Below are 225560 nucleotides of genomic sequence, written 5' to 3'. Positions count from 1 at the left end.
GTTTCGCCATTGCTTGCCGGGCTCTAACCTTCGACGCCGGGCAAGGGGTCAATCAGCGCGTAGAATGACACTCCTGGGCCGCAAGACCCGAAAGCCTTTACCTTGAAAGTTGAAAGAGTAGAGGCGAACTCGGCGGTTAAGCCGCGGGGTCGCCTATCCCTGATGTTTAGCCCACAGCACCGCGAAGGTGCCCGCTTCCAACAGGTGACCAGACCAGGTTCTTACTGGGCGACAGCAGCCGAACTCGCCCTAAAGTCTTCTTAACATAGGTTAGGCCAGTTGCGTCCGGTCAGCGGAACGTCCTTAACGGCCGAGCAATCATTGCATTCTAGCTTTCGCGCAAAGTGAAAGAAAGTACGACTATGAACACGTGCGCGGGTTGCCGTCTCAGCGAGAGCTTGCCTTTCAAATTCAAAATGGCTTTTCAACCGATCGTCGATCTTTCGGCGGTTGAGGTCTGGGGATACGAAGCGCTCGTTAGGGGCGAAAATGGGGAGTCAGCCCATACCGTCCTCGCACAGGTGAACGACGAGACCCGGTACAGCTTCGACCAAGCGGCCCGTGTCACGGCAATTGAAGCCGCAGGGCCACTCTTCGCGGGCAGGGACATGCGGCTGTCCATCAACTTCATGCCGAACGCAGTATACGAGCCCAAAGCGTGCATCCAAAAGTCGCTTGCCGCCGCGAAGCGCGTGGAATTTCCACATCGTAATCTCATGTTCGAGTTCACCGAGAACGAGCGGATAGTGGATCCGGCCCACGTTGCAAGGATCGTGGAAGCATATCGCAAGTTCGGCTTCTGGACGGCACTCGATGATTTCGGGGCAGGATACGCCGGGCTCGGTCTCTTGGCCCGATTGCAGCCCGATCTGATCAAGATCGACATGGAACTGATCCGCGACATACATGCCAGCCAAGCCAAGCAAACAGTTGTCGCTGGCATCGTGAATATCGCGCGCGAGCTTGACGTCCGCGTTCTCGCCGAAGGCATCGAGAACGAAGCCGAACTCGGCGTGTTGAGAGCGGCTGGCATCAATCTGTTTCAGGGCTATTACTTCGCAAAGCCAGGATTCATGACGTTGCCGCAAGTTGCTTTCATTGCGGAGAAGCCGATTGAAGCAGCTTTGGCAGCACGATGACGAATCAGCTCATTAGCTGCCCCGCCATTCAATCTCGTCGGCTGTTCGTTCGATATTGAACTAGGCTCATCCGTCCAAGGCGGGTGGCTCGGCTCGATACTCTCCCTTCAGAGCAGCGTATCGGCAGAGTGAATACGGCATTATCGACCAGCCCGTTGCTCTCGAGTGCGACTCGCAGTCAGCCAGACGTTCTAAGAGGTGAACGAGGTGCCATGCTGTTTCGGTTGGTCTACCACAGTCGCAACTTGCTACGTCGGAAGGCCGTAGCCGCTGGCAGCGGGCTGATGAGCATTGCGAAGGCCGCAGAACAAAACAATCTTCAATTAGGGATATCCGGCGCCCTTCTATTCGACAAGGACACTTTTGCGCAAGTGCTCGAAGGAGACAGAACAAAGGTCACGCAACTTTTCATCAGGATATGCAGCGATAGCCGACATACCGACATTAGTATCGTCGAGGCAAAGTCGGTCACCGACCGCAGGTTCGCCGATTGGGCTATGGCGCTTATTGCGAATCCTGCTGCGTCGCCTGTCGGACCGAACTACATTTCCGGCGATGCGGTGGTCGAGATGATGTTCGAGCAGATTCAGAATTCGGATGCTTCGCTGAGGGTTGCTGTTCCTGTCTGGTGAGGACGCTGGGCAGCTGGCAACCTTACACGAAGAGTTCAAGTCGCTTTTGAGAATGCGGGTGTGGATGCGCGGTTGCCGCACTTTTTTACGGCCGGCTACTCGGATCGATCTGCTTTTATAGCTCGCCTCGACCGTTGACCGCTCGTGAGCATTACGTGAGTTTTCACAAGGCCCGTAGGCTAGGGCTTCAGATGGGCCGACACCATTGCCAGAAATTCTTGGCGCAGGATCGGATCATCCTTGAAGCAGCCGATCATTTTGCTATAGTCGATAGATCCACGCCGTGCTTTTGTACGCCGCGTCCGCTGATGCAGTGATGCTCGGCTTTCACGAACACAGCCACGCCTTTCGGCTCGAGTTCGGATTGGATCGCATTCGCGATCTCGGTCGTAAACCTCTCTTGTATCTGCAGGCGCCTCGAATACCCGTCCACCACCCGCGCGAGTTTGGAAATGCCTACGACGCGCTGCGCCGGTACGTATCCTACCCATGCGCGCCCGACAATCGGTGCCATATGATGTTCGCAATGGCTACGGAAAGGAATGTTTCTGAGCAGAACCATATCGTCGTAACCACCAGTCTCGGCGAATGTCGTTCGAAGATGCTCGGTCGGGTCTTCGAAATAGGTCCGATACGCTTCGACGACCCGCCGTGGCGTGTCTACGAGTCCTTCTCTTTCGGGATATTCCCCGATCCAGCGTAGAATCACCCTGAATGCCTCCTCGGCATCTTCCCTGGACATGACCTTTCCAGCCGTGGACGGCGAAACGTTTGAAAAATCTTGCAACTTTTGACCTCTTATCTACGGAAACGTCGCGTAAGTCGCTGTGGATCACAGTCTGGAAAATGCGTGAACTAAGGCGGTTCTAATGCCAGCGCGTCGGCGCGCCGTCTGATCGCCCGGATTTCATCCGGATCCTTCCTATCCAGGTTCGTATATTGATTTCGCATGCGGCCGTTTGAAGAAAACCGCTGGCGGTGCTTCGCAAGAAAACTCCAGTAGAGGGTGGTGAAGGGACAGGCGTCCTCTCCGATCGATTTCGTTGGATCGAAACGGCAACCTTTGCAGTGATTGCTCATCCGATTGATGTAGGCGCCGGACGCCGCGTACGGCTTGGTTGCAATGACGCCGCCGTCACCATATTGGCTCATACCGAGCGTGTTCGGTAGCGACACCCAGTCGATCGCGTCCCAGAACATCGACATGTGCCAACGGTGGACCTCGTAGGGAGCTACACCGATCAGCATTGCGAATAGCCCTAGTACCATAAGCCTCTCGATGTGGTGGGCGTATGCATGGTCGATGGTGTGCGTGATGGCATCGGCGAGGCACCGCATGTCGGTCTCAGCGGTCCAGTAAAAGCCTGGCATCCGAAGGTGCGCGTCCAGCGCGTTTTCTTCGGCATAATGCGGCATGCGCTGCCAGTAGATGCCCCGGACGTATTCTCTCCATCCGAGGATCTGACGAACGAAACCTTCCAAGGCATTCAGGGGGGCCTCTTCGCTCCTCAGTGCGGCTTTGATCACCTCAGTGGGCGAAAGGATATGGAGGTTGAGGGGACCCGACAGTCGGGAATGATAGAGGAAGGGTTCTCCGTTCTGCATGGCATCCTGGTAGGTGCCGAACAATGGCAACCGTCGGGATACGAAATCCTCCAGGTGTTCGAGCGCTTGGGCGCGAGACACGGGAAGATCGATATTTTCCAGCCTTCCCGGACTGCTGGCGAAACGTCGTGAAACAAGATCACGCACCTCCGCGCTGATCGGGTCCATTTTCGAGGCGCGTTTCGGAGGAATAGTTGGCGCGTCTTTCCCCAGCGGCTTCCTGTTTTGATCGTCGTAGTTCCATGCCGAGCCGACGGGCTTTCCGGCTTTGTCCATGAGAAGCCCGGTTTTTTTCCTCATGAAGCGGTAGAACGTTTCCAGAATGTGTCGTGGGTGGTCGCGCGTGAACGCCGCGAACTCGTCTCGTGAGCAGAAGAAATGCCGATCGCTCCTGATCTCGGGCGGTTGCGGGAGGCGTCTCAATTTTTCGGCAACCCGCCAGTCTCCGGGCTCGATCGCAATTGTTCGTTCCGGCTTGAGCAGTCTTTGCGCTCGGCCGATTTCGGTCTCGAAGCTACCTGAATTTTCGGGATGGTCGATGGCCACGTAGTGCACGCGCCGGCCTCGCGCGGTCATATCCTGCCGAAAGTGGCGCATCGAAGCAAAGAAGTAGGCGATGCGAAGCTTGTGTTGAGTGATGTAAGCCGCTTCCTCCAGCACCTCCATTTGGAGGATGACGTCGACTTCAGGGTCGAAGCCGTCGAACGCAGCTGAGTTTCCGTCCAGTTGGTCACCCAAGACGATGACCAGATTTCTTGTCTTCAGCTGCGTGGGCTCCGGCATACGGATATCCTGAACTTCGTTCCTTCACGACCTCCAGGGCGCTCCCTGAACGATGACGCTCGAGCTCGTCAGAGCCTGATGAATGGAGAAACAAGGCGACCGATCCATCCGTTGCCCTTCAAGCTGCCGGACATCGCCACGAAGCATAGACAGGGCTCCTCGGTGCCCACGATAGGCTGATGGTTCACGTCATCATCGCCGTAATCGAAGTCGCCCGGGCCGTAATGGCCGCTCTCATGCGCGAAGCTGCCCTTCAGGACGCAGGTCAATTCTGTTCCCGAATGCGTGTGACCTAACATCTTGGCACCAGGAGCAGACCACAGCAGAAATGCCCGCGATTGGTCGGAACTAGGCAAAATGAGTGGTTGCATGCTCACTCCAGGCGCCACCCGACGCTTCTTGCCGAAGCGGCAGTTGCGGAGGACATCCGGAAGATCCGAGGCGGCTGGCGGCATCGATTCCGTCGTGCCAGACATTGAGATGGGCTTAGCGTCGACTTTATCAAGAACAACCGAAAGCGCGTCGGCTCGCAGGGAGACAGGAGCTGCTTGTTCGATGGCCGAGCCTCCGAGCCGCTCCAGGGCTCCAACCAATCGACGACAGCTTCGGCATTGCGCGACGTGAACCGCCAGGGCGAGCCGATCAGCCTCTTCAAGCGGGCCAGACACAAAGCCAGCCAGAAGATGTTCCGGAGGATGATGTTTGATGGTCATTTCTGTTCGTCCAGTAGCTCTCTCAATCTTTTCATGGCGAGGCGAATGCGCGATTTGACCGTTCCCAATGGGATGCCCAACGAAGAGGCGATTTCGCCGTGCGGTCTCTCCTCAATAAACGAGAGCCGGACCACCGTGGATTGCTCCTCCGACAGGCGGGCCAACGCTTTTGCGATGCGCGTAACATCTTCACTCTGGGCCCGTATCGCTTCCGGGGAGGCTACGGTCTCGACCTCGTAGGCTGTTTCCGGCGATTGCAACGCCCGATCATGGCGTAGAGCCCGCCGGGCGATATCAATGCGCTGATTGCGCGCGATCGTGAAGATCCAAGCTGCTACACCGGCAGTGGTCGGATCGAACTCTCCCGCCTTGCGCCAGACAGCAACGAAGGTGGATTGCGCTATATCTTCAGCGGTTTCCGGGTCGCTTCCCGTCTTTATGAGAAAGCCCTTCACGCGCGGAGCGAAATGCTCGAATAGCCGTGCAAAAGCGTCACGATCTCCATGGCTTGCGACACGCGAAATCAAATCAATCCAGTCCACCGTTGCCTTCAGCCTTTCACCTTTGAGGCGATGCCTTATACCTGGGCTAGAGCATGCCCCGAAAGGTTCTTTTGGTTGAAGCCTTGCAGCCCGAGAGATCACGATGGATATGCTTCTTGGAGACGGGACACCAAAAGAAACGACCTGACCGTCAGTTTGGATCACCACGAACTAGCGGATTGGTTTGGAATGCGATCGTTAGTTCACCCAGCTGCCGCGATCGTCCTGGTTGAGCTCACACCAAAAACTGTCGAGCTGCGAGATACCCGCAATAAGCGCTACCTGCGCCCAACAACCCGCCCCACGCGATATCGACGATTGACAGAGTCGTCGTCCAGTTGCGAAGGACCGCCTGATTTGTGAGGTCATAGGTCGCATAGGTGAAAAAGCCAAAAAGCAAACCGAGCCACGCAGCCCTACCGCTGGAAGCAGCGGCGTGTGCTGGTAAAACGGCAAGCGCGATGAGCCCGAGCGGGTACAGAAGGTAGAAGACGAGAGCCGGCCAAAAGTTCGGCTCGCTCCGCGCTATGTCGCCTATCGTCGCGAGATAGAAGCGTTGGCCCATGAGCTTGAGCCAGACCGCATCGACCGCAACGAATGGAATAGCTACGGCCAGATAGAGCGCAACGTAGGACATGCGAACCCGCACAGTTTGATCGGTGTAAGAACGTCGGAAGCTTTCGTCCGGATCACTGGATCGCGCGGTGATCCAAAGCGACGTGCACGTCGTTCCCTACCGGTAAATCAACTCACCCGGAGGACGACAATGAACTTCAAGCGCATCGCGACTTCGCTCGCCGTGTCGGCCGTGATGGTCAACTTTATCCCGCTTGCCATCGCCAAGGAGAAGACCGTGATGGTCGGCGGCGCTGCCATGTATCCGACGAAGAACATCGTCGAGAACGCCGTCAAGTCAAAGGACCACACCACCTTGGTCGCTGCCGTCAAGGCAGCCGGCCTGGTCGATACGCTGCAGGGACCTGGACCATATACCGTTTTCGCGCCGACCAATGCTGCGTTCGGCAAGCTTCCAAAGGGAGCCCTCGCGACCCTGGTCAAGCCGGAAAATAAGCAGACGCTGACCAAGATCCTGACGTACCACGTCGTGCCGGGACGCCTGACTGCTGACCAATTGATGGACGGTCAAAAGTTGATCACCGTGGAAGGCGAGCCGCTGACAGTCAAAAAATCAGGCGGAAAGGTAATGATCGTAGACGCGAAAGGTGGTGCTGCGACCGTGACAATTGCCGATGTGCTACAGTCGAATGGCGTCATCCACGTCGTCAACCAGGTGCTGATGCCTTCGAGCTAATGCGCTGTGCTATTGCCGCGAGCGCCTTTCTGGGGCGTTACGCGGCCGTAGCAAATAGCAAGCCGGGCGAGGGCGTTTTGTAGCAGTGCGATTGGGAGAAACCTTATTTCTTTCGACTACCCGTCAATTCCGAGACGAGAGGATTAGGATAGCGGCGCTGCTGGCTGATGGCATAGAATTGCTCCGCTAGTTCGTTTAGCCGCGCCCGCTCGACGAGCAGGCCTGAACGAAGCTCGTCAATCACGACGATCGAGGGGACGAGAGCGAGATGGCCGCTTTCGCGGGCCATCAGGCGTAGCATAGCCATGTCGTCGACTTCCGCAGCGATTATCGGTCTGATGCCTCGGCGGCCGACCAGCGCATCGAAGGCCGAGCGAAGTGCGTTGCCCCGGCCCGGTAGGACTAGCGGAAAATGTGCGAGGTCCTGCGGAAACCTAAGCCGGGCGGGCTTCGGCGGCTTTCGGCCGACGATGCTGACTCGCTGCTCGTCAATGAGCGTATTCTCGAAGCTGCTGCGTGCATCGGGCGGTGCCGGGTGGTTGGCGAGAACGACATCGAGCTTGTGCGCATCGAGTGACTGGAGCAGATCGTCGAAAAGTCCGGTGTGGATGACGAGCTCGACATCAATGCGGCTTATCAGTGGCCGCAGAAATGCGATCTGGAAGTTGCGCGACAAAGTCGCTGCAGCCCCGACCCGCAGCAGCTGACGTCCGGGCCGCAGGCCCGACAACGTCTCGATCAATTCATGGCCTGACTTGAAGACGCTGCCGGCGTAGTCGAGCGCGATGCGACCCGCTTCGGTGAGTTGCAGAGAGCGTCCGACACGCTCGAATAGCTGTTGGCCCAGCTGCTCTTCGAGCGCCTTGAGCTGTACCGATAGCGACGACGGCGAAACATTGAGCCGCTGCGCCGCGCGGCTCAGGCTTCCCTCGGTGGCGATTATCCAGAAATAGCGCAGATGGTGGTAGTTCAAGTGAGGCATGTAATCGTTCTATTTGAAATAACGATTACGTTCAATAATTGAATTTTTCTCAAATAAGCAGATGCGCTACGTACTCGGTCACTGGACCAAACCCGCCGAGGTGCCATGATCAAGCTGCTTCCTTGCATTGCCGTGCTTGCTCCGATCACGCTGTGTGCAGCAAGCATTCTCCCATTCCGCGGCAACGCCCGTGATTTCGTCCGCGTCGCGATCTCGGCTGCCGCGGTTGCGCTCGTTTCCGCCATTGCCGCGGTCCTCGCGGTCGCAGTTTACGGGGCCGGCCGATCGCCGCTGCTCGGTGGTCACGGGCTCGGGCTTTCCGTCCATGTCGATGCGCTCGCCGCGATCCTCTGCGTGCTGGTCGGCTTCATCGGCTTCGTCGTCGTCAAGTACAGCCGCAACTATCTCGATGGCGATCCGGGCCAGCGCAGGTTCACGCGGTATCTGCTGCTGACGCTCGCCTCGGTTCTGACGCTCTTGATATCAGGCAATCTGCTGTTCCTGCTTGCGGCCTGGATCGCGACCAGCCTCTCGCTCGGCAGGCTGCTGCTCTTCTACCACACGCGGCCGCCCGCGATCCGCGCCCACCGCAAGAAGCTTGTCGCCAGTCGCCTCGGCGACGGCTGCCTCGCGGGAGCCATCGCGCTGCTCTATTTTCAGTTCGGTACGCTCGAGATCCCAGATCTTGCCGCCCGGGCGCGCAGCAGCGTGGATGTCGTGTCACCCGCAATCACCGCGGCGGCGCTCCTCATCGTGGTGACCGCCATGCTCAAATCCGCTCAGCTGCCGCTGCATGGCTGGCTGATCGAAGTGATGGAGACCCCGACCCCGGTGTCGGCACTGCTGCATGCCGGTATCATCAACGCCGGTGGCTTCCTCGTCCTGCGGCTCGGCGATGTGCTGCTGCTGGCGACGCCGGCCCTCAACGTTCTGGCCGTCGTCGGCGGTGTCACGGCGCTGTTCGGCTCGCTGGTGATGCTGACGCAGACGTCGGTCAAGGTCCAGTTGGCCTACTCAACCGTGGCCCAGATGGGTTTCATGCTGCTGCAATGCGGGCTCGGCGCCTTCTCCGCCGCGCTCCTGCACATCGTCGCCCATTCCCTCTACAAGGCACACGCCTTCCTGTCATCGGGCAGCATCATCGACCTGGCACGCGCGTCGTGGACGCCCAGCCCCGGTGGCCAGCCGCACCCGGCGAGGCTGATCCTCGCGCTCGCGGGCGTGATCGGATTGACGATGCTGATCGGCTGGGGGATCGGCATGACGTTACGCAGCAATCCGGCGCAGATCGCGCTGGGATCCGTGCTGCTGATGGGGCTCGTACACCTCATGGCCAATGCGATCGACGAGCGGCCCAACGCCTTCGTCGTTGCGCGCGGCATAGTCACGGCGGCGGGTGTCGCCGCGCTCTACTTTGTACTGCAAGCTGCGGCGGCGTGGCTGGCCGCCAGCAGCGTCCCGGTCGGACGTCCGGTCTGCGGCACTGCTCCGATGCTGATCGCCGCGCTGGTGGTGATCTCCTTTGCGGCGGTGACGGTGTTTCAGAACCAGATGATGCGCCGCGCCGACGCACCTTTCTGGATCGCAGCTTACGTGCATCTGCGCAACGGCTTCTATCTGAACACGTTGGCGAACCGGCTGGTGCTGACGTTGTGGCCGCGCACGTCGCACAAACTCACGTCCAACCCCTGACGCCGAGATCACCATGAACCAGGCCGCCCTTGCCCTGAAAATCGCTCCGATTGAAGCCGACGCGGACGTTACGCTCGAGGCCCGCATCGCAACCGCCTGCGCACGCGTTGCCCCCCTCTGGCCGCTCAAGCATTTCGTTGCGGTCAACCCGTTCCTCGGCTTCACGGGTCAGAGTTTCGCAGCCACCGCCGCAACTTTCGAGCGCGTGGTGCGGGCGCGCATCCTGATGCCGCGGGCTTTCTACCGGCAGGCGCTCGCGGAAGGCCGCATCGACGATGCGGCGATGGCGCAGGCGCTCGCGCTTCACCCCGACGCTGGCCTCGACATCGAGAGCCTCAAACAGGCGTTGCGCTCGGACGCGCCGGCCGGCGCGCCGCCGGCCGTCGTCGCCACTGTGGCCGAGGTGCTGGATCGCCTTGCAGAAGGCGATCGCTACGTCTCGTTGGTTGCCCTCATGATCGACGAGATCTCGGCCTTCTGCGCCAGCTATTTCGACGAGGGCCAGGCGAATTGGCCAAACCCGGCGCGCAGGCTCAAGCCCTACGCGGCCTGGCGGACGCTTGCGATCTACGACCGCAATCCCGAAGTCATGGGCATTGGGGGTTTTCGAAGATCCGTTGCGGCGCTGCCCACCGATCCCGTCGAAGCCATCGGGGTAATCGTCGACCGCCTCGGCATTCCCGATCGCGCGATCGAGGATTATCTGGTGCGCGCACTGTTCGACCTCGGTTGGTCGGCCTATGCGCGCTACGTAGGATGGAACGCGGAGCTCGAGGGCCGCCGGGACGACACTCTGCTCGAACTGCTTGCGATCCGGCTGGCTTGGGGTTTGGCGCTGTTCGAGGCGCGGACCGATGACGCCTTCAGGACAGCCTGGGCGCGAGCGATGGAGGAGGCGGCGAAGCTGCCCGTCGATCACCGCCTCGACGAAACTCCCGAGCTCGCCGTCGACGTCGTCCTGCAGGACGCCTATGAGATCGTGTTCCGCCGCAACTTGATCGCGCGGCTCCTCGCCAACGACCGCACCGCGGTAGCGTCTGGTCGGACGGACCGGCCTGCGGTCCAGGCGGCCTTCTGCATCGACGTGCGCTCGGAAATCTTCCGGCGCGCGCTGGAGACAGCTTGCCCGGAGGTGGAAACGATCGGCTTCGCCGGCTTCTTCGGCTTCCCCATCGAATATGTTCCGATAGGCCACCTTCGGGGTGGCGCGCAATGTCCCGTGCTGCTCAAACCCGCCTTCATCGTCTGCGAGGAAGTCAAGGACGCCGAGCCGTTCGAGGAAGCCGAAGTACTGGGCCAGCGACTGCTCCGGCGGCGACTGGCGAAGGCCTGGAAATCGTTCAAGGTCTCGGCGGTGTCGTCCTTCTCCTTTGTCGAGACGGCGGGCCTCGGCTTCGCGGCGAAGATCGCGACCGACAGCGCGGGTTTAACCCGACCGGTGCCATCGCCGGTCAGCGATGGTCTCGATTCCGACGTCGCTGCGCGGGTCGGCCCGCGGCTCGCGCCTGGCAAGCTCAAAGGACGTTCCACCGGCTTTACCGGCTCGCAGGCCATCGATATGGCCGAGGCGGTGCTGAAGGCGATGTCGCTGACCGGGCCGTTCGCGCGCCTCGTGCTGCTGACGGGGCACGGTAGCACCACGGTCAACAATCCACACGCCTCGGGCCTCGACTGCGGCGCCTGCGGGGGTCACACAGGCGAGGCCAATGCGCGTGTCGCCGCCGCGATCCTCAACGATTCGCAAGTCCGGGACGGCTTGCGGGAGCGCGGCATCGACATCCCCGCCGACTGCTGGTTCGTCGGTGCGCTTCACGACACCACCACGGACGACTTCAAGCTGTTCGATGAGGAGGACGTGCCGGCCGCGCTCGCAGGTGATCTGGCGCGGTTGAAATTGCAGCTGTCCGATGCTGCTCATCTGGCGAGGCTCGAGCGCCGCGCGTTGCTGGGCGTCGGAGATGCGGCGGATGCCGACGCCGCAATCAAGGCGCGTAGCAAGGACTGGTCCCAAGTTCGGCCAGAATGGGGCCTCGCGGGAAACGCCGCATTCATCGCTGCCCCGCGCAGAATCACGCGCGGTCTCGACCTGTCCGGCCGCGCCTTCCTGCACTCTTATATCCACGAGCAGGATCGAGATCATCAGGTGCTGGAGCTGATCATGACCGCCCCGATGGCGGTCGCAAGCTGGATTAATCTGCAGTACTACGGCTCGACCGTTAACAACGCGGCGTTCGGCAGCGGCAACAAGGTGCTTCACAACATCGTCGGCCAGCTCGGCGTGCTCGAAGGCAACGCCGGGGACCTGCGATTCGGATTGCCATGGCAGTCGGTGCATGACGGCACGCGCTTTGTCCATGAGCCGGTACGCTTGAACGTCTTCATCGCCGCTCCCGAAACTGCAATGGACGATGTCCTGCGTCGGCACACAGGCATCTGCGATCTCGTTAACAATGGCTGGATCATGCTGCACTCGCTCGGCGAGCATGGATCGCTCATCCGCCGCTGCGTGCGGCCGGGAATTTGGGTTGCTTCATCTTTTGAATAGGGATCGCGGCTGCATGCCGCCAACCAATATCAATCGCTTTCCCAACCTTGAGGTCTTGAGCGTGAAGGATCGTAAGGAAGTCTGCACGACACAATCGCGTCCTAAGCAGGAGCCCCAGTGCGCCGGTTGCGGTACCAAGACTCGTTTCATCACATCTATTCTCGACGTCAGTAGAGATCGTTTCGTGATGATCTTCCGATGCGATAACTGCCGCAAAGAGGTCTGGGAATGAACCGTCGTTTTCGATGAGGAGGTTGGACCGTTACTATCTCTGAGCGCGGCATCGCGCTCGCCCACCGGTTGGTGCGTGCCTGATCGCTCGCGTGCCCCTCGACGTCGAGGTGGTCCGGCTCTCAGGTGGATTGATCTCCTGGCCGCATTGTCGCGGCATTTGATTTTTTGCGATCGGCAGCCGATTTAGCGCGGCGTTCGATGAAATCCTTTCGCAACTGCCGCAAACGCTTTCGGTCCTCCAATTCTGTGAGAGCTTTCTGTGCTAGTCTGACAACCGTTGCGGGGCCAAAATGGACCTCCGCAGCTGTCAGCATAGACACTGGACCGCAGGGTTCAGAATTCGCGCGAGCGCGGAGCCTCGCGGAGGCCGGTGATCGCGAAAAAAGCGCGCGAAGAGCCAAGCAAGAGCGAAAAAGGGGACTTCGAAAAGCAATCACGACTTGAAGCTGACGATTTCTGCGCCTTCACTCGCGACAATTGCGTCGAGCGACATGGGCATCTATCTCGCAGTCGGCGTCATGCAATTATCGAAACAGTTGGACGAGATCTTCCTGTTTTCAGGCGACGGAGGGTACAGTTCGCTGGTCAGGGCCGTCCAACGGCGTGGCGTTCGCGTGACGGTTGTTTCGAGTCTTTCGAGTCCGCCAGCAATAATTGCAGATGAACTGAGACGGCAGGCTGATGACTTTATTGATCTGGCCGGACTGCAATCAAGAATTGAACGTCATTCCGGGCGGATGGGCGATGCGGGTGAGCCGAATTGAACGTATAGGCGCAGCTCGGTGCGGAGCGTCCTCGCTTCCAGAAAGGGGTGACACAGACGGGTTTTTCTAACTGCGACATAGGGCAGATCACTCGTGGCGACAGGTCAGATGGTGCTTCGAGAGCCCGCGAGGACGCTTTGCGGGTAGGTGCGGAAGTGCCAGCGACCCGGTCGTCGGCAATTCTAAGGCGAGAAAGTGAAGGCCTTCCGAGCTATTGAACCGGTTAGCTCAGCCGTCGGACTCTTCCGGTCGCGGAGCGGCCCCCACGTGCCATTGGTTCAGGTGACATTCCCGCTGGCCGGTTTCGCATCTGGAACTTATGTGCCTTTTAGCACTTAGCAGTTGCCGCATTGGTGCGGCGGAGGTGGGATTATGCACAGCGCGGTACTATTAATCCTAGTGGTAGAAAACGATTCTCTGATCCAAGACCTTGTCGACGCCGCGCTTGCCGAGGGCGGATTTGAAAATGAGATCGTTGCATCTGGTGAAAAGGCAGTAGCACTGCTTCAAGGCGCGCCCACGAAGTATCGAGCGCTCTTGACCGACATTAACTTGAAGGGCCAGCTGACGGGCTGGGACGTTGCCAAACGGGCCAGGGAGCTCAATCCGGAGATGCCGGTAATTTACATGACCGGAGCTGCGGCGGATGAGTGGCCCTCGCATGGCGTGCCCAATAGCATTCTTCTTAGCAAGCCATTTGCGCCTGCCCAAGTCGTGACGGCTGTCTCTCAATTGATCAACCAGACGCCGCCGCCGAAAGACTAGGCCGCCTCAGTTTATCGAACCTTTCATTCAACCAACGCTAATTTCCCCTTCTGTCCCTTCGCATGATTTAGCTGCGCTGCAGAATTGCTCTATCGCTGCATAGCGAATGCTGGCGAGCCGCCCGCCCGGCGGGTTCATGCGTTCAAGGCTCAGATGTCGTTGAATTCAGCAGCTCGCCGATAGGGTCTATCTCGATTTTCTTGTGCCGATTGGACCGACACGGAATTCCTTGCGACAGTTGTCGCGGTCTTCAAAGAATTGCCGGCCGGATGCATTGCCAGCCTTATCTTCTCAAATGCTCGCTGCTCTATTTGGCGGACCCGCTCGCGGGATACTCCATATTCTGCCGCGAGTTCCTCCAGTGTTGGAGGCGTTTCAGTCAACTGGCGCGCAGTGAAGATGTGTCGCTCGCGCGGAGCAAGCGTCTGGATAGCGGCTCGCAACGCTTGTCGGCGTTGGACCAATTCGTGTTCATCAGCCAGCTTGTCGTCTTGTGCAGGCGAAGGGTCTACAAGACGTTCTATCGCTTCGTCGGCGTCCAGATCGTCGTGAGTGCGGGAATTCAGGGATACGTCGCCGCGCAGGCGCCGGTCCATGTCTACTACCTCTCTTTCCGGCACCTCGAGGCGCGCAGCAATTGCTTGAACCTGCTCAGGACGCAGATCTCCGTCCTCGACAGCCGAGATCGCACGCTTAGCTTGCCGTAGTTTGAAGAAGAGTTTCTTTTGTGCGTTGTTTGTTGAAACCTTCACCATCGACCAGGATCGAAGTACGTATTCCTGAATCGTCGCCCGGATCCACCACAATGCGAACGTTGAAAGACGAACCCCTCGCTCCGGATCGAAGCGTCGCACGGCCTGCATCAATCCGATATTGCCTTCGGAAACGATGTCGGCGATGGGCAATCCGTAACCGCGGTATCGCATCGCAACCTTTGCAACGAGGCGCAGGTGGCTTGTGACGAGGCGATAGGCCGCTTCGCGATCGCCCAGCTGGCGCCAGCGTCTCGCGAATTGGGTCTCCTCTTCCTGGGTCAGGATCGGAAATTTCTTGATCTGAGCGAGATAGTGAGTCAGTCCGATTGCAATTGAAGGCAGTGGCCGAGAATACGTGTTGTACATGTGCCCCTCGCAGTGGCTCTCGTAAGGTAAGGCCGGTATGGAGCGGCGATCAGCGAAGTGTTGCTCTCGAAAGCACTCTTGCGATAATCGCCATGCTCAAAAGGCATCCGACTGATCTGACCAGTGCGGCAACATCAGCGGGATCGATCAGCATCGATTTGTCCTCCTGAGGTCGTCATGATGCCGACGCCCTGAAGGGAACTGGAGTCCTGTCCGCCGCTCCTTTCGATCCAGCTTGCATTCATGATCGATGTTCTCGGTCTCCGTTTGCGAGAAGAGATCACACAGCGCATCGACGATATCTTCGAGCCGGGCGCTTGTATCGTCGTGGCGCGGGTTCAGGTGGGAGCGATCTTCGCCGAGGCAGTGATCCGCGAGCCAGGAGGACAAGATGGCCCGCTTCTCGTACGCGGTGAGATCGGGATCATCGAGTACATCTAGGGGATGCTCAAAAGCACCGGCCGGATGCAGGAACTCCGTCAGCTCCAATGGCGTTGTGCGCCGATCTGCCCCGGGTTTCGTCGTCCGGAGTGACAGGCAATCCGGGTAAGCCTCTCGCAGCAGAGCTTTCACGGAAGCTCGTTCGTCAAGCAATCGTCGCTCGATATAGCCTCGTTCAAGATCTGTGAGAGACGTTTCGAGGAGCCTGCGATAACGGCGAATATTGTTTCGGTGCGCGCGAAGTCGTTCGATATGGTGGCCAGTCATGACTGCTTCTCTCCCGCGTCATGTAGAGTTGCCGCGCTTGGTCCGACGAAGTAACGTCGGCCGTCGCTTGTCGGGAGACGCGCATTATCGTCCGCGGTCGTCAGCCGCATTGGATCCTCCTGTTCGTTGACAAATAGAGGCGGCCGCGCGAACGCGCGCGGCGCCGATCAGATAGCTTGCTTACGCCGCTGCCTTGGTCTCTAGTTTCTGGACATTGTCCGCCGGCCCGGCGTTGATCGCGATCCGGCGCGGCTTCATGGCTTCCGGAATCTCCCGGACCAGGTCGACCTTGAGCAGCCCGTTCTCGAAGGATGCGCTCTTGACCTGGACGTAATCCGCCAGATTGAACTTTCGCTTGAAATTGCGGGTAGAGATGCCGCGATGGATGAAATTCCGCTCGGCATGATCCGGCTTGTTGCCTTCAATGGTGACTACGTTCTGTTCGGCCGTGATTGCGATATCGCTAGGCGCGAAGCCCGCAACCGCCAGCGAAATCTGATAGCGGTCTTCGGAAAGGCGTTCGATGTTGTACGGTGGGTAGTTGTCCTCGCCGGCGCGCTGCGCCGTCTCTGCGAGGTCAAAAAGGCGGTCGAAGCCGATGGTCGAACGCCAAAGGGGCGAAAAATCGTAAGTGCGCATAGCCAAATCCTCCAAAAGAGCAAGATGGTTACGAGCGGCACCGGACACGACCGGTGCCCGTCTCATTGATCCGGACCCATGAGGCGTCCGAACCCCACATTTTCTGTGGCGTCGGAAAATTAGCAAAACCGTTTTCGGTTTCAAGAGGGGGCCGAAAAAAATTGTGGCGCCGGCGCACGAAATGCGGATGATCGAAACCAGCGGCACGGCAAGAAGTTAGCGCAACGCGTGCACAGTTTACCAATCGTTGACGGCAAGCCCTTGGTTCATCCCAGAAGCTTTGGTCCGAATGCAAGGGCGCCGTTACGGGCAAAAAAATTCACTCGAGCGGTCTTGAACCGGGCCGATTCGACTCCCAGTTCGATGTCCGCCCGGGGGCCGTTTCCGGACCCGGATTTTGAACATCGCTGAACCTGATTGAGGAGGATGTGCATGCATTTCCGTCCATTGCACGATCGCGTGCTCGTGCGCCGCATTGATGCCGAAGAGAAAACGTCTGGCGGCATCATCATTCCCGACACTGCCAAGGAGAAGCCGCAGCAGGGCGAGATCATCGCCGTAGGCCCAGGAGGCCGCAACGAGCAGGGCCAACTCGTGCCGCTCGACGTCAGGGCCGGCGACCGCGTGCTGTTTGCGAAGTGGTCGGGCACCGAGGTCAAGATCGACGGTAAGGAGCTGCTGATCATGAAGGAGAGCGACCTTCTGGGCGTGGTCGAAAAGGCCGAAGCGCTCAAGACGGCAGCGTGAGCTGACAGTCATCGAAGAGAAGGGAGATTTTCAAAATGGCTGCCAAGGACGTAAAGTTTTCGACCGAAGCCCGCGAGCGAATGCTGCGGGGTGTGGACACGCTGGCGAACGCGGTGAAGGTCACGCTCGGTCCGAAGGGGCGTAACGTCGTGATCGAAAAATCGTTCGGCGCGCCCCGCATCACCAAGGACGGCGTCACCGTCGCCAAGGAGATCGAACTCGAGGACAAGTTCGAGAACATGGGCGCACAGATGGTGCGCGAAGTCGCCTCCAAGACCAACGATCTGGCGGGCGACGGCACCACCACCGCGACCGTGCTCGCGCAGGCGATCGTCAAGGAAGGCGCCAAGGCCGTTGCGGCTGGCATGAACCCGATGGACCTGAAACGCGGGATCGATCTCGCGGTGGACGCGATCGTCACTGACCTCAAGACCCACGCCAAGAAGGTCACCTCCAACGACGAGATCGCCCAGGTCGGCACCATCTCGGCTAATGGGGACGCCGAGATCGGCCGCTTCCTCGCCGAGGCCATGCAGAAGGTCGGAAACGAGGGGGTCATTACGGTCGAAGAAGCCAAGAGCTTGAACACCGAGCTCGAAGTGGTCGAAGGCATGCAATTTGACCGCGGCTACGTCTCGCCCTACTTCGTCACCAACGCGGAAAAGATGCGGGTCGAGCTCGAGGATCCCTACGTGCTCATCCACGAGAAGAAGCTTTCGGGCCTGCAAACCATGCTGCCGCTGCTTGAGCAGGTCGTGCAATCCGGCAAGCCGCTTCTGATCATCGCCGAGGAAGTCGAAGGCGAAGCGCTCGCCACCCTGGTCGTGAACCGCCTGCGCGGCGGGCTGAAGGTTGCCGCCGTCAAGGCACCCGGCTTTGGCGACCGGCGCAAGGCCATGCTGGAGGACATCGCGATCCTCACTGGCGGCACCGTGATCTCCGAAGACCTCGGCATCAAGCTCGAAAACGTCACGGTGAAGATGCTCGGGCGCGCCAAGAAGGTGGTGATCGACAAGGAGAATACCACGATCGTCGACGGCGTGGGTGCCAAGAAGGACATCGAGGCGCGCAGCCTGCAGATCAGGGCGCAGATCGAGGAGACGACCTCCGACTATGACCGCGAGAAGCTGCAGGAACGGCTGGCGAAGCTTGCCGGCGGCGTCGCGGTGATCCGCGTCGGCGGCGCCACCGAGGTCGAGGTCAAGGAGCGCAAGGATCGCGTCGACGACGCATTGCACGCGACGCGGGCGGCGGTCGAGGAAGGCATTCTGCCGGGCGGCGGCGTTGCGCTATTGCGCTCGCTAAGGGCCCTCGAGGGCATCAAGATCGCCAATTCCGACCAGAAGGCCGGCGTCGATATCGTACGCCGCGCGGTCCAGGTGCCTGCACGCCAGATCGTGCAAAATGCCGGTGAGGACGGGTCGGTGGTGGTAGGCAAGCTTCTGGAGCACCAGAGCTACAACTGGGGCTTCAATGCCGCGACCGGCGAATACCAGGACATGGTGAAGGCCGGCGTGATCGATCCCGCGAAGGTCGTGCGCACCGCCCTGCAGGATGCGGCCTCGGTCGCGTCGCTGCTCATCACCACGGAAGCGCTGGTGGCGGACAAGCCGAAGAAAACGGAAGCCGCGCCGGCTCCCGCCATGGACTTCTAACGCGTATCGGGCCCGGCCGACCGGCTGGGCCCACCTCTCACATACAGAAAGGACATCTGGATCTGTTTTCGACGATAGGAGCATGAGATGATCAAGGATCAATTCACATTCTCCGCTCGGGCGGAGGGCACCCACAAAACCCTAATCAATCTCCTCGCAGTAACACTCGGTGGTGTCGTTGCGCTGGCGCCGTTTGCGGCGCGAGGGTCGGAAGCGACATCCCCGCTGCGGGCAGCAAAAATCGGCTTCGAACAAATTGCCTTGCCGCCGATTCCGTACGTGGACACGATGCCCTGGCTGACCTGGCCGCAGGCGCCTTCCACGATGAAGGTGGATACGCTGCTTTCGCCGGTCCTGGATGCGCCCCGGCTGAGGTTCGACCTGTTGCCGACCCAGCGCGACGGGACGCCACCTGCAACCAGCTAGTCCGTGTGGAGCGGCCGGTCGATCCGGTCGCTCCAAACTTCCGTCTGAGCTGTGTAAGGACTTTCCATGCCGTATGAACCCGCTGTTGGCGGCGCGTTTGCCTTTCTGATCGAAAGCCAGAGACGCGTTATTTCGCATTGCGAAAGGCTCTTGCCTGCGAGCGACCTAACTTCTGAGGATCGCGCTCGCCTCATGCGCCTGCGCAATGATGCTGAAGCACAACTGGCCCGCCTGACTTACGCCGAGGCCGCGTAACCCGGATTGAAATTGCGGCATGATCGGAACTTGAAGATTTTTTTGAGCAACCCTCTTGAATTCATCTTCCATTTTTTTAAGTCATTTTTCGCCGCGAGAGCGGTGCGCCGGACGCCGGTTTAGGGTCCGGTACGGGCGCCGGACCGGTCCGTAAACACGGCCTGGCGTTCCTTCGTATCCATCTTGCTCTTTGGAGGACTTGGCTATGAGGACACTCGACTTCGCGCCGCTGTGGCGCTCCACGATTGGCTTCGATCACCTGGCAGACCTCGTCGATTCGACGCTGCGTCAGGCGACCGAAGACAACTATCCTCCCTACAACATTGAACGTTTCGGCGAAGACCACTACCGGGTCACGCTGGCAGTGGCCGGCTTCGGTGTTCAGGACATCGCCGTGACGGCGGAACAGAACGTGCTGACCGTTGAGGGCAAGAAGCCCGACGGTGGCGCGCGCGAATACCTTTACCAAGGTATCGCGGCCCGTCCGTTCCGGCGTGTGTTCAACCTCGCTGACTATGTCCAGGTCAAGCAGGCCTCGTTCCAGGACGGTCTGCTGATCGTTGATCTCGTGCGCGAGGTGCCGGAAGCGATGAAGCCGCGCCGTATCGAGATCGGAACGGCGGCTTCTTCCTCACCCCAGATCGCGCAGAAGAAGGCAGCTTAGGCGCGATTGCAGCATCGAGACGGGGCGTGCGGCGCGTGAAGCGTCCGCACACCCTGTCCCCACGAACAAGCGAGGTAGAACAATGGCTATTCGTGATCTCATTCCGTGGTCGAAACCGCAGGAGCTTGCGCCCGCCCGCGACAGCTTCGATCCCTTCCTGACACTGCACCGTGAAATGAACCGTCTGTTCGACGATGTGTTCCGCGGCTTTGGCAGCCCGGGCCTGTCGTCGTCGATGGAAGGTCGCTTTGGCTGGCCGAAGGTCGAGCTCAGCGAAACGGACAAGGCACTGACCGTGTCGGCCGAACTGCCGGGGATGACCGAAAAGGACGTTCAGGTGGAAATCACCAATGGCGTCCTGACGATCCGCGGCGAGAAGAAGGCCGAGCACCATGGAGAAGGCCGATACTTCAGCGAGCGGTATTACGGCGCCTTCGAGCGCCAGATTCCGCTCGACGATGTGCAGGAAGACAAGGTTGAGGCGACGTTCAAGAACGGTGTCCTGACTGTCTCGTTGCCCAAATCGGACAAGCCGCGCGAGGGCGTGAAGCGCATCGCGATCAATGCGGCATAATCAAAACCAGGAAGCGACGGCTCCGCCGCCGTTTCTTCCCACAGCAATCCCTCGGAAAGGAGAGATAAGGGAGACGCGACGATGACGAACGCAAACACAAATGCTCACAATCTTCATCCGATCTTTCACCCCGCCGCTCACTACGATTCTCCAAGGAGCGTCCTGAACGACAATGAGCTCTCCACGCCGGAGAAGCGCATCATCCTGTCGTCCTGGGCCTCCGACATGTATGCGGTGGAATCCTGTCCGTGGTTGCGCAAGATTCCCGGCATGAGCCATACGGTCCGGCTCGCGGATATTCTCGCAGCCTTGCGCAAGCTCGACGGCGACAATGACAATGATGACCCGCCGCGTGGTGGCGGCGTGCCGATGCGGCTGCGGCGGCCTTGGGCCGCCGCAGAACGGAGGGCCGCATGATGGTCACGCACGCTGTCCTCGGCCTTGTCTTGTTCGGTCATATGGCTGCGGCCTGTGTCGTTCCCTGCGTCGCTCTGCAACGTGCGATGTGGCTGCCGGCAAGCGCTTGAGCCGGCTCCCGCGAATATCATGGTGCACAAGATGAAAAATGGTCGCGTAATCCAATTGGCGCTGTTGGTGTTGACGCTGACGTTTGGGGCACCGTCTCTCGTGACGGCGCAAGTTCCCGATCTCAAGACCGGAGCGCCGATCCCGACATTGGCGCCGCTCGTTCGCCAAGTCACGCCTGCGGTCGTTAACATTTCGGTGCACGGTCGCGTGCGTGAAGACAATCCCCTCTACCGTGACCCGGTGTTCCGCGAATTCTTCGATGTTCCGAAGCAAATTGAGAAAGAGGTCAACGCAACCGGATCCGGAGTGATCGTCGATGCCCTGCGCGGCTTTGTACTCACCAATAATCACGTCGTCGAAGGCACGTCCACAATGCAAGTCACCACGAAGGAGGGCCGACAGTTTTCGGCCAAGGTGATTGGTCGCGATCCGCCGACCGATGTGGCCGTACTCCAAATCCAGAGCCCCGCGGGGCTCAAGGCGCTTGCTTTTGGCGACAGTGACGCGCTGGAGGTTGGTGATTTTGTGCTCGCGATTGGCAATCCCTTTGGTCTGGGCCAAACCGTAACCTCGGGTCTGGTCAGCGCACTCGGCCGCACTGGCCTTGGCAAGCAGGGTTACGAAGATTTCATTCAGACGGACGCGGCGATTAATCCCGGCAATTCTGGTGGCGCGCTGGTCAGCCTGCGCGGCGAGCTGGTCGGAATTAATTCGGCGATCATCTCGCCTGCTGGAGGAAACGTCGGGATTGGCTTTGCGATCCCCGCCAATATGGCGCGGAGAGTGATGGAGCAAATTATTGCCACCGGCCATGTCGAACGCGGCCATATCGGCGTTTCTCTGCAGGACCCGCGGCTGTCGGGTGCTCGGGCCGAAGGCGCTTTGATAGCTGAGGTTCTGCCAAATTCGCCGGCGGAAATGGCCGGTCTGCGCAAAGGGGACATTGTGACAATGGCCGACGACCGTCCCATTCGGTCGGCTGCGCAATTGCGCAACAAGGTAGGCCTGGCGCGAGTTGGACAGGAGTTGAAATTGACGCTTCATCGAAGGGAGGGCACAAGCATCGTCGTTGTCAAAGTGGCGCCCCGCATGGAACGGGGCGCGGCAGTTACCCCAGGCGACTTCGGATTGACGAGCCGGCGACTGTCGGCCGGCCTTACGGCGCCTAATTTCAGTGCTGCTCCGGCTTACGCAACCGATGGCCATCTCCTGGGCTTGAGCCGTGCTGCATAACCCGTGTCGCATCAATTTCCTACTTTCGAGATCATCCTGCAGCCGAAGGGCCGGCGATGGCGTTGGCGTGTATGTTCAACGAGTGGGACAATCGTCATGCAGGGTTCGCGAAGCACACGTGCTGCTGCGAGATATGATGCGCATAGTGCTTTATTTCTTCTGCTGCTCTCGACAACCAGCGCGGGCTGGCCCCGGGGGTAGAGCCGATCGGCAAACTTATGATCGCTTCGCTATTTCCACGAAACCTTCGTGAGCGATCATGAGAGCTTTTTCAGTCCCCTTTTCTGGCGTCCAGGTAGTCGCGGTCCGTCCTTTGTGAGGTCCGCAGCCGTGCCTCGGGACCGCGACCGGGTCTGACCGGGTGCCCGAGGCGGCGAACGCCATGCATCGAGGAGCATCTTGAGAAATTGGCTGGCATGAGGGGATAGCGTCGACCCATGCCTGCGCACGATGCCTATCGTCCGCGACACCTCCGGATCGGTTACCCTCACGGTGTGAATGATCGGATGGCCGGCGGCCGGGGTCGCCAGCCTCGGTAGAATGGCGATGCCCAGCCCCGCTTCGACCAAGCCAAGCGAACCGGAAAGGTGAGCAACTTCGTAGGACCAGTTGAGCTGCAGGCCGTGTCGCGCCAGCGCATTGTCGATCAACGCGCGATTACCACTATTGCGACCGACGGTAATAACACGGTGCGAAACGATCTCCGACCAGCTTACCTGTTTACGCGATGCCAACGGATGGTCGTGGCGGCAGGCCAGGACAAAAGGATCCTCGACCAGTTTCTCGAATTCGATTTCGGCATGCGACGCACCGATGAAATTGATCCCGAAGTCGACTTCTCCGCGCGCGACCGCCTCTAATCCCTCATTGGCACCGATGTCCAGAATCCGGATGCGAATGCGCGGATACGCTTCGGCAAATCGGCCGATCGCACGCGGCAAGAAATAAAACACCGCCGTCGGCACCGCAGCCACCGAAACCAAGCCTGAACTTCGCGCGCCGATGTCACGGATGGCGAGCACCGAGGTCTCGAAATCGTCGATGAGACGACGCACCTTCGGCAAGAAGTCGCGGCCGGTCATGGTGAGATTGACGTGACGCGTCGAGCGTTCGAGCAGCGGCGCACCGAGGCTTTCTTCTAGCTTCTGAATGCGTCGGCTGAGCGCCGGCTGCGACAGGTTCAGCGCCTTGGCGGTGCGGACAAAGCTTCCAGTCTCCGCGACGGTAATGAACGCCTTCAGGTCGAGCAATTCTGCGTTCATGGCTGGCCCCAATTATACCGAATGACGCATTAATACTTCAGATATTTGCATTTTACAGAAGAGTTTCAAGGGCCCATGCTCTGTTCGCACGAAGATGTCGCCGAATGGAACAGCTCCAATGAACGATCAGATTGCCATTCCCTGCGTGGTCATGCGCGGCGGAACCTCGCGCGGGCCGTTTTTCATGGCCAGCGATCTTCCGGCCGATCCCAGGGCGCGCGATGCGGTCCTGCTGTCGGTGATGGGGGGCGGGCACGATCTGGGCATCGATGGAATCGGCGGCGGCAATGCCGTCATCAACAAGGTCGCGATCATCGGACCGGCATCGGTGCCCGGCGCCGATGTCGATTATTTGTTTGCCCAGGTGCGGGTCCGCGAGGGGATCGTCGATACCTCACCCAATTGCGGAAACATGCTAGCAGCGGTAGGGCCCTTCGCTATCGAAACCGGCCTGGTCGCCGCTGTCGCAGATCGCACCCAGGTACGCATCCATAATGTCAACACCGGCAAGCTGATCGATGCGACGGTTTCCACCCCTGGCGGGAGGGTGACCTATGAAGGCGACGCGCGGATCGACGGTGTGCCGGGAACGGCCGCGCCCATCGAACTGTCGTTCCCCAACGCGGCCGGCGCACGCACCGGTCGCCTCCTGCCGACAGGACAGCCGGTCGACCGCATCGAAGGGATCGATGTGACCTGCATCGACGCAGCCATGCCCGTTATGCTGGTTCGCGCGGCGGACCTGGGATGGACCGGCCGCGAGGCACCTTCGGAGTTCGCCGACAGCGGCTTCCGCGCCCGGCTCGAAAACCTGCGCATCGAAGCTGGGCGCCGGATGGGCTTTCCAAACTCAGCGTCCATGGTGATTCCGAAGCCGGTCCTGATTGCACCCGCGACGGAAGCGACGTTGCACACGCGGTACTTCATGCCGCACGACTGCCATAGCGCGCTGGCGGTGACGGGCGCGGTCGCTATCGCGACGGCCTGTGTGACGTCAGGAACGATCGCGGCAGAGATTGTCGGACCGCTGGCGCCGCCGGTGCCGATCACGCTCGCCCATCCCTCCGGCCAGCTCGTGGTTCGGCTCGAGTCTGGCCCGGTTGCCCGGGTGCAGCGGACGGCCCGCCGGATTTTCCAAGGTCACGTCTTCGCCCGGCGAGCGCACGTGCCTCATTCAATCCTGGCGGCCTGAACTCGGTCCGCCTTAAGCCATCAAGAAAAATCAGAGCCATGGGAGAGATGAGAATGCACAAAGAAGCGCTAGTCGGCCACGCGAGCACCGAGGCTGGAAAACCCTTCTACCGGATTCTCTATGTTCAAGTGCTGATCGGCCTCGCGCTGGGTGTCCTCACTGGCCATTTCTGGCCCGAATTCGGAGCCGCGCTGAAGCCGTTTGGCGACGGCTTCGTCAAGCTCGTCAAGATGATGATCGCGCCGATCGTGTTCTGCACCATCGTGAGCGGCATCAACAGCATCAGCGATTCCCGCGAGGTCGGTCGTACGCTGGTGAAATCCATGGCGCTGTTCTACCTGCTGACCGCGCTCGCGCTGTTGGCGGGACTGGTTGCTGTATTGCTGATCCAGCCGGGCGTCGGCATGCATGTATCCGTCAATACGCTGGATCCGTCGGTGGCTGCGAAATTCACCAAGCAGGCAGCTGCGACCGGATTTGCTGACTTCGTGCTGCATATCATCCCGCAGTCGTTCTTTGGCGCGTTCGCCGATGGCGAAGTGCTGCCGGTCCTGCTGGTCTCCATCCTGATCGCCTTTGGGCTGAGCCGCGCCGGCGATGGCGGTGCCGTAGTGACGAAGGCGGTTGAATCGTTCTCGCAGGTTCTGTTTATTTCCTTCGGCTTCATCATGAAGCTCGCTCCACTCGGCGCCTTTGGCGCCATGGCGTTCACGGTCGGCCGCTATGGCATCCGTTCGATTGGCTCGCTCGGACTGCTGATCCTGACATTCTATATCGCGTGCTCCGTCTTCGTATTCGTCGTGCTCGGGACGCTTGCGCGACTGAACGGCTTCAGCCTGTGGAAGACGATCCGCTACTTCAAGGAAGAGCTGCTGATCGTGCTCGGCACGTCATCGTCGGAGCCGGCGCTTCCTGGCGCGCTGCGCAAGCTGGAGCAACTTGGATGCCGGAAAGGCGTGTCAGGACTCGTGCTTCCGATGGGTTACTCCTTCAATCTGGACGGCAGCGCTATTTATCTCACCCTGGCGTCCATCTTCATCGCCCAGGCCTGCGACATTCACCTATCTTGGGGGCAGATTGCGGCGATGCTCGGACTGATGCTGCTGACGTCCAAGGGAGCGGCCGGCGTCACCGGCAGCGGCTTCGTCGCGCTAGTTGCAACTCTCACCGTCATGCCGGACTTGCCCGTGACCGGTGTGGCTCTACTGGTCGGTATCGACCGTTTCATGTCGGAAGCGAGGGCACTGACCAGCATGATCAGCAACTGTGTCGCTGCCATCACCGTTTCGCTGTGGGAGAACGCCTGTGACCGCGAGGTGTTGGCCCGTGAACTGGGACAGATTAGCGCTCCCGAACCCGCAGCGGGATCGAAGATAGCCGCAGCAGCAGTGGTGCAGGAGGGCAAGGGTTGGATGCCGACAACGCAATCGGTTGCTTGAAGGTGTCCGTTTCGGCCAGTAGCGCCCACCCCTCCGAGATTTGGGACTCCCGCCGACGCTGGATTCGCAACGGCAGCGCGGGAGGCGACACGACCTCGCCGTTCGATCCAAGGCTCGCTAATAGCCGCTCCACTACGGCCGCAAATTGCGTGGCCTTCGTTGCTTCGGCTGACCGGAATGATGTAGACCCCGCACTTGCTGCTGTTGAAAAAGCTCCCCGCATACGTCACGCAGCCACTGGCTTGCCGGGTCGTGATGGAAGCGGGCATGCCAATATTGCTTCACCGTAAAGCCGGCGACCGCCAACGGGCAATCGAGCACGCGCAGTCCGTAATAGTGAGCCAACGTTTCGCCGATGTGCCTTGGCAGGGTGGCGATCAGGTCGGTCGTCCCGACGATTGCGGGTAGCCCCAAAAAGCCCGGCAGTTCGAGCGCAACGTCGAGGACCATCTGCTGCTCCTTCAGCGCGTCCGCGAGCAATTGATGTCCGGTGCCGGAGCGAATGTGAACGTGCGCCTCACGCCGGAAATCCTTTGCGGTGATGCAGTCGCGGATCCGGGCATGTTTTGCGTTTGCCAGGCAGACCCAATCCTGCGGAAACAGCGCCTGCTGGAAGTGTCCGGCGTCGAGATCCGAGATGTAGCCGAGCGCCAGATCGGCCTCGCCGGACTGCAACATTCGTGGGGTGTCGGCGCCGATCTGTGCCGCCTCGATGCGGATGCCCGGCGCAACATGACGAACATGGGCGAGAATGGCCGGAAGCAGCGTGATGTGGCTCGCGTCCGTCATGCAGATGACGAAGCGGCGTCTTGCAGTCGCCGGATCGAACTCCGGGCGAAGCTCCGCCAGACGTCGCAGCATCTCCAACGCCTGCCGGGCCGTGCCGATCAGAGCCTCGGCGCGCGGGGTCGGCAGCATTCCCTCCGCCGATCGGATGAATAGCGGATCGTCCAACTCCTTTCGCAGGCGCGCCAGCCAGATGGAAATGGTCGGCTGGCTTTGACCGAGCTTCTCGGCGGCCTTGGTGACGCTGCCCGTGGAGAACAACGCGTCAAACAGCCGGAGCAGGCGCGGCTCCAAAAGATTCGTCTCGGACGGGTTTCGTTGCTTCATTGCGAAATCGCAATAATGATTATAAGTATCATAGCATATTCAAATACTACTCAGCCTGCTAGCACGCTTCCAACGCCAAAATAGGCGAGGGAGACGCGTTCGGATGAGGATCTGCTTTGCCGGAGCGGGAGCCTTGGGCTCGACCATCGGCGGCACGCTGGCGCGCGGTGGGGCCGAGGTTTGGTTGATCGATCCGTTTCAGGCTCATGTCGACGCAATCAATGCCAGTGGTCTGCGGATGCTCGAAGGTGGCGCCGAGACCGTCGTGAAGGTCTCGGCCTGCACCTCCGCGGGCCAGGTCGGCAATGTGGCGGATCTCGTCATCGTCCTCGTCAAATCCTATCACACGCGAGATGCGATCCGGGCGGCTGCGCCGATCATCGGACCGCAGACGGTCGTGATGTCGCTGCAAAACGGCCTTGGCCACGAAGACATCCTTTCGGAGGAAGTCGGTCGTGACAGGGTCATGGCAGGCAAGACCTATGTTGGCGGCGTGCTGCTCGGCCCCGGTCATGTTCGCTCCGGAGTCGTCGGCAAGGAAACCATCATCGGCGAACTCGACGGACGCTTGACGGAACGCGCACAGCGAATTTCCGAGACGTTCAATCGTGCCGGCATTCTCACGCTGCTCAGCGACAACATCCTGGGCACGATGTGGGACAAGCTCTTCATCAACGTCGCCGGAGGTGGAATCACCGCCATTACCGGCCTGACCTATGGCGGTCTTTATTCGCTGCCGGTGCTGGAAGAGTGTGCGTTGGCCGCAATCTCGGAGGGCATCGCGGTCGCGCAGGCTGCCGGCGTGAATATCTCTATTGCCGATCCGCGCCGGGCCTGGACGATGGCATCTGCCGGATTGCCGCCCGAGTTCAAGACGTCGATGTTGCAGAGCTTGCAATCCGGCCATCTGACCGAGGTCGATTACATCCACGGTTCGGTCGTGCGTTGGGGCGCCAAGGTCAACGTGCCGACCCCGGTCAATGCGACCCTCGTCGCGCTGGTCAAGGGCATCGAATACGCCCGCGGCGACTATCCTGGGAAGGCGTGAGACGATGTCGTTGCCCCGCGCTTACGTCGAACATGTCGCGATCCGCGTTCCGGACATAGATCGTCACGTCGATTTCTTCCGCAAGGTGCTTGGTCTCACTATTCGCGACGAACAACCTGCCGATGGCGCGCGCCCGCGGCAGGTCTGGGTGCTCGGAAGCGTGCAACTCATCGAGGATCCGAATTTTGTCGGACCGGAGGGGCGTCTCGCCCATCTCGGCATCATGGTCGACGACTACAAGGGTGTGCTCGCCCGTGCTGCCGCGTGGGGCGCCAAAGCACTCCCCGCCGGGCCGAACTGGCTCGAGCTGCCGGGCGGCCTCAACGTCGAAATCTTGCAAGCCAGTGCAGGTGCCGTGGAAGCGGCGCTGGCGATCAATCCACGGGCTTAGGGAACACGCGACATGACTGATGAGCGCTACTGGGACGATGCCAGGGTTGGCGACGAATGCGTCACTCCCGCAGTGACGGTTACCGAAACGATGGTGAATGCCTACGCCGAGCTGACGGGCGATTTCACGCCCGTTCATGTCGACGAGGAATACGCCAAGACCACACCCTTCGGTACACGCGTCGCGCACGGGCTGTTCGGCCTGTCGCTGGCCGATGGCTTGAAGACCCGTGCCGACTACCGCTTCCTTCCGGGAATGTCGCTGGGCTGGACGTGGGATTTCAAGCTGCCGATCAAGCTCGGCGACACCGTGCATGTGAAGTTCCGCGTCGGCTCGATGCGCACCACCAAGCGCGATGGATGGGGCATCGTGGTGCTGCCCTCGGAGCTGATCAACCAGCGCGGTGAAGTGGTGCAGCTAGGTGAGCACCGGCTGATGATTCCGATGCGCCCGAAGACCAGCGTAGCAGGAGAGCAGGCATGACCGTGCAAGATTTGCCGTTCAAAGATCTGCCGCTCAAAGGCATCCGCGTTATCGACTACAGCCATTTCCTGGCGGGCCCGTTCATGGGCCGTTGCCTCGCCGCGATGGGCGCTGAGGTCATCAAGGCGGAGCGTCCGAGGCAAGGCGATGCGGGCCGCGCCCACGGCTATTTCAAGGACGGTCAGTCCGGCTACTTCCTGCAGCAGAACATGGGCAAGCAGGGATTGTGCATCGATCTGCGCGATACGCGTGGTCTCGACATGATGATGAAGCTGGTCGACACGGCCGACGTCTTCATCGAGAACTACCGCCCCGGCGCACTCGAGCGTCTCGGGCTTGGCTACAAGGCGCTGTCCGCGCGCAATCCCAAACTGATCTACTGTTCGGTTTCCGCCTATGGCCACACCGGTCCCTATGCCGACCGTCCGGGCTTCGGCCTGATCGCAGAGGCGATGTCGGGTGCTCTGGCGCAACTGGGCAATCCTGGCGAAGCGCCGCCGCTGCTGCGGATGCCGCTCGCGGACATGTACACCGGCATTCACGGCGTGGCTGCCATCAATGCCGCGCTGGTCGGCCGCGCGTCGTCCGGGCGCGGTCAACACATAGATCTGGCGCTGTACGATTGCATGGTCTCGATGCACGACTATGCCGTTCAGCGCTACTTCTTATCCGGCGGGACCGACCTGCCGCGGCAGACCGGCAGCGGGCAGCCGGATTCGACCGTCTACGGCGTCTTTCCCGCAAAGGACGGAAATCTCGTCATCGCTGCGCAAGTCGATGATGCGTGGAAAAGATTGGCAATGCTGATCGGTGGCCCCGCGTTGTCGTCCGATGAACGCTTCGCCACGCCCGCCGCGCGCAACGCTCACTATGCCGAAGCGATGGAGATCGTGCGCAACTGGACGCTGTCGCAACCCTCTCGTGACGCTTGTCTTACGGCGCTTGAGGCAGCAGGCGTGCCGTCCGCTCCCGTGCAGACCATCGAAGAGGTCGTGAAGGATCCGCAGATCAAGGCGCGCGGCATGCTGGTCGAGCAGGAGCATCCTGTGCTCGGCAAGGTGACGTTGCCGAACCTTCCGTTCCGGTTCTCCGATTGCGACACCACGGTGCGCACGCCGGCGCCGCTGCTCGGCCAGGATAATCGCCGTATTGCGGCTTCGCTGGGGCTGTCGGCCGAGCTCGTAGAAACGATGGTGCGCGACGGCGTCCTCTACAACGAAGCCGCAGCGCGGGAGTGAGCCATGAGCGACCGTTACGCGGTGATCGGCAATCCGATCGGCTTCAGCAAATCACCCCTCATCCACAGCACGTTCGCCAAGAAGACGGGACAGGACCTCGTCTATGAGGCGATCGAGGCACCACTCGGTGGCTTCAACGCACGGGTTGATCAATTCCGGATCGAGGGCGCCAAGGGGCTGAACATCACGGCCCCATTCAAGCTCGATGCTTTCGCCTACGCAAACGAGCTTTCAGAGAGCGCCGACCGCGCTGGCGCCGCAAACTGCCTGAAGTTCGAGGGCGATCGGATCATTGCCGAGAATTTCGACGGGATAGGGCTCGTGCGGGACATCACGGTCAATCTCGGCGTCAAGATGGCCGGCCGGCGCGTCCTGATGCTCGGCGTTGGAGGCGCGGCGCGCGGCGCGCTGCTGCCGTTCCTGCGTCAGGAGCCATCCGAGTTGGTCCTCGTCAATCGCACCTTATCGAGGGCCGTGGCATTGGCCGAAGAGTTTGCCGGTTGTGGTCCCCTGATCGTCAGCGGTTATGCCGAACTGGCCGATCTTGCCGAGGGCTATGACGTCGTGGTCAACGCGACATCGGCCAGCCTGCGAGGTGAGATGCCGCCGCTTCCGGGCAACGTCTTCCGCGGTTCGGAGCTGGCGTACGAACTTGCCTATGGCAAGGGACTCACTCCCTTTCTGCAAGCGGCCCGCGCCGAAGGCGTAGCCAAGCTGGCGGACGGCGTCGGCATGCTGGTCGAGCAGGCGGCGGAAGCTTTTGCGTGGTGGCGCGGCGTTCGACCTGGCACGGCTCAGGTCATCGCCGAGCTGACTGTCCCTTTGAGCTGACGGGCGATGCCGGGCATGCATCCGAAGTCCAGCTTTCTCGTCGGTCTGATCGGCAGCGGCATCGCTGCGTCCCGCACGCCGCCCATGCACGAGGCGGCGGCCGACGCCGCGGGCATCCGCTATCTCTACAAGAAGATCGACCTGACAGAGTTGAAACTTGGTGCCGAAGCACTGCCGGAGTTGCTGACGGCGGCAAGGCGGATGGGCTTCGACGGGTTGAACGTGACCCATCCCTGCAAGCAGGCGATCGTTCCGCTGCTGGACGAGCTTTCGCCTGACGCGGAGGCGCTTGGCGCCGTGAACACCGTGGTCATCAGGAACGGTCGAATGACCGGCCACAACACCGACTGGTTCGGCTTCGCCGAGAACTTTCGCCGCAACATGCAGGGTGCACCACTCGGTTGCGTCGTCCAATTTGGCGCGGGCGGCGCAGGCGCGGCGGTTGCTTTCGCGCTCATGAAGCTTGGTGTGCGGGAACTGACCATTATCGACGTCGACGTAGCCAAGGCGCAGAGCGTCGTCGACGGCTTGTCCTCCCGATTTGCAGAAGTGCGCTTGAAGGTCGGCCGGGATGTCGCGGCGGCCGTCGCTGCCGCTGACGGAATCGTCAACGCAACGCCGATCGGCATGGACAAATATCCGGGCACGCCGCTGCCGACGGCCTTGCTGCGTCCCGATCTGTGGGTCGCCGAGATCGTCTATTTCCCGCTCGAAACCGCGCTGCTGCGTGCGGCGCGCGGCCTCGGCTGCCGCACCGTCGATGGCGGAGGTATGGCGATTTTCCAGGGCACCGAAGCATTTCGCCTGTTCACGGGCATTTCACCTGATCCGGACGTCTTCTTCGCCACTTTTGCATCCCTGGGAGGGTGACCTCAGGCCGATGGGCGAGCGGCACGCACAACGCCCGAGAGGAAACGCAAGATGGGCTACACGCTCGATTTCTCGGTGGTTTGGCAGGCGATGCCCGCGCTGCTGTGGGGGTGCGTGGGTACGTTGGGTCTGGCGCTTGCCGGCATGACGCTCGCGATGGTGATCGGTGTCGCCGGCGTCGCGGCACGCGATGCGAAGGCGGCATGGTTACGTGCTCTCGTGATCGGCTTCGTCGAGATCGTGCGCAATACGCCTTTCCTGGTGCAGATCTTCTTTCTGTTCTTTGCCCTGCCGCTGATCGGGTTGAAGCTCAATCCGACGGCCACCGCCATTATCGCGCTCGGTGTCAATGGCGGCGCATATGCCATCGAGATCATCCGAGGCGGGGTGCAGTCCATCCATAAAGGACAGGTGGAAGCGGGCTACGCGCTCGGACTGCACAAAGGGCAGGTGTTCCGGTTCATCGTGCTGAAGCCTGCACTTCGAGCGATCTACCCCTCGCTCACGGGTCAGTTCATCATGCTGACGCTGACCTCCTCGATCTGCTCGGCGGTGTCGGCCTACGAATTGACGTCGGTTGCCCAGCGCATCGAAAGCGACACGTTCCGCAGTTTCGAGGTCTATTTCTCCGTCACTTTCCTCTATCTCGCGATCTCCTGGCTGCTGATGCTGGGCTTTGCGGTGATCTCTCACCGCTTCTTCTCTTATCCGACGCGCTGAGGGAGGCGATCATGACACCGCATTTTGGTCTTCCTGAGTTCGGATTCCTGCTGCGCGGGTTGCAATGGACCGCGCTGCTGACGCTGGTCGCGTTTGTCGGTGGCTGCACGGCTGGGGTGGCGGTTGCATTGCTGCGCACCTGTGGTCACAGGAGCGTGGAATGGATTACCCGCATCTACATCGGGATATTCCAAGGCACGCCGCTGCTGCTGCAGCTTTTCGTCGTGTATTACGGACTGGCGCTCACCGGATTGAAGCTCGACGCCTTCGCCGCAGTGGCGATCGGTTTCACCGTCAATGCCTCCGCCTTCCTTGGTGAGATCTGGCGCGGAGCGATACAGGCGGTGCCGCGCGGCCAGACCGAGGCGGCGATGGCGCTCGGACTGCACTATTCGTCCCGCATGCGCGACATCGTGCTGCCGCAGGCTATTCGCATCTCGCTGCCGGCGACCATCGGTTATCTCGTGCAGCTCATCAAGGGCACGTCGCTCGCCGCCATCGTCGGTTTCATCGAACTCGCCCGCGCCGGTCAAATCGTATCGAACCAGACCTTCCAGCCGTTGCTCGTCTTCGGCGTGGTCGGCGCGATGTATTTCATCCTCTGCTGGCCATTGTCGTGGTGGGGCAGCCGGATGGAGGCCAGGCTCGCCCTGGCCGGTCAAAGGTAGGAACGGCGCACCTATCCAATCACAAACAGCCATCACCAGGAGGAGATACTCATGTTGTTTTCACCCAACCGTCGCCAGCTCGGGGCCGCATTGCTGGCATTGGCGGCTATCGCCGTCGCAGGAAAATCGCAGGCCGGCACGTTGGAAGACGTGAAGAAGAAGGGCGTCGTCGTCATCGGTATCCAAGGCGACAATCCCCCGTGGGGCTATGTCGACAGCTCGGGAAAGCAGGATGGCATCGATGCCGATATGGGGCGCGCCTTCGCTGACTATCTCGGCGTGAAGGCCGAGTTCGTTCCGCTGGCGGTGGCCAATCGTATTCCGGCGCTGACCACAGGCCGCGTCGACATTCTGTTCGCGACCATGGCCATGCTGCCCGAGCGTGCAAAGGCGGTGCAGTATTCCAAGCCGTATGTCGCCAACGAGATCACGCTTGTCGCGGCCCAGGCGACGGCGATCAACAGCAATGCCGACATGGGCAAGTACGTCATCGGCGTTCCGAGGTCCTCCACACAGGATACCCAGGTCACAAATAGTGCTCCGGCGGGCACCGAGATCCGCAGGTTTGACGATGATGCGGCCACGATCCAGGCGCTGCTCTCCGGGCAGGTGCAGGCCGTCGGCGCCAACAGCTTCTATCCGCAGCGCCTGAACGCCGCAAAGCCGGAACTTGGGTTCGAGCCCAAGCTTCACTTCACCGCTCTGTACAACGGGGCTTGTACGCGTCTCGGAGACAAGGAGTGGAACGAGACGGCCAACAAATTCATCGATCAGATCAAATCCGACGGCAAGTTGGCCAGCTTCTACGCCAAATGGATGAAGGCGCCCGTGCCGATCTTCCCGGGCTCGGTCCCCGGCGTTCCCTTCACAGTTCAATAGCCATTGCAGGCGGCCGGCGCCCGATCCGCGCTGGCCGCCGGCCGATAGCGGAGCGGAATCCATGCAGGACAATATCCTGATCGAAATGAACGGCGTGCAGAAGTGGTACGGCGGATACCAGGCTCTCCGCGACGTCGATCTCATCGTGCGCAAAGGCGAGAAGATCGTGCTCTGCGGTCCGTCCGGGTCGGGCAAATCGACGCTGATCCGCTGTATCAACCGCCTCGAGGCGATCCAGCAGGGCAGCATCGTGGTAAACGGTCATCGGCTTGACGACAGCATCAAGGCTATCGATGTCGTACGTCAGGACGTCGGCATGGTCTTTCAGAGCTTCAATCTCTTTCCGCATATGACGGTCTTGCAGAACTGCATGCTCGCGCCCATTCGCGCACGCCGCATCAACAAGACCGAGGCGGAGGCGACCGCGCGAAAATACCTCGAACGGGTGCGTATCGGGGATCAGGCCGAGAAGTATCCGGCGCAACTTTCGGGCGGTCAGCAACAGCGTGTCGCGATTGCGCGTGCGCTCTGCATGCAGCCCAAGGTGATGCTGTTTGACGAGCCGACCTCGGCACTTGACCCTGAGATGGTCAAGGAGGTGCTCGATACGATGATCGGACTCGCCAACGACGGCATGACCATGATTTGCGTCACCCACGAGATGGGCTTCGCCCGCCAGGTGGCCGATCGCGTCATCTTCATGGCTGAAGGCCAGATCATCGAAGAAGGCGCTCCCGACGCCTTCTTCCGCAATCCGCAGCACGCCCGCACCAGGCAGTTCCTCGGCGAGATTCTTGCCCATCACTGAACGGAGTACTTTCGTGAATCGTCTTGTCTACGTCCTCAACGGTCCAAATCTCAATTTGCTCGGCAAGCGCCAGCCCCACATCTACGGTCACGAGACGCTTGCGGACGTGGAGCGGGATTGCCGGGCGCTGGCCGGGGAGCTGGCATTGGAGCTACGATTTCACCAGTCGAACAGGGAATACGAGCTGATTGATTGGATCCACGAGGCGCGCGAGACGGCTGCCGGGATCGTGATGAATCCGGCGGCCTTCACCCACACGTCGGTCGCCATCCTGGACGCTTTGAACACGTTCGAGGGGACGGTGATCGAGGTGCATATTTCCAACGTGCACAAGCGCGAGGAATTCCGCCACCATTCGTTTGTGTCCAAACGAGCTGATGGGGTCATCGCTGGCTTCGGCACCCAGGGTTATTTGCTCGGCTTGCATCGTGTCGCCAAGCTGCTTGACGAGAAGAAAGGATAGCATCGTATGAGTGCACCCGTCAGCCTGTCGGTGATGGGAGCGGGTCTCATCGGAAAGCGACACATCGAACAGATTCTCGCGCGGCCGGAGGCGGTACTATCGTCGATCGTCGATCCGATGCCGGCGGCCCGAGAGTTGGCGGTTTCGCTGAACGTGGATTGGTTTCCGTCCTGCAGGACTTGCTCTCCGGAGGTCGGCCGGACGGCGTGGTCGTCGCCACCCCCAATCGCGGCGGACATCCCGGCGCTCATTGAGAAGCCGCTGGCGGATGACGTCGACGCTGCGCAGGCCCTGGTCGAGGCCTCCGAGCGAGCGGGCGTGCCGCTGCTCACCGGTCATCATCGCCGCCACAACCCGATGATCCAGCGCGCCAAGGCGGAGATCGACAGCGGCCGGCTCGGTCAGATCGTGTCGGTGCATGGCATGTTCTGGCTGATCAAGCCTGATGATTATTTCGATGTGGCCTGGCGCCGCGAGAAAGGGGCGGGGCCTGTCTTCCTGAATCTCATCCACGATGTCGACCTGCTGCGGTACCTGTGTGGGGAAATCGTCGCGGTGCAAGCTGCCCAATCCAATCGGCTGCGTGGACATGCGGTCGAAGAGACCGCGGTGATCATCCTGCACTTCGCCTCCGGCGCGCTGGGAACGGTCAACGTCTCCGACACCATCCAGTCGCCCTAGAGCTGGGAATTCACTTCCGGTGAGAACCCGGCCTACAGTCATACGGAGGAGGCGTGTTACCAGATCGGCGGCACGAAGGCATCGCTGGCTATTCCGCAACTCGATCTATGGCATCACCCGAGCAAGGCCAGCTGGTGGGCGCCGATCGAGCGCGAGCGGCTGAGCTGCGAGAAGGAAGACCCGCTCGGCCTGCAGATCGCCAATTTCTGCGGGGTCATCTGCGGTACGGACAAGCCTGTGGTGAGCGGGCGCGAAGGGCTGAAAAGCGTTCGAGTGATCGACGCGATCAAGCGCGCGGCGGAAACCGCAGATCTCGTGTCGATTTGACCCTGGAAGGCATGGCGACCACGCCGAGGTATCGGCGTCTGGAAATGTCGGCCAATTCGCAAGCTCGCTTTTCATTTGGAAGCAACCGCCAAGCCGATGTTTCTGCGGCAGAATTCTGTGCTCCTTTCCAAACGCGGATTGAAATCCGTGAGCAATCAAACGGAGGTTGATTCCTCCACGCTGAGGTCTGATCCGTTGCGGCCGAAACGAGAATAGGGCGCGGGATTGGTTGTGCACCAAAGTCGAGCAGGCGCAAACTCCGGCGCACGTTTGGAAAACGTGCAACATGCCGTCTCCGCGGGTCGAATTAATGGCATCGTCCTGGACTTACGTCATTGCATCGAGACCATCTCGGGCGGCGATGGATCGCACACAAACGGCGCTTATCCAGACACCACCTCCCGAGTCAGGCTGCCCGTCGATAAGAAAACAGGACTTCCGAACTAGTGGGTCTCGCGATGTAGCGGACCAGGTACTCGATCCCCCGACGCTTCTGATCGCCGGTCCCGCCGACCATGGCGCGCGCGCAATTGGAGGTTTCGCTGTAAGCCATTGATCTTTGATGATGCGATTTCGGTCCAGTTGGAAAAATTCTTCAGAGAAATCAACGCTCGCGGCATGTCTCTTAATCAGCGGGTCCTAGGTTCGAGCCCTGGTGCGCCCACCATATAAATATCCTGGCCAGCAAGACCGTTTGAGCGTCTCATTTTTCAAACGGTCATTTTCGACGCACGGCCGGTAGCGGTTGATAGCAGTTGCATCGCGCGTCACCTCAGCACTTCGTTGTGTCATTAAGGGCTGACTGACCATCAGCGGATGGCGATCGACGAGTGGCGCTGCGGCTTGTCCAATGATGGATTGGAACGAGAGTTAAAGTTTTTCAATTGCTTAGAGGGTGGCGCGTGCACGCTGTGTGCACTAGAAGATCTAGAAAAATCTCACCATGGCCAATGTGGGCAGGCTTATGGCGCATGCGCATGATTTGAAATGCTGGGGCCGGAAGGGCGGCAAAAGCGATGGTCACCGACGAACTTCGCGGGCGGCCGCCGTCTCCAGGTATGATGGCCTGCGCGGCGCGTAATGCACCGCCATTGCTATGGCTGCCAGTGCGGCGGGAAGTGACCAGGCCCAATCTGCCATCAGCGAGACTGCTCCTGCAGCAAAGACGCATCCCAGGATAAAGCTGAGCAGGCGATGCAGTGAGTGATTGAGCGGCGTGGAATCGCGCGGCCGCAGACGGTTGCGTGGGGCGAGGAGGTCCATCGTGGACAAGACTGCATTGGTTAAATTGCCAGTCATCACCGCGGTCGATATCGCGCCTGGCCACGCCAGGCGAAGGAGTGTGTATTGGCAGGCCATGGCCGACATGGCCATCGTCGCGGCAGCGTTGGCGTTCAGTCCGGAGGGACCGGCTGACGGCTTGGTGATGACGATGAAGATCAACAGTGCGAGAAGCACCAGGAACTGAACCTGAAGCAACGGCCTGGCCAGACTCGAACCGTGTCGACCGGAAGCTTGGGCGATTAGCCAGACAGTCGCCAAAGCAATCATAAAGACGGGGATTGCCGACAACTGTGCCCAGCGAAAGGCGCCGCCATCAACGGCAACGACGGTGGCCAGCACGATGTTGCCGGTCACGTGGGCCGTGAAGATGTGACCCAAGGTGAAGAAGCCGGTGAAATCGGCCATTCCGGCAATGAGACTGAGCAGCGGTGGTAGCCGCGCCTCCAGGCGCGACAGTTCCGCTGCTTCGTCTGCCGAATCCAGACCCCTCTGAGGCAGAGGACTGTCTTGAGTAAGGAGAGACATCTCAAGCGGCTCCGGTTGCAAGCTTTGACAGATCTTCAGGAGCCCGCGCTTTGTCCGCCATCGACATGCAGGATTTCGCCGGTGACGAATCCGGCACCTTCAAGGAAGAGCACGGCCTCGACGATCTCGTGGACCTCGCCCATCCGCCCGATCGGGTGCTGCTTCGCGAGATGGTCATACATTTCAGGCCTGTGCATCGACGTCTTGGTCGCCCCTGGTGCGACCGCGTTGACGCGGATTCCCCTGCTGGCGAATTCGACGGCAAGCGACTTTGTCGCCGCATTCAAACCGCCCTTGGTCAAAGCCGCTAACGCTGATGGCGCCGCGCTGCTGACGTTCTCGTCGAGGCTGCTCGTGATCTGCACGATGTGCCCGGACTCGCGCCTCAGCATTTCCGCCGCTGTGCGTCGCGTAATATGGAAAAAGCCATTCAGGTTGATCGCCAGCATTTTCGCATAGTCGTCGTTGGTGTACTCGATGAACGGCTTTCCGATGAAGATGCCAGCATTGTTGACGAGCGTGTCGACGCGACCAAAGCGATCGATCGCTTGCGAAATGATTTGTTCGGCCGTTCGCGCGTCGCCGATGTCGCCGGCGACGGCGAGAATGTCCGGATCGGATGACGGTTCGATCGAACGGGCGTTCGCGATCACGCGGTAGTTTCTGCCGCGATACGCTCTGACCAAGGCTTCGCCGATGCCTCGTGACGCGCCGGTGATGATTGCAACCTTGCGTTCTTTGTCCATGCGGACCTCCATTCTTTCGCTCGTCGAGCGATTTCGCTGGTTGTTCTGCTATTGCGCGGTCCATCCGCCATCGACTGCGAGGGCGGTGCCCGTGATCTGGTCCGCCGCAGGCGAACACAGAAAGGCCACGGTGCCTCCAAGCTGCTCCGGAGAGACGAATTCGGAGGACGGTTGCTTTTCACCCAGCAGTGCCTTGGCGGCGTCTTGATGGCTGATCTTCTTTTGCGTCGCCATGTCGCTGATTTGCTTTTCGACCAGAGGTGTCCGCACCCAGCCGGGACAGACCGCGTTGCAGGTCACGCCGCTGCCGGCGGTCTCCAGGCCGACAACCTTGGTCAAGCCAATCAAGCCGTGCTTTGCCGCGACGTAGGCCGCCTTGTGTGTCGAGGCAACGAGGCCGTGGGTCGAGGCGATGTTGATGATCCTGCCCCAGCACTGCTTCTTCATCTGGGGGACCGCGGCGGCGATGCCGTGAAATGCGGCCGACAGATTGATGTCCAGGATCGCGTGCCACTTCGCGGGCGGAAATTCGTCCACCGGTGCCGTGAACTGGATGCCAGCATTGTTCACCAGAATGTCGAGGCGCCCGAACGTCTCGATCGTGGTCGCTATCAGTCGGCGTACCGCATCGCCCTTCGACATATCGGCGCCGTCGTACACGACACGCACGTCGTGTTCGCGCTCGATCCCGCTGCGGATGGCTTCGATCTCGCCGGGGTCGCCGAAGCCGTTCAACACGATGTCAGTGCGGAGCCTGGCCAGCTCCTGGGCGATTCCGAGCCCGATGCCGCTGGTCGAGCCAGTGACGATCGCTACTCTATTCTTCAACATGGGAGTTCCTTTCATGCTTCGTTGTGGTGTCGTTGCGGATGAAATCAATGTCCGCCGCCAGCTTCGATGCGCTCGGGCCTTGTCAGCATGAGCGCAGCGAGGAGCGCGACGATCTGCGAGACGCCGAGCAGATAGAAGGTGTCGCTGAAGGCGAGAATGAAGGCCTGCTTCTGGATGATCTTGCCGATCGCGACATAGGCATGGTGGATGGCATCGACGCGGTCGATCACGCCATGGCTCATGAAATATTGCGTGAGCTGATCGAGCCGGGTGCGGGTTGCCTGCTCGAACATCGTCACCTGCTGCGAGAGCACGTTGGAATGATACTGCTCGCGCTTGGTCAGGAGCGTCTGAAGCGCGGCGATTCCGATCGCGCCGCCGAGGTTACGCATCATGTTGAACAGGGCGGACGCGGACCCGGCATTCTCCGCCTCGATGCCGGCGGTTGCGACTGCCGAGAGCGGCGCAAAGACGAGGGCTTGACCAAGGGCGCGGATCACGTTCGGCCAGAAAAGCTGATCGGCCGCATAATCGTTGGTCATGTAGATGTTCAGGAAGTTGGAGCCGCCGAAGAGCACAAAGCCGACGCCAATCACGAGACGTGGATCGAGCCGCTGCATCAGGCGGGGCACCAGCGGGATCAGCACGAGCTGCGGCAGGCCGGTCCAGGCCAGCACCATGCCAATCTGCTCGGAGTTGTAGCCCTGGATGCGTGACAGGTAGACCGGCAGGACATAGACGGAGCCATACAGCGATACGCCCAGCAGAAAATTCGCCAGAACGCCGAAACAGAAATTGCGCCGGAACAGGATGCGCAGGTTCAGCAGTGGCTTCTTGACGGTCAGCTCGATCGCGAGGAACAGCGTCAAGGCGACGGCAGCGATCACGGTCAGCCGGACGATGAAGGGTGAGCCGAACCAGTCGTCCTTGTTGCCTTCTTCCAGCACGGTCTGAAGCGCGGCGAGCCCGATCATCATGGTGGCGATGCCGGCCCAGTCACCTTCGCGCAGCAGCGTCAGTTTCATGGGCTCCGCCTCCAGCGAGACGTAGAGCATGGTGATCATGATCGAGCCTGGCACGATGTTGACGTAGAAGACGTATTCCCAGCCGAGATTCTCGGTGAGATAGCCTCCGATGGTCGGACCAATGGCCGGTGCGAATGTCGCGGATATCGCAAACATCGCGAGCCCGATCGGTTGCCTGGCCTTCGGCAACAGCGTGATGATCAGCGTAAACGCCATGGGGATCAACACGCCACCGGTAAATCCCTGCACCGCGCGCAGCACGATCATCTGCGGCAGATTCTGCGCAAGCGCGCAGGCCGCGGAAAAAACCAGGAACAGGAAGGCATTGGTGAGCAGATAGAGGCGGACCGAGAACACCCGGGCGAGCCAGCCGCTCAGCGGGATCACGACGATTTCGGCGATCAGATACGAGGTCGAGATCCAGCCGCCGTCATCGATGCCCGCGCCGATCCCGCCCTGAATGTTGGCAAGGGACGCATTGACGATCTGGATGTTGAGCACCGCCATGAAGGCGCCCAGCGTGGCTCCGATGACGGCGAGCCAGGTCTTTGCCGAAACGGCGGGGGCCATGGCCGGTAACTGACGTTCGCCTCCGGTCCCGGCGCCAACAGCGGTTTGAAGCGTCGTCATGGCGATCTGCTCTCTTGTGAGAGGGAGGACGGCTTTGTCAGCTGCGGGGCTTGCCGCCGCGCGAGGCGAGCCGCTTCCCGGCGTCGCGCTCGGCGACAACAGCCGACTTGGTATCGACGGTCGGCTCGGCCGACATTCCGGGGCGCAGGAGGCCGTTCAGTCTCTGGTCGTCGAGCACGATCTTCACCGGCACGCGCTGCACGATCTTGGTGAAGTTGCCGGTCGCGTTGTCAGGCGGTAGCAGGGCGAACTCCAGGCCGCTCGCCGGCGACAGGCTGTCGACATGGCCCTTCAGCTTCGTCGTATGGAAGCTGTCGACGCGCAGTTCGACCGGCTGTCCATTGCGGACGCGAGTGAGTTGGGTCTCCTTGAAATTCGCGACCACATAGACCGCATTGAGCGGGACCACCGCCATCAGCTGCGTGCCTGCCTGGACATATTGGCCGACCCGCAATGTGCGCGCGCCGACGGTGCCGTCGACCGGCGCGGTTATCCGCGTATAGGAGACGTTCAGCGCCGCCTGCTGCTCCAGCGCATGCGCGCGATCGAGCTGTGCGAGGGCCTGGGCGCGCTGGGTCGCGAGCACCTCGATCCTCTTGTTGGCGGCGATCAATCCCGCCTTGCCTTGCTGCAATTGTGCGATCTGCGAGCGCAACGCCGCGTCGGTCTGCTGGGCCCGTTGAAGGGTGCCCGCACCCGACTTCATGAGATCGTCGTAGCGGGCGCGCTCTTGCTGGGCGAATTTCAAGGTGGCCTCGGTCGCGTCGACCTCGGCTGCCTGTTGCTGGATGAGCGGCTCCTGCAATTCGATCTGCGCGTTCAGATTTTTGACCGCGGCCTCGGATGCTGCGACATCCGCCTGGGCTTGCTTCAACGCGGTCCTGAAATCGCGGTCGTCGATCCGCGCCAGCACCTGGCCGGACTGTACCGGCTCGTTGTCGGCGACGAGAACCTCCACAATGTAGCCGGAGACTTTGGGTGCGACGATCGTGGAGTCCGCCTTCACGTAGGCGTCGTCGGTGGTCTCCAAATAGCGGCCAGCCGTGACATAGTAGTGGCCGTAGACTGTAGCCCCGGCTGCGGCCAGTGCGGCGGCGAACGCGAGTGCTCCGCGCCGGATCGCCTGACGCGAGGGCGAATGACGGGCTTTGGTCTTCGGTTCGGAGGCGTAAGAAAGGGTCGACATGGCTCTCTCCGGAAGCTGCGGGGGACGCGTGATCTCAGTCACGACGATGGACGTCGTGGGTGACGATGCCGAGCTCGAGAGACGGCGGATCCAGGCGACGCGGATCGGCCAGCGTGCGGCGGATGTCATCGAGCCCGCTCTGCCAATGCGCGCGCATCGCGCTCAGCCCGAACTCGTAATCCCGCGAATGGCCTTCATGGATCTTGGTCTGATAGATCAGGTGCACGATATTGTAGGCGCGCTCGCGCGCCATCTCGGCGATATCGCGGATCTCAGGATCCCGCCTGTCGGCGTCCGATAGCTTCTCGATCGTGCGCTGCAAGGCCCGACGCATCTTCTGCATACGCAGCACCTGATCGGTTACGGTGCGGGTGCGGCTCGAATACTGGATGTCCTTCTGCCGGCTCGAAACCTCCATCATGTCGTAGGGAACGCGGCCCCTGGCCGACCACAGATCAATCTGGAACGTCAGCGTGTCACGAGGCTCGCCGGACAGGACGCGGGAGAGGGGCGTGTTCGACACCACACCGCCGTCCCAATAGTGCTCGCCTTCGATTTCGACGGCGGGGAATCCCGGCGGCAGCGCACCGGACGCCATGAAATGCTTCGGTCCCAGCCGGCGTTCGGCGGTGTCGAAATAGACCAGATTGCCGGTGCGGACGTTGACCGCGCCGACGCTGACGCGCACCTCGCCCGAGTTCAGCCGGTCGAAGTCGACGAACCGCTCCAGCGTCTGGTGCAGAGGTGCCGTATCGTAAAAGCTCGTCGCGGCATTGCCCGAGAATGGCGACCACAGCGGCGAGGGGAAGCGCGGCTTGAAGAAGCCGGGCTGGCCCTGGACCAATGCTCTCGTTGCCGCCAGCGCGTTGCGGATCGAGGTGATGTCGAACGCAAAGGGCAGGGCATTGGCCAGTCCTTCGCCTGCGGGCCATTCGATCGAAAAGGCGCAGATGGTCTCCCAGAACGCGCGCAGCCGCTGCACGCGCTCGCCCTCCGGCGAGCCGGCGATGATGGCGGCGTTGAGAGCCCCGATCGAAATGCCGGCCAACCAGTTTGGCCGGATGCCGGCCTCGTGCAGGCCTTCATAGACTCCGGCCTGATAGGCGCCGAGTGCACCGCCACCCTGGAGGACGAGAGCAATCACGTCATAGGGCAGCGGCCTGGATTGTTTTGACACTGGAATGTTCAGTTCGCGCGTGACCTTAAGCATTTAGATTCTCCCGACGATGCGACTGATCTGGTCAGCCGGCGTTTGCCTCAATGAGGATTTCGGATCTGGATCTGGGGTGCCGTGCGGTCGCTTCGGGCGACAAATAGTCGTGGACCACGGTGCCGAGACCGAGCGTCAGGTCGGCGACGAGGTGTTTGGCCGACAACACTTGCAGGACCGGAAGTTCGGCGACGGGCGCCAGGGCATGCGAATACAGGTCCAGCGCCGCCGGCCCGGTCCAGGCGCCTTTCACGGTGATGTCTTCGAGGTGGTAACGGACCAATTCGCAAATGCGCGCCGAGCCATCGACATGCGGCAGGATCTTGAGCAGGAAATTGGGTGCGGCGAGCTTCCTGGCCTCGGTCTCGATGCCGAGCGCGCGGTGCTTGTAACCCATGGTGCCGGTCGCGATGCGCACCGAGCCGTAGTTCAAGGTGCCGACCAGCGTATCGATCTCGACCGCGAGCTTCGGCTGCGCCAGCTTCTTTGGAAATCCCCACAGCTCCCGCCCGCCGGCGATGGGGGGATGATCATTGAGGAACATCTGATGAGTAAAGCTGCCGACCTGCCCCTGATAGGACACCGGGATGACCTGGCCGCTTTCGGTGTAGTCGCCGAACCCTGTCGAGTCAGGCATGCGGATGAATTCGTAATTCACCACCGGATCGGTCAGTTCGAGCGGCGCCGGTACGATCCGGCGCAGCGCCTCGGGATCCGTCCGGTACTGGATGATGAAGTATTCGCGGTTGACGAAGCGGTAGGGGCCCGGTGGAAAAGCCGGGTTGGTCAGCGGCATGGCGAACGCCGTCGTGCGCACGGTCTCGTGTTTCATCGGGGGCGGCTCCAGTTTGGTCGATTGCGAGGGAGCCGCGCTTCTGCGTGGGAAGCGCGGCTCTTGAGGCTCTCAGACCTCGGTGACGTGCTCGGGATCGGCGGACGCGAGCGCGGCGGCGCGCTCGGCCCGGGGCGGGTAGATCCACACGGTGTTGATCTCGTGCTTGGTCTTCTTGGCGACGTCGCCGACCATCTCGACTTTCCGTTCCCAGCCGCGGGTGAAGACTGCGCCGGCTTCGCCAAGGTCGAGGCATGTGACGTAGGCTTTCTGGTGGTACGGCTTGGTCGGCACGCCAAGGAGCTCGGCGGCGGCATTGTTGCCGGCGAAGGCGCCCATTCGGGTGGCGTGCTGGCAGGACATCAGCGCAAAGTTGCCCGCGTCGTCGCATGCTGCCTTCGCGGCATCGCCGGTTGCAAAGACGCCGGGCACCGATGCCACACGCAGATCCTGATCGACGAGGAGACGGCCGGAATTGTCGCGTTCGGCCGGGATCTGCTGGGTCAAGGGAGCGGCGCGAATGCCTGCTGCCCAGACCACGGTCTCCGTTTCGATGCGCTCACCGTTCGAAAGCGTGACACCGGTTTCGTCGAGCGAACTGACGCCGGCGCCGACCCTGGTCTCCACGCCGAGCTTGCGGAGTGCATCCTCGATGACGGGACGAGGGCCCGCGCCCATGTCGGGCGCGATCGCGCCGTTGCGCTCGACGATGATCACCCGCGGCTTGGTCTCCTTGCCGAGGATGGCACGAAGTCGCGCGGGCATCTCGGTGGCGGCTTCGATGCCGGTGAAGCCGCCGCCGGCAACGACGATGGTGTCGCGACCGTTTCTGGCCGGCCTGTCGGCCAGGCTGTGCAGATGCCGGTCGAGGGCAACCGCATCATCGAGCGAGTCGACACTGAAGCCATGCTCGGCGAGGCCCGGAATATTCGGCCGGAACAGCCGGCTGCCGGTGGCGACGACCAGCCGGTCATAGGAGAGCGTCTTTCGTGTTCCCTCGGCGGTCGAGGCCTTCACCATGCGGGATTTGGTATCGATCGTTTCCGCGCTGCCCTGCACATAAACGACATCAATAGACTTGAGCACCTCAAGCAGAGGCGCGGTCAGCGTTTCCGGCTTCGCTTCGTAGAGCCGCGGGCGCACCACCAGTGTCGGCTCCGGTGCAATCAGCGCGATCTCGAGCTCGTCGGGCGAAACGCCCTGGATGTCGCGCAGGCGGGCAGCTGAAAGTGCGGCGTACATGCCGGCAAAGCCGGCGCCGATGATGACTAGTCGCATGTGACGTTCTCCTGTGGTTGATCTTCGGGCATAGGCACGCCGCCGCCGCCGCAGTGCTCGCGGTTTCGTGTGGTCGTCGACGGGAAGACGTGAAACGAAGTGGTCAGGCTTTACGGGGAGGGGCAGCTCGACATCGAGGCGGCCCAGCGCCGGCGAAAGAAGATCGGCTCGATGGCATTCGGGCCGCCCCAGCCGGCGTAGGGAAGGCTCGCGTCATCGTTGGCCATGATGGACAGCGCCGGGTCGGTCCTTTGCAGGGACTGCGGAGGGATTTCCACTTCCTCGCCGGTTGCCGACGTGAAGCGAACCGCCAGGGAGAGCCCATACATGATTGTCGTTGCGGCGAGCCTGCGCCGCGGAGGGAATGCGAGGAAGCTGACGAAGGTCTTCGAGGTCATCGTTTGTCTCCGTCTGTTGGGAGCGTTGGGGACCTTGACTGTCTAGCGGATCGAAGCTTGAGCTGCGCCAGCGCGATTGCGGTGCCTGTAGAGCAATTGCTGCTACCGCATGCGCCGTCGCCAATCGCTCGGGGTTTCTCCGGTTAGTTTCTTGAACGCCGCCGCGAACGCAGTTTGCGAAGCGTAGCCAAGCTGTGCGGCGATTGCCGCGATCGAGGCGTCGCTGTCGCGCAGCATGTTCATGGCTTGATCGAGCCGCTGCTGGCGCAACCAGGCATGAGGAGAAAGCCCGGTACTTTCCTTAAACGCACGACAGAAGTGGAAGCGCGAGAGTCCGGCGTCCGACGCGAGAACCGCGAGAGAGACGTCGGTATCGCAGTCCGAGCGCAGGCGTTCGATCGCACGTCGCAGGGCATGCGGCGACAGTCCACCGACGACCAGCTCGAAGGTGGATGATTGGCCGGTGTGCTCGGCCAGGATACGCGTGGCCAGAACATCCGTCAGTTGCTGCCTGAACAGATGATCCAACGCCGCGTTACCCTCCAGCACGTCCGCCGCACTCATCAGCAACCCGGAGACGACAGGGTCTGGATGTCCTGTCCGTTCAAGAAGATCGCCCGGAGCGGGCATGCTGGCTTCAGAGGCAATGCGTGCGAGTGCGGCTTGCGGAAGATAAAGTTGGATCACGTCGACAAAGCCGGGAATATCCCATCTCGAGCTTGAGCCTGCCGGAATGATCGTCACGACTCCGGACCGCGCCGTCCCGATTGCAAGCGATTTCCCGTTGCGCCTTTCGAGGCGCTGAACCCCGGTGGGGTAAGTCATGATGACGTGGTCGGTCATGGGCTCGACCACGTCATGTAGGGCGCCATGTTTCCAGTGTGCGATGGCGCCGTTGGACGGGTCCGACGCCATTTGCAGCGGTGCGGTTTTGAGGACTCTCGCCATCTCCACGTCGGCGCGGCGCCGCTCGACGCTCGGAGCGCCATCGTGGTCCGCACCAGGTGCGACGAGCAAAGCCTCCAAAGGATCCCGTGGGACTGGTCTGGTCATGGAGCTGTCCTCGCTTTCCGAGGCATTTCACAACAGCGGGAAGGTTGTCGCTAACGCACGCGTCGTCGCCAATCGCTCGGCGTCTCCCCGGTCAATCGCCTGAACGCCGCCGCGAATGCCGTTTGGGAAGCATAGCCAAGCTCCATCGCCACCGACACGACGGATGCGTCGGTGTCGCGCAGCATGTTCATGGCCAGTTCAAGCCGGTGTTGCCGCAACCAGGCAAGCGGCGAAAGTCCGGTGCTTTCCTTGAACGCGCGACAGAAGTGAAAGCGCGACAGCCCGGCGTCGGACGCCAGGGCGTCGAGAGAGACGTCCGTCTCGCTGTCCGAACGCAAACGTTCGATGGCACGCAGCAGGACTTTCGGCGAAAGCCCGCCGACGGCCGGCTGGAATGTCGTCGGCGAACTGGTGTGCGCGGCCAGCAGGCGTGTCGCCAGGAGGTCGGTCAATTGATGCCTGAACAGTGCATCCAGGGTCCGGTTGCCCTCCAGCACGCTGGCTGCGCTCAGCAGCAATCGGGATGTAATGGGGTCTGGATGCGCCGTTCGCTCCAGCAGATTGGTGGATGTGCCGGCCGCGGCTTCGTCGGCAACGCGAATCAGCGTTGCGTGAGGAAGATAGAGCTGGACGACGTCGACGGGCTTCGGAATGTCCCAGCGGGAGCTTGATCCCTCCGGAATGACGATCAGCACTCCGGGACGGAACGTGCCACTCGCAACCGATCTTCCGTTCCGCCGCTCCATGTGTTGGGTCACACCGTTGTAGGCCATGATGACGTGGTGGCTCATGGGTTCGACGACGTCGTGCAAGGGGTCATGCTTCCAGTGCGCGATCCCGGCGCCGGTGGTGTCCAAAGCCATTCGAAACGGCGTGGTCCCGAGAACGCGCGCCATCTCCACGTCTGCGTGACGTCGATCAGAGGCCGGCGCGTCAGGGCCGGACATCGCGGGTGCGACTGGCGGGGTCTGGAGGGAATCGATGTTCGGATGGCTCATGAGTTGTGCTCGTACTGGAGAGGTCCTACGCTCACCTCTCACCGGCGGCTCAGGGGCCGATGGGCAGAGCGGTCACCTCGGCCTTGTTGGCGATGGTGATGGAAAGCAGCGGACTGCGGTATCGTTCGGTGGGTCTGATTTCGCTGGTTTCGCGGCTAGCTTCACCTGTACTTTGGGATAGGCTCGGGCGGAGCTTGGGCGATTGCGTCCAGTGAGATGCGCCGAGCTATGACGTTGCATGCCCTGGCTCGGAGCTGCTAACCCCCGGCACGGGGACCGTGAAGTGGAAATGGGCGCCGCCCTTCTGACGGTTTGCGCCGGCGATGCGGCCGCCATGCGCAGTGATGATCGACTGGCAGATGGTGAGGCCGATGCCAAGGCCCGCATCCTTGGTGCTGAAGAAGCTGTCGAAGACACGCGACAGGTCAGCGCCGGGCACGCCGGGCCCGTTGTCGAACACGGAGAGGGCGACCGAGCCTTCGTCATCGATCGACGTCTTGACATCGATCCGGCGTATCGGCTGGCCCGACTGCACGATCGCCTGGATGCTATTGACGAGGAGATTGATGATCACCTGCTGCAACTGAATCCGGTCACCCAGGACCTTGGGGAGATCGGCGCCGAAGTTCGCGGACAGGATGATCGCCTTCGAGTCTATGTCGTGCCGGATGAACAAGAGCGCCTCTTCGAGCACCTCGTTCAAATCGATCAGGCGCTTCTCCGGCTCGTGCTTCGCGGCCATGCCGCGGATGCGATGAATGATATCGCTGGCGCGACGCGCGTTCGATACGATGCGCGATGTGAGCTGCGTGACCTTTTCGGTGTTTTGATCGGCGCGCGCGAGCCACCGCAGGCTGGTCTCGCCATTGGTCACGATGGCCGCAAGCGGCTGGTTGATCTCATGCGCGATTGAGGTCGCGAGCTCTCCGAGCGTCGCGATCCGCCCGGCGTGCGAGAGGTCGGCTTGCAGTTTCCGCAGCTGCTGTTCGGCGTTCAGGCGCTCGCTGATGTCCTGCATGGTGATGAAGGTGTTGTCGAGCTGCTCGGGAGGTACCGGATAGGTCACCGTGAACAGGACGTCGATGATCGCTCCATCGAAGGCACGAATCCGGGTCTCCTCGATCAGGTTCCGCCGGCCTTCGAAATGTGCGACCATGACCCGTTCGGCAAGTCCGGGGGCGGCGGCGAAAATGTACCTGACAGGCTTGATGAGATCCGCGGGGTTGTGGGCGCGGAACAGCGATACGGCGTCCCGGTTGACGTCGGTGACTCGAACGACGTCCTTGGCGTGTTCGACGAGGTCCGGGTTGCGCTCGAGGTGACCGGCGATATCGCGCACACCATTGGCCTTCAACTGGTCGAAGGCCTCGCCGGCACGACGGGAATCGACCTGCCAGAGCGCAGTCGGCAGATACTGAACGAGCTGACGGTATCTCTCCTCGCTGGCCCGCAATTCCCATGTCGTCCGGTCATCATTCGATACGCCATTGATGGTCACGAACACGGTACCGGGAGGCTTTGGTTCTGCGGAATGCCAGGCCTTGACGATGGGATTGCGCAAGCTTCCGCTCAGGATCATCCTGCCCGTCTCGAGGCGCGTGCGGTCACTTGCGACGCGCTCGAGCAGCGAGGCCAGAAGTGAGCGGCTCTCCGCCGGCCAGAAGTCGCCGATAGGCTTGCCGATCATCTGCTCGTAACCGGCATGGGCGCCGAACATGCGGACTGCGCGATCGTTGACGGCCGTGATGCGGGTTGCGGTCAGCAGCCTGTCGACCCAATCCGGGTGCTGGTTGAGGTCGACTCTGGCGCCGCCGCGCCGATGTTCGGCGATCGCATCGAGCAAAGGGTGCGCTGGCGTCGTATCGAGTTCCCAGGATGCGGCGAGGGAGGATTGCAGCTCGGCATCCATGCGCAGATACGCCGTTTCGGTGAGAGAGCCAGCGTTCCGGCCGAACTCGACGATATCGAGAAGCGCGCCGGTCGTGTCCCGGCGGACGATTTGCCTGACGGCCGCGACGACTGCCGCTCCGGTCAGACCACGGCGGTGAACCACGCCCTCCCATCGTCCTTCACGCAGCAGCGCGCTGAAATGGTCGGTGCCGCTGTGTGTAAGGGAGCCTATCGTCTGGACGCTCTGTCCCACCATCGCCATGGCAGGCCAGCCGTAGAGAGCCTCGGAAGCCGCGTTCCAGTAGCGGATGACGCCATGTGCGTCACTGACGATGATGCTTTCGGAGGCAAGATCGGCCAGTTCCATAGCGTGAGGGTAAACGTGATCAGCCGCCGTAGCCCGTTGGAATAGATTAGTCATCTGACGGCGTATCCCGTCGGTCGTCGCCGCGCGAGCCGCCTGCATGGTTCAGCGCGGACTGTAGATAGCGAAAGAGGACGTCGTCGTTGACCGGCTTTGTCAAACAGGCAAGAGCGCCGCCGCTGAGCGCGCGCGCGTGCGTGGCCGGACTTACGTCCGCGGTGATGACGATGACCGGCATTGTCGAGCCCAATTCCCGCAATCTTTCCTGGAGTTCGAGGCCACTCCGGCCTGGCATGCTCACGTCCGTAATCAGGCAGTCGAAACGATCCGGAACATATTCGGCCATGAAAGATTCCGCTCGATCGAATGTCTGGCACGCAAGTTCCAGCACCAGGAGGAGATCGGAAAGCGCCTCTCGCACGGCTTCGTCGTCATCTACGACTGCAACGATGGGCATCTCTGGCGAATGGAGCATTTTCGCTGGCATGGCCCGACGACCATCCGCCCATTGCCGGCTGGGTTGTACCTATCCTTTGGTGTAGGCCGATTGCTGCCCTTGATGGGTGGCAGGCAGCGATTGCCATATCCGGATCAATTGGCCGATGGATCCGGCCTGTAGTTTCCGCATCGCGTTGCCGCGGTGAAGCTTGACCGTGATCTCGGTGATACCAAGATCGAATGCGATCTGCTTGTTGAGGCGGCCCTTGACCACTTCGCGCAGCACCTCGCGCTCGCGCGGCGTCAATCTCGCGTAGCGGTCGGCGTGTTGCCTGACCTGATCGGCCGCGGCCCGTTGCACGACGTCCTTCTCGATCGCGGCGGTGACCGCATCGAGCAGCGCTTGATCCCTGACGGGCTTGGTCAGGAAGTCGATGGCTCCTGCTTTCATGGCCTGCACGGTCATTGCTATGTCGCCATGACCTGTCAGGAAAATGATCGGCCGCGTGTTGCCGTTCGCGACAAGACGCTGCTGGAGATCGAGGCCGCTGGTTCCGGGCATGCGAACGTCGAGGATCAGGCAGCCCGGTCGCTCCGGGAGATCGGCGTTCAACAACTCCTGAGTTGAACCGAAGCAGCACGCATCGAGTCCAACCGACAGGAGCAGTTCGCGAAGCGCAAGGCGGATCTCTTCGTCATCGTCCACGATCAGGACGAGCGGACGGTCTGTGGAATCAGTCTCCACGTTCATGGGATAGCGAAGTAAAGCATGAGCACCGGCGGTCGTTTCAAGCATGAGTAGCCTCTTGATCGCTTCCAGCTCCGCGTTTTCACGGGTCTTACTGGTGTACCGTCCGGCCGTCTTTCCCAAAACGAGCGTGTTTTGTCTAATTGTGCCCGACGCCGCACCGGCCCACGCGGATGTGACTGAACTGACATCGAACGGCTGCGCCTGCCGACCGGCTTGTTCCCCTAGACCTGCGGACTAGAAACATGAGCCCTGAGTACGGTAGTCCGCCCGGCCTCACGCGGCCCATCTTCATCGACGTTTCGTCAAGAGACGGAGAGAGCGATGTCGATGACCGACGGACGGCAACAAGCGGACACTGCAAAGTCGCATCGATCTCGGTTGAGGACGTCCTCATCGAGCCGCGCGCCGGACCGACCAGCCATCAACATTCCCAACGTCGGCGGCAGGCCGCCGCATGGTCCTTCCGGCCTATTGAGCGATGACACGCTGGTCTATGCCGTTTGCCTGTCGGCGGGGTCAGGGACGGTTCCCGCACGCCCCTCGCGCGATCGGAAAATGGACCGTCGCTTTGTGCAGGAAGATGTCAGCGACGAGATGCTGCTCAAGAATATTGCGGAAGGCGACAAGGCCGCCATGCACATCATCTTCGCCCGTTACCGCGAAAGGGTGTCCCGATTCATCAAGCGCCTGGCTCGCAATCCAGCGGTCGTCGACGATCTCGTCAATCAGGTCTTTCTTGACGTGTGGCGCTCGGCAAACAGGTTCGAGAACCGCGCGCGCGTGGCCACATGGCTGTTTTCGATCGCCCGATTCAAGGCCATCGGCTCGTGGCGAGAGCGAACACACGAGGATATCGATCAAGACGATGCGCTAGGAATTGTCGACCCGCTGGATACGCCTGACGTCGCTCTGGAGCACAAGGATGCGAGCGGAATCCTGCGCGCCTGCATCGACAAGCTCTCGCCGGCGCACCGGGAGATCATCGACATGTACTATTTTCGCGAAAAGCCGGTCGCCGAAGTCAGTGGATTGATCGGTATTCCGGAAGCCACCGTGAAGAGCAGGCTCTTTTACGCGCGCAAGCGGCTCGCCAGAATCCTCCTGGATGCGGGTTTCGATGCCGCTGCCGCCCGAACGAGTCTTGGAATTTCGTTCGTTCGCGCTACAGACGAACTGCCAGCGGCAAAGTGAGACGCTGGTCGTGCGCGCTGCCTGATTCTTTTCAACGTCGCCATTGCGGCAGAAATCTTGGCATACGCCGGGGCGACGGCAATCGGGTTTTCACAAACGCACGATGGAACCAAGACCGGGATTGTTCCCGTGCGGGGCATCAGGGCTCAATCACCTTGGAATTGCTCCGGAAATCCTTTGTTGGGAATCTGATCGGGGGCGCTCGCTGCAATTGCCCATACCAGCGCAGGTCTGGACGGTTGTCTGCCGATTTCCGATAGTGGGGTCGGTTTCGCGGGCGGATGATCTGCCCGGTCCAGCTCCAGGAATAGGCCGACTGATATGTTGCGTGCGGGCGCCTTTGCAGAGATGGTCAGGCGGCAGTTGCGCTTGCGGGATGCGCCGCCCTCGCTGGTCACGCGTTCATTGCGCGGCATCGACCTCGCGCTCACCGAAACCCAGGACGTGAATCCCCAACCGGGCCGTTCCGGCTCCATGGCTGATGAAGCCTATCTCGTCAGCCTGAAACTTCACGACTACCCGGACTGCGAGCTCTGGGACCACGGCAAGTGTGTCATGAAGGCGGACGTCAGAGCCGGTACGACCTATCTGTACGACCTCAGGAGCGATCCCGGCTATGTCATCGACAAGCCGTTCCATTCGCTTCAGTTCTATCTTCCGCGTTCGGCCCTTGACGGTCTTGCCAAGGAATCTCGCACGCCCCCCGTGGGGGACCTCGCGTGTCAGTTTGGTTTTGGCCATGACGACAAGGTCATGCGTCATATCGGGGCGTGTCTGCTGGAAGCGCTTCGTCGTCCGGACGAGGCCAATCAGCTTTTCATCGATCACATGATGCTCGCATTTGCTGCGCACGTCGCCCAGGCTTATGGGGGATTCCAAAACGCTGCCGGATCGGTTCGCGGTGGTCTCGCCCCATGGCAGGTGAAACGAGCCTGCGAAAGGCTCGATGCGAATCTCGGCGGGACTCTATCATTGCAACAGATCGCAGCGGAGTTCGATCTTTCGGTCAGCCATTTTTCGCGTGCGTTTCGCATTTCTACGGGCCTGCCACCGCACCAATGGCTGTTGCGACAGCGGGTCAAGGCGGCCCAGCAGTTGATGACCGTCCGCGCCTTGCCGCTGTCCGAGATCGCGATCTCGGTCGGGTTCGCCAACCAGAGCCACTTTACCAAGGTGTTCTCAGCGCAAGTCGGCGTCAGTCCGGCAACATGGCGTCGCGGATCGCTGGGCACCGGCGAAAGCGATATGTAATCGTGCGGTCTGCCTCGGAGGGCCGCTTCATAGTTGTGGTTATCGCCTTCGGCCGATGAGGAACACTCACTCCGTCCAATTCTACGCAAGGAGTGGCGCATATGAAGTCGACGGGTTTCTATGGCCAGACTGTCAAGCGGTTCTTGCACTTGGAGCACGAACCAGTCTCGTTAATCACGCGTTCGCTACGAAACGCTGAGATTGCAGTTACCGAGACCAGGGATGATGCTCCTGTGCCACGCTCGTCCGGCGAGATGGGCCTTCAGGATGCCTATGTTGTCAGTCTGAAACTCAACGATTACCCGAATTGCGAGATCTGGGAACGCGGCAATACTATCAAGACCGACATCCGGGCGGGCGCAACATACGTATATGACATGAAGAAGGATCCGCGCTTCTTTATCAACAAGCCGTTCCACTCTCTTCATTTCTATCTTCCGCGCTCGTCGCTCGATGGTATCGCTGAGCAGTCGGCCGCGCCACGCGTCGCTGAGCTCCCCTCTCAGCTCGGCGTCGGCCATGATGACCCGGTTATCCGTCATATCGGTGGAGCGCTCCTGCAAGCTCTGCGTCGGCCGGCCGAGACCAACCAGCTCTTCATCGACTACATGATGCTCGCATTTGCGACGCACGCCGCGCAGGCCTACGGCGGATTAAGGTGGGGCGTCAAAGTGTCGAGGGGCGGTCTGGCGCCATGGCAGTTGGAGCGGGCCTACGAAAAGCTCGACGCCGATCTCGGCGGAACACTTTCGTTGCAGCAGCTGGCCGCCGAGTTCGGTCTCTCGGCCAGTTACTTTTCGCGCGCGTTTCGTGCCTCCACCGGCCTGCCGCCGCACCAATGGCTGCTGCACCAGCGCGTGAAGGCGGCGATGCAGTTGATGACCCTGCGGGACCTGCCGCTGTCTGAAATTGCGATCGCTGTGGGATTCGCCAACCAAAGTCACTTCACTAAGGTGTTTTCGGCGCAAGTCGGCGTCAGTCCGGCAACATGGCGTCGCGGATCGCTGGGCACCGGCGAAAGCGAGAACCGATCAGAGGATGCCCCCATTCAGCGACGCTTTGCCAGCGAGATGGCATAGGCGGCGCTGCGCGCCGCGAAGATCTCATCGGGCGGATGGGCGATACCTTCGGCGAGATTTGCCGGATCGAGGATGGAGACGTCGCACGTTTCGTCCGGCTCGAGGCCGGTGATCACGATCGTTCCCAGCCGAACCTCTTCGCGATTGTCCTCGTCGGGCCATCGGATGGTCACATCAGTGGTGGGGTCGCCGGGACGATCGAGCAGCGCCATCACGCTGAAGCGGACGTCGCCGCTGGCGACGCGATGTTCGAGGTCGTCGTCCAGGACGTTGGCCGTAACGTCGCTCTTCGCCGGCGCGGCGTCTGCGCCGACGGGGGCAACCTTGAACTTGATGAACCGTGTTTCGCCGGCGGAGTTCGTGGCCGGAAATGAATGCACGCCCCAATAGGTCGTGCCGGCGAAATTCCGGGGCAGCGGATGCGCGGCGATGTAACTGGCCTGTTGCAGCGTTTCGGGATTGGCCGCGGAAAATGCCCTGATCCTCTCAATATCCGGTTTGCCGTCCGCTCCTGGAACGCGCACCTTGAGGAAAGCGAGCATCTGCTCGAGTGTCTTCGCGAAGTGCACCGGAGCGCTTTGCGTGAGAATGTCGGAGCGGTGATGAGTGTCTCCGAGCCTGAAGCTAAAGCCGCGCAACGCGAAGTTATCGGTATCTGCCACATTAAGATTGTTGCTGCCGATCGAGAAGCGCGCAAGCACGCGCGATGGCCGTGTGAAGCTTCGGGATCTCGTGATCTCCTCGGCTCGATCCGACGGAACGTAGGTTCCGCGGACACATCTGCCTTTGGCAAAGCTTGCGCGCCCCTGTGGCTGGTCGCCGGCGACCGCTTTCAGGGCATCGACGATCCCCGCGAGCGTGGCGGTCCGGGTTCGGGACGTTGGGGGCTTTGAGGGGGACACCACCGACGATCTACTGGACCTGCCACCTCGTGACTCCAGAGCGATTGCTGCGATTCCAGAGCTATTGCTGCCAACAGGGATCGCGGCCTCAATATTGGACGATGGTTGGGGCCGGGGCTTCGACCGCGATCAGATCGGAACCCGAATCGAATGTCGGTGCCGGCAGCGCGCCTCCAAGGTTGGAACCTGTGGCGGGGGGCAGCGGGTCATTCGTTGCCGACGCGGCGTGACCTAGGTGTCTCCGGCCGTAGCGATCATCAGACAGCTTAGCCGCATGTTTGAGCGATTATAGTTCTCGCGAAGAACGGACGTGGAGGCGATCGGAGTGAATATTCATCAATTCACACTCTTCAACTTGAAGGTCAAAAGCGCCGCTGAACCTAGCGCAACCGCGACGCCGATCGCGCACGCCGCCCATCCCATCAAATCAAAGACCTGTCCAAGCACCGCGGTACCGGTCAAACCTCCGAGGAAATAGCAGGCAAGATAGGTCCCGCTGGCAACACCGCGGTTTTCGGTCGTGGCCTGCCCAACGAAGCTGGTCGTTGCCGCCTGAGCGAAGAACGTCCCAACGCCGACCAGGACCATGCCGGTCAACACCTCGGCAAGATGCCGGCCCAGCATCAAGAGCACGCCAAGCGCCGCGAGGCCGAGCGCGCCCCAGATCGCCGGTCGTGGTCCGATGCGCGCGGCGACCTTGCCGGCGAAAAGGGTGGTGACGATTGAGGGCAGGAAGACGAAATAGACGAAGCCAAGGTCCATCATGCCGAGCGAGAGTGGCGGCCGGACCAGTACGAAATTCACGAACGTGAAAGTGCCGATGAAGGCGAACAGGATGCAAAAGCCGATGCCGAAAGCTGCGCGAAGCCGTGGATTGCGCCAGTGGATCAACAGGGCGGCCAGTGGCGAGGCAGCCGTGGACATCGCATGCATCGGCTGCACGCGATTGATGGTGAAATAGACCAGAACGGCGCCCGTCAGATTGAGCGCGGCAAAGAAATAGAAATTCCAGGACAGTCCAAAACTGTCAGCGACGGCGGCCGAGATCAGCCGCCCGATCAGATTGCTCGCGACATTGCCGGTGATGTAGGCGGCAAAGGCACCGCCGGCATCCATCGCGCTGCATTGTTCGCCGAGGTAAGCGAGCGTCAGCGCAAACGCCGACGCCATGCACAGGCCTTGCGCGACGCGGAGAGCCGTGAAAACAGCGAGATTCGGCGCCACCGCAAGCAGACTGGTCGGGATCGCGAGCAGCGTGAGACTGAGAAGAATGCCAAGCCGCCGGTCGATATGCGGGCTGAGGAAGCCGACGACGAGGCTAGAAATCGCCATGCCAAAGGTAGAGGCGTTGACCGCAAAGCCCATGGCGGCCGGTGTCACGCCGTAGTGCCGCGTCAGCGATGGCAGGATGGCCTGGGTCGCGAAGAGATCGACGACCGTCAGGAACGCCGTCAAGCCGATGACGAGCGAGCGGAAGGCGACACCGGGCGAGGGTCCATGCATCGCCATGTTGGCCGTTCTGATGTGCGCGGACAGATCCGTCATGACACGGTGTCTCCTGACGAGAAGGGAAATGTGACGCCCGGCATGCGGGGCAGCAGGGGGGATTCCGGGCGTCACATCCGGTAACGAGAGCAGGGGTCTGATGCACTCGCTACATGTTGTGGTCGTGCTGATCCTTGCGGACGTCGCCGACGTAGAGAATGACGGTCTCCTTGCCGAGGTTCTTCCACCAGTGCGACGTACCGAAGACCTCAGCCCTGATCTCGCCGGCCTTGTGCACGATCGGGTCGACGCAGTTGGATGCATATTCGACGATCTGGCCTTGCTGCACGAAGATCAGTGCCGGACGGTCGTCATGGCTGTGCCAGGGCACGATGCCACCGGGTTCGATCGTCAGCTTGCGGAAGCGCAGCTCGCGATCCTTGATGTTTGCGGGCTGCTTCTCGAGGTCGATCGAACCAAGCGTGACGTCGGTGACGCCGACAGGCTTGTAGTCTACCATCTGCCGGGCATTCGGCTTGATCTTGTCGGCCGGGCATTCGCCGGCGAAGGCCGGTTGCGCGGTGAGTGCGAAGGCGCCGGCGAGGGCGACGGCCGACCAGATTGCGTGCGAGAGCTTGGGGTTCGTGGTCATTTCATGTGTCTCCTCTGTTGGCCGCGACCTTCGGTCGCCGGCTATGGCATCAGCATCGTCGAAGTGGTGCGCTTGATGAAATGCTGTCTGTCTCTCGAGACGATAGCGTGCCGCTATGCGTGCCCGAGCATGTGCTTGATGTCGGCCGAAAACGTCGGATAGGCGTAGACGCTGTCTCGGAGCTGGCTGGCCGTGATGCCGAACTTGATCGCGAGCCCGAAAATGTTGATCAGCTCCTGGCCGCCATGGCCGACGAAATGCGCCCCGAGGATACAGTCCGAGAGGCGGTCCACGATCACCTTCGACCAGGCGACGGTCTCTGCATAGGACCGAGCCGAGAACCAGTCGCGGATGTCGTTGACGTGAACGTCGATGGTGGCGCCGGCCTGCCGTGCGGTGGTTTCGGTGACGCCCACGGCGGCGAGTGCCGGCACGGTGTAAACCGATGTCGCCATGCCCGCATAATCGGGCATGTGTTTTGCTCCGGCAACGATGTTGCGTCCGAGGATGTCGCCTTCATAGGTCGCGATTGGCGACAGTTGCGGCGAGATCGGGACCGCATCGCCGCAGACATAAACCCGAGGGTTTGATCTCGAGCGCAAATATTGATCGATCGCGATGCGGCTATTGTCATGCTCGACACCACCCGCGGCGAGATCGAGGCCGTCGATATTTGCCACGCGGCCGGCGGCATTGACGACGCGATCGGCCACAGCAGCGTGCTCGACGCCGTCATGGGTGTAGATCACGCGAAGCTGCCCGCCGACGGCCTCTATGCACCGGACGCCGACGCCGGTTTCGATCCTCATTCCGATGCGCTCGCTCTCAGCTCGCAATTGGGCGACCGCGTCGGCGTCCATGGTAGGCAGAAGCTGCGGAAGCGCCTCCAGAATGGTTACGGCCGCGCCGGCCCGCGCATAGACGTGACCGAATTCCAGTGCAATCACGCCGCCGCCCACGAAGATCACCGAGGTCGGCAGCACCCGGTCGCTCAGCATGTCGTCCGAGGTTATCATGTGCTCGGCACCGAGAATCGGCAGGGGCCGCGGCCTCGATCCCGTTGCGATCACGATATGGCGGCCCTCCAGCAGACGGTCGCCGACGCAAATGGTATTGGGCGAGACAAAGGTACCAAAGCCCTTGATCACCTCGACCTCGCGGCGTGCCATCGCGCGGGTGAGATTGGCCGGAATGTCCTTGATGATGTCCTTCTCGCGGTCGATCAGTGCGGCCCAGTCGAGGCGGGGCCTGCCGACCGCGATGTGGTGCACCGCGGCTCGCTCGATGTCGTGCAGCGCCTGACCTGCGGCGACCAGCACTTTTTTCGGCGTGCAGCCGCGGTTGGGGCAGGTGCCGCCGAGATCGGATGCTTCGATCATGGCGACGGACTGGCCGGCCCGCCGGACCGGGCCGGTCACGCCGATCCCGGCATTGCCGCCGCCCAGGATCACCACGTCAAATGTCTCGCGTGCCATGGAAGCAGCACCTATTTGCCGGTGATGGTAGACGTTATCGATCTAACGACCGTCGTCGCCATCTTGAACTGCGCTTCGCGATTTGTGATGTTGTGGCGCTTGGCGATCCAGTCGAAATCGGTCCAGACTGCCCAGACGTCGCCGTTGTCGTCCTGCGTCAGCAACAGGCGCACGGGCCAGTCGAGCCCGGCACTGGGATTAGCAGTGATGAACTGGATGCCGAGTGGCGGATTACCGAAGATGAGCAGCGTCGAGGGATGCAGCTTGATGCCAGCGTCAGCGGCAAGCTTCGATTGGTCGACCTCGAGGAAGAACTTGATGCCCTTGGCGGCGATGTCGGCCTTGATGCGGCTGATTGCCTCTGTCATCGGCACGGCACTTTTCACGCGAACGACGCCGTCATCGCTGTCGGCGCGGGCCGCCGGGGCGGCGCCCGACAGCAGGAGAAATATCAGTGCCAGCGGGGTGGCGAAATGGGAGAGACGCGAGGCGATTTGGCGATTCATGACCGGCTCCTGACGGCTGCAGCTTCGACTGCGCTCAGGATGGACGCCGCACTGAACGGGGTGAAATGCGATCTCGCTCTCGATGCGATAGCCCTGTGCTATCGGGCTTCGATAGGCGACAGCTATCGAACCGATTGGGGATCGGCATTTCCGCCTTCAGAAAATCGGGCGTTCGATGCCACGGTGCCCAGTCGGCGTTGACGGTGACCCTTGCAGGGGGGCCAGAACGCAAAATAATGTCCCTCGACCATGTGCCGGAGCGGAAGAATGACGTCCCTGACCCCATCCGATGCTGAGCAGTTGAAACTCGCCTTTCAGCGCTGCCGCGATATGGAGGGCACGCTTAACGAGCAGCTTCGCGCCTATGCGGATGCCGGCCGTGAGATATTTCCTGCTTACGGGGACGCGGTCGATCGCCTGGTCGAGCGGCTGAGCCAAAACGGGGGCGGCGAGAACGCGCCGCGTCCGGGCGAGGTGATGCCGCCCTTCATGCTGCCCGACGATAGGGGGCAACTCGTTGGGCTGCCATCATTGCTGGCATGCGGACCTGTGGCGGTGATGTTCTTTCGCGGGCACTGGTGTCCCTACTGCCGGTTGAACGTCCGCGCCGTGATCCAAGCGCAGGACCGGATCCGTGCAGTAGGCGCACAGATCGTCGCGATCATGCCGGAGACGCAGGAATATACCGGGAAGTTCATCGCTGATTCGGGCGCGCCGTTCCCGGTGCTCACCGATCTCGACAACGGCTATGCCCTGTCGCTCAACCTGGCGATCTGGCTTGGCACCGAGATCCAGCGGCTATTGTCATACCAGGACATGGCAAAATTCCACGGTAATGACGGCTGGATGCTGCCGATCCCGGCTGTGTTCGTTGTTGGTCGGGACGGCCTCGTCAAAGCCCGCTTCGTCGACCCCGATTTTCGCAAGCGCATGGAGATCGACGATTTGCTCGCGGCGCTGGAGAGCGCGGGCCGGGACAATTAGTTCTACCGTCGCCTAGTCCTCTCCGACAGGAGGAAAGATCACCCCGCGATCGTCCGCCAATCCGCGCCGCGCAGCATCCGCATCACCGTGTTCGCGACGGCTGTGCGCTGACGGCCAGCGACGCCGTAGAGGCTAACGGTGCGGCGCGCGTCGAGGCCGCTCACAGCGGCACGCTTCAGGTTCCCGGGCACCGGTGAGGAGTGCGGCACCATCGCGATGCCGATGTCGGCCTCGACGAGCTCGATGAGGTCGCGCTCGCTGGATATCTCATGGCCATGGTCGACATCGATGCCGTGCTCGCGCAAGCTCGACGAGATCCGGCCGGCATGCTCGCAATAGTTTCGGCTCAGCATTTGCTCTGCGCGCAGATCGTCGAATTCGATCGTGCTTTGGCTCGCAAGCCGGTGGTCTTTTCCGATCACGAGGTCGAAATTCTCGGTGAATAGCGGCCAGACGTCGAGCCGCTCCCAGGCCCCGTCGATCTCGGCGGCAATGCCGAGCTCGGCTTCACCTTTCTTGAGATAGTCAGCGACTTCGCGGCTTGAACCACGCAAGAAGCGGAATTCGAGCCGGTTGAACTGCCGCCTGATCTGATTGAGGTGGGGGATGAGCAGTGAAAGATCGATTGCATGGGTCAGCGCGACACGAAGCGCGCCGACCTCACCGCTCTTGAAAGAGGAGGCGAGTGAGCGTGCGCCGGCGGCGGCCTCATAGCACTGCTTCAACAGCGGATGCATCCGTTGGCCAAGCTCGGTCAGTTGTGCAGCCGGCCGCTCGCGGCGGAACAAGTCGCCGCCAAGCTCGGCCTCGAGCTGCTTGATGGCGCGCGTCAGCGAGGGTTGCGTCACGTTGCATTCCTCGGCGGCGCGCGTGAAGTTCAGGAGTTGCGCTACCGCGAGGAAATAGCGGACCTGGTGCATTTCCATGGATCGGCTCCCGGCAGGATCGTGAAGGAACCTACCCGATCGGGGCGGGGAATGACATCCCAGGCCCGATAGCGGGGGCGTATCATTACGGAAGCCAGCCGGCATTTCCGTTTGGGGAGGCGGTCGCTCACAGTCTGCGAAAGTCGGGGTCCGGTCGCCGGACCGCTTATCGCACGAGGATCGGCTATGAACATTCCCGTCAAACCGCAAACATCGCAAGCCATGCAGGCACTCGCCGGCAAGGTCGCCCTGGTCACGGGTTCGACCAGTGGCATCGGGCTCGGCATCGCGCGGGCACTCGCGGCGGCCGGCGCCGATGTCGTCCTGAACGGGCTCGGCGTCGCCGCAGAGATTGGCAAGGTTCGCGAGCAGATCGCGGCCGAGTTCAGTGTCAAGGCGAGCTTTTCACCGGCCGACATGACCAGGCCGAGTTCGATCGCCGAGATGATCGCGGCGACCGTTGCGCAATCCGGCCGGCTCGACATCCTCGTCAACAATGCCGGCATCCAGCACGTCGCGCCGTTGGATCAGTTTCCCGTCGACAAATGGGACCAGATCCTTGCGATCAACTTGACCTCAGCCTTCCACACCACGCGGCTTGCACTTCCCGTGATGCGCCAGAACGGGTTCGGCCGCATCATCAACATCGCTTCGGCCCACGGCCTTGTAGGCTCGCCCTTCAAGGCGGCCTATGTCACCGCCAAGCACGGTATCGTTGGCTTGACCAAGGTCACGGCACTGGAAACCGCGGAGGAGGCGATCACCTGTAACGCGATTTGCCCCGGCTATGTCTACACGCCGCTGGTGGAGGCCCAGATCGACGGCCAAGCCAAGGCGCACGGCATTTCCCGCGATCAGGTGATCCGTGACGTCTTGCTCGCCCAGCAGCCCAACAAGCGGTTTGCGACCATCGACGAGCTCGGCGCGCTCGCGGTGTTTCTGTCGACTGAGGCCGCCGCCTCCATCACCGGCATCGCGCTTCCGGTGGACGGCGGCTGGACCGCGCATTGACATGAGCCGGCGCAACAAACCGCGACGATTCGCGAACATCCAAACGGTGCAAGCTCACAGGGAGCGCGACATGAACCGCAATACACAGAGTATCGGGTCACAGGATCTGCCGGGCCAGATCGTGCTGGTGCTGCAGGGCGGCGGCGCGCTCGGCTCCTACCAGGCCGGCGTCTACCAGGCCCTGCATGAGGCCGCCATCGAGCCGGATTGGATCATCGGCACCTCGATCGGTGCAATCAATGCCAGCCTGATCGCTGGCAATCAGCCGCAGCATCGGCTTGAGCGCCTGAAAGTGTTTTGGAAGCGGATGGAGCAGAATCCGGCCTGGAGCTTCCGCACCGCATTCCCAGGCTTCAACGAAAAGCTCACCTATTGGTCGACCGTCACGAGCGGCATTCCCGGCTTCTTCCGGCCCAATCCACTGGCGCATGCCGGCGATTCCTATCCGCTCGGCGCCGATCACGCAGGCTTCTATTCCACTGCGCCGCTCGAGAAGACGCTGAACGAGCTTGTCGACTTCAGCTTGGTCAATCGCTGCACGCCGCGGCTCACGGTGGGCGCGGCCCATGTGCGCTCGAGTCGTATGCGCTATTTCGACAGCCGCGACGGCGAGCTGACGGTGAAGCATGTGATGGCGTCAGGTGCGCTGCCGCCGGCGTTTCCGGCCGTGCGCATCGACGGCGAGCTTTACTGGGACGGCGGGATCCTGTCCAACACGCCGACGGAAGCAGTGTTCGACGACAATCCGCGCAAGAACTCGCTCATCTTTGCCGTGCATCTCTGGAATCCCGTAGGTGGTGAGCCAACCACGATGGCCGAGGTCCTGAACCGCCACAAGGATGTCCAGTATTCCAGCCGCATTGCGAGCCAGATCACGCGCCAGCAGCAGGCGCATCGCTTGCGTCACGTCATCAACCAGTTGGCCGCAAGGCTCCCCGAGCACGAGCGCAGCAATCCGGCGGTCCGTGAGCTGACAAGCTATGGCTGTCCGACGCGAATGCACGTGGTGCGACTGCTCGCCCCGCAACTTGACCACGAGACGCACACCAAGGACATCGACTTCAGCCCGACGGGCATCATGCGGCGGTGGGAGGCTGGCTATGCTCACACCCGGGCAGCATTGGCAAGCAAGCCATGGGAGGGAGAGTTCGACCCTCTAGCGGGCGTGATCCTGCATGATCAGCAGGAGCTGATGCCGATGGCAGCCGAATGAGACATGCCATCGGACTGTTGTCGGTTTGTCTTGACCGTGACGAGCCCGCCGCGAGCGGTCCATCGAGAGGATGTCCGTGGCGATATGACCACGGACATCCTGTTATGTCTTGGGAGCCAATCCTGGACCAGATAATGCTTATAGCTGGTACGGAAGAAGCGCGCTGTTCCGCAGAACAGGCTCTCGCTGCGCTTGTTCCAGCCGACGCCCTTGTCGGTCCTGAGGGCGTCCGCGATCTTGGGTTCGTCGAGGCTGTCCTCGGCTGCCAGCGCCAAAATCTGCTCCGGCAGCATCGAGAATTTGCCTGAGGTGCAGTCGTACTCAACATAGCCTGAAGCGGCCTGTGCTGCGACCCATTCGCGGATGTAGCGCTCGGCGGTGCCGGTCGCCTTGGCCAGGGCGGCGGCATCCATCGGACTGTCTTTTGCAAGAGCCGTGTAGAGACCGAGCTTGCCGCCGAGCAGCAAGAGCGACGCGGCTCATCGCTACGCCGACATCGCCGATCATCTTGCCCATGAAAGAATTGAAGCGGTCTTCGTTGACTTCCATGATCTTCATGGCGTTCGAGTTGAGCTTGAGGGCTTCGCGCACGGACGGTCACAACTATCCGGGTGTTATCAGTCGGGATGCATCACAAACCTGCAAACAAATGATCGAGCGAGACGCGCCCAGGTCCATAGGCCATGATCGCCAGCGCCATCGCGGCCCAGGTGATGTGGACCGGCCAGCCGTCCGGGACGGTGAGCTCGACGATGACGGTCATGAACAGCAGCCCAAGCGCGGCAAAGCGCGTGCCGAGGCCGAGCACGAGCAGAACCGGGAACATGATCTCGCCGCAGCCGGACAGGAAAGCCATCGTCGCAGGGATCGGGTAGTGATAGGGGCCACCGGGCAGATGCAGCATGAACTCGTCGGTAAACAGCGTCACCGCAACGTCGCTTAGCTTGAGAAAGCCGGTCCATTTGAGGATCCCGGAACGCCAGAATGGGACCGCCAACGCCAGGCGCAGTGCGAGCTGCACCATGGATGGAGTCGCGATCGTCTGGACAAGACCATTGGCCCGGTCGATGAGCGCTCTGAAAGAGGGCAGGATGTTCGAAGGCACGATCCGTTGTTCCGAGATCATCTTGCGTCTCCAGACGTCAGCGAGGCGAAGGCGCCCGCCTCGAACAGGCCGGCTATGTTGGTGGCGAGATCGAATTCGGATGCGTCGTCCAGCGCCGCTGCGGCGGCTTCTGCCAGCATGCATCCCGACATCAGGCAGGCCAGGAATGCCGCGCCGCCGGGTGGTAACAGTTGCACCACGACATCGGCGTCCGGCCGCGTGATCAGGGCGTCTTCCGGTACAGATGCGTCGATGATGTTCGCAGCCTCCGTGCTGCGGTTAGCGGCGAAGATGGTTACCGCCGCGTAAGGCGACCGCACCACGCAGGCCGCCGGATGTAGCGTGAAGACAAGGCTTGCCAGACGATCGGGCGCGACTGTTGCAAGCGAAGATGGCAACAGCGGCGCGGTGTCGGCGGCGTGATAGGCGTCAAGCCATGCCCGCTCGATCCGCGCGACATCGGCGAGCCAGGGCAGCGATCGAGCGTGTTCATAGCCTTCGATGAAGGCCGGAAAATCGCGACCGTAGTCGAACAGCAGCGGGGACGTCGGCGGGGTTTCGCGGATATGGAAACGCGCCATGGCGCGAAAAAAATCCGTACCCGTCAGGCGCTGCACCGCCGGGTAGATCGACGCGAGCGCGTCGATCAGGCTGACCGTGACGTTGTTGCGATAGACGTTGTAGCACGTGGCGGTCGATTTGCCGCACGGCCCGGTCACGATGCTCGGTACCTCGCTGCCAGGATCGAGCAAGGCAGGCGCGAACGCGGCCGCGTAGGAGGCAGTCGGTTCAGGCTGCACGACGAACCCTCCCGATATGGCGATCCAGGATCGCCTGTGCGGCCGCGGCTTCGGCCTGCAGGACGGGCCAATCCGGAATATTGCTGTCCCATTCGATCAGCGTCGGAACGGGACCGCAGCGCGCGATTACGATCTCGAACAGCTTCCACACTGCGTCCGCGACCGGACCGTCATGGCTGTCGATCAGCAACAGCTTGCCTTCGTCATCGCCCTGCTCGGCGTGGCCAGCAAGGTGAATTTCACCGACACCTGCCAAGGGGAAGTCAGCAAGATATTGCAGTGCCGAGAAGCAGTGGTTGGCCGCGGAGACGAAGACGTTGTTGATGTCAAGCAACAGGCCGCAGCCGGTGCGCTCGGCGACGGTGCGGATGAAGTCGGTCTCGCACATCGTGGAGTTGCGGAACGCCACGTAGGTCGAGGGGTTTTCCAGCAGGATCGGCCGCCGGATTGCCTCCTGCACCTCGTCGATGTGGTCGCAGACGCGAGTAAGGGTTTCCTTGTTGTAGGGCAGTGGCAGAAGATCGTTGAAGAAGCTGGTGCCGTGTGTCGACCATGCCAGATGCTCGGAGACGAGCGCTGGTTGATAGCGCGCGACAAGGCCGCGAAAGCGTGCCAGGTGCGCACGGTCGAGCGGCGCGGGTCCGCCGATCGACATGCAGACGCCGTGCAGCGAGAGCGGATGATCTCGGCGCAATCGTTCCAGCATCCGATGGGGCGGTCCGCCCGCGCCCATGTAATTCTCGGCGTGGACCTCGAAGAAACCACGGTGCGGGCATTCCTCGAGAATTGCGGTCAGGTGCTCCGGCTTGAAACTCGTCCCGGCGACGCCGCCGACGGGAGGCGAAAAGCGGAGGGGGACGGCCGCGGACGTCCGGGGCCTGATCGTTGCGTCCATGTCGCTCCTCCGCGCTGGTTTTCCTTGATGCCGCCTTATCTCAGACCGGCTTGAGCGAGCCCTTCTTGCCGCCAGGCAGATCGATGCTGGTGCAGGTGCCGCCCTGGACGAACTTCCATGCGTTGCCCTGGAAATCGACCGTTGAGGTGCCCTGGCAGGTTGTGCCCGGTCCGGCGGCACAGTCGTTCTGGCCCTTCAGCGCGACGCCGAAGCACTTTTCCTTCTTGGCAGCGATGGCGGCATCGGCCTCGGCCTTGGTCAGCGGAGCGGCGGAAGCGAGGGTTGCGAGTGCGGTTGAGACGGCGCCGGCGAGTACAAGCGAACTGATGGTGGTCTTGGCAGACATGAGATATCTCCTCTGGAGTAGGGCGATGGGCCCAGTGTCTCGTTCGTCCTCGCCGCAGCCACCGTTACCGAAAGCCCGCTCACGAGTTGGTGAGACCGTTGGGTAAAGCGCACGACGTCGTACGCTTGGGCGGCGAATTAGCGGCAGGCGGGGAGACAATTCCAATGCCTGGTGTCTATGGAGACACTAGCCGGCGGGCATTGGCCGGCATTGCCGGCATCTGCAAGATGTAACGAACGGCTGCGGGCCTGCGAAGAAGGCTACCAGTTGCGCCTCGCCAACCCGTTGGATCAAAGCCATGAACGCCGACCCCGGACGCGTGATATCGAGCCAGGCGCTGCGGCGGCTCACGGTCAGCATCCGTCTCGCAGTGTCGGCGCTGGTCCTGACCGCGATCCTTTTGACCGCAGCCCTGTCCAGCCTCCTATGGTGGCGCACGGCGAAGGCAACCAGCCGGCAACTTGCCTCGACCATCAATGAGCAGATCGTCGCGGCCGTCCGCAAGGAAGTCGGCGCGATCGTCGACGAAGCGCGCGCGGCGCACACTGCGATCCGCACACTTTTCCTGCAGAACGTCCTCGATACCCGCGAGGCCGACAAGCGCGAATTCGTGTTCCTGTCTCAACTGCAGTCGCAGGCGACGATTTCCTGGGTCGCGTTCGGCTGGCCCGACGGCGCGTTCTTTGCAGCTCACAAACTCGGCGATGGCCGCCTGGAAATGATGGAGATCTCGCTCACCGATCATGCCGGCCAGCGCCGCGTCGACGAATACGATGTCGTGCCCGGCGATATCGAATTCGCCAACCGCCGTTTCGAGCCGACGGATTTCCGCGTTGCCGATCGCACCTGGTTCAAGACCGGACTGAAGGCCGAAGAGCCCGAATGGTTCAAGGTCACGGACCATCCGATCGGGCAGCGTCCATCGATCGCCTTTGCAGGGCCGATCGACGTCTATCAGGAGCGCCAGGGCGTCCTGGCGATCATGATCGAATACACGCGCCTTGCACGCTTCCTCGCCCAGCTCGAGGTCGGGCGCACCGGAACGGCCTTCATCTTCGACGGCAACGGCGAGCTCGTCGCCGCGCCCGACAAGGACGCAGACGAATTGCACCCCGCGCGCGGTGACCAGAAGCTGTTGCCGCTGGCGCAGAAGGCGCTGGCCCAGGCCGGCACTGCCAAGGACAGCTGGCGGAGCCGGATCACCTCAGACGGTGCCGCCTACGAGTTTGCACTCACGCCGCTGCCGTTTCCCGGCTGGCGGATCGCAACCATCATTCCAGAGGCCGAGTTTCTCGGCCCAGTCGAGGCAACGCTACGGCACTTGATCCTCGGCCTCGCCGTTGGCGCGGTGCTTGCGGCGCTCGCTTCCGCCTTGCTCGCCCGCACGGTGATTGCGGCACCGCTTTCCCGTGTCGTTGGTGAGATCCGGCACGTCGAGACCTTTGCACTGGAGCTGGTGCGCCGCCATCCCTCGCGACTGAAGGAAATCGCAAGCTTGTCGGGCGCCATCGCAGAGATGGCAGCCGGCCTCTCGGCATTCCGAAAGTTCATTCCGGCGGATCTCGTCCGGGCGCTGTTGCGCCAGGGCGTCGAGGCAAAACCCGGTGGTGCAATCCAGGAATTGAGCGTGATGTTCGTGGATGTGGCGGGCTTTACCGGCCTTTCGGAGCGGATGGGCGACCGTGTCGTACCGTTGCTGTCGCGCTATCTTGACCTTGCCTCGGAAGTCGTCGTCGCCAATGGCGGGACGATCGACAAATTCATCGGCGATGCCGTGATGGCCTTCTGGGGCGCACCACAGCCGCAAGCCGATCACGCGGAGCGCTGCTGCCGTGCCGCGCTGGTCATCCGCCGCGCCATCGCGGAGTCCGGCCTCACCGACGATCTCGGCGATCCCCTCCAAATCCGCATCGGCATCAATTCCGGCCGCATGCTGGTCGGCAATATCGGCTCCGAGTTGCGGCTGAACTACACGGTGATCGGCGACGCCGTGAACGTTGCAAGCCGCCTGGAAAGCGCCAACAAGAGCTATGGCACGCAAGTCCTGATCGGTGAGGCAACAGAGCGCCTTGCCCGTGGTGCCATTATCACGCGCGAGATCGACAGCATCGCAGTCTACGGCCGCGAGGAGGGGGTCGCGATCCATGAGTTGATCGGTTTGGCGGGCGAGGTCGACGCAGAACACCACGCCGCAACGTGGATCGCGCGCTATGAGCGCGGTCTTGCCAAATATCGCAGCCGCGACCTCGAGGGCGCGGTCGTTGATTTCGAGAAGGTGTTGTTGGATCGACCTGAGGATGTCGCGGCGAAGGCAATGCTAGCGCGGTGCGAAGAGCTTCTGAAAGGCCACCACGAATTTTGGCGTCCGGTCACGATCCTAAATTCAAAATAGGTCGGACGAGACATCGCAACTGCATTGATGGGCGGATAGTCTCGCTACTGCGGAGCACTTCTCCGCCAGCGACAGCTGGGTCTTGGCGCAAGTCCGCATTTTCGCTGAGGCCGTCTCCGTTAGACAGCTGCGGAGAGAATGAATGATCGAGGAACGGCCCAGTCGGCCCGGCAGTCCCGAACTGAAAAGATTGAGAGGCTGGCAATCATCCGGCGGATTGTGCTGGACTACCCTTGGCCTACCGCAAGCGTGGCCCGTGATGAGGTGCTGCCGCCATGGCGTAGCTGTAGTCGAACTAACGCATGCTTCCGAGCGTTCTTCGTCCTAAACCTGGGAGGCATTATGGTTTCGGCTTGGCTTCACGACCTAGCGTTAGCGTTCATTTCACTCGGAATTGTCTGTGCCGTCGTCATTGCAATTGACCTCATTCGCCATCCGCAGCACATGTGGATCATGAACGTAGTCTGGCCAGTCAACGCTCTGTTCGGTACCGTACCAACGTTGTGGTTCTATTTTCGCTTCGGACGACTAGCCGCACGCGACGTCGAGACATCGAGCGACAAATCGACCAAGAATTCGACGCCGTATTCGGCGATGGTCGCAAGGGCGCAATGCACTGCGGTGCCGAATAATGTACGGTAGGGGACATTATAGCCGAGAGTCTCGCTCTGGCGTTTCCGGTGATTGCCGTCTGGGCCGGATGGCACAGCTTGTTTTCGGAGAAGATGTTTGCGATCTGGATCGTGGACTATATCTTCGCTTTTGTACTGGGCGTCGCCTTTCAGTACTTCACGATTCAACCGACGCGGCAGTTGTCGCCTGGCGAGGGAATTCGACACGCACTGAAGGCAGATGCGCTCTCGCTCACCGCATGGCAAGTCGGCATGTACGGCTTCATGGCGATTGCGCAATTCGTTTTGTTCCGAAAGCTCCTGGGCAGAAGCTTGAGGGTTCAATGCCGGAGTTCTGGTTCATGATGCAGATTGCCATGATGGCCGGCTTACTGACGAGCTATCCGGTGAACTGGTGGTTGATCAAGGCCGGTGTTAAGGAGAGAATGTGACAACAGTCCTGATCTCGGGCGCAGGCATCGCTGGACCGACGCTTGCTTTTTGGCTTAAAGCTGCGGGGTTTGAGCCCACGCTCGTCGAGCGCGCGCCTGCCTTGCGTAGTGGCGGTTACGTTATCGACTTCTGGGGACTTGGCTACACGATCGCCGAACGGATGGGACTGCTCCCGGAGATCAACCGCGTTGGCTATCGCGCGCAGGAACTGCGCATCGTCGATGACAGCGGTTGTCGTTTGGCCGGCTTTGGCACTCGTGTGTTTTCCGAATTGACGAACGGGCGCTTCGTCACCCTCCAACGCAGCGATCTTTCGCGTCTCTTGTTCGACAGGATCGCCGGCCAAGTCGAAACCATTTTCGGCGACGAAATCGTTGCTGTCGAAGAGCAGGCAGAGTGCGTCAAGGTCGAGCTGAAACATGGCGGCCAACGTCGGTTCGATCTCCTCGTCGGTGCCGACGGGCTCCATTCAGTCGTCCGGAAGCTGTCTTTTGGACCCGAGGCGCGGTTCGTACGAAATCTAGGCTACGTCGTCGCGGCTTTTGAGGCTCGCGGTTATCGTCCCCGCGATGAGGATGTGTATTTGATCTATGGCCAGCCTGGCCGCATGGTCGGCCGCTTCACGCTGCGCGACGATCGCACGTTGTTCCTACTGGTGTTCACCGCAGGAGTTGCGACATTGCTGGATGTACCGGGCGCACAAAAGGCGGTTTTGCGTGAAGTCTATGGCGGCGACGGTTGGGAATGCGATCAAATGCTCAGGGAGCTGGGGCGAACCGGCGATCTCTACTTCGACAGCGTGAGCCAGATCAGAATGCCGAGCTGGTCGCAAGGTCGGGTGATCCTTGTCGGCGATGCCGCCTTCTGCGTCTCGCTCCTGGCCGGCCAAGGGTCGGCACTTGCGATGATATCAGCCTACGTACTGGCAGGCGAACTTGCCGCAGCTAGTGGACGACATCGGGATGCGTTTGCCAGATGTGAGGCGCGGCTGATGAGCTATATCCAGAAAAAGCAACAGGCGGCCGAGCGCTTTGCCGGCGCGCTCGCGCCGAAGACACGCTCGGGAATGCTTTTTCGCAATCTCGTGACCAGAACGTTTGCCATACCTGGCATCGCGAGGCTCGCAATAGGACGCGATATCGCGGACGAACTGGAGCTTCCCGACTACAGCTGGCCCTCCCTCGACCGATTGACGTCGGCCGCCTAATGATGCCCGAATTGAAGCACGCTGATTGGGACCACCAGCTTGATTGTGACGTCTTACGGCGGCACTCGGTCGGCGCCGTTCCAGCACAAGGCGTTCATTCCATGACATGTCCGTTCCTGTATCGATCTTGAAAACCAAATGCCCGCAGCCCTGACGTCCAGCGAAAGCAAAGCATTGATCGGTACGGTCCCCAAGCCGCTCGCCGAAGAGCGAAGGGTCAGCCTGCTCGTACTCTGCGGTCTAGCACTGGTGATCGGCGGCATGACCGGGCTTGGCGCCGTTGCCTTTCGCGTTTTGATCGCCTTCGTGCACAATCTATTTTACAGCGGGGCACTCAGCTTCGTTTACAACGCGAACGTCAGCGAGGGGCCGAGCCGTTTTGGCGACCTCTTGCTGTTCTCGCCGGTGATCGGCGGCCTCGTCGTCGTTTTCCTCGTCCGGCGCTTCGCGCCCGAAGCGAAGGGCCATGGCGTGCCTGAAGTCATGGACGCAATATTCTATAAGCACGGCAATATCCGCGGCACTGTCGCCTTGATCAAGGCTTTGGCTTCAGCCGTGTCGATCGGCACCGGCGCCGCTGTCGGACGGGAAGGGCCCATCATTCAGATCGGCTCGGCGCTCGGGTCGGCCTTTGCCCAATTCATCGGGCTCTCGACCCGGCAAAAGATCACGCTCCTCTCGGCAGGTGCCGGCGCCGGCATTGCCGCAACGTTCAACACGCCGCTCGGCGGGGTGCTGTTCGCTCTCGAAATTCTCCTGCCCGAAGTCTCGAACCGGACATTTCTCCCCGTGGTTGTAGCCACGGGCGCTGCGACCACGATCGGCCGAATATTGATCGGTCCGGACCCAGCTTTTGCGGTTCCGGACATTCAGTTCAACATGGTTGCGTCATTCAACGTGCAGGAAGCGATAGCCTTTACTTTGCTGGGCCTGCTCTGTGGCGCGGCAGCATGGGCATTTATTCGCCTGCTCGTCTTCATGGAGGACGGGTTTCCGAAGCTGTCCGGCAATGAATACGTCCAGAATATCATCGGCATGTCGATAATCGGCTTGATGATGGTGATTCTCACCCATACCTTCGGCCATTCTTACGTCGATGGTGTCGGCTATTCGGTGATCCAGGACATCCTCGACCACAAGATGACGACCGCGGGGCTGCTTGCGCTGCTGTTTGTCCTGAAGCTAACTGCCACAACGGTGAGCCTCGGCTGTGGGGCTTCGGGCGGGATATTCTCGCCCTCGCTCTATCTCGGCGCCACATTGGGCGCAGCTTTTGCCGCGGCGAGCAGCTCCATTCTCCCTCATTCCGGACTGACGCCATCCTCGGCGGCTATCGTCGGGATGGCTGCGATCGTCGGCGCGGGCACGGGTGGTGTCATGACGGCCATCGTCATGGTGTTCGAGATGACGCGGGACTATGCAATCATTGTTCCGGTAATCGTCGCGGTTGCGCTGGCCGCAGGCGTGAGACGCGCGCTCGTCAACGAGACGATTTACACAGTGAAGCTGCGCCATCGCGGTCACCGCATCCCGAAGGAGCGACATATTAACCTCTATCTGGTGAAGCAGGCTCAGGACATCATGGAACGCCGCTTCATCGTTGCCAAAGCAGGCACGACGCTGAAGGAGGCCATGGCTGCGGAGGACGTCGATGACGCCCGTGCCATTGTGGTTGAGCGCGATGGCCGGATCGTCGGACTCATTCCGCCACGTTCCGGCCTTTGGGTCGAATCGCATACCAATCCCGGGCTTCTGGTTGAGACATTTGCCGAAAGGCGGCTGGTGATATGCCGGGACCAGGACCTTTTGAGCCTGGTATTTGCAAGGTTGAAGCGCCACCGCGCGGGCGCGGCAATCGTGTTCCGTGGCGGCTCACGTCCCCGCGTGGCTGACATCGTCGGTATCGTCACAAAACGCGTTATCGCTGACGCGGTGATCAATAGCTACGAGGACTGATCGTCTGCGCGAGGAGCTGCCACTGGCTCATTCGCAGCGGCCCTCGACTTCCATGGAAATACAGAGACATGCATCAAGCTGTTTTGCGCTCGCCAGGCGTTACTGGTAGCGGCGAGATCCGGTCAATTCCAGTTGCGTTCGCTGATGTGATGCGCTGGCGCTGTCGAAGGCGCGCTGCATCCAGCAGCATCTGGGCTGCCCATCGATAGACGTTGCGCTCTCGCACGAGTTCGCGCATCAGGCGCATGCGGTCACGCTGTTCCGCAACCGACATGCGCAACGCTTGCAGGAACGCTTCCGCCATTCCGTGTGTGTCGTAAGGGTTGACAATCAGCGCTTCAGACAGCTCGCGCGAGGCACCGGCGAAGCTCGACAGCATCAGCACCCCCTGTTCGTCGTCGCGCGCGGCGACGAATTCCTTGGCAACGAGGTTCATGCCGTCGTGCAGGCTTGAGACTATGCACATATCGGAGGCCCTGAAGAGTTCGAAGACCTCAGTGGGTTCGTGATGACGAACCACGAGGCGGACCGGCTCGAAGCCATCTCGGCCGTGCCGCGCATTGACCTTTGAGACGAGTTGCTCGGCCTCCGCCTGTAGGGCGCTGTAGGGGCCTAGCTTGCTGCGCGTCGGTGCAGCAGCCTGAATCAAAACGAAACGTCCGACCCATTCAGGATGTCGGGTCAGCAGATCATCAACCGCGCGAATGCGATCGAGGATGCCCTTGGTGTAGTCGAAGCGCTCAATGCCGATGGCAATTCGCATGTCGGACGGCAGGTCAAACCGCCTCCGGACCGCGTCACGACATTCGCGTACCGGAGCTTGTTGAGCAAGCGCGGCCGGTGGCCACTCAATCGAGATCGGATAGGGCCTGATCAGCGTTTCCTGACCGCCGAACGTGATGGATGCATGCTCCCGGTCGATGCGGCTCTCCATGAACCGATCCGCCGCCTCGATAAAATTGTTGCAGTGGAATTGCGTGTGGAAACCGAGAATGCTGCTCCCCAGCAAGCCGTCGATGATTTCCCGGCGCCAGGGACAGATTCCGAAGGTTTCGGCGTTCGGCCAGGGGATGTGCCAAAACGTGATAATCGTCGCTTTGGGTAACCGGTCGCGGATCATCCGGGGCAGCAGCGCGAAGTGGTAATCCTGCACCAGCACGACGGGATCATCGCAACTCGCCTCCCGAACGACCACATCGGCAAAGCGCTCGTTCACTCTGCGGTATTGCGTCCAATCCTCCTCTCGAAAAATCGGCCGGACGAATGCGATATGGCAGAGAGGCCAAAGCCCCTCGTTCGCGAGGCCGTAGTAATATCCATTTTGCTCTTGTTCTGAGAGCCATACCCTACGGAGCAAATAAGCAGGATCGGCGGGAGGCACGCGCACTCTATCCGTGGCATCGACGGTGTCTCGGTCGGCTGAACCCGAGCCGTGCGCTATCCATGTGCCTCCACAGGCTCGCATCACCGGCTCGAGCGCGGCGACCAAGCCGCTCGCCGGGATCTGCAATGCGATGCCGTTGCCGGAATGGTTGTGGATGTAAGGCTCGCGATTGGAAACGACCATGACTTGAGCGCGCGGTAGCTCTTCGACGAGCACGCGGTGCAGCGTCCTGGGCGACCATTCGATGTGAATGCCATATGCAAAGCGCCGCTCCATGCGCAACTCGGAAAGCGCCGCGTGGACCTCGCGATTGAGAGGAAAGTTGCTGCGTTGCGGCGGCCCGGTAGCGTTACCCTGCTGTACCTCGACGAGTGCACCGCGGATCGAGCGGCTCCAGGCACGCATCAGTGTCAGTACGATTGCCGTCCCAAGCAGGCCCAGGCCTGCCGTTACCCCTACGAGCGCGAGCACGGTATAGAGGCGCGCCTCGCTTGCGCGCTCCTCGATGAATGCTAGATCGTGCAGCACCAGGAGATGGCCCGTCGAAACGCCTCCGGTGATTGGAAAGGAGCTTATATGGATTCGCCGTCCGGAATCCGTAACAGTCGCGAAGGCGCTGGACTTGTCCCGCTTGACGCTGTCACAGGTGACCGCTTTCGGAAAAGCCTTCGTTGCGTAGCGCAATTGCCCAGGTTCGGTGCAGAAGCCGAGCGCCAGAATGCGTTCGTCCTCGGTGATCCGCTCGAACACGGGAACGAGATCGATCTCGGGTCTGGCCGTCATCGCCGTCGCCACCTGATCCCGGATCGATCGAAAGACAAGGCGCGAACGAAGGTCGATGTCGCGCTGCGACCAGTCCTCGACCATGACCGATGCGAGGAGCGTGAGAGCGGCAATCACAAGACCAATGGCGGCAAGCGCAAGAATGACGTACCGTGCGACAGGACTTCCGAACAACCGGTCAGCACCAATGCGGTGCATCAGGCGGCCATAGCCTCGCATAATTCCGCCATGTTCGACGTTTGCTTGATGGGCCATCGTCAGGAAATCCGGTTCGACGGGATTTCAACATGGTGCATCATAGGGATCATGTCGGCGCCTCCCTAGTACTCAGGTTCGGATGTTCGTGTCTTCCCATTCGACTGGTCGGATACACCGACCTTCTGCAGGTAGGCGATAATATCGTGACGAGAGGGAGCATCGAGCACACGAACCGGCATGCGCGCTCCAGGCACCGCCTTCCTGGGATCGGCCAGCCATTGGTCGAGTTTGTCCACCGACCAGACAAGGCCAGCGTTCCGCAGCGCTGCTGAATAATTGTAGCGGGCAACCGAGCCGGCGGTGCGTCCGACCACCCCTCCAAGCATCGGTCCGATCTTGTTGCGATCCAAGGCGTGGCACGCTGTACACCGCTGGGTGAAGAGCTCGCGGCCGTGGATCGCGTCCGGTGCGGCATCGGCAAGAAAGCGCGCGAGATCCTTTGCTTGCGACGGACTTGCCGAGCGGCCAAACGTGTAGCTTAGTGTGATCGTATCAACGTGATCCATGTCCGAGTCTTTCGAAAAGGCCGGATCGACATAGAAAACGACGGGCATGTCGACCCTTTGATGTGGATCGAGACGCTCCTCGTTGAAGCAGAAGCACTGAATCTTGTTGAAGTAGATGCCGCTCGTTGGTGGCGTGACATTGAAGGTCGCATGTCCCACCGTCGCCTGATCGCTCAGGTTCTCGGCGCTGAAGAATACGAGCTTTTGTTCGCCGAGGTGAACGGTCACGGAGCGCTGTTCCGGCTCGAACCGCCACGGCAGGCCGGGCGATACGTTGCTATCGAAGGCAACCGTTACAGTTTTCTGTGACGTGCTTGCGGGATCGCCATAGGCTCTTTGCGTCGTTCCTCCGTAACCGGTTGCGCCGCAGAACGCTCGATACAATTCCGGCGAGTAGGCCACCAGGCCGCACATGATTGCCAAGGTGATGAAGCATGGTACGAGAACGTTCAGGTTCTTCCGACGGCGTGATTGCATTGTCGTCTCGCAGAAGTCGGGCGCCAGTCAACTACTGGCACTTCTCGACGATCTTGTGATTGTTACTGTTGGTGGTGAAGTAGAGATTCCGAGTTTCTCGGGAATTTAGCCAGAAGTGCGGCTCGGTGCGCGCGCGCTCGTTGTTGGAAGGATCGGAGCAGATGAAGACGTGATTGTCGCACCCGTTTCCCGATGCGACGCATGATCGGCCAGGAGCAGATGGCGGCGATACTCGTATTCGATCAAGCTGAAGCAGTCGCAGCTCAACTTCGACAGTCCGACGGCGTCTTCAACTGTTATGCAGCCTCGTCTGGTCGACAGGGTTCCTTCCTTCTGCAGGCCTTCAAGGCACTCCGTCACGCTGGCGCGCCGCACCCCTAGCAGTTCCGCCAACATCATGTGGGTGAGCGGCATGTTATCCGTGCCCAGCGAGCTGCGAGCGACGAGCAACCAGCGGACAAGCCTCTGTCTGAGATCGTGATAGGAATTGCAAGCTCCCGATTGCGAGGTCTGCACGAGGACGGCGGCCAGATATCGCTCCACGACTGAGCGCAAATACGGGAGATTCTCAAGGATCTTCGAGAAATCACTGGTTTTGACTCGTAACGCTTCCCCATCCACCTGAACGGTCCTGCGGTGCAGAGGCGCCGACTTGGCTGCAAGCAGAACTGGCGCGCCAACCAAGCCTTCCGACCCAATCAGCCAGACCTCGACAAATTTGTCCTGATCGACGCGAGCGGCCACCGAGACGAGTCCGCTTTCGACGAAATAGACGTACTCCATCGGCAGCCGGTAATGATGGAGGACCTGATGGCGACGGAGCTGAATGCGCTCGCAAACGCCGACAATGCCCGCGAGCTCATCAGCCGGGATCAGACGAAGCAGCTTGTTCCGAACCTCTTCCACCATTCGCTCTTTCGGTTGTCGTGCATAGCAACCATTGTGCTGGAGCGCCATCCGAGCGTATTGGCAGTTGCATAGACACACAAGTTTTGCCCCGACGCAGCATGTTGTCGCATGGGGATCTCAAATCTCGAAGTTCCTCTCGACCGACTAAAGTATGAAAAATGTGAGAGGGTCAGAGGCAATTGTTCGTTACGGTCGCTTTTCCGGAACGCGTAAGTACGCTAGCGTACAGTTCCTTCAGCGACGGGTCGGGGTCATTCGCTTTGCCGGCATTGTTGGATTCGTCGAGACGTGGGATGTAGAGCCGGCTGTTTCGGTGCTGCTATGAACTTTATGCTTGGCGTCACCGCTCTGCCGCACCTGCCGTCCGAGATCGTCGATGTCCGAAGAGCTGCTATCCGAGGAGGTCCGCGACTTGATTCTGCGGCATATCGATACAGTGGCTCAGCTGGAAGCCCTTCTGTTCTTGCGCGAGCGGCCGGCCGAGGAATGGGACGCGATCGCCGTTGCAAAACGCCTGTACGCACCACCCGCCGAAATGGGCGCTGCTCTCGCCGGACTTGCCAGCGCCGGATTCTTGAGGCGGCAGAATCAGCTTTATCGCTACGCTCCGACATCCAGCGACGGAGCGACGGTGGACGCGCTGGCGAAAGCCTATGCGCGTCAGCTGATTACCATTACCAATCTCATCCATTCGAAGCCGCGCGGTATCCGGGCGTTCTCGGACGCCTTTAAGTTTCGGAAGGACTAGGTCGCCCATGGCCGCGGCGATCTACAGTCTCTGTGCGATCACCAGCGCTTTGTGCGCGTGGTTACTCATTCGCGCTTATCGCGCGACCACCTCCCGCTTGTTGTTATGGAGTTCGATCTGCTTTGCCGGGCTTGTATTGAACAATGTGGCGCTCTGGATGGACAAGCTGGTGTTCCCTGCGACAGACCTCTCGATACTCAGGACGAGCATCGCGCTGTTGTCGACGCTGGTTCTTCTGTACGGCCTGATCTGGGAGGATTAGAGATGGAGCACGTCGCTGACATCTTGGCCGGCGCCGCAGCGACGGCATCGCTTGCGGTTGCCGGGTTCTTCGCAAAGTTCTGGCGCCGGACGCGGGATTCTCTCTTTCTGTTGTTTGCAGCAGCATTCACGATCGATGCGTTGGCACGTCTTGTGTTGAGTGCGGTTCAGGTCTCCGATACGGCCGAGCCCATCTATTATCTGCCGCGTCTCGTAATGTTTGGCCTGATCGCCGTTGCGATCGCTCGCAAGAATGCGCCAGGTAAAGGCGGATAGTTGAAGGCGCTGCCGAGCCCGATTATCGGCGTGGCCGCACGCGAGAATTCTAGCCACAAACCCTGTACGATCCCGTACCGATTGAGACTTCGGTCTGCTTTAGCGATTGCTCCATGCCAAACCATTAAGGAATATCGCTGATTGGGGGGCTCATGAACGAATCAAATCAATCCGTATTGCAATTTCCGCAAAGCCATTGCGTATTCTGCACGAATAAAACGCCGCATGTACATGAGCGGCTGGCAGTCAATGGAAAGCAGGTCGTGCGCTCGCTCTGTCTCATGTGCAAAAGAGAGCAGCCCAAAGAAAGATATGAAGCCTGATCCAGCTACGAAAGATCTCAGGGCAGGCGGAAAGAAGCGGCGGTATGAGCGCTATTGGAAATGTTCTGGACGAGCACGAACGTCGCGTAGCGGCAATTACGGCGATAGCTATCGAAGTCGGAGCCCTCGTTTTGAGTGAGAGCGCGGGCGAGCCAACGTCAACAGTCAATCCGAACGCTGAGAAGTTAGTTTATGCCAAGGCTTTCCGGGCCTGGGCAGATGGCGCAATTGAAGGAATTGCAGAAGATATATTCGAGACAGTGGGAGAGGTTCTGGATACCTAGAGTGGGACCAGCTAACGTGGGAAGGGCTGACTGACCATCAGCGGTTGGCGATCCAGGAGTGGCGTTGCGGCTTGTCCAATGATGGACTGGACCGACCGACGTGTCGCGGCGAGAAAGCGGCAGTCTACAACGCGCGGTGCTTGAAGCAGACCCCTCGCGCGAAGACCACGCGTCGACCTTGCTGCGCCAGGCGACATGGTCACGAATGCATTGGACCGGCTGATCGATAGGGTCTCGATCGCAAGCTAGGAGCTAAGAGGCAAAGCATCCTATTGATTGTATTGGAAAATAGCTGATGCCTAATCAGCGGGTCCTAGGTTCGAGCCCTGGTGCGCCGACCAAATAGCGGGTTGAAGCCAGTTCGTTTCTTCTCGCGCGCAGCCGGATCCGAGCCGAGGCGAGAAAACCTGCGAAGGCGAGTCGGCACGTTCCGATAATCAAATAAAAGCAACTGAAGTCAGTTCGCGAGCTGAAAAGGGAAACCGGCAAGCGCCGGCGCCTCGATCGCTACGACATCGTAGCGCGCGAACGGAAGGCGGCCGGGATTATTCCGCGCCAGCCAGTTGTTGGTGAGCCTGCGTACGATTGTGCCGCCGATCCACGACATCAGCACGTTATCGCGTGGCGGTCGCGATGCAGATTGCGCCAGTTCCCGACGGCGACGATCTTGCGCGCGGCGACAGCGCGAGCGTCGAGAGGAAGGTGCCGTCAGCGATCGTCGCAGGCGCGTGAGGAATTGTGCGGGAGAAAAAGATCGCGATCTGTTCTGAGAGCGGGGCGAAGCCAATGCTGGTGAGGGCTGTTGTCGCGCATGGCTCTCGCCCACCGCTTCGCCTGCTTCGGCGACGATGTCCGGCAAAATGGCAAGGGAGTTTGCGCTGCCACAAACATGAAAGAAGCGGGTGGAGCGATAGTACATTTGCAAAACGGGAAAGTCTCGGATGCCGCCCGGGCCAGACGATTTGGTGGATGAGGTGATGAGGAGCCATCCGGCGACGATACGAGCGTTCCTGGAGTTCAGAATGAGTTGCGTCGGCTGTCCGATCGCCTGTTTCCACACGGTCCTCGATGCGTGCGTTGAGCATGGCGTCGATTGCAACGAGTTCCTGCGGGCCTTGCGCAACGCGGCTCTTGGTCAGGCGGGTGGACGCCTCTGACGGGAAAAATCAGGGCGAAAGGTGGAGCCCGATTTGATCAAGGTCAAAAAGGCGCGACGGCGGATGATGAAGAATTGAGCAACGAGATCATAATCATTTCAGGGACGAAACCATGGCAGCGCCGACCCCGGTCGATCTCGACATCGTCGCCCAGATACCGGTCTTCAGCGGACTGAAGCCCGAGACGCTGGCGGTGCTTCTGGGCGAGGCCACCGTCCTCAACCTGCGGCAAGGGCGCGCATTGTTTCGGCAGGGTGAGCAGGCGCAGGCGTTCTTCGTCATCATGGAGGGCTGGATCAAGCTCTATCGCGTCACGCCCGCCGGCGATGAGGCCGTCCTCAACGTGCTGACTCGGGGCGAGAGCTTCGCCGAAGCGGTTACGTTCACGTCCGGCCGCTATCCCGCAACGGCCAGCGCTGTTACTCTGGCCAAGGTGATGATGATCCCTGCGGATCACGTCGTGAACTGCATTCGAGAGATGCCCGACGTCGCGATCGCGATGATCGCCTCGACCTCGCAGCATCTGCAACGGATGGTCCAGCAAATCGAGCAGCTGATGGCGCACAGCGCAACGCAGCGGGTCGCCGAGTTCCTGGTCTCGCTCGCGCCCCGTGCCAAGGGGCCGTGCCGGATCACGCTACCTTACGATAAGTCATTGATTGCCGGCAGGCTCGGCCTCAAGCCGGAATCGCTGTCGCGCGTGTTCGCCAAGTTGCGCGCCGCCGGCGTCGACGTGCACGCTTCCACCGTGGAGGTGCGCGACATGGCGCAACTCTGCAAGCTGGTGGCATGCGATCGGACCATGGCGCGTTGTCCCGTCAAGCCGAGGCCGATCTGCGCCCAGCCGCCGCGCCCGCTCGATCTTGACTCTAAATCGATGCTTGCCGGAGCAGGCTCCTGATCCTCGGTAGGATGCTCTCGCGCCAGGCCGCGGTGCCGAATTTCCGTTCGACGATCTCGTGGTCGGACACCACCAGCCACAGCGGTACGCCATCGCTGCGCTTTAGTTCGCCGCGATAGCTGCGCAGCTCGTCCGGCCAGTTTTCGTCGGCCAGCACGTCGGCGAGATGCGGTGACTTGACCTCGCGATAGCGGACGCGATGAAACTCCGCCGACGCTAGAAAGCTGGCGCCGTCTCCCATCTGCCAGGCGCGGCAGGGTGCGCAATCCTCGGCGCCGACATAAAGCAGCATGATGTCATGCGCGCGCGCCGGTCGGCCGAAATAGTCATCCCAGGCGACCACCATTGCGCCTGCGATGACCGCGATCAGCACGCTGGCGCCCACAAGCCGACGGCCGCGTTGCAGCAAATTGCGATCGTGCTCGGCGTCGGTCGGTGGCTCCATGACGCCATTATTTCTGTTGCGCGCTGCGCCATCCTTAACCGCGGTCAAGGATCGCTGCGGCGGAGCACGTAAATTTGACGCGACATCACCGATGGAGTCTGCCGATGCCGCCCATTCAAACCGATGCGCCGAAGCAGGGCCGCGCCGAGCGCGTCCCGGTGATGCAGCGCATTCTAGATAATCCGTTCCTGCTGCTGTTCCTGGGGATCACGCTGCCGACCGTGCTCTACGTGATCTGGGGGGTCATGGAAGTCGCTTCCATTCCGCTGGCCAAATAAAGCGGCAGCCGAGTGTCGCGGCGCGCGTCGCCCTATCGTCAACACAGGAAACATCGATCATGGCTGCCACACCTCCCGAGCAACGGATCTGGTGGAATGAACCCATCGAACGGGTCGAACTGATCTGGATCTTCATAGCCTTCCTGTGGGGGCTGTTCATGTTCGGCTTCATGATCGCCTGGCACTTCATCGGCCAGCAGAACCTGAGCAAGGAAGCCTATCGTATCGCGCCGACCGCCTACGAGCAGAAGGTCGAGAACTTCGCCAAGCTGTTTCAGGTGCGCGAGGAGCAGGGCATCCCTGTGGTCAAACCGAAACCGGGAGCCGACGTCTACCTGCTTGCCCGCCTGTGGCAGTGGTGGCCGATCCTCGAGCTGGAGAAGGGCCAGAGCTACCGCATCCATCTCTCCTCGATCGACTGGCAGCACGGCTTCTCGCTGCAACCGACCAACATCAACATCCAGGTTCATCCCGGCTACGAGCACGTCATCTCGCTGACGCCGACCGAAAGCGGCGCCTTCGGAATCGTGTGCAACGAGTTCTGCGGAATCGGTCACCACACCATGACCGGCAAGATTTACGTCACCGACAAGAAGCAGGCCGCGGCCGATCAGCGCCTGGCCGAGCAGAGGTAGCAACATGACCGCTGAAACCGTCATCGGAGCCGTCGGCCGCCAGGCCGAATTCCGCACCTGCCAGTACACCGGGCTGAAGGTCGACACGGCGGCGCAGACCCTGATCAAGGCCAACGCCGTCGCCGCGGTCGTCTTCCTGGCGATCGGCGGCCTGATGGGCCTCCTGGTCGCGCTGACTCGCTGGCCGGCCGTGCATCTGTTGCCGGCTGACTGGTTCTACCTGATCCTGACCGGGCACGGCGCCAACGTGCTGCTGTTCTGGATCATCTTCTTCGAGATCGCGGTGCTCTACTTCGCTTCCGCGGTCCTGCTCAATTGCCGTCTGGCGACGCCGAAGCTCGCCTGGCTGGGCTTCGTGCTGATGGTGGTCGGCGCGCTCATGACCAACGTGACGGTGCTGCAGGGCGATTCCAGCGTGATGTTCACCTCCTACCCGCCGATGCAGGCCAAGCCGAACTTCTATCTCGGTATCGTCCTGTTCGCGGTCGGCGCGCTGATCGGCTGCATCATCTTCTTTGCGACGCTGGTGATCGCGAAGGAGGAGGGGGCCTATGAGGGCTCGATTCCGCTGGTGACCTTCGGCGCGCTGACGGCTGCGATCATCGCGGTGTTCACCATCGCCACGGGCGCGATCATCCTGATCCCGACCTGGCTGTGGTCGCTTGGCCTGATCTCAGACATCGATCCGCTGATGTACAAGGTCGTGTGGTGGGCGATGGGCCATTCCTCGCAGCAGATCAACGTCTCGGCCCATGTCTCGCTGTGGTACCTGATCGGCGCTCTGCTGGTCGGCGCCAAGCCGCTGAGCGAGAAGGTCAGTCGTACCGCGTTCCTCATGTACATCCTATTCCTGCAGCTCGCCTCGGCGCACCACCTCCTCGCCGAGCCCGGCCTCGACGCGAGCTGGAAGATCGTCAACACCAGCTACATGATGTACCTGGCGGTGATGGGCTCGATGATCCACGGCCTGACCGTACCGGGATCGATCGAGGCGGCGCAGCGCCGCAACGGCTTCAACCGCGGCGTGTTCGAATGGCTGCGCAAGGCGCCGTGGGGCAATCCGGCGTTTTCAGGCATGTTCCTGTCGCTGATCTTCTTCGGCTTCATCGGCGGCATCTCCGGCGTCGTGCTCGGCACCGAGCAACTCAACGTGCTCATGCACAACACCATCTACGTGCCCGGCCATTTCCATGGCACGGTGGTGGCCGGCACCACGCTGGCCTTCATGGCGGCGACCTATCTCGTGCTGCCGCTGATCTTCCAACGCGAGATTGTCTGGCCGAAGCTTGCCAAGATCCAGCCCTATCTGTTCGGGATCGGTGCCGCCGGTATCTCGCTGTTCATGATGGGCGCCGGCACGCTGGGCGTGGCGCGGCGGCACTGGGACATCACCTTCAGCGACGCCAACCTGTCCTTCGCCTATTCAGCGGGGGCCTTCCTGATGATGGGGCTGAACGGCATCTTTGCGGTGATCGCGGCGATCGGCGGCATCATCTTCGTCCTGGTCGTCGTCGGCACCGTGCTGTTCGGCGAGAAGATCGAGAGCGGGCACAAGCTGACCTTTCCGCTGCATTCGGGCGGCGGCGCCGTCGCTTCGCATTACGGCAGCGAGGGCACGGTCAAGCTTCCGGGCACCATCATCCTGGTCGGGATCTTCTTCGTCTGCTTCGTCCTCTACTACTTCATCAACTGGAAATATCTTTCGGAGCTGTGGCTGTTCCGGTGATGGCCGTGGTCATGCGAGAGGGTAACAACATGCGTGCGACGGCGGCGACGGCGGTCTCGCTCCTCAAGCTCAGGATCGGCGTCGCCATCGCGGCCAGCGCGCTGGCCGGGGTCGCGGTCGCGAGCGGGCCGGCATTGTCCTGGTGGCAGGTTCTCGCCCTGTCGCTTTCGATCCTCGGCGCATCCGGTGCTGCGGGCGCCTTCAATCACTACTACGACCGCGACCTCGATCGCCTGATGGCGCGCACCCGCAACCGCCCGTTCGCCAGCGGCGCGTTCGGAGAGAGCATATGGTGGCCGGTGGCGTTCGTCGGCCTGCTTGCCGTGTCCCTCGGTCTTGCCTCGCTCACGGTCGGCCACATCGCTGCGGCCTACGTCTTCCTCGGCGCCTTTACTTACGGCATCGTCTACACCGTGTGGCTGAAGCGGCGCAGCACCTGGAACATCGTGGTCGGGGGGCTTGCCGGGAGCTTCGCCGTGCTGGCAGGAGCGGCCGCGGTCGATCCGTCGCCGCAGGTGGTGCCGACTGTGCTGGCGATCGTGCTGTTCCTGTGGACGCCGCCGCATTTCTGGAGTCTCGCGGCCGCCAAGGGGCAGGACTACGCCCGGGCGGGGATTCCGATGCTGCCGGTGGTGACGCCCGCGCGCGCCTGGACCATGGCGATCCTCGCCCATTCCGTGGCGTTGGCGCTGATCGCGTTGGTGCCGCTCTGGTTCGGCCAGGGGATTCTCTACGGCATCGGCGCAGCCGCTGGCGGCTCCTACTTCGTCTTGACCAGCATCCGGCTCTATCGCGACCCGTCGAAGGCCAACGCGATGGCCAATTTCTTCGCTTCGCTGCTGCAGCTTGGCCTGCTGGTCGCGGGCGCGTTGCTGGCCGGCGCGGCCGGGTATTGGTCATGACTCGCGGGTGTGCCGCGCTGGGGCTGGTCGCGATGCTGACCTGCTTGTCGGTCGCATCCGCTCGAGGCGCGCCCGCCTCGCCGGCACTCGATCCGGGCGCGGCGATCACCGCCGGCGAACGGGCGCTCGGACGCGTGATCGGTGACCATCGTCTCGTGGACACGACCGGTGCCCCGCTCTCCTTGCGCGACTATCGCGGCAAGCCGCTCGTCATCAGTCTGGTCTATTCGTCCTGCAGCTCGGTCTGTCCGCCGACAACCCAGCATCTGATCGACGCGGTCAACGAGGCGGGCCGCGTCTTCGGGCTGGGGCGCTTCGCCGTGCTGACCGTGGGCTTCGATGCGCGCAACGACACCGTCGTGCGCATGGCGCAATTCGCCTCGATGCAGGGCATCAAGCTCCCGAACTGGCGCACCGCCAGCGGCGATGCCGCGACCATCGAGGCGCTGCTGAACGATCTCGGCTTCAGCTACCGGGCCGTCGCCGGCGGCTTCGACCATCCGACCCAGACCACGATCGTGGACAGGGACGGCAAGGTCTACCGGCACGTCTACGGCGACGACTTTCCCTTCACGATGTTCATGGAGCCGATGAAGGACGTGGTCTACGGCACCATGACGCCGTTTTCGTTTGAGGGGCTGCTCGACCGCATCCGCTTCATCTGCACCGCCTACGATCCCGGGTCGCGCCGCTACCGCTTCGACTACGGGCTGGTGTTCGGTGGCGCCATCGCCGCGTTCTCCCTGCTCGCCATGGGCGGTCTGATCTTGAGGGAATGGATGCGTTCGGCGCAGGCATGAGCGGCGGGGTCGGATGAAACGGGTGATCTTGTGATTGGCGCGATCCGCAGCGCTCTCCGCACGGGCTTCGGCCTGATCGAACGTCCGTTCGATCGGCTGTTCTCGCCTGCGCTCAATCCTCTGGCGCAGCTCGGCGCGCTCGGCTTCTTCTTCTTCTGGATCGTCGCCGTCAGCGGCATCTACCTTTTCATCTTCTTCGACACCGGCATCGAGCGCGCCTATCAGTCCGTGGAATATCTCAGCCGGGACCACTGGTTCCATGCGGGGGTGATGCGCAGCTTCCACCGCTACGCCTCCGACCTCTTGGTGGTCATGGTCGCGGTCCACCTGCTGCGCGAATTCGCCTACGACCATTACCGCGGCGTCCGCTGGTTCTCCTGGTTCACCGGGCTGCCGATCATCTGGCTGCTCTATGCCTCGGGCATCACCGGGTACTGGCTGGTCTGGGACAAGCTCGCGCAATATGTCGCACTGGTCTCCTCCGAATTGCTGGACTGGCTTCCGGTGTTCGGCGAGCCGATCGCGCGCAACTTCATCGCCACGGGGACGCTGACCAGTCGCTTCTTCTCGCTGATGGTGTTCATGCACGTCGCGGTGCCGTTGTTCCTGCTGTTCATCATGTGGGTGCACATCCTGCGAATCTCGCGACCGAAGGTGAACCCGCCGCGTGCGCTCGCGCTGTTGTCGCTCGCCGCGCTGCTGGCGGTCTCGATCTGGAGACCCGCACTCTCGCAAGGCCACGCCGACCTCGCGAAAGTGCCGGCGGCGGTCGGCATCGACTGGCTATACCTGCCGCTCTATCCCTTGACCACGCTTTGGGGCAACGGCGCGGTATGGGCGTTCCTCGGCGCCTTCTCGTTGATGATCGCGCTGATGCCGTGGCTGCCGCCGCTGCGGCGCGCCAGGGCGGTCGAGGTTCATCTCGACCATTGCAACGGCTGCGCGCGCTGCGCGGAGGATTGTCCTTATGAGGCGATCCGCATGGTCAACAGGACCGACGAGCTGCCGTTTCCGACGCAGGCGCAGGTCAATCCCTCGCTCTGCGTATCCTGCGGCATCTGTGTCGGCTCCTGCCCGTCGTCGACGCCATTCCAGCGCACCGCGGATCTGCAAACCGGGATCGACTTGCCCGAATATCCATTGAAGAATCTGCGCGAGAAGGTCGTGGCGACCGCCACCGGCCTGTCCGGGGCAGGTCGTGTGCTGGTGCTGGCGTGCGAACACGGGGCCGCCGCCGGGCGGCTGGATGGAACCGTGGTACTGCCATGCGTGGCCATGGCTCCGCCGTCCCTGATCGACTTCATCCTCAGCCGAGATCTTGCCGACGGCGTGGTCGTGGCCGGCTGCGCCGAGAGCGCCTGTTACAACCGGCTCGGGGTCAAATGGACCGAGGAGCGTTTTGCCGCGCAACGCGATCCCTATTTGCGTGCCCGCGTGCCGCGCGACCGGATCGCGACGATCTGGGCTTCTGCGCTGGAGGTGCGCAGGGCGGAAGTGGAGATCGCGGCCTTTGTCGCAGAAATGGCCGGAAAGCCTCCGCTGCGCATGCGTTCTCCGCTGCCAGCCAGCGCCGCCGCGAAATCCGGTGAGACGCGCGAGCCGGCCGAGGCGAGGACCAAGTCATGAGCGGGGCGCTGCGCACGGCCGGTCGGTTCGTGGTCATCCTGGCGCTGTTCGCCGGCGTCGCCGTGTTGTCGAACTGGCCAGTCTACCACCAGATCTCCGACAATTCGGGCGCGGTGCTCCTGACCTTCGTGCACGGCGCCGACCGCAGGGGTGAGTGCCGCAGGCTCAGCCCCGAGGAGATCGCGAAGCTGCCGCCGAACATGCGGCGGGTGCAGGACTGTCCGCGCGTTCGCCGCGCGATCCATGTCGAACTCGACGTCGACGGCCGCAGCATCTTCCGGGCCGACCTCCCGCCCACGGGGATCGCGGGCGACGGACCGTCCAAGGTCTATCAGCGCTTCGTGCTGCCGGCCGGAAAGTACGACGTCGACGTGCGGATGCGCGATTCCGCGCGCGCCGAGGGCTTCGACCACGAGCATCGCGAGACTGTGACGGTGGCGCCGTCGCAGCTCCTCGTCATCGACTACCGGCCTGAAAGCGGCGATTTCATCTTTCGGTGAGGAGAGCGTCATGGGCCTGTTGCACTGGGAAGACCGCTACAGCGTCGGCGTTGCGGCCGTGGACCACGAGCACCGAGAGCTGATCGAGCTGATCAACCGCCTCCATGCCGAGGCGACCGCGCAGCGTTCCAAGGACGCGGTGATCGGCTTCTTCGGCGACCTGTTCAAGGCGATCTCGTCGCATTTCGCGCTGGAGGAGCGCTTCATGCGCGAGCACGGCTACGACCAGCTCGTCCAGCACAAGAACGACCATGAGCGCCTGCTGGACGAGATCCGCGACCTCATGGAGGACTACGAAGCCAGCTCCAGGTTCGACGACCGCCTGCTCGCGAACGCGCTGGATGCCTGGTTCTCCCGGCATTTCGAAACCCATGATGCCCGATTGCACAAGGCGCTTGGCGCGCATTAGGGACCACGCAACCAGGTTCAACCCCGGAGATGAAGACATGAAACGGATATTGACCGCCATCGCCGTCGTCGCTGCGTCAGTGAGCGCAGCGGCCGCGGAGGACGTCGCTGCCGGTGCCACCGCGTTCAAGAAATGCGTGAGTTGCCACGACGTCGGCCCGACCGCGAAGAACAAGGTTGGGCCCGTCCTCAACGGCCTCGACGGCCGCAAATCGGGATCGATCGCGGGCTACAGCTATTCCGATGCGAACAAGAACTCGGGCATCACCTGGGACGAGGCGAACTTCCTGGACTACATCAAGGACCCCAAGGCCAAGGTGCCCGGCACCAAGATGGTGTTCGCCGGCATCAAGACCGAGGCTGAGGCCAAGAATCTCTGGGCCTACCTCAAGCAATACGACGCCGAGGGCAAGGCCAAGTAGTCGTCGCGGACGCAAGCCGCGGCGGAATCGTCGTTCAACCGGCGATGCCGTCATGCGGTGCTTTGGACCAGCGCAGCCGGCGGCCATCCATGTCGACAGCCCAGATGGTGACATCCTCAAGTCTGGGCAGCAGCGTCCGAATCTCGTCTGCCGACGCAATGGAGAGCGCGGTCGACAGCGCGTCGGCGACGGCTGCGGATGCGTGGTGCACGGTGATCGTGCGCCAATGCGCCGCGCTGCGGCCGCTGCGCGGGTCGAACAGATGATGCGCGGCGCCGTCGGCTCCCAGCACGCAGCCCGAGCCTTCCGACGTCGCCAGCGCGCCCCGCGCGAGCCGGATGGGCGCGGCATCCCGGCGTGCGACCAGCCAGGGCGATCCGTCGCGCCGCGGCGTCAGGGCGCGCTGCTCGCCAAGGTCGACCAGGATGTTGGTGAGGCCCTTCGCAGCGAGCAGTTCTACCACGCGATCGGTGACATAGCCCTGGCCGAGGCCGTTGAGCGTGAGACGCTGGCCCTCGCCGAGACGCAACGCGTCCCGCGCGAGCCGGATCCTGCGCCAGTCCACCGTCTGCCGAGCCAGCGCAATCACGTCATCGGGCGGCAGACCGGTGTGGTTGCGATTTCCGAACCAATCGACATGCGCTTCCCAGAGCGCCTGAACGGTTGGATCGAACAGCCCATTCGTGAGGTCGGCGACGCCCAGTGCCAGCGCCAGCGCGCGGTGCAGGTCGCCGCTCGGCTCCTCCAGCCGGCCCTCGCGGTTGAGGCGTCGCAACTCCGAGGCGTCGCGGAACAGGCTTAGCGCATTCTCCAGGCGTTCGATCTCCGCCTCGACCAGATCGACCACCTCGCGGGCGGTCTCGGCCGCTATCCCGTTGAACAGGATGCGCGCATCGGCGCCCACCGCCGTCCCTCGCCATTCGTAGTCGGCGGTCGCGGGACGGGCATGGCCCGCGACCGCACCGGCGGCTGCGGCTGCGAAGATGGTGATGGCGCGGCGGCGTGTCGGATGAACAGGAAGCATCGTCCTCCCTCACGAATTCCAGGGCGGCGCGGGCTGCGACAGCGGCTGGCGCCGCTGCGCGCGTTTCTTCAGGTGCAGGCAGACGTCCTGGTCGAAATAATTGGCCTGGCATTTCAGGCAATAGATGCATTCATTGGGGTTGATCTGGCCGAGCGGATGGATCGCCTGCACGGTGCAGCGCCGCGCGCAGACATGGCATTCGCTGCCGCATTCCCGGTAGCGCTTGAGCCATTCGAACATGCGCATGCGCGCGGGAATCGCCAGCGCCGCGCCGAGCGGGCAGAGATAGCGGCAATAAAAGCGCTCGACGAACAGGCCGGCGAGCAGCAGCAGTCCTGCGTAGAGCCCGAACGGCCACTCCCGCAGGAACTTCATCGTGATCGCGGTCTTGAAAGGCTCGATCTCGGCAAGCTGGAACGCCGCCAGGATCGAGCGCAGCGAGATAGCCAGAATACCGAGGAACACGACATACTTGATCATCCACAGCCGCTCGTGCAGCCCGAACGGAATTTCGATCTGCTTGATGCCGAGGCGCCGCGCGACCTGGTTGGTCAGCTCCTGTAGCGTGCCGAACGGACAAAGCCAGCCGCAGAATACGCCGCGTCCCCAGAACAGGATGCTGAGCGCGACGAAGCTCCAGAGCATGAACACCAGGGGGTCGAGCAGGAACAATTCCCAGCGGAAGCCGGAGAGCAATGCGTGGATGAAGGTCAGGACGTTGACGACCGAAAGCTGGGCGTTGGCAATGAAGCCGAGGAAGACCAGCGTCAGCAGCATGTAGCCGGTGCGCAGCCGATAGTAGAAGACGCCGTGCGCCGTCACCGTATCCTGGAAGATCAGGATCGCCGCAAGCACCGTGAGCATGGCGCCGAGCAGACCGATCTCGTAGCGGCGTGCCCACCAGATGTCCTGCCACAGGGTTTGCGTCGACGCGGGCGCGGCTGCAGCCGTTGCGACCTTGCCCGCCGCTGCCGGCGGCGCGGCGGCGATGAGATAGCGCTCCGGAATCCGGTACGCCAGCGAGACCACCGCGGGCCCGTGCGGCACCGAACCGGCGCCGAGGTCGAGATCGAGACGGAACGGTCTTGTCGAATCGAAGCCGCCGGCTTGCGGAATCCGGAACACCGCGATCTCGCGCAATTCGGGCGCGCCGGCGGCATGCAGGGACTCGACCGCAGTATGATCGGACGGCTTCAGACGGAACGTGCGGTTGTCCTGGACGAGTTCGATGCGGGTGAATGTTCCGGTCTGGCGCCACTCGGTGCCCTTGAACGAATAGAGCCCGCTGGCGCCGATCAGGATGAGGTCGTCCTCCGGCCCGATCTTGCCGAGCTCGCTCTCGTAGATGCGCTGGCCGAGCAGGCTCTCGCCGATCGGCGGCGGCGTCGCCAGCGCAAGCCATAGGTCGATGAACGGCTTTTCGGGCTCGCTGTCCTGCGTGGCCAGCAGCTTGGCTGCTTCGCCGCGCGACACCAGCCGGTGCTGCACCGCGCCTTCGGCGAGCAGCGATGGCCACGGCGACCGCCGCAGCGTCTCACGATCGAGACGCACGGCGCGGTCGGGCGCCATGCTGCGACTACGCAGCACGCTACGTGCCGAGCGCACGATTGCGTCCCGGATGACGGTGCTGGTGATGGTGGCGCCGGCGACTGCGTGCGGGCCGCGGGCGAGCTCGTCGGAAGGCTTCAACGCGGCGCCGGCGCGCACGTCGAAGCCGCGGAAGCCGGCGACATAGGCCGCGAGCGCGTCGCGTGGAATGCCGATCACCAGGATCGGCTCCTCGTGAGCGACGATCTCCGCGCCGACGATGATCCCCTCCGGGGTGACGGCGGCGACGATGTCGAGTGGGCGGCCCGCGTAGCCGACCGATCCGGACACGTCGAGGCTTGAGAAAGCATAGCCGAGCACGCGTCCATCCTTGGCCCTCACGCTTGCGGCGGGTGGGGTGCCTTCGGCGCGCTCGACGGTGGCAGGCTCGGCGAAGAACGTCTCGGCACGGCCGAGATCGGCCGCCTGTGTGCTGCACATTGCGAGCAGAAGCATCGCCATTGCGCGCAGGCCTTGCAAGGCAACAGGACCGATGGTGACGATCGACGTTCGCATGGCTCGGGATCAGGCAGGGTTCGGCCATCACCGCATTGAGGTATGTCAATCCCGGTCTTAACCGCGGTCAAGGCGAAGCTGCTGCATTCTAAGGCATAAGGCTCCATCGGGATTTTCACGCTGGAGGAATGTGATGCGAGGCCGAGCTTCTCTGCTAGCGATGCTCACCGGCGGCGCCGCCGCTGCCGCTCTGATGTTGGGTGCAATGACGGAGGGCTTCGCTCAGCAGCCGGCACCGAGTCCGAAACCTGCTGACGTGCAGCAGCACAAGACCACGCCGGGCGGCCAGTATCAGCCGAGGCTCGACGTTCTCGGCGACAAGCCGGTGGAACAGCCGGGCACCAAACCGGGTGATCCCAATCTGACCAAGGCCGAGTTCGAGAAGGCCAGCCGCATCTATTTCGAGCGCTGCGCTGGTTGCCACGGCGTGCTGCGCAAGGGCGCGACCGGCAAGCCGCTGACGCCCGATCTCACCAAGAAGCTCGGTTTCGATTATCTGCGCGACTTCATCACCTACGGCTCGCCCGGCGGCATGCCCAACTGGGGCACTTCGGGAGACCTCCAGGCGACAGACATCGAGTTGATGGCGCGCTATCTGCTCAACGAGCCGGCGCAGCCGCCGGAGTTCGGCCTGAAAGAGATGAAGGAGAGCTGGAAGGTTCTCGTGCCGGTTGCCCAACGGCCGACCAAGAAGATGAACAAGCTCGATATCGACAACCTGTTCTCGGTGACGCTGCGCGATGCCGGCGAGATCGCGCTGATCGACGGCACCACCAAGAAGATCGAGTACGTCCTGAAGTCGGGCTACGCGGTGCACATCTCGCGCATGTCGGCGTCCGGTCGCTACCTCTACATCATCGGGCGCGATTCGAAGCTCAACCTGATCGACCTCTGGATGGACCCGCCACAGACGGTGGCCGAGCTGAAGATCGGCACCGAGGCGCGCTCGGTGGAGACCTCGAAGTTCAAGGGCTACGAGGACAAGTACGCGATCGCCGGCTCCTACTGGCCGCCGCAATACGTGCTGATGGACGGCGCCACGCTCGAGCCGATCAAGGTGGTCTCGACCCGCGGCATGACCGAAGATACGCAGGAGTATCACCCGGAGCCGCGCGTCGCCTCGATCGTCGCCTCGCACTACAACCCCGAATTCGTCGTAAACGTCAAGGAAACCGGGCAGATCCTGCTGGTCAACTACAAGGACCTGAAGAATCTGAAGGTGACCGCGATCGAAGCCGAGCGCTTTCTGCATGATGGCGGTTTCGACAAGACCGGCCGCTACTTTCTGGTCGCCGCGAACGCCCGCCACAAGATCGCGATCGTCGACACCAAGGAGGACAAGCTCGTCGGCGTAGTCGAGTCCCAGGGCCAGACCCCGCACCCGGGGCGCGGTGCGAACTTGGAGCATCCGAAGTTCGGACCGGTGTGGGCGACGAGCCACCTCGGAAGCGAGACGATCTCCTTCATCGGCACCGATCCCGAGAAGCACAAGGATCAGGCGTGGAAGGTCGTGCAGACAATCGAGGGGCAGGGCTCCGGCTCGTTGTTCATCAAGACGCATCCGAAGTCGGAAAACCTCTACGTCGACACGCCCTTGAATACGGACGCGGAGATTTCCTCTTCGGTCGCGGTGTTCAAGATCAAGGACCTGGCCAAGGAGAAGCCCGAGTACAAGGTGCTTCCGATCGGACAGTGGTCCGGCATCTCCGAAGGCGCGCGTCGCGTGGTGCAGGGCGAGTTCAACAAGGATGGCACCGAGATCTGGTTCTCCGTCTGGAACAACAAGGTCCAGGACTCCGCGATCGTCGTGGTCGACGACAAGACGCTGACGTTGAAGACGGTCATCCGCGACAAACGGCTGATCACGCCGACCGGCAAATTCAACGTCTACAACACCCGCAACGACGTCTACTGATGGGTCACGAGAGGACGCGGCGACCTTGGTCGCCGCATCCTCCCACTCTGTGAAAGCGACCAAAGCGGAGCGGCTCATGGCTGTCGGGAAGGTCTATCTGGTCGGCGCCGGTCCCGGCGATCCGGAGCTGCTCACGCTGAAGGCGGTGCGCGCCATCGGCGAGGCAGATGTCGTCGTCTACGACCGGCTGGTGCCGCCGGCGATCCTCGACACCATCGCCGACGGCGTTCTCCGGATCAGTGTCGGCAAGCAGCCTGCGCACCACCCGGTGCCGCAGGACGAGATCAACGGAATTCTCGTGCGGCTCGCGCGCGCCGGCCGCACGGTGGTGCGACTGAAGGGCGGCGATCCTTTCATCTTCGGACGCGGCTCGGAGGAGGCCGCGGAATTGGAGGCCGCCGGGATTCCCTATGAGGTGGTTCCGGGCATCACCGCCGCGCAAGGCTGCGCCGCGGCGGTGCGGGTCCCGCTGACCCATCGCGGGCTCGCCTCGGGAGTGCGCTTTGTAACTGGCCATCGCAAGGCCAACGAGCCGCTCGACCTGGATTGGCGGAGCCTCGCTGACCCCGAGACCACGCTCGTGGTCTATATGGGCCTCGCCAATCTCGAGGAGATCGTCGGGAAGTTGGTCGCTGAAGGCTTGCCGGCAAACACTCCGGCGCTTGCGATTTGTCAAGGAACGACTCCCCAGGAGCGGCGAGTATGCACGCATCTGGAGACCCTTCCGATGGCGTTGAAGGATGCTTCCTTCAACGGGCCGGTTCTCTTCATCATCGGAAGGGTCGCCGCGATCGCCATGAAGCGTAGCGAGCGGAGCGATGCAAGAACGACCGAGGCGATTTCAGTTGTGGCCTAGCCTCGCATTGGCCTCGGTCGCTGCGATCGCGCCTGCGGTCGCGGCGAGGGCGGGCGGTGACGCCGCGCGGCTGGCGAGCCTGGTACGGCAGGATTGCGGCTCGTGCCATGGATTGACGCTCAAGGGCGGTCTCGGCAAGCCGCTCACGCCCGAGCATCTGCAATCCTGGAGCCGTGACCAACTCGTCGGCATCATTCTCGACGGCGTGCCGGGCACGCCGATGCCGCCCTGGCGTCCGCTGCTCAGCGAGCCCGACGCGCGATGGATCGCGGAAAGGCTGCAGCAAGGAGATCTGCCGTGACCCTGAGGCTCATTCTGACCTTGTTGCTGATGATGCCCGCCTTCGCCCGCGCCGACGGGCTGCGCGGCACCGGCAATCTCGGGCTCGTCATCGAGCGCGCGACCGGATCGGCGCTGATCGTCGATACCGGGGAGCGCAAGGCGATCGGCCGCGTCGAGGGGCTCGGCGATCTCTCGCATGCCTCCGCAGTGTTCCCGCCAGACCAGCGTTACGCCTACGTGTTCGGCCGCGACGGCGGCCTGTCCAAGGTCGATCTGCTCACCGCCACGATCGCCCGGCGGATCGTGCAGGCGGGAAATTCGATCGGCGGCGCCATCTCCGACGACGGCGCGCTAATCGCGGTGTCGAACTATGAGCCGGGCGGCGTGCGGGTATTCGACGCCAGGACGCTCGATCCGATCGCCAGCATTCCCGCCGTCGGCGCCGACGGCAGGACGTCGAAGACGATCGGGCTGGTCGATCTGCCGGGGCGGCGTTTCGCTTGGGCACTTTATGACGCCGGCGAGATCTGGATTGCGGATCTGACCAACGTCGAGGCACCCGCGGTCACGCGGCTGACCGATGTCGGCAAGCTGCCCTATGACGGCAACGTCACGCCCGACGGACGGCACTATCTCGCCGGCCTGTTCGGAGAGGACGGCGTTGTTCACGTCGATACCTGGCAGCAGCCGCTCAAGGCCGAGCGCATCCTCGACGGCTACGGCCGCGGCGAACAGCAATTGCCGGTCTACAAGATGCCGCACCTGGAGGGCTGGGCCGCGGTCGGCGACAAGCTGCTGCTGCCGGCGGTCGGGCATCACGAACTGATCGCCGTCGATCTGCGCAAGTTCACCGAAGTGGGCAGGGTGGCGACGCATGGCCAGCCGGTGTTCGCGGTGGCGCGGCCTGACGGCCGCCATGTCTGGGTCAACTTCGCCCATCCGCTCAACGACACCATCGAGGTCGTCGACACTGAGAGCCTCGAGGTGATCCATCGCCTGACGCCCGGGCCGGCCGTGCTGCACATGGAGTTCACGCCACGTGGTAACGAGGTCTGGGTCTCCGTGCGCGATGCCGACCGCATCGACGTCTATGACGCCGCCTCCTTTGCCAAGAAGGCGGAGATTCCGGCGCAGAAGCCGTCCGGCATCTTCTTCACCGCACGCGCGACGAGGATCGGACAATGACGCCGACGCCCACCGAGCTCAGCTTGATCGATCGCTGGCAGCATGATTTCCCGCTGGTCGAGAAGCCCTTCACGGTGGTCGGCCGCTCGGCGGCCCTGGACGCGCAGGAGACCATCGACGTATTCCGCCGCATGCAGCGCGGCGATCTGATCTCGCGCATCGGCGCGGTGGTTCGCCCGAACACGGTGGGTGCCAGCACGCTTGCCGCCATGCAGGTGCCGACGGATCGGCTGGAGGAGGTAGCGGCCATCGTCAGCCGGGAGGCGCTGGTCACCCACAATTACGAGCGAGAGCACGACCTGAATCTGTGGTTCGTCGTCGCCGGTATCGACCCCTACGCGGTCGCTGCCACGATTCAGAGCATCGAGGAGCGGTGCGGTGTTGCCGCGATCGCACTGCCGATGCTCCAAGCCTATCATCTCGGCCTCGGCTTTCCACTCGGCGGGCCGCGGCGGCAAAAGAACGGGGCCGCAAGCTCGGCCGGGGAGTATCATCCCGATCCACGCGATCGCAGCATCCTTGCCGCAATCGAGAACGGGCTGCCGCTCGTCGAGCAACCCTATCATGCAGTCGCGGATCGGCTTGCGCTCGATCAGGCCGTGGTGATCTCTCGCCTCGAGCATCTCGTGGCTGCGGGTGTCGTGACGCGGTTCGGCTGCGTCGTCCGGCACGACAAGCTCGGCTTCAGGGCCAACGCAATGGCCGTGTGGGATATTCCCGACGAGGCCATCGACGGCGTCGCCGCGACGTTCGCACGACATCCCGCCGTGACGCTGTGCTACCTTCGTCCGCGCTGGCTTCCGCTCTGGCCCTACAATCTCTTCTGCATGGTGCATGCGAAGTCGCGGCCCGATGCCTATGCCGCCATCGACGAGCTCAATCTGCTGGCCGACACCGGCCTGAAGCGGCAGGCCGTTCTGTTCTCGAAACGCTGTTTCAAGCAGCGCGGGGCGGTGTTCTCCCGGGGCGAGGGAGCAAACTGATGCGTTCTCTGGATCCGACCGAACGCGCTGTCGTCAACGGCCTGCAAGGCGGCTTTCCGCTGACCGAGCGGCCATTTCGCGATGCCGGCGCCGAGTTGGGCCTCAGCGAAGGCGAACTGATCGATTGTCTCGGCGGCCTCGTCGCCGGCGGGCAGCTCAGCCGCTTCGGTCCGCTCTGGAACGCGGAGCTCATGGGCGGAGCCGTCTGCCTCGCCGCGATGGCCGTGCCGCTCGAGCGCTTTGACAAAGTCGCCGATCTCGTCAACGCTCATCCGGAGATCGCGCACAATTACGAACGCGATCACGAGCTCAACATGTGGTTCGTTGTGTCGGCCGCCGATCCGGACCGGATCGACCAGGTCATCGCGGAGATCGAATGCGAGACCGGCCTTGTCGTCCGCGCCATGCCGAAGACGCGCGAATTCTTCGTCGGCTTTCGTGTCGAGGTCTGAACATGCTGGATGCCACCGATCGCAGGCTTGTTGCCGCCACCCAGTCCGGCCTGCCGCTCGCGCCGGAGCCTTACCGCGTGCTTGCCGGGCGGCTCGGACTCGCACACGCCGAGGTGATCGCGCGGCTGCGGCGCTTGGCCGACGACGGCGCCATCCGCCGTATCGGCGCGATTCCGAACCATTACGCGCTCGGTTACACCGCGAACGGCATGTCGGTGTGGGACATCGAAGACGCCTCCATCGCCGAGATCGGCGCGAAGGTTGGCGCGCTCGATTTCGTAACCCACTGCTACGAGCGGCCGCGTCACCTTCCGCTTTGGCCGTACAATCTCTTTGCGATGGTCCATGGCAGGACCCGAGACGAGGTGCGGGTCAAGGTCGTGGAGATCGCGGCACTCGTCGGCCCCGCCGCGCGCGCCCATGAGGTGCTGTTCTCCACCCGGATACTGAAGAAGACCGGACTTCGTCTTGCGGCCTGAACCGAGGAGCGGTCATGTTTCGCCTGAGCCAATATCTGCATGAGCTGGACGAGCCGGCCCCGACGGGTCCCGTCCGCCAGCCGCCCGGGCCGGTGGTGATCTGGAACCTGATCCGGCGCTGCAACCTCACCTGCAAGCATTGCTACTCGATCTCCGGTGACGTCGACTTCCCGGGCGAGCTCTCGACCGCAGACGTCTTCCACGTCATGGACGACCTCAAGGCATTTCGCGTGCCGGTGCTGATCCTGTCCGGCGGCGAGCCCTTGATGCGGCAGGACATCTTCGAGATTTCCACGCGCGCCAAGGCGATGCGGTTCTATGTCGGCCTGTCCTCGAACGGCACGCTGGTCGATGCCGCCATGGCCGACCGCGTCCGCGACATCGGCTACGACTACGTCGGCATTTCCCTGGACGGCATCGGCGCCACCCACGACCGCTTCCGCCGCAAGGAGGGCGCCTATCAGGAAGCCCTGACTGGCCTGCGGCTCCTGCGCGACCGCGGCATCAAGGTCGGCGTCCGCTTCACCATGACCGAGGACAACGCGGTCGAGTTGCCGCGCCTGCTCGATCTCGTCGAGCAGGAGGGCTTTCCAAAGTTCTATCTGTCCCACCTCGTCTACGCCGGGCGGGGCAACAAGAACCGGGGCGACGACGCAATGTGGCAGACCACGCGCGATGCCATGGACATGGTGATCGCGCGTGCCTGGCGCTGGGCGCAGGCTGGAAGCGAGATAGAGATCGTGACCGGCAACAACGACGCAGACGCGGTCCATCTGCTGCATTGGGCCGAGCGGAACGCGCCGCAGGCGGTCGGTAGTCTGCGTGCGAAGCTGGTGCGCTGGGGCGGCAATTCCTCCGGCGTCAACGTCGCCAACATCGACAATCTCGGAAACGTTCACCCCGACACGATGTGGTGGCACCACACCCTCGGCAACGTGAAGGCGCGCCCATTCTCCGAGATATGGAACGACCTGTCGGATCCGATCATGGCAGGCCTGAAACAGAAGCCGCGCCGCGTCTCGGGCCGTTGCGGCGCCTGCATCCATCTCGACATCTGCAATGGCAACACGCGGGTGCGCGCGCAGCGTATCACCGGCGATGCCTGGGCGGAGGACCCCGGTTGTTATCTCGGCGATTCCGAGATCGGGCTCGAGGCGCCGATCGAACGGGTGAGGACCAGCATCTATCGTGGAAGGCATCATGAAGCGCAGCTGTCTGTCTGATTGGATCGCCGTCGCGCTGACGGCATGCGCGCTGGCTGGCCCTGCCTCGGCCGAACCGGATGCAGCAAAACTGTTTGCGGAGAATTGCGCCGAATGCCATGGCGCGGACCGCCTCGGTCGGCTCGGACCGGCGCTGCTGCCAGAAAATCTCGGCCGGCTGACCGGTGCGCGCGCCGCCGCCGTCATCGCCGACGGCCGCGCAGCTACCCAGATGCCCGGATTCGCCGGCAAGCTGGGCAGCGACGATATCGCCGCGCTCGCTACCTACATCGCTTCACCGCTTCCCTCGGTGCCCGCCTGGGGGCCGGTGGAGATCGAGGCGAGCCGCGTCGTGTATGCCTTCGCGCCCGAGCTCGATCGCCCGCGCTTCGAGGCCGATCCGATGAATCTGTTCGTCGTCGTCGAGGCTGGCGACCATCATGCGACCATCCTCGACGGCGACCGCTTCGAGCCGCTGACGCGCTTCCAGACCCGCTTCGCGCTGCACGGCGGACCAAAATTCACGCCGGACGGACGCTACGTCTTCTTCATGTCGCGCGACGGCTGGGTCTCGAAGTACGACCTCTGGACGCTGACCATGCTCTCGGAGGTGCGCGCCGGCATCAACGCGCGCAACATCGCGATCTCGCGGGACGGCAAGCACATCGCAGTCGCGAACTATCTGCCCCACACGCTGGTGATGCTCTCGACCGACGATCTCAAGGTCGAGAAGGTGTTCGAGGCGGAGGACCGCAAGGGCAATTCCTCACGTGTCTCCGCCGTCTACCAGGCGCCAACCCGGAACAGCTTCATCGCCGCGCTCAAGGACGTTCCCGAAATCTGGGAGATCGCAACCGACCCGAATGCACCGCCGGTCTATTCTGGCTTCGTGCACAGTCACGAGAAAGGCATGATCGAGGCGCTGGCTTCCTCGCAGGGGCTATTCGCCCTGCGGCGGATCGAGGTGCCGGAGCCGCTCGACGACTTCTTTTTCGATCCGCCGTACCGCAACCTGATCGGCTCGGCGCGCGAGGGCAGGGCGATCGTCGTCAACCTCACCGTCGGGCGTGATATCAAGCAGCTCGACCTGCCAAGCCTGCCGCATCTCGGCTCGGGCATTTCCTGGACCTTCAACGGTCGCCCGGTGATGGCGACGCCGCTTCTGAAGGAAGGCAAGATCAGCGTGCTCGACCTGCAGGACTGGTCGCTCATCAAGGTGATCGACACGCCGGGCCCCGGGTTCTTCATGCGCAGCCACGAGAATACGCCCTATGCATGGGCCGACAGCATGATGAGCGCGAAGAAGGATACGCTCTCGATCATCGACAAGCGCACGCTGGAAGTGGTTCGCAGCGTGACGCCGGAGCCGGGCAAGACCGCTGCGCATGTCGAGTTCGATAGGGACGGCCGCCACGCCCTGGTCTCGATCTGGGACGACCGGGGCGCGCTGGTGGTCTACGATGCGGCGACTTTCGTCGAGGTGAAGCGCATCCCGATGTCCCGTCCATCCGGCAAATATAATGTGTGGAACAAGATCACCTTCTCCGATGGCACCAGCCACTAGCGCGGTTTGCACCGAGCCGCGGACCGCCATTCTGTTGGCGGCTCATGGTGAGCGAAGGGAGGATGCCAGCAACGAAGCCGTCTTCCGGCTGGTTCGCGCGTTGTCGGATCGCGCGCTCGCCGCCGAGGTCGAGGCAGGATTCATCAATGGCGTGCCGACCATCGCCGCAGCGCTCGACGCGCTAACGGCCGCCCGGATTATCGTCTACCCCTTGTTCGCTTCGAGCGGGTATTTCACGCGTGATCGACTCGTGGCGCTGATCGACGAGGCCAACAGGGAGGGCCGGCACATCCGCATCCTGCCCCCGCTGGGTCTCGATCCGGGCTTGCCGGATCTCGTCGTGGCCTTTGCGAGGAATGCCGCCCGCGAACGAGGGTTTGCCGCCAGAGCGAGCAACGTCATCCTGCTGGCGCACGGCTCGCGACGAAACTCGGCCTCCCGCAACGACACCGAACGGATTGCGGAGGTGGTTCGGCGCCGTGCTGTCTTCACGCAGGTCGAGCCTGCGTTTCTCGAGGAACGACCCTTCCTCGCCGATACGGCGTCGACGCTTTCCGGGCCCACCGTCGTCGTCGGACTGTTTTCCGGCGAGGGCCTGCACGGGGCGCGCGATGCTCCCCGCCTGATCGTCGAACTCGGCCGCGACGATGTCGCCTATGCAGGCGTGGTCGGCAGCGCGCCGGGCATCGAGGATGTGGTCGCCCGGTCTGCGGGGGAAGCAATCCTGCAGGACATTCGTTCCAGCACGGAAGTGCTGTCAATGTCGCGCCTTGGCGCCGTGCGCGGCGGCGTGACCTCGCGTCAAACCGCGTGAAAGGTCCAACCATCGGTTGACCTGCGAAATCGAGACGTCGGCTGTAACCAATTGATCTATATGGACTTGTTGGGGCCGTCCTTTGCATTCAAGTGCCTGCGGTCGTTCGTAAGACATCAGGCTCTTGATCAGCGGGTCCCATGCTCGAGCCCTGGTGGGTCCACCATATAAATCAATCACTTAGAGGATAGGGGTGGTGTCGTTCCGACAACCCTTGCCCACGGGCGTTCGTCGCGTGGACCGCATCGCGGTGCCCCGCATTGCTCTGACCGTTCCAAGCACGCGTTCGGCTTCCGATGTCGGGACAACTCTGCTGTCGTGTGGACATCGCGGTGAACATTCAGTCCCGCCTCGGCCAGAACGATTCCTGTTGTTCAGCGAGTCCGACGCCTCTAGCATCGCGTCAGAACGGACGTCGGGACGAAATTGTGCCGCGAGGACATCATGCGCTGCATTCGTGCATTGCTGCTGGCCGCGGGTGTGCTGGGACCGCTGCTGTTCGCATCGGCGGAGCCGAGCCATGCGCAGGGGATTCCGCAAGACATTCCGAGGAAGGATCTGTTGATCCTCGAGAACCCGGAAGGCACGGTCAAGAACGCCGGCTGGTTCAACATCTGGGTGATCAATGCCAGCTCGCAGTCCAATGGGCTGCAGCAGGCTGCGCTTGATACGCTCTGGTACATCGATCCCGAGAGCGGCCTCGACGGCGTCTGGGACAACTCGCTGGCCGCCGACAAGCCGCAATACAACGCCGACTTCACCGAAATGACGGTCAGGCTCCGGAGCGGCATCTTCTGGAGCGACGGGGTCGAATTCACCGCCGATGACGTCGTCGCGACCGTGACGACCCAGATCAAGCATCGGGCCATGCGCTTCAGTGCGGTGCTGGCGAGCAACGTGGCCTCGGTCGAGGCACCGGACGCTCATACGGTCGTGTTCAAGCTCAAGAAACCCAATTCACGCTTCCACGCCAATTTCACGGTGCGCTGGGGCGCGATCTGGATCTTGCCCAAGCATGTGTTCGACAAGGTCGACGATCCCGTCAAATTCGACTTCAACAAGCCGGTCTCGCTCGGCGCCTATGTGCTGCACAGTTACGATCCCGACGGCAAATGGTACATCTGGCAGCTTCGCGATGACTGGCAGCGCACCACGCTGGCGCGCTTCGGCAAGCCGGGGCCCAAATATCTCGCCTATGTCGATCCCGGACCGCCCGAGAAACGTGTGATCGCGCAGCTCAACCACGAGCTCGACGTGATCCACGACATCGCGCCGGAAGGCATGTTTGCGCTGGCCAAGCAGAGCAAGACGACGCGAGCCTGGTTCAAGGGCTTCCCCTATGGCCATCCCGATCCGACGCTTCCCGCTGTCATCTTCAATACCCAGAATGAGAATTTCAAGAATCCGGACGTGCGGTGGGCGTTGGCGTTGCTGATCGACATCAAGGCCGTTGCGATGGCGGCCTATCGCGGCGCTGCCACCATCTCCGCGATCGGCGTGCCGCCGACGGGAACCCATCCGGCCACCTATCACGCGCCGATGGAAGACTGGCTCAAGACCTTCGAGATCGATACCGGCAAGCGCAAGATCAAACCGTACGACCCGACGATCGGCCAGCAGATTGCCGACATGCTGCGGCCTTCCATGGGCGAGCAGATCCCGTCGGATCCGGCTGACATCGCCAAGGCATTCGGCAGGGGTTGGTGGAAGACCGATCCGCAAGCGGCGCAGGAGCTTCTGGAGAAGGCCGGCTTCAGCAAGCGGGGTGGTGCCTGGATCACGCCTGATGGAAAGCCCTTCAGCATCCGTGTCATGGTCGAGGGCGATTTGCGTCCGGTGATGACGCGGGCCGGAACGATGATCGTGCAACTGTGGAAGCAGGCGGGCATCGATGCCAAGATCGACGTCGCGCAAGGAACGCTGCCGACGCGGCGGGCGGCCGGCGATTTCGACACCTTCATCGGCTGGAGCGTCGAGACCTGGGGCGGGCACCAGGACCTGTCCTACTTCCTCGACAGCTGGCATTCGGAATTCGTCGCCGAGCCGGGCAAGCCGCAGCCGCTGCGCAACTGGCAGCGCTGGTCCAGTCCTACGCTCGACAAGATCATCGAGGAAATCCGCACCGTCGGCTTCGATGATCCCAGGTCGATCGAGCTCGGCAAGGAGTACGTCAAGCTCGCGGTCAAGGAGATGCCGACCATTCCGCTGATGGCCTACAACGTCTTCACCGCCATGGATCAGACCTACTGGACGGGTTTTCCGACCGCGGAGAATCCCTACACCAATCCCGTGCCGAACTGGGGCAATTCGCGCTACATGTTCGTCCGGCTGAAGCCGGCAAATTAGCAAGCGATGATCCCTGAGCGCCCGTATCTGTCAGAGCGACATGGTCGAGCATCTCGGGTGCTCCCGTGAGCGGGTACGCCGGCTATGTCGGCCGCCGGATCGGGCAGTTCCTGCTCGTGGTCTTCATCGGCATCAACATCGCCTATGTCGTCACGCATGCATCGCCGATCGATCCGGTCGAGCAATCGATCTCGGCGGTGACCTCCTTTGGCAACACTGCGCCCGATGCGATCGAACAGATGCGCAATTCCTTGCGCGAGCTCTATGGTCTCGGCGGCACGCCCGTTGAACAATATCTGACGTTCTGGAAGCGGATCCTGAGCGCCGATTTCGGTCCCTCGATGTCGGCGTTTCCGACACCCGTCGGCACCCTGATTGCGCGTGCGCTGCCCTGGACGGCGGGCCTCCTCGCGGTCTCGACCCTCATCGCCTGGGTGCTCGGAAATCTGCTGGGTGGACTTGCCGGCTATTACCGACAGAGCCGCGGATTAAGGTTGATGGGCGTGATCGCCATGGGCCTTCATCCTATCCCTTATTACATCCTGGCCATGCTGCTGCTGATCGTGTTCGGCTTCCTCTGGCCGGTGCTGCCGATCACTGGCGGGGCGGCGATGAATCTGCCGCAGTCCCTGACGCCCGAATTCGTCGGGAGCGTGCTGCAGCACGCGATCCTGCCGGCGCTCTCGCTGATCCTGATCGGCGTGGGGAGCTGGTTTCTCGGCATGCGTTCGCTGGTCTCCAACGTCCTCGCCGAGGACTACGTCGTCTATGCCGAGCTTGCCGGCGTGAAGTCCTGGCGCATCCTGACGTCCTACGTGATGCGCAACGCGCTGGTGCCGCAGGTGACGGGCCTTGCGATGTCGCTCGGTGGAATCTTCAACGGTGCCGTGATCACCGAGAAGGTGTTCGGCTATCCGGGTCTCGGCTCGCTCCTTGTCGATGCCGTCTATGCTGGCGACTACGGTCTGGTCCTCGGCGTCACCACCATCTCGATCCTCGGCGTATCGTTTGGCGTGCTCGCGATCGATCTTCTGTACCCGCTGCTTGATCCCAGGGTGAAGGTCAGCTGATGGCCGTCTTTCTCAACGACCTCTTGCGCGACAGGGCAGAATTCCGGATTGGGGCGGTGCTGGTCGCTATCGTTCTGCTGCTGTCCGTGCTGGCGAGCTTCTCGCCCTATCCGCCCGAGAGTGTCTATGTGGTGCCGCCCGACCTGCCGCCGTCCCTGACCTACTGGTTCGGCACGACGTCACGTGGCCAGGACGTGTTCTGGCAAGTGAGCTTTGCCATTCGGAATACATTGCTGTTCGGGGGCACGGTGGCCCTTGTCAGCCGCCTGGTCGCGCTCACCGTCGGGCTCATCAGCGGCTACAAGGGAGGCTGGATCGACCGCGTCCTGATGTCGCTGAACGACACGTTCATCGTCATTCCGTTGCTGCCGGTCCTGGTGCTGTTCTATTTCGTGATGCGCGACAGGATCTCCTGGCTGATGCTGGCGCTGATCATGGCTTGTTTCGGATGGGCCTACGACGCGCGGCTGATCCGTTCGGTGGTGATGAGCTTGAGGCAGCGCGAGTTCACCCAGACCAGCCTGTTCTCGGGAATGAGCACGCGGCAGATCCTCACCGAGGAGCATCTGCCCTACGTCGTGCCGATCCTGTTCTCCACCACCATGAACAACATGGTGTGGTCGATCGGGCTCGAAGTGACGCTTGCGGTGCTCGGCTTTACCGACATCAACACGCCGACGATCGGCGGCATGATCTATTGGGCCAACCAGCATACGGCGATGGTCGCGGGCATCTGGTGGTGGATCGCCTTTCCAACCATCGCTGTGGTCATGACGTTCATCGGCCTCTTCCTGCTCGCGATCTCGGTGAACGCGCACATCGATCCGAGAAGCCGCCTCTGGAACGTCGGAGGGGCCTCGTGATGCAGGCCAACGCCGGGCGGCCGGACGGAGATCAGGAGGCTCAGCCGCTCCTCAGCGTTCGCGACCTCCAAGCCTATTATCGGACCAGCCATTCCGGCGTCAGGCGCGGCATCAGGGCGGTCGATGGTGTCAGCTTCAAGGTGCGCCGCGGCGAGATCTACGGACTCGCCGGAGAATCCAGCTCCGGCAAGACCACGCTGATCAAGAGCATCGCGGGCGCGATCAGGCCTCCACTCGAGATCGTGGGCGGCAGCATCGAGTTTGCGTTCCTGCCCGGCTATGGCGGATTGCACCGCGCGCCGCGGGAAGACGTCGAGCGGATCCGCTGGCAGCACCTGTCCTACATCATGCAGGGCTCGATGAGCGTGCTGAACCCGGTGCGTCGTATCAAATCCTCGTTTGTCGATTTCGCATATCCGCATATCGGTGGTAACCGAACGCAGTTCGAGCAGCAGGTGGTCGATCATCTGGCGTGGGTGAAACTCGATCCCTCGGTGCTCGCCGCCTTTCCACACGAGCTCTCGGGCGGGATGCGGCAACGCGTCGCGCTTGCGCTTGCCACGATCTGCCGACCCGGATTTGTCATCGCCGACGAGCCGACCACCGCGCTCGACGTGGTGGTGCAGAAGGAGGTGCTCGGCATGATCCGCGGCATCCAGCGCGAGACCGGCTCGTCGGTTCTGTTCGTCACGCACGACATGGGCGTGCACGCGCACATCACCGACCGGCTTGCGATCATGTATGCCGGGCGTCTCGTGGAGGAGGCCGCGACCGCAGAGATCTTCCGCAATCCGCAGCATCCCTACACCAAGCACCTCATCTCGAGCCTTCCGCGCATCGGCGACGACGCGCCGCGCCAGGGACTTGGCGGCACCCCGCCAAATCTGGCCGATCCCCCGTCGGGTTGTCGCTTCCATCCGCGGTGTCCGCTCGCAAGCGAGATTTGCAGCCGGGAAGTTCCGGTCATGCTTGAAGCCGCCGCTGGACATCGCGTTGCATGCTTTGCCGTCATCAAGGACAACAAGGCATGAACGATCTGCTACTCGACGTCATCGAGGCCAGCAAAACCTTCGTTCGCGGAGGGCTGCTGTCGAGAGAGACAATCGTTGCGGTGAACAAGGTGAGCTTCCAGCTTGCTGTCGGGCGGCCGGAGATCCTGGCCATCATCGGTGAGTCCGGCAGCGGCAAGACGACCCTTGCGCGGATGATCCTGAACATGGAGGCACCGACCAGCGGTAGACTGTTGCTCGACGGGATCGACCTTGCGGCCATCAGCGGCAGTGCCAGCCGGCTGGCATTCATGCACAAGGTCCAACCGATCTTTCAGAACCCCTTCGAGTCTTTCAACCCGCTGAAGCGGGTTGAGCGGTATCTGCTTATGACGCGACGTCGATTCTCCGGCGTGGCGAGGGAGAGCGCGACTGCAGCGGCCGTCGATGCGGCGTTGCACAAAGTCGGGCTGTCGCTCAACGAGGTGGGTGGCCGGTACCCGCACGAGCTGTCCGGCGGACAGCTTCAGCGGATCGCGATTGCGCGTGCGCTGTTGGCCGAACCGAAATTGATCGTGGCGGACGAGCCGGTGTCCATGATCGACGCATCCTTGCGGACGTCCATCGTCAATCTGTTCAGGACGTTGCGGGACGACCTCGGGATATCGATCATCTATGTCACGCATGATCTGGCTACCGCCTACTACATCAGCGACCGCATCATGATCATGCAGAAGGGCAGTGTCGTCGAAAGCGGTGATGCGCGAATGGTGCTGAAGGCGCCGCAGCATCCCTATACGCGCCTATTGCGCGAAGCCGTGCTATTACCTGAGATACCCAACGCCAAGACGAATCGAACTCCCAGCATGAACGGTCTCATCAGCCCCGGTCCCCCCGAGAGGAGAGCATGAGGAAAGCCAGAGTTCTGATCGACCGCGACTTCGCCATTGGTCACACCGACCCTCGCTTGTTCGGTGCGTTCGTCGAACATCTCGGGCGATGCGTCTATGGCGGCATCTACGAGCCCGACCATCCGACCGCGGACGAGAAGGGCTTTCGCAAGGACGTGCTCGCGCTGGTGAAGGAACTCGGTCCGACGCTGATCCGGTATCCCGGCGGAAATTTCGTTTCGGGCTACAATTGGGAGGACGGCGTCGGCCCGCAGGATACGAGGCCCGCGCGGCTTGACCTTGCCTGGTTCAGCACCGAACCGAACAGTTTTGGCACCAATGAATTCATGGACTGGTGCCGGGCTGCCGATGTCGCGCCGATGATGGCGGTCAATCTCGGCACCCGCGGCGGCGATGCCGCACGCAACCTGGTCGAATACTGCAACCATCCCGGCGGTACCGCCTGGTCGGAGCTGCGCCGCGCCCATGGCTGGGACAAGCCGCACGGCGTCAAGCTGTGGTGCCTCGGCAACGAGGTCGACGGGCCCTGGCAGATGGAGCACAAGAGTGCCGCCGATTACGGTGCGCTCGCGCGCGAAGCTGCCAAGATGATGCGCTGGGTGGATCCGACCATCGAGCTTGCGGCATGCGGGTCATCCGGGCGCAACATGCCAACCTTCGGACAGTGGGAGGACACGGTCCTCGAGCACACCTTCGATCACGTCGAGTACATTTCGCTCCACACTTATCTCAACAACTACAAGCAGGACACGGCATCGTTTCTCGCCAGTCCCGACCTGATGGACAGCTTCATCGACGAAGTCGTCGCGATCGCCGACGCGGTAGCGGCCAAGCGGCGTTCCGGCAAGCGATTGATGCTGAGCTTCGATGAATGGAACGTCTGGTACCGGACGCGCCGAAATCGTGCCGACCGGGTCAAGGAGGGCTGGCCGGTAGCGCCGCCGATCCTCGAGGAAATCTACACGATGGAGGATGCGCTCGCCTTCGGCGGCGCCTGCATTTCCCTGCTCAATCACGCCGATCGGGTGAGGGTCGCCTGCCTCGCACAGCTCGTCAACGTCATCGCGCCGATCATGACCGAGACGGGCGGAGGCGCGTGGCGTCAGGCTACCTTTTTCCCGTTCGCGCATATGAGCCGCTTCGGCCGCGGTAAGGTTCTCCGCATCCAAGCAGAGTCCGAGACCTACGATTCCTCGTACTACGATCCCCGTGGCACCCAGGAGCAGAATTTTCCGGTGAGGAACGTGCCGTATCTGAAGATCGCGGCCGTGGCAGCGGAGGATGGCGGCCTGTCGCTGTTCCTGCTCAATCGCGATCTGAGGCAGGAGATGGAGGTGAGCGTCGAGGCCAGAAGTTTTGGTCGGCTGGCGGTGAGCGAGCGGCTTGAACTCCGGCACGATGATCTCAAGGCGACGAATACCAAGCACGCGCCCGACAAAATCAAGCCGACGCCGCTGCAGGATGTGACCTTGAGCGGTGGACGATTGCAGGCGACGCTCACGCCGGCGTCCTGGAATGTGATCCATCTGTCGGCAAGCTGAGATGGCAGTGATGCGCGGACGCGATGATATTCAATGCGTGACGCGGGGACGTGCTCGTGAGTCGAGGACTTGGCGAATGGCATGTGCGAGGTCCGCCGGCCGGTACGGTTTGCTCAGCAGGGTGATGCCAGGATCCAGCCGGCCGTCATGCATCATGGCGGCTTCCGGATAACCCGACATATAGAGCACGGGCAGCTCGGGGCGCCGCTGGAGTACGGCATCGGCGAGTTCACGGCCGTTCATCCCGCCGGGCATGACGACATCGGTGAAAAGCAGGTCGACGGTGGCGCCCCGGTCGATGATGTCAAGGGCGTCCGGGCCGTTGGCGACGGCTAGCGTGCGATAGCCGAAGCTCTTGAGTTGCGCCTCCACGTAGTTGCGCACCAGCTCGTCGTCCTCGACCAGGAGGATGGTTTCACTGCCGCGTCGCAGCTCGCCTTTCGCCGTCACGCTCGTGGATGCGGCGGCCTGGGTCGAGCGCGGCAAGTAAAGGCTGAAGGTCGTTCCCAGCCCTTCTTCGCTATCAATCCTGATGTGACCGCCGGATTGCTTGATGAAACCATACACCATGCTCAACCCTAGTCCCGTTCCTTTGCCAAGCTCCTTGGTCGTAAAGAATGGCTCGAATATCTTGTCCCGGATCGCCTGCGGAATCCCTGAGCCAGTGTCACTCACCGTGACCAGAACAAAGTCGCCGAGCGAGTTGTCCGGGCCGGGATTGTCCGGTCCAAAGCTCACATTTGTGGTGCCGAATGCGATCTTGCCTCCGCCCGCCATGGCGTCGCGGGCATTGACGGCAAGATTGATCAGGGCGGTCGAAAGCTGGCCCGGATCTATCAGCGCGTGCCAGCAATCGTCTTGCAGCGTGGAGCCGACCTCGATGTGCTCGCCAAGCGTCGGTCGCAACAGCTTGGCAGTATCGGCGATGAGATTGTTGACGTCGACGTTACGGGGTTGCAGGGGCTGCTTGCGCGCGAATGCAAGGAGCTGCATCGTCAGATCGGCCCCGCGCGTGGCGGCGTCGTCGATCATGTGGGCGATGGTGACGAGGTCGGGCTGATCCGCAAGACCGTCGATCAGGATCTGGATCGTCCCGGTGATGACAGTCAGAATGTTGTTGAAGTCATGAGCGACGCCACCGGTGAGCTGGCCGACCGCGTCCATTTTCTGCGCCTGGCGCAGCTGCTGCTCGAGGCGCAGACGCTGGCTGATGTCGCGTCCGATCACGATGACAAGATCCTGCCCGCCCGTCGAGACGTGAGCGGCGGACATTTCGACATCGAGGCCCTTGCCGTCGGGGCCATCCAGGCGAAGCTGTAACAGGTCCGTCGAGTCCGGCGCCAGCAAGCTGGCCACCGCGTTTGCGTCGGCAGAAACCAGGATGGATCGGAACGGGAGGCCGATGATTTGCTCCCGAGCCCGTCCCAGCATCACCCCTGCCGTGCGGTTGGCCTCGATCACGAGGCCCCGTTGGTCAAGGACCAGGATCGCATCATGCGCCTGTTCCATGAGCAGGCGGTACTTTTCTTCCGCCTGCTTTCGCGCGGTGAGGTCGAGCACGAACGAGATGCATTGATCGGACGATCCGGCCAGCAAGGCCGAGCCGATGAGAACAGGAACGCGGCTGCCGTCTTTCCTGATGAACTCCTTCTCTCGCGAGGCGGTCTGCCCTGATCGTCTGAGTTGTTCGATCCGCTGCGTGTCTTCGTCGCGGTATTCGGCCGGCGTCATGTCCTTCCAGCGGATTGCGTTCGTGACCAGTTCCTGCCTGGAATATCCGGTCATGCTCAGGAAGGCATCGTTGGCGTAGCTGATATCGCCGCTGCCGTCCCAGAACAGGATGCCGATAATGTTGGAATCGACGAGCCGGCGGATGCGGGCCTCGCGTTCCTGGAGATCGCGATAGAGCAGCGTGTTCTCCAGCGAGATCGCGGCCTGTGCCGCCAGCAAGTCCAGCACAGCCACGCGATCCGGCGTGAAGGCATGTGTCGTCAGCGTGTTCTCGAGATAGAGCAATCCGATCAGCTTGGCTTGCTTCAGGAGCGGCAGGCAGAGAATGGATCTTGGGTGTCGGCGACGCGCATAGTCGTCACCGTAGAGCGCATCTGGCCGCGTCGCGTCATCGACGATGAGAGGTTTTTGCGCGCGAATGACGTAGCGCAACAGGGCTTCCGGACAGTCAGGTGTCGAGAGCGAGGTCTGGCGCATGGCGAGCGTGAACTCGTCGCCCCTGGATTGGCCTTCCGCTTCGATACGGAAATCGTCATGCCGCGACAGGATCAGCAGGCCGCGATCGGCGCCGGCGTTCTGCAGCGCGATTTTCATCAGCGTCTCGATCAGCTTTGGCAGCTCGATTTCACTCGAGACGGCCTGGGACGCCTTCACCACGGTGGTGACGTCCATCTGCTGGATGGTCGCCCGGCTCGCCGAACTGGTGTCCTCGGCGACGTGGAGCCGGGGATAAAGGCGTTCGAGTTGCCTGACCTTGGGCTCGGCCCCCCAGCGAAGAAATCCGTAATGGGCATCGCGCAGATAAGCATGGGCGATCTTGTCGAACCCGCGCGTGGTGTAGAAGCGCCCCGCGATCTCGTTTGCGATTGCCTCGATCTGGGGGAAGCCGTTTGCATGCGCCGAGACGATGGCCCGGTCGTAGAAGCGCATCGCATCGAGCTCGCGATCTTCGATGCGCGCGATTTCCGCTGCGACGAGGGCAGCGCGGTCGGCGAAGTCTTCCGGGCTGATCTCGGCCAATTGCTGAAGCTGGCGGTGGTGATGGATCAGTCGCTCGATATGGGGGGTACGTCCGCCTGGCGTGTTGGCCTCGCAGCACGCGGCCTCGGCCAAGGCGGCATAGAAGTGAAACTCGACGCGATCGAACAGGGCTTTCGACGTCCACAGCAGCTTGTCGGCCTTTGCGGCGACGGCGACGGCGGCGGGGTCGTTGGCAAGAACGCGGGCTTGGAGCTTGCGCGTCCAGTACCAGAATCCGGCCTGCTCCAGGTACGGCTCCGTCTCGAGACGACGCTCGAACTGCGCCTCGGTGAAGCCGGCTTCATCGAAGCTGCCGAATTTCGTCGTGAGTCCGCGCAGCGACCGGATGAGCTGCAACTGCCCGCTGATGCGATCGGCGGCAAGATCAACATGCGCCCGATGCGCGAAATCGAGTCCCGCCTCGGCTTCCCGCTGCACCTCGGCGAGCGGATCGCCGCAGGCGAGAAGGTGCGTGAGGAGATGATGGCGGGTGAAGCTCGCATAGTTCACGTCGCCGACCTGTTGCGCCGCGTCGAAGGCCCGCTTCAACCAGGGGCGGCCGGTCCTGACATGTCGGGTCCAGCTTCCGAAGCCGAGATAGACGCGGGCCTTGAACCGGTCCAGTCCGCGCGTTTCGACGAGGTCGAGGCCGAGCTGAGCGAAGCGGTAGCCTGCAGCATAGTCGCCGAAGTCGGGGCCGAGCACCGTGCCGAGCACGATGTAGGCGAGGCACGATGCGTCCGAGTTGCCGTATTGCAGGCTGAGATTGGCCATGCGTCCGATGATGAGACGACGCAAGCTCTCATCGATATACCAGGCAGGCGAGACCAGGACCGTGAGAACGTCCATGGTTCCGCGCGCGATTTGATCTGCCATCTGCGGCAGGTCGAGCAGTGCCTCGATCGGCCGGTCGCCGATCGCTTGCCACATCCGCTCGTATTCGCGTTGGACTTCATCCGGCGTCGGATGCGCCGACCAGTCGATATCGACGCGTCGCAGATAGTCGAGGGCAATCTCGACGTCGCGATCGCTCGGCTCCATCCGCAAACGGGTCACCGCTGCGAGGTCGGGCAGCGTGGCCGCACGCTTTGCCAGTTCGGCGAGGCGCATGTTCGCCGTTGCATGGTCGCCGGCCAGGAACTCGCATTCGGCGCGTTGTAGCGCCAGCGTGAAGCTGAGCGCGTATTGCTGCTCCCAGCGATCCAGAGGCAGCATGGCTTCGCCGGTCGCGAAATGGGTAAGCGCCATGGCGAAGGCCGTCGCGGCCTTGGCGCGGCGGCCGGCCAGCAGATTGAGCTCCGCCAGCCTGACGCGCTCCTCGGGCGCGGTGATCAGGGCCGTGCCACGGTTGAGCTGGCTGACGATCTCGAAGACGTCGTCCTCGACGGCATCGGGTGCGGTCCGCGCCGCGAACAAGCGGCCAATGCGAAGATGCGCCGCCGCCCGCTCTCGTTCCGGAATCAGCGCATAGGCCGCTTCCTGAAACCGGTCGTGGACGAAGCGATAGGTGTCGCCTTGCGGCTCGACGAATTCCTGGCGAACCGCAGGCCACAGATCTGCATTGACCCGCTCCTCGGAGATGCCGAGCACGACCGAAAGCACTGCGACGTCGGCGACATGCCCGAGACAGGCCATCTGCTGAAGAGCCGTGCGCGTCGCAAGGGGGAGCCGGGTGAGCTTCCCCAGCATGAGGTCGATGACGTTGTCGGTGTATCGCTTGGCGTGAATGCGGTCGAGATCCCAGGACCAGCTGACGTCGTCATGGTCGAACGTGAGCAGGCCTTCGTCCACCAGCGAGAACATGAACTGGATGGCGAAGAACGGATTGCCCGCGGTTTTCTCGTGAATGAGCTGGATCAGCAGGGCTGCGTGACCGGGCTCGCAACGAAGCGTGTCCGCCAGCAACTGGCCGAGATGCCTGCGGCCGAGTGGCTGGAGCGTGATCTCCACCACCCGTCGTCCCCGCGCCTTGATGGCCTCGCGCATGCGCATGACGGGATGCGCGGAATCCACCTCGTTGTCCCGGTAAGCGCCGATCAGCATCAGGTGCTTCAGCTCTGACCGGGTGAAAATGTCCTCGAGCAGCTCGAAGGTCGCCATGTCGAGCCATTGCAGATCGTCGAGGAACAGCACCAGCGGATGCTCGGCCCGCGCAAACACACCGATGAACTGCTCGAACACGCGGTGGAAGCGGCTTTGCGCATGCTGGAGCGGCAACTCCGGAACAGGCGGCTGTTCGCCGATGACGGCCTTAAGCTCCGGGACCACGTCCACGACGAGCTGTCCGTTCGGGCCGAGCGCGCCGAGCAGGGCCTGGCGCCACGCGGTCAGCTCTTCCTCGCGTTTGCCCAGCAGAGGACGGACGAGACCCTGGAATGCCTTGGCGAGCGTGGCGTAGGGGATGTCGCGCTTGTGCTGGTCGAATTTGCCCGACGCGAACAAGCCGTGCGATGGCACCAGCACCTTGTGCAGCTCGTTGACAACGGAGGACTTGCCGATGCCGGAATATCCCGCGACCAACGCGAGTTCCGGCGCGCCGCTTTTGACGATCCGTTCGAACGAGGCGAACAACATTTCGCGCTCGGCCGCTCTTCCGTACAATTTCTCGGGAACGAGCAGCCGGTCGGGCGTGTCGTGCTGGCCGAGCGGGAAGTCGTCGATGCGGTGACGAAGCTCCCACTCCGCAAGACAGCGCTGCAGATCCCTCTCTGCGCCGCCTGCCGTCTGGTAGCGCTCCTCGGCCATCTTGGAGAGCAGCTTCATGATCAGCCTGGACACCGTGGCGGGCACGCTGCCGGATCGCCTGGCCGGGGCTTGCGGCTCTCTTGCGACGTGACAATGCACCCATTCCATCGGATCGGATGCGGCGAACGGCAGGGAGCCGGTGACCATCTGGTACAGCGTGACGCCGAGCGAGTAGAGATCGCTTCGCGAGTCGATCGAGCGGTTCATGCGCCCCGTTTGCTCCGGCGACATGTAAGCGAATGTGCCGGCGATCTGTTCGTGCGCGGCTGCGGACAGGCGTTCGCGCGGGCGGCGGGTCGCGAAGCCGAATCCCGTGAGATGCACGCTGTCCCTGCCGCGGCTCACCAGGATGTTGGCCGGCTTGATATCCTTGTGCACGAGGCCGTGCTGATGGACCTTGCCCAGCGCCGCGGCGATCTGGATCGCGAGGCGCAGGAAACTACCCGTCTCCATGGGTGCGTCGGTCAGCCAGGTCAGCGGTTCGCCGCCGCGATCCTCGAGGACGAGAATGGTGCGGCCGTGATCCTGCACCAGTTCGAGCGGCTTCGCCGCCCAGGCGCTGTCCAGATCGTCCTTCAGCGCAAATTCATGTGCCAGGCGATCAAGGCTTTGCGGGCTTGGATGCTCGGCGGCCGGAACGACGGCCAGCACGACCTGCCGCTCGCCGTCGATGCGTTCGCGGGAGGTGCGGCACAGGAGAATCCCGTCTTCGTCGCAGAGGACCTGCGGACCGTGGGCCCAGCCGGTGCCCATGAACGATGAGAGATTCATGTCGTTAGACCATGCCGCCGCCGAGTTCGGGTCCGAGCCGAAACAGGCTCGCCCCGCGCTCCGCCTCACCCTCCATAAAGCTGCCCCGATGCGGCAAAGCGCGCCGTTACGGTTTCTTTGTTTCCGCGTGCGGGACGCATGAAGGGCAGGACGCACGTGCGACGCTCGGCGCGATGGGGCCGCCCCCTCACGCCTTCGTTCCTGCGCCCGGTCGATCACGTAGGCCGGGCACCGTGAAATCGTATCATTTGCCTCAATCGCGTCAACGTACCGTCTCGATGACTTCAGGCGAAGCGCATTCGAGTGGATCGGTGGACGGGATATCGCAGCATGCAACAGGAGTCTGCGTTCTGGCCATGCAACAACTTTGGGGAGCGCGGGGGGCTACCCCGGACTGAAGTGAGAACTCAGATTTTCTAACCGGTTAGGGGGCATCAATCCCCGTGGCTGCCTAACCATCCGCTCACCAGGAGATCGGAATCCTCCGCTCGAATCCGCCGATGTCCGAGGCCGGGCTGAGCGGCTGGCGGCTGAGCGGCCGGTTGTTGTTCTGGCTGGCGAACGAGCTGCCCGGCGGGAAGGCGTAATCGCTGAACTTGCGGTCGCCGGGCAGTACCTCGGTCCCACCATCCAGCCACGAGCGCTTGCTGACATAGATGCGCGTGCGGGGATCCGACCGATAGGTCCGGTTGGGGCCGTGCGGACCGTACTCGTAGACGCTCTGTTTTGACGGCTGCGTCCGGTCGCGCTTGCCTGATGTGTCGGCATTGCAGATCGTGGTGGAGGTGAGAATGGCGACCAGCGCAACGCTGGTGGTGACGGGCAGTTTCATGTGCGGGCATCCCATGCGGATCGGCTGATATCTGCGGCTCTCGCATCGCCCCTGGAAAGTGTAAACAAGGCTTGTTTTGCCTGATGTTGCTGGCTCCTCCCCCAAACGTCGCGCGCACGGCGCTCTATGCGCTGGCGGCTCAATCAAACTCAATCCGTAGAAACAGTACAGCAACCTGAAAGCCACACCGTGGCCACAGCTTTCCCGTTTCAGAGCAGATCAGGTGCTCTTGAGGTGTGGAATGTCGTTTTTGCGGGCCTGGCTTGTCGCGGCGGTCGTGGGCGGTGTGTCGATCGCAACTTCACTGACCGCGGTGCTGCTGCCGCAGCCGGCAGCGGCGGCGCAAGCCACTGACGCGATCGTGGTCGAGGGCAATCGCCGCGTCGAGGCCGAGACAGTTCGCTCCTACTTCAGGGCCGACGCCAACGGCCGGTTCGACCAGGTCGCCCTCGACGACGGCCTCAAGGCCCTCGTCGAAACCGGCCTGTTCCAGGACGTGAAGGTCAACAGGGTAGGCGGCCATGTCGTCGTGTCCGTGGTGGAAAACGCCGTGATCGGCCGTGTTGCGTTCGAGGGCAACAAGAAGATCAAGGACGAGCAACTCACCGCCGAAGTCCAGTCCAAGCCGCGCGGCACCTTCTCGCGGGCGATGGTGCAGTCCGACACGCTGCGGATCGCCGAGATTTACCGCCGTTCGGGCCGCTACGACGTGCGCGTCACCCCAGAAATCATCGAGCAGCCGAGCAACCGCGTCGATCTCGTCTTCACGATCAACGAAGGCGCCAAGACCGGCGTGAAGTCGATCGAGTTCATCGGCAACAGCGCCTTCTCCGCGGCGCGCCTTCGCGACGTGATCAAGACCCATGAGAGCAATCTGCTGAGCTTCCTCAGCAGCGGCGATGTCTACGACCCCGACCGCGTCGAGGCCGACCGCGACCTGATCCGCCGGTTCTACCTGAAGAACGGATTCGCCGACGCGCAGGTGGTGGCGGCGTTGACCGAATACGATCCCGACAAGAAGGGATTTCTCGTCAGCTTCAAGATCGAGGAAGGCCAGAAATACCGCGTCGGCACGGTCGAGTTCCGTTCCAGCATCGCCAATTTCGATGCGAACGTGCTGCGCAGCTTCTCGCGCGTCAATGTCGGCTCGCTCTACAATGTCGAGATGGTCGAGAAATCGACCGAGGAAATGCAGATCGAGGCCTCGCGCCGCGGCTATGCCTTCGCCGTGGTGCGGCCGAGCGGTGACCGCAATTTCGAGGCGCACACCGTCTCGGTCGTGTTCAACGTCGACGAGGGGCCGCGCACCTATATCGAGCGCATCAATCTGCGCGGCAACACCCGCACGCGCGACTACGTGATCCGCCGCGAATTCGACCTCTCCGAGGGCGATGCCTACAACCGTGCGCTGGTCGACCGTGCCGAGCGGCGGTTGAAGAACCTCGATTATTTCAAGAGCGTCAAGATCACCACGGAGCCGGGCTCCTCCAGCGACCGTGTGATCCTGATCGTCGACATGGAGGAGAAGTCGACCGGTGATTTCTCGATATCGGGCGGCTACTCTACCACCGACGGCGCACTCGCCGAAGTCTCGGTCTCCGAGCGCAACCTGTTCGGCAAGGGGCTCTATGCCAAGGCCTCGGTGACCTACGGCCAGTACGCCCGCGGTGTGTCGCTGTCTTTCGTCGAGCCATATTTGCTCGACCAACGGATCGCACTCGGATTGGACACCTACTATCGCCAGCAATTGGCGAACAGCTATACGAGTTATGGCGTGACGACGTTAGGCTTCTCGCCGCGCCTGGGCTTCGCGCTACGCGAGGATTTGTCGCTTCAGCTCCGTTACTCGCTCTATCAGCAGAGCATCACGCTCGCCAGCGCTTACAACAATTGCAACAACAACGCAGCCAATACGTCGCTGGCGTTCAATCCGACGCCGGCCTATATCCAGAGCGTGCTGGGCGGGGTTGATCCCACCAATTCAACGAGTTCGGGTTACTACGGCTATGGTTGTTATGCTGACGGTGAATCCAGCCTGCCGGTCCGAAAGGAATTGGCGAATGGTCCGACCTTGACGTCAGCGCTGGGCTACACGCTGACCTACAACACGCTCGACAACACCAAGAACCCGACCGATGGCCTGCTCGTCGACTTCAAGCAGGATTTTGCCGGGGTGGGCGGCGACGTCACCTATCTGAAGACCGCACTCGACACCAAATACTACACGCCGCTGGTCTCCGAGATTGTCAGCGTGATCCATCTGCAGGGCGGCGTTCTCAACAAGATCGGCAACAACGATCTGCGCATGCTGGATCACTTCCAGATGGGCCCGAACCTCGTGCGCGGCTTCGCCTCCAACGGCATCGGTCCGCGGGACATCACCTATCTGAGCTACGGCGCCACCGGCGATGCGCTCGGCGGCACGAAATACTGGGGGGCGTCGATGGAATTGCAGATGCCGTTCTGGTTCCTGCCCAAGGAAGTCGGTCTGAAGGGGGCGGTCTACGCCGATGCCGGCTCGCTCTGGGGCTATCAGGGGCCAACCTCGTGGGCGGCGACAGGCGAGGTCAGCACCAAGACTTGTCCGACCTGCGGGCTGCAATATGACGACAGCAGCGTGGTGCGATCGTCAGTCGGCGTCGGACTGATCTGGGCCTCGCCGTTCGGCCCGCTGCGCTTCGACTACGCCGTGCCGCTGACGAAGGGCAAGTATGACGTCGTGCAGGAGTTCAGGTTCGGCGGCGGGACGTCGTTCTAGCCGGCAAGTATCCGCCGGCAGGCGTCGACGAAGACGTGCGCGCCGGTGACGATGTCGGCATCGGCGGTGTTCTCGGTCCAGTGATGGCTGATGCCGCCAATCGAGGGCACGAACAGCATGCCCGCGGGCATGATGGTCGCGAGCATCTGCGCGTCGTGGCCGGCGCCGCTCGGCATGCGCAGCGATCGTCCACCGGCAAGCGTCTTGCTTGCGGCCTCGATCGCGTCCTGAAAGCCGGCGTTCATCATGGCGGGGGCGCCGGTACGGATTTTTTCCACGTTGACGGAGCAGGGGCCCCTTGCGGCGGCATCTGCCGCCATCGTTCGCAGCAGTTCCTCCAGCCGCGCGATCACGGCGGGGTTGTCGTCACGAATCTGGAACAGCATCTCGGCACCGCCGGGAATGATGCTCGGCGCGCCCGGATCGAGCGTGATGCGGCCCGTGGTCCATACCGTTCGCGGTCCACATGCGGCCGGAAAGCGCTCGTCGATCGCCACGCAGAACTTCGCCAGCGCCAAGCCCGCATCCTTGCGCACGGCCATGCGCGTGGTGCCGGCGTGATTCTGCTCGCCCGTGAAGGTGATGCGGTACTGCCAGATGCCGACGATGGAGGTCACGACGCCGATCGCAAGCTTGCCGCTCTCGAGCGTGTCGCCCTGCTCGATATGTGCCTCGAGATAGCCGACGTGTCGTCCCGGCTCGGCGGTGACGCGCGGGCGTCCGGCGAGCCCCATCTCAAGAAGCGCATCGCGCATGGTGCGGCCGCTGGTGCGGTCACGCGCGGTGTCGATCTCGGCCTCGCTCACCTGCCCGACAAAAGAGCGCGAGCCGAGGAAGCTGCCGAAATGACCTTCCTCGTCACACCATGCGGCGACTTCGACTGCGCCCTTCACGGTCGGATCAGTATTGAGCACGCGCGCCGCCTCGAGCGCATAGACGACGCCGAGCGGACCATCGAGCCAGCCGGCGTAGTTCTGGCTTTCGAGGTGCGATCCGGCCAGCAGCTTCGGTCCGGGCTTGGCGCTGGTGCCGAGGATGTTGCCGATGCCGTCGATCGCGCCGATGAGACCGACGTCGGGCAGTTTCCGCACCAGCCAGTCCAGTGATTGCTTGTGCGGCTCCGAGAAGGTCGGCTTGTGCACGCCGGTCTTGTAGCTGCCCAGTGCACGGAGCGCATTGAGATCGGCGAGGACGCGTTCGCCATTGGCGTGCGATACGGTGTCAGGCATGTTCGGCAACCTTCAGCGCCTCGGTGCGGATTTCCTCGACCAGCCGTTCCTTGAGCTGGACGAATTCGGGCGTGGTCTTGATCTTGTAGGAGCGCGGATGCGGCAGGTCCACCGTGATCTCGGCCTTGATGCGGCCGGGGCGTGCGCTCATGACGATGACGCGGCTACCGAGGAAGATCGCTTCCTCGATATCGTGGGTGACGAACAGCACGGTCTTCTGGTCGCGCTCCCAGATTCCCAGCAGCATTTCCTGCATCAGGGCGCGGGTCTGGTTGTCGAGCGCGCCGAATGGTTCGTCGAGCAGCAGGATTTTGGGGTCATTAGCAAGCGCACGCGCAATCGCGGTGCGTTGCTGCATGCCGCCCGAGAGTTGCTTCGGCCAGTGGTTCTCGAAGTCTGCAAGCCCGACCTGGCGGATGAAGGCGTCGGCGAGCTTGTTGCGCTCGCCTTCCGGCACACCGCGTTCGCGCAGCCCGAAGGCGATGTTCTCGCGCACCGTGAGCCAGGGAAACAGCGTGTAGGATTGGAACACCATGCCGCGATCGGCGCCCGGGCCGGTGACCTCGCGTCCGTCGAGGGTGACGCGCCCGCTGGTCGGACGGTCGAGGCCGGCGACGATGCGCAGCAGGGTGGATTTGCCGCAGCCGGACGGGCCGAGGATGGTGACGAAGTCGTTGTTGCCGATGCTGAGGTCGGTCGGCTCCAGCGCGCGGGTCGGCGCGTTGCCGTGGCGCGCCGGAAAGGTGCGGGAGACCTGCTCGATCCTAAGGGTGGTCATGCGAGCCTCCACGGAAACAGCCAGGCGTTGAAAGCCTTGAACATGAAGTCCGAGAGCAGGCCGATCAGTCCGATCACGATGATGCCGAAGATGATCTGGCCGGTGTTCAGCAATGCCTGGCTGTCGGTGATCATGTGGCCGATGCCCGAGGACGAGCCGATCAGTTCGGCGACGATGACGTAGGTCCAGGCCCAGCCCAGCACCAGCCGCAGGATCTCGGCGATCTCTGGCGCGGAGGAAGGCAGCAGCACGCGGCGGATGATGCCGCGATCGCTGGCGCCGAGCGTATAGGCGGCTTCCACCAGATCGCGCCGCGTCGCCCCGACGGTGACGGCGACCATCAGGATGACCTGGAATACCGAGCCGATGAAGATGACGAGCAGCTTCTGCAATTCACCGATGCCGGCCCACAGGATCAGCAGTGGGATGAACGCGGAGGCGGGCAGGTAGCGCGCAAAGGAGACGAACGGTTCGAGGAACGCTTCGATCGGCTTGTAGGCGCCCATCAGCACGCCGAGTGGCACCGCGATGATCGCTGCCAGCGCAAAGCCGCCGACGACGCGCCAGATCGTCATGCCGATGTCGAACACAAAACCTTGCTTGGCCAGGAGGTCGTAGCCTTCCTGGACCATGGTCAGCGGGTTGGCGAGGAAGGTCTTTGACACATGGCCGCCGAAGGTCGCCCAGGACCAGAGAGCGACGAACAGCACGAAGAACGCAAGGCCATAGGCCACGCGCTGCTTCGATGTCACGGAATCCAGGGGACGCATCGAGTGTTGATCCGAATGGTCGATCATGCTCCGGTCCCACCCTGTGGCGGGACCGGAGCATGTCACGGCTTACTTGATGAAGCTGGCGTCGTAGAGGTCCTCGACCTTCGGCGCTGATTTGATGATGCCGATCTCGAGCAGAAGCTCGGCGGCATCCTTGTTGAAGGCAAGGAAGTCGCCTGCAAAGAATTTCTGGTTCGCGGCCTTGTCCTGCCAGCGCAGATACTTTGCCGAGTTGCCGAACTGCGCGCCGGTCTGCTTCACGTCGGCGCCCATGATCTCGTAGGATTTGGCCTGGTCCTTGGCGATCATGTCGAGCGATTCGAAGTAGCTGTTGGCCAGCGCCTGCGCCGCCTTCGGATTCTCGCTCAGGAACTTCGGCGTGCAGCCGAACGTGTCCATCACGATCGGATAGTCCAGCGTGGTCGCAATGATCTTGCCCTTGTCCGGTGCGGCCCGCACGGTCGACAGGTATGGCTCGTAGGTCATCGCGGCATCGTTCTGGCCGGAGACGAAGGCCTGCGCGGCGGCGGCCGGCTCGATGTTGACGACGGTGACGTCCTTCACGGTGAGGCCGTTCTTCTTCAACATCCAGGCCAGCGCAAAATAGGGCGAGGTACCGGGCGCGGAGGCGGCGACGGTCTTGCCCTTCAGCTCCTTGATCGAGGTGACGTCATTGCGCACGGCCATGCCATCGGCACCATAGCTCTTGTCGAGCTGGAAGATCTGCTTGGTGGCGACACCGTTGGCGTTCCAGGAGATCCAGGTTTCGACCGTGGTTGCCGCACACTGTACGTCGCCGGAGGCGATGGCGAGATGGCGGTCTTTCTGCGGGATCTTCTTGATGGTGACGTCGAGGCCGTTCTTCTTGAAGATGCCGGCTTCCTTCGCCAGCGTCAGCGGTGCGAAGCCGGTCCATCCGGAGATGCCGATGCCGACCTTGACGTCGTCCGCGAGCGCGGGAGTGGCGGCCGTAAGAGCAATGATTGTCGCAAAAATTGTCGAACTACGCATGATTGTCGTCCTCTTGCCCGGATGGATTGACGTCCTGTTGATCTCTGCCGGTCCATAGGGGACCGTTTGGGGAAACGTTGCACGATTTGTGCCGACGTTGCTCTCTCAACCTCCCTTGAATCGCGCGACGAGGCGGTGAGAGTCGCCGGGATAGAGCAGGCGCACCGCCGTGATCGTGCGCGCGCTGCGCCAGGTATAGCGGTCGATCACGAGGCAGGGCGCGCCGACGGCGATGTCGAGCGCTTCCGCCGTGCGATCATCCGCAACAATGGCGCTGATCGTATGCTCGGCTTCTGTCCATGGGACATGGTGAAGCAGCCATGAGCCGGGCGGCTCGCGAGAGAAATCCGCGGTCGCAGCAGATGGCACCGACGACAGATCGATCAGCCGATCTTCAACTGCAAATGGAACCTTGTCGGCGCTATGACGGCAGGAGATCGCGACCACCTTGCCGGCCTTCTTGACGCCGAGACGTTCGCGGTCGGCCGTGGTCGCGGCGCGCAGCTTGCGGCTGATCAGCTCGTAGCCATAGCTGCGCCCTAGCGCAGTGATCTCGGCTCGGATGTCCGCAATCTTGAGCACGGCCGATTGATGCTGCGGCCGGCGCACGAAGGAGCCGGCGCGTCGTCGTCGTTCGATCAGATCGGCCTGCGCGAGTTCCGACAGTGCCTTGTTCACCGTCATGCGCGAGCAGCCATAGCGCGCGACCAGCTCGTGCTCGAAGGGAATGCGATGGCCCGGCGGCCATTCGCCGGTCAGGATGCGCTTTTCGATATCGGCGCGGATGCGCCTGTAGAGCGTCGGCTTGTCGGCTGCATCGGTGGCAAGGCTCATGCGACGAGCCTCCGGATCGCCGTGCCGAAGCGCTCGCGCGCAGCCTGGCGCAGTTTGTGCTGACCGTTCTCGACGACCTTGTTGCCGCCGGCCCAGACGCAATCGATCGCGCCGATGCCGGCCGCAAAGATCCAGCCATCGATGACCGCGTCGCCCGCGCGTCCGGCCAGCGAGGGATGCGCGGCGTCGAGCGTGACGATATCGGCGCGCGCGCCCGGAGCAAGGCCGATTGTCGGCTGAGCCAGCGCCCGCGCGCCGCCCGCATGGGCATCGTCGAACAGTGTGCGGCCGGTCGAACGGCCGGCTCCGCTCGAGAGCACGTTGCGTGCGCGATGCTTGAGCCGCTGGCCGTATTCGAGCTGGCGCAGCTCGTCAGCGACGCCGACCAGCACGTTGGAATCGGTGCCGACACCGTACGAACCGCCCGCGTCGAGAAATTCCGGCGCTGGAAAGATGCCGTCGCCGAGGCTCGCTTCGGTGACCGGACACAGGCCTGCGATCGCGCCGGTCTTGGCGAATGCGCCGACTTCCTGGTCCGTCATATGCGTCGCGTGGATGAGGCACCAGCGTTGACTAAGCGGCGCATGCTCCAGCAGCCATTGCACCGGCCGTCGTCCGGACCAGGCGAGGCAGTCCTCGACTTCCTTCACCTGCTCGGCAGCATGAATATGCACCGGACCGCCCTCGGCAAGCGGGAGGATCGCCGCGAGTTCGTCCGGCGCCACCGCGCGCAGGCTGTGCGGCGCGATGCCGATATTGGCGTCCGGCAAGTTTGCGATCGCCTTGCGCGAGGCGGCCATCAGCTTGGCGAACTGATCGACCGAGTTGATGAAGCGGCGTTGGCCGTCATGCGGCGCCGCGCCGCCAAAGGACCCGTGCGCATAAAAGCTCGGCAGCAGCGTCAGGCCGATACAGGAAGCTTCGGCAGCCTGTGCGATGCGCGCGGCCATCTCGGCGGGATCGGCGTAAGGCGAGCCGTCGCGATCGTGGTGCAGATAGTGGAATTCGCCGACGCGGGTAAAACCCCGCTCCAGCATTTCGACATACAGCAGCGTTGCAACGGCAGCGATATCATCTGGCGTCATCGCCAGCGCGAAGCGGTACATCGTCTCGCGCCAGGTCCAGAAAGTATCGGTGGAATCGCCGCGCAACTCGGCAAGCCCCGCCATGCCGCGCTGGAAGGCGTGACTATGCAGGCTCGCAAGTCCCGGAAGTGCGATGGCGTGGCGCTCATCGCCGGCGATGGGCGCTGCACCCGGCGTGACCTCGGCGATCGCGCCGGCGGTGATCACCACTTGCACGTCATTGGCCCAGCCCGAGGGCAGGAGCGCGGAAGCGAAATGCAGTCGGGACATGGTGACACGCCGGCTGGACAGAACGGTCTTACGATTATATGTCTAGACATATAAGTCAAGCATCCCGGCTGAAGGGACCAGCGCATGGCAGAGCGTTTCGACCGGATCTGGCACAACGCCCGGCTCGCCACGATGCGGGCCGACCATCCCGATCTGGGCGAGATCGAGCATGGCGTCATCGCCATCCGTGGCGGCCACATCGTCTATGCCGGCGCGGCGGCAGACTTTCCTATCGATGCGGACGCGATTCAGCGGGTCGATTGCGAGGGGCGCTGGATCACGCCGGGCCTCGTCGATTGCCACACTCATCTCGTCTACGGCGGCAATCGCGCCCATGAATTCGAGCTGCGCCTGAAGGGCGCGAGCTACGAGGAGATCGCGCGCGCCGGCGGCGGCATCGTCTCGACCGTGGCTGCGACCCGCAAGGCGAGTGAGGCCGAGCTGGTCGCGAGCGCGCTGCAGCGGCTGGATGCGTTGATCGGAGAGGGCGCAACGACAGTCGAGATCAAGTCCGGCTATGGTCTCGATACCGCGACCGAGATGCGCCAGCTTTCCGCTGCGCGCAGCCTTGGCCGTCAGCGGAAAGTTGCAATCCGCACCTCCTTTCTCGGCGCGCACGCGCTGCCCGTCGAGGCCGATGGCGACAAGGATCGGTACGTCGATCTCGTCTGCAAGGAGATGCTGCCTCACGTCGCGAAATCGGGTCTTGCGGACGCTGTCGATGCCTTCATGGAAGGCATTGCATTTTCGGCTGAACAGACCGTCCGGGTGTTCGAGACGGCGAAGGGGCTTGGTCTGCCCGTGAAGTTGCATGCCGACCAGCTCTCGAATCTCGGTGGTGCTGCGCTGGCTGCGAAATATTCCGCGCTCTCGGCCGACCATCTCGAACATACCGATGAGGCCGGTGCGGCCGCGATGGCCAGGGCCGGCACCGTCGCCGTGCTGCTGCCCGGCGCCTTCTACTTCATTCGCGAGACACAGAAGCCGCCCGTCGAGGTGTTTCGCAAGCTCGGCGTTCACATGGCGCTTGCGACCGACTGTAATCCCGGCAGCTCGCCGCTGACCTCGCTGCTGCTCGCCATGAACATGGGCGCGACGCTGTTCCGGATGACAGTCGCCGAATGCCTCACCGGCATCACCCGCGAAGGCGCGCGGGCGCTCGGCGTGCTCGATGAGACGGGCACGCTGGAAGCCGGCAAATGGTGCGACCTCGCGATATGGGACATCGAGCGTCCCGCCGAGCTCGTCTATCGCATCGGCTTCAATCCGCTGCATCGTCGTGTCTGGAGGGGCCAGTGACGGAGCCGGGCGCCGCGGTCGTCGTCGTCAAGGGCATGGTGAGCCTCGACGATCTCGCACGCGTGCTCGCCGGCGCTCCCGTCGAGCTCGATCCCTCCTTCTGGCCGCGCGTCGAGGCGGCGGCGGCAATCGTCGCGAAAGCCGCGCAGGCCGCAGCTCCGGTCTATGGCATCAACACCGGTTTTGGAAAGCTGGCGTCGAAGCGCATTCCGCCCGATCAGACCGCGCTCCTCCAGCGCAATCTCATCGTCTCGCATTGCTGCGGCGTCGGCCCGGTCACGCCGGAGCCGATCGTGCGGCTGATGATGGCGCTGAAGATCGTTTCGCTCGGGCGCGGCGCCTCCGGCGTTCGCCGCGAGGTGATCGAGCAGTTGCAGGCCATGCTGGCGCATCGCGTGTATCCGCTGGTGCCGCAGCAAGGCTCGGTCGGTGCCTCCGGCGATCTCGCGCCGCTCGCGCACATGACCGCAGTGATGATCGGCGAGGGGCAGGCCATCGTCGATGGCAAGACCGTGTCGGGCCAAGAGGCGCTCGTCGCCGCCGGCCTTGCGCCGCTGACGCTGGGCCCCAAGGAGGGCCTGGCGCTGATCAACGGCACCCAGTTCTCGACGGCTTACGCCATCTTTGGCGTCCTGCGCGCATTTCGTCTCGCCCGCGCCGCGCTGGTTACCGGCGCCCTGTCGGTCGATGCGGCGATGGCTTCGACCGCTCCATTCCGTTCCGAAATCCAGGCGCTCCGCGGTCATCCCGGCCAGATCGCCGCGGCTGCAACGCTGATGGCGCTGCTCGATGGCAGCGACATCCGCCTGTCGCATCTCGAAGGCGACGACCGTGTGCAGGATCCCTATTGCCTCCGCTGCCAGCCGCAGGTCGCAGGCGCCGCGCTCGACCTGATCACGCAGGCCGCGCGCACCTTGATCATCGAGGCCAATGCCGTCACCGACAATCCTCTCGTGCTGGTCGAGACCGGCGAGATCGTATCCGGCGGAAATTTTCACGCCGAGCCGGTGGCCTTTGCCGCCGATACGATCGCACTTGCGCTGTCGGAGATCGGCGCGATCAGCGAGCGGCGCATCGCGACGCTGGTCGACCCCGCGCTCAATTTCGGCCTGCCGCCGTTCCTGACGCCGGACCCAGGCATCAATTCCGGCTTCATGATCGCCGAAGTGACGGCGGCTGCGCTCTATGCCGAGAATAAGCAGCGCGCGGCAGCCTGCTCGATCGATTCGACGCCGACCAGCGCCAACCAGGAAGACCACGTCTCGATGGCCGCGCATGCCGCGCGTCGGCTGTCCGACATGGCCGACAATCTGGCTTCCATCCTCGGCATCGAGTTTCTGGTCGCCGCGCAAGGCATCACGCTGCGCGCGCCGCATGCGACCAGCGCGCCGCTCGCCGCCGTCATCGCGGCATTGCGCGAGCAGGTTCCTGCGCTGGGCGCCGACCGCTACATGGCCGGCGATCTTGCCAAGGCCGCCGCGCTGATCGAAGCCGATGCGCTGCCGGCCGCGGCGCTCGCCACGCTTTCATCCGATCCGTTTCCGAGGCTGAGCTGAAGAGGTCCGCATGAACCGCCGACTGGACAATGACCGCACCATCCGCGCCCCCCGCGGCAGCGACATCAGCGCCAAGAGCTGGCTGACGGAGGCGCCGCTGCGCATGCTCATGAACAACCTCGACCCAGATGTCGCCGAGCGCCCGAGCGAGCTCGTCGTCTATGGCGGCATCGGCCGCGCCGCGCGCGACTGGGAGAGCTTTGACCGGATTACCAACGCGTTGCGCAAGCTCGAGAACGACCAGACCCTGCTGGTGCAGTCCGGCAAGCCGGTCGGCATCTTCCGTACCCACGCGGATGCGCCGCGCGTGTTGATCGCAAATTCCAACATCGTGCCGCACTGGGCGACGCTCGATCATTTCAACGAGCTCGATCGCCAGGGCCTGATGATGTACGGCCAGATGACGGCGGGCTCGTGGATCTACATCGGCAGCCAGGGCATCGTGCAGGGCACCTACGAGACCTTCGTGGAGGTCGGCCGCCGCCATTATCGCGGCAGCCTTGCCGGCAAATGGATCCTCACCGCCGGCCTTGGCGGCATGGGCGGCGCGCAGCCGCTGGCGGCGACCATGGCGGGCGCGTCGATGCTCGCGGTCGAATGCCAGCCGAGCCGCATCGAGATGCGCCTGCGCACCGGCTATCTCGATCGCCAGGCTGCGACGCTCGACGAAGCGCTCGCGATCATGGCCGAGTCGACGAAGACGAAGAAAGCAATTTCCGTCGGCCTGCTGGGCAACGCCGCGGAGATTTTCCCGGAGCTCGTGCGCCGTGGCGTCAAGCCCGATATCGTCACCGACCAGACCAGCGCGCACGATCCCATCAACGGCTATTTGCCGAAGGGCTGGACGCTCGCCGATTGGGAATCAAAGCGCGCCTCCGATCCGAAGGCGGTCGAGCGCGCCGCGAAGACCTCGATGGTCGAGCACGTCCAGGCCATGCTGGATTTCCATGCGCAAGGCATCCCGACGCTCGACTATGGCAACAACATCCGCCAGATGGCGCAGGATATGGGCCTGAAGAATGCCTTCGATTTCCCGGGCTTCGTGCCCGCCTATATCCGCCCGCTGTTCTGCCGCGGCGTCGGACCGTTCCGCTGGGCGGCGCTGTCGGGAGATCCCGAGGACATCTTCAAGACCGACGCCAAGGTCAAGGAGCTGATGCCTGACGACAAGCACCTGCATAACTGGCTCGACATGGCCAGAGAGCGCATCAAGTTCCAGGGGCTGCCGGCGCGGATCTGCTGGGTCGGCCTCGGCGATCGCCATCGCCTCGGCTTTGCCTTCAACGAAATGGTCGCGCGCGGCGAGTTGAAAGCGCCTGTCGTGATCGGCCGCGATCATCTCGACAGCGGCTCGGTGGCGAGCCCCAACCGGGAGACCGAGGCGATGAAGGACGGCTCGGATGCCGTGTCCGACTGGCCCTTGCTCAACGCACTGCTCAACTGCGCCAGCGGTGCGACCTGGGTGTCGCTGCATCATGGCGGCGGCGTCGGCATCGGCTATTCCCAGCACGCCGGCATGGTGATCGTCGCCGACGGCACGCCAGAAGCCGCCAGGCGCATCGAGCGCGTGCTCTGGAACGACCCGGCCTCCGGCGTCATGCGCCATGCCGACGCCGGCTATGAGATCGCAATCAACTGCGCCCGCGAGAAGGGGCTCGATCTGCCGAGCCTTGCGAAGTAGCGCTGCCTCAGGCCACGACCTTGGCGCCCTGAGCGGCGTCGAGCCGCGCGCGGTCCCTGGCGAGATGGTCCGCGATCGCCGCGCCCGGCATCGGCTTTGCGAAGTAGTAGCCCTGCAAGTAGTCGCAGCCGAGACGGCGCAGGGTATCGAGCTGGGCGCGGGTCTCGACGCCCTCGACGACGCAGGCGATCTCCATGTCGTCGCAGAGGCCCGTGAGCGACTTGATGATCTTGTGGCTCACGGGGTTCTCGTTGATGTCGGCGACGAAGCTGCGGTCGATCTTTAGCTTGTCCAGCGGCAGACGGTGCACATGGCTCAGCGACGAATAGCCGGTGCCGAAATCGTCCAGCGAAATGCCGCAGCCCATGGCCTTCAGCGCGGCGATCGATTGCTGCGCGCGCGCGAAGTCGAAGGTGACGGCAGTCTCGGTGATCTCGAAGTCGAGCCGGCGCGGTGTCACGCCGCTCTTCTCGATGATGGTGATCAGCGGCAGGATGCCGTCGGGCGAGCAGATGTCGTGGGCCGAGAGATTGAACGACAGGCGGGTGTGGTCCGGCCAGGTCTTTGCCGCGGCCAGCGCGCGCACCAGCAGCGCCTGCGTCAGCGGACGGATCAGACCGATGCGCTCGGCGGCCGGGATGAAATCGGCCGGAGAGACCCAGCCGAGGCGAGGGCTTTGCCAGCGTGCCAGCGCCTCGAAGCCGACGGTGTGCTCGTTCATGGAATCGATGATCGGCTGGAACACCAGCTCCAACTCGGTGTCGAAATCGGCGGTGCGCAGCAAGGTCTCGATCACGCCGCGGCTGCGGATCTCCGCTTCCAGCTCGCTCGAGAAGATCACGGTGCGGCCGCGCAGATGGCGCTTGGCGTGGTAGAGCGAATAGTCGGCGCATTCATAGAGCGCTTCCGCCGTCGTCGCCGAGCGCGGATAGAGTGCAAAGCCGATCGAGCATGACAGGCCGGTGTGGGCGGTGTCGAGCTGGTAGGGCAGCTTGACTTGCTCGCCGATGCGCTCGCCGAGACGCGCCAGGTCGGCGTCCTCGGGGTCGCCGCACACGATCAGGCCGAATTCGTCACCACCGAGGCGCGCGAACTCCACCCGCTGCGGCCCAAAGCCCTCGCAGACCTCGCGGATGCGTCGGCCGGCTTCGATCAATACGCGGTCGCCGACCGAGTGTCCGTAATTGTCGTTGATCGGCTTGAAGCCGTCGAGATCGATGATGCCGACGGCGACGCGAGCGCGCCTGATCTCGGCATTGTTGAAGGCGCTCGACAGCTCGGCGAAGAAGCGGCGGCGGTTCGGCAGCTCGGTCAGGGAATCCAGATTGGCGAGGCGGAAGTTTTCGTCCGAGAGCGCCTGCGTCGCCGCCTGCTGCGCCAACAGCGATTTGCGGCTGGCGACGAGATCGGCGAAGTCGCGATAATAGATGAACAGCACCGTCACCATCGCGCCGGAGACCAGCAGATTGTTGACCGCGATCGCCTTCAGCGTTGGCTCGCCGGTGGCCCAGAAGAACAGCACGTAGGGCACGTCGACGACCAGGGTCACGATCAGCGCCGCCGAACGCAGATGCATCAGCGAGAAGATGCAGCCGATCACGGTCACGGCCATGTAGAACGCGACCTGGCTCTTGGCAAAGGGATTGCCGTAGGGATAGAGAGCGAATGACCAGGCGGTGAAGCCGGCGCCGATCGGCAGCGTCATCCAGTTGGTGGCGCGCAGATTGCGCAGGATGTCGGCATCGCTGCGGACGAGACCGCGTTGGCGCAGCCACCAGAACGTGCGAAGCGCCGCGAGCAACGTCAGCACGCTCGGGACGATCATCGTCAGCCAGTCCGGCGCGACGTTCACATAGGTGTAGGCGACCGCGAGCGTGTTGCTGATCAGGATGAAGTAGAGCAGCGGGATCTGCTTGGAGAAGGCGTCGAATTGCGCGCGCAACAGATCCGGATCCCGGGGCACGCGGAACAACCGCATCAAGGCGGCGCAGGAATCTTTCAAATCAACCGCAGGCATTGCGATACGGGCCCCAAATCCCTTCAAACGAAGGCGATCTTGCATGGCGGGAGTAAAGAGCGCGTTAGATGGTTCCCACCTGGGAACACATGTCATGATTGTAAGCGACCGCTGGGTTTGCCGGCCGCGTGCATTGGTGAGGGGCTGTTAAGGACGTTGGGCGGTAGCGAGCCGTTTTCTCGCATGACGTATCGTTCAGAACCGATCGCGGCTACGTTCTGCTAACCATAGCGATCTCGATCGCGTGGTGCTGCCTGACGTCGCGGCGGTCATCGCTGACGACCGCCGCGCGTGTCGCTCTTTACTTCGCGCCCTGCAGTGCGGCCGTCTGCTTCGCGAGCGCCTTGTCGAAATCCTCCGACAAGCCGGTGGCGTAAGCCACAAGCTCGCCCGGCTTGACGAACGGATTGGGCGTCTCGCTCTTGATCTGCTGCGCGCGCTTGGCCTGCATGCCATAGACCTCGGGATGCGGCCCGAACAGCACGTCGATCTTCATCGCCTTGGCCTTGGCGAAGGTCGCGCGGTAGTCGTCGACGATGCCGGGATAGGTCGGCTGTCCGACCAGCCGGTTCAGCGCCACGGTGCCGCTGCAGAAGAACAGCACTTCGCGGTCCTGGCCGCCGTCCTTCACCGTCATCTCCCAGCTGGTGCAGCCCGGCGAATGGCCTGGCGTAGCGTGCGCCGTCAGCGTGGTGTCGCCGAGCGTGACCTTGTCGCCTTCCTTGACCGTGCGATCGACCTTGACCGGAGGAAAGCCGAGATCGGCGTTCTTCTCGTCGCCCGGATAATAGCCGCCTTCGAGCAGCGGCTTGTCGCGCTCGCCGGCTATGAGTTGCGCGCCGCTGTCCTGCTTGATCTCGGCGAAGCCGCCGGTGTGGTCGAGATGGGCGTGGGTGTTGAGGATGTACTTGATGTCGGCGACCTTGAAGCCGAGCTTGGCGATGTTGTCCTTGATCATGCCGGTCGACTGCGGCATCGCCGTGTCCATCAGGATCAGGCCCTGCGATGTCTTGATGACGTAGACGGCGATGCCGTCGGTGCCGACATAATAGATGTTGTCGATGAGGCGGAACGGGTCGAACGGCGCGGTCCATTTCTTCATGACCACTGCCAGGAAGTCCTTGATGGTCTGCGCCTGCGCCGCGGGTGCGAAGAGCGCCAGCGCACACAGCGCGGCCGTGAGCCTTCTCATGGATTGTGCTCCCTGATGTTGTTGTCGTTGCGACCGCGGTTCCGCGCGGATCGACCGGGAGGCTAGATGTTGCGCGAGGCGGCAGCAACCGCCACGTGTTGGAAAAATTCCGCGTCATGCGCGGAATAACGGTCGCTGTCCGGTTTGAGCATGGCGGCGAGGCGGCGCGCGATGTTCAGCGCCCGCCGATGGTCGCCCCGGCGGTGGCGCACATGGCGTCGCGTCATCGCAGCGAGAAAAGGATCAGGCGAGGGCGGCCCGGCGTTCCCGCACCGGCTCGCGCGTGCGATCGGCGCCGCGCGGTTCGGCCAGGCGGGTAAAGCTGCGCTGGCCCGCATGCGCCGGTGCCTCGACGATCACGCCTTCGCAGACGATCTGGCCGCCGAGCAGCTTGAATTCGAGCTTGTCGTAGCGCGGCATGGTCTCGCCGGGCTCGGGCGCCAGCAGCCCGATGCGGCCCTGGATGTTCAGCGTGGCTTCACCCGTGCCGTGCAGCCGCGGATTCCACATCCTGACGCCGGTCTCCGCCCAGCGTTGCCGGATCAGCGCGGCGCGATCGGCGGGCTCGACGATTTTTGCGCGAGCCTTTGGTGCACTCGGGCTCCTCGGAGCGGACGACACGGGCGACGGCTCCGTCTCGACGTGCGCGGCAACGATCGGCGCGTGGGTCGTCGTCTCCTCAGCGACGACGGCCGCGACGGGCGGAAGGTCGTTGACGACGTCGGGCTCGATCTCCGCGGCGACGCTCGGGGCGGGCTCGCTCTTGACGCTGGCCTCGATGACGACAGATGCAGTGATCTCAGCGCTGATTTCGACGACGGGCATCTCGTCGATTACGACCGGTTCGGCTTCCACGAAAATCGCGGAGACAGGTTCGTCGTCGACGATGGTTCCGGAGGTCTCGACCGGTGTTGCCTGCGTCTCGGCAGCCGCGGCGAAGATTTGCTCCGCGATCGCAGGCTTGACCTCTTCAACAGAACAGACCGGAGCCTCCTCCATGGCCTCGGCCTCGACAAACGACGCCGGTGCCTCGTTGACGACCTCGGGTTCAGCATCTGCCGAAAGTTTCGCAGTCGGGTCGACTTCAGGCGGATCAACCAGGTCGCTCGCGATCTCGACCGAGGGGACTGATATTTCGTCGACAACGACGGGTCCGAGCTCTGCCGGCGTATCCAGGGAGGACTCGTCGCGGACGCTGATATCGCTCGTGGCCGTGGCCTGCTGATCCGCAGCGATCTGCGCCACCTCGATGCTGCCGCTGTGCGGCAGGGGCCGAAGCCGGTTGAACGCCCATTTGACCGCGGGAATGCGGCTCAGCAACGATATCAGTCTCGAAAGCACTGGGAATTGTCCAAGAGGTACTCGGGGCCGCGGGCAATCGCTGATTCGCCAGCAATGTGAAAAACTGCCCCGGCCCTCACACCCCTGTCAATTGAGGCGGGACCAATTGCAGAACATCTGCACAGCCCGGCGCGCCGCGGCGTTCATTCGAAATGCATCGATATGAGCGGATCCTCGTCGTGGTCGGGTTGATGCGTCGGAACAAGCGGCATCACGATGCGCTGCTGCGGGGGCGCTGCTCGAGGAGATCTCGGCCATCGTCGAGTAGCTGCGATCGTCGTGACGCCGCCGCCAACGCGACCGCGCCCCGTAAACTGCTGCACCAAACGTCGGGCTTTCCAGCGTCATGTTCGCCGCCTATTTTGAAGCCCCCGGGGAATGAGGACGACGCAATGAAGAAGCTTGCCGCCATCACAGCGGTTCTGATCTGGTCGGCATATGCTCATGCGCAGGACCGCAGCATCACGGTGGCCTCGACGACGTCGACCGAGCAGTCCGGCCTGTTCGGCTATCTGCTGCCACTGTTCTCGAAGGCCGAGGGCATCGAGGTGAAGGTCGTCGCCGTCGGCACCGGCCAGGCGCTCGACATCGGACGGCGCGGCGATGCCGACGTGGTGTTCGTCCATGACAGGCCGGCCGAGGACAAGTTCATGTCCGAAGGGCAGGGCGTGAAGCGCTTCGACGTCATGTACAACGATTTCATCATCGTCGGGCCGAAGAGCGACCCCGCGAAAATCGCCGGCGACAAGGACGTCGCCGATGCCTTGCGCAAGATCTCGGCGGCGAAGGCGCCATTCATCTCGCGCGGCGACAAGTCCGGCACGCATTCTGCCGAGCTGAGATTGTGGAAGGAGGCTGGTATCGATCCCGCCGCTGGCAAGGCCAGCTGGTATCGCGAGATCGGCCAGGGCATGGGCCCGGCGCTGAACATGGCGTCGTCGTCATCAGCGTATTTGTTGTCCGACCGCGGCACCTGGCTGTCGTTCAAGAACCGGGGCGAGCTTGTGATCCTGACAGAGGGCGACAAGCGGCTGTTCAACCAATACGGCGTCATGCTGGTCAATCCGGACAAGCATCCCAATGTGAAGGCGAAGGACGGGCAGGCTTTCATCGATTGGCTGATCTCGCCAAAGGGGCAGGATGCGATCGCCGGCTACAAGGTCGGCGGCGACCAGCTATTTTTCCCCAACGCGTCCCACTAGCAGGAAGGCGACGGTCGAGACGGCGACGCTGAGCGCGAGCAGGATCAGCCCGAGTCCGAGCGCCAGCGGCAGGTCTCCCTTGCTGGTCTCCAGCGCGATGGCGGTCGTCATCGTGCGGGTAAAGCCGCGGATGTTGCCGCCGACGATGATGATGGCGCCGACCTCGGCGATGGCGCGCCCGAACGCGGCGAGGAAGGCCGTCAGCAGCGAGGTGCGGCCGAGCGCGAACAACAGGCCGATGCTCCGCAATGTCGACAGTCCGTCGATCCGGGCGAGGTCGCCATATTCGGCCCACAACAGGCTCGCCGGCCTGTGTACCAGCGCGACCACGATCGGCGTCGCCAGCAGCGTCTGCGCGATCACCATCGCCGCCGGCGTAAACAGCAACCCGGCCGCGCCGAGCGGGCCCGAGCGCGACAGCAGGAGATAAAGCGCAAGCCCGACCACGACCGGCGGCAGCCCGAGCAGCGCATTGGTCAGCACGATGATGACCTGCCGCCCGCGAAAGCGGGTGATCGCGAGCAGGGCGCCGAACGGGGCGCCGATCAGCAGCGCGACGATGCCGGCCGTCAGGCTGACGCGCACCGACAGTGCGACGATGCCGAGCAGTTCGGGATCGGCCTCGCCGATCAGCGTGAACGCGGCAACGATGGAGCGCGCGAAGTCGTTCATCCGGCCTGATGCAAATGTTCAACCGCCTGCGGCTCGATACTGGCATTCCGTGTCGTGGCCAGCGTGGTGTGCAGCGTGCCGCATTCGTGACTGTGGGTGATGATCGCGTCCATCGACAACACCTTCGGTTTTCGGGGATCATCGATCGCCTCTCGGGCCCGATGCGTCAACCCGAATCTTGGCCGACTTGACGGGCAAAACACCTGGCGATCCGCGCCGCCACGAAAGTCGAGGCTCGTACGCGAAAGCATTCTTCTTTACCGAATTCGGAAATGTTGCAATTGTCGTTCACCTCACCCGGCACGAGGGCCGACCCCCGTAAGGCCTTCCTGAGCCCTCGGCAATCCCGGAGGGCGGAACGAGCCGCAAAACTCGGGCCGGTCAGGCCGCGAGACCCGGAAAATCGTGCCTTTTGCGGGCGCAAAGGCGACTTTATTCTCGCCACGGATGCGCTAAGGAAGAGCCTGGATGCGGTGCAGCACTCAAGGCGGCCGCGGCTCGAAATTCAGGTCAAACCGGGCACGCCGCTCAAGGCCGGACCCGCTCAACGAGAAGGACGTCATTCCATGATCAATACCGTTGGCATCATCGGAGCAGGGACCATGGGCAACGGCATCGCCCAAATCTGCGCCGCGGCAGGGCTGTCGGTCGTGATGGTCGACATCTCCGACGCGGCAGTGAACCGCGGCATCTCGACCGTTGGAGGCAGCCTTGAGCGCCTGGTCAAGAAAGAGAAGATGTCGGCGGCCGATCGCGACGCGACGCTCAAGCGCATCACCGGCACGACCGACCGCGCCAAGCTTGCCGACTGCGACCTCGTGATCGAGGCTGCGACGGAGAACGAGGAGCTCAAGGTCAAGATACTGAAGGATCTCTGCGCCACGCTGTCGCCGCGCACGCTGCTTGCGACCAATACCTCCTCGATCTCGATCACCAAGCTTGCCGCGGCGACCGATCGTCCCGATCGCTTCATCGGCATGCACTTCTTCAACCCGGTTCCGGTGATGCAACTGCTGGAGCTGATCCGCGGCCTGCAGACCTCGGACGACACTCACGCCAAGGCGCTCGACTTCGCCCAGCGCGTCGGTAAGGTGGCGATCACGGCCAAGAACAGCCCTGGCTTCGCCGTCAACCGCATCCTGTGCCCGATGATCAACGAGGCAATCTTCGCGCTCCAGGAGGGCATTGCGACCGCCGAGGAAATCGACGCCGGCATGAAGCTCGGCTGCAACCATCCGATCGGGCCGCTGGCGCTTGCCGACCTCGTCGGCCTCGACACCATGCTGTCGGTGATGGAGGTCTTTTACAAGGGCTTCAACGACCCCAAATACCGTCCGGCCCCCTTGCTCAAGGAAATGGTCGACGCCGGCCATCTCGGCCGCAAGACCGGGCAGGGGTTTTACAGCTACGGCGCCTGATCTTGGCGCGGGCGGCGGGCTCGCCCGCCGCTCGATCCCGCAAATTGCGCTACGACAAAGACGGCTTGCGCAAGTGGCCTGATAATGTCGAATGGGCGGCTCGCGGGACCAACGAAACGGAAAACAAAGGACATGTCGGATCGACTGAAGGCCGAGCGCGAGGCAGCGGCCGCGCGGCGGAACCTGCTGAGCCAGGACGCGATCGAGCGCACCGGGATCACCGAGGAGATGATCGGGGAACTCGTGACCCGCTTCTATGGCCGGGTCCGCGAGGACGCGCTGCTCGGACCCATCTTTGCGATCGTGCAGAATTGGGACGAGCATCTCGCCAAGCTCACGGGCTTCTGGTCGTCGGTGGTGCTGATGAGCGGCCGCTACCATGGCTCGCCGATGCGGGCGCACATGCCGCTCAGCCTGGTTGGCGATCATTTTGATCGCTGGCTCGACCTGTTCGAGCAGACCGCGCGCGAGGTCTGTCCGCCGCCGGCGGCAGCGCTCTTTATCGACAAGGCGCGTCGCATCGCCGACAGCTTCGAGATGGCCTCGGCCACCATCGCTGGTCGCATCGCGTCGCCGCGCCATGTGCTCAGGTCCTGAAATACAAAATGCCTGCTCGATAAACGTGCAGTTGAATCGCGTTTCGGTTGCATCGCGCTAACGACAACCCGCTGCACCAATTCCCGCAGCATCGACCTGATCTGCAAAATCATCATGCCGATCGCGCGGCATGACGTTGAAATGGCAAAAACGCCTTTGAACACGTGCAGTCGTGTTCAATCAAAGCGAGCAAAGCCATATTGATGCACTGCGGCGCCAATTCTTCGCCTTCATTTCGGCAGAGTTCCAGCGCCTGCTACTGTGCATGTCGCGCGCATCATTCAGCAGCTCCTCATCATCCGATGGCAATGCGGATCCCGAAGCCGATGTCAGCGCGGAGCAAACGCGGCGCGAGCTGTTGCTCGGTGCGCTCGCCGCCACCGCGTGTCTCGGCTGTTCCGCACCAGTGCGCGCGGGCGAAGATCCGCCCGGCTCCGACGAGCGGCCGCAGAAGGGCGACCTTCTCGTTTTCTCAGAGGGCGACAGCGAAGGAAAGCTCATCAAGGCCGCTGATCTGAAGCTCGGTGGCCCGCCGGTGCATGCCTGGCCGCAGGATCCCAAGACATCGGTGGTGCGCAGTGGCTCGCGCCTCAACGAGATCCTGATGATCCGGCTCGATCCCGCCTCGCTCGACGAACAGACCAGAGCGCGCGCCGTCGACGGGATCCTCGCCTATTCGGCGATCTGCGCCCATGCCGGCTGTCCCGTCACCGCCTGGGTGAAGAGCGATGTCGGCGACGCCGAGGTGTTCAAGTGCATGTGCCACAACTCCGAATACGATCCCCGCGCGGGCGCGGAGGTGGTGTTCGGGCCGGCGCCGCGGCGGCTCGCCGCGCTGCCGCTGGCGCTCGCTGACGGCGCGCTCAGCGTCGCGGGTGGATTCATCGGAAGGGTAGGTGGCGCGCAGCCGGGATGATGGACGGTGCGGGATCTGCCCGCGTCACGAGAGGCCGCATCCGCCCAGCGGCGGATTTCGGGACGAACGACAAGAATTCAGAACAAGAATTCAACCGGATGAAAAGGGGAAACGTCCATGAAAACGTCCAGGAAAACATGCGCGACCAGGAAGCAAATACTGCTGTCCGGCTTCGTCGCCTTTACATGCATCGCTTCGACCGCGGCGATCGCCGGCCCGATCGAGAGCTATTCGCCCGTTACCCAGCAGCGCCTGGAGAATCCGGAACCCGGCAACTGGATGCTCTATCGGCGCACCTATGACGGACAGGGCTACAGCCCGCTTGACCAGATCAACACCTCGAATGTCAAGGATCTCACGCCGGTCTGGACATTCGCCACGGGCGTGGTCGAAGGCCACGAGGCCCCGCCGATCGTCAATAACGGCGTGATGTTCGTGGCGACGCCGATGGGGCAGGTGATCGCGCTGAACGCGAAGACCGGCGACGAATATTGGCGCTACAAGCGACAGCTTCCCGACGATCTGTTCCAGCTGCATCCGACCAGCCGCGGCGTCGGCCTGTGGGAGGACAAGCTCTATCTCGCCACCACCGACGACCACGTCGTCGCGCTCGACGCCAAGACCGGCAAGGTGGTGTGGGACACCAAGGTGCAGGACTACAAGAAGGGTCAGTACATGACCCTGATGCCGCTGATCGTCGACGGCAAGGTCATCGTCGGCGGGTCCGGCGGGGAGTTCGGCGTGCGCGGCTATGTCGCCGCCTTCGATGCCAAGGGCGGCAAGGAGCTGTGGCGCACCTTCACCATTCCCGGCGAAGGCGAGCCCGGCCACGACACCTGGCAGGGCGACGACTGGAAGAACGGCGGCGGCTCGGCCTGGATGACCGGGACCTACGACAAGGACACCAAGACGATCTATTGGGGCGTCGGCAATGCGGCACCATGGCCCGGCGAAATGCATCCCGGCGACAATCTCTACACCTCGTCGGTGATCGCGCTCGATCCCGGCAACGGCAAGATCAAGACCTATCACCAGTACCACCAGAACGATTCCTGGGACTGGGACGAGGTCGACGCGCCGATGCTGATCGACCTGCAGCGTGACGGCCGCAGCATCAAGAGCCTGGTCCATCCCGGCCGCGACGCGATCTTCTGGGTGCTCGAGCGTACGCCGACCAAGATCAACTACGTCGCCGGCTGGCCGTTCGTCTCGACCAACGTCTGGAAGGGCATCGACGAGAACGGCAAGCCGATCCTCGATCCCGATCACAAACCTGTCGTCGGTAAGCGCGTGGAGTTCTGCCCGTCGCTGTGGGGCGGCAAGGACTGGCCGTCGGCCGCCTACAGCCAGAAGACCGGTCTCGTCTACGTGCCCGCCAACGAGAATTTCTGCGGCGGCTTCACCGGCGAGAAGATCCCGCTCAAGCCGGGCGAGCTCTGGCTCGGCACCAAGCCGGAGGATATCGGCCTGAAGACCAAACCCGGCGCCGATCATTTCGGCGAGATCCAGGCCTGGGATCCCGCGACCGGCAAGAAGGTGTGGCAGCACAATTTTCCGAAGTCGCAGATGTTCGGCTCGGTCACGGCCACCGCAGGCGATCTCGTCTTCGCCGGCGGCACCAACGACCGCAACTTCCGCGCCTTCAATGCCAAGACCGGCGAGGTGTTGTGGGAGCAGAAGACCAACTCCGGCATCATGGGCATGCCGATGTCCTATGAGATCGACGGCACGCAATACGTCGCGATCCAGTCGGGCTGGGGCGTCGACGCGCAGCGCATCCAGGACGCGCTGGCGACCAACAATATCGGCATCGAGTCCAACGTGCCGCAAGGCGGCGTGATCTGGGTGTTCGCGCTGAAGAAGTAAGCTCCGCGGCGGATCGAAGTAGGCGGAGCAGCAGGGGGGTGGCGAGTGCGGCGGACGGCGACGTCCGCCGCACTTTGTGTGCGTGTGATGGGAGACGATTCTTCCTTCTCCCCTTGTGGGAGAAGGTGGCGCGAAGCGCCGGATGAGGGGTTCTATCCTGGAATTCAATTGAGAGAGAATGCGCGGAGACAGACCCCTCACCCAAGTGAGGTTGTGGTTACCAGCGTCGCTGCCCTCTCCCACAAGGGGAGAGGGCTCATCAATGCGCAGGCGCTATCCGACCTACTTCCCCTGCCGATCCACCTTGTCCTTCTCCGCCTGATTCATCTCCCGAATCTTCGGATCGTTGCTGCTCTGCCCGGTCGTCTGCGTGGTGGACGCGGGCGGGGCGCCGGCGTTGGGGAGCGAGCTCTGGTCCGGCGCGGTGGGGCGCGTCGCCGTGGTCGGCGGCGTGGTGTTGCTGCTCTGCGCGAACGCGGCTGCGGCGGTCAAAAGAAAGGCGCTCGACAGCAACGAGACTGCGAGCGCCCTTGGAATGTTGGTCATCGATCTGCTCCTGTCAGATCGAAGAGAAACGGCGCGAGGCCGCCGGATGTTCCGCCTCAAGCCTCCAATTGCTTGCCGATCGGGAGCGCGCGGATGCGCTTGCCGGTCGCCGCGAAGATCGCGTTCATCAGCGCGGGTGCGAAGGGCGGTACGCCGGGCTCGCCGACGCCGCTCGGCGGCGTGTCCGGCCCGGGCGGCACGATATGGACGTTGGTGATCAGCGGTGCCTCGTCGATCCTGACGACCCGGAAGTCGTCAAAATTCTTCTGCTCCACCTTGCCGTCCTTGAAGGTGACCGCGCCGTATTTGGCGAGGCTCAGCCCCATGATCGCGGCGCCCTCGATCTGCGAGGCGATGCGCTCGGGGTTGACATAGGTCCCGCAGTCGATCGCGGTGTCGACCCGCGGCACCGTCAGCTTGCCCTTCTCGTCCACGGCGACCTCGACGATGGTCGCGATATAGCTGACGAAGCTGCGGTGGACGGCGATGCCGAGACCGTGGCCCTTGGGCACCTGACGGCCCCATTCGCCCTTCTCGGCGACCAGCTCGACCACTTTGCGCAGGCGTGCGGTGTCGATCGGGTAGCTGTCATAGGGCTCGCCGTAGTTCCAGAGGTCCTTCACGTTGGGCTTGACGATCCGGGGGCTGCCGATCAGCGCGAGCAATGTCTCCTTCTGGTCGCGTCCGGTCGCGCTCGCGATCTCGCCGACCATCGACTGCACGGCGAAGGCGCGCGGGATGTTCGAGACCGAGCGGAACCAGCCGATGCGGGTGAACGCAGCGGCTTCCGGGTTCTCGCAGGAGATGTTGGCGATCTCGAACGGCATGTCGACGAGACCCATGCCGAGCTCGAACGCAGCCGCATGCTTGGCACCCGCCGCGAAGGTCGAGGCGATGGTCGGCGCCACGCTGCGATGGCGCCAGGCGATCACCTTGCCGTCCTTGTCGAGGCCCGCTTCGATCCGCTCCACCGAGACGGTGTGCAGGAAGTCGTGATGGAGGTCGTCCTCGCGCGTCCATTGCACCTTCACCGGCGTGCCGAGCTCCTTCGACAGCAGCGCGGCCTCGAGCGCAAAGTCGCATTTCGACTTGCGGCCGAAGCCGCCGCCGAGCAGCGTGACATTGACGGTGACGTTGCCCTCGGGAATACCGAGCGTCTTGGCGACGTCTTCACGCGTGCCGCCGGGGCTCTGCACCGGCGCCCAGATCTCCGCCTTGTCGCCCTTGACGTCGGCGACCGCCACCGGCGGCTCCATGCTGACATGGGCGAGGTGCGGCAGATAATACTCGCCGACAACGACCTTGGCGGCCGTCTTGAGCGCGGCATCCGCATCGCCCTCCTGGCGCACGACGAGGCCCGGCTTGCGCGAGGCTTCCTCGAGATCCTTGCGATAGGCGACCGAGTCGTATTTGCCGTTGGCGCCGTCGTCCCAGACCAGCTTCAGCGCGTCGCGGCCCTTGATGGCAGCGCCGGTGTTGCGCGCGATCACCGCGACGCCGCCGAGCGGCTGGAATTTCGACGGCCACGGCCAGCCTTGAACTTTCATCACCTTCTCGACGCCGGGCACTTTCAGCGCCGCGTCCGGATCGAACGAGGTGAGCTTGCCGCCGGTAACAGGCGGGCGCGCGATCACGGCGTATTTCATCCCGGGCAGGCGCACATCGGCGCCGTAGCGGGCCTTGCCGGTGGTGATGTCGTGGAGATCGACGATGCCGACCTGACCCTTGCCGAGATAGCGGAAATCCTTGGGGTCCTTCAGCTTGAGGCCTTCGATGCTGGGCACCGATTCCTTGGCGGCGTCGGCCGCGAGCTCGCCGAAGCCAAGCTTGCGTCCGCTGGCGCCGTGGACGACCTCGTGATTGACCGCTTTCACCTCGGTCGCCGGCACGCCCCAGCGCTTCGCCGCAGCCTGTTCCAGCATGGTGCGGGCGGAGGCGCCGATCTGTCGCATCGGGATCAAATAGTGCCGCGTGCTGCGCGAGCCGTCGGTGTCCTGGTTACCGAACTTGACCTCGTCGCCATGGGCCTGCTCCACCTTGACCTTGGACCAGTCGGCCTCCATCTCCTCGGCGACGATCAGCGGCAGGCTGGTGCGTACGCCGGTGCCCATTTCGGAGCGGTGGGCGAGGATGGTGACGGTGCCATCGGGCGCGACCGCGACGAACACGCGCGGATCGACCACGACGCCATGCGGCATCTTGCCGGCGCCGGTCTCATAGGCAAAGGCCTGGCGCGTCATCACGGGAGCGGCGAGCATGAAACCGCCGGTGACGCCGAGCCCTTTCAGGATGCTGCGACGCGAGACCTTCTCGATCTTCAGATTCTTCTCGAAGCCGCGGAGCTTGCCGGGTTTGTCGATGAAATTCATGTCACACTCCCGTCGATGCGAGGTGGACGGCATTCTCGATGCGCTGGTAGCATCCGCAGCGGCAGATGTTGCCGGACATCGCCTCGCGGATCTGGTCATGCGACGGCTTGGGATTCTCCATCAGCAGCGCGGCGGCCTGCATGATCTGGCCGGCCTGGCAGAAGCCGCATTGGGGGACGTTGACCTGGCGCCAGGCCTTCTGGACCGGATGATCGCCATCCGGATGCAGCCCCTCGATGGTGGTGACTTCGCGCCCCGCGACGTCGTTGATCGAGGTGATGCAGGAGCGCACGGCCTCCTTGTCGACGATGACGGTGCAGGCGCCGCACAGGGCCTGGCCGCAGCCGAACTTGGTGCCGGTCAGCCCGGCTTCGTCGCGCAGGAACCAGAGTAGCGGGAGATCCGGGTCGCCGTCCCAGCTCTGTTCCTGGCCGTTGATCTTCACCTTGATCATGATCGTCCCTCGCTCTTCATAAGCTTGTTGATTTCACCATTGCCGATATCTCTCGGCACAATGTTCGTAAGGTCGCGTGACCGCACTCCAGCCCATCGTCCTGCGCGAGCAGGTCCCGGCAGGAGGCTGGAAAGCGAATCGCAATGTTCGGATGTACTCGATACCTCCCGTTTTGTTCTTATTTGATTGAACTCGCGCGGCATCGTGACGACGGGACGTAGCAGAGGTCGCGCCGGATCGGTGTTCACAGCCAAGTGTCATTGATCGGCTGTACTCGACGCGAACAGATTGCATCCGGGGTTTGTCAAAAGCAGGGCGCGGCGGCAGGCTGCGCGGTGGCCGGTCGCAAAATCGAAGAGGTGAAAAAAGCTTCGTCCGCCAGAGGGACTGCGCGGACGAAGCAGTAGTCCTCAGTCGAGGGAGGGAGAATCGCAAGGCGCGCTGACTTCAAGCAGGAAGAGGGCGGCCTTGCGCAGTCATTCAGAGACCAGGACCGAGGGAGCGGAACGCGCTCGCATACGCAACGTGCACAGGCGGCAACAGGCCGCGATCATTCCAAGCCGTACCCGTCCCGCTCGCCGGCGAACCGGCGAGCGGACCGGCAATCGTCAGACAATCTCGCTCAGGCGGCCTTGGCCTTCGCCACGTGGGTCGCGATCGCATCCATCAGCGCCGGCGACAGGCAGTCATAGGGCTCGAGGCCGATTTCCTTCAGTCGCGACCGGATGCCGGCCATCTGCTCGGGCTTGACGCCGGATTCGATCACCGAAGAGACGAAGGCTGCGAATTGCGGTGCCTGCGAGCCCTGCTCTTGGAACAGTTCCGGATGGATGAAATCGAGACCGTAGAACGGGTGGTTCTTGTTCTCGATGCGGCCGAACATGTGGGTGCCGCAGGCCTTGCAGGCGTGCCGCTGGATCACCGCCGAGGCGTCGACGATCTGGAGCTTGTCGCCGTTCTCGAGCACGGTGAGGTTCTGGCGCGGCACCACGGCAACGACCGAGAAGGTCGCGCCCTGCGGCTTCCAGCACTTGGTGCAGCCGCAGGCGTGGTTGTGAGCGACGTCGCCCTTGATGCCGACCTTGACCTGATGGTCCTTGCATTTGCAGGCGAGCGTGCCGCCGGCAAAATGCCCGCTGCCCTGTTTGAGGCCGTTGTCGATCGAGGGGTGGAGTGCAACAGTCATGGGTCGATCCTCCTTGGGGTGACGCTTGAGCTAGAACACGACGACTGAACGAATCGATTTGCCCTCATGCATCAGGTCGAAGCCCTTGTTGATGTCTTCGAGCTTGAGCGTGTGGGTGATCATCGGATCGATCTGGATCTTTCCGTTCATGTACCAGTCGACGATCTTCGGCACGTCGGTGCGGCCGCGGGCGCCGCCGAACGCGGTGCCGCGCCAGTTGCGGCCGGTGACGAGCTGGAACGGACGGGTGGCGATCTCCTTGCCGGCCTCGGCAACGCCGATGATGATCGAGGTGCCCCAGCCGCGATGGCAGGCTTCCAGCGCCTGGCGCATCACATTGGTGTTGCCGGTGCAATCGAAGGTGTAGTCGGCGCCGCCGTCGGTCAGGGTGACGAGATGCGGAACGATGTCGCCGGTGATCTTCTTGGGGTTGACGAAGTCGGTCATGCCGAACCGGCGGCCCCATTCCTCCTTGGAGTCGTTGATGTCGACGCCGATGATCTTGTCGGCGCCGGCCATCTTGGCGCCCTGGATGACGTTGAGGCCGATGCCGCCGAGGCCGAACACGACGACGTTCGAGCCGGGCGTGACCTTCGCGGTGTTGACCACGGCGCCCACGCCGGTGGTGACGCCGCAGCCGATGTAGCAGCTCTTGTCGAAGGGCGCGTCCTCGCGAATCTTCGCCACCGCGATCTCCGGCAGCACCGTGAAGTTGGAGAAGGTCGAGCAGCCCATATAGTGGTAGATCGGCTTGCCCTTGTAGGAGAAGCGGCTGGTGCCGTCGGGCATCACGCCCTTGCCTTGCGTCGCGCGGATCGCGGTGCAGAGGTTGGTCTTCTGACTCAGGCAGCTTTTGCACTGCCGGCATTCCGGCGTGTAGAGCGGAATGACGTGATCGCCCGGCTTCACCGAACTGACGCCCGCGCCGATCTCGCGGATGATGCCGGCGCCTTCATGGCCGAGGATCGAGGGGAAGATCCCTTCGCTGTCGAAACCGTCGAGCGTGTAGGCGTCGGTATGGCAGATGCCCGTCGCCTTGATCTCGACCAGGACTTCGCCGGCCTTCGGTCCTTCCAGATCGACTTCGACGATCTCGAGCGGTTTCTTGGCTTCGAAAGCGACGGCGGCACGTGTCTTCATCGGTAGCTCCTCAAATTCTCGCGGGATGCCAGGACTTGGGTCTCGGGCGGGCCCAAGACGTTCACTTCTTGCCCATGCACGAGTCTTCATTCTTGGTATAGGCGTCGTTCTTGTCCTCATGCTTGCCCGGACGGGCGCGGCCCCAGGCATCGTTGGAGCGGGCGCGCAGATAGACGTATAGATCGTCCATGTAGCAGGCGACGTTCGGGTTATCGCCGAAGGCGGGCATCACGTTCTCCTGGGACGTGGAGACGTTCTTGCGGCCCGAGGCGACGACACCGAGGAAGTCGGCATAGCTCATCGTCTTGAGCGAATCCTTCAACGCCGGCGCATAGGTCGAGCCCATGCCGTCGGGGCCGTGACACACATGGCAGTCCGAGTGATAGCGGCGGTATCCCGAATAGGTGTACCAATCGACGGAGTCGCCGTTGATCTTGTAGGTCGGGTTACCGTCCTTATCGAGCCATTCGCCAGTTTCGTTCTGCTTGACGGCAGTCGGGTCGCCCGAGCCGTCAGCGACAGCAATTCCACCGGACGCAACGAAGATCATCGCAGCAATGACAGAGCAGATTCTACGCAAGAGGTGTTCCTCGAAGGCATCAGGTGGAGACGAGCCGGCGCGTGGAGTCGATCCACGCGCCGGAGCGGGACTGAACAGAGGCTAGTTGGGCAGCGAGAACACGGTCAGCGTGCCGCCGAGTGCCGTGTAGTTGCTGAGCGCCGCGTAGCCGCCGACCGCACCGAGACCGGCGGTCGGATCAGTCAGACCTGCTGCCAAGCCGATACCGGCCCAACCGCCGACGCCCGAGAGCACTGCGACGTACTGCTTGCCGCCGTTCTCATAGGTCGTGACGTTGCCGATGATGCCGGAAGGAGTCTTGAACTTGTAGAGTTCCTTGCCGGTCTTGGCGTCGACCGCCTTCAGGTAGCCTTCGAGCGTGCCGTAGAACACCACGCCGCCGGCGGTTGCGAGTGCGCCCGACCAGACCGAGAACTGCTCCTTGTTCGACCAGACGATCTTGCCGGTCTTGCCGTCCCAGGCGATGAAGTTACCCATGTTGGTATCGCCCTGCGGCGGATACATCGAGAGCGTCGCACCCACATAGGGCTGGCCCGCGGTGTAGCTCACCTTGAACGGTTCGTAGTCCATGCAGACGTGGTTGGTCGGGACGTAGAACAGTTGCGTGTCGGGCGAGTAGGCTGCCGGCTGCTCGTCCTTCGTGCCGAGCGCGGCCGGGCAGATGCCCTTCACGTTGTGGTCTTCACCGGCCTTGTCGGTCGAAGCTGCGTCGAGCACCTTCGGACGACCATAGGTCGGCGAGTTCTTGTCCATGTCGACGCCGGAGGTCCAGTTCACCTTCGGGTCGTACTTCTCGGCGACCAGAAGCTCACCGGTGGCGCGATCGAGCGTATAGCCGAGGCCGTTACGATCGAAATGCGTCAGCAGCTTGCGGGCCTGGCCGTTGATCGACTGATCCGAGAGGATCATCTCGTTGACGCCGTCATAGTCCCATTCGTCATGGGGCGTCATCTGATAGACCCACTTGGCCATGCCGGTATCCGGGTTGCGTGCCCAGATGGTCATCGACCATTTGTTGTCGCCGGGACGCTGCTTCGGATTCCAGGTCGAGGGGTTGCCCGATCCGTAATAGATCAGGTTCAGCTCGGGATCATAGGAGATCCAGCCCCAGGTGGCGCCGCCGCCGATCTTCCACTGATCGCCCTGCCAGGTCTTGAGGCTGGAGTCCTTGCCGATCGGCTTGCCGAGAGCGGTGGTCTTGTCGTCGACGAGGATCTGATCGTCGGGACCTTCCGAGTAGCCGCGCCAGGCCAGCTTGCCGGTCTTGATGTCGTAGGCGCTCATGTGAGCCTGAACGCCGAACTCGCCACCGGAGATGCCGATCAGCACCTTGTCCTTGACGACCATCGGCGCCGAGGTGCCGGTCTCGCCCTTGCTTGGATCGCCGTTCTTCGCGGTCCATGCAACCTGACCGGTCTTGGCGTCGAGCGCGACGAGAGTCGTGTCGGCCTGATGCAGGAAGATCTTGCCGTCACCGAAAGCGAGGCCGCGGTTGACGGTATCGCAGCACATCACCGGGATGACGTTCGGATCCTGCTTCGGCTCGTACTTCCAGACGATCTTGTTCTCGTTGGAAAGGTCAATGGCGTAGACCTTGTTCGGGAACGGGGTATGGACGTACATCATGTTGCCGATGATCAGCGGGCCACCTTCGTGGCCGCGCAGCACGCCGGTCGAGAAGGTCCACGCGACCTGGAGCTTGCCGACATTTTGGGCGTTGATCTGGTTCAGCTTGGAATAGCGGTTGTTGGCGTAGTCACCGGTCGGCATCACCCAGTCTTTCGGGTTCTGCGACATTTTGTTCAGCTCGTCATTGGCCGACGCGGTCCCGACGGCGAGAGCCGCCGCGGAGCCTAGAAAAGTCGCCAGTAGAACCTTGCGCATAGTCATTCCTCCGTTGGTCTCGTTTATTGTTTCCGAAGCATTGCTCAATCACCGGGCTTCTCGTCCGGCGTCTGCTCGTGCAGGGCGGTCACGTTGGGGACCAGAAACGATGCTGTGCTGTTTCCTCCTCCTGATGAGAGCTACGGGTCCACGTGCAGGAGCGGCCCGTTCTTGTTGTTCCTGGCGCAATTCCTAACGACTTCGTCATCGGGAAACTTGCCCAAGAGAGAAGCCGTTTTGCTCGATAGCGCACGGAGGCGAAGTTTTTGATTTTGCAGTAGCGAATTCAGCGGCTTCGGCGTGGCCTGGTGCGACGCTCGCGTCTCAGGTTCCCCTTGACGGCGGTGCAACTAAGGCGGAGGATTAACTTCAAAGGGTGGCAATGGAACGATGGCGCTCGTTTCACAAGACCGCTCGAATTCGAGGTAAACGTCACGCAATCAAGGCTGAGGGCTCCAGCAAGCGCTGGCCGCGATTCGCGTCGAATCTCCGGGTATCACCAGTGACTGGATTAATGTCCGACACAATTCACACGCTCTCGACGACGGGACTGACGCCAAAGCGACAGATCCAGAGTTGGGTCGACGGGCTGACGAGTCTGTGCGGTCACTTCGATGTCGATCCGCTGGAAGCGTCATCACTCGAAGGGCGCATCGACTACACCTCAGTCTCCCGCCTGAAGCTCTGCCAGATCGAGGTGAGCCAGCATCGCATCGCGCATACGCTGGCGCGCGCCAAGGCCAATGAACACCCGTACATCAAGATTCACTTCCAGACCTACGGCGTCTCCTATTTCGAGCAGGAAGGTCGACACATCGAATTGAATCCGGGCGACATCATCGCTTATGACGTCTCATGTCCGCATCTGATCGTCAGTCCCGCCTTCACGCGCCACGACGTGGTGATCGTGCCGAAGGCGCTCTTGCGCGATCGCGGCTTCCCGTCGCAGCGCATGCCCGCCTGCAAGCTTTCGGCGAAGACGGGCACCGGGCGGATCGCCCACGACTTCGTCCATGCCACGTTCGACGAGGCAGCAAAACTGTCGGCCAACAGCGCGGTCGGCGTTGCCGATTCGCTGATCGATCTGTTGCTGCTGCCGCTGCGCGAAGCCGACACGATGTTCGACCGGGTCGGGCCCGAGGCGATGTATGTGCGTGCCCAATTTTTCATCCGCGAGCATCTGCGCGATCCCGATCTGTGCATCGACCAGATCTCCGCGGAGCTCGGCTGCTCCAAGCGATATCTGCACATGCTGTTCTCCGAGCGCGGCACCACGGTGAGCGACTACATCTGGCAGGCGCGTCTTCAGAACTGCCGCCAGGAACTCGAGGCTCATGCCGGCAAGACCATCACCGACGTCGCGTTCTCCTGGGGCTTCTCCAGCTCATCGCATTTCAGCCGGGTCTTCCGGAAATATTTCGGTGTGGTGCCGTCCTCGATCCACAAGGCGCAGCAGGGCGCCGTCGCGACGGACGAGAATTGAGCCGACCTGCTTACGTCGAGATTGCTGCGTAGGGGATGCTGGTCACGAGCGCCGCGACCAGTGTCGCGTTGCAGAGCATTCCGCTCCAATGCAGCTGGCGTAGTCGGCGCACGGCGTCGGTGTCGCCGGCATCCCTGGCGCTGAGCTCGTTGTCCATCCGTCGCATGAACCGACCGCGTCCCCAGATCGCCAGGGCCGCGATCAAGCCAATGCCCATGGCGAATAGCGGTCGACCTGCGACGAGGAAGGCCATGGTCGCAAAGACGCCGGTCACGGCAATCATTCTGAACTGGATGTTGAACATCCCGCGCAGCAACTGCGTGACGGGCGGGATGTCGAGCTTCACCAGCAGGAATGCGGGCGAAGCCAGCAGGAAGTAACCCATCGGCAAAAGCAGGATGACCAGGGCCGCCACGGCGACAGCATCGGGTTTCATGCGCTCGGCCTTTCTCTCGTCAAATGAGACGCTAAGCTTAGCACGGGCGCCTCATGGCTTCAGTGGGCGAGCCGGCCATCTTGCCTCGGTCTCGCTGTCATCGCCCGGCTTGGCCGGGCGACCCGGTACGCCGAGACGGCAGTGAGTGACCAGACGGGGTCGCGGCGCACGCGCGGCCGTCCTCACCGCTGAATGATCTTCGTCCAGACATCGCCGAGGATCGCCGGTTCGCGCGGCGGCAGATAGGTCAGGCCGGCCTGCCTGCCGAGTTCGGCGATCCTCCCCTCGGCGGCAAGATCCGTCAGCGCCTTGTTGACGGCCTCGATCAGGGCGGGATCGCTGCCCAGTCCGACATAGCCGCGATTGGCGCCGATCGGATAATAATAGCCGGAGGCTGTGACTGCCGTGTCGGGATGCGCGGCGCGGTGGGCGTCGTAGCGGGCGAGATCGATCAGGGTCGCGTCATAGTCGCCGCGATTGAGTGCGCCGAGGAGATCGTCGCGGGCCGGCACGAGATGGGTGATATTGTCGATCAGCCGTCCCTTGTCGAAAGTCATCAGGATGGCGTCGCCGAGAGAGCCGCTTTCGATCGCGAGACGAAGACCGGCGAGATCGCCGATGTCGGAAACCTTGCGCTCCCGCGCCTTCGGCCCGAGTACGACCGTCATCGGCGAATACACGTAAGGCCTGGTCGGCGCGAGCGCGCCGAGCGTCACGCGGCGGCGGCGGTCGTCGCGCGTGGCACCCGCGAAATCCGGCAAGCGCGCCGTCGGCACGCCGGGCTTGACGAGGGAATCGGTCGTCAGCGCGTAGCCGCCGACCAGCGAGCAGCGGCCGTCGGAGAGCAGTGCATTGGCTTCGAGTTGTGGACTCGAATCTTCATCCAGCTTGCTCTCGAACCACTGGATCTTGAGCGGTCGTCCCATTCGGTCCGCGATGGCCTGCGCCAGCAGGACGTCGAAGCCTGAATCCGGCTTGCCGCGGTGATGCGCCGAGAGTGGCGGTCGATCCTCATCGAGACAGACGCTGAGCGGATCGGCCGCCCAAGCCGACGTCGCCGGAGCCGCAAGCATCGCGGCAAGACCGATCGCTGCAAGCCGTACCCTCATGGCTTCCTCCGGCTCGAGATGAAGGCCCAGAGATTGCCGATGTCGTCGTCGCTCAGGACATCGCCCCAGGGCGGCATCCTGTTGTTCTTGCCGTTCTTCACGGTGGTGACGAAGCGCGTCTTGTCGTCAGGGAAGGCGCGCAGGTCCGGCGTGATGGTGCCCGAGTTCATCAGGTTGGGGCCATGGCAGTGCGAGCATCTCTCGGCATAGGTCGACTTGCCGTGGTCGATCTGCGCCTGCACGGGATTGCCGTTTGAATCATCCGCGGCACGGACGGTCGCCGCAAGCGCGACCGTCAGCACCGCGACGGTGGCGAGGATCGCCACCGTCTTGTGAGCTGTGTCTTTCAACGCGTGTTGCCGCTACTGCTTCACCGCAAAGACCCACAGCGAGCCGCCGGGCGGCACCTTGGCCAGCCGCTCGTCGCCGGAGAACAGCGAGTAGACGCCGCCATAGCCAGAGGTGACGGCGATGTACTGCACGCCGTCCTGCTGCCAGGTCACCGGCTGCCCTTCGATGCCCGAGCCGGTCTGGAACTGCCAGAGCTTCTTGCCGTTCTCGGCGTCGAAGGCCTCGAACTCGCCGGTCAGCGCGCCGGTGAAGACGACGCCGCCCGCGGTCGAAAGCACGCCCGAGAAGCGCGGGATGTCGCTTGCCGCTTCCCACTTCGCCTTGCCGGTCATCGGATCGATCGCCTTGAGATGGCCGCGCGGTCCGGTGCCCCACTCCCAGGGATCGGTCAGGTCCATGCCGAGATACCATTCACCCTGCTTGAAGGTGGCCGGCTCCGACTTGTACTTGCCGCCGAAGGCGAGCGTGTTGGCGTAGGCGAGGCCGGTCTGAGGGTTGAACGACATCGGCTCCCAGTTCTTGCCGCCGAGGATGGACGGATAGACCGTGACCTTCTTGCCCTCGCGTGCATCCTTGACGACGTCGGTCTCGATCGGCCGCCCCGTCTTCATGTCGACGCCGGTCGCCCAGTTGACCTTCACGTAAGGATTGGCCGCGAGCAGCTTCCCGTTGGTGCGGTCGAGCACGTAGAAGAAGCCGTTGCGGTTGGCATCCATCAGCACCTTGGTCGGCTTGCCCTCGACATTCACGTCGGCGAGGACCATCTCGGCCACCGCGTCGTAGTCGAACGGGTTGTTCGGCGAGAACTGGTAGTGCCACTTGATCTTGCCGGTCTTGGGATCCATCGCCAGCACGGAGCAGGTGTAGAGATTGTCGCCGGGGCGCACGGCCGCGTTGAACGGACCGGGATTGCCGATGCCCCAGTAGACCGTATTCAGTTCGGCATCATAGGAGCCCGTGATCCAAGTCGAGCCGCCGCCGAGCTTCCAGGTGTCGCCCTTCCAGGTGTCGCCGCCGGGCTCGTCCGGCGAGGGGATCGAATGGGTGCGCCAGAGATGCTTGCCCGTTGCAGGATCCCAGCCGTCGATGAAGCCGCGAGTGCCGAACTCGGCGCCGGAGATGCCGGTGATGACGACGCCGTCGGCGACCAGCGGGGCCACCGTCATCGAATAGCCTTCCTTGATGTCGGCCGCCTTCTGCCGCCACAGCTCCTTGCCGTCCTTGATGTCGAGCGCGATCACGTTGGCGTCGAGCGTGGTACGGAACAGCTTGCCGTCGAACAGCGCCGCGCCGCGGTTGATGATGCCGCAGCAGACGATGCGTGGCGTCTCGGCTGGATATTCGATCTTGGTTTTCCAGATCTGCTTGCCGGTCTTGGCGTCGACCGCCATGGTCGCATTGTGAGAGGTTACGTAGATCACGCCCTGGTACACCAGCGGCTGCGATTCCTCGCTTCGATCGTCGTTCAAGGAATAATTCCAGACCGGGACGAGATTCTTGACGGTGTCCTTGTTGATCTGGTTCAGCGTCGAGAAGCGCTGGAGATTGTAGCCCATCCCGTAATTGAGAACGTTCGACGTATCGGTTGCACCCTTGACCAGCTGATCGGTCGTTTGTGCGCTCGCAACCGAGCATGCGGATATGACGAGGCTCGCGGCCATCGCAAGGCGTTTCATCCGTTCCTCCCAATATGCGCGTCTTTTGACGCTGCGGTTGCAACACTCGACTCGAATGCAAAACCCGTCAATACGAAAGTCGAAATTTCGCTGCCGATATGTTGGACGCAAGATGCCGGTCACCTGACGGAAACCTGGCGACCCGTTCTGACTTGTGTGCAGACGCTGAAAAAATTCCGTAGCATGAAGCAGGGTAGCGATGGGCTGTTGTGCCCGAACGGTCTAGTTTCTCGGTTGTGCGGTGCATAGGCGGCAATCTCGGACTTGAACCGGGACGTCCCTGTGCACTTGCGTCGTTCGATCCCCGATCGCATCGGGGTCCATGGTCAGGGAGGTCACAATGATATCGCGTCGCACAGTTGCGCTTGCGCTCACCATCGCTGCGCTGTCCGGTCCGGCCTGGTCGGCATCCGCCGGTGCCGTCAGGACGTTCGACACCGACAATGACGGTACGCTCGATCTGGCCGAGGTGAAGAAGGCCGCCGCCGCGCTGTTCGCAAGGCTCGATCCCGACCATGACGGCACGCTCGACGCGCGCGAATTACGCGGACGGTTAACGGCGAAAGAACTCGCCGTTGCGGACCCCGATCACGACGGCACGCTGACGCTCGACGAATACCTCGCCGTGGTGGAGCAGCGGTTCAACGCCGCGAATCCCGACAAGGACGGAACGCTCGACGCCAAGGAGCTGAATTCGCGGGCGGGGCGCGCGTTGCTGCGATTGTTGCGCTGAGGTCAGCCGTGCTTGACTGAGAGCGAAGGCGATTTGCCCGAGAGTGAAATTTGCGTGTGCGGCGCGATACTTCGCTGTGTTCGCGATCCGATTCCAGACTTGCGCTGTGCTTGAGGCAGCCCTAGGTTTTTGCCGGCGCGATGTCGCGCTCAATACCTGGGGAGACCCCGAATGGCCTGGAAAGCTCCGAAGATCGTGGAAGTGCCGGTCGGCATGGAAATCAACATGTACGCCTGCGCTGCGCGCAAGTAAGACTGACGAACCTGCCGCGGCTTCGATGGCGGAGGCCGTCGAAGCCGTGGTAGTGTTCTGCATGCGCTTGGGGGCCTCCACATTCTGGACTGCGGTTGCGTGTGCCGTCGCGCTCGCGCCGACAGGTGTGAGCGCCGAAGAGGGCTTCGACACCGAGCACATTTTCGGCTTCCTGATCGGCAGCGATGTCGGCAATCAAGGCGAGCGCGAATTCCAGACCCAGACGACGGGACGTTTCGGCAAGGGCGGCGGCACCTATCGCGCCCTCGAGCACGAGGTCGAGATCGAAATCGTGCCGCTGCCGAATTTTCGCGTCGAGGTCGGCGGCACCGCTACGCTGCACGACATCACCGGCGTCCCTGATATCGACGACCGCCGCCAGTTCAATTTCCAGGGCCTCTCGCTCGATTTGCGTTATCGCCTGCTCGATCGCGAGAATGCCCCGTTCGGGATGACCGTCGCTGCCGAGACCCATGGCGATCGCATCGACGAAGTCAGCGGCGCGAAGGGGCGGATGTACGGTACCGACTTCACGCTTGCCTTCGACCGTGAACTGATCCCGAACTTTGCGATCGGTGCGCTCAATCTGATCTACCAGCCGGAATGGGCGCGCTTCGAGGTATCAGGGCTGTCCGAAAAGAACTCCACCATCGGTGCGGCTTTCGCCGGCATGGTGCGGGTGCGGCCGAACGTCCTGCTCGGCGGGGAGATGCGCTACTTCCGCCAATATGAGGGTATCGGTCTCGGCGAGTTCTCGGGACAGGCGCTGTTCGTCGGGCCGACCGCCTATGTCCAGCTCTCCGAGCAGTCGCGGCTCACTTTGAGCTGGAGCATGCAGGCCTGGGGGCGTCCGGCCGGATCGGGGGCCAATCTCGACCTCGTCAATTTCGAGCGCCACCAGGCGCGGCTGGTGTTCGGGATTAACTTCTAGCTGCTGTCTTCGCCGCTCCCCGCGTGCGGGGAGAGGCCGGGATTTGCGCAGTAAATCCCGGGAGCGGGGGACTCTCCGCGAGTCCAGCTCTCACCGCCCTCCTGGAGGCTCCCCCTCATCCTGACCCTCTCGGCGCGAGCGATGCTCGTCGCGGCCCCGCAAGCGGGGAGAGGGGGAACAGCAAGAGGCGTTTCTCACTTTCGTTTGAAACTTCCGGGTGCGGGAAACGTAGCCCTTTGTGCTAGTCTCAATCGTTCCCGCGCGAGGATCCCGGCATGAATCCGATCGACCTGGTGGTGACTGTGTGTGCGGTGCTCTCGCCTGCGACCTGCGAGGAGCAGCATCTGGTGTTCAATTTCGGCGGCTCGCCGGCCCAGTGCTCCATGGCCGCGCCGCCCTACATCGCCCAATGGATCGGTGATCACCCGAAATGGCAGGCGGTGCGCTGGCGCTGCGAATACCCGCATACGCATGACAGGGCGTGACGCGCTACTTCGTGCAATCCTTCAAATCCTTGTCGGCGATCGAGAACACCGCGTCCGCCTTGATCTCGATGTCGCGGACGATGCATTGTCGTGAATTGGGATAGCTGACCCTGGCATCGTAGCGGCCGGGCTCGATGCCGGTGATGCGCAGCCGCTCGTCGTGGTCGACCTCCTTGTCCTTGTCGTTCAGGCATTGGTTTGGACCCCAGTCGGTCTTGCCCGATGGTGCGAGCTGGAAGCCGGAGATCGTCTCGCTCGTCAGATTCCAGAGCCGGATGCCCTTGCCTTTGGTCTGTGCGAGCGCCGCGCCCGGCATCGCAACCAACAAAATGCCGATCGCAATCAGCTGACGGCGCATGGTGGCCTCCCTCGACGATCTCGTTCGATGCAGTTGATCACGAGATGTCATTTCGATTCAAGCTGCAACGCCGCAAGCTCCGCCCTGATACGGGCAAGCTCGACCTCACTGCGTTCCGCGCGCGGAATCGAGATCGGCACCTGCTGCACGATGCGCGTCGGGCGCGGTGACAGGAAGAACAGGCGGTCGCCGAGACGTATCGCATCGTCCAGGCTATGGGTGACGAGCAGCGTCATGACGGAACGGCTCGCCACCAGCGTCGCGATCTCGTCGCGGAGGCGGCCGGCGAGCGCGTCGTCAAGCGAGGCGAGGGGTTCGTCGAGCACCAGCAGATCAGGCTCGACGGCAAAGGCGCGGGCCAGTGCAACGCGCCGGGCGAGGCCCAATGACAATTCGCCGGGGAAGTGGCTGCGATGCGCCTCCAGCTCGAGGATCCTGAACAGCTCCGACAGTTTGGCGTCGGTGACGTCGGGCGCGGCGAGGCGCACGTTCTGCTCGACCGAGCGCCACGGCAGCAGCCGCGGCTCCTGGAACACCATGCCGATCCGTGCCTCCGGCGGGCGCGCGACGTGGCCTTCGAAATCGCGGTCGAGCCCGAGAATGATCCGCAACATCGTGCTCTTGCCACAGCCGGACGGGCCGATCAGCACGCCGACCTCGCCGGATTCCAGCGCGAATTTCAGCGGTGACAGCACCTCGTGCGTGCCGCCCGCAGCGCTCCTGTAGGTCTTGCCTGTGATCTCGACCTCAAGCCGCACGGGGCCGCCACCGTGTTGCGCGGGCCTCGAACGGCTGCACCAGCGCCGTCTCGATCACGAGCACGACCGCGGCGAATGTCAGCGAATAGGCGAGCAGCCGCGGCGTATCGAAAAGCTGGAAGGCGACCCCGATCTCGAAACCGACGCCGTTCGGCCGTCCCAGGAGTTCGGCGACCAGCACGATCTTCCACACCAGCGACAGGCCGGAGCGGGCAGAGGCCGCAATATAGGGTGCAAGCTGCGGCAGCACGACGTGCCGGAAGGCGCGCCAGCGCGGTATCGCGAATACGATCGCCATCTCGTCGAGCGAGCGGTCGAGTGCGCGTGTGCCTTCACGCAAGGTGACGACCGCGGTCGGCAGCTTGTTGATGGCGATGGCCGCGATTGCCGCGGCTTCCGTGAGACCCGCCCAGATATAGGCCAGCACGATCACGACCAGCGCCGGAAGGTTGAGCAGCAGAATCAGCCAGGGATCGCCGAGCCGGTCCGCGAGCTTCACCCGTCCCATCAAATAACCGATGGCGCTGCCGAGCGACATCGCCAGCACGAAAGCCAGCGCGACGCGCGCCAGCGTCGCGCCGAGATGCAGGAACAGTGCGCCGCTCGCGGCTTCCGCGATGATGACGTTGAGCACCGCAGGCGGGGAGGGCAGCTTGGCGCCGCCGACGAACAGCGCGGCGGTCCACCAGATCGCGAGAAACAGGGCGAAGGAGAGCAGGCGCAGCACCTCAGTCTCCGGGAACAGCGTGATAGAACGTGCCAGGGTCGAGCTCGGCCGCCGGCCCGACCAGGTCGCTGCCGCCGATCTCGGCAAGCACGCGATAGAGCACGCGCGCATCGGTCTCCTCGTCACTGATGCTCCGGCGCGGAATACCGTCGCGATAGCGGTCGCGGTAGGTCTTCAGCATGGCCGGATCGGTCGCGCCTGTGAGGGGAGCGATCTTGTCCCAGGCCGCATCCGAAGTAACCAGCAGCTGCTTGGCTTTGCGAGTCATGGCGATGAAGCGCGCCACGGCGTCGCGATGGTTCGTAGCCCAGCCCTCGTCGAAGACGTAGCCGACCGCGGAGACCGCGCCCTTCGCGCCGAGCTTCGGCAAGATCTCCTCGATGCCGGCAACGCGCCGAAAACCCTTGGCCTCGAGCTGGGCGCAGAAATTCCAGAAATTCAGGCTCGCATCCATCTCGCCGTCGAGCGCCTTCGCGGCGATCAGAGGCGGCGCGCCATAGACGATCGTGGCATCCGACTTGAGGTCGATGCCGTCCTGCTTCATCCGCGCTTGCAGCAGCAGCCAGCTCTTGTCGATCGGACCGCCGCCGACCGCGAGCTTGCGGCCCTTCAGGTCGGCCAGCGTCTTGATCGGCGAGGCCGGCGGCACCATCACCGCGCCGAGCGCGCTCGAATAGGGATAGAAGGTGAGCCTGGCGCCGAGCGCGCGCTCGCGCGACACCCACAACCAGTCGGACAGCATGATGTCGGCATTGCCGGCGCGCAGCGCGATCTTGCCGGCCTCGGGGCTCGCAAGCTCGGTGACCTCCAGCGACAGGTTGGCCTCCTTGTCGAGCCCGGCCGCGCGGATGGTCGCCAGTTCCCAGGAGAACGTTCCAGTCTTCTGCACCGCCAGGCGGATGACGTCAGCGGCATGGGCCGCCGTGCCCAGCGTCAGCGCAATCACGAGCGCCAATGGTCGTGCCAGAACTCTCATCACCTTGTGAGCCATTTCCTCTTATAGGTGCTTTTCAGGACAATAGGCATAGCATAGCTTCCATCGCAACCAGCGGGAGGATGCTCATGCGTTTTGCGGGACGGGTACGACCGATTGTCGCCGCTCTGGTTGTGCTCGCAGCGACCGCGTATGCGGCTCGGGCCGAGGAGGCCAATGATTATCCGACCTCGGCGCGCGCGGAATATGTCTATGGCTGCATGAAAGCCAATGGCGAGACGCGGCAGGCGATCGAGCAGTGTTCCTGCTCGATCGACGTGGTCGCCTCGATTGTCTCCTACGAGCGCTATGTCACCGCCGAGACCGCGCTCAGCATGTCCCAGGTCCGCGGCAATCTCGGCACCCAGTTCCGGACGTCGGAGCAGGCGAATTCGGCCGTGAATGATCTGCGGCGGGCGCAGGCCGAGGCCGAGGTGAGGTGTTTCTGATTTGGATTGTCATTCCGGGATGATCCGAAGGATCAGACCCCAGCTGCGCAATTGCGCGCCATAGTTCGATGCTTCGCAGCGCCCCGGAATGACGGCGTGGCCGCTACGTCGCGGGCTTCTCCACGTCCCACTCGTTCCGGAACACGTGTCCGTCCGTGTCCTTGGCTTCCGCGCGGAAACGCTTGGCGCCGTTGGAGACGTAGGTGAAGCGCAGATTGGGATCTTCCGAGATCGAGATGCCGCCTTCCATCGACAGCACCGGGCTGTCGCCCTGAGTCAGCTTCAACTGGTTGATGAAGAAGGCGGGAATATAGAGCTGTGTGACCTGGTCCATCTGCAAGCCGGAATTGTTGGGATGGCCGATCATGATTTGCGCCTCGCGAATGCGGCTTGCCGGCGCATCCTCGCGCGCGAATTGGCGGTAACGCATCTGGCCGAGCCGTTTGTTGGCCTCCTCGGCATTCTTTCCGGCTGGCGCCGAGCATCCGCCCGACGCCTTCACGTAAGTCTTGGAGACGTAGAGCTGGCCGTCGCTGAGCTCGGCCACCGCATGGACGTCGGTGTAATTGTTGACGCGAACGCGCGTGGAGATCTCGGTGACGTTGGCATCCGCGCCGAGTTCGAACTTCGCCGCCATCGGCGCCGGGTTGCGATCGATCACCAGCGTGATCGAGCGGATGCGCCTGGCGTCAGCGGGCGACAGCTTGCTGCGCAGGGTCACCGGCACGATGGCCGCGTCCTCGGCGCGATAGGGCATCTCGATGGCGATGACGTCAGCGCCGTCGTTCATCGGACGGTTGTTGAAGATATCCTGCACCAGGCCCGGCCAGGGATCGTAGGCCTCTTCGGCGCTCGCAGGCAGTGCGAAGGCGATGCCGAGCAATGCGGCGATCAGGGGCAGGCGGCGTGTGCATCCCATCATGGTCGTGGTCTCGCACGGTCGAAGCTGTCGTCCGACAAAGGTAGCGCGCCCGCTACTCCCATTCAATTTCAGAAAATGCTGCGGTTGCGTTGCGGGCGTTGTAGTCGTCGAACAGTTCCCAATTCGGCCGCTCCGTCGCGGCCGCCTTGTCGGCTGCGGTCCGGATCTGCTCGCCCTTCTTGTTGGAGGTACGGACGTCCGACAGCAGCGTCGAAAGATAACGCCGCTCATCCGACAGTGCGGCAGGCCAATCGCTCACAGGGCCGTGACCGGGAATGACGCGGACGGCCGGAACGGCCTCCAGTTCCTTCAGCAGGCCAAGCCAGCCGCGGATGCTGCCGTCCATCACCGGAATGTGGCGGAGAAAGACCAGGTCGCCCGCAAACAACGTTTTCGTCGTCTCGTCGAACACTGTCAGATCGCTGTCGCTGTGCGCGGCCGGCCATGCACGCAAGGTTATCAGGCGCGATCCGAGATCGAGCGTCATGGCGTCCTTGACTAGCACGGTCGGCGGCACGATCTTCACGGGATCGATCAACTCGGCGCCCATGATGCGCCGGAAATTATCGAGATAATACGGCCCGCGCGTCGCCAGCGCCTGTGGCAGCCTGTTGTGACCGACGAAGCTGGTTCCTTCCGCGACAAAAGCTGCATTGCCGAAGACGTGGTCCGGATGGCCGTGGGTATTGATGACATAGCGAATCGGCTTGTCGGTATGGGACCGCACCGCCGCAAGCAGTTCCTCGCCCTCGCGACGGCTGCCGCCGGTATCGATCACGGCCACCGCGTCCTTGCCGACGATGTATCCGACATTGGCAATGTCACCCTCGTTTTCGCGGGTCATCAGGGCGATGGCCCCGGAGTGCACGAAGATTCCGGTCGCGACTTCGCTCACAGGCAATTCACCCGCTCCGGCGCGTGCTAGCGTCGCTGCCGCCAGCAGCGACAGGGCTGCGATCTTTGACGTGAGATGCGACACTTTTCCGCCTCAGTTCAGGTTTCGCCGCATTGCACTGCAACACAACGAAGCCAGCGCGAAGTTTGGCAAACATGGTGCGTCCTGCCTTGCATGGATAGCATTCGAACGAAATGAGGAGGAAGCGCGATGGAGGCCGGACGACATCGTCGCTGGTTGTTTACACTCTGTGTGATGGTGGCGTCTTGTGCGATCGGCGACGTCGCCCGCGCGCAGACGAGTGACGGTGGTGATCTCTCGTTCGAGCTGGTCGACCCCAAGGTGCTGCGCGTCTGCGCCGACCCGCGCAACATGCCGTTCTCCAACGAGAAGGGCGAGGGCATCGAGAACAAGCTCGCCGAGCTGTTCGCCGGCAAGCTCCAGAAGAAGCTCGACTACGTGTTCTTCCCGCAAGCCACGGGCTTCGTGCGCATGACGCTGGGCGCGCATCGCTGCGACGTCATCATGGGCTTCCCGCAGGGCGACGACATCGCGCAGGGCACCAATCCCTATTACCGCACGACTTATGCGCTGGTTGCCAAGGCCGGCAGCGGACTCGAGGATGTCGACACGCTCGAGGATCCAAAGCTGAAAGGCAAGCATGTCGGTATCATCGCCGGTACGCCGCCGGCGACCAACATGGCGATCGCCGGGCTCATGCGTGACGCAAAGCCCTATCCGTTGATGATCGACACGCGCTACGACAACTCGGCACAGGCTATGATCGACGATCTTACCTCGGGGAAAATCGACGCCGGCGTGCTGTGGGGACCGATGGCGGGCTACTATGCCAAGAAAGCCGGCGCGCTGCACGTGACGCCGCTGGTGAAGGAAACCACCGGTCCCAAACTGGTCTATCGCATCGGCATGGGCGTGCGCGCCGCCGACCAGAACTGGAAGCGGCAGCTCAATAAGTTGATCCAGGAGAACCAGGGCGAGATCAACAAGATCCTGATCGACTTTGGCGTGCCTCTGCTCGACGAGAACGATCGGCCGCTCGCTGTGGAGGCGGCCGGAAAGGCGCCATGAGACGGCCTCTTGCCGCTGCGTTCCTCGCCGCCGCCCTCGTGGTGCCGGCTTTGGCGCAGCGGCAGCAGGAGCCGTTCGAGCCGGACGGCTATCGCACCGACAATTACCGCGCGCCGGTGCCGGCGACGCTCGAGGGCGCGCGCGTGCTGACGACCGCGGAAGCCGAGGCGATCTGGCGGGCGAAGAGTGGCGCCTTCGTCGACGTGTTGCCGCGCGCGCCAAAGCCGAAGAATCTTCCTGCAGGCACGGTATGGCGCGATACGCCTCGGAAAAACATTCCCGGCAGCATCTGGCTGCCGGACACCGGCTACGGTGCGCTGCCGCCGGCCATGGACGATTATCTGCAGCGCGGGCTCACGCAGGCCTCGCACGGCGACAAGGCCGCGCTGCTCGTGATCTATTGCCTCGCCGATTGCTGGATGTCCTGGAACGCCGCCAAGCGCGCGCTGGCTTCCGGCTATACCAACGTTGCCTGGTATCCCGATGGCACCGACGGCTGGGAGCAAGCGAGGCTGCCGACGGAGGACGCGCAACCCGAGCCGCGGCCGGAGCAGTGAAGCAGTGCCTCGGTCGGGGAGCGGTAAGCCCTACTGCTTCTGCAACTTCGTCAATGTGCCCGACCCGTCGGTGTTCGTGACGGCATAAGTCACCCTGTCGCCGGCATGGACGGCATCCAGCATCGCGGCGTCCTTGGCCTTGTACTGCTGGAGCGCGCCGGCGCCGCCGGCGCTGCCGCCGACCGTGCCCTTCTGCGTCTGCTGGATCGAGATCGTGTTGTTGAGCCTGTTGATGCCGGTGACCATCCCGGTCATGTCGTCAGCAAAGGCACTGGATGCCAGCACCGTGACGGCCGCAGCACCTGCGAGGATGAATTTTGCTGTTCCCATCGAGCCCTCCCGTTGCTGGAGATTCACAGGACAAGCCATCCTAGATCGATTTGGTTCCGGCAGATAGCGCCGCAAACATTAACGATCGCGTTGATATCGCGGGAACTTATCTGAAAGTCGTCAGCAGGATTGACGTTATAAGGCCCGCGCTATTCCATTTCCTGCTGGATGACGCGGCCGAGCGCGAAGAGGCGCTGGTCGATCGTGGTCGGAACCTCGCAGACGAAGCGCACCACCTTGCGACGGTCCTCGAAGATGCGGGTTTCCCAGATCAGCTGGTTGCTCATGGCGTCGACCTTGGCGTCGTCGCGCGGCGTTGCGTCCTGGAGCGCCTGGAGCTGGATGGTCTCCTCGCGGATCTTGTCGGCGGCCTCGCGCTGCTTGTGGCTGACGCGCTCGAGCCCCCTCATGACCTGGGAGCGCTGGGCGTTGAGCGTGTCGAACAGGCCGGCGAACAGCAGTTTTGCATTGGCGGTCTTGTCGGCGGCGGAACCGACCAAGAACTCCTTCACTGATTTTTCGGCCTCGTCCAGCGGCGTCTTGCGGGCCGCAAGCTTGGAGACCAGCGCGCTGACCTTGCTGTCGTCCTTCCACTTGGTCTCGGCGTCGTCGAGCGCGGGGCCGGCCCAGACGGCCGCGAGCGAGATCTCCGGCACCTTGGCCTGCGCGCAGGGCCAGTTGGGATAGCGCGGATCGGCGGCGTATGCGGCAACGGTCGAGACCGCAAACGCAAGGGCTGCCACGGCAAGGGTCCGAATGCTCATCCTTCGCCTCCCGCAGGCCCGCGCCGCGCCAGCCCGCGCGAGGGATCATAGGCGAAAATCGCGCCGATCATGAAGACGATTGTGCAGGCCCCGACCACGGCCAGCGAGATCCAGTTGATCTGTCCATACAGCGCAAAGCGGATCAGCTCGACCGCATGCGTGAACGGATTGGCCTGGCAGACATAGTAGAGATAAGGACTGCCCTCTTGCACGCGCCAGAGCGGGTACAGCGCGGATGACGCAAAGAACATCGGGAAGATGACGAAGTTCATCACGCCGGCAAAGTTCTCGAGCTGCTTGATGCCCGATGAGATCAGCATGCCGAGCGAGCCCAGCATCAGTCCTGACAGGATCAGCGCCGGGAGCACGGTGAGGTAGCCGATCGGGGGCGGCGTGATGTCCCAGAACCAGGCGATGATCAGGAACGCGTAGACCTGGAGCAGCGAGACCGCGGTGCCCGCCAGCAGCTTGCAGAACAGCAGGAAACCGCGCGGAAGCGGGCTCACCAGCAGGGTGCGCATATTGCCCATCTCGCGGTCGTACACCATCGAGAGCGAGGATTGCATGCCGTTGAAAAGCTGGATCATCGCCATCAGGCCGGGCGCGATGAAGACCTCGTAGAGGATGTAGGTCTCGTAAGGCGGGATGATGGAGATGCCGAGCACCTGGCGGAAACCGGCGGCAAAGATGAACAGCCACACCAGCGGCCGCACCAGCGCCGAGACGAAGCGCTCGCGCTGATGCAGGAAGCGCAGCCCTTCGCGCCAGACGATGCCGGTGAGGCAGGTCATGTACTCGGAGGCCGAGAAGCCGCGCGGCGCCTCGCGTGTGGTGACGCTGCTCATGCGCCGCCTCCCGGCACCGCTTGCGCGCCCGTCAGGCGCATGAAGGCGGTGTTGACGTCCTGTGCGCCGGCCTCCGTGATGACGCGGGCCATCGGGCCCTGAGCCAGCACCTTGCCCTGGTGCAGCACCACGAGGTCGTCACTGGGCATGATCTCGTCGAACAGATGCGTCGCCCAGAGCACGCCGATGCCTTGCTCGGTGACGAGCTGGCGGACATGGCTGATGATGTCGGCGCGCGCCTTGACGTCGAGGCCGACGGTCGGCTCGTCCAGCAGCAACAGCCGCGGGCGATGCAGCAGCGCGCGGGCGATCTCCAGCCGCCGCATCTGCCCGCCGGAGAGATCGCGCACCTTGCTGCCGGCGCGGTCAGCCAGGCCAATGCGCGCGAGCAGCTCGGCGCTGCGCGCGGCCGCCTCGCGGCGGCTGATGCCGTGCAGCGCTGCGTGATAGAGCAGGTTCTGCGTCAGCGACAGATCGAGATCGAGCGTGCGCGGCTGGAACACGACGCCGAGAAGACGCAGCGCCTCGCCCGGGCTCTTGCTGATGTCGTGGCCGAAGATGTAAACGCGGCCGCTCTGAATGCCGAACAGGCGGGTGATCAGCGAGAACAGCGTGCTCTTGCCGGCGCCGTTGAGGCCGAGCAGCGCGGTGAAGCTCGCCGGCTGCACGTCGAAGGAGACGTCGATGAGCGCGCGGCGCGGGCCGTAGGAATGGCTGACGCCGTCGATCGACAGCGCCGGCATCGCGGCCGGATCGGGCCGTGACGTCTCGCGTGGTTCGGCGATGGGTGCGGGGCTGGTCATGGCGCGATCGTGATGCCCCAGGGCAGTTCGCCCACCTGAATGGTCTTGATCACCTTCTGCGCGGCGACGTCGATGACGGAAACGTCGTTGGAGACGCCATTGGTGGTGAGCAGATATTTCTCGTCCGGCGTGAACGCCATGTGCCAGACGCGCTGGCCCACCAGCAGATATTTCGTCACCTTGCGCGTGGCGGTGTCGACCACGGCGATGCGGTTGGCGGGGCCGAGCGCGACGAAGGCGGTCTTGTCGTCCTTGGTCATGCCGATGCCGACCGGCTGGATCGCCTCCTTCCGCAGGCCCGGGATCTCGAAATTGACCTTGCCGATCACCTCGTGCTTTTGGGGATCGACGACCGACACCGTGCCGCCGATCTCCGACGACACCCACAATTCGGACGCGTCGTGCTTGAACTCGGCGAAGCGTGGGCGCGGATCGACCAGCACGTTGGCGACGATCTGGCGCGATCCCGTATCGATGAAGTGCGCCATGTTGGTCGTCTCGGACGTGTTGATCAGAATCTTGCCGTCGGGGCTGACGGTCATGCCTTCGGGCTCGACGCCGACCTGGATGTCGCCGAGGCGGGCGCGCTTCTCCAGATCGATCACGGTGACCGTGTTGTCGTTCTCGTTGGCGACATAGAGCGTCTTGCCGGCTGCATCCTGGGTGAACAATTCAGGGTCGGGACCGGAGGGCAGGGTGTCGACGATCGCCTGCGTCTTGGCGTCGATCAGCTGGATGGTGTCGTCGTCGCCGACCGCGACCATGACGAATTTGCCGTCACGCGTGAACTCGATGCCGCGCGGGCGCTGGCCGACCTTGATGGTTTGCGTCACGGTCCAGCTCTCGGTGTCGATCACCGACACCGTGTTGCTCTTCTCGTTCGAGACATAGGCGACGAAGGCATGCGCGGGCGCCGCCGCCAGCACGAGTCCGGACAGCAATCCCACGCGCAACATCCGTGTCCTCATTTCAGCTTGCATTTGCTCTCCGGGCGATCGTAGCCGAGCGTGTCGAGCTCGGAGACCTGGTGCAGAAATCCTTCCTGCGGCGACACCGACACCACCATGCGGCCGTCGACCAGCAGGATCGGCTGGCGGAGCTGCAGATTCCAGTCGCGCAGGGTGAGCCTTGTGCCCTTGAAGGCGGCGACCTCGAAGTTGGGTCCCTTGATGAAGTCGGTGACCTTCTTGACGTCGCCGGAATTGGTCCGCGTGGCAGCCTCGCCGATCATGCGCACCGCGGTCCAGGCCTGCATGTCGAGCGCGGTCATGCGCCGTGAGTTCAGCTTCATGAAGCGGTTCTGCATCTGGATCGCGCCCCATTGGTCCTGCGCGGCGTCCCAGCTGCGCGGCATCAGACCGGCCGAGCCCGCGACAGGGCGGGGATCCCAGGTGCGATAGGGCAGGTAGGCGGCGAACACCTCGCTCTCGTCGGCGGCGACCAGCACGTCGTAAGCGGGTGCTTGCTGGGTGAACACCGGCATCTGCCGCTGGATCAATGTCACGCCGGAGTCCGTGCGGCGTGCGCCGCCCTTGTCCTCGAAGGTGCGTTCCTGCACGATCTTGGCGCCGAAGCGCGTGGCGGCGCGCCGGAGCGCATCGGCGTAGAGCTTGTCCTCGTCATGCGAGCCGACCACCAGAAGCCAGCGCGACCATTTCTTCCACACCAGGTATTGGCCGAGCGCATCCGCCAGCATCGAGCGTGTCGGCGCGGTGTGGATGACGTTGGAACGGCAATCGGCCTCGCGCAGCCGCTCGTCGATGGCGCCGGCGTTGAACAGCAGCGTGCCGCGATCGCGCAAGGCATCGGCCACTTTCAGAAGCGCATCGGCTGGCAGGTCGGCAATGATGAAACCGTTCTTGTCGGCAAGGGCGGTCGCGGCCTGGACCACGTCCTCACCTTCCTTGATGCGGCGCTCCTCCAGCGTGAAGCGCTGGCCCGTGAACTTTCCGGTGGTGTTGTTGTCCTCGATCGCGAGCCTGGCGCCGGCGACGCCGTCATTCTCGGCGGGCTGCTCGACCAGCGACAGCGTCGATCGGGTACCGGCAACCCCGAGATAGCCGACGCCGATCGTAACCGGGTCGGCGGCGAGCGCTTGCATCGCCGCCAGACACAGGCCGATCGGGCCGAGCAACCATCGGATCATGCTTCCTCCAAAGAATCCTCCCCGGCTTGACCGCCGGTGGAGAATTGTTTCTGCTGGAAGCATGACCGATTTGGCAAGGCTTGCAACCCCGCATTTCGTCCTCGCGCGCGCGAGCGCAGGAATCACGATCGTGCGAGCGCTGCTGTGTTTCGCCGCATTGCTGTTGACGGGATCGGCCGCATTCGCCGATCCGCCGAAACTTGCGGTGTTCGACTTCGAATTGATCGACACCAGCCTGCCCGGCGAATTCTACGGCTCGAAGCCCGAGGAGGTGCGGCTCGCGCATATCAGCGAGCAGCTCCGCAAGGAACTAGCTGAGTCAGGCCGGTTCCAGCTGCTTGATATCGCGCCCATCAGGGATGCCGCCCATCACAGCAATCTGCAGGCCTGCGGCGGCTGCGACCTCAAGCTGGCCGGACAGTTGGGTGCGGACCTCGAGATCACCGGCATGGTGCAGAAGGTCTCGAACCTGATCATCAATCTCAACATCTATCTGCGCGACGTGAAGACCGGGAAGATGATCACGGCGGCCAGCGCCGACATGCGCGGCAACACCGACGAATCCTGGTCGCGCACGATGAGTTATCTGATCCGCAACCGCCTGCTGGCGCCGAATTACGGCAGGCCGGAGTAGATCCTTCTTTCCGTTAGCTCCGCTGTACCCTCTCCCCCTGTGGAGAGGGTGGCTTCGCGAAGCGAAGCCGGGTGAGGGGTATCTATCCTCACGGACAGTTTCGCGAGTGGAAACAACCCCTCATCCGGCGCTTCGCGCCACCTTCTCCCACAAGGGAAGAAGGGAAGAGGAGCAACGAAAACTACCCCTTCAATCGCTCCGCATGCCAGTGCAGATGGTCGCTCATGAAGGTCGAGATGAAATAGTAGCTGTGGTCATAGCCCGGCTGCCGTCGCAGCGTCAGCGGGATGTTGGCCTTGGTGCAGGCCGCCTGCAGCAATTCGGGCTTGAGCTGTTCTTTCAGGAAATTGTCGGCCTCGCCGACATCGACCAGGAAGCCCGAATATTTCGCGCCGTCCTCGATCAGCGCGACCGTGTCGTGGCTGCGCCAGGCCTCCTTGCTCGGCCCCAGATAGCCGGTCAGCGCCTTGATGCCCCAGGGCACCTGTGACGGCGCCACGATCGGGGCGAAGGCGCTGGCGGCGCGATAGCGGTGCGGGTTGCGCAGCGCCACGGTCAGCGCGCCATGACCGCCCATGGAATGGCCCATGATCGATTGCCGCCTGGCATCGAGGGGAAAATTTCCCGATACGATCTTGGGCAATTCGTCGGTGACATAGCTCCACATCCGGTAGTTGCGCGCGAACGGCGCTTCGGTCGCATCGACATAGAAGCCGGCGCCGAGGCCGAAATCATAGGCGTTGTTGGCATCGCCAGGCACGTCGGGTCCGCGCGGCGAGGTGTCGGGGGCGACGAAGATCAGGCCGAGCTCGGCGCAGGCTCTGCGGAATTCGCCCTTCTCGGTGACGTTGGCATGGGTGCAGGTGAGGCCGGAGAGATACCAGACCACGGGCAGCCTGGCGCCGTCGGCATGCGGTGGAACATAGACCGAGAACACCATGTCGGTTCCGGTCGCCTGGCTCGCATGGCGGTACACGCCTTGCACGCCGCCATGGGATCGATTGGTCGAGACAGTCTGGATCGTCATGCCTGATAGCTCCGTGGCATCTCACCACATCGAGAATGCAATGCCTGTATGACCGAAATTCGTGGCGTGCTTTTAGGCCACGCCGCTGTCGATCGCCAGCCTCACCAGCTCGACCGAAGTCTTGACCCCGAGCTTCTGGCGCATGATCGAGGAGGTATTGGCGACCGTCTTGTAGGACGATTGCACCAGCCAGGCGATCTCGGACAGGCTTTTTCCCGCGCTGAGCAGCCGCAAGATCTCCATCTCGCGCGCGTTCAGCTTCGACAGCGGGCTCTGCGTCAGGGTCGGCCCCGCAAAGGCGATGCTGCGCGCGATCGCGCTCGGCAGATAGGTGCCGCCGGCGCCGACGGTGCGGATCGCTTCGACGAGATCATCGGGGTCGCCGGTCTTGGACACGTAGCCCTTGGCGCCGCACTCGATCGCGCGCGCGGCGAAGGCCGGATCGTCGTTCATGCTGAACATGATGATGCGGGCCTCCGGCGCACGCTCGAGGATGCGGCGCGCGAGCTCGAAGCCGGAGACGGTCGGCAGGTTGATGTCGATGACGCAGAGGTCCGGGCGCTCGACGATGAAGACGCTCTCGCCGTCCTCGGCGTCGGCGGCCTCCAGAATCTCGATCTGGCCCTCGTCGGCCAGCACGGCGCGGCAGCCGGAGGCGACAATGGGATGATCGTCGACGATCAGAATGCGCATAGGCGTTCCCCGTGACAGCGCCGGACTCTTCGTTTCCGCGCCGCATGATACCGACCGAGACAAACACGCGTCTCATGTCCGGTCATGCAACCCGGCCGGGATTGCTGTACGCTTCCGATTAGATATCGGCCGCTTCGTCCCTGTCAACGTCGTCGGACAGGCGCGAGCGATCGTTGCTGGGGCACGGGCGAAAGCAATGTGGCAAAATCTATCCTTGCGTGGGCGCATCAACCTTCTGCTGGCGCTGCTGCTTGCGCTCGGGCTCGCCGTCAATATCGGCCGTCAGGTCGCGGAAGCGGGGCCGCGCGTGCAGGCCGAGGACCAGAGCGTGATCCGGCTGGCGCGCGAGTTCATCGAGATGATCGTTGCCGATCTCAACGAGGCGCCGGATCCGGATGCCCGGTTGAACCAGATCGCACACGACCTCAATCGCCTGCGCCATGTCAGCATCGCGCTCCGCGACGCCGGCGGGAACCCGCTGACGCCGCCGCGTCCTGATACCGACGACGAGACGCCCGGTCCGCCGGCCTGGTTCGTCAGCCTCGTTCACCCCGAGCAGACAGCCGTCAGCGTGCCGGTCTCGGTCCATGGCAAGCCCGGCTCGCTGACGATCACCTCGCATCCCAACGACGAGATCGCCGAGATCTGGGACGCCATCGTCACGCAGCTCGAGGTCGGCTCCGTCATCGCGCTGGTGCTGTTCCTGGTGATGATGACGGTGGTCGGCCGGGCGCTCGCGCCGCTGGAATCACTGGCGCAGACCATGGGCGAGCTCGAGGACGGGCACTACGACGCGCGCGTCAACCCTGGAGGCGCTCCCGAGCTGGCTGCGATCTGCACCCGGCTCAATCATCTGGCGGCAACGCTCGGGGAGGCGGTCGAGGACAAGCGGCGGCTTGCCGAGCGTGCGGTGTCGCTCCAGGACGTCGAGCGCAAGGAGATCGCACGCGAGCTGCATGACGAGTTCGGGCCATATCTGTTCTCGCTGCGCGCGCATGCCAGCGCACTGGCAAAGCTCGCCGATGGACGTGCGCCGAGCGCGGAGGCCGTGCGTAAGCACGGTGGCGCGCTGCTGGAGCAGATCAACGCGCTGCAGCAGTTCACCCGTCGCGTGCTGGAGCGGCTCCGGCCGGTCGGCCTCGCCGAGCTCGGTCTCGGCAAGGCGCTGGAATCGCTGTCGCGGCTGTGGCGGGAATCGCATCCCGACGTCACGATCGAGACCACGATCTCGCCGGCACTTGGCGTCACCGGGGAGACCGCCGACCTCACCATCTACCGCGTGGTGCAGGAGGCGCTCACCAACGCCTTCCGCCACGCCGGTGCGACCGCGATCGTCGTGGCGATCGAGCCTGCGGAGCAGCCGGGCCGCGACGGCCGCTTCTGTGCGCGGGTGCGGGTCAGCGACAACGGCCGCGGCATGGAGCCGGGGCAGAAGCTCGGCTTCGGCCTCGTCGGCATGCGCGAGCGCATTCTGGCGCTCGGCGGCACGCTCAACGTCGCCTCGGGCGAGGGTGGTGTCACCGTCGAGGCGCTGGTTCCGACTGCGGCAGCCTGATCGCACCCTGGACAAATCCCGATCGGGAAAAATTCCCGATTTGGTCGGGAAAAAGGGTGCGGACAATGCCGGACCTTTTGTGGCTAGTGCATCCGTCAGGGCCGACTACACTTCTCCGCGCAATCGGCGACGTTCAAAACAGCCGACGCTTGGGAAGTGGGACGGCAGGGGATGGGCGCACGAAAGCTTTTGATCGCCTCGATGTCGACGGGGCTGGTGCTTTCGACCGGCGCGGTGATGGCCGCGCAGGACGAGGAGACCAATGTCCAGAATTTGCCCGCGGTCGAAGTGGTGGCGCCGCAGCCGACGGCGCGCCGCAGCGCGCCGCGCCCGGTCGCGCGCGCTGCTGTCAATTCCGGCAAGCCGAGGACCAGTGGCAGGATCTACGTCTATCCAACCGCGCCCGGCACCGGCCGAGGTCTCGATGTCGACAAGGTTCCGTCGGCAATCAACGCCGTCGACGCCAACCAGATCAAGCGCACCGGCTCGCTCAACGTCACCGATGCGCTGCGCGACAACATCGCCGGCGTCAGCATCAGCGAGGTCACCGGCAACCCGTTCCAGCCCAACGTCGAGTTTCGCGGCTTCATCGCCTCGCCGATAACAGGCACGCCGCAAGGGCTCGCGGTGTACCAGAACGGCGTGCGCATCAACGAAGCCTTCTCGGACGCCGTCAACTGGGACCTGATTCCGACTGCGGCGATCAGATCTGCGACGCTGGTGACCAACAACCCCGTCTTCGGCCTCAACGCGCTCGGGGGCGCGATCAATCTGCAAATGAAGGACGGCTTCACCTATCAAGGCGCGGAGCTTGACGTCATGGGCGGCTCGTTCGGCCGCATGCAGGGCTCGGCGCAATGGGGCAAGCAGGTCGACCGGAACTGGGGCATCTACGCCGCGCTCGAAGGCTTGCATGACAACGGCTTCCGCAACTTCTCCCAATCGGACGTGCGGCGCTTCTACAGCGACGTCGGCTACAAGGCGGGCGACAGCGAATTCCACGTCAACATGGGCGTCGCCAAGAACGATTTCGGCGCCAACGCCACCGTTCCGGCCGAACTCCTGAACAACTACTGGGGCGCGACCTATACGACACCGCAGACCAGCTCCAACCGCGTCGGCTATCTCAACCTGACCGCCAAGGCCGACGCGACGCCGACCTGGACGCTCGAAGGCACCGCGCATGTGCGCCGGTACGAGCAGAAGATCGTCGACGGCAATCCGACCGACGTAACCGAGTGCACGGCGGACGCGACGCTGCTGTGCTTCGGCGACGGCGCGACGCCCGCGAATGGCATGAACGGCGTGCAGCTTGGCAATCCCTTTGCTCCGGGAACGATCCTCGGCGAGATCGACCGGAGCTCGATACGGTCGACCAGCTTCGGCGTTTCGGGGCAGGCCACCAACACCGATCAGCTGTTCGGGCACGAGAACCGCTTCGTGATGGGCACGAGCTACGATGCCAGCGTCACGCGCTACGATGCCACCGCGGAGATCGGCTCGATCGGAGAGAACTATGTCGTGAGCGGCAGCGGCCTTTTCCTGGGACCGACAGGCACGATCGCGACCGGCTTTGCCGGTCCCGTCTCGCTGCGGACCGTCAACCAATACAACGGCGTCTATGCGATGGACACGTTCAACGTCACGGACGCCTTCGCGATCACTGGCGGAGGCCGATTCAACGTCGCGCGTATCTCGCTGGAGGACCAGCTCGGCACCGCGCTCAACGGCGACTATACCTACACGCGATTCAATCCGGTGATCGGCGGCAGCTACAAGATCACGCCGGAGCTGACCGCCTATGCCGGCTATTCCGAGGCCAACCGCGTGCCGACACCGCTCGAGCTCGGCTGCGCCGATCCGAACAATCCCTGTCTGATCGCGGCGTTTCTGGTCTCCGACCCGCCGCTCAAGCAGGTCGTGTCCAAGACCGTCGAAGCGGGCCTGCGCGGCACCAGGGAATTGACCATCGGCACGCTCGGCTGGAAGATCGGCGGCTTCCGCGCCACCAATTACGATGACATCCTGGCCGTCCCCGCTCCAGGGCGGACCGGCTTCGGCTACTTCACCAATGTCGGCAGGACACGTCGGCAGGGCCTCGAGGCCGAGGTCAACATCAAATCGCAGACGCTCCAGTTCCAGGCGAGCTACACCTTCGTCGACGCACGCTTCCTCGACGCATTGACGCTCGGCTCCAACAGCCCGTTCGCCGATGCCGACGGCAACATCCAGGTCCTGCCCGGCAACCAGATCCCCGCGATCCCGCGCCACCGAGTCAAGGTCGGCGTCGACTACGCCGTCACCGATGAATGGAAGGTTGGCGGCAATGCGCTGTTCGTCTCCAGCCAATATCTGGTCGGCGACGAATCCAACCAATATTCCAAGCTGCCATCCTACACGGTGTTCAATCTGCACACCTCGTATCAGGTGACCCGGAACGTCCAGCTCTACGGCAAGGTCGACAACATCTTCGACAACCGCTACGCGACCTATGGGCAGTTCTTCGACACCGCCGCTCTGCCGAACTTCACCAACGGCGGAAACCCCTTCACCGACCCGCGCTCGCTGAGTCCGGCGAGGCCGCGCGCATTTTATGCGGGGATGCGGGTGACGTTTTAAATTGGAAAGTCTCACCGGCGGGCGTCAAGTGGCTGGCGTTCAACGGTAATGCTGCGAAGCAATTTCGATCTGCCGATTGCGCGCCTCAGTCGCCCAGCGGCCCTTTGGCGTCCCCGTCGCTGCGCTTCATCAGCTCGTATTTCATCCGCCGCATTCGCCCCTGGGCCTCGAGCGGCTTGCAATAGGCCGTCGAGGCGGCGAGCAGATCAATGGTCGCAAGAATCGCATAGCGTGATGCCGTCGGCTTCAGCGCATCCGGCGCTTCCGGTACGTGCACACCGAGCGTGATATCGGCGATCGAGGCGAGCTTGCTTTGCGGCTTGGTAATCGCAACGACGAGAGCGCCGTAGTGCTTGGCGATACTAGCCGCTTCGATCACCTCTTTCGCCGCACCTGTGGTCGAGATGGCAATCACGACATCGTCGCGACCGAAGGTCGCTGCAATCATCAGCATCAGCCTCGGATCGGAGGCGTGAGAGACGGCGACCCCAAGACGAAAAAAGCGGTTCTGCACCTCCGCTGCCGCAAGGGTCGAGCCGCCGCCCACGCCGAACGCAGCGAGTTTCGAGCAGCCGGAGATGGTTTCGGCAGCCTTCTCGATGTCCTCTTTCCGTAGTCCCTCCTCGACGGCGGCAATAGCGCGCCGGATTTCCTGAAACACCGACCGCCACAACGCGGGACGCGCCAGATCCGTGCCGACATGCGGCGGCGGCTCAACGTAGATCCGCCCCACCGCCATCGCTTGCGCCAGCCGCACCTTGAGGTCACGGACTCCGCGGCAGCCCACGGTGCGGCTGAACCGCGTGACCGTCGGCTCGCTCACGCGCGCGCGACGGGCGAGTTCGGCGTTGCTGGCATGAATAGCAAATTCGATATCGGACAGCAGCGCCGTGGCAACGCGCTGCTCCGACGGGCTGAGATTCGGCGCGCTCTGCCTGATGAGGGAGATGACGTCGCCGGCGACGAAATTGTCGTGGCTTGCGGGCTTCGGGATCACAGCCGCTGCGGTTCTCGCCGGTTCAGTTCGCTTCGCTCGCGGCATTGCCCGCCCTTCCTCAGGTCAGATCAACCTGCGAAATCCCCGTAAGAAACCTTCAGTACCGACCAAAGATACATCGACTTAGTCGTAAGGAGTAGCAATTTTCTGCTTGAAATCCCGCATATTATGTCTGTAACTTTCAAACAAAGAAAATCCGCCGCCGATCCCCCCAGCAGGACCACAGCCCGCGCGGATAGGCAGGCGACTTAACAAATCGGGAGGGGCGATCATGAGATACGGTCTGAGTGTCTTGATGCGTGGCGCCATTGTGACAGCCACCGCGTTGTTCCTGAATGCGCAGGCGGGTGCGGCCAGACTCCTACGCGAAGCCACCATCGGCGAACCGCCGCCACTCGACGTCATGCTGACGACAGCCGACGTCGCATCAGTCATCGGCCGCCACATCTTCGAAACCCTGTACGCGCTGGACTCGACCTATGCGCCGCGCCCGCTGCTGGCCGAGAGCGATCGCGAGGAGGACGGCGGTAAAACCATCGTCATCAAGCTCCGCGAAGGCATCCTCTTCCACAACGGCAAGGAGATGACTGCCAAGGACGTGGTCGCATCGATGACGCGCTGGGGCAGTTACGGAGCGCGGGGCAAGCTCTTGATGGCCGCCGCCACCTCGGTCGAGGCGAGCGGAAAGTACGAGGTCACGCTGAAGCTCTCGGCGCCGAACGGCGCCTGGAAGACTCTGATTGCAGACGTCAATGGTGGCCTTGCGATCTATCCGGAAGACATTGCCACCAATGCAGGAAATAAGCCGATCGAGCAGAAGGACTATATCGGGACCGGACCATACAAGTTCGTGGAGTGGCGGCCGAACCGCTATGTCGAGGTGGAAAAATTCGACGGCTATAAGCCGGTGCAAGAAAAGGGAGACGGCTTCGCCGGTGCCCGCGTCGCCATGTTCGACAAGATCCGCTTCATTCCGGTCCCTGACGTCGGCACGCGCGTGAGCGGTGTGCAGGCCGGCGATTATGATTATGCGGAAATGATCTCCGGTGATCTCTACGAGTCCTTGAGCAAGGACCAATCGGTTCAGGTGCAGCGCACGAACGCGCCGATCTTCGGCCTCTTCTTCATGAACTCGAAGCAGGGGATTCTGAAGGACAATTATAAGCTCCGCCGCGCCATCCAGACCGCGTTGGACAAATCGCAGGCCCTGCGCGTCGCCTTCGGGCCCAAGGACCTCTGGAACGCGGAAGGATCGATCTTCCCCAAGGGCACGCCCTGGTACTCGGCGGAAGGCGTCTCCGGTTACAGCGCGCATGATGCGAAGAAAGCCAAGGAGCTCGCGAAGGAGGCGGATTATACAGGGACGCCGATCCGTCTCCTGGTCTCGACAAATTACCAGGCGCATTACGACGAAGCTTCCGTCTTCACGCGCCAGCTGGCTGACGCCGGGATCAACGTTCAGATGATGGTCGTCGATTGGGCGACGCTTCTGAAGATGCGGGGCCAGCCGGAGCAGTGGGACATCTTTGTCACCCACCATTCATTCTCGCCCGACCCGCTGCTTCTCACCTTCCTGAACGCCAGCTATCCGGGCTGGTGGGACAGCCCCGAGATCGGCACGCTGCGGGCCGAGCTGATCAAGTCGACCGATCCTGCGGCACGCAAGGCGACCTGGGACAAGATCCAGGCCCTGATCTACGAACAGGTGCCGGTTATGAAGGTCGGCGATGCCTACACCTACGACATCGCGTCCCCCAAGCTGAAAGGGCTCAATCCCAACGGTCCAGCCTTCTGGAACGTGTCCACCAAATAGCAACCGGCAATGAGGCCACGAGAAGCGTCGGGCACCGGCGCTTGCAGTAGCCGCTGATCGGCGCACAATCATATGTGGTCTTACGCTTTCAAGCGCGCGGGAACGACGGCTGTGACGCTGCTGGCAGCGTCCGTCATCATCTTCGCGTTCATCCACGTCGTGCCAGGGGATCCCATCTACGTCCTACTTGGTGACACGGCGACGCCAGACCAGATCGACGCCTTGCGGCATCAGCTCGGCCTCGATCAACCGATCCTCTTGCAATATTTGACCTGGATGGGCCATGTGCTCGAGGGCGACCTCGGGCGGTCGATCTTCTTCCAGGCACCGGTGTTGTCGGTGATTGCCGATGGCGCCGAGACCAGCATTCTGCTCGCGACCATGACGATGGTCTGGGTTGCGGTCATCGGCGTGCCGATCGGCATGATCGCGGCGGTCCGGCACGGCACGTGGCTCGACCAGGGCTTGTCTGGCGGGGCGATGTTGATGGCCTCGATACCCACGTTCTGGGTCGGGCTCTATCTGATCCTGATTTTTGCGGCCTGGCTCGGCTGGTTTCCGAGCTCAGGATATCCCTCGATCTTCGAAGGCGGTCTCGCCAATCTCCGCTATCTCGTCCTCCCCAGCCTCGCGCTTGCGGCGCCGAATGCCGCCTTGATCCTGCGGCTGACGCGCGCAAGCATGCTCGATGTCTCCCGCGAGGACTACGTGCGCACGGCACGCGCCAAAGGAATCCGGCCGTGGCAGGTCGTACGCCGCCACATCTGGCGAAATGCGCTGCTGGCGGTCGTCTCGGCGTTCGGATTCACGTTCGCCGCATTGCTGTCGGAGGCGGTCGTCACGGAAACCGTATTTGCCTTGCCCGGGATCGGCCGCCTCGTCGTTCAATCGATCCTTCGCCGAGACTATCCCGTCATTCAAGGCGTCATACTGGTCATCGTCGTGGTGTATCTGCTGATCAATCTGATCGTCGACCTGAGCTACCGTCTGCTCGATCCCAGGGTCGAGTTGCAATGAGCAGCAACAGCGCAACCTTGTGGCTCCGGCCGTTCATCGCCCGCCCGATCGCACTGGTCGGGCTCGCGGTCCTGTTGGCGACCGTGCTCACCGCGGCCTTCGCTCCGTGGCTCGCGCCTTTTGATCCCTATGCCATCGATCCGGCGATCCGCCTGGCGCCCCCGAACGCGGTCCATTGGTTCGGCACCGACCAGTTTGGCAGGGACACGCTGTCTCGCGTCATCCACTCGGCGCGCATGGCGCTCCTCATCGGTTCGGGCGTGGTTGTCTTCGCTCTCAGCACGGGCGTGCCGATCGGTGTCCTTTCCGCCCTGTTCCCGCGGCTCGGCCACGTGCTGATGCGCATCGTCGATGTTCTGATGGCCTTTCCGACGCTGCTGCTGGCACTTGGGATGATCGTGATCCTGGGACCGAGCGTGGCCAATGCGATTCTGGCGATCGGGCTCGGCTACATGACGACGACGACGCGCATCGTTTACGGCCTCACGCTACGCTTGCGTACCGAAACCTATGTTGAAGCGTCGCGCAGCATGGGCGCCGGAACCCCATGGCTCATCAGCAAGCACATCCTGCCGAACCTGGTCTCACCGCTTCTGGTACAGGCCAGCTTCGTCTTCGCGTTCTCGCAGCTTGGCGCGGCATCACTCGATTTCCTGGGCCTCGGCGCTCCGCCGGACATTCCGAGCTGGGGCAATATGCTGGCGGAGTCGCGCACCTTCATCACGCGTGCTCCGTGGCTGCTCATCTTTCCGGGCTTGATGATCGTGGTGACGGCATTTTCCCTGAACCTGGTCGGCGATGCCCTGCGTGATCGCCTCGATCCGCGATTTCGTCAGGTCTTCGGCGAGAAAGGTTAGGCCGTGCTATCCGTTCGCGATCTTACGGTATCATTGGGACCGGAGCATGCAGCGCTCGACATCGTCGACGGCGTGTCCTTTGGCTTGGCCAAAGGCGAAATACTCGGGCTCGTCGGTGAATCCGGCTGTGGCAAGAGCATGACCTCGCTCGCCGTCATGGGGTTGCTGCCGCAACCCGGCCCCCGCGTTCGGGCCGGGCAGGTCATGCTGGATGGCTGCGATGTGACGCGGCTGCAGCCCTGGCAACGTGTCGAGGCGGGACATGGCCGCATGGCCATGATCTTTCAAGAGCCGATGACATCGCTCAACCCGGTCCGCCGGATCGGCGATCAGATCGCCGAGGCCGTGCGTGTGCATGAGGGAATTTCGGGCGCCGCGGCGCTCTCCCGGGCGCGCGAGCTGCTAGAACTGGTGCGTATGCCCGATCCCCAAATGCAACTGTCGGCTTATCCGCATCAATTGTCCGGGGGCCAGCGCCAGCGGGTGATGATCGCGATCGCTCTTGCCTGCAGGCCCCAGGTGCTGATCGCCGACGAGCCGACCACGGCGCTTGATGTCACCATCCAGGTCCAGATTCTCGGCCTGTTGCGCGAGCTCTGCAATCGTCTCGATATGGCGATATTGTTCATCACCCATGACATGGGGGTCATCGCGCAACTCGCCGATCGCGTGTCCGTCATGTATGCGGGCCGGATCGTAGAAACCGCTTCGGTCGACGGGCTGTTCAAGAGACCGGCTCACCATTACACAAGCGGGCTGATGGATTGCATGCCGTCGCGAAATCCGAGCGCGCGCCGTCTGCCGACCATCTCTGGCCAGCCGCCGGCACCCGGTAGGCTGGCTGCTGGCTGCGTCTTCGCCTCACGCTGCGTCGCCGTACGCGACCTTTGCCGGACGGAGGCCCCGTCCCGCGCGGAGGTCTCGCAGGGACACGAGGTGCTCTGCGCGTTTCCCCTGAACGGCGGAGGGCCGTCATGAGGAGCGAAGCCATTCTCGATGTCCGGGATTTGAAAGTCTCCTTTGGTGTCAGGCGCGCTGGACGGAAACACCGGGTGCAGGCGGTGGACGGCGCTTCGCTGTCGCTGGCCGAGGGCGAGGTGCTTGGGATCGTCGGGGAATCCGGCTGCGGCAAGACGACGGTGGGACGATCCATCGTCGGGCTGGTCCGTCCCGATAGCGGCACCGTCGGCTTCAAGGGAGCCGATGTGATCGGTGCGCGTGGCGCCAGCCTCCGTAAGATGCGGCTGAATGTCCGGATGGTGTTCCAGGATCCCTATGCATCGCTCAACCCGCGGCGTGCGGTCGGGGACGCCGTGGCGGAAGCCGGCGACATCAACGGCTTCTTCAAGAGCCGCGCCGAGCGTCGCGCGGCGATAGAAGCCACGTTGACGGCCGTAGGTCTCGATCCGTCGTTCGCCGCTCGCTATCCATATGAGCTGAGCGGCGGGCAGCGCCAGCGGGTTGGTATCGCACGCGCCATTCTTCCGACGCCGTCCATCGTTATCGCCGACGAGCCGGTCTCGGCGCTCGATGTGTCCGTGCAGGCCCAGGTGCTCAATCTGATGATGGACTTGCGCGAGCAGCTGAGCTTGTCGATGTTGTTCATCTCGCACGACCTTGGCGTGATTGGACGGATCAGCAGTCGCGTTGCCGTCATGTACATGGGCCGGATCGTGGAGCAAGCCGGGACGCGGACGGTCCTGGATCATCCGCTTCATCCCTATACGCAAGCCTTGGTGGCAGCGATCCCGAAGCCGGATCCCTCGAAGCGGATCCAAGGCGCGATCGAAACAGGTGAACCGCCAAGCCTGTTTAGGCGACCGAGCGGCTGCGCATACGCGCCTCGTTGTCCAATAGCGAGCGATCGCTGCGTGGCCGATGTCCCCGAATTGCGATCCGTCGGCACTGACGGTAGGATAGTTGCCTGTCACAATTTGTAACGGCGCGCGCGGCGGGGAGGGCCAGCCAAGCAATCCCGATGATGTCACTATGCGCCTGTTTTGCCCGACGGGTCAAGCACTCTACGGTTTTTCGGAAATCGTGTGCGCGAACGGCAGGCTCGCGGGCGATGATCCGTCATCCCGATCGCATCGCGCTGTAAGTCCCTGATTTCGCTTTCCCCGGCTACTGTGCATGGGGTCGTTTCAGGTTTGCGGGGCAGTTGCCACGCTCGCCTGCCCCTTGCCCTTGGCCGCACCCACGCGCTGCCGGCGCTGGACGAGATATTGGTCGGCGAGCACGCCGATCAGGATCACGGCGCCCATGACCGCGAAATTCAGCGAGCTCGGGATGCCCAGCAGGTTGACCAGGTTCTGCAGCACCTGGAGCAGCACGGTGCCGAGCACGACGCCGACGATCGAGCCTTCGCCGCCGCGCAGCGAGCAGCCGCCGAGCACGGCCGCCGCAATGGCGTAGAGCTCGTAGAACGAGCCGTGCACGGCCGGCGAGATCGAGCGGGTGTACATCGCGAACAGGATGGCGGAGAACGCGGTCAGCCCACCGCAGATGACATAGGCGGAGATCATCACGCGCTCGGAGCGGATGCCGGAATAGCGCGCGGCCTCCTCGTTCTTGCCGACGGCGTAGAGATAGCGGCCGAACACCGAGCGGTGCAGCAGCACCCATGAGACCGCCGCGACGACGATCAGCGCCACCACGCTGTGCGGCAGCGGAAAGCCCAGCAAATTGGTGCGGCCGGCCGTCAGCCATTCCAGCGTCGGGAAGCTGGCGCCGAAGCCGAAGCCCGCGGTCGCGTCCTCGGTGTAATAGCGTGCGGCGCCGCGATAGATCAAAAGTCCGCACAGCGTCACCACGAACGGCTGGATATGCATTCGCGTCACCAGCGTGCCGTGCACCAGGCCGATGACGAGGCCGCCCGCGATGATCGCGGCAAAGGCGAGGATCCAGTTGACGTCGTGATTGACGATGAGGTCGATGAAGAGAACGCCGAGCAGTGCGATCACCGAACCGACCGAGAGCTCGATCCCGCCGATGATGATGACGAAGGCTTCCGCGATCGAGAAGATGCCGAACATCCCGACCTGGTTCAGCGTGTTGGAGAGGTTGCCGACGTAGAGGAAACGCGGATTGATGAAGGCCACGACCGCGCCGACGACGAGGATCAGGACCAGCAGGCTCAGGTCTTTCTTGTTCAAGGCACCCTCATCTCAACCGCGTGGCCGACGGCCAACTGGAGCACGTTGTGCTCGCTGAACTGGCTGCGATCGAGGAAACCCGAGATCGCACCCTCGTGCATGACGGCGATCCGGTCGCTGACCCCGATCACCTCTTCCATGTCGCTCGAAATCATCAGGATCGCGACGCCGGCGTCGGTCAGCCGGCGCAGCATCTCGTAGATCTCCTGCTTGGCTCCGACGTCGACGCCGCGCGTCGGCTCGTCGAAGATCAGCACCTTGGGCCGCATCGACAGCCATTTGGCCAGCACGACCTTCTGCTGATTGCCGCCGGACAACGAGCCGACCGAGGTTCCGACGTCGGGCGCGCGGATCTTGAGCCGTTCGCGCTGGCTGCGGGCATTCTCGGTCTCCCGCGCCGTGTTCACCAGGAAGAAGCGCAGATAGGACGACAGGTCCGGCAGCGAAATGTTCTCCGCGATCGAGACGTCGAGCAGCAGCCCGCAGCCCTTGCGGTCCTCCGGGATCAGGTAGATGCCGTGGTCGATCGCCGCCCGCGGGTTCTCGACCCGGATGGCTTCGCCGTTCAGCTTGATGGCGCCGCCCTTGAGCAGGTCGACGCCAAAAATCGCCCGCGCCAGCTCCGTGCGTCCGGAGCCGACGAGGCCGGCCAGCCCCAGGATCTCGCCGCGGCGGACCGACAGGCTCACCGTTCGCTCCGGATAGGTGTCGGTGACAACATCGACGATGTCGAGCACGGCTTCGCCCGGCGGGGCGGCCGGCGGCACGTAGAGCGATTTGAGGTCGCGTCCGATCATCAGGCGGATCATCGCCGCGGGCGACAGCTCGACGCGGGTCAACGCGCCGACCATGCGCCCGTCGCGCAACACGACCGCGCGATCGGCGCATTGCATCACCTCGTTGAGGCGGTGCGTGATGAAGATGATGCTGACGCCGTCGGCCTTGAGGCCGGCGATGACCCGCATCAGCCGGTCGGTTTCGGCCAGGGTCAGGCTGGACGTCGGCTCGTCCATGATCACGAGGCGCGCATCGAGCGACAGCGCCTTCATGATCTCGACGAGCTGGCGCTGAGCCAGCGACAGATCGGCGAGCGGCGCGTCCGGGGCGAAATCGGCGCCCAGGCGGTCCAGCAGCGGCTGCGTCCTGGCGTACAGCGCCTTGCGGTCGATCAGCCGCAGCGGCCCGCCATGCACGGGCTCGCGGCCGATGAACACGTTGCCGGCGACGTCGAGATTGTCGAAGAGATTGAGCTCCTGATGCACGAAGGCGATGCCCGCGGCGATCGCCTCGCCCACCGTGAGCGCGCCTCGCTCGACGCCATCGACGCGGATGCTGCCGCCGCTCGGCTCGACCACGCCGCCGAGCACCCGCATCAGGGTCGACTTGCCGGCGCCGTTCTCGCCGATCAGGGCGATCACCTCGCCCGGCGACACGGCAAGGCCGACGTGGTCGAGTGCGACCACGCCGGGATAGCTCTTGCTGATGTCGATCAGTTCGAGAAACGGCTCAGGCATCGACGGCTGCGGGCAACTCCGCACGTCTCCTACTTCTTGAGCATCGACTTCATCGAGGCCATGAAGTCGTCGACATTGGTCTTGTCGATGACCTTGCCCGGCACGATGATGATGCCGTTGGCGGGCACGCCGGACTTGTCGCCCTCGATGTACTTCGCCATCAGCTTCATGCCCTGGTAGCCCCACTCGAACGGCTGCTGCACGACGGTGCCGGCGATGCTGCCTTCCTTGACGCCGCCCAGCGTGATCGGATCCTCGTCGAAACCGATGATCTGGATCTTGCCGAGCTTGCCGGCCTCCTTCAGCACTTCGTAGATGCGCGGGGTGTTGTAGGAGTAGAAGCCGACCAGGCAGCTCACGTCGGGCATGGCGGCGAGGATGTCCTCGACGTTGCGCTTGGCGCGGGTCTGATCGATCTCGTCGCCGCGAACGTCGACCAGCTCGACCTTCGAGCCCTTGATGGTCTCCTTGACGCCCTCGATGCGCTCGCGGGCGTTGTCGGCGCCGGGCAGGCCGACGAAGCCGACGCACTTGCCGCCGTTCGGCAGCGCCTTGAGCATCAGTTTGCCGGCGTCCTTGCCGAGGTCGACGTTGGACGAGCCGATATAGGCGATGCGCTTCGAGTTCGGCGCGTCGCTGTCGGTGGTGAACAGCAGCGTCTGCGAGGCGATCTTGTTGAGATGCTCGACCTGGTTCTTCGGATCGACCGCGCTGACCATGATGCCGGCGGCGCCGGCGGCGACGAGGTCGTCCATCATGCGCTGCTGAACGGCAGCGGCGGCCTGTTCCGGATATTTGAGCTGAAGATTGTAATTGGGCAGTTCGCCCTGGGCCTTCTTCACGCCGGCTTCCGCGATCTTCCAGAAGTCGGACGCGCCGTTGACGACGAAGGCCAGAACCTTCTTGTCGGCTGCGTTCGCCGAGCCGAGGCCCAGAGCAATCGTGAACGCGACAGATACACCTGCGATCAAGAGACGCTGCATGTTCATCCTCCCCTTGTGCGGTCAGCCCCTCATGAAGGCCAACTCTGCTTGAGCCCGAATTGGGCGCATGTCTCAATCTCGCGGGCCGCGCAGGTCAGCCGCCGTCCGCATCTTTGCGGTTGGGGCGGGGTCCACCCGCCGGCTCGTGAGGTGAAATGAGGCACGCACCTCACGGTAGCAAAAGCACGCCGAGCGTGCAACCCGGGGCGATGTTCGCGCGAAATCGCGCCGCAGTTCGCCTCCTTGGCGTTCATCATCCTGAACGTGATCGAGGAACTCGTAGCTGCGAGGCGGCACACCGCATTGGTACGGGCCCGGTCGTTAACCGGGCTTTAGCGCTGATCGTGCGGATGATTGGCATGGTGAGACCAGGGGGAAGACGGCTCCCATGCTGAAGGATGGTACCTACGCGGCGTGGTACAAGACACCGCTAGACCAGGGCACAGGCATTGTTCATGTCGCCGACGGCCAGATTTGGGGCCGCGACAGCCTGATGACGTATCACGGTTCCTGCAAGGTCGACGGCGATCGCTTCACCGCAACCGTGTTGACGAAGCGCCATACCGAGGGACGGGCCACGGTCTTCGGGGTCTATGAGGAACTGACTCTGGACATCGAAGGGACGTGCCCCGGCAAGATCGCCACCTACACGGCGACGGCAGGTCAGGCACGGGGAGTCGTCCTCCAGGGGACGCTCATTTTCACCGAACCACCGAAGGGGGCACCTGAACGAACAGGTGAGGTCTCGCCGTTCAATCCCGCCAAGCTTCCAAAGCTGCCGAAACGCTCGCGCTGAGCGCAGGCGCGGTCGCGGCATCGACTCGGTTTGGGGGTATCGGGCGGCGCAATTCTCCATCCTCAAATTTCGGTGCCGGCGCTTCTCAAACCGCCTGCGCCCCGCCATGGTGCCGCTGCAGCAATCAGCCGGAGGCAGCATCAATGTCGGACAAGGTCTCGCGTCGCCAATTCGCGAAGATCGCGGGCCTGTCCGCAGCCGGAATGACCGCTTCTCTCGAGGCCGCGGAGGCCAGGCCGGGAGCGGCACCGCGCAGCGCCGGCGGCTTTCCGGCCGGATTCGTCTGGGGGACGGCGACCTCGTCCTACCAGGTCGAGGGTGCGGTCAAAGAGGACGGGCGAGGGGCCTCGATCTGGGACAAGTTCGTCCGGATCCCCGGCAAGATCGAGGACGGCACCACCGGCGACCGCGCGAACGAGCATTATCACCGCTACAAGGAGGACATTGCGCTCATCAGGGAGCTCGGCTGCAAGGCCTATCGCTTCTCGGTGGCCTGGCCACGGGTGTTTCCTGACGGCGACGGCAAGCCGAACCCGAAAGGGCTCGACTTCTATAGTCGCCTGGTCGACGAGCTCCTCAAGAACGGTATCGAACCGTGGCTGACGCTTTATCACTGGGACCTGCCGCAATCATTGCAGGACCGCTTCGGCGGCTGGCGCTCGACCGAGACCTGCAAGATCTTCGGTGACTACGCGGCCTATGTCGCCGGGCACCTCACCGATCGGGTCAGGAACGTGTTCACGCTCAACGAGAGCGGCCGCTTCGTCTATTTCGGCTACGGCATCGGCATCGACGCGCCCGGCTTGACCCTGCCGCAGGCCGAGGTCAACCAGGTCAGGCACAACAGTGCGCTCGCGCATGGGCTTGCGGTGCAGGCGGTGCGCGCCCATGGCCGCCGCGGCACGCGCGTCGGGCCGGCCGAGAACATCGATGCCTGCATTCCCGCGATCGATACGCCCGAGAACGTCCGCGCCGCCGAGATTGCGCTGCGCGAGATGAATGCCGGCTATCTCAACGTCATCATGACCGGCCGCTACACCGATGCGTTCCTGAAATATGCCGGCGCCAATGCGCCGAAATACACCGACGCCGAGCTGAAGATCATCTCCTCACCAGTCGATTTCCTCGGCCTCAACATCTACGCACCGCAGCACTATGTCGTCGCGTCCGACCAGGGCGCGGGTTTCATGCCGCTGCCGATTCCAAAGGCCTTTCCGCACATGAATTCGGACTGGCTGCGCGTCGGCCCCGAGACGATCTACTGGGTGCCGAAGCTCGCTGCGAAGATCTGGAAGACGAACGCGATCTATATCAGCGAGAACGGCGCCTCCGGCGACGATCAGGTCACCCAGGACGGCAAGATCTACGACACCGACCGCATCATGTACCTGCGCAACTATCTCGCCCAGCTCCAGCGCGCCACCGCTGAAGGAGCGCCGGTGCGCGGCTATTTCCTCTGGAGCCTGATGGACAATTTCGAATGGGTATACGGACTCAACAAGCGCTTTGGGCTGTACCACGTCAATTTCGATACCCAGGTGCGCACGCCAAAACTGAGTGCAAGCTTTTATCGCAACGTGATCGCGAAGAACGCCGCGGGGGCATGAGGAGGATTTTACGCGCAGCGGAAAATCCGGGCGAAGGGGCGTAATCGCCGCGCATTGACTCCACTCTCGCCCTGATTCAAAACCGTCCTCAACACTCGTAACAAGAGGACAACGCCCATGACCGACGCGCTGATCATCGATGCCTGCCGCACCCCGCGCGGCGTCGGCAAGGCCGGCAAGGGGGCACTGTCGGGCATTCATCCGCAGCAGCTAGGTGCCACAGTGCTGCGCGCGCTCGCCGATCGCACCGGCATCGATACCGCCGACGTCGACGACATCGTCTGGGGCTGCAGCGCGCAGGTCGCAACGCAAGGCGGCGACCTCGGGCGGATGTCGGCGCTCGATGCCGGCTACGACGTGCGCGCCAGCGCCGTGACGCTGGATCGCTTCTGCGGCTCAGGCATCACCAGCGTCAACATGGCGGCATCCTCGATCATGGCGGGCGCGGAAGATCTCGTCATCGCCGGCGGCTGCGAGATGATGTCGATGGAAGGACGTCGCGGCGGCGGTCCGATGATGATGGATAGCGGCAATCTGCGGCTTCGCGCCAGGCATCCGCAGTCGCACCAGGGCGTCTGCGCCGATGCGATCGCGACGCTGGAAGGCATCACGCGACGGGACGTCGATGCGCTCGGCCTCGAAAGCCAGAGGCGCGCCGCGCAAGCGATTGCCGGCGGTCACTTCAAGAAGAGCCTCGTGCCCGTTCATCGCGAGGACGGCAGCCTCGCGCTCGACCATGAAGAATATCCTCGGCCGCAGACCACTATGGAAGGGCTTGCTGCGCTGAAGCCGGCATTCCCGGCGATTGCCGACCATGCGCTGGACGACAAGGGCACGACCTATCGCGGCCTGATCCTGCAAAAATATCCTGACCTCGACATCGACTTCATGCACCACGCCGGCAACTCGTCCGGCGTCGTCGACGGCGCTGCCGCAATCCTGCTGGCTTCGCCGTCCTACGCCAAGGCACATGGCCTTAAAGCCCGCGCCCGCGTGGTCGCGATGGCGAACATGGGAGACTCGCCGACCCTGATGCTGAACGCGCCGGTGCCGGCGACGCGCAAGGTGCTGGCGAAGGCCGGGCTCACCGCCGACGACATTGATCTGTTCGAGATCAACGAGGCCTTTGCGGTGGTTGCGGAAAAATACATCCGCGATCTCAAGCTCGATCGCGCCAAGGTCAACGTCAATGGCGGCTCGATCGCGCTCGGCCATCCCATCGGCGCGACCGGCTCGATCCTGATCGGCACCGTGCTCGACGAACTCGAACGGCGCGATCTGAAGCGCGGTCTCGTGACCATGTGCGCCGCGGGAGGCATGGCGCCGGCCATCATCATCGAGCGCATCTAGCTCGCCGTAGCCCGTAAAAAGCAGGGAGAAACGTCGCAGGGCGACGTTCCAGCCTTATTTTTCAGGGTGAATCGCGCTCCTCCTCTCACAAAGAGGCGGGTCGTCGCTTGTCGAAAGCATCGAATCAGCTTTAGCAAGGCTGCTTGCGGGCCTTTGAAACAAGGCAAAAGCCGCTGCCCGAGGCTCCTTCCGCTCCGGAAGCCGCTAAAATGCAGGGGTTTTTGTCGCAGGGGCCAAAAAAGCCCGTAAAACCGCGACAAAACTGTGCAGAAGGCTATAGGCCTTCGCCGGTTGGTCTAATATGCAACCGGCAACGAATCAGAGGAGACACGATGCCAGCCCAAATGTCCAAATCGCAGTTGATCGAGAAGATTGCGACCGCCACCGAGCTTTCCAAGCGCGACGTCAAGAGCGTCATGGAGACGCTGACCGACGTTGGCCACAAGGAGCTCAAGAAGAACGGCCTGTTCCTGGTGCCGGGCTTCGCCAAGTTCGTGGTCATCAAGAAGCCCGCGACCAAGGCGCGCAAGGGCACCAACCCGTTCACGGGTGAAGAGATGATGTTCAAGGCCAAGCCGGCCCGGAAGATCGTCCGCGCCCGCCCGGTCAAGGCCGCCAAGGACGCCGTGGCCTGATAACGCAAAGGCCCCCTCGAGGAGAGGGGGCCTTTTGGTTTTGAGTGAAGTGGCCGCAAGGGCTGAGGCGGAGGGGCTCAGCCCTTGCGGGGCTTCACCCGGACCGGGATCGGCTGAAGCCGAGGCTCGGGTCCTGCAAGCGCATCGCGCACCCTGTCGACGGCACGACCGAGCAGCTGGCGCAGCCGCTGCGTTGTCCGCGATTTCCTCGCGTCTTCCAGCAGTTTCCTCATCGTATTCACTCCGCCGCTTCGACCTTGGCCTCGACCGGTTCGAGCGCTGCGGCGATGGCCTCGTCGACGCGCTCCAGCCAGATGAATTCGAGGTTGTCCCGCGCGCTCTTCGGGATGTCGTCATAGTCCCGCTTGTTGCGCGCCGGCAGCATCACCCGCTTCAAGCCGGCGGCGGCCGCAGCCACTACCTTCTCCTTGATGCCGCCGACCGGCAGCACCAGGCCGCGCAGCGAGATCTCGCCGGTCATCGCCGTGTCGCTGCGCACCGTGCGATTGGTGAGCAGTGACGTCAGCGCCGTAAACATCGCCACGCCCGCGCTCGGTCCGTCCTTCGGGGTCGCACCCGCTGGGACGTGAACATGGATGTCGCTCTTCTCGAACACGGAGGGATCGATGCCGAGCTGCGAGGCCTTGCTCTTCACCAGCGTCAGCGCGGCCTGTACGCTTTCGCGCATGACCTCGCCGAGCTGGCCGGTCAGGATCATGCCGCCGCGGCCGGGTACGCGCGAGGCCTCGATGAACAGGATGTCGCCGCCGACCGGCGTCCAGGCAAGGCCTGTGGCCACGCCCGGAATGCTGGTGCGCTGCGCGATCTCGCCTTCGAAGCGCGGCTGTCCCAGCACGTCGGCGATGTCCTTCGCCGTGATCACGACCTTCGCGGACGTGCCTTCGGCGACTTGCACCGCGGCATGGCGGAACACCTTGCCGATCTCGCGCTCGAGGTTACGCACGCCGGCTTCGCGGGTGTAACCCTTGACGACCAGCCTCAGCGCCTCCGGCTCGATCTCGGCCTGCTCGGCTGTCAGACCGTTGGCCTCCAGCTGCCGCCGCACCAGGTAGCGCCGTGCGATCTCCAGCTTCTCCTCCTCGGTGTAGCCGGCCAGGCTGATCAGCTCCATGCGGTCCAGCAACGGACCCGGAATCTGGTCCAGCATGTTGGCGGTCGCGATGAAGACCACGCGCGACAGGTCGAAGGGCACGCCCAGGTAATTGTCCCGGAACGTTCCGTTCTGCTCGGGGTCGAGCACCTCCAGCATGGCGGCAGAGGGATCGCCCTGCACGCCACGGCCCATCTTGTCGATCTCGTCCAGCATCATCACGCAGTTGCGGCTGCCGGCCTTCTTGATGCCCTGGATGATGTTGCCGGGCAGCGCGCCGATATAGGTGCGCCGGTGACCGCGGATCTCGGCCTCGTCATGCACGCCGCCCAAGCTGACGCGCACGAAGGGGCGATCCATTGCGCGAGCGATGGACTGGCCGAGCGAGGTCTTGCCGACGCCGGGCGGACCGACGAAGCACAGGATCGGGGCCTTGCCCTGCGGCGCCAGTTTGCGCACCGCCAGATATTCGATGATCCGGCTCTTGATCTTCTCCAGGCCGAAGTGATCGGCATCCAGGATGCGGCGTGCCTCCTTGATGTCGATCGGCTTCTCCGCAGGCAGCGCCCACGGCAGCTCGATCAGCCAGTCGAGGTAGGTGCGGACCATGCCGGCTTCGCCGGCAGCCTCCGGCATGCGCTCGTAGCGGCGCAGCTCCTTCCTGGCGTGCGCGTCCGCTTCCGGGGGCATGTTGGCCTTGACGATCGCAGCCGTCAGTTCGGCGACCTCGGCGGCCTTGCTGTCGCCTTCGCCCAGCTGGCGCTGAATGGTCGCCATCTGCTCGCGCAGGATCGCCTCGCGCTGCCGCTCGTCGAAAGAGGCCTTGGTCTTCTGGCCGATCTCGTTGGAGATGCGCAGCACCTCCAGCCGTTCGGCCAGGTGCTTCGACACCTTCTCGACGCGCAGGGCGAGGTCGATGGTTTCCAGCACCTCCTGCTTGTCCTGCGGCTTGATGTCCATGAACGAGGTCGCCAGATCGGCCAGCGCGCCGGGCGCGGTGGTGCTCTGGAACATCGCGACCAGCTCGGGCGGCGCCTGCGGCAGCAGCTCGATCGCCTCGATCGCCTGGCGCTGCAGATTCAGCGCCCGCGCCTCGATCTCGGGCGAGGTCGTGGTCGGCTCGGGGATCTGCTGGATGCGCGCAGCCGGGAACGGCGTCCCCGGCAGGAAGTCGAGGATGCGCGCGCGCTGCACGCCCTGGCAGACGATGTGATGCGTGCCGTCGGGCGCGGTGATGTAGCGCACGATGTTGGCGATGGTCGCGACCTTGTAGAGATCGTCGGGACCGGGCTCGTCGATCTCGGGGCTCCGCTGCAGCACGATGCCGATCGGCCGCTGCTCGCGCAGCGCCTGCTGTGCGGCGGCGACGGACTTCGCTCGTGCGATCGCGATCGGCGCGATGGCGCCGGGGAACAGCACCATCTCGCGCACGGGGATGATGATCAGCGCGTCTTCGGGGATATTCACGTCAGGATGTGTCTGTGCGGAATTCGTCTGTTCGGTGGCCATGATCGACCTCAGGATTTGGCGAGGCGCAGCGCGACGCAGCCGTCCATCACGAAGCGGCTGATGGCGTAGCGGCCAAGGGGCAATGCAATGCGGCGCTCAAAACGCCCCTGCGGCAGTTCGAGCCGGTGGATGCGGGCGTTGCGAAGCTCCGGCGGAAGCGTGCGCTGGCCGGAGATCACGAGTACGCCGTCCTGGATCATCGTCTCGACATTGTCCGGATTGACCCCGGGAAGCGCGACCAAGATGAGCAGCTCATGCTCGGTCTCGAGCACGTCGATCGGCGGCTCCCAGCAGGCTTCCTGACGGCCGAACTGCTGCCGCAGCCGTTCGGCGCGGGTCAGCTGGTCGAGGGCCTCGGACAGCATCCAGTCAAAGGGATTTTTGGGTTGCATGGCAAAACTCGGGGACGGCGCTGCGGTTGGAAAACGGGGATATGGTGATGGTTCCCGCAAATTCCAGCATCGCGCGTTTGGAGCATGCCTGGCCCCTCGATCGAGAGGAGCCCCTTGCGCTCAGACGCATCGACGCCGCGAAAGATGTTCCGCGGCGCCGGAGGCAACAATTGGGCGGGACGTGGATCAGGCGGCTTCGCGGTACTCGGCCTCCGCTTCGAGGTTGATCACGGACGTGGCGAGCTCGGTCAGGGTGTGGTCGGTCGCCTCTTCCTCGTCCAGCGTATCCTGGAGCAGCCGTGCCGCCTCGGGCATGCCGAGCTCCTCGGCCCAGGTGCGTAGCGTGCCGTAGCGGGAGATCTCGTAATGCTCGACGGCCTGCGCCGCGGCGAGCAGGCCGGCGTCGAGGGCAGGGGCGTTCTTGAAATCCTTCATGATCTCGGCGCCCTCCTCGGTGATGCCGTTGATCGCCTCGCACGGCTTGCCGCGCGCTGGCTTGTCCAGCATCTTGAAGATCTGCTCGAGCCGTTTGACCTGGCCCTGCGTCTCCCGCAGATGCTTGTTGAAGGCGGCGGCAAGATCCTTCGAATGCGCGGCCTTGGCCATCTTGGGCAGCGTCTTGATGATCTTGTTCTCGGCGAAATAGATGTCCTTCAGCGTTTCCAGGAACAGGTCGCTCAGCATCTTAGGCGCCCGACGCGGGCGGCGCGATGCGGTCTTTTTCTTAGGAGCACGTTTCTTTGCTCGTTTAGCCATGGATCCTCCTGATGAGGTGACACGGGAAGGCATGCCCTTCCTTGATCCTCACGCGATCAAGAGCCGGCGTTTGCAAATGTTCCTCGCGAAGGCTCCCGCGAGCCGCTATGGCTGGCCGTCTGACCACGATCCCCCGAGACGCCTTCCATGCTCGACTTCGCGCTGTCCGCCTTCGTCACACTATTGCTGGTGGTCGACCCCGTCGGCCTCGCGCCGGCCTTTCTGGCTGCGACCGGGGGTATGCCTGATGCGGTCAAGCGGACGGTCGCGCTCCGCGCTCCGTTCATCGCGGCCTCGATCCTGGTCGTGATTGCGCTGGTCGGAAACTGGCTGCTGCGCCAACTCGGGATCGGCATTCCCGCATTCCAGATCGCCGGCGGGCTCCTGCTGTTCGGCGTCTCCTACCAGATGATCTTCGGCGACCGGCCGCATCGCGAGGCGCGGGAGGCCGACAAGGCCACCGCAGAGCACGCCTCCGATGTCGCGGTGTTTCCGCTCGCCATCCCCATGATGGCCGGCCCCGGGGCGATCGCGACCACGCTGCTCCTGGCGGGCGACGCCGGCTATGGGGCCAAGCTTGCGATCATCATCGCCATCGTCCTCGCGGTCTGCCTGCTTTGCATGCTCTGCTTCATCTCGGCCCAATTGATCGCGCGGACGCTCGGGCGCACCGGAAACGCGGTGCTGTCGCGGGTGCTCGGCATGCTGCTCGCGGCCTATTCGGTGCAGTTCGTCATCAACGGGATTGCGGCCGTCCGGGCCAATCTCCTCTAGGGTTGCGGTAATCTGTTAATTTATTGATTATACAATCTATTTTCCGGTGTAACGGTACATCAAAGAAGACACCAAACAATCCCGGCCGCTTTCGCTTGCACTGCCATATTGCTTTGACGTACTTCGGGTCTAACAAACGCCCATCGCCAAGAAAGTCGGCAAGAGAATTGGCAAGAAAATCGACAAGAAGGTCGAGATGAAATCGAGATGTCGATGAGTGCGGACGAACTCGACGAGAGACAGGCCATCATCGACGCCTGCCGCCGCATGAATGCGCTCGGCATCAACCAGGGCACTTCCGGCAATATCAGCGTGCGGCACGGGGATGGGCTGCTGATCACCCCGACCAGCGTGCCCTATGACGCCATGACGCCGGACCAGATCGTGTTCATGGCCATGGACGGCTCGCATGCCCCCAAGCAGAAGCCGTCCAGCGAGTGGCGCTTCCACCTCGACATCCTGAAGGCGCGCGCCGACGTCAACGCCGTGGTGCACGCCCATCCGACCTACTGCACCATCCTGGCGATCATGGGCATGGAGATCCCGCCGGTGCACTACATGATCGCGGCAGCCGGCGGCGACAGCATCCGCTGTGCCCCCTATGCGACCTTCGGGACAGCGGAGCTGTCCGACCATGCGGTGCGTGCGCTGGAGGGCCGGCTCGCCTGCCTGCTCGACCATCACGGCATGATCGCGGTCGGCAAGACGCTCGACAAGGCGATGTGGCTTGCCGTCGAGGTCGAGACACTGGCGCGGCAGTACCACGGCTGTCTCCAGATCGGCAAACCGCCGCCGCTCTCGAGCGCCGAGATCGAGCGGGTCCGTCAGCGCATGGCCGGCTACGGCCTGTCGGAAGGGTAGGGCTGGCAAGCGGTGTTCGCGCGGATCAGATATTTCGTCGACGGCAAGGGGACCAACCGCACCATGGTTCGGCTGCGCGCGCTGTTGCGCAGCAACGAGTTCTACCTGATCCCGCTGGCGCTGGTGATCGGCACCCTGGCCGGCGCGATCGTGACGCTGATGGCCGAGATCGCGCAGATCGCCCATGTCGTGATCTACGGCATTCCGATCGACGTGCGGCTCTCCGCCAACACCTATATCAGTCCATGGGCGGCGATGATCGCGCCCGCGCTTGGCGGCCTGGTGCTCGGGATCATGGAGTGGTGGCGGCGGCGGCTGAAGATCTCGAGCGCCGTCGACCCGATCGAGGCCAACGCGCTGCGCGGCGGCAATCTGTCGATGCGCGACAGCATCGTGGTGTCGAGCCAGACGCTGATCTCGAACGGCTGCGGCGCCTCGGTCGGTCTGGAGGCCGGCTATACCCAGATCGGCTCCGGCATCGCCTCGCTGTTCGGCAAGTTCTTCAATCTGCGCCGCAACGACCTCCGACTGATCGTCGGCTGCGGCGCCGCGGCGGCGATCGCCGCCGCTTTCGGCGCGCCGATCACGGGCGCGTTCTACGCCTGCGAGCTGATCGTCGGCGTCTATTCGGTCGGCAGCGCCGCGCCGATCCTGGCGGCCTCGCTCGCCGGCGCGCTCACCGCGCAATGGCTCGGCGGCGCGCCTTACTCCCTCGAAATCCCCAAGGTCAGCGCGGTCGGCATCGAGCAATATCTGGCGCTGATCGGGCTTGCGCTCGTCACCAGCGGCGTCGGCATCGCCGTGATGCGCTCGTCCTCGATGTTCGAGCGGCTGTTCAAATGGCTGCCGGTGTGGCTGCGCCCGGTGATCGGCGGCTTCATCGTCGGCGGCTTCGCCCTCGTCACGCCGCAGGTGCTGGCGGCCGGCCACGGCGCCATGGTGCTCGATCTCTTCCACGACATGACGATCGGCCTGATCGCGATCATCATCGCGCTGAAGGTGACGGCCTGCCTGATCTCGCTGGCGTCGGGCTTCCGCGGCGGTCTGTTCTTCGCCTCCCTCTTCGTCGGCAGCCTGATCGGAAAGTTCTTCTCCGCGGTGCTTCTGCTGATCAGCCCGAATTTCGCGATCGATCCGCTGGTGGCGATGCTGACCGGCATGGCCACCCTCGGCGTCGCCATCGTCGGCGGTCCGCTGACCATGTCGTTCCTCGTGCTCGAGATGACGCGCAACGTCGACGTCACGGCCGTGGTGCTGGCCGGCTGCATCGTCACCTCGATCTGCGTCCGCTTCATGTTCGGCCATTCGTTCTCGACCTGGCGCCTGCATCTGCGCGGCGAGACCATCCGCAGTGCCAACGACGTCGGCTGGCTGCGCAACCTCACGGTGGAGCGCCTGATGCGTTCCGACGTCGGCAAGGTGCCGTCGACAACCACGATCGCCGCCACGCGGCGCGAATTCGTGCTGGGCTCGCGGCCCGGCATCGTCATCGTCAACAATGCTGACGAATATGTCGGTCTGGTCCTGCTGCCCGACCTGTTCTCAAGCGACCTCGACACCATCGCCGACGACATCCAGGTCATCGAGCTCGCGCGCCTGACCGAGATCGTCCTGATCCCGGAAATGAACGTGAAAAGCGCGATGGCGGTGTTCGACGAAGCCGAGGCCGAAATGCTGGCCGTGGTGGACTCCACCGACAGCCGCAAGGTCGTCGGCTTCCTGACCGAGACTTTTGCCCGCCGCCGCTATGTCGAGGAGATCGACAAGGCCACCCGCGGCGTGCTGGGCGCGTTGTCGTAGAACACGCCCAAGGCGGGTTGACGCCGGCAAATTGGCGCTGGCACGCTGAGCGGACTTGCCAGATCGTTCACAACCTCTAGGCTAGGGATGGACGGTCGGGCCGCCGCCTCGACCGCATTCAGCGACGAGGGCCGTGCGATGTCGGACACGCTTCGCCTGTTGCTTGCCTTGCTCGAACTCGGGCCCCGGTTGAAGGGTCTGCTGGGCGACAAATGGCCCCCTTACGCCGACGAGTTGCAGGCGCTGGCCGGGCGCGCCGGCCAGGGCGAAGACCCGGACAAGCTTCGCCAGTCGCTCGACCTCCTGGTCGTGCGACTGCTCGCCGAACCACCGGCCGTGGATCTCGTCGAGCGCGTGATGGCGGATATGGCGGCGCCCGCTGTCGCCACGGAGACCGTGACCCGGCGCGGCCGGGGTGCGCCGGTTGTCATCAATGAGATCGTCCGACCGAGCACGGATGAGACGACCGGCGTCGTCACCATCCCCGTCTTCTATGGCACCGATCGCGCCCGCGGCGACGATACGCCGGCGAACTTTTTCCGCGGCGAGCGCGGCACGCCGTCCTACGGCGTTGCGGAGGTCAGCGTGCCCACGCGTGGCCGCGACCTCGGTGAACTCACCGGTCCGAGCTGGTGGCGTCTCGAATTCTCGCCGAATCCGGAAAAGCACGTGATCCTCAAGAGCGTCGGCGCGCTTGGCCGGGGCGTCTTCGTCACGAGTTTGAAGGAATCGCTTGCGGCGGCGGATTCGCGCGACGTCCTGATCTTCGTGCACGGCTACAACGTGACGTTCGAGGATGCGGCGCGGCGCGCCGCGCAGCTTGCCGTGGATCTGAAATTCGCCGGCAGGACGCTGCTTTATAGCTGGGCGTCGGCGGCGGATACGAAGAAGTACACGGTGGACGAGAGCACGATCGACTGGTCGCGCGATCATTTCGAGGCGTTCCTGCAACTCGCGCTCGGCGAGATCGGGGCCGGCAAGGTTCACATCATCGCCCACAGCATGGGCAATCGCGCGGTGATCAACACGCTCGAGCGTGTGACGTCCTGGCAGCTGCCGGCCGGTGCCGCCAAGCTCGGTCAGGTCATCTTTGCCGCGCCCGACATCGATCGCGATCGCTTCGTCCAGCTCGCCGCCAGGTTCAAGGGTTGCGCGGCGCGGGTGACCCTCTATGCGTCGTCGCGCGATGTGGCGCTGCTCGCCTCGAAATTCGTGCACGGCTATCCCAGGGCGGGTGAGGCTGGCGAAGTCCTGACGGTCGTCGATGGCATCGATACGATCGACGCGTCGCTGGTCGACACCAGCCTGGTCGGCCTGCACCACTCTTATTTCGGCGAGAAGCGCTCGATCCTGAACGACATGTTCAACCTGATCGTGCAGCAGCTCGCGCCCGATCAGCGCTTCGACCTCCAGGCCGCAGGCGATGCGCTGCGGAAGTACTGGAATTATCGGGCCTAGCGGGCGTACAATCGTTCAAGGCGTGGCAGATTGCCGCGATCATGAAACCATTTCAGTGCTTTGCGCATTATCCGTTGTTTTCATATCTCCTTTCCAGGCGTGAACAGAGGACGCTACGATGAGTGTCAAGTCCGTGAATTCGAAGGGCGGCCGCCGCACTGCGCTTGCCGCATTCGCCAGTCTCGCCCTGGTCACGGCGTCGGTGCTGCCGTCGGCTGCCGCATCCCCGACTGCAGTCAAACCCGCGGCCGCGGCTGCGGCAGGGCAGGGCTCGTCCAGCGCCACCGATTTCAGCGCCGCGCGGCGTCATCGCTATTATCGGCGCGGACCGAGCGCGGCGGGCCTTGCGTTCATGGGCATTGCCGCCGGTATGATCGGAGGCGCGATCGCCGAGAGCCGGCGCCAGGAGTACTACGACAATTATTACTATGGCGGCGGCCCGCGCTATTATGGTCCCGGGCCGGGCTACGGTTACTATGGCGGCCCGCGCTACTACTACAATCCGTATTGAGGGTTGCCGACGGGCAAAACACCTGAAGCGGCTGTCAATCCCATCATGTAAAAAGATTCCGCTTTACCGAAATTCGGAAACGGCGTATGTATTGCCCATTCCGGTTCGACCTGGGGGGCGATCGTACGTCGTCACCGATCGTGGGCCGGGTTTGCGGTGGACTGTATCGTTACAGGAGACCCGGGGCGGCGCAACCAAACTGATAGGATAATTAAGAAAAGCATGCCAATTCCGATTGGATAGCGTTTCCACGATGAGTTGGTCGAACTCCCAAGCTCAAGATGCCCACGCATCGATGAGGTGCCGACAGGGCCGATTAACCTATGAGGGCATTGTCCCCAAGCGCGTTGATTCAACGTACGGATCGAAACGGGTAAGTGTGCCGACTGACTGGAGGATCACTGCTCCTCCAAACTGAACTGATCAAGGCTTTGCATATCCTGCCACTTTCAGAACGAGGTGGATTATTTGCACTCGTAGCTACGTTGACAAACTACGGACTTGGCCACGACTGCTATCGACCAAGGGGCAGGGCACTGTAAACCGATCGGCCAATCGGCAGGTTCGCTGAACGATCCCGGCTCCACTTTATCGCCTCCTGGCTTGGAGCCGGCCTCGATCGAAAATGAATGTCTCAAGGAGAGCTCCGCCCGACATCACGAGAATCTCACTTGACTTCGGTCGGTCGACCGAATTATGTATTTTTAACCGAGAACAAAATGCAACGGAGGCTCTTATGGCCATCGCTTCGCTGTTCTATGGAATTGTCGCCTACCTGATTTTTCTCGCCACTTTTCTCTACGCAATCGCCTTTGTCGGAAATCTGCCTGTCCCGAAAACAATCGACGGCGGTGCGGCCGGTTCATTCCCCGCAGCACTCGTGATCGACGTCTTGTTGCTCGGCCTCTTTGCGATCCAACACAGCGTGATGGCGCGTCCGGCTTTCAAACGCGCGTGGACCAGGATCGTCCCAGATGCGATTGAGCGCTCAACCTACGTGCTTTTTGCGAGCCTGGCTCTGATAATGCTTTACTGGCAATGGCAGCCGCTTGCCGGCCTAGTCTGGTCCGTCCAAAATCAAGCCGGCGTCCTAGGCTTGCAGGCGATTTTCTGGCTTGGCTGGGGCGTCGTGTTGATCGGCACATTTTTGATCAACCATTTCGAACTGTTTGGCCTGCAACAAGTGTACGCCCACGTGGTTGGCAAGCCCAATCCACCAGCGGCATTCAAAGCGCCGTCAATGTACAAGTGGGTCCGCCACCCCATCTATTTCGGTTTTCTTTTAGCGTTTTGGGCCACGCCGACCATGACTCTGGGGCACTTGCTGTTCGCGGTTGCCACGACCGGGTACATCCTAATCGGCATCTGGTTCGAAGAGCGCGATCTTGTGGTCACGTTTGGTGAGCAATACCGTCGCTATCGCCGGGAGGTATCGATGCTCATTCCCCTTCCCAGGAAGAGGACCGAAGTCGAGCGCTTGGCTCGCGAAGGCTGAGGCGGTCGCCAGATAGGAGATCTAATGGGTCGTTCGCCTGCTAAAAAAGCAGACACCAGCGTTGCACTGCTCGAAGCTGCCAAAGCAATCCTGCGCAAAAACGGCTATGCGAGCCTTTCGACGCGAGATGTCGCAGCAGCAGCAGGCGTGCCCCTTAGCCAGATTCACTACCACTTCGGATCGAAGCAGGGGATGATGCTGGCGCTGTTCGAATATCTCAACGCTCAACTCCTCGACAGGCAGAGCACCATGTTCGCGGAATCGACCCTGACACTTTCGAGCCGCTGGGATCGCGCCTGCGACTATCTCGACGACGACATCGCCTCGGGTTACGTCCACGTGCTGCAGGAATTGATGGCGGCAGGCTGGTCGGATCCGGAAGTCGGCAAGGTCATCCGCGCCGGACTTCTCTCTTGGTATCAGCTGATTCGCGATGTCATGGCGGACGCCGCGAAGAATATTGGGGGACTAGGACCATTCACCCCGGAAGACATCGCTGCGCTGGTGTCGAACGCCTTCATGGGCGCCGAAAGTTTATTTCTAATTGGATTTGAGAAGAAGGGAGCGCCGGTGCGCCGCGCTTTGCGGCGTGTGGGCGACCTCATCCGTATTGCCGAAGCCAAGCGAGAGACCAATCATGCGGGCAAAGCTCCCTAGCGACGAGGCTTTCGTCAACCGAGACGGCGTGAAGATCCATTTCGAAATCTACGGCAGCGGAGCAGAGACGATTCTCTTCATCCCGCCCTGGAGCATCGTGCATTCGCGAGTCTACAAGGCGCAAGTGCCGTTTTTTGCAGAAAACTTCCGATGCGTGACCTACGATCCGCGCGGCAATGGCAAGTCGGATCGGCCGAACGATGCCTCAGCCTATACGCTAGATCAGTTTCTAGGTGACGCAATTGCGGTGCTGGACGCCGTTGGAGTTGACCGAGCTATCCTGATTGGACTTTCCTTCGGCGGCATGCTGGCGAGCCTTGCGGCCGCGCAACATCCCGATCGCGTCCAAGCTGCCGTTCTCATCGGAACAGCCGCCGCCATCGGACCCGGCTATCCCTACATGATGCCACAGCATTTCCTGACGCAACAACAGCAGTTCACCGATTGGAACAAGTACAATCGTGAGTATTGGCTCACCAATTATCGGGAGTTCGCTGAGTTTTTCATGAGCAACATGTTCGTCGAACCGCACTCGACCAAACAAATCGAGGATTCCGTTGGTTGGGCATGCGAGACGGACGGCCACGTTCTTGGAAAAACAGTGGAAGCGCGCACGATTGCCCCTCCGTTCGACGTCGGCGAGGCCATGTATCGCGCGATCCGGTGTCCGGTGCTTGTCATTCATGGCGACAATGATCGTATTCAGCCATACGAGCGCGCGCAGAGGGTCGCTGAGGTTCTGGGCGTCGAGCTAAAGACTATCCCGGGCGGCGGCCATAATCCGTCTGGACGCTTCCCTGCCAAATGTAACGCGATGATCATCGAGTTCTTGCAGGAATTGGGTTTGATGCCGCGACCGCAGCGCAAGACGCGCAGAGCCAGGACCGCTCTATATTTGTCGTCGCCGATCGGTCTCGGACACGCGCGCCGCGATCTGGCAATTGCACGCGAATTGCGCGATTTGCATCCCGACCTGGAGATACACTGGTTGGCGCAAGACCCGGTCACACGGCTTCTGGAAAGCCGTCGTGAGATAATTCATCCTATGAGCAAACAACTGGCGAGCGAGACCCGGCACATTGAGCAGGAGGCCGGGAAGCACGAACTGCATTGCTTCGAGGCTCTACGCCGCATGGACGAGGTGCTCATTAAGAACTTCATGCACTTTCAGCAGGCGGTGGAAGAGACGGAATACGACCTCGTGATTGCCGACGAGGCGTGGGATATCGACCATCACTGGCATGAGCATCCTGAGCTCAAGCGATCTCAACTTGCCTGGTTTACCGACTTCGTCGGCTATCTGCCAATGGACAACGGCGACAAGCGCGAAGCTTTTTTGACGTCGGACTATAATGCCGAGATGATCCAGCATGTTGAGAAGAATCCTGCGGTTCGCGACCGCGCGATTTTCGTAGGGACGCCGGATGACGTCGTTCCACGATCGTTCGGCGAAGGACTCCCGGACATCCAAAGCTGGGTCACGAGGCATTTCGAATTCTCTGGTTACATAATCGGGGAACATCCCAATGACTTTGGCAGTCGCGATGAGTTACGTCGCTCTCTCGGTTATAATGACGACGAGCGCGTCTGCATCGTGACGGTCGGCGGATCCGGTGTCGGCGCGCATCTGATCCGGCGCGTTCTACAAACCTACCCGCTGGTGGTGCAGACAATTTCTAATCTGCGGATGATCGTGGTTGTGGGCCCTCGTATCGATCGAGGCGCGTTTGACGTACCACAAGGCGTCGAGATCCATTCTTTCGTATCCGATCTCGACCGCCATCTTGCAGCCTGCGACCTTGCCGTCGTGCAGGGCGGCCTAACGACCTGTATGGAGCTGACGGCGGCACAAACGCCCTTCATTTATTTTCCGCTCAAGAACCATTTTGAGCAGAATTTTCATGTCCCTTACAGGCTTCATCGCTATCGCGCTGGTCGACGAATGGAATTTGCGTCGAGCACTCCGGAGACGATTGCTGAGGCTATGGTCCAGCAATTGACCAAGCCTGGTCGATTTGCATTGGTTGAAGCCGGCGGCGCCGCTCGTGCAGCCAGGATGCTGGCGGAATTGCTCTAGATTTATAAAAAGAAGCTCTCGCTGCAAATTATATAGCGACTTGTCCGATATCGCCGATCTATTCGCGCAAATCAAACTGGTCTTTCCGTGGATTAACGGATCCCTAATTGGACTCGAGAATTTGAGCGGGACTTTCCGCGATGACTTTCAACAATTTCTCACTTGTGGTTCGTAGCCTCTCGGTCATGGAAAAACGCCACGTACGCCGGCGGCGCGTTTTCAAAGCCGCGATAATCGAATTTCCGGGAGGCGTCTTCAGCTGCGTCGTCCGTGACCTCTCGGACTGTGGCGCTAACTTGGATGTCCCAAGTCAAATTGGTATTCCGTACGAGTTCATGCTCAGCATCCCAACGGCGCAACTTCATCGGCCATGCCGAGCGGTGTGGCGTTCCGACAAGCGAGTCGGGATCGCCTTTGTGAAGAATGAACGTCAATTTGAGGGGAACGAGGACGATCTTGCCAAGTTTTCCCAAGAGCCCAGTTCGTGATGACTGGGCCAGAAGGTACCTTGCCCCAGCTCACGGATCCTTTGGTGAGGCTGGGGCCTTTTCTCTGAGCCGTTCACGTTCACGACCTTGCTAGGAGCGAGATCGGCGCGCTCTGATCCTTTCGGTGACCCTGTCCGCCGCAACCGCGGCCATCGAGCAGGCTACCACCAGCAGGCCAGCGAATATCGCCAGAAACCAATTCTGAATCATCGCAATGATGCTCTCCGCGACCGCATTTTGTCCGCTGTGTCAGTGTGTCGCCAGCATAACCTCGGTTCCAAAGCCGGAACTCGCATCCGAGCATAATTTCGCGCGCCGGTTGATGAATGTTGTTGCGGGAAAATTAGGCAATTGGGTAGATTAATACTCCAATTGGGCGGGGTGCCTCAGGCTGGGAAACTACCGTTGAACCGGGAATTGAAGGAATTCCGCAGGCTGGAGCGCGCATGCAGAGAGCATGCGGCCGTGGCGTCTTTCGATCTTGAGCGGGAGGGTCTCCTCAAGGTCGCCGACGACTATCGAAAAGCGATCGAGGGCTTGCAGAAGTCTGCCTCCATCCGCCAATGAACGCTATGAGGTGCGGCCGCAGGTGCCGTCTGATACAGCTCAGCACGATCGGCGCGGCACGGGTAGGTGGCTAGCATAAGCGCCCGCTGGCGCAAATTCGCACCTAGTCGCTTTTCAGAAGATCCACATAACGAACATGGAGGGTGATGTAGCGTTTCGCCCCATCAAGCAGGATCTTGACCTGAGTTGCCGTCGCGCCAGGTCCGAGAATTGTCCCTGCCTTGCCACCGAGCCGACGTCCTGCAGAGGAGGCGACGACCACCCGCCGACCAGCAAGGAGCTCGTCTTTGGCAAGCAACAGATCTGCCGATTTTGGTAGGTTACGGTTCGTGCCGCGCGGCATGGACTTGCAATTATAAGAATGCTCGACGCGAAGAAAACCCCGCCGGCCAATTAGCCGGCGGAGGGTCTTGGTCCCTCAATTGCGACGCATGACGCGCCAGCGTGTCGCGCGCCATGGAAAACTGCCCCCTCGGCGTCATGAGGAATTGCCCCCTCCTTGGATAGCCGAGGAGAGAGTGAATGAAAGAGGAACGAATCGCGGAAAGCTCGTCGTGGATTGATCCACGGGGGCAGGTGATGAAGACGCCGGATGACGCGGCGGAGATGTTGCGCCTGAGGGCGTGCGGGTGGGGTCTGAAGCGGATTGCGCGGCAGCTGGGCTGCAGTCATCACACGGTGAAGGACTACGTGGCGGCGGGCGGAGTGAAGCCGTTCAAGTCCCCTGAGCGGGCGAGGCGGCTCGACGGCCTTGAAGGTTGGCTGCGCGAGCGGTTCATCCGGCATCGGGGCAATGCGGATGTGGTGCGCCAGGACCTGTTGGCCGAGAAGGACGTGGCGGTCAGCCGGCGAACCCTACAACGGGCCGTGCAGCCGTATCGTCAGGCGCTGAAGGCCGAAGCGCTGGCGACGACGCGCTTCGAGACGCCCCCGGGCCGGCAGCTGCAGATCGACTTCGGCGAGCGTCTGGTCGAGGTCGGCGGGGCGAAGATCAAAGCATTCGGCGGCGTGCCGGAGGAAGTGCTGATGGACAATCCACGCGCGCTGGTGGTGCGCCACGACGCAGTGAGCCGGTCTGTCCAATTTAACGACAAGCTCATCGCGTTCGCGAAGCATTGGGGCTTCCGTGCTCGCGCCTGCGCGCCGTATCGGGCGCGCACGAAGGGCAAGACGGAGAATGGCGTCGGTTACGTGAAGAAGAACGCGATTGCGGGGCATTCCTTCGCGAGCTGGGAGGCATTCGAGGCGCATCTGGCCGGATGGGAGCGTGAGGTGGCGAACGTGCGTATCCGCGGCACGACCGGGAAGGCGCCGATTGCTCGCTTTGCGCGTGACGAGGCACACCGGTTGAAGGCGCTTAGCGGGCAACCGTCGTTCGGATCGTTGCGTGAACTGACCCGCGTCGTCGGCCATGATTGTGCCGTCGAGATCGACACGAACAGCTACTCAGTGCCGTGGCGCCTGATTGGCGAGCGCGTGGCGGGAACAATCGCGGCCGGGGAAGTGCGGATCCGCCATGGATTGCATCAGGTAGCAGTGCACAAGCAATCGGATGGACGCCGGCTGCGGATCATCGACACCGCCCATCTCGATGGTGTTGCTGGTCGCAATGGTCCGCCGGGCTGAGATCGCGTCGGCGGTGCTGGTGCCGTCCTCACCGCCGTCGTTGTTGCGCCCTCTTGCCGAATACGAAGCCGTGGTCGGAGGAAGCTTCTGATGGCGCGGGCAAAGAAGATAATGGAAGCAACGACCGACCCGCTCGATGCCATGCTGGCGCTACTGCAGCTCTCCGGTATCCGCGATCAGCTCGACAGCCTGCTCGACGAGGCGGCGCGCGCGAACCTGTCGGCGCGTGAGACGCTGATCCTGCTGTGCGAGCGCGAGATCGCACGCAAGGACCATCGCCGCATAGAGATGGCGCTAAAACTTGCACACTTCCCGGCCGTGAAGGAGCTCGCGGGCTTCGACTTCGAGGCGCAGCCGTCGATCGACCCAAAGCAGATCCGTGATCTTGCCGCATCACGTTGGATAGCCAACGGAGAGAACGTGCTGCTGCTCGGCCCGCCAGGCGTCGGTAAGACGCACCTATCGATCGCGCTCGGGCGAGAGGCGATCCTGGCCGGATACACGGCGCAGTTCATCACGGCGACGACGCTGGTAGCTGGCCTGGCCAAGGCGCACGGCGAGCGACGCCTGGACGAGAAACTTCTCGCGCTGTCGAAGCCAAAGCTGCTCATCGTCGACGAACTCGGCTACTTGCCCCTTGAGCCCGACGCGGCCCATCTGTTCTTCCAACTGGTCATCCGGCGATACGAAACCGGCGCGATGCTGATTACGTCGAACCGCAGCGTTGCCGAATGGGGCACAGTGTTCGCCGATCCAGTGGTCGCCACCGCGATCCTCGACCGGCTCCTGCATCACAGCCACGTGCTGACGATCCGCGGCGACAGCTACCGGCTTCGCGCCAAGCGCAAAAGCGGCCTCATCAAGACGCCTTCCGCCGGTGACGGCCCTCCGGTCGGCTCCGCCTCCCTCCGGCCCGTCACCGGCGGAAACACCTTCAACCGAGATCATAATCCCGATGGTGGGGGCAGTTCTTCGTGACGCAAAGGGGGCAGTTCCGGATGGCGTTTGACAATTGCCGCCGGCGGATCTTCGCGGAGCGGTTCGGAGAAGACGTCGTTCCGCTTCGACGGCGTGGGACGGCACGGCTCGAACACATCGTCCATCACCTGGGGCTGGCGCTCGGCGGCCGGCCGGCAGCAAGCTTTGCCAAGCGGCTCATGCTCCCTGTCAGCAACGATACCTTGCTGCGGGTGGTCCGTCGGCGGACGGCGATGCCGACGGATCCATTGCTTGTTGTGGGTATCGATGACTGGGCGTTCCGGAGAAACCGTCGGTACGGGACCATTGTGTGCGATTTGGAGCGTCGGCGGATCGTTGCTTTGCTGCCCGACCGGGAAACGGCGACCGTTCAGGCGTGGCTGTCGAAGCACCCGGACATCAACATTGTGTCGCGAGATCGCGGTGGTGGATACGGCGAGGCAGCAGCCAAGGCGCTCCCGAACGCCATCCGGGTCGCTGACCGCTGGCATCTGATGGAAAACGCGAGCGCGGCCTTTCTTGATGCGGTGCGCCGCTCCATGAGCAAAATCCGAACCGCAATCGGGGCGACGACGATCGATCCTAAACTACTGACCTCCGCGGAAAGGCTTCGCTATCAGGGCTATCTGCGGCGCCAGGACAGCCATGCCGCAATTGCGGCTCTTGTCAGCGACGGTGTGCCGCTCAAGGAGATCGTCCGCCGCACAGGACATAGTCGCAATCTGGTTCGCCAAATTAGCCGCGGCGGCGGTACGGATATGTTCCGCACCCGTCAAAGCACCCTGGATGGGCACCTGCCGTTCCTGGACGCGCAGTGGTCAGGCGGCTGTCGCAACGGTGCCGAGCTCTGGCGCCGTTTGAGAGGGCAAGGTTTTAAGGGATCGCTGCGCGTGGTGGCGGAATGGGCCACGCGACGGCGACGCGCCGAGACTATCAGCCGTCAACAATTGCAGAAGGTTCCCGCCGCCAGGACGATAGCGCAGCTGCTGACAACGAAGCGCGACAACCTAAGCAAGGCCGAGACGGTAACGGTTGCCGCTATTGAACAAAGCGTTCCTATGCTGGCCGATGCCCACGCTCTCGTTGGCCGCTTCCAGGCGATGATCCGAAAGAGGGCCGAGATCGAGCTCGAACCTTGGATAGATGAATCCAAGCGGAGCCTCATTGGCTCGTTCGCGAATGGCATCGCCAAAGATAAGGGCGCGGTGCACGCGGCTATCACGCAACCATGGTCCAATGGACAAGTGGAAGCTCAGATCACCAAGCTAAAGCTGGTCAAGCGGCAGATGTACGGGCGCGCCAAGCTCGATCTTCTTCAGGCTAGGCTGATTGGCGCGCCATAAAAACAAACACGATCATCGAATATGCGTCAGAGCCAAGTTTGGACGCCGGTTGACATACCGCCTTGCCTGATCGGCATGGAAGCCTGCGTCGGCGCACATCACCTGAGCGGCAAGCTCGCATCGCTTAGTCACGATGCCAGGTTGATGCCGGCCAAATATGTCCGCCCATCGATGACCTATCCGGCGAGATCGAAACACTGGCCCGGTCAAGATCAGGCATGTTCGCGCCTGATGACGGTGCCTGGCATCGGGCCGATCATTTGAGCGCCATGGTGGCCGCGATCGGCACTGGAGACGTATTCTCCAAAGGCCGCGACTTCCGCGCTTGGCTTGGACTGGTGCCCAAGCAAATCTCGACGGGAGACCGCACCATCCTCGGCAAAATCTCGAGGCGCGGCAATCGCCACCTGCGCGTTCTTTTCGTGCAGGCGGCGTGGGTTGTGCTGGTCAGGACAAAGAACTGGAAACGTTATAGGCTCAAATCCTGGATCGAAGCCGCCAAAAGGCGGTTGCACCACAACGTGCTCGCGATCGCGCTGACCAACAAGCTTGCTCGCATCGCCCGGGCAGTGCTGGCTAAAGGATGCGCCTTCGAGCTGACGAGGACCGACGATGCAGGCGTCCGACCCGCTTGATCCTCGCGCCGTGCTCAGTGCGGTCAAGGCGCAGCCTGGCGATGCCGGAGCCAGCCGCAAGCCAAGTGCGACGGCTGGCCTTGACCGCCCCTGCGCGTGACGCGATTGACGTTCTGCGGGCCGGGACGAAGGAACGGCCCCTGGGCTTGAACAAAGGAACTACGAAAACTCCTACGTCTTGAACTGGGCCGTCGGCGTTGAGCGCGAAATCTTCAGCTCTTCCTCGTTCATGTCGATAGGAACGTCAGCGAACAACGGCGTACTCAGATAGCGCTCCCCGGTGTCAGGCAGCATGCAAAGGATGTTCGCGCCTTTCTCGGCCTCTGCCGCGATCTTGAGCGCGCCAGCCATGGTTGCGCCCGAGGTGATACCGACAAAGATGCCCTCCTTGGTCGCAAGTTCCTTGCTGCACCTGATGGCCTCGGGGCCGGGGATGGGCAGGATCCGGTCGATGAGTTTCATCGTGACGGCATCGCCGGTGATCTTTGGGATGAAGTCGGGCGTCCAGCCCTGCATCGGATGCGGCTTGAATGTCGGATGCGGCGCCGCCGGCGTGCCATCGTCGTTGCGCATCTGCTCAACGCCGCTGCCCAGCAGTTGCGCATCTTGTGGCTCACAAACGATGATCTTCGTGTCGGGACGTTCCTTCCTGAGCACCCGCGACACGCCTTTCAGCGTGCCGCCAGTCCCGTAGCCCGTGACCCAATAGTCCAGCCGGTCTCGCGCGAAATCGTCCAGAATCTCGACCGCTGTAGTTTTGGAATGGTAGTCCGGATTGGCTTCGTTTTCGAATTGCCGCGTCATGAACCAGCCATGGGTCTTGGCAAGCTCCATAGTCTTGTTGATCATTCCGACCGCCCGGTCGGCCGCAGGGGTTACGACGACCTTCGCGCCCAAGAACCGCATCAGCCGCCGCCGCTCTATGCTGAAGGTCTCGGCCATGGTGACAACCAGGGGGTATCCTTTGGCGGCGCATACCATCGCAAGGCCGATGCCCGTGTTGCCGCTCGTCGCCTCAATTACTGTCTGACCGGGCTTGAGTTCTCCGGATTTCTCCGCGGCCTCGATCACGCCAAGAGCGAGCCGGTCCTTGACCGAGCCCAGCGGATTGAAGGCCTCTACCTTCACAAAGAGGTTGACGCCCGCGGGCGCGAGACGATTGATCCGCACAACGGGCGTGTGGCCGACAGTTTCGAGAATGCTTTGATATTGATGACCCATGGTTATGTCCTCATCACAACAATTTTTCAAAAAAACAACATTGCAGACTGCGATTAGCTCCGCTCTCAAAGACACAAGGATGTAAGCTTCAGGCACTAGGCCGACGTTGAATGCGCGGTCACATTAGCCGGCAAAGAGTTTTGGAAAGTAGCACGTTGCAGAAGAATTAGATATCGAGGCCGGCGCTGGGTCGGTGTGCCCTATCATGTCACCAGAACTTTGTTCGCTCTTTAGCGTGCTATGTTGTCCGACTTGGGCCAATAACGCACTGAGCAGCCCGCTCCAGCCGTCGCTCGATCTCCCGGCGCAACAGGCTAAAATCTATAGGCTTTGGAAGCAATCCGGCTGCACCAAGTTCGGTCGCTCTCTTCCGGGTCGCATCGTCGCCATAAGCGGTGATCATGATGACGGGGACGTTTGGACGCTCCGCCTTCACCTTGGGCAGCATCTCAAGACCTGTCATACCCGGCATGTTGATGTCGGAAAGGATCAAGATGAGTGACGGATCAGGTATTGCCTTCACCTGCTCCAACGCGGCCGGTGCGGACAGGGCAAATTCCATCATGAACCGGCCGGACCGCAAATCCCGACGGAACTGTTGCCTGAACATCTCGGCGACGTCGGGCTCGTCATCGACTACAACGATGTACGTGCTCATGTCGTGCTCCGTCTCGGCGCGCCAGTTGCCCGCGGCAGCGTGACAATAAATTCCGTATATTCGCCTGGCGCCGTGTCTACGCGGATGGTGCCCCCGTGTTGTCTCACGATGATGTCATGGGTCATAGACAGGCCGAGTCCCGTTCCTTCCCCCGCGGGTTTGGTAGTGAAAAAGGGGTTGAATATCTTCTCCTTCACCTCAGCCGGTATGCCAGTGCCGTTGTCCCGAATGCGTATCTGAACTGAAGCGCCCAGATTTTTGGTACTGGCCAAGAGTGTCGGCTCAAATGCCTTTCCACCGCTATCGACCGCCCGTTTGGTTGCCGCATAGAAGCCGTTCGAGATTAGGTTCAACAAGGCGCGGGTGATCTCCTGCGGGAAGAGCTCAGCCTCTCCAGCCGTAGCGTCAAATTGACGTTGCAGTGCAATGTTGAAGCCTGACTTCTCGGCCCGCGCGCCATGATAGGCAAGGTTCAGGCTTTCCTCGACCAAGCTATTAATGTCGGCGACTCGTAGCTCGCCTGACCCTTCGCGCGAGTGCAGCAGCATGTTCTTAACGATCGAATCCGCGCGCTTGCCGTGCTGGACCACTTTCTCCAGATTGGATTTTAGCATCCCCGTTAGTTCATTAATGTCGCCGCGAATCCTCTCATCGAGCGGGACCGGACCCAATGTATCGCTGAGTTCATCAGTCAACTCTGCCGAGAGCGCCGCAAAATTGTTGACGAAATTGAGCGGGTTTTTGATTTCGTGGGCGATGCCGGCGGTGAGCTGGCCGAGGGATGCCAGCTTCTCCGTCTGAACCAGGCGGTCTTGTGCCGTTTGCAAATCCCGCAACGCGTTTTGGGCAGCGTCGCGCGCCAGGCGAATGGCCTCTTCAGCTCGCTTACGCTCCGTAATGTCGGCATAGATCAGAACGAAACCCCCGTCAGGCACCGCGTTGCGGCGCACCTCGACGACGCGCCCATCCGGCCGGGTACGTTCAAGGCGCAACTCCCGCCTGGTATCCTCAACCGTGCCGATCAACTGCTCTTCGAGATCGGCCGAGTATTCGCCGCGCTTCGCAAGATAGCGGAAATAGTCGGCATAGCTAGGTCGCCCGGCCAAAAAGGCGTCTGGTAGATCGAGCATCTCCTGAAAATTGCGATTCCATGCGGCGATTCGCGCTTCGGCATCGAACATGACGACGCCGTCACCCATATTGTCGAAGGTGACGCGCAACTCGGCCTGACGCTCTCGTAGCTCCTCAAACAGGCGGGCATTCTCGATTGCGATTACCGCTTGGTCAGCGAAGGTGGTTGCGAGTTCGACCTCCCTATCCGTGAAGGGTTCGACTCGTGTCCGTGTAATGCTAAATACGCCTAGAAGCTTATCCTCCCGTATCAACGGAATGCCAAGGGTCGTGCGGTAGCCTGCGATCTTCTGCCCTTCGCTGAGAGTGTATTCTGGGTCTTGCAGGACATCAGGGATGACGACGGCTCGACGCTCTGACGCAGCCCGTCCGGATGTCGAGCCGCGTCCGGGTGTGAAGGGATTCGTCTGGAAGAAGTCTCTTGCCGCCGTCGAAAGCCCGTAGTCAGCCACTAGGTGCCAAAGATCATGGCGCAGATGGAACATATAAACCTGATCTGCCCGGCAGAGACGCGCCACGGTCTGCACCAGCGTGTCGAGCACGGTGTCGAGGTCGACAGCGGAACGGCTGATGATCTTGAGCACTTCGGCCGTCGCCGTCTGTCGCTCCAGCGCCTCTTTCGTCTCGTTGAACAGGCGCGCGTTCTCGATGGCGATCACCGCTTGGTCGGCAAAGACCTCCAAGAGAGCGATTTGGTCCGTCGAAAACGGCTTCAACTCCAATCTGTAGCTTGCAATAACACCGATCAATTCATCGCCCTTAAGCATTGGCACCGCGAGGAGCGTTCGAATCGGGCCCACATCTCGCAAAGCATATTGATAATCTTGGTCAGCTTGAACGTCAGCCACATGGATAGTTCGCCGTTCAAGAGCAGCTCTGGCCGAAATGCTCTGCCGTCCAGGCTCAATTGGGTTCTGGTATACGAATTGTTGCACTTCGGGGCCGGCGTTGCAGTGGGCCACGGCTCTGAGCAGCCGACCATCATATCGGAAAATGAAGGCTCTCTCGGCCTCGCACAGCTTGACGGCATTCTCAGCTATAACGTCAAAAACGGGTTGAAGATTGAAGGTAGACCGGCTGATCACCTTCAGTACGTCGGACGTCGCAATTTGCTGCCGAAGCGATTCCGACAGCTCGCTCGTCCGCGTCTGCACCTCATCAAACAGCCTCGCGTTTTCGATGGCGATCACGGCCTGATCAGCAAAGGTCGATACTAATTCAATTTGCTGGTCGCTAAAGGGCTTGACTGTCTTGCGTCCAAGGAAGAGAGCGCCAATCGGCTCACCCTGACGCATCAGTGGAACTCCGAGCAGCGTTCGATAGCCCGCCGCTCTCTGCATGTCGGGATAGTTGTATTCCGCGTCCGAAAGAACGTCGATGATCTGAACGGCTTTCTTTTCGAGCAGCGCGCGCCCGATCACACTTCCTCTGCCTGGTTGTATTCGCAACGGATCAGCAACCCTGACCCAATCGACAGCGAATTTGTAGGCCGTAGCGTGATAGTAGCCGCGCTCATCCTTGCGCGCGATCGAACCCATATCTGCGTTGCAGAGTTCTGTCGCCGATTCGGTCAGCGTATCGAGCACGGTTTGCAAATCAAATGCCGAGCGGCTAATGACCTTGAGCACGTCTGCGGTTGCTGTCTGCTGCTGAAGCGATTCCTGCAAGTCGCGAGTGCGGGCCTGCACTTCGTCGAAGAGCTTGACGTTTTGGATGGCAATAACGGCCTGGTCAGCGAAGGTCTGAAGCAGTCCAATCTGCTTCTCCGTAAAAGGGTTGACCTCCCTACGGCGCAAGACAAGCGCGCCAATGCTTTCCCCTCCCCGAAGTAGCGGGACGCTGACAATGCTGCGGTGGCCCATGCTGAGGGCAAGTTCTTGGCCTTCAGGAAATTCGTCCCGCTCAGCTTGCAGATCGTGCACATGGATCGCCTTCTTCTCTATGAAAGCACGACCTGCAGTCCAGTTTCGATTTATTGATTTTCTAATGGAAAACTGTGGGATTGGCCCATGATGGGCCACGAACAATAAATCTTTACCTTCCTGCAGTAGTGCTACTGCATCATAGGCTCCACAGAACTCGCAAGCGCTTTCAACAATGGCATTCATGACGGGTTGTACGTCAGTTGGCGATGAGGCAATCACGTTGAGGATGTTGGCACTTCCGGTCTGGTATCGTAGCGCCTCGGTAAGGTCCTGCGTCTTGGCCTGCACCTCGTTGAACAACCGCGCGTTCTCGATCGCGATGACAGCTTGGTCGGCGAAGGTTCGCAGCAACTGGACGTGATGATCGGCGAGGACGCCCGGCTCCTGTCGCGTGGAGGTGATATACCCTATAAAAGTGCCATGGTTCACAAGCGGCGTAAACGTGATGCTGCGCCAGCCGCGGGTACGGGCAAGTCGCTGGATTGCGGCCTCGGCCTTTTCAGAATCAGCGATCTGTATAGTTTCGCCTTGCTTAAGTAGAGCGGTGGGCATCACGCCGAGATGCATGGGAAACGATTTCTGAAGAGCTTTGTCGGATTTAGGGTCCGTGGGCGTATAGGCCACCAAATGAACGAGGTCGCCAATAACTCGATGAACCGCGGTCGAGGAGCTCCCGATCAATCGGTTCGCGCTATGCGCGATAGCGTCGAACACCGGCTGCACGTCCGACGGTGAGCTCGCGATAACGTTCAATATCGCAGCCGTTGCCGCCTGTTGTACACGGGCTTCCTGCAACTCCGTGTGCCGGGCTGTGGTCCGCTTCAAAGGGGCGGCGGACTGAACGGGACGCTTGCCCTTCGAAGGCTTACGGCCGTTCGCTAAGCGCGCCAGGCGGGCCTTCGCCGCGCTCCGCTTGCCGCCTGCTTTTGCCGACCGCGCCATATCCGCCCCGGGGTGAACAAGGCCATCTTATCGGGCGCAACCCATTCTGGAAGGGGTCAAAGGAGCCAGAATATTGCTCCCGGGCGTGATTTCCGCGTTGGGTCAAAAGCAGCGGTTGAGGAAAGCACGCCCCGCGTCGGTCCACTGCCGATAGCCGACGTCACGATAACTTCGGGTATGTTCAGCAACGGTCCTAATTGGTCCTTTCCGGCGGAGGAAACCGCTTTCGACTGGTAGCTTCCTCCGCAAGTCCGGGTTTAATCCTTTGGCGGCGGCGCTTTGGGGAAGGCCGCGAGTGCTCGGATCTTCCAGACACCGCCCTCTCGCACATCCGTCGCCGTCCAAAGCCCTTTAAAATCCATAGGCTCGCCGGATGCGTTCTTGCCAGTAAGATGGAATTGACCGACTGCGATCAGGGTATCAGGCCCCAAAGGCGAGACCTGATCAACCGTGATCTCATTGTGGTTAAAACCAGCCTTGAACACGCCAGCGTAAGTTTCAGCGATGTTTGTATGAGGTCCGGCGCCATTGATCATCATGCCGCCGGTCGCATAGAGCGCTGCAATACCTGCTGCGTTCTGCTTGTTGAAATTGTCGGCATAGGCGGTGCCGATCTTCTCTACTTCCTGCTTGAGATCCGCATCCGTTGCAAAACAGGGAGAGCCGAAAGCGGCCACGACGAAACAAAGAGCGTAAGCACGTCGCATCTTAATTCCCTCCAAAGGTATGCTGATCTGAAAAGTCGGCCTGTTAGGCAACAATAGCTTATCACGTCAATTTGGAGTTGCGATAACGATCGGAACGATCATCTAACACTTTCGCTATGCGATATCGACCTCGACAATGTCCACCGAGCTGAAGATGGTGTTGGGTGAGCTCGGCAATGGCCTGTGCGGCAATCGAAGCGTTTGAGGCGCGGACGGTGAGTGTGCGGACTAATGAAGACGGCTTCTAGTCGGCATTGTTTCCAAAGCGGTGAAAGCGAGCCTTTTCTGCTGCGATTTCGGCTGCGGCGTCGAAACGGAAAGCATTCCGAGCGTTGGCGTCTGGATTAACATTGCGCACGTTGGAGCAATTATCGCGATGGCAGAAATGGGTATTGCGGAAGCCGCCGATTAGGCGGCCTGGTTCGTTGATTGTCTAGAAAAAGAAATCTGGAAGATGCGAAACGCCGACCGGCGCAATGTGCTCGACTTGGTCGATGGCGTGCTGAGGTAGCGCGACGTCTGCCGCAGATGCGACGGTTGGGCCGGTCTGAACTGGTGGCAATTCCGTTGGCAGGTGAGCCAGTGCTTGGTCCGGCGCGTGATCAAAGACTTGAGATGGAAGCGTTGATAGTCTCGCCATTACGATACTCCTAAATAATAAGCCCGCCCTCTGGGGATTTCGTCTTTGCGGGACGCCAAAGAGCGGGCGGCAGAGATATCACTATGCGCAGCGCCAAAACGCCGAGTGAAATTCTACGCCGATTGGGAAAAAGTGGCAATTGACACTCTTCCCTCTGTCGGAAGTATTTTCTTATCGGGGAGGGCTTTCATGCCCGAGATGCTGGAAGCAGTTCTGTGGTGTGCCGCGCTTGCGACATGGCTGATGATCCTCTTCGCAGTCATGTCTGCCTACTGGCGAAAATCGTCGGAGTGGCGGGCGTTACGTGAAAAGCCCGGCAATGGCGAGAGCAAGATCGGCTGCGAAATCCGTCGCGCACAGCGCAATGAGCAGTCCGCCGCCGACGAGCGCACCAATAATTCTGAGCGTGATCATTTTTGAAATCCCCCTTGGAAAATGAGGAAGCTAAGCCCGGCTCATTTCCGGAAGGCTTCGCGGTCGCTGGGAATGGTTTCGTTCACTGGGGAGTGACTGAGGCAAATATGACAGGCGCGCTGTCGTAGTCTATGCACCCGGAAGAGCGGCAACGCGCGTCAACGAGATCTGGGCGATGGACTTCGTTCATGACCAGCTGGCCAACGGCGGTAAGCTCCGGGTGCTCACGATCGTCGATATTTTCTCACGCTTCTCGCCCGCACTGGAGCCGCTGACCTTGCCCCCAAGTTTTATCCAATCCTGAGTTCGCTCCGGCTATTGGATTTGCCCGGTTGGGCGGTGGTAGCGACGGGAGCTGGCGCGGAGCCCTCGGCATAGCGCAGCGCCAGATCCCGGCGCGGGTGGCAGGTAAATGCGAACTCGGACGGCGTCTTCCATCCGAGCCGCGAGTGTGGTTGTGCCTCGTTGTAATCGGCCCGCCAGCATCGGAGCGTGACGCGGGCCTGGGCCAGCGAGGTTAACAGCGTCTCGTTCAACAGTTCATCCCGCAGCGAGGAGCCAAGAATGATGCCGCTGACGCGGCCGCAATCTGCGAAGCGGTTAGCCGTCCCAATATGCGCTTCGTCCCGATCAAAAGCGCCGAGAACCAGGGCTTCTTGATGCTTCATCGTGCAAGAGGCTTGCTGGTCCGCCAACGCACCATGACAGCTTGCGCCATTCGAGCTCACTTTGCTGAGTTCGGAATCATTGTCGTGCAACGAATGGATGGTCTGGTGGACTTGTTGGACGACGAAGATCTGACGCTGCCGGCTCACGCCCGCATCGCACTTGCCTTGCTTGTGAACCAACTGAGGGAATTGGACCGACAGGTTGAGGCCATCGAACGTGAGCTGGCTCGGATCCAGAGCGCAAATCCGATGGCGAAGTTGCTGTCCTCGATTCCCGGCATCGGCCCCATAACGGCTACGGCCCTAGCTCGGGCGAACGCCTCCTGAAGTCACTCCATCGGTCGCTTGGATCTATGGCGAGCGTCAGAAGCCGGCATAGTAATCGTTGACGGCTCGTGCTCGTCCCGGATCAGTCCAGTTCCAGGCATTGTCGTTGCCGTACTTGGGCGCGCCCTTCAGCCGGTCGGCCGTGAGGTTGGTTCGGTAACCGCCGAGGCCGGTGTCGTACTTGAGCGATTGCCAAGGCAGCGGATAGTGGTCGTCGCCGATACCGAGGAACCCGCCGAAGCCAAGGACTGCATAGGATACCTGGCCGCTGGTCTTGTCGATCATCACGCGCTCGATCGACCCGATCCTCTGGTCGTCCGCTCCATAGACGGCAGTGCCTTCTACCTTGTCGCTTCCGATCAGACTTCCTGTTTCCCGTCGTTCCGTTTCCATCTGAGTCTTCTCCATTGGTTTTCGGTGCAGGAGAACCGTGCTCGGGACGCTCTCGTTCCTACGACCGCAACGCATCGCAGGGTTTCGATGCAACGAGGCGCGTCTCCCCACGACCGTCGTGGTCTGTCATGTCGCCGGTCCGGCGCGGTCTTCCTTAACGCCACGGGCGACGATCCCGAGCGACCACGCGCGGGGTGACGTCGTCACGTTCAAATCCCAACGCCTCCTTTGGCAGAATTGCTGACCGAAATGGCTCGATCTTGCGTTGGCCGGCATGCTCTTTCGATAGAGCCGCCATCTTTATCCTTCTGTCAGAATTCGATCGAGCCTCAAACGGTGTCGATGATCGGTCAGCAGGCGTGCGCCACCCAGAACGGCAGCCAGCGTTCCCATCCCGGTCCCACCGGCGATCAGGAACATGATCAGCAATTGATATTTGACCGCATCGACAGGCTCGACGCCCGCAAGAATCTGGCCGGTCATCATCCCCGGCAGCGAAACGAGCCCGATCGCCGCCATGCTGTTCATGATCGGCATGAAGCCGCTTCTCAGCGCGTCCCGTATTATGGGCAGCAGGGCTTGGTGTCGGGTGCCGCCGAGCGCAAGACAAGCCTCTACGGCGGCTCGTTCGCGCACCAAGCTGTTGGTCAGCACGTCCAGGCCCAGACTTATTCCGGTCATGGTGTTGCCGAGCATCATGCCCAGCAACGGCAGCGCATAGCGCGGATGATACCAAGGATCTGGACGCAACTCCGTCAGGAGCGCAAACATCGTGACGGTGCCGGCCGCGAGCAGCGTGCATGCGGCACCCAGACCGTACTTCCAAACGCCCGGAAGGCGCCGCTTCTGCCGCGCGACGATCTCCCGCGAAGCGAAGAAGACCATGACCAGGGCGGCGAGGGCAGTCCAGAACGGCGACACCGCAGCAAACAGGAACGTCAGCACGTATCCGACGAGGACGAGCTGAACCACCATGCGCACGGTCGCAATGGCCAGTTGCTTCTCAAGCTTGAGGCGGAGAACAAGCGAGAGGACGCCATCCATGACGACAAGGAGCGCAGGTAGGACCAGATCGCCGTACGAAAGCTGGATGTAGGTCACGGCTGGCTTTCCTGGATCCTACCGTCGGGTGTCATCGCGAATATTCTTGACCCGACACGGCGAGCTTGGGCGTCGTCGTGGGTGCTCCAGAGGACACTCGTTCCATCCGCCATGCGTTCGGCAATCAGAGCTTCAACGGCCGCAGCGGATGCGGGGTCGAGGCCCGAGGTCGGTTCGTCCAGCAGAAGCACCCGCGATCGCAGCATGAGCGCCCGCACAAGCCCCAATCGCTGTCTCTCGCCGGTCGAAATTCTTTGGATCGACCACGGTCCGCAGTCCTCCGGCAGCCCCAGGCGCGTAACCAACGGCAGGGCATCGTCCCAGGACGTGAAGTGCTCCTGCACGGTGTCGGACCACCAGCCAGGCTCGGCTGCGAGATAGGTTACTTGTTTTCGCCAGGCGGGGGCTGGCATCGCTTCTCTGGGCGTTCCATCCAGCTTGACCGTTCCTTCGTTGGGATCGAGGTCCGCGACGGAGCGGAGCAGCAAAGTCTTTCCTACTCCGGAGGGTCCTTGCAGGGCGACGCATTCGCCGTCCTGCAGGTCGAATGACACGGAGATGTGCAGGCGCTTGAGCCCGCTGACCGTCAGCATACGTCAGAGCTTTAGCTGGAGCCGATCGGCAACCCGCCTGGCGATCTCCGCCGGCGCCTCGCCCGGGTAGGGATGCACCGAACTGACGTTGATCTCGCCGAGTACGTAGCTGTCGCTCCCGTCGGCTTGGACCGGGCCGAGCATGAAATCGGCGTCCCAGATCGCAGGTAGGTCGTCTCGCGCGATATCCAGCAATGACGTTAGCTGCGGCGTCCACTCGTCCTCCATCAACCGGCGCAGCCGCTGGAAGTGCGGGTCAGCGTTCGACGTGTAGAGCCGCGGTCCGGCGTCAGATCGCGCGGCCGGCGAGTCGACCAGGGCTTTGACCTTGTGGTGGCCGAAGCCGGCACAGCGATCGCCTGCCATGTAGCAGCGGACCACGCCCTCGCTCAGGCGAGGCTGGAACGCCTGGTCGATGACACTGCCGTTCTCGAAATACTCCGCACAGCGACGAAGAAAATCATCCAGCGTCAGTTCCTCGGGCGCGTCCTTGGTCGCATCCAGCACCTTGATCATGGAGGAGGTCGGCAACTTCTCGACCTTCCAGACGCCTTGGCCGCCGTTGCCCCGGTTGCGTTTGATCACGCGCGGGCCGGCGGCGAGCCGCGTTGGCAACTCGGCGTGCATGGCCGCAGCGGTTTGATATAGCGCTGTGTCGCTTCCCCATCCCATCGAGCGGGTATGATAGAGAACCTCCTTGGTGCCCATCTTGAGGATGACATCGGGATGGGTACTCACCCACACGCCCTGCGCGGCGACGTCGCGCAGCAGCGCGTCGAGACTGGCGCGGTTTCGGCCGTCTTGAATCGGGTTGACCCAGACGAGCACTCCGTCCACCGCGAGCAGTTGTTCGCGGACGGTGTCGGCGAAACTTTCGTCGTAGATCGCAGGGCGCCCGTCGACGCCGACGGCGGCCAGCGCCTCGAAGACGTCGACGAAGCGGCCGTTTTTCGAGGTCGCGTCTCGGCGCGCGGCGGCATCTCCTCGCGAGAGGATGGCGACGGTGCGTCGGGAAGAGGGATGCTTCTCGGTATTCATGCGCAAGCTCCACGTGTTGCGTGCTGCGCAGAACTTGGACCGAAGTCTCGCCGGGAGTCTGCTTGATCCCGGACCGGCAGTCTACGTGAGGTCGTTAGGTGCCAGCAAGTGGTCAATCTTATCCTCGTAAGCTAAGTCGGGAAGCCAGCGCCGAGATCAACTTCGTTCCATCCGATCATAAAATCTTCGTGACGTCGGGCCGATAATTATTGGAGGCCCTTGGCTCACGCGGGTTGACAGCCCCGCCGTCTGGGCATCTATTTGCGCCACGGGGATGTGCGATCTCCCCGCGAGGCGTCATGCCCAAGAATCGCGTCCTGATCACCAAGGGCGCAGCATGTCAGCTCTCTACACCTCCAGTTCACCTGACAAACCATCTCGATTGATAGGCACGGCGGCCGCGCCGATACTCATCGATGTGCGCATCGATGAGTACTTCTCGGTCGATGCACGCCTGATTCCCGGCGCGGTGCGGCCGACGAACAAGGCCAAGTGAGCCCGGAGGGAGGAACAACTTCTGGGGCAGGGACAACCAGGAGATCAGACATGCGGATATCGATGATCTATCAGGCAGCGCTCTTCGTAGCGCTAGCGATGGGCCTCTCGCCCGCCCACGCCCTGACCCAGGAAGAGCTGGTCGCCAAGATTCAGGCGGCCGGCTATTCGCAGGTGAAAGACGTCAAGTCGACGGCCGAAGGTACCACCGCCAAGGCGGTGAAGGACGGCAAGCCGGTGACGCTCGTCGTCGACAGCAGCGGCCAGATCAAAGAACGCGACTGAGCTCGAGGAGCAGTACGATGAAACGGACAATTTACGCGCTGATCGTGCTCGGCGCCTGGCTCCTGGCACTTGCCTCCGGCTCATTCGTTTCGGCGGCACATGCGCAGAGCGTCGACTGGCAGAAAGTCGATGAGACGCTGGGACGCAAGCCCGCCGTCTCGGACGACGTCCATCGCTACGGCTTTCCCCGGACCGATCTGTCGGTGACGCTGGACGGCGTGGCAATCAAGCCTGCGCTGGCGCTCGGCGGTTGGGTCGCGTTCAAGCCGGGGCACGGCGGCGCCATGGTCATGGGCGACCTTGTGCTGCTCGAGACCGAGATCAACCCCGTGATGGCGAAGATGATCGCGAACGGTCTCGAGATCACCGCCGTACACAACCATCTGCTGCGGGCGAGCCCGGCGACGTTCTACATGCACGTCGCCGGCCACGGCGACCCCGTCAAGCTGGCCTCGGCGATCCACGATGCGTTGGCCGAGAGCAAGACGCCGCTGACGGTCGCGGCGCCGGCGAGCCCGCCGCCGGCCGTCGATCTCGACACCGCAAAGCTCGACCAAATCATCGGCGTGAAGGGCCAGGCCAACGGAGGCGTATACCAGTTCAACGTCAAGCGGCGCGACCCGATCACGCAGGATGGGATGCCGTTGACCCCCGTCGGTCCGATGGGCGTCGCGATCGGCATCAACTTCCAGCCAACGGGAGGCGGGAAGGCGGCTATCACGGGCGACTTCGTGCTGACCGGCGACGAGGTCAACCCGGTCATCCTGGCGCTGCGGGCACACGGCATCGAGGTGACCGCGCTGCACAGCCACATGCTCGACGAGCAGCCCAGGCTGTTCTTCATGCACTTTTGGGCGAACGACGACGCAGTGAAGCTTGCCGAAGGCTTGCGCGCGGCACTCGACAAGACTGCCAGTACGAAGAGTTGAGCCAAGGATTGAGGGAAGGAGCCGCCCGATGCCCTACGAAACCAAACCGCTGCCGTTCGACCCGAAATCGATCAGCGGGATCTCTGAAAAGGCGCTCGTCAGCCACTATGAGAACAACTACGACGGCGCGGTGAAGCGGCTCAACGCCATCAGCGTGCAATTCGCCGAGCTGGATTTCGCCAAGGCGCCGAACTTCGTCATCAACGGGCTCAAACGTAAAGAGCTGATCGCCGCAAATTCGATGATCCTGCATGAGATCTACTTCGATGGTCTCGGCGGCGCCAGCAAGCCGGGCGGCGCGCTCGCCGAGGGAAAGCTAAGGAGTCGAGGTGAAGGGAATGAGAAAACTCGCTGTGCAGTGTCGGGATTGGTCGGTCTGATTGCCGGCGCACAGACAGGTCGCGCGCAGACGTGCAAGGTCTGCGCCGAGCAGCGGCGGCTTGCATGAAGAACTACGCCGGCCCCGCCTGCAAGACCGAGTACTAGATGTGTCTGAAGCTTTGGGGATCCGCGACCTCCCCATCAGGTGGATAGGGCGAAGGACTGATAGAGACCCAACGACGTTACCCGACGTCGAATCTGCTCCAGCAGCCTCTTTTTGCTTGGCCAAACCATCGGCGCGGTGATCGCTGAGAACAGGGCATCGACGGTAAAATAGACGGCAGCGATAGCGAACAGCGATGTGTCCCAGACGCGCGCCATTTTTGTCCTCCAACCAGAGAAGGCGCATGACGCCAAGAGGTTCCGCAGGCCGCTCCGCCGTTCGAGCTCGAATGAGGGAAGCCTGCATCGCTGCGAATCCCGTTCTTTTTTGTGGCTGATCGGCCCAAAGCGCAACCTTTGAGCAGTGACTGCGAGGCCGGTGGAACTCGCGGGCGTGGTGGTCGTTGCATGGCCGCGGCAGCAGCAGTAGCGGGTAGGAGAACACGTGAACCGACGGCAACTTGTTCAAGGGTCGGCGTTGCTGCCGGCGTTGCTGCTCGCCTCGCGCAGCGGTTACGCCGGCGCGTCGGATGACGCGTTTGGGTCGTCCACGGTGAGGGATTTGGCCCGCATGCTCGCAGGCAAGCCGTTCGAGGCGCCCGACGAGAAGCTGACCGGCGGCTTGAACGACCTCGACTACGATCAGTACCGTTCGATCCGCTTCCTGCCCGAGCGCGCGCTCTGGCGCGGCAAGAATCTCCCGTTCGAGGCGCAGTTCTTCCATCGCGGCTTCTTCTACAAGAACCGGGTGAACATCTTCGAGGTCGCGGACGGAAAGGCCACCGAGATCAAATACCGCAAGGAGGACTTTTCCTTCGGCGAGAAGGTGCCCGCGTTCGAGGAGACCGATCTCGGCTTCGCCGGCTTCCGCATCCACGCGCCGATCAACCGCCCTGACTACTACGACGAGTTCTGCGTTTTTCTGGGCGCGAGCTACTTCCGCGCCGTGGCCAAGGGGCAGACGTACGGGCTTTCCGCGCGGGGACTTTCAATCGATACCGGCGAGGCCAAGGGGGAGGAATTTCCGTTGTTCAAGGCGTTCTGGCTCGAGCGGCCCGCGCCGGGTGCGACCTCGATGGTCATCCATGCCTTGCTTGACAGTAAAAGTTGCGTAGCGAGCTACCGCTTCACCGTGCGGCCGGGGGACACGACGGTCTTCGACGTCGAGATGTCGGTCTACCCGCGGGTCGAAATGCCGCGGGTCGGTCTCGCGCCCATGACGAGCATGTTCTTCTACGGTCCGAACGATCGCAACGACATCGACGATTTCCGCCCGTCCGTACACGATTCCGACGGCCTCGCGATCTTCAACGGCAAAGGCGAGAGCCTGTGGCGGCCGCTTAGCAACCCCCGCGAT

214 protein-coding genes and 8 pseudogenes (1 of these 222 only partly in view) are annotated in these 225560 nt (G+C 62.6%); 121 read left to right on the top strand and 101 right to left on the bottom strand.

The features are described 5' to 3' along the window. Positions 1-416 precede the first annotated feature (416 nt). Both QY049_RS13010 and QY049_RS13005 read left to right on the top strand, forming a co-directional pair. Positions 417-1139, top strand: coding sequence for an EAL domain-containing protein (locus QY049_RS13010; protein WP_301269474.1), 723 nt, complete (start codon positions 417-419; stop codon positions 1137-1139). 212 nt (positions 1140-1351) lie between these two features. Next, positions 1352-1771 (top strand): BLUF domain-containing protein, encoded by a 420-nt coding sequence (locus tag QY049_RS13005; RefSeq protein WP_301269473.1) that lies wholly within the window; start codon positions 1352-1354, stop codon positions 1769-1771. 179 nt (positions 1772-1950) lie between these two features. Here QY049_RS13005 and folE read toward each other — a convergent pair. From folE to QY049_RS12980, 5 genes and pseudogenes are all read right to left on the bottom strand, one after another. Then, a pseudogene (gene folE / locus QY049_RS13000) lies at positions 1951-2513 on the bottom strand (GTP cyclohydrolase I FolE). A gap of 113 nt (positions 2514-2626) precedes the next feature. Further along, entirely contained in the window at positions 2627-4159 is a 1533-nt protein-coding gene (locus QY049_RS12995) for a cryptochrome/photolyase family protein (RefSeq protein WP_301269472.1), read from the bottom strand. A 68-nt stretch (positions 4160-4227) separates the two neighbouring features. Next, positions 4228-4872 (bottom strand): ChrR family anti-sigma-E factor, encoded by a 645-nt coding sequence (locus QY049_RS12990; protein ID WP_194480907.1) that lies wholly within the window; start codon positions 4870-4872, stop codon positions 4228-4230. Further along, entirely contained in the window at positions 4869-5414 is a 546-nt protein-coding gene (locus QY049_RS12985; RefSeq protein ID WP_194480909.1) for a sigma-70 family RNA polymerase sigma factor, read from the bottom strand. Before QY049_RS12985 ends, QY049_RS12990 begins: the two co-directional genes overlap by 4 nt. A 235-nt stretch (positions 5415-5649) precedes the next feature. Beyond that, positions 5650-6051 carry a DUF2177 family protein gene (locus QY049_RS12980; RefSeq protein WP_128949197.1) on the bottom strand — a complete coding sequence of 134 codons (402 nt, stop codon included), beginning with the start codon at positions 6049-6051 and terminating at the stop codon, positions 5650-5652. 174 nt (positions 6052-6225) lie between these two features. On the opposite strand from QY049_RS12980, the gene QY049_RS12975 reads away from it, so the two are divergent. Further along, positions 6226-6726 (top strand): fasciclin domain-containing protein, encoded by a 501-nt coding sequence (locus QY049_RS12975; protein WP_246755860.1) that lies wholly within the window; start codon positions 6226-6228, stop codon positions 6724-6726. Positions 6727-6829: 103 nt separating this feature from the next. Here QY049_RS12975 and QY049_RS12970 read toward each other — a convergent pair whose 3' ends face one another. Then, positions 6830-7708, bottom strand: coding sequence for a LysR family transcriptional regulator (locus QY049_RS12970; protein WP_301269471.1), 879 nt, complete (start codon positions 7706-7708; stop codon positions 6830-6832). 105 nt (positions 7709-7813) lie between these two features. Between QY049_RS12970 and QY049_RS12965 the strand changes: the two genes are divergently transcribed. The 4 genes and pseudogenes from QY049_RS12965 to QY049_RS12950 all read left to right on the top strand — a co-directional run bounded on the left by QY049_RS12965 (position 7814) and on the right by QY049_RS12950 (position 13708). Continuing rightward, the gene (locus QY049_RS12965) at positions 7814-9400 is read left to right on the top strand and encodes an NADH-quinone oxidoreductase subunit L (RefSeq protein WP_194480913.1); all 1587 of its coding nucleotides are present in this window, start codon (positions 7814-7816) and stop codon (positions 9398-9400) included. 13 nt (positions 9401-9413) lie between these two features. Continuing rightward, entirely contained in the window at positions 9414-11945 is a 2532-nt protein-coding gene (locus QY049_RS12960; protein WP_301269470.1) for a YbcC family protein, read from the top strand. Positions 11946-12667: 722 nt separating this feature from the next. Next, a pseudogene (locus tag QY049_RS12955) lies at positions 12668-12943 on the top strand (NYN domain-containing protein); the annotation flags it as partial. A gap of 372 nt (positions 12944-13315) precedes the next feature. After that, complete coding sequence (locus tag QY049_RS12950) at positions 13316-13708, top strand: response regulator (protein ID WP_194480917.1); 393 nt, start codon at positions 13316-13318, stop codon at positions 13706-13708. A 149-nt stretch (positions 13709-13857) separates the two neighbouring features. On the opposite strand, the gene rpoH is transcribed toward QY049_RS12950, so the two are convergent. The 3 genes from rpoH to QY049_RS12935 all read right to left on the bottom strand — a co-directional run bounded on the left by rpoH (position 13858) and on the right by QY049_RS12935 (position 16176). Beyond that, a complete protein-coding gene (gene rpoH / locus QY049_RS12945) occupies positions 13858-14829 on the bottom strand; it encodes an RNA polymerase sigma factor RpoH (protein WP_194480918.1) in 972 nt (323 codons plus the stop codon). 147 nt (positions 14830-14976) lie between these two features. After that, positions 14977-15537, bottom strand: coding sequence for a hypothetical protein (locus QY049_RS12940; protein WP_258765904.1), 561 nt, complete (start codon positions 15535-15537; stop codon positions 14977-14979). Between the two features lie 180 nt (positions 15538-15717). Further along, entirely contained in the window at positions 15718-16176 is a 459-nt protein-coding gene (locus tag QY049_RS12935) for an Hsp20 family protein (RefSeq protein ID WP_301269493.1), read from the bottom strand. Positions 16177-16608: 432 nt separating this feature from the next. Between QY049_RS12935 and groES the strand changes: the two genes are divergently transcribed. From groES to QY049_RS12920, 3 genes are all read left to right on the top strand, one after another. Next, positions 16609-16923 carry a co-chaperone GroES gene (gene groES, locus QY049_RS12930; protein ID WP_194480921.1) on the top strand — a complete coding sequence of 105 codons (315 nt, stop codon included), beginning with the start codon at positions 16609-16611 and terminating at the stop codon, positions 16921-16923. Positions 16924-16958: 35 nt separating this feature from the next. Beyond that, positions 16959-18578: a chaperonin GroEL gene (gene groL, locus QY049_RS12925; protein WP_258765905.1), complete on the top strand. Its 1620-nt coding sequence runs from the start codon at positions 16959-16961 to the stop codon at positions 18576-18578. An 87-nt stretch (positions 18579-18665) separates the two neighbouring features. Further along, complete coding sequence (locus tag QY049_RS12920; protein ID WP_194480925.1) at positions 18666-19004, top strand: hypothetical protein; 339 nt, start codon at positions 18666-18668, stop codon at positions 19002-19004. A gap of 165 nt (positions 19005-19169) precedes the next feature. On the opposite strand, the gene QY049_RS12915 is transcribed toward QY049_RS12920, so the two are convergent. After that, positions 19170-19331 carry a hypothetical protein gene (locus QY049_RS12915; RefSeq protein WP_301269469.1) on the bottom strand — a complete coding sequence of 54 codons (162 nt, stop codon included), beginning with the start codon at positions 19329-19331 and terminating at the stop codon, positions 19170-19172. A gap of 133 nt (positions 19332-19464) precedes the next feature. Here QY049_RS12915 and QY049_RS12910 point away from each other — a divergent pair, with 133 nt between their 5' ends. From QY049_RS12910 to QY049_RS12895, 4 genes are all read left to right on the top strand, one after another. Beyond that, positions 19465-19923 carry an Hsp20 family protein gene (locus QY049_RS12910; RefSeq protein ID WP_194480935.1) on the top strand — a complete coding sequence of 153 codons (459 nt, stop codon included), beginning with the start codon at positions 19465-19467 and terminating at the stop codon, positions 19921-19923. Positions 19924-20005: 82 nt separating this feature from the next. Continuing rightward, positions 20006-20497 carry an Hsp20/alpha crystallin family protein gene (locus QY049_RS12905; protein WP_194480937.1) on the top strand — a complete coding sequence of 164 codons (492 nt, stop codon included), beginning with the start codon at positions 20006-20008 and terminating at the stop codon, positions 20495-20497. A gap of 81 nt (positions 20498-20578) precedes the next feature. Beyond that, complete coding sequence (locus tag QY049_RS12900; RefSeq protein WP_194480939.1) at positions 20579-20914, top strand: hypothetical protein; 336 nt, start codon at positions 20579-20581, stop codon at positions 20912-20914. A gap of 141 nt (positions 20915-21055) precedes the next feature. Beyond that, positions 21056-22258 (top strand): trypsin-like peptidase domain-containing protein, encoded by a 1203-nt coding sequence (locus QY049_RS12895; protein ID WP_258766916.1) that lies wholly within the window; start codon positions 21056-21058, stop codon positions 22256-22258. Between the two features lie 257 nt (positions 22259-22515). On the opposite strand, the gene QY049_RS12890 is transcribed toward QY049_RS12895, so the two are convergent. After that, the gene (locus QY049_RS12890) at positions 22516-23520 is read right to left on the bottom strand and encodes a LysR family transcriptional regulator (RefSeq protein ID WP_258765907.1); all 1005 of its coding nucleotides are present in this window, start codon (positions 23518-23520) and stop codon (positions 22516-22518) included. Positions 23521-23638: 118 nt separating this feature from the next. Between QY049_RS12890 and QY049_RS12885 the strand changes: the two genes are divergently transcribed. Beyond that, positions 23639-24712: a 4-oxalomesaconate tautomerase gene (locus tag QY049_RS12885; RefSeq protein WP_301269468.1), complete on the top strand. Its 1074-nt coding sequence runs from the start codon at positions 23639-23641 to the stop codon at positions 24710-24712. Between the two features lie 53 nt (positions 24713-24765). Beyond that, positions 24766-26151 carry a C4-dicarboxylate transporter DctA gene (gene dctA / locus QY049_RS12880; protein ID WP_258765909.1) on the top strand — a complete coding sequence of 462 codons (1386 nt, stop codon included), beginning with the start codon at positions 24766-24768 and terminating at the stop codon, positions 26149-26151. A 132-nt stretch (positions 26152-26283) separates the two neighbouring features. On the opposite strand, the gene QY049_RS12875 is transcribed toward dctA, so the two are convergent. Next, a complete protein-coding gene (locus QY049_RS12875) occupies positions 26284-27264 on the bottom strand; it encodes a LysR family transcriptional regulator (RefSeq protein WP_194480946.1) in 981 nt (326 codons plus the stop codon). A gap of 103 nt (positions 27265-27367) precedes the next feature. On the opposite strand from QY049_RS12875, the gene QY049_RS12870 reads away from it, so the two are divergent. The 12 genes and pseudogenes from QY049_RS12870 (at position 27368) to QY049_RS12815 (ending at position 36671) form a co-directional block, all read left to right on the top strand. Beyond that, positions 27368-28312 carry a ketopantoate reductase family protein gene (locus QY049_RS12870; protein WP_301269467.1) on the top strand — a complete coding sequence of 315 codons (945 nt, stop codon included), beginning with the start codon at positions 27368-27370 and terminating at the stop codon, positions 28310-28312. Between the two features lie 4 nt (positions 28313-28316). After that, positions 28317-28703: a VOC family protein gene (locus QY049_RS12865; RefSeq protein ID WP_301269466.1), complete on the top strand. Its 387-nt coding sequence runs from the start codon at positions 28317-28319 to the stop codon at positions 28701-28703. Positions 28704-28715: 12 nt separating this feature from the next. After that, entirely contained in the window at positions 28716-29186 is a 471-nt protein-coding gene (locus QY049_RS12860; protein ID WP_301269465.1) for a MaoC/PaaZ C-terminal domain-containing protein, read from the top strand. Next, positions 29183-30424: a CaiB/BaiF CoA-transferase family protein gene (locus QY049_RS12855; RefSeq protein ID WP_301269464.1), complete on the top strand. Its 1242-nt coding sequence runs from the start codon at positions 29183-29185 to the stop codon at positions 30422-30424. The genes QY049_RS12860 and QY049_RS12855 overlap by 4 nt, the downstream gene beginning before the upstream one ends. A gap of 3 nt (positions 30425-30427) precedes the next feature. Beyond that, on the top strand, positions 30428-31255 hold the full coding sequence (gene aroE, locus QY049_RS12850; protein ID WP_301269463.1) for a shikimate dehydrogenase: 828 nt from the start codon (positions 30428-30430) through the stop codon (positions 31253-31255). 15 nt (positions 31256-31270) lie between these two features. Next, positions 31271-32125 carry a shikimate dehydrogenase gene (locus tag QY049_RS12845; RefSeq protein WP_301269462.1) on the top strand — a complete coding sequence of 285 codons (855 nt, stop codon included), beginning with the start codon at positions 31271-31273 and terminating at the stop codon, positions 32123-32125. Positions 32126-32176: 51 nt separating this feature from the next. Further along, entirely contained in the window at positions 32177-32845 is a 669-nt protein-coding gene (locus QY049_RS12840; RefSeq protein ID WP_194480972.1) for an amino acid ABC transporter permease, read from the top strand. Between the two features lie 11 nt (positions 32846-32856). After that, positions 32857-33513 carry an amino acid ABC transporter permease gene (locus QY049_RS12835; protein WP_301269461.1) on the top strand — a complete coding sequence of 219 codons (657 nt, stop codon included), beginning with the start codon at positions 32857-32859 and terminating at the stop codon, positions 33511-33513. A gap of 51 nt (positions 33514-33564) precedes the next feature. Then, positions 33565-34392, top strand: a complete 828-nt coding sequence (locus QY049_RS12830; RefSeq protein WP_301269460.1) for a transporter substrate-binding domain-containing protein — start codon at positions 33565-33567, stop codon at positions 34390-34392. A gap of 61 nt (positions 34393-34453) precedes the next feature. Continuing rightward, positions 34454-35200 (top strand): amino acid ABC transporter ATP-binding protein, encoded by a 747-nt coding sequence (locus QY049_RS12825; RefSeq protein ID WP_194480978.1) that lies wholly within the window; start codon positions 34454-34456, stop codon positions 35198-35200. A gap of 13 nt (positions 35201-35213) precedes the next feature. Beyond that, on the top strand, positions 35214-35663 hold the full coding sequence (aroQ, locus tag QY049_RS12820; protein WP_194480979.1) for a type II 3-dehydroquinate dehydratase: 450 nt from the start codon (positions 35214-35216) through the stop codon (positions 35661-35663). A 6-nt stretch (positions 35664-35669) separates the two neighbouring features. Beyond that, positions 35670-36671 (top strand): annotated as a pseudogene (locus QY049_RS12815) (Gfo/Idh/MocA family protein). A 1020-nt stretch (positions 36672-37691) separates the two neighbouring features. Here the strand turns inward: QY049_RS12815 and QY049_RS12810 are convergent. From QY049_RS12810 to QY049_RS12745, 14 genes are all read right to left on the bottom strand, one after another. Further along, the gene (locus QY049_RS12810) at positions 37692-38480 is read right to left on the bottom strand and encodes a DUF1275 family protein (protein WP_301269459.1); all 789 of its coding nucleotides are present in this window, start codon (positions 38478-38480) and stop codon (positions 37692-37694) included. Positions 38481-38515: 35 nt separating this feature from the next. Beyond that, positions 38516-39226, bottom strand: a complete 711-nt coding sequence (locus tag QY049_RS12805; protein WP_301269458.1) for an SDR family NAD(P)-dependent oxidoreductase — start codon at positions 39224-39226, stop codon at positions 38516-38518. Between the two features lie 48 nt (positions 39227-39274). Next, positions 39275-40057: a 3-hydroxybutyrate dehydrogenase gene (locus QY049_RS12800; RefSeq protein WP_301269457.1), complete on the bottom strand. Its 783-nt coding sequence runs from the start codon at positions 40055-40057 to the stop codon at positions 39275-39277. Positions 40058-40101: 44 nt separating this feature from the next. Beyond that, entirely contained in the window at positions 40102-41652 is a 1551-nt protein-coding gene (locus QY049_RS12795) for an MDR family MFS transporter (RefSeq protein WP_301269492.1), read from the bottom strand. 97 nt (positions 41653-41749) lie between these two features. Continuing rightward, positions 41750-42898: an HlyD family secretion protein gene (locus tag QY049_RS12790; RefSeq protein ID WP_301269456.1), complete on the bottom strand. Its 1149-nt coding sequence runs from the start codon at positions 42896-42898 to the stop codon at positions 41750-41752. Positions 42899-42932: 34 nt separating this feature from the next. Further along, positions 42933-44108 (bottom strand): patatin-like phospholipase family protein, encoded by a 1176-nt coding sequence (locus tag QY049_RS12785; protein ID WP_301269455.1) that lies wholly within the window; start codon positions 44106-44108, stop codon positions 42933-42935. Positions 44109-44139: 31 nt separating this feature from the next. Then, complete coding sequence (locus QY049_RS12780; RefSeq protein WP_301269454.1) at positions 44140-44940, bottom strand: acetoacetate decarboxylase; 801 nt, start codon at positions 44938-44940, stop codon at positions 44140-44142. Positions 44941-45012: 72 nt separating this feature from the next. Continuing rightward, positions 45013-46218, bottom strand: a complete 1206-nt coding sequence (locus QY049_RS12775) for an NAD(P)/FAD-dependent oxidoreductase (protein ID WP_301269453.1) — start codon at positions 46216-46218, stop codon at positions 45013-45015. 110 nt (positions 46219-46328) lie between these two features. Continuing rightward, positions 46329-46616: a hypothetical protein gene (locus QY049_RS12770; RefSeq protein ID WP_194480996.1), complete on the bottom strand. Its 288-nt coding sequence runs from the start codon at positions 46614-46616 to the stop codon at positions 46329-46331. A 102-nt stretch (positions 46617-46718) separates the two neighbouring features. Further along, complete coding sequence (locus QY049_RS12765; RefSeq protein ID WP_258765928.1) at positions 46719-47669, bottom strand: AraC family transcriptional regulator; 951 nt, start codon at positions 47667-47669, stop codon at positions 46719-46721. Positions 47670-47719: 50 nt separating this feature from the next. Further along, positions 47720-48667: an AraC family transcriptional regulator gene (locus tag QY049_RS12760; protein WP_301269452.1), complete on the bottom strand. Its 948-nt coding sequence runs from the start codon at positions 48665-48667 to the stop codon at positions 47720-47722. Between the two features lie 226 nt (positions 48668-48893). Then, positions 48894-50978 carry an ATP-binding protein gene (locus tag QY049_RS12755; RefSeq protein ID WP_301269451.1) on the bottom strand — a complete coding sequence of 695 codons (2085 nt, stop codon included), beginning with the start codon at positions 50976-50978 and terminating at the stop codon, positions 48894-48896. Then, positions 50971-51408 (bottom strand): response regulator transcription factor, encoded by a 438-nt coding sequence (locus QY049_RS12750; RefSeq protein WP_210348722.1) that lies wholly within the window; start codon positions 51406-51408, stop codon positions 50971-50973. Before QY049_RS12750 ends, QY049_RS12755 begins: the two co-directional genes overlap by 8 nt. 39 nt (positions 51409-51447) lie before the next feature. Next, positions 51448-52110 (bottom strand): response regulator transcription factor, encoded by a 663-nt coding sequence (locus QY049_RS12745; protein ID WP_301269491.1) that lies wholly within the window; start codon positions 52108-52110, stop codon positions 51448-51450. 321 nt (positions 52111-52431) lie between these two features. Between QY049_RS12745 and QY049_RS12740 the strand changes: the two genes are divergently transcribed. From QY049_RS12740 to QY049_RS12730, 3 genes are all read left to right on the top strand, one after another. Then, a complete protein-coding gene (locus QY049_RS12740) occupies positions 52432-53301 on the top strand; it encodes a sigma-70 family RNA polymerase sigma factor (protein WP_301269450.1) in 870 nt (289 codons plus the stop codon). A gap of 321 nt (positions 53302-53622) precedes the next feature. After that, a complete protein-coding gene (locus tag QY049_RS12735; RefSeq protein ID WP_301269449.1) occupies positions 53623-54552 on the top strand; it encodes a helix-turn-helix domain-containing protein in 930 nt (309 codons plus the stop codon). 101 nt (positions 54553-54653) lie between these two features. Beyond that, positions 54654-55631, top strand: coding sequence for an AraC family transcriptional regulator (locus QY049_RS12730; protein WP_301269448.1), 978 nt, complete (start codon positions 54654-54656; stop codon positions 55629-55631). On the opposite strand, the gene QY049_RS12725 is transcribed toward QY049_RS12730, so the two are convergent. The 5 genes from QY049_RS12725 to QY049_RS12705 form a co-directional block, all read right to left on the bottom strand. Continuing rightward, positions 55601-56533, bottom strand: coding sequence for a catalase (locus QY049_RS12725; RefSeq protein WP_301269447.1), 933 nt, complete (start codon positions 56531-56533; stop codon positions 55601-55603). The genes QY049_RS12730 and QY049_RS12725 overlap by 31 nt on opposite strands. A gap of 336 nt (positions 56534-56869) precedes the next feature. Next, complete coding sequence (locus QY049_RS12720; RefSeq protein WP_258765937.1) at positions 56870-58078, bottom strand: MFS transporter; 1209 nt, start codon at positions 58076-58078, stop codon at positions 56870-56872. 109 nt (positions 58079-58187) lie between these two features. Continuing rightward, positions 58188-58670: a cupin domain-containing protein gene (locus tag QY049_RS12715; RefSeq protein WP_301269446.1), complete on the bottom strand. Its 483-nt coding sequence runs from the start codon at positions 58668-58670 to the stop codon at positions 58188-58190. Between the two features lie 113 nt (positions 58671-58783). Then, complete coding sequence (locus QY049_RS12710; protein ID WP_301269445.1) at positions 58784-60145, bottom strand: NAD(P)/FAD-dependent oxidoreductase; 1362 nt, start codon at positions 60143-60145, stop codon at positions 58784-58786. Positions 60146-60156: 11 nt separating this feature from the next. After that, positions 60157-60651, bottom strand: coding sequence for a DUF302 domain-containing protein (locus QY049_RS12705; protein ID WP_194481016.1), 495 nt, complete (start codon positions 60649-60651; stop codon positions 60157-60159). A 267-nt stretch (positions 60652-60918) separates the two neighbouring features. On the opposite strand from QY049_RS12705, the gene QY049_RS12700 reads away from it, so the two are divergent. Then, entirely contained in the window at positions 60919-61635 is a 717-nt protein-coding gene (locus QY049_RS12700; protein ID WP_258765939.1) for a peroxiredoxin-like family protein, read from the top strand. Positions 61636-61673: 38 nt separating this feature from the next. Here the strand turns inward: QY049_RS12700 and QY049_RS12695 are convergent, their stop codons facing one another. After that, positions 61674-62561 (bottom strand): LysR family transcriptional regulator, encoded by an 888-nt coding sequence (locus QY049_RS12695; RefSeq protein WP_301269444.1) that lies wholly within the window; start codon positions 62559-62561, stop codon positions 61674-61676. Positions 62562-62747: 186 nt separating this feature from the next. On the opposite strand from QY049_RS12695, the gene QY049_RS12690 reads away from it, so the two are divergent. Both QY049_RS12690 and QY049_RS12685 read left to right on the top strand, forming a co-directional pair. After that, complete coding sequence (locus QY049_RS12690; RefSeq protein WP_194481021.1) at positions 62748-63572, top strand: 3-hydroxybutyrate dehydrogenase; 825 nt, start codon at positions 62748-62750, stop codon at positions 63570-63572. Positions 63573-63642: 70 nt separating this feature from the next. Further along, positions 63643-64785 carry a patatin-like phospholipase family protein gene (locus QY049_RS12685; RefSeq protein WP_301269443.1) on the top strand — a complete coding sequence of 381 codons (1143 nt, stop codon included), beginning with the start codon at positions 63643-63645 and terminating at the stop codon, positions 64783-64785. Here the strand turns inward: QY049_RS12685 and QY049_RS12680 are convergent. From QY049_RS12680 to QY049_RS12660, 5 genes are all read right to left on the bottom strand, one after another. Further along, positions 64752-65252, bottom strand: a complete 501-nt coding sequence (locus QY049_RS12680) for a hypothetical protein (RefSeq protein ID WP_301269442.1) — start codon at positions 65250-65252, stop codon at positions 64752-64754. The two genes, QY049_RS12685 and QY049_RS12680, sit on opposite strands and share 34 nt — an antisense overlap. A 164-nt stretch (positions 65253-65416) precedes the next feature. After that, positions 65417-65911, bottom strand: coding sequence for a DoxX family protein (locus QY049_RS12675; RefSeq protein ID WP_301269441.1), 495 nt, complete (start codon positions 65909-65911; stop codon positions 65417-65419). Further along, a complete protein-coding gene (locus tag QY049_RS12670) occupies positions 65908-66690 on the bottom strand; it encodes a DNA-binding domain-containing protein (protein WP_301269440.1) in 783 nt (260 codons plus the stop codon). The genes QY049_RS12675 and QY049_RS12670 overlap by 4 nt, the downstream gene beginning before the upstream one ends. Continuing rightward, on the bottom strand, positions 66680-67585 hold the full coding sequence (locus QY049_RS12665) for a DUF692 domain-containing protein (protein ID WP_301269439.1): 906 nt from the start codon (positions 67583-67585) through the stop codon (positions 66680-66682). The genes QY049_RS12670 and QY049_RS12665 overlap by 11 nt, the downstream gene beginning before the upstream one ends. Before the next feature lie 40 nt (positions 67586-67625). After that, positions 67626-67931, bottom strand: coding sequence for a DUF2282 domain-containing protein (locus tag QY049_RS12660; RefSeq protein ID WP_220006567.1), 306 nt, complete (start codon positions 67929-67931; stop codon positions 67626-67628). Positions 67932-68229: 298 nt separating this feature from the next. On the opposite strand from QY049_RS12660, the gene QY049_RS12655 reads away from it, so the two are divergent. The 5 genes from QY049_RS12655 to QY049_RS12640 all read left to right on the top strand — a co-directional run bounded on the left by QY049_RS12655 (position 68230) and on the right by QY049_RS12640 (position 74550). Continuing rightward, positions 68230-70323, top strand: a complete 2094-nt coding sequence (locus QY049_RS12655) for an adenylate/guanylate cyclase domain-containing protein (protein ID WP_301269438.1) — start codon at positions 68230-68232, stop codon at positions 70321-70323. A 680-nt stretch (positions 70324-71003) separates the two neighbouring features. After that, positions 71004-71300 (top strand): DUF4396 domain-containing protein, encoded by a 297-nt coding sequence (locus QY049_RS38995; RefSeq protein WP_367401186.1) that lies wholly within the window; start codon positions 71004-71006, stop codon positions 71298-71300. Next, positions 71297-71386: a DUF4396 domain-containing protein gene (locus QY049_RS38990; RefSeq protein ID WP_367401185.1), complete on the top strand. Its 90-nt coding sequence runs from the start codon at positions 71297-71299 to the stop codon at positions 71384-71386. Before QY049_RS38995 ends, QY049_RS38990 begins: the two co-directional genes overlap by 4 nt. Next, on the top strand, positions 71383-72594 hold the full coding sequence (locus QY049_RS12645; protein WP_301269437.1) for an FAD-binding domain: 1212 nt from the start codon (positions 71383-71385) through the stop codon (positions 72592-72594). The genes QY049_RS38990 and QY049_RS12645 overlap by 4 nt, the downstream gene beginning before the upstream one ends. A 138-nt stretch (positions 72595-72732) precedes the next feature. Further along, positions 72733-74550 (top strand): chloride channel protein, encoded by a 1818-nt coding sequence (locus tag QY049_RS12640; protein ID WP_301269436.1) that lies wholly within the window; start codon positions 72733-72735, stop codon positions 74548-74550. A 73-nt stretch (positions 74551-74623) separates the two neighbouring features. Here the strand turns inward: QY049_RS12640 and QY049_RS12635 are convergent, their stop codons facing one another. From QY049_RS12635 to QY049_RS12625, 3 genes are all read right to left on the bottom strand, one after another. Then, the gene (locus tag QY049_RS12635) at positions 74624-76972 is read right to left on the bottom strand and encodes a trehalose-6-phosphate synthase (RefSeq protein ID WP_301269435.1); all 2349 of its coding nucleotides are present in this window, start codon (positions 76970-76972) and stop codon (positions 74624-74626) included. A gap of 65 nt (positions 76973-77037) precedes the next feature. Further along, complete coding sequence (locus QY049_RS12630; RefSeq protein WP_301269434.1) at positions 77038-77958, bottom strand: cytochrome c oxidase assembly protein; 921 nt, start codon at positions 77956-77958, stop codon at positions 77038-77040. Positions 77959-78063: 105 nt separating this feature from the next. Further along, a complete protein-coding gene (locus QY049_RS12625; RefSeq protein ID WP_301269433.1) occupies positions 78064-78867 on the bottom strand; it encodes a Crp/Fnr family transcriptional regulator in 804 nt (267 codons plus the stop codon). A gap of 376 nt (positions 78868-79243) precedes the next feature. Between QY049_RS12625 and QY049_RS12620 the strand changes: the two genes are divergently transcribed. From QY049_RS12620 to QY049_RS12605, 4 genes are all read left to right on the top strand, one after another. After that, complete coding sequence (locus tag QY049_RS12620) at positions 79244-79615, top strand: hypothetical protein (RefSeq protein ID WP_258765954.1); 372 nt, start codon at positions 79244-79246, stop codon at positions 79613-79615. Between the two features lie 7 nt (positions 79616-79622). After that, positions 79623-79877 (top strand): DUF5985 family protein, encoded by a 255-nt coding sequence (locus tag QY049_RS12615; RefSeq protein WP_194481043.1) that lies wholly within the window; start codon positions 79623-79625, stop codon positions 79875-79877. A gap of 2 nt (positions 79878-79879) precedes the next feature. Beyond that, entirely contained in the window at positions 79880-80152 is a 273-nt protein-coding gene (locus QY049_RS12610; RefSeq protein ID WP_194481045.1) for a DUF5985 family protein, read from the top strand. Between the two features lie 367 nt (positions 80153-80519). Next, positions 80520-80759 carry a hypothetical protein gene (locus QY049_RS12605; protein WP_301269432.1) on the top strand — a complete coding sequence of 80 codons (240 nt, stop codon included), beginning with the start codon at positions 80520-80522 and terminating at the stop codon, positions 80757-80759. A 457-nt stretch (positions 80760-81216) separates the two neighbouring features. On the opposite strand, the gene QY049_RS12600 is transcribed toward QY049_RS12605, so the two are convergent. Continuing rightward, on the bottom strand, positions 81217-81819 hold the full coding sequence (locus QY049_RS12600) for a hypothetical protein (RefSeq protein ID WP_301269497.1): 603 nt from the start codon (positions 81817-81819) through the stop codon (positions 81217-81219). Here QY049_RS12600 and QY049_RS12595 point away from each other — a divergent pair. Together QY049_RS12595 and QY049_RS12590 are read left to right on the top strand one after the other, a co-directional pair. Continuing rightward, the gene (locus QY049_RS12595; RefSeq protein WP_301269431.1) at positions 81737-81916 is read left to right on the top strand and encodes a DUF1858 domain-containing protein; all 180 of its coding nucleotides are present in this window, start codon (positions 81737-81739) and stop codon (positions 81914-81916) included. The genes QY049_RS12600 and QY049_RS12595 overlap by 83 nt on opposite strands. Before the next feature lie 112 nt (positions 81917-82028). Continuing rightward, positions 82029-82817 carry a Crp/Fnr family transcriptional regulator gene (locus QY049_RS12590; RefSeq protein ID WP_301269430.1) on the top strand — a complete coding sequence of 263 codons (789 nt, stop codon included), beginning with the start codon at positions 82029-82031 and terminating at the stop codon, positions 82815-82817. On the opposite strand, the gene QY049_RS12585 is transcribed toward QY049_RS12590, so the two are convergent. After that, a complete protein-coding gene (locus QY049_RS12585; protein WP_301269429.1) occupies positions 82786-83262 on the bottom strand; it encodes a hypothetical protein in 477 nt (158 codons plus the stop codon). The genes QY049_RS12590 and QY049_RS12585 overlap by 32 nt on opposite strands. Positions 83263-83366: 104 nt before the next feature. Here QY049_RS12585 and QY049_RS12580 point away from each other — a divergent pair, with 104 nt between their 5' ends. From QY049_RS12580 to QY049_RS12540, 9 genes are read left to right on the top strand one after another with little or no spacing between them, the layout of a single operon-like run. Further along, the gene (locus tag QY049_RS12580) at positions 83367-83540 is read left to right on the top strand and encodes a hypothetical protein (RefSeq protein WP_301269428.1); all 174 of its coding nucleotides are present in this window, start codon (positions 83367-83369) and stop codon (positions 83538-83540) included. A gap of 59 nt (positions 83541-83599) precedes the next feature. Continuing rightward, positions 83600-84175, top strand: coding sequence for a hypothetical protein (locus QY049_RS12575; protein WP_301269427.1), 576 nt, complete (start codon positions 83600-83602; stop codon positions 84173-84175). Between the two features lie 4 nt (positions 84176-84179). Then, positions 84180-85901, top strand: coding sequence for a cbb3-type cytochrome c oxidase subunit I (locus QY049_RS12570; protein WP_301269426.1), 1722 nt, complete (start codon positions 84180-84182; stop codon positions 85899-85901). A 29-nt stretch (positions 85902-85930) separates the two neighbouring features. Continuing rightward, entirely contained in the window at positions 85931-86803 is an 873-nt protein-coding gene (cyoE, locus tag QY049_RS12565) for a heme o synthase (RefSeq protein ID WP_301269425.1), read from the top strand. Continuing rightward, on the top strand, positions 86800-87603 hold the full coding sequence (locus QY049_RS12560; RefSeq protein WP_194481066.1) for an SCO family protein: 804 nt from the start codon (positions 86800-86802) through the stop codon (positions 87601-87603). Before cyoE ends, QY049_RS12560 begins: the two co-directional genes overlap by 4 nt. A 30-nt stretch (positions 87604-87633) precedes the next feature. Continuing rightward, a complete protein-coding gene (locus tag QY049_RS12555; RefSeq protein ID WP_301269424.1) occupies positions 87634-89229 on the top strand; it encodes a cytochrome b N-terminal domain-containing protein in 1596 nt (531 codons plus the stop codon). Further along, complete coding sequence (locus QY049_RS12550; RefSeq protein WP_301269423.1) at positions 89226-89729, top strand: hypothetical protein; 504 nt, start codon at positions 89226-89228, stop codon at positions 89727-89729. Before QY049_RS12555 ends, QY049_RS12550 begins: the two co-directional genes overlap by 4 nt. A 10-nt stretch (positions 89730-89739) precedes the next feature. After that, the gene (locus QY049_RS12545; RefSeq protein WP_194481072.1) at positions 89740-90138 is read left to right on the top strand and encodes a bacteriohemerythrin; all 399 of its coding nucleotides are present in this window, start codon (positions 89740-89742) and stop codon (positions 90136-90138) included. Between the two features lie 37 nt (positions 90139-90175). Continuing rightward, positions 90176-90559 (top strand): cytochrome c family protein, encoded by a 384-nt coding sequence (locus QY049_RS12540; RefSeq protein ID WP_301269422.1) that lies wholly within the window; start codon positions 90176-90178, stop codon positions 90557-90559. A 34-nt stretch (positions 90560-90593) separates the two neighbouring features. Here QY049_RS12540 and QY049_RS12535 read toward each other — a convergent pair whose 3' ends face one another. Together QY049_RS12535 and QY049_RS12530 are read right to left on the bottom strand one after the other, a co-directional pair. Then, on the bottom strand, positions 90594-91583 hold the full coding sequence (locus QY049_RS12535) for an FAD:protein FMN transferase (protein WP_301269421.1): 990 nt from the start codon (positions 91581-91583) through the stop codon (positions 90594-90596). Between the two features lie 9 nt (positions 91584-91592). Further along, the gene (locus QY049_RS12530) at positions 91593-93686 is read right to left on the bottom strand and encodes a NosR/NirI family protein (RefSeq protein ID WP_258765964.1); all 2094 of its coding nucleotides are present in this window, start codon (positions 93684-93686) and stop codon (positions 91593-91595) included. A gap of 133 nt (positions 93687-93819) precedes the next feature. On the opposite strand from QY049_RS12530, the gene QY049_RS12525 reads away from it, so the two are divergent. The 16 genes from QY049_RS12525 (at position 93820) to QY049_RS12450 (ending at position 111138) form a co-directional block, all read left to right on the top strand. Continuing rightward, complete coding sequence (locus tag QY049_RS12525; RefSeq protein WP_301269420.1) at positions 93820-95601, top strand: nitrite reductase; 1782 nt, start codon at positions 93820-93822, stop codon at positions 95599-95601. Positions 95602-95626: 25 nt separating this feature from the next. After that, the gene (gene cobA / locus QY049_RS12520; protein ID WP_301269419.1) at positions 95627-96457 is read left to right on the top strand and encodes a uroporphyrinogen-III C-methyltransferase; all 831 of its coding nucleotides are present in this window, start codon (positions 95627-95629) and stop codon (positions 96455-96457) included. After that, positions 96447-96758 carry a cytochrome c gene (locus QY049_RS12515; protein WP_258765966.1) on the top strand — a complete coding sequence of 104 codons (312 nt, stop codon included), beginning with the start codon at positions 96447-96449 and terminating at the stop codon, positions 96756-96758. Before cobA ends, QY049_RS12515 begins: the two co-directional genes overlap by 11 nt. Then, the gene (locus QY049_RS12510) at positions 96755-97924 is read left to right on the top strand and encodes a cytochrome D1 domain-containing protein (protein ID WP_301269418.1); all 1170 of its coding nucleotides are present in this window, start codon (positions 96755-96757) and stop codon (positions 97922-97924) included. The genes QY049_RS12515 and QY049_RS12510 overlap by 4 nt, the downstream gene beginning before the upstream one ends. Next, on the top strand, positions 97921-98907 hold the full coding sequence (locus tag QY049_RS12505) for an Lrp/AsnC family transcriptional regulator (protein WP_301269417.1): 987 nt from the start codon (positions 97921-97923) through the stop codon (positions 98905-98907). The genes QY049_RS12510 and QY049_RS12505 overlap by 4 nt, the downstream gene beginning before the upstream one ends. Then, a complete protein-coding gene (locus QY049_RS12500) occupies positions 98907-99359 on the top strand; it encodes an Lrp/AsnC family transcriptional regulator (RefSeq protein WP_301269416.1) in 453 nt (150 codons plus the stop codon). Before QY049_RS12505 ends, QY049_RS12500 begins: the two co-directional genes overlap by 1 nt. Positions 99360-99361: 2 nt before the next feature. Further along, on the top strand, positions 99362-99838 hold the full coding sequence (locus QY049_RS12495) for an AsnC family transcriptional regulator (protein ID WP_194481086.1): 477 nt from the start codon (positions 99362-99364) through the stop codon (positions 99836-99838). A 14-nt stretch (positions 99839-99852) separates the two neighbouring features. Next, positions 99853-101061, top strand: coding sequence for a heme d1 biosynthesis radical SAM protein NirJ (gene nirJ, locus QY049_RS12490; protein ID WP_301269415.1), 1209 nt, complete (start codon positions 99853-99855; stop codon positions 101059-101061). Beyond that, on the top strand, positions 101039-102604 hold the full coding sequence (locus QY049_RS12485; protein WP_301269414.1) for a cytochrome D1 domain-containing protein: 1566 nt from the start codon (positions 101039-101041) through the stop codon (positions 102602-102604). Before nirJ ends, QY049_RS12485 begins: the two co-directional genes overlap by 23 nt. A 34-nt stretch (positions 102605-102638) precedes the next feature. Further along, a complete protein-coding gene (locus QY049_RS12480) occupies positions 102639-103418 on the top strand; it encodes a CbiX/SirB N-terminal domain-containing protein (protein WP_301269413.1) in 780 nt (259 codons plus the stop codon). A 444-nt stretch (positions 103419-103862) separates the two neighbouring features. Beyond that, positions 103863-105764, top strand: a complete 1902-nt coding sequence (locus QY049_RS12475) for an ABC transporter substrate-binding protein (RefSeq protein WP_301269412.1) — start codon at positions 103863-103865, stop codon at positions 105762-105764. Between the two features lie 65 nt (positions 105765-105829). After that, positions 105830-106834: an ABC transporter permease gene (locus tag QY049_RS12470; protein WP_194481095.1), complete on the top strand. Its 1005-nt coding sequence runs from the start codon at positions 105830-105832 to the stop codon at positions 106832-106834. Then, positions 106834-107697: an ABC transporter permease gene (locus QY049_RS12465; RefSeq protein ID WP_194481096.1), complete on the top strand. Its 864-nt coding sequence runs from the start codon at positions 106834-106836 to the stop codon at positions 107695-107697. Before QY049_RS12470 ends, QY049_RS12465 begins: the two co-directional genes overlap by 1 nt. Next, on the top strand, positions 107697-108728 hold the full coding sequence (locus QY049_RS12460; RefSeq protein WP_301269490.1) for an ABC transporter ATP-binding protein: 1032 nt from the start codon (positions 107697-107699) through the stop codon (positions 108726-108728). Before QY049_RS12465 ends, QY049_RS12460 begins: the two co-directional genes overlap by 1 nt. After that, entirely contained in the window at positions 108725-109597 is an 873-nt protein-coding gene (locus QY049_RS12455) for an ABC transporter ATP-binding protein (RefSeq protein WP_301269411.1), read from the top strand. Before QY049_RS12460 ends, QY049_RS12455 begins: the two co-directional genes overlap by 4 nt. Then, positions 109594-111138: an alpha-N-arabinofuranosidase gene (locus tag QY049_RS12450; RefSeq protein ID WP_301269410.1), complete on the top strand. Its 1545-nt coding sequence runs from the start codon at positions 109594-109596 to the stop codon at positions 111136-111138. Before QY049_RS12455 ends, QY049_RS12450 begins: the two co-directional genes overlap by 4 nt. A gap of 30 nt (positions 111139-111168) precedes the next feature. On the opposite strand, the gene QY049_RS12445 is transcribed toward QY049_RS12450, so the two are convergent. After that, positions 111169-117405, bottom strand: a complete 6237-nt coding sequence (locus tag QY049_RS12445; RefSeq protein ID WP_301269409.1) for an AAA family ATPase — start codon at positions 117403-117405, stop codon at positions 111169-111171. 463 nt (positions 117406-117868) lie between these two features. After that, the gene (locus QY049_RS12440) at positions 117869-118237 is read right to left on the bottom strand and encodes a hypothetical protein (RefSeq protein WP_301269408.1); all 369 of its coding nucleotides are present in this window, start codon (positions 118235-118237) and stop codon (positions 117869-117871) included. 241 nt (positions 118238-118478) lie between these two features. Here QY049_RS12440 and bamA point away from each other — a divergent pair, with 241 nt between their 5' ends. After that, positions 118479-120995, top strand: a complete 2517-nt coding sequence (gene bamA, locus QY049_RS12435) for an outer membrane protein assembly factor BamA (protein WP_301269407.1) — start codon at positions 118479-118481, stop codon at positions 120993-120995. Here bamA and QY049_RS12430 read toward each other — a convergent pair. The 6 genes from QY049_RS12430 to QY049_RS12405 all read right to left on the bottom strand — a co-directional run bounded on the left by QY049_RS12430 (position 120992) and on the right by QY049_RS12405 (position 126975). Beyond that, positions 120992-122224, bottom strand: a complete 1233-nt coding sequence (locus QY049_RS12430) for a Zn-dependent hydrolase (RefSeq protein ID WP_301269406.1) — start codon at positions 122222-122224, stop codon at positions 120992-120994. The two genes, bamA and QY049_RS12430, sit on opposite strands and share 4 nt — an antisense overlap. Further along, positions 122217-123002, bottom strand: coding sequence for an ABC transporter ATP-binding protein (locus QY049_RS12425; protein ID WP_301269405.1), 786 nt, complete (start codon positions 123000-123002; stop codon positions 122217-122219). Before QY049_RS12425 ends, QY049_RS12430 begins: the two co-directional genes overlap by 8 nt. Beyond that, on the bottom strand, positions 122999-123772 hold the full coding sequence (locus QY049_RS12420) for an ABC transporter permease (protein ID WP_194482655.1): 774 nt from the start codon (positions 123770-123772) through the stop codon (positions 122999-123001). The genes QY049_RS12425 and QY049_RS12420 overlap by 4 nt, the downstream gene beginning before the upstream one ends. A 69-nt stretch (positions 123773-123841) precedes the next feature. Continuing rightward, the gene (locus QY049_RS12415) at positions 123842-124786 is read right to left on the bottom strand and encodes an ABC transporter substrate-binding protein (protein ID WP_301269404.1); all 945 of its coding nucleotides are present in this window, start codon (positions 124784-124786) and stop codon (positions 123842-123844) included. Positions 124787-124891: 105 nt separating this feature from the next. Then, positions 124892-125620 (bottom strand): histidine utilization repressor, encoded by a 729-nt coding sequence (hutC, locus tag QY049_RS12410; RefSeq protein ID WP_301269403.1) that lies wholly within the window; start codon positions 125618-125620, stop codon positions 124892-124894. Beyond that, positions 125617-126975 carry a formimidoylglutamate deiminase gene (locus tag QY049_RS12405; protein ID WP_301269402.1) on the bottom strand — a complete coding sequence of 453 codons (1359 nt, stop codon included), beginning with the start codon at positions 126973-126975 and terminating at the stop codon, positions 125617-125619. The genes hutC and QY049_RS12405 overlap by 4 nt, the downstream gene beginning before the upstream one ends. Before the next feature lie 84 nt (positions 126976-127059). On the opposite strand from QY049_RS12405, the gene hutI reads away from it, so the two are divergent. Genes hutI through hutU form a run of 3 tightly spaced genes read left to right on the top strand, consistent with a single transcriptional unit; the run spans position 127060 to position 131511 of the window. Further along, positions 127060-128274: an imidazolonepropionase gene (gene hutI, locus QY049_RS12400; RefSeq protein ID WP_301269401.1), complete on the top strand. Its 1215-nt coding sequence runs from the start codon at positions 127060-127062 to the stop codon at positions 128272-128274. Further along, positions 128271-129830 (top strand): histidine ammonia-lyase, encoded by a 1560-nt coding sequence (hutH, locus tag QY049_RS12395; RefSeq protein ID WP_301269400.1) that lies wholly within the window; start codon positions 128271-128273, stop codon positions 129828-129830. The genes hutI and hutH overlap by 4 nt, the downstream gene beginning before the upstream one ends. Before the next feature lie 10 nt (positions 129831-129840). Further along, entirely contained in the window at positions 129841-131511 is a 1671-nt protein-coding gene (gene hutU, locus QY049_RS12390; RefSeq protein WP_301269399.1) for a urocanate hydratase, read from the top strand. Positions 131512-131518: 7 nt separating this feature from the next. Here the strand turns inward: hutU and QY049_RS12385 are convergent, their stop codons facing one another. The 4 genes from QY049_RS12385 to QY049_RS12370 all read right to left on the bottom strand — a co-directional run bounded on the left by QY049_RS12385 (position 131519) and on the right by QY049_RS12370 (position 136061). Beyond that, positions 131519-133528 carry a bifunctional diguanylate cyclase/phosphodiesterase gene (locus QY049_RS12385; RefSeq protein WP_301269398.1) on the bottom strand — a complete coding sequence of 670 codons (2010 nt, stop codon included), beginning with the start codon at positions 133526-133528 and terminating at the stop codon, positions 131519-131521. 301 nt (positions 133529-133829) lie between these two features. Then, positions 133830-134720, bottom strand: coding sequence for a BJP family subclass B3 metallo-beta-lactamase (blaBJP, locus tag QY049_RS12380; protein WP_301269397.1), 891 nt, complete (start codon positions 134718-134720; stop codon positions 133830-133832). A gap of 62 nt (positions 134721-134782) precedes the next feature. Further along, positions 134783-134947 carry a hypothetical protein gene (locus QY049_RS12375; protein WP_301269396.1) on the bottom strand — a complete coding sequence of 55 codons (165 nt, stop codon included), beginning with the start codon at positions 134945-134947 and terminating at the stop codon, positions 134783-134785. 16 nt (positions 134948-134963) lie between these two features. After that, positions 134964-136061: a hypothetical protein gene (locus tag QY049_RS12370; RefSeq protein WP_301269395.1), complete on the bottom strand. Its 1098-nt coding sequence runs from the start codon at positions 136059-136061 to the stop codon at positions 134964-134966. A 392-nt stretch (positions 136062-136453) separates the two neighbouring features. Here QY049_RS12370 and QY049_RS12365 point away from each other — a divergent pair, with 392 nt between their 5' ends. Next, a complete protein-coding gene (locus QY049_RS12365; protein ID WP_301269394.1) occupies positions 136454-137263 on the top strand; it encodes an extracellular solute-binding protein in 810 nt (269 codons plus the stop codon). Here QY049_RS12365 and QY049_RS12360 read toward each other — a convergent pair. Then, the gene (locus QY049_RS12360) at positions 137237-137935 is read right to left on the bottom strand and encodes an ABC transporter permease (RefSeq protein WP_258765995.1); all 699 of its coding nucleotides are present in this window, start codon (positions 137933-137935) and stop codon (positions 137237-137239) included. The two genes, QY049_RS12365 and QY049_RS12360, sit on opposite strands and share 27 nt — an antisense overlap. A gap of 566 nt (positions 137936-138501) precedes the next feature. Here QY049_RS12360 and QY049_RS12355 point away from each other — a divergent pair. The 4 genes from QY049_RS12355 to QY049_RS12340 all read left to right on the top strand — a co-directional run bounded on the left by QY049_RS12355 (position 138502) and on the right by QY049_RS12340 (position 142732). Beyond that, entirely contained in the window at positions 138502-139353 is an 852-nt protein-coding gene (locus tag QY049_RS12355; protein WP_194481139.1) for a 3-hydroxybutyryl-CoA dehydrogenase, read from the top strand. Positions 139354-139485: 132 nt separating this feature from the next. Further along, positions 139486-139950 (top strand): group III truncated hemoglobin, encoded by a 465-nt coding sequence (locus QY049_RS12350; protein WP_301269393.1) that lies wholly within the window; start codon positions 139486-139488, stop codon positions 139948-139950. Positions 139951-140215: 265 nt separating this feature from the next. Continuing rightward, positions 140216-140866: a ubiquinol-cytochrome c reductase iron-sulfur subunit gene (locus QY049_RS12345; RefSeq protein WP_301269392.1), complete on the top strand. Its 651-nt coding sequence runs from the start codon at positions 140216-140218 to the stop codon at positions 140864-140866. A 117-nt stretch (positions 140867-140983) separates the two neighbouring features. Next, positions 140984-142732: a methanol/ethanol family PQQ-dependent dehydrogenase gene (locus tag QY049_RS12340; protein WP_301269391.1), complete on the top strand. Its 1749-nt coding sequence runs from the start codon at positions 140984-140986 to the stop codon at positions 142730-142732. Between the two features lie 282 nt (positions 142733-143014). On the opposite strand, the gene QY049_RS12335 is transcribed toward QY049_RS12340, so the two are convergent. From QY049_RS12335 to xoxF5, 7 genes are all read right to left on the bottom strand, one after another. Further along, positions 143015-143278, bottom strand: coding sequence for a hypothetical protein (locus tag QY049_RS12335; protein WP_258766000.1), 264 nt, complete (start codon positions 143276-143278; stop codon positions 143015-143017). 56 nt (positions 143279-143334) lie between these two features. After that, the gene (locus QY049_RS12330; RefSeq protein ID WP_301269390.1) at positions 143335-145647 is read right to left on the bottom strand and encodes a molybdopterin cofactor-binding domain-containing protein; all 2313 of its coding nucleotides are present in this window, start codon (positions 145645-145647) and stop codon (positions 143335-143337) included. 1 nt (position 145648) lies between these two features. Beyond that, positions 145649-146101 (bottom strand): (2Fe-2S)-binding protein, encoded by a 453-nt coding sequence (locus QY049_RS12325; protein WP_194481159.1) that lies wholly within the window; start codon positions 146099-146101, stop codon positions 145649-145651. A 622-nt stretch (positions 146102-146723) separates the two neighbouring features. Beyond that, on the bottom strand, positions 146724-147287 hold the full coding sequence (gene gfa / locus QY049_RS12320) for an S-(hydroxymethyl)glutathione synthase (protein ID WP_194481162.1): 564 nt from the start codon (positions 147285-147287) through the stop codon (positions 146724-146726). Between the two features lie 30 nt (positions 147288-147317). Then, on the bottom strand, positions 147318-148427 hold the full coding sequence (locus tag QY049_RS12315) for an S-(hydroxymethyl)glutathione dehydrogenase/class III alcohol dehydrogenase (RefSeq protein WP_194481164.1): 1110 nt from the start codon (positions 148425-148427) through the stop codon (positions 147318-147320). A gap of 61 nt (positions 148428-148488) precedes the next feature. Further along, positions 148489-148977 (bottom strand): c-type cytochrome, methanol metabolism-related, encoded by a 489-nt coding sequence (locus QY049_RS12310; protein WP_194482657.1) that lies wholly within the window; start codon positions 148975-148977, stop codon positions 148489-148491. A gap of 111 nt (positions 148978-149088) precedes the next feature. Next, positions 149089-150891, bottom strand: a complete 1803-nt coding sequence (gene xoxF5 / locus QY049_RS12305; protein WP_258766003.1) for a lanthanide-dependent methanol dehydrogenase XoxF5 — start codon at positions 150889-150891, stop codon at positions 149089-149091. Between the two features lie 514 nt (positions 150892-151405). Between xoxF5 and QY049_RS12300 the strand changes: the two genes are divergently transcribed. Continuing rightward, positions 151406-152374, top strand: coding sequence for a helix-turn-helix domain-containing protein (locus QY049_RS12300; RefSeq protein ID WP_194481169.1), 969 nt, complete (start codon positions 151406-151408; stop codon positions 152372-152374). Positions 152375-152384: 10 nt separating this feature from the next. On the opposite strand, the gene QY049_RS12295 is transcribed toward QY049_RS12300, so the two are convergent. The 4 genes from QY049_RS12295 to QY049_RS12280 all read right to left on the bottom strand — a co-directional run bounded on the left by QY049_RS12295 (position 152385) and on the right by QY049_RS12280 (position 155946). Continuing rightward, positions 152385-152810 (bottom strand): hypothetical protein, encoded by a 426-nt coding sequence (locus QY049_RS12295; protein WP_194481171.1) that lies wholly within the window; start codon positions 152808-152810, stop codon positions 152385-152387. Positions 152811-152992: 182 nt separating this feature from the next. After that, on the bottom strand, positions 152993-153919 hold the full coding sequence (locus tag QY049_RS12290; RefSeq protein WP_301269389.1) for an ABC transporter substrate-binding protein: 927 nt from the start codon (positions 153917-153919) through the stop codon (positions 152993-152995). Next, positions 153916-154269: a cytochrome c gene (locus QY049_RS12285; protein WP_194481175.1), complete on the bottom strand. Its 354-nt coding sequence runs from the start codon at positions 154267-154269 to the stop codon at positions 153916-153918. Before QY049_RS12285 ends, QY049_RS12290 begins: the two co-directional genes overlap by 4 nt. Before the next feature lie 12 nt (positions 154270-154281). Then, the gene (locus QY049_RS12280) at positions 154282-155946 is read right to left on the bottom strand and encodes a methanol/ethanol family PQQ-dependent dehydrogenase (protein ID WP_301269388.1); all 1665 of its coding nucleotides are present in this window, start codon (positions 155944-155946) and stop codon (positions 154282-154284) included. 340 nt (positions 155947-156286) lie between these two features. Here QY049_RS12280 and QY049_RS12275 point away from each other — a divergent pair, with 340 nt between their 5' ends. From QY049_RS12275 to QY049_RS12260, 4 genes are all read left to right on the top strand, one after another. Then, on the top strand, positions 156287-156679 hold the full coding sequence (locus QY049_RS12275; protein ID WP_258766007.1) for an EF-hand domain-containing protein: 393 nt from the start codon (positions 156287-156289) through the stop codon (positions 156677-156679). Between the two features lie 171 nt (positions 156680-156850). Continuing rightward, a complete protein-coding gene (pqqA, locus tag QY049_RS12270; protein WP_012029362.1) occupies positions 156851-156931 on the top strand; it encodes a pyrroloquinoline quinone precursor peptide PqqA in 81 nt (26 codons plus the stop codon). 25 nt (positions 156932-156956) lie between these two features. Continuing rightward, positions 156957-157862 carry a hypothetical protein gene (locus tag QY049_RS12265; RefSeq protein ID WP_194481182.1) on the top strand — a complete coding sequence of 302 codons (906 nt, stop codon included), beginning with the start codon at positions 156957-156959 and terminating at the stop codon, positions 157860-157862. A gap of 275 nt (positions 157863-158137) precedes the next feature. Next, a complete protein-coding gene (locus tag QY049_RS12260) occupies positions 158138-158347 on the top strand; it encodes a hypothetical protein (RefSeq protein ID WP_194481185.1) in 210 nt (69 codons plus the stop codon). Between the two features lie 4 nt (positions 158348-158351). Here the strand turns inward: QY049_RS12260 and QY049_RS12255 are convergent, their stop codons facing one another. The 4 genes from QY049_RS12255 to QY049_RS12240 are packed head-to-tail and all read right to left on the bottom strand — an operon-like array spanning position 158352 to position 161166. Beyond that, positions 158352-158705, bottom strand: coding sequence for a hypothetical protein (locus QY049_RS12255; protein WP_258766009.1), 354 nt, complete (start codon positions 158703-158705; stop codon positions 158352-158354). Between the two features lie 47 nt (positions 158706-158752). Continuing rightward, the gene (locus QY049_RS12250) at positions 158753-159463 is read right to left on the bottom strand and encodes an ABC transporter ATP-binding protein (RefSeq protein ID WP_258766010.1); all 711 of its coding nucleotides are present in this window, start codon (positions 159461-159463) and stop codon (positions 158753-158755) included. Then, positions 159453-160190 carry an ABC transporter permease gene (locus tag QY049_RS12245; RefSeq protein WP_301269387.1) on the bottom strand — a complete coding sequence of 246 codons (738 nt, stop codon included), beginning with the start codon at positions 160188-160190 and terminating at the stop codon, positions 159453-159455. Before QY049_RS12245 ends, QY049_RS12250 begins: the two co-directional genes overlap by 11 nt. 1 nt (position 160191) lies before the next feature. Then, positions 160192-161166, bottom strand: a complete 975-nt coding sequence (locus QY049_RS12240; protein WP_301269386.1) for an ABC transporter substrate-binding protein — start codon at positions 161164-161166, stop codon at positions 160192-160194. Positions 161167-161252: 86 nt separating this feature from the next. Between QY049_RS12240 and QY049_RS12235 the strand changes: the two genes are divergently transcribed. Then, entirely contained in the window at positions 161253-161612 is a 360-nt protein-coding gene (locus QY049_RS12235; RefSeq protein ID WP_194481202.1) for a hypothetical protein, read from the top strand. 103 nt (positions 161613-161715) lie between these two features. Here QY049_RS12235 and QY049_RS12230 read toward each other — a convergent pair whose 3' ends face one another. After that, complete coding sequence (locus QY049_RS12230; RefSeq protein WP_194481203.1) at positions 161716-162534, bottom strand: quinoprotein dehydrogenase-associated SoxYZ-like carrier; 819 nt, start codon at positions 162532-162534, stop codon at positions 161716-161718. A 52-nt stretch (positions 162535-162586) separates the two neighbouring features. Continuing rightward, complete coding sequence (locus QY049_RS12225) at positions 162587-163513, bottom strand: quinoprotein relay system zinc metallohydrolase 2 (protein ID WP_301269385.1); 927 nt, start codon at positions 163511-163513, stop codon at positions 162587-162589. A gap of 171 nt (positions 163514-163684) precedes the next feature. Between QY049_RS12225 and QY049_RS12220 the strand changes: the two genes are divergently transcribed. After that, a complete protein-coding gene (locus tag QY049_RS12220; RefSeq protein WP_246755863.1) occupies positions 163685-164518 on the top strand; it encodes a substrate-binding domain-containing protein in 834 nt (277 codons plus the stop codon). Continuing rightward, positions 164515-165075 carry a PQQ-dependent catabolism-associated CXXCW motif protein gene (locus tag QY049_RS12215; RefSeq protein ID WP_301269384.1) on the top strand — a complete coding sequence of 187 codons (561 nt, stop codon included), beginning with the start codon at positions 164515-164517 and terminating at the stop codon, positions 165073-165075. The genes QY049_RS12220 and QY049_RS12215 overlap by 4 nt, the downstream gene beginning before the upstream one ends. Positions 165076-165105: 30 nt before the next feature. On the opposite strand, the gene QY049_RS12210 is transcribed toward QY049_RS12215, so the two are convergent. From QY049_RS12210 to QY049_RS12185, 6 genes are all read right to left on the bottom strand, one after another. Further along, entirely contained in the window at positions 165106-165405 is a 300-nt protein-coding gene (locus tag QY049_RS12210) for a copper-binding protein (protein ID WP_194481211.1), read from the bottom strand. Between the two features lie 149 nt (positions 165406-165554). Then, positions 165555-166169: a hypothetical protein gene (locus QY049_RS12205; protein ID WP_301269383.1), complete on the bottom strand. Its 615-nt coding sequence runs from the start codon at positions 166167-166169 to the stop codon at positions 165555-165557. After that, a complete protein-coding gene (locus tag QY049_RS12200) occupies positions 166166-167014 on the bottom strand; it encodes an ABC transporter permease (protein WP_301269382.1) in 849 nt (282 codons plus the stop codon). The genes QY049_RS12205 and QY049_RS12200 overlap by 4 nt, the downstream gene beginning before the upstream one ends. Next, on the bottom strand, positions 167011-167817 hold the full coding sequence (locus QY049_RS12195; RefSeq protein ID WP_301269381.1) for an ABC transporter ATP-binding protein: 807 nt from the start codon (positions 167815-167817) through the stop codon (positions 167011-167013). Before QY049_RS12195 ends, QY049_RS12200 begins: the two co-directional genes overlap by 4 nt. Beyond that, the gene (locus QY049_RS12190; protein WP_194481219.1) at positions 167814-168797 is read right to left on the bottom strand and encodes a YVTN family beta-propeller repeat protein; all 984 of its coding nucleotides are present in this window, start codon (positions 168795-168797) and stop codon (positions 167814-167816) included. Before QY049_RS12190 ends, QY049_RS12195 begins: the two co-directional genes overlap by 4 nt. Next, entirely contained in the window at positions 168782-169963 is a 1182-nt protein-coding gene (locus QY049_RS12185) for an ABC transporter substrate-binding protein (protein WP_301269380.1), read from the bottom strand. The genes QY049_RS12190 and QY049_RS12185 overlap by 16 nt, the downstream gene beginning before the upstream one ends. Positions 169964-170024: 61 nt before the next feature. On the opposite strand from QY049_RS12185, the gene QY049_RS12180 reads away from it, so the two are divergent. Next, positions 170025-170597: a DUF3280 domain-containing protein gene (locus tag QY049_RS12180; protein WP_258766020.1), complete on the top strand. Its 573-nt coding sequence runs from the start codon at positions 170025-170027 to the stop codon at positions 170595-170597. A 181-nt stretch (positions 170598-170778) separates the two neighbouring features. Here the strand turns inward: QY049_RS12180 and fghA are convergent, their stop codons facing one another. Next, positions 170779-171624 carry an S-formylglutathione hydrolase gene (fghA, locus tag QY049_RS12175; RefSeq protein WP_301269379.1) on the bottom strand — a complete coding sequence of 282 codons (846 nt, stop codon included), beginning with the start codon at positions 171622-171624 and terminating at the stop codon, positions 170779-170781. A 72-nt stretch (positions 171625-171696) separates the two neighbouring features. Next, positions 171697-172317, bottom strand: coding sequence for a response regulator transcription factor (locus tag QY049_RS12170; protein ID WP_194481226.1), 621 nt, complete (start codon positions 172315-172317; stop codon positions 171697-171699). A 196-nt stretch (positions 172318-172513) separates the two neighbouring features. Here QY049_RS12170 and QY049_RS12165 point away from each other — a divergent pair, with 196 nt between their 5' ends. Both QY049_RS12165 and QY049_RS12160 read left to right on the top strand, forming a co-directional pair. Beyond that, positions 172514-173872: a histidine kinase gene (locus tag QY049_RS12165; protein WP_301269378.1), complete on the top strand. Its 1359-nt coding sequence runs from the start codon at positions 172514-172516 to the stop codon at positions 173870-173872. A 171-nt stretch (positions 173873-174043) separates the two neighbouring features. Further along, positions 174044-176491, top strand: coding sequence for a TonB-dependent receptor (locus QY049_RS12160; RefSeq protein ID WP_301269377.1), 2448 nt, complete (start codon positions 174044-174046; stop codon positions 176489-176491). Between the two features lie 85 nt (positions 176492-176576). On the opposite strand, the gene QY049_RS12155 is transcribed toward QY049_RS12160, so the two are convergent. Then, positions 176577-177533 carry a MurR/RpiR family transcriptional regulator gene (locus QY049_RS12155; protein ID WP_194481232.1) on the bottom strand — a complete coding sequence of 319 codons (957 nt, stop codon included), beginning with the start codon at positions 177531-177533 and terminating at the stop codon, positions 176577-176579. Between the two features lie 226 nt (positions 177534-177759). Here QY049_RS12155 and QY049_RS12150 point away from each other — a divergent pair, with 226 nt between their 5' ends. From QY049_RS12150 to QY049_RS12130, 5 genes are all read left to right on the top strand, one after another. Next, the gene (locus QY049_RS12150) at positions 177760-179301 is read left to right on the top strand and encodes an ABC transporter substrate-binding protein (RefSeq protein ID WP_194481234.1); all 1542 of its coding nucleotides are present in this window, start codon (positions 177760-177762) and stop codon (positions 179299-179301) included. A 72-nt stretch (positions 179302-179373) separates the two neighbouring features. Next, a complete protein-coding gene (locus QY049_RS12145) occupies positions 179374-180318 on the top strand; it encodes an ABC transporter permease (RefSeq protein ID WP_194481235.1) in 945 nt (314 codons plus the stop codon). Then, positions 180315-181175: an ABC transporter permease gene (locus tag QY049_RS12140; protein WP_194481237.1), complete on the top strand. Its 861-nt coding sequence runs from the start codon at positions 180315-180317 to the stop codon at positions 181173-181175. The genes QY049_RS12145 and QY049_RS12140 overlap by 4 nt, the downstream gene beginning before the upstream one ends. A gap of 3 nt (positions 181176-181178) precedes the next feature. Next, positions 181179-182153, top strand: coding sequence for an ABC transporter ATP-binding protein (locus QY049_RS12135; RefSeq protein ID WP_194481239.1), 975 nt, complete (start codon positions 181179-181181; stop codon positions 182151-182153). Positions 182154-182227: 74 nt separating this feature from the next. Next, positions 182228-183115, top strand: coding sequence for an ABC transporter ATP-binding protein (locus QY049_RS12130; RefSeq protein ID WP_301269376.1), 888 nt, complete (start codon positions 182228-182230; stop codon positions 183113-183115). A 204-nt stretch (positions 183116-183319) separates the two neighbouring features. Here the strand turns inward: QY049_RS12130 and QY049_RS12125 are convergent, their stop codons facing one another. The 3 genes from QY049_RS12125 to QY049_RS12115 are packed head-to-tail and all read right to left on the bottom strand — an operon-like array spanning position 183320 to position 186827. Continuing rightward, positions 183320-184330: an ABC transporter permease gene (locus tag QY049_RS12125; RefSeq protein ID WP_194481245.1), complete on the bottom strand. Its 1011-nt coding sequence runs from the start codon at positions 184328-184330 to the stop codon at positions 183320-183322. After that, complete coding sequence (locus QY049_RS12120; protein ID WP_194481247.1) at positions 184327-185844, bottom strand: sugar ABC transporter ATP-binding protein; 1518 nt, start codon at positions 185842-185844, stop codon at positions 184327-184329. Before QY049_RS12120 ends, QY049_RS12125 begins: the two co-directional genes overlap by 4 nt. A 29-nt stretch (positions 185845-185873) precedes the next feature. Next, positions 185874-186827, bottom strand: a complete 954-nt coding sequence (locus QY049_RS12115) for a sugar-binding protein (protein WP_194481248.1) — start codon at positions 186825-186827, stop codon at positions 185874-185876. A 388-nt stretch (positions 186828-187215) separates the two neighbouring features. Here QY049_RS12115 and QY049_RS12110 point away from each other — a divergent pair, with 388 nt between their 5' ends. The 4 genes from QY049_RS12110 (at position 187216) to QY049_RS12095 (ending at position 191215) form a co-directional block, all read left to right on the top strand. Then, positions 187216-187623, top strand: a complete 408-nt coding sequence (locus tag QY049_RS12110) for a hypothetical protein (RefSeq protein ID WP_194481250.1) — start codon at positions 187216-187218, stop codon at positions 187621-187623. A gap of 143 nt (positions 187624-187766) precedes the next feature. Then, positions 187767-189230, top strand: coding sequence for a GH1 family beta-glucosidase (locus QY049_RS12105; RefSeq protein WP_258766026.1), 1464 nt, complete (start codon positions 187767-187769; stop codon positions 189228-189230). Between the two features lie 117 nt (positions 189231-189347). Continuing rightward, positions 189348-190580 carry an acetyl-CoA C-acetyltransferase gene (locus QY049_RS12100; protein ID WP_194481254.1) on the top strand — a complete coding sequence of 411 codons (1233 nt, stop codon included), beginning with the start codon at positions 189348-189350 and terminating at the stop codon, positions 190578-190580. Positions 190581-190912: 332 nt separating this feature from the next. Beyond that, positions 190913-191215 (top strand): HU family DNA-binding protein, encoded by a 303-nt coding sequence (locus tag QY049_RS12095; protein WP_008139488.1) that lies wholly within the window; start codon positions 190913-190915, stop codon positions 191213-191215. Positions 191216-191292: 77 nt separating this feature from the next. Here the strand turns inward: QY049_RS12095 and QY049_RS12090 are convergent, their stop codons facing one another. The 4 genes from QY049_RS12090 to QY049_RS12075 form a co-directional block, all read right to left on the bottom strand. Further along, positions 191293-191448 carry a hypothetical protein gene (locus QY049_RS12090; protein WP_194481256.1) on the bottom strand — a complete coding sequence of 52 codons (156 nt, stop codon included), beginning with the start codon at positions 191446-191448 and terminating at the stop codon, positions 191293-191295. Between the two features lie 5 nt (positions 191449-191453). Continuing rightward, positions 191454-193835: an endopeptidase La gene (gene lon / locus QY049_RS12085; RefSeq protein WP_194481257.1), complete on the bottom strand. Its 2382-nt coding sequence runs from the start codon at positions 193833-193835 to the stop codon at positions 191454-191456. A gap of 8 nt (positions 193836-193843) precedes the next feature. After that, positions 193844-194227, bottom strand: coding sequence for an Hsp20/alpha crystallin family protein (locus QY049_RS12080; RefSeq protein WP_194481259.1), 384 nt, complete (start codon positions 194225-194227; stop codon positions 193844-193846). Between the two features lie 186 nt (positions 194228-194413). Then, the gene (locus tag QY049_RS12075; RefSeq protein WP_194481261.1) at positions 194414-194983 is read right to left on the bottom strand and encodes a ferritin-like domain-containing protein; all 570 of its coding nucleotides are present in this window, start codon (positions 194981-194983) and stop codon (positions 194414-194416) included. Between the two features lie 147 nt (positions 194984-195130). On the opposite strand from QY049_RS12075, the gene QY049_RS12070 reads away from it, so the two are divergent. From QY049_RS12070 to QY049_RS12025, 10 genes are all read left to right on the top strand, one after another. Next, on the top strand, positions 195131-195757 hold the full coding sequence (locus QY049_RS12070) for a MarC family protein (protein ID WP_194481263.1): 627 nt from the start codon (positions 195131-195133) through the stop codon (positions 195755-195757). Positions 195758-195964: 207 nt separating this feature from the next. After that, on the top strand, positions 195965-196618 hold the full coding sequence (locus tag QY049_RS12065; protein WP_194481265.1) for an L-fuculose-phosphate aldolase: 654 nt from the start codon (positions 195965-195967) through the stop codon (positions 196616-196618). Between the two features lie 12 nt (positions 196619-196630). Then, positions 196631-198418: a chloride channel protein gene (locus QY049_RS12060; RefSeq protein WP_194481267.1), complete on the top strand. Its 1788-nt coding sequence runs from the start codon at positions 196631-196633 to the stop codon at positions 198416-198418. Between the two features lie 138 nt (positions 198419-198556). After that, entirely contained in the window at positions 198557-199876 is a 1320-nt protein-coding gene (locus QY049_RS12055; RefSeq protein ID WP_301269375.1) for an alpha/beta hydrolase, read from the top strand. Between the two features lie 118 nt (positions 199877-199994). After that, positions 199995-200387: a hypothetical protein gene (locus tag QY049_RS12050; protein WP_194481271.1), complete on the top strand. Its 393-nt coding sequence runs from the start codon at positions 199995-199997 to the stop codon at positions 200385-200387. 736 nt (positions 200388-201123) lie between these two features. Further along, positions 201124-201882: a methanethiol S-methyltransferase gene (gene mddA, locus QY049_RS12045; RefSeq protein ID WP_194481273.1), complete on the top strand. Its 759-nt coding sequence runs from the start codon at positions 201124-201126 to the stop codon at positions 201880-201882. Positions 201883-201906: 24 nt separating this feature from the next. Continuing rightward, on the top strand, positions 201907-202539 hold the full coding sequence (locus QY049_RS12040) for a TetR/AcrR family transcriptional regulator (RefSeq protein ID WP_258766028.1): 633 nt from the start codon (positions 201907-201909) through the stop codon (positions 202537-202539). Then, positions 202520-204616, top strand: coding sequence for an alpha/beta hydrolase (locus QY049_RS12035; RefSeq protein WP_258766029.1), 2097 nt, complete (start codon positions 202520-202522; stop codon positions 204614-204616). Before QY049_RS12040 ends, QY049_RS12035 begins: the two co-directional genes overlap by 20 nt. 140 nt (positions 204617-204756) lie before the next feature. After that, positions 204757-205104 (top strand): PilZ domain-containing protein, encoded by a 348-nt coding sequence (locus QY049_RS12030; protein ID WP_194481286.1) that lies wholly within the window; start codon positions 204757-204759, stop codon positions 205102-205104. Between the two features lie 405 nt (positions 205105-205509). Continuing rightward, positions 205510-205671: a hypothetical protein gene (locus tag QY049_RS12025; RefSeq protein ID WP_194481288.1), complete on the top strand. Its 162-nt coding sequence runs from the start codon at positions 205510-205512 to the stop codon at positions 205669-205671. Positions 205672-205774: 103 nt separating this feature from the next. On the opposite strand, the gene QY049_RS12020 is transcribed toward QY049_RS12025, so the two are convergent. Continuing rightward, positions 205775-206014 carry a hypothetical protein gene (locus QY049_RS12020; RefSeq protein ID WP_258766030.1) on the bottom strand — a complete coding sequence of 80 codons (240 nt, stop codon included), beginning with the start codon at positions 206012-206014 and terminating at the stop codon, positions 205775-205777. Between the two features lie 179 nt (positions 206015-206193). Between QY049_RS12020 and QY049_RS12015 the strand changes: the two genes are divergently transcribed. The 4 genes and pseudogenes from QY049_RS12015 to QY049_RS12000 all read left to right on the top strand — a co-directional run. Next, positions 206194-207297: a helix-turn-helix domain-containing protein gene (locus QY049_RS12015; RefSeq protein WP_301269374.1), complete on the top strand. Its 1104-nt coding sequence runs from the start codon at positions 206194-206196 to the stop codon at positions 207295-207297. Positions 207298-207408: 111 nt separating this feature from the next. Then, positions 207409-208275, top strand: coding sequence for an IS21-like element helper ATPase IstB (gene istB, locus QY049_RS12010; RefSeq protein ID WP_301269489.1), 867 nt, complete (start codon positions 207409-207411; stop codon positions 208273-208275). 20 nt (positions 208276-208295) lie between these two features. After that, positions 208296-209618 carry an ISL3 family transposase gene (locus QY049_RS12005; protein ID WP_301269373.1) on the top strand — a complete coding sequence of 441 codons (1323 nt, stop codon included), beginning with the start codon at positions 208296-208298 and terminating at the stop codon, positions 209616-209618. Between the two features lie 7 nt (positions 209619-209625). Then, positions 209626-210253: pseudogene (locus tag QY049_RS12000) on the top strand (transposase); the annotation flags it as partial. A 171-nt stretch (positions 210254-210424) separates the two neighbouring features. On the opposite strand, the gene cysK reads toward QY049_RS12000, so the two are convergent. The 4 genes from cysK to QY049_RS11975 all read right to left on the bottom strand — a co-directional run bounded on the left by cysK (position 210425) and on the right by QY049_RS11975 (position 216837). Next, positions 210425-211474: a cysteine synthase A gene (gene cysK, locus QY049_RS11995; RefSeq protein WP_194481292.1), complete on the bottom strand. Its 1050-nt coding sequence runs from the start codon at positions 211472-211474 to the stop codon at positions 210425-210427. A gap of 238 nt (positions 211475-211712) precedes the next feature. After that, positions 211713-212132: a response regulator gene (locus QY049_RS11990; RefSeq protein WP_258766032.1), complete on the bottom strand. Its 420-nt coding sequence runs from the start codon at positions 212130-212132 to the stop codon at positions 211713-211715. Next, positions 212129-216130, bottom strand: a complete 4002-nt coding sequence (locus QY049_RS11980; protein WP_309493958.1) for a GAF domain-containing protein — start codon at positions 216128-216130, stop codon at positions 212129-212131. The genes QY049_RS11990 and QY049_RS11980 overlap by 4 nt, the downstream gene beginning before the upstream one ends. Positions 216131-216387: 257 nt before the next feature. Further along, the gene (locus QY049_RS11975) at positions 216388-216837 is read right to left on the bottom strand and encodes a DUF4440 domain-containing protein (RefSeq protein WP_194481297.1); all 450 of its coding nucleotides are present in this window, start codon (positions 216835-216837) and stop codon (positions 216388-216390) included. Between the two features lie 829 nt (positions 216838-217666). Here QY049_RS11975 and QY049_RS11970 point away from each other — a divergent pair. Then, entirely contained in the window at positions 217667-217897 is a 231-nt protein-coding gene (locus QY049_RS11970) for a hypothetical protein (RefSeq protein WP_194481299.1), read from the top strand. A gap of 148 nt (positions 217898-218045) precedes the next feature. Beyond that, positions 218046-218162 (top strand): annotated as a pseudogene (locus QY049_RS11965) (IS3 family transposase); the annotation flags it as partial. A 19-nt stretch (positions 218163-218181) separates the two neighbouring features. Here the strand turns inward: QY049_RS11965 and QY049_RS11960 are convergent. Further along, positions 218182-218442, bottom strand: a pseudogene (locus QY049_RS11960) (integrase core domain-containing protein); the annotation flags it as partial. Here QY049_RS11960 and QY049_RS11955 point away from each other — a divergent pair. Continuing rightward, entirely contained in the window at positions 218434-218886 is a 453-nt protein-coding gene (locus tag QY049_RS11955) for a transposase (protein ID WP_367401187.1), read from the top strand. The pseudogene QY049_RS11960 and the gene QY049_RS11955 overlap by 9 nt on opposite strands. A gap of 36 nt (positions 218887-218922) precedes the next feature. Here the strand turns inward: QY049_RS11955 and QY049_RS11950 are convergent, their stop codons facing one another. The 4 genes from QY049_RS11950 to QY049_RS11935 all read right to left on the bottom strand — a co-directional run bounded on the left by QY049_RS11950 (position 218923) and on the right by QY049_RS11935 (position 222011). Next, positions 218923-219279 (bottom strand): PRC-barrel domain-containing protein, encoded by a 357-nt coding sequence (locus QY049_RS11950; protein ID WP_194481300.1) that lies wholly within the window; start codon positions 219277-219279, stop codon positions 218923-218925. 300 nt (positions 219280-219579) lie between these two features. Further along, on the bottom strand, positions 219580-220380 hold the full coding sequence (fetB, locus tag QY049_RS11945) for an iron export ABC transporter permease subunit FetB (RefSeq protein WP_258766034.1): 801 nt from the start codon (positions 220378-220380) through the stop codon (positions 219580-219582). Then, a complete protein-coding gene (locus QY049_RS11940; protein WP_258766035.1) occupies positions 220377-220973 on the bottom strand; it encodes an ATP-binding cassette domain-containing protein in 597 nt (198 codons plus the stop codon). The genes fetB and QY049_RS11940 overlap by 4 nt, the downstream gene beginning before the upstream one ends. Before the next feature lie 3 nt (positions 220974-220976). After that, entirely contained in the window at positions 220977-222011 is a 1035-nt protein-coding gene (locus QY049_RS11935) for a Cj0069 family protein (protein ID WP_258766036.1), read from the bottom strand. A gap of 337 nt (positions 222012-222348) precedes the next feature. Between QY049_RS11935 and QY049_RS11930 the strand changes: the two are divergent. The 4 genes and pseudogenes from QY049_RS11930 to QY049_RS11915 form a co-directional block, all read left to right on the top strand. Further along, positions 222349-222486, top strand: a pseudogene (locus tag QY049_RS11930) (sulfurtransferase); the annotation flags it as partial. Positions 222487-222557: 71 nt separating this feature from the next. Further along, positions 222558-222791, top strand: a complete 234-nt coding sequence (locus tag QY049_RS11925) for a PepSY domain-containing protein (RefSeq protein WP_258766037.1) — start codon at positions 222558-222560, stop codon at positions 222789-222791. A gap of 17 nt (positions 222792-222808) precedes the next feature. Then, positions 222809-223720 carry a DUF1259 domain-containing protein gene (locus QY049_RS11920; RefSeq protein WP_194481309.1) on the top strand — a complete coding sequence of 304 codons (912 nt, stop codon included), beginning with the start codon at positions 222809-222811 and terminating at the stop codon, positions 223718-223720. Between the two features lie 28 nt (positions 223721-223748). Continuing rightward, a pseudogene (locus QY049_RS11915) lies at positions 223749-224030 on the top strand (superoxide dismutase); the annotation flags it as partial. A 212-nt stretch (positions 224031-224242) separates the two neighbouring features. On the opposite strand, the gene QY049_RS11910 reads toward QY049_RS11915, so the two are convergent. Beyond that, positions 224243-224422, bottom strand: coding sequence for a hypothetical protein (locus QY049_RS11910; RefSeq protein ID WP_194481311.1), 180 nt, complete (start codon positions 224420-224422; stop codon positions 224243-224245). A gap of 226 nt (positions 224423-224648) precedes the next feature. Between QY049_RS11910 and QY049_RS11905 the strand changes: the two genes are divergently transcribed. Next, positions 224649-225560 carry the 5' portion of a glucan biosynthesis protein G gene (locus QY049_RS11905; protein WP_258766038.1) on the top strand. The gene runs 594 nt beyond the window's last position, so only the first 912 of its 1506 coding nucleotides appear in the window; its start codon is at positions 224649-224651; its stop codon lies off the right edge, out of view.

This window comes from Bradyrhizobium sp. WYCCWR 13022 (genome assembly GCF_030435535.1).
Classification (GTDB): Bacteria; Pseudomonadota; Alphaproteobacteria; order Rhizobiales; family Xanthobacteraceae; genus Bradyrhizobium.
Note: the sequence above shows the minus strand (reverse complement) of the source record. Positions and strands in the feature narration are given on the sequence as shown.

What these genes read in the sequence shown, in the direction of transcription:
- QY049_RS12345 (WP_301269392.1), top strand. Translation starts at nt 140,216, where the DNA reads ATGTCGCGCGCATCATTCAGCAGCTCCTCATCATCCGATGGCAATGCG.
- QY049_RS12630 (WP_301269434.1), bottom strand. Translation starts at nt 77,958, where the DNA reads ATGCAATCACGCCGTCGGAAGAACCTGAACGTTCTCGTACCATGCTTC.
- QY049_RS12070 (WP_194481263.1), top strand. Translation starts at nt 195,131, where the DNA reads ATGCTCGACTTCGCGCTGTCCGCCTTCGTCACACTATTGCTGGTGGTC.
- QY049_RS12335 (WP_258766000.1), bottom strand. Translation starts at nt 143,278, where the DNA reads ATGACCAACATTCCAAGGGCGCTCGCAGTCTCGTTGCTGTCGAGCGCC.
- pqqA (WP_012029362.1), top strand. Translation starts at nt 156,851, where the DNA reads ATGGCCTGGAAAGCTCCGAAGATCGTGGAAGTGCCGGTCGGCATGGAA.
- nirJ (WP_301269415.1), top strand. Translation starts at nt 99,853, where the DNA reads ATGTTTCGCCTGAGCCAATATCTGCATGAGCTGGACGAGCCGGCCCCG.
- QY049_RS12595 (WP_301269431.1), top strand. Translation starts at nt 81,737, where the DNA reads ATGAGGAGCCATCCGGCGACGATACGAGCGTTCCTGGAGTTCAGAATG.
- QY049_RS12990 (WP_194480907.1), bottom strand. Translation starts at nt 4,872, where the DNA reads ATGACCATCAAACATCATCCTCCGGAACATCTTCTGGCTGGCTTTGTG.
- QY049_RS12265 (WP_194481182.1), top strand. Translation starts at nt 156,957, where the DNA reads ATGGCGGAGGCCGTCGAAGCCGTGGTAGTGTTCTGCATGCGCTTGGGG.
- QY049_RS12825 (WP_194480978.1), top strand. Translation starts at nt 34,454, where the DNA reads ATGCAGGACAATATCCTGATCGAAATGAACGGCGTGCAGAAGTGGTAC.
- QY049_RS12145 (WP_194481235.1), top strand. Translation starts at nt 179,374, where the DNA reads ATGTGGTCTTACGCTTTCAAGCGCGCGGGAACGACGGCTGTGACGCTG.
- QY049_RS11950 (WP_194481300.1), bottom strand. Translation starts at nt 219,279, where the DNA reads ATGGAAACGGAACGACGGGAAACAGGAAGTCTGATCGGAAGCGACAAG.
- QY049_RS12420 (WP_194482655.1), bottom strand. Translation starts at nt 123,772, where the DNA reads ATGCGTCCCCTGGATTCCGTGACATCGAAGCAGCGCGTGGCCTATGGC.
- QY049_RS12095 (WP_008139488.1), top strand. Translation starts at nt 190,913, where the DNA reads ATGCCAGCCCAAATGTCCAAATCGCAGTTGATCGAGAAGATTGCGACC.
- QY049_RS12835 (WP_301269461.1), top strand. Translation starts at nt 32,857, where the DNA reads ATGACACCGCATTTTGGTCTTCCTGAGTTCGGATTCCTGCTGCGCGGG.
- QY049_RS12530 (WP_258765964.1), bottom strand. Translation starts at nt 93,686, where the DNA reads ATGCGAACGTCGATCGTCACCATCGGTCCTGTTGCCTTGCAAGGCCTG.
- QY049_RS11990 (WP_258766032.1), bottom strand. Translation starts at nt 212,132, where the DNA reads ATGAGCACGTACATCGTTGTAGTCGATGACGAGCCCGACGTCGCCGAG.
- QY049_RS12775 (WP_301269453.1), bottom strand. Translation starts at nt 46,218, where the DNA reads ATGCGACTAGTCATCATCGGCGCCGGCTTTGCCGGCATGTACGCCGCA.
- QY049_RS12970 (WP_301269471.1), bottom strand. Translation starts at nt 7,708, where the DNA reads ATGCCTCACTTGAACTACCACCATCTGCGCTATTTCTGGATAATCGCC.
- fghA (WP_301269379.1), bottom strand. Translation starts at nt 171,624, where the DNA reads ATGACGATCCAGACTGTCTCGACCAATCGATCCCATGGCGGCGTGCAA.
- QY049_RS12275 (WP_258766007.1), top strand. Translation starts at nt 156,287, where the DNA reads ATGATATCGCGTCGCACAGTTGCGCTTGCGCTCACCATCGCTGCGCTG.
- blaBJP (WP_301269397.1), bottom strand. Translation starts at nt 134,720, where the DNA reads ATGAGAAGGCTCACGGCCGCGCTGTGTGCGCTGGCGCTCTTCGCACCC.
- QY049_RS12720 (WP_258765937.1), bottom strand. Translation starts at nt 58,078, where the DNA reads ATGACGGATCTGTCCGCGCACATCAGAACGGCCAACATGGCGATGCAT.
- QY049_RS12150 (WP_194481234.1), top strand. Translation starts at nt 177,760, where the DNA reads ATGAGATACGGTCTGAGTGTCTTGATGCGTGGCGCCATTGTGACAGCC.
- QY049_RS12315 (WP_194481164.1), bottom strand. Translation starts at nt 148,427, where the DNA reads ATGAAGACACGTGCCGCCGTCGCTTTCGAAGCCAAGAAACCGCTCGAG.
- QY049_RS12865 (WP_301269466.1), top strand. Translation starts at nt 28,317, where the DNA reads ATGTCGTTGCCCCGCGCTTACGTCGAACATGTCGCGATCCGCGTTCCG.
- QY049_RS12895 (WP_258766916.1), top strand. Translation starts at nt 21,056, where the DNA reads ATGAAAAATGGTCGCGTAATCCAATTGGCGCTGTTGGTGTTGACGCTG.
- QY049_RS12200 (WP_301269382.1), bottom strand. Translation starts at nt 167,014, where the DNA reads ATGAGCAGCGTCACCACACGCGAGGCGCCGCGCGGCTTCTCGGCCTCC.
- QY049_RS12330 (WP_301269390.1), bottom strand. Translation starts at nt 145,647, where the DNA reads ATGAATTTCATCGACAAACCCGGCAAGCTCCGCGGCTTCGAGAAGAAT.
- QY049_RS12585 (WP_301269429.1), bottom strand. Translation starts at nt 83,262, where the DNA reads ATGGAGCCACCGACCGACGCCGAGCACGATCGCAATTTGCTGCAACGC.
- QY049_RS12140 (WP_194481237.1), top strand. Translation starts at nt 180,315, where the DNA reads ATGAGCAGCAACAGCGCAACCTTGTGGCTCCGGCCGTTCATCGCCCGC.
- QY049_RS12755 (WP_301269451.1), bottom strand. Translation starts at nt 50,978, where the DNA reads ATGACTAATCTATTCCAACGGGCTACGGCGGCTGATCACGTTTACCCT.
- QY049_RS12215 (WP_301269384.1), top strand. Translation starts at nt 164,515, where the DNA reads ATGAGACGGCCTCTTGCCGCTGCGTTCCTCGCCGCCGCCCTCGTGGTG.
- QY049_RS12280 (WP_301269388.1), bottom strand. Translation starts at nt 155,946, where the DNA reads ATGAAACGCCTTGCGATGGCCGCGAGCCTCGTCATATCCGCATGCTCG.
- QY049_RS12560 (WP_194481066.1), top strand. Translation starts at nt 86,800, where the DNA reads ATGACTCGCGGGTGTGCCGCGCTGGGGCTGGTCGCGATGCTGACCTGC.
- QY049_RS12080 (WP_194481259.1), bottom strand. Translation starts at nt 194,227, where the DNA reads ATGCAACCCAAAAATCCCTTTGACTGGATGCTGTCCGAGGCCCTCGAC.
- QY049_RS12040 (WP_258766028.1), top strand. Translation starts at nt 201,907, where the DNA reads ATGGGTCGTTCGCCTGCTAAAAAAGCAGACACCAGCGTTGCACTGCTC.
- QY049_RS12740 (WP_301269450.1), top strand. Translation starts at nt 52,432, where the DNA reads ATGTCGATGACCGACGGACGGCAACAAGCGGACACTGCAAAGTCGCAT.
- QY049_RS12195 (WP_301269381.1), bottom strand. Translation starts at nt 167,817, where the DNA reads ATGACCAGCCCCGCACCCATCGCCGAACCACGCGAGACGTCACGGCCC.
- QY049_RS12290 (WP_301269389.1), bottom strand. Translation starts at nt 153,919, where the DNA reads ATGAGGGTACGGCTTGCAGCGATCGGTCTTGCCGCGATGCTTGCGGCT.
- QY049_RS12050 (WP_194481271.1), top strand. Translation starts at nt 199,995, where the DNA reads ATGAGTGTCAAGTCCGTGAATTCGAAGGGCGGCCGCCGCACTGCGCTT.
- QY049_RS12295 (WP_194481171.1), bottom strand. Translation starts at nt 152,810, where the DNA reads ATGAAACCCGATGCTGTCGCCGTGGCGGCCCTGGTCATCCTGCTTTTG.
- QY049_RS12995 (WP_301269472.1), bottom strand. Translation starts at nt 4,159, where the DNA reads ATGCCGGAGCCCACGCAGCTGAAGACAAGAAATCTGGTCATCGTCTTG.
- QY049_RS12015 (WP_301269374.1), top strand. Translation starts at nt 206,194, where the DNA reads ATGAAAGAGGAACGAATCGCGGAAAGCTCGTCGTGGATTGATCCACGG.
- QY049_RS12780 (WP_301269454.1), bottom strand. Translation starts at nt 44,940, where the DNA reads ATGAAACACGAGACCGTGCGCACGACGGCGTTCGCCATGCCGCTGACC.
- QY049_RS12255 (WP_258766009.1), bottom strand. Translation starts at nt 158,705, where the DNA reads ATGCGCCGTCAGCTGATTGCGATCGGCATTTTGTTGGTTGCGATGCCG.
- QY049_RS12485 (WP_301269414.1), top strand. Translation starts at nt 101,039, where the DNA reads ATGAAGCGCAGCTGTCTGTCTGATTGGATCGCCGTCGCGCTGACGGCA.
- QY049_RS12745 (WP_301269491.1), bottom strand. Translation starts at nt 52,110, where the DNA reads ATGAACGTGGAGACTGATTCCACAGACCGTCCGCTCGTCCTGATCGTG.
- QY049_RS12020 (WP_258766030.1), bottom strand. Translation starts at nt 206,014, where the DNA reads ATGCCGCGCGGCACGAACCGTAACCTACCAAAATCGGCAGATCTGTTG.
- QY049_RS12700 (WP_258765939.1), top strand. Translation starts at nt 60,919, where the DNA reads ATGACGTCCCTGACCCCATCCGATGCTGAGCAGTTGAAACTCGCCTTT.
- QY049_RS12540 (WP_301269422.1), top strand. Translation starts at nt 90,176, where the DNA reads ATGAAACGGATATTGACCGCCATCGCCGTCGTCGCTGCGTCAGTGAGC.
- QY049_RS12365 (WP_301269394.1), top strand. Translation starts at nt 136,454, where the DNA reads ATGAAGAAGCTTGCCGCCATCACAGCGGTTCTGATCTGGTCGGCATAT.
- QY049_RS11920 (WP_194481309.1), top strand. Translation starts at nt 222,809, where the DNA reads ATGAAACGGACAATTTACGCGCTGATCGTGCTCGGCGCCTGGCTCCTG.
- QY049_RS12800 (WP_301269457.1), bottom strand. Translation starts at nt 40,057, where the DNA reads ATGTTGAAGAATAGAGTAGCGATCGTCACTGGCTCGACCAGCGGCATC.
- QY049_RS12785 (WP_301269455.1), bottom strand. Translation starts at nt 44,108, where the DNA reads ATGCTTAAGGTCACGCGCGAACTGAACATTCCAGTGTCAAAACAATCC.
- QY049_RS12235 (WP_194481202.1), top strand. Translation starts at nt 161,253, where the DNA reads ATGCGTTTTGCGGGACGGGTACGACCGATTGTCGCCGCTCTGGTTGTG.
- QY049_RS12960 (WP_301269470.1), top strand. Translation starts at nt 9,414, where the DNA reads ATGAACCAGGCCGCCCTTGCCCTGAAAATCGCTCCGATTGAAGCCGAC.
- QY049_RS12715 (WP_301269446.1), bottom strand. Translation starts at nt 58,670, where the DNA reads ATGACCACGAACCCCAAGCTCTCGCACGCAATCTGGTCGGCCGTCGCC.
- QY049_RS12340 (WP_301269391.1), top strand. Translation starts at nt 140,984, where the DNA reads ATGAAAACGTCCAGGAAAACATGCGCGACCAGGAAGCAAATACTGCTG.
- QY049_RS12840 (WP_194480972.1), top strand. Translation starts at nt 32,177, where the DNA reads ATGGGCTACACGCTCGATTTCTCGGTGGTTTGGCAGGCGATGCCCGCG.
- QY049_RS38990 (WP_367401185.1), top strand. Translation starts at nt 71,297, where the DNA reads ATGATGCAGATTGCCATGATGGCCGGCTTACTGACGAGCTATCCGGTG.
- bamA (WP_301269407.1), top strand. Translation starts at nt 118,479, where the DNA reads ATGTCGTTTTTGCGGGCCTGGCTTGTCGCGGCGGTCGTGGGCGGTGTG.
- aroE (WP_301269463.1), top strand. Translation starts at nt 30,428, where the DNA reads ATGAGCGACCGTTACGCGGTGATCGGCAATCCGATCGGCTTCAGCAAA.
- QY049_RS12770 (WP_194480996.1), bottom strand. Translation starts at nt 46,616, where the DNA reads ATGACCTCGAAGACCTTCGTCAGCTTCCTCGCATTCCCTCCGCGGCGC.
- QY049_RS12065 (WP_194481265.1), top strand. Translation starts at nt 195,965, where the DNA reads ATGTCGATGAGTGCGGACGAACTCGACGAGAGACAGGCCATCATCGAC.
- QY049_RS12920 (WP_194480925.1), top strand. Translation starts at nt 18,666, where the DNA reads ATGATCAAGGATCAATTCACATTCTCCGCTCGGGCGGAGGGCACCCAC.
- groES (WP_194480921.1), top strand. Translation starts at nt 16,609, where the DNA reads ATGCATTTCCGTCCATTGCACGATCGCGTGCTCGTGCGCCGCATTGAT.
- rpoH (WP_194480918.1), bottom strand. Translation starts at nt 14,829, where the DNA reads ATGTACAACACGTATTCTCGGCCACTGCCTTCAATTGCAATCGGACTG.
- QY049_RS12795 (WP_301269492.1), bottom strand. Translation starts at nt 41,652, where the DNA reads ATGGCCCCCGCCGTTTCGGCAAAGACCTGGCTCGCCGTCATCGGAGCC.
- QY049_RS12965 (WP_194480913.1), top strand. Translation starts at nt 7,814, where the DNA reads ATGATCAAGCTGCTTCCTTGCATTGCCGTGCTTGCTCCGATCACGCTG.
- QY049_RS12855 (WP_301269464.1), top strand. Translation starts at nt 29,183, where the DNA reads ATGACCGTGCAAGATTTGCCGTTCAAAGATCTGCCGCTCAAAGGCATC.
- QY049_RS11910 (WP_194481311.1), bottom strand. Translation starts at nt 224,422, where the DNA reads ATGGCGCGCGTCTGGGACACATCGCTGTTCGCTATCGCTGCCGTCTAT.
- QY049_RS12460 (WP_301269490.1), top strand. Translation starts at nt 107,697, where the DNA reads ATGCAGGCCAACGCCGGGCGGCCGGACGGAGATCAGGAGGCTCAGCCG.
- QY049_RS12870 (WP_301269467.1), top strand. Translation starts at nt 27,368, where the DNA reads ATGAGGATCTGCTTTGCCGGAGCGGGAGCCTTGGGCTCGACCATCGGC.
- QY049_RS12360 (WP_258765995.1), bottom strand. Translation starts at nt 137,935, where the DNA reads ATGAACGACTTCGCGCGCTCCATCGTTGCCGCGTTCACGCTGATCGGC.
- QY049_RS12450 (WP_301269410.1), top strand. Translation starts at nt 109,594, where the DNA reads ATGAGGAAAGCCAGAGTTCTGATCGACCGCGACTTCGCCATTGGTCAC.
- QY049_RS12660 (WP_220006567.1), bottom strand. Translation starts at nt 67,931, where the DNA reads ATGTCTGCCAAGACCACCATCAGTTCGCTTGTACTCGCCGGCGCCGTC.
- QY049_RS12100 (WP_194481254.1), top strand. Translation starts at nt 189,348, where the DNA reads ATGACCGACGCGCTGATCATCGATGCCTGCCGCACCCCGCGCGGCGTC.
- QY049_RS12090 (WP_194481256.1), bottom strand. Translation starts at nt 191,448, where the DNA reads ATGAGGAAACTGCTGGAAGACGCGAGGAAATCGCGGACAACGCAGCGG.
- QY049_RS11975 (WP_194481297.1), bottom strand. Translation starts at nt 216,837, where the DNA reads ATGCGACGTGCTTACGCTCTTTGTTTCGTCGTGGCCGCTTTCGGCTCT.
- QY049_RS12505 (WP_301269417.1), top strand. Translation starts at nt 97,921, where the DNA reads ATGACGCCGACGCCCACCGAGCTCAGCTTGATCGATCGCTGGCAGCAT.
- QY049_RS12220 (WP_246755863.1), top strand. Translation starts at nt 163,685, where the DNA reads ATGGTGGCGTCTTGTGCGATCGGCGACGTCGCCCGCGCGCAGACGAGT.
- QY049_RS12260 (WP_194481185.1), top strand. Translation starts at nt 158,138, where the DNA reads ATGAATCCGATCGACCTGGTGGTGACTGTGTGTGCGGTGCTCTCGCCT.
- QY049_RS12640 (WP_301269436.1), top strand. Translation starts at nt 72,733, where the DNA reads ATGCCCGCAGCCCTGACGTCCAGCGAAAGCAAAGCATTGATCGGTACG.
- QY049_RS12115 (WP_194481248.1), bottom strand. Translation starts at nt 186,827, where the DNA reads ATGCAGCGTCTCTTGATCGCAGGTGTATCTGTCGCGTTCACGATTGCT.
- QY049_RS12170 (WP_194481226.1), bottom strand. Translation starts at nt 172,317, where the DNA reads ATGCGCATTCTGATCGTCGACGATCATCCCATTGTCGCCTCCGGCTGC.
- QY049_RS12790 (WP_301269456.1), bottom strand. Translation starts at nt 42,898, where the DNA reads ATGTCGACCCTTTCTTACGCCTCCGAACCGAAGACCAAAGCCCGTCAT.
- QY049_RS12120 (WP_194481247.1), bottom strand. Translation starts at nt 185,844, where the DNA reads ATGCCTGAGCCGTTTCTCGAACTGATCGACATCAGCAAGAGCTATCCC.
- lon (WP_194481257.1), bottom strand. Translation starts at nt 193,835, where the DNA reads ATGGCCACCGAACAGACGAATTCCGCACAGACACATCCTGACGTGAAT.
- QY049_RS12845 (WP_301269462.1), top strand. Translation starts at nt 31,271, where the DNA reads ATGCATCCGAAGTCCAGCTTTCTCGTCGGTCTGATCGGCAGCGGCATC.
- QY049_RS12035 (WP_258766029.1), top strand. Translation starts at nt 202,520, where the DNA reads ATGCGGGCAAAGCTCCCTAGCGACGAGGCTTTCGTCAACCGAGACGGC.
- QY049_RS12905 (WP_194480937.1), top strand. Translation starts at nt 20,006, where the DNA reads ATGGCTATTCGTGATCTCATTCCGTGGTCGAAACCGCAGGAGCTTGCG.
- QY049_RS13010 (WP_301269474.1), top strand. Translation starts at nt 417, where the DNA reads ATGGCTTTTCAACCGATCGTCGATCTTTCGGCGGTTGAGGTCTGGGGA.
- QY049_RS12180 (WP_258766020.1), top strand. Translation starts at nt 170,025, where the DNA reads ATGACCGATTTGGCAAGGCTTGCAACCCCGCATTTCGTCCTCGCGCGC.
- QY049_RS12730 (WP_301269448.1), top strand. Translation starts at nt 54,654, where the DNA reads ATGAAGTCGACGGGTTTCTATGGCCAGACTGTCAAGCGGTTCTTGCAC.
- QY049_RS12885 (WP_301269468.1), top strand. Translation starts at nt 23,639, where the DNA reads ATGAACGATCAGATTGCCATTCCCTGCGTGGTCATGCGCGGCGGAACC.
- QY049_RS12535 (WP_301269421.1), bottom strand. Translation starts at nt 91,583, where the DNA reads ATGCTTCCTGTTCATCCGACACGCCGCCGCGCCATCACCATCTTCGCA.
- QY049_RS12350 (WP_301269393.1), top strand. Translation starts at nt 139,486, where the DNA reads ATGTCGGATCGACTGAAGGCCGAGCGCGAGGCAGCGGCCGCGCGGCGG.
- QY049_RS13005 (WP_301269473.1), top strand. Translation starts at nt 1,352, where the DNA reads ATGCTGTTTCGGTTGGTCTACCACAGTCGCAACTTGCTACGTCGGAAG.
- dctA (WP_258765909.1), top strand. Translation starts at nt 24,766, where the DNA reads ATGCACAAAGAAGCGCTAGTCGGCCACGCGAGCACCGAGGCTGGAAAA.
- QY049_RS12590 (WP_301269430.1), top strand. Translation starts at nt 82,029, where the DNA reads ATGGCAGCGCCGACCCCGGTCGATCTCGACATCGTCGCCCAGATACCG.
- QY049_RS12465 (WP_194481096.1), top strand. Translation starts at nt 106,834, where the DNA reads ATGGCCGTCTTTCTCAACGACCTCTTGCGCGACAGGGCAGAATTCCGG.
- istB (WP_301269489.1), top strand. Translation starts at nt 207,409, where the DNA reads ATGGAAGCAACGACCGACCCGCTCGATGCCATGCTGGCGCTACTGCAG.
- QY049_RS12665 (WP_301269439.1), bottom strand. Translation starts at nt 67,585, where the DNA reads ATGGACGCAACGATCAGGCCCCGGACGTCCGCGGCCGTCCCCCTCCGC.
- QY049_RS11935 (WP_258766036.1), bottom strand. Translation starts at nt 222,011, where the DNA reads ATGAATACCGAGAAGCATCCCTCTTCCCGACGCACCGTCGCCATCCTC.
- QY049_RS12675 (WP_301269441.1), bottom strand. Translation starts at nt 65,911, where the DNA reads ATGATCTCGGAACAACGGATCGTGCCTTCGAACATCCTGCCCTCTTTC.
- QY049_RS12240 (WP_301269386.1), bottom strand. Translation starts at nt 161,166, where the DNA reads ATGAGAGTTCTGGCACGACCATTGGCGCTCGTGATTGCGCTGACGCTG.
- QY049_RS12525 (WP_301269420.1), top strand. Translation starts at nt 93,820, where the DNA reads ATGCGAGGCCGAGCTTCTCTGCTAGCGATGCTCACCGGCGGCGCCGCC.
- QY049_RS12570 (WP_301269426.1), top strand. Translation starts at nt 84,180, where the DNA reads ATGACCGCTGAAACCGTCATCGGAGCCGTCGGCCGCCAGGCCGAATTC.
- QY049_RS12545 (WP_194481072.1), top strand. Translation starts at nt 89,740, where the DNA reads ATGGGCCTGTTGCACTGGGAAGACCGCTACAGCGTCGGCGTTGCGGCC.
- QY049_RS12900 (WP_194480939.1), top strand. Translation starts at nt 20,579, where the DNA reads ATGACGAACGCAAACACAAATGCTCACAATCTTCATCCGATCTTTCAC.
- QY049_RS11940 (WP_258766035.1), bottom strand. Translation starts at nt 220,973, where the DNA reads ATGCTGACGGTCAGCGGGCTCAAGCGCCTGCACATCTCCGTGTCATTC.
- QY049_RS12890 (WP_258765907.1), bottom strand. Translation starts at nt 23,520, where the DNA reads ATGAACGCAGAATTGCTCGACCTGAAGGCGTTCATTACCGTCGCGGAG.
- QY049_RS12750 (WP_210348722.1), bottom strand. Translation starts at nt 51,408, where the DNA reads ATGCCAGCGAAAATGCTCCATTCGCCAGAGATGCCCATCGTTGCAGTC.
- QY049_RS12710 (WP_301269445.1), bottom strand. Translation starts at nt 60,145, where the DNA reads ATGGCACGCGAGACATTTGACGTGGTGATCCTGGGCGGCGGCAATGCC.
- QY049_RS11980 (WP_309493958.1), bottom strand. Translation starts at nt 216,130, where the DNA reads ATGGCGCGGTCGGCAAAAGCAGGCGGCAAGCGGAGCGCGGCGAAGGCC.
- QY049_RS12165 (WP_301269378.1), top strand. Translation starts at nt 172,514, where the DNA reads ATGTGGCAAAATCTATCCTTGCGTGGGCGCATCAACCTTCTGCTGGCG.
- QY049_RS12605 (WP_301269432.1), top strand. Translation starts at nt 80,520, where the DNA reads ATGAGCGCTATTGGAAATGTTCTGGACGAGCACGAACGTCGCGTAGCG.
- QY049_RS12950 (WP_194480917.1), top strand. Translation starts at nt 13,316, where the DNA reads ATGCACAGCGCGGTACTATTAATCCTAGTGGTAGAAAACGATTCTCTG.
- QY049_RS12625 (WP_301269433.1), bottom strand. Translation starts at nt 78,867, where the DNA reads ATGGTGGAAGAGGTTCGGAACAAGCTGCTTCGTCTGATCCCGGCTGAT.
- QY049_RS12425 (WP_301269405.1), bottom strand. Translation starts at nt 123,002, where the DNA reads ATGACCACCCTTAGGATCGAGCAGGTCTCCCGCACCTTTCCGGCGCGC.
- QY049_RS12205 (WP_301269383.1), bottom strand. Translation starts at nt 166,169, where the DNA reads ATGAGCATTCGGACCCTTGCCGTGGCAGCCCTTGCGTTTGCGGTCTCG.
- QY049_RS12430 (WP_301269406.1), bottom strand. Translation starts at nt 122,224, where the DNA reads ATGCCTGACACCGTATCGCACGCCAATGGCGAACGCGTCCTCGCCGAT.
- QY049_RS12760 (WP_301269452.1), bottom strand. Translation starts at nt 48,667, where the DNA reads ATGAGCCATCCGAACATCGATTCCCTCCAGACCCCGCCAGTCGCACCC.
- QY049_RS12805 (WP_301269458.1), bottom strand. Translation starts at nt 39,226, where the DNA reads ATGGACAAAGAACGCAAGGTTGCAATCATCACCGGCGCGTCACGAGGC.
- QY049_RS12975 (WP_246755860.1), top strand. Translation starts at nt 6,226, where the DNA reads ATGGTCAACTTTATCCCGCTTGCCATCGCCAAGGAGAAGACCGTGATG.
- mddA (WP_194481273.1), top strand. Translation starts at nt 201,124, where the DNA reads ATGGCCATCGCTTCGCTGTTCTATGGAATTGTCGCCTACCTGATTTTT.
- QY049_RS12055 (WP_301269375.1), top strand. Translation starts at nt 198,557, where the DNA reads ATGTCGGACACGCTTCGCCTGTTGCTTGCCTTGCTCGAACTCGGGCCC.
- QY049_RS12500 (WP_301269416.1), top strand. Translation starts at nt 98,907, where the DNA reads ATGCGTTCTCTGGATCCGACCGAACGCGCTGTCGTCAACGGCCTGCAA.
- QY049_RS12940 (WP_258765904.1), bottom strand. Translation starts at nt 15,537, where the DNA reads ATGACTGGCCACCATATCGAACGACTTCGCGCGCACCGAAACAATATT.
- QY049_RS12415 (WP_301269404.1), bottom strand. Translation starts at nt 124,786, where the DNA reads ATGCGTAGTTCGACAATTTTTGCGACAATCATTGCTCTTACGGCCGCC.
- QY049_RS12810 (WP_301269459.1), bottom strand. Translation starts at nt 38,480, where the DNA reads ATGTCTCTCCTTACTCAAGACAGTCCTCTGCCTCAGAGGGGTCTGGAT.
- cysK (WP_194481292.1), bottom strand. Translation starts at nt 211,474, where the DNA reads ATGGGTCATCAATATCAAAGCATTCTCGAAACTGTCGGCCACACGCCC.
- QY049_RS12455 (WP_301269411.1), top strand. Translation starts at nt 108,725, where the DNA reads ATGAACGATCTGCTACTCGACGTCATCGAGGCCAGCAAAACCTTCGTT.
- QY049_RS12735 (WP_301269449.1), top strand. Translation starts at nt 53,623, where the DNA reads ATGTTGCGTGCGGGCGCCTTTGCAGAGATGGTCAGGCGGCAGTTGCGC.
- QY049_RS12580 (WP_301269428.1), top strand. Translation starts at nt 83,367, where the DNA reads ATGCCGCCCATTCAAACCGATGCGCCGAAGCAGGGCCGCGCCGAGCGC.
- QY049_RS12495 (WP_194481086.1), top strand. Translation starts at nt 99,362, where the DNA reads ATGCTGGATGCCACCGATCGCAGGCTTGTTGCCGCCACCCAGTCCGGC.
- QY049_RS12620 (WP_258765954.1), top strand. Translation starts at nt 79,244, where the DNA reads ATGTCCGAAGAGCTGCTATCCGAGGAGGTCCGCGACTTGATTCTGCGG.
- QY049_RS12655 (WP_301269438.1), top strand. Translation starts at nt 68,230, where the DNA reads ATGAACGCCGACCCCGGACGCGTGATATCGAGCCAGGCGCTGCGGCGG.
- QY049_RS12105 (WP_258766026.1), top strand. Translation starts at nt 187,767, where the DNA reads ATGTCGGACAAGGTCTCGCGTCGCCAATTCGCGAAGATCGCGGGCCTG.
- QY049_RS12765 (WP_258765928.1), bottom strand. Translation starts at nt 47,669, where the DNA reads ATGACCAGACCAGTCCCACGGGATCCTTTGGAGGCTTTGCTCGTCGCA.
- gfa (WP_194481162.1), bottom strand. Translation starts at nt 147,287, where the DNA reads ATGACTGTTGCACTCCACCCCTCGATCGACAACGGCCTCAAACAGGGC.
- QY049_RS12575 (WP_301269427.1), top strand. Translation starts at nt 83,600, where the DNA reads ATGGCTGCCACACCTCCCGAGCAACGGATCTGGTGGAATGAACCCATC.
- QY049_RS12160 (WP_301269377.1), top strand. Translation starts at nt 174,044, where the DNA reads ATGGGCGCACGAAAGCTTTTGATCGCCTCGATGTCGACGGGGCTGGTG.
- hutU (WP_301269399.1), top strand. Translation starts at nt 129,841, where the DNA reads ATGAACCGCCGACTGGACAATGACCGCACCATCCGCGCCCCCCGCGGC.
- QY049_RS12405 (WP_301269402.1), bottom strand. Translation starts at nt 126,975, where the DNA reads ATGTCCCGACTGCATTTCGCTTCCGCGCTCCTGCCCTCGGGCTGGGCC.
- groL (WP_258765905.1), top strand. Translation starts at nt 16,959, where the DNA reads ATGGCTGCCAAGGACGTAAAGTTTTCGACCGAAGCCCGCGAGCGAATG.
- QY049_RS12300 (WP_194481169.1), top strand. Translation starts at nt 151,406, where the DNA reads ATGTCCGACACAATTCACACGCTCTCGACGACGGGACTGACGCCAAAG.
- QY049_RS12155 (WP_194481232.1), bottom strand. Translation starts at nt 177,533, where the DNA reads ATGCCGCGAGCGAAGCGAACTGAACCGGCGAGAACCGCAGCGGCTGTG.
- QY049_RS12445 (WP_301269409.1), bottom strand. Translation starts at nt 117,405, where the DNA reads ATGAATCTCTCATCGTTCATGGGCACCGGCTGGGCCCACGGTCCGCAG.
- QY049_RS12310 (WP_194482657.1), bottom strand. Translation starts at nt 148,977, where the DNA reads ATGATCTTCGTTGCGTCCGGTGGAATTGCTGTCGCTGACGGCTCGGGC.
- QY049_RS12910 (WP_194480935.1), top strand. Translation starts at nt 19,465, where the DNA reads ATGAGGACACTCGACTTCGCGCCGCTGTGGCGCTCCACGATTGGCTTC.
- QY049_RS12210 (WP_194481211.1), bottom strand. Translation starts at nt 165,405, where the DNA reads ATGGGAACAGCAAAATTCATCCTCGCAGGTGCTGCGGCCGTCACGGTG.
- QY049_RS12190 (WP_194481219.1), bottom strand. Translation starts at nt 168,797, where the DNA reads ATGCAAGCTGAAATGAGGACACGGATGTTGCGCGTGGGATTGCTGTCC.
- cyoE (WP_301269425.1), top strand. Translation starts at nt 85,931, where the DNA reads ATGCGTGCGACGGCGGCGACGGCGGTCTCGCTCCTCAAGCTCAGGATC.
- QY049_RS11925 (WP_258766037.1), top strand. Translation starts at nt 222,558, where the DNA reads ATGCGGATATCGATGATCTATCAGGCAGCGCTCTTCGTAGCGCTAGCG.
- QY049_RS12980 (WP_128949197.1), bottom strand. Translation starts at nt 6,051, where the DNA reads ATGTCCTACGTTGCGCTCTATCTGGCCGTAGCTATTCCATTCGTTGCG.
- QY049_RS12325 (WP_194481159.1), bottom strand. Translation starts at nt 146,101, where the DNA reads ATGATCAAGGTGAAGATCAACGGCCAGGAACAGAGCTGGGACGGCGAC.
- QY049_RS12875 (WP_194480946.1), bottom strand. Translation starts at nt 27,264, where the DNA reads ATGAAGCAACGAAACCCGTCCGAGACGAATCTTTTGGAGCCGCGCCTG.
- QY049_RS12075 (WP_194481261.1), bottom strand. Translation starts at nt 194,983, where the DNA reads ATGGCTAAACGAGCAAAGAAACGTGCTCCTAAGAAAAAGACCGCATCG.
- QY049_RS11970 (WP_194481299.1), top strand. Translation starts at nt 217,667, where the DNA reads ATGCCCGAGATGCTGGAAGCAGTTCTGTGGTGTGCCGCGCTTGCGACA.
- hutI (WP_301269401.1), top strand. Translation starts at nt 127,060, where the DNA reads ATGGCAGAGCGTTTCGACCGGATCTGGCACAACGCCCGGCTCGCCACG.
- QY049_RS12685 (WP_301269443.1), top strand. Translation starts at nt 63,643, where the DNA reads ATGAACCGCAATACACAGAGTATCGGGTCACAGGATCTGCCGGGCCAG.
- QY049_RS12830 (WP_301269460.1), top strand. Translation starts at nt 33,565, where the DNA reads ATGTTGTTTTCACCCAACCGTCGCCAGCTCGGGGCCGCATTGCTGGCA.
- QY049_RS12705 (WP_194481016.1), bottom strand. Translation starts at nt 60,651, where the DNA reads ATGAATCGCCAAATCGCCTCGCGTCTCTCCCATTTCGCCACCCCGCTG.
- QY049_RS12550 (WP_301269423.1), top strand. Translation starts at nt 89,226, where the DNA reads ATGAGCGGGGCGCTGCGCACGGCCGGTCGGTTCGTGGTCATCCTGGCG.
- QY049_RS12635 (WP_301269435.1), bottom strand. Translation starts at nt 76,972, where the DNA reads ATGGCCCATCAAGCAAACGTCGAACATGGCGGAATTATGCGAGGCTAT.
- QY049_RS12915 (WP_301269469.1), bottom strand. Translation starts at nt 19,331, where the DNA reads ATGGAAGATGAATTCAAGAGGGTTGCTCAAAAAAATCTTCAAGTTCCG.
- QY049_RS12615 (WP_194481043.1), top strand. Translation starts at nt 79,623, where the DNA reads ATGGCCGCGGCGATCTACAGTCTCTGTGCGATCACCAGCGCTTTGTGC.
- QY049_RS12385 (WP_301269398.1), bottom strand. Translation starts at nt 133,528, where the DNA reads ATGCCTGCGGTTGATTTGAAAGATTCCTGCGCCGCCTTGATGCGGTTG.
- QY049_RS12230 (WP_194481203.1), bottom strand. Translation starts at nt 162,534, where the DNA reads ATGATGGGATGCACACGCCGCCTGCCCCTGATCGCCGCATTGCTCGGC.
- QY049_RS12690 (WP_194481021.1), top strand. Translation starts at nt 62,748, where the DNA reads ATGAACATTCCCGTCAAACCGCAAACATCGCAAGCCATGCAGGCACTC.
- QY049_RS12110 (WP_194481250.1), top strand. Translation starts at nt 187,216, where the DNA reads ATGCTGAAGGATGGTACCTACGCGGCGTGGTACAAGACACCGCTAGAC.
- QY049_RS12475 (WP_301269412.1), top strand. Translation starts at nt 103,863, where the DNA reads ATGCGCTGCATTCGTGCATTGCTGCTGGCCGCGGGTGTGCTGGGACCG.
- QY049_RS12610 (WP_194481045.1), top strand. Translation starts at nt 79,880, where the DNA reads ATGGAGCACGTCGCTGACATCTTGGCCGGCGCCGCAGCGACGGCATCG.
- QY049_RS12030 (WP_194481286.1), top strand. Translation starts at nt 204,757, where the DNA reads ATGACTTTCAACAATTTCTCACTTGTGGTTCGTAGCCTCTCGGTCATG.
- QY049_RS12695 (WP_301269444.1), bottom strand. Translation starts at nt 62,561, where the DNA reads ATGGAAATGCACCAGGTCCGCTATTTCCTCGCGGTAGCGCAACTCCTG.
- QY049_RS12185 (WP_301269380.1), bottom strand. Translation starts at nt 169,963, where the DNA reads ATGATCCGATGGTTGCTCGGCCCGATCGGCCTGTGTCTGGCGGCGATG.
- QY049_RS12935 (WP_301269493.1), bottom strand. Translation starts at nt 16,176, where the DNA reads ATGCGCACTTACGATTTTTCGCCCCTTTGGCGTTCGACCATCGGCTTC.
- QY049_RS12860 (WP_301269465.1), top strand. Translation starts at nt 28,716, where the DNA reads ATGACTGATGAGCGCTACTGGGACGATGCCAGGGTTGGCGACGAATGC.
- QY049_RS12355 (WP_194481139.1), top strand. Translation starts at nt 138,502, where the DNA reads ATGATCAATACCGTTGGCATCATCGGAGCAGGGACCATGGGCAACGGC.
- xoxF5 (WP_258766003.1), bottom strand. Translation starts at nt 150,891, where the DNA reads ATGCGCAAGGTTCTACTGGCGACTTTTCTAGGCTCCGCGGCGGCTCTC.
- hutC (WP_301269403.1), bottom strand. Translation starts at nt 125,620, where the DNA reads ATGAGCCTTGCCACCGATGCAGCCGACAAGCCGACGCTCTACAGGCGC.
- QY049_RS12375 (WP_301269396.1), bottom strand. Translation starts at nt 134,947, where the DNA reads ATGACGCGACGCCATGTGCGCCACCGCCGGGGCGACCATCGGCGGGCG.
- QY049_RS12440 (WP_301269408.1), bottom strand. Translation starts at nt 118,237, where the DNA reads ATGAAACTGCCCGTCACCACCAGCGTTGCGCTGGTCGCCATTCTCACC.
- QY049_RS12005 (WP_301269373.1), top strand. Translation starts at nt 208,296, where the DNA reads ATGGCGTTTGACAATTGCCGCCGGCGGATCTTCGCGGAGCGGTTCGGA.